The organism is Rubinisphaera margarita, assembly GCF_022267515.1.
GTDB classification, from domain to species: domain Bacteria; phylum Planctomycetota; class Planctomycetia; order Planctomycetales; family Planctomycetaceae; genus Rubinisphaera; species Rubinisphaera margarita.
In genome coordinates this window covers 1-230,686 of the sequence record NZ_JAKFGB010000021.1, presented here as the reverse complement: position 1 = coordinate 230,686, position 230,686 = coordinate 1, and the positions used below count along the sequence as shown (strand labels likewise).

General features: G+C 57.9%; 140 protein-coding genes (1 of these 140 cut by a window edge). 66 read left to right on the top strand and 74 right to left on the bottom strand.

Annotation, left to right across the window (positions count from 1 at the left end):
- From L1A08_RS20685 to L1A08_RS20650, 8 genes are all read right to left on the bottom strand, one after another.
- On the bottom strand, positions 1 to 231 hold the beginning of the coding sequence (locus L1A08_RS20685; protein WP_238758448.1) for a DUF1559 domain-containing protein. It extends 744 nt beyond the left edge of the window; only the first 231 of its 975 coding nucleotides appear in the window; it begins with the start codon at positions 229 to 231; its stop codon lies beyond the left edge, outside the window.
- Between the two features lie 475 nt (positions 232 to 706).
- Positions 707 to 1,105, bottom strand: coding sequence for a hypothetical protein (locus L1A08_RS20680; protein WP_238758447.1), 399 nt, complete (start codon positions 1,103 to 1,105; stop codon positions 707 to 709).
- A 216-nt stretch (positions 1,106 to 1,321) separates the two neighbouring features.
- Complete coding sequence (locus L1A08_RS20675) at positions 1,322 to 2,797, bottom strand: Y4yA family PLP-dependent enzyme (protein ID WP_238758445.1); 1,476 nt, start codon at positions 2,795 to 2,797, stop codon at positions 1,322 to 1,324.
- Complete coding sequence (locus L1A08_RS20670; RefSeq protein ID WP_238758444.1) at positions 2,784 to 4,520, bottom strand: FAD/NAD(P)-binding protein; 1,737 nt, start codon at positions 4,518 to 4,520, stop codon at positions 2,784 to 2,786. The genes L1A08_RS20675 and L1A08_RS20670 overlap by 14 nt, the downstream gene beginning before the upstream one ends.
- On the bottom strand, positions 4,517 to 5,593 hold the full coding sequence (sbnA, locus tag L1A08_RS20665; protein WP_238758443.1) for a 2,3-diaminopropionate biosynthesis protein SbnA: 1,077 nt from the start codon (positions 5,591 to 5,593) through the stop codon (positions 4,517 to 4,519). The genes L1A08_RS20670 and sbnA overlap by 4 nt, the downstream gene beginning before the upstream one ends.
- A gap of 234 nt (positions 5,594 to 5,827) precedes the next feature.
- On the bottom strand, positions 5,828 to 8,704 hold the full coding sequence (locus L1A08_RS20660; RefSeq protein ID WP_238758441.1) for a protein kinase domain-containing protein: 2,877 nt from the start codon (positions 8,702 to 8,704) through the stop codon (positions 5,828 to 5,830).
- Positions 8,705 to 8,783: 79 nt separating this feature from the next.
- Complete coding sequence (locus L1A08_RS20655; protein WP_238758439.1) at positions 8,784 to 9,476, bottom strand: hypothetical protein; 693 nt, start codon at positions 9,474 to 9,476, stop codon at positions 8,784 to 8,786.
- Positions 9,477 to 9,819: 343 nt separating this feature from the next.
- Positions 9,820 to 14,961, bottom strand: coding sequence for a beta strand repeat-containing protein (locus L1A08_RS20650; protein WP_238758438.1), 5,142 nt, complete (start codon positions 14,959 to 14,961; stop codon positions 9,820 to 9,822).
- Positions 14,962 to 16,172: 1,211 nt separating this feature from the next.
- Between L1A08_RS20650 and L1A08_RS20645 the strand changes: the two genes are divergently transcribed.
- On the top strand, positions 16,173 to 17,585 hold the full coding sequence (locus L1A08_RS20645; protein ID WP_238758437.1) for an MFS transporter: 1,413 nt from the start codon (positions 16,173 to 16,175) through the stop codon (positions 17,583 to 17,585).
- Between the two features lie 47 nt (positions 17,586 to 17,632).
- Here L1A08_RS20645 and L1A08_RS20640 read toward each other — a convergent pair whose 3' ends face one another.
- The 4 genes from L1A08_RS20640 to L1A08_RS20625 form a co-directional block, all read right to left on the bottom strand.
- Complete coding sequence (locus L1A08_RS20640) at positions 17,633 to 19,888, bottom strand: alpha/beta fold hydrolase (protein ID WP_238758435.1); 2,256 nt, start codon at positions 19,886 to 19,888, stop codon at positions 17,633 to 17,635.
- Positions 19,889 to 20,077: 189 nt separating this feature from the next.
- Complete coding sequence (locus L1A08_RS20635; protein ID WP_238758434.1) at positions 20,078 to 21,253, bottom strand: hypothetical protein; 1,176 nt, start codon at positions 21,251 to 21,253, stop codon at positions 20,078 to 20,080.
- A 14-nt stretch (positions 21,254 to 21,267) separates the two neighbouring features.
- Complete coding sequence (locus tag L1A08_RS20630; protein ID WP_238758433.1) at positions 21,268 to 22,611, bottom strand: DUF1552 domain-containing protein; 1,344 nt, start codon at positions 22,609 to 22,611, stop codon at positions 21,268 to 21,270.
- Between the two features lie 18 nt (positions 22,612 to 22,629).
- Positions 22,630 to 25,056 carry a DUF1592 domain-containing protein gene (locus tag L1A08_RS20625; RefSeq protein ID WP_238758432.1) on the bottom strand — a complete coding sequence of 809 codons (2,427 nt, stop codon included), beginning with the start codon at positions 25,054 to 25,056 and terminating at the stop codon, positions 22,630 to 22,632.
- Positions 25,057 to 25,657: 601 nt separating this feature from the next.
- On the opposite strand from L1A08_RS20625, the gene L1A08_RS20620 reads away from it, so the two are divergent.
- Both L1A08_RS20620 and L1A08_RS20615 read left to right on the top strand, forming a co-directional pair.
- Positions 25,658 to 29,224 carry a response regulator gene (locus L1A08_RS20620; RefSeq protein ID WP_238758431.1) on the top strand — a complete coding sequence of 1,189 codons (3,567 nt, stop codon included), beginning with the start codon at positions 25,658 to 25,660 and terminating at the stop codon, positions 29,222 to 29,224.
- A 24-nt stretch (positions 29,225 to 29,248) separates the two neighbouring features.
- Positions 29,249 to 30,151 carry a response regulator gene (locus L1A08_RS20615; protein WP_238758430.1) on the top strand — a complete coding sequence of 301 codons (903 nt, stop codon included), beginning with the start codon at positions 29,249 to 29,251 and terminating at the stop codon, positions 30,149 to 30,151.
- A 53-nt stretch (positions 30,152 to 30,204) separates the two neighbouring features.
- Here L1A08_RS20615 and L1A08_RS20610 read toward each other — a convergent pair whose 3' ends face one another.
- Both L1A08_RS20610 and L1A08_RS20605 read right to left on the bottom strand, forming a co-directional pair.
- Positions 30,205 to 31,329, bottom strand: a complete 1,125-nt coding sequence (locus tag L1A08_RS20610) for a quinone-dependent dihydroorotate dehydrogenase (RefSeq protein ID WP_238758429.1) — start codon at positions 31,327 to 31,329, stop codon at positions 30,205 to 30,207.
- Between the two features lie 104 nt (positions 31,330 to 31,433).
- Positions 31,434 to 32,252, bottom strand: coding sequence for a phosphodiester glycosidase family protein (locus tag L1A08_RS20605; protein ID WP_238758428.1), 819 nt, complete (start codon positions 32,250 to 32,252; stop codon positions 31,434 to 31,436).
- A 394-nt stretch (positions 32,253 to 32,646) separates the two neighbouring features.
- On the opposite strand from L1A08_RS20605, the gene L1A08_RS20600 reads away from it, so the two are divergent.
- From L1A08_RS20600 to L1A08_RS20590, 3 genes are read left to right on the top strand one after another with little or no spacing between them, the layout of a single operon-like run.
- On the top strand, positions 32,647 to 33,267 hold the full coding sequence (locus L1A08_RS20600) for a sigma-70 family RNA polymerase sigma factor (RefSeq protein ID WP_238758427.1): 621 nt from the start codon (positions 32,647 to 32,649) through the stop codon (positions 33,265 to 33,267).
- Entirely contained in the window at positions 33,264 to 34,979 is a 1,716-nt protein-coding gene (locus L1A08_RS20595) for a hypothetical protein (protein ID WP_238758426.1), read from the top strand. Before L1A08_RS20600 ends, L1A08_RS20595 begins: the two co-directional genes overlap by 4 nt.
- 55 nt (positions 34,980 to 35,034) lie before the next feature.
- Positions 35,035 to 35,970 carry a phosphodiester glycosidase family protein gene (locus L1A08_RS20590; protein ID WP_238758425.1) on the top strand — a complete coding sequence of 312 codons (936 nt, stop codon included), beginning with the start codon at positions 35,035 to 35,037 and terminating at the stop codon, positions 35,968 to 35,970.
- A 78-nt stretch (positions 35,971 to 36,048) separates the two neighbouring features.
- Here the strand turns inward: L1A08_RS20590 and L1A08_RS20585 are convergent, their stop codons facing one another.
- Positions 36,049 to 43,056 carry an ELWxxDGT repeat protein gene (locus L1A08_RS20585; RefSeq protein ID WP_238758424.1) on the bottom strand — a complete coding sequence of 2,336 codons (7,008 nt, stop codon included), beginning with the start codon at positions 43,054 to 43,056 and terminating at the stop codon, positions 36,049 to 36,051.
- Between the two features lie 878 nt (positions 43,057 to 43,934).
- Between L1A08_RS20585 and L1A08_RS20580 the strand changes: the two genes are divergently transcribed.
- The 12 genes from L1A08_RS20580 (at position 43,935) to L1A08_RS20525 (ending at position 55,429) form a co-directional block, all read left to right on the top strand.
- Positions 43,935 to 44,726 carry a radical SAM protein gene (locus L1A08_RS20580; RefSeq protein WP_238758423.1) on the top strand — a complete coding sequence of 264 codons (792 nt, stop codon included), beginning with the start codon at positions 43,935 to 43,937 and terminating at the stop codon, positions 44,724 to 44,726.
- Between the two features lie 16 nt (positions 44,727 to 44,742).
- Complete coding sequence (locus tag L1A08_RS20575) at positions 44,743 to 44,970, top strand: hypothetical protein (protein ID WP_238758422.1); 228 nt, start codon at positions 44,743 to 44,745, stop codon at positions 44,968 to 44,970.
- The gene (locus L1A08_RS20570; protein ID WP_238758421.1) at positions 44,967 to 46,628 is read left to right on the top strand and encodes an AAA family ATPase; all 1,662 of its coding nucleotides are present in this window, start codon (positions 44,967 to 44,969) and stop codon (positions 46,626 to 46,628) included. Before L1A08_RS20575 ends, L1A08_RS20570 begins: the two co-directional genes overlap by 4 nt.
- Before the next feature lie 35 nt (positions 46,629 to 46,663).
- A complete protein-coding gene (locus L1A08_RS20565) occupies positions 46,664 to 47,128 on the top strand; it encodes a DUF1257 domain-containing protein (RefSeq protein ID WP_238758420.1) in 465 nt (154 codons plus the stop codon).
- A gap of 42 nt (positions 47,129 to 47,170) precedes the next feature.
- Positions 47,171 to 47,380 (top strand): DUF2997 domain-containing protein, encoded by a 210-nt coding sequence (locus tag L1A08_RS20560; protein ID WP_238758419.1) that lies wholly within the window; start codon positions 47,171 to 47,173, stop codon positions 47,378 to 47,380.
- Positions 47,381 to 47,422: 42 nt separating this feature from the next.
- Positions 47,423 to 48,406 carry a S26 family signal peptidase gene (locus L1A08_RS20555; RefSeq protein WP_238758418.1) on the top strand — a complete coding sequence of 328 codons (984 nt, stop codon included), beginning with the start codon at positions 47,423 to 47,425 and terminating at the stop codon, positions 48,404 to 48,406.
- Between the two features lie 14 nt (positions 48,407 to 48,420).
- A complete protein-coding gene (locus tag L1A08_RS20550; RefSeq protein WP_238758417.1) occupies positions 48,421 to 49,182 on the top strand; it encodes a tetratricopeptide repeat protein in 762 nt (253 codons plus the stop codon).
- Positions 49,152 to 50,264 (top strand): type IV pilus twitching motility protein PilT, encoded by a 1,113-nt coding sequence (locus L1A08_RS20545; RefSeq protein ID WP_238758416.1) that lies wholly within the window; start codon positions 49,152 to 49,154, stop codon positions 50,262 to 50,264. The genes L1A08_RS20550 and L1A08_RS20545 overlap by 31 nt, the downstream gene beginning before the upstream one ends.
- A 456-nt stretch (positions 50,265 to 50,720) precedes the next feature.
- Positions 50,721 to 52,061, top strand: coding sequence for an MATE family efflux transporter (locus tag L1A08_RS20540; RefSeq protein ID WP_238758415.1), 1,341 nt, complete (start codon positions 50,721 to 50,723; stop codon positions 52,059 to 52,061).
- Between the two features lie 271 nt (positions 52,062 to 52,332).
- The gene (locus L1A08_RS20535) at positions 52,333 to 53,442 is read left to right on the top strand and encodes a glycosyltransferase family 4 protein (RefSeq protein ID WP_238758414.1); all 1,110 of its coding nucleotides are present in this window, start codon (positions 52,333 to 52,335) and stop codon (positions 53,440 to 53,442) included.
- The gene (locus L1A08_RS20530; protein ID WP_238758413.1) at positions 53,439 to 54,566 is read left to right on the top strand and encodes a glycosyl transferase family 28 protein; all 1,128 of its coding nucleotides are present in this window, start codon (positions 53,439 to 53,441) and stop codon (positions 54,564 to 54,566) included. The genes L1A08_RS20535 and L1A08_RS20530 overlap by 4 nt, the downstream gene beginning before the upstream one ends.
- The gene (locus L1A08_RS20525) at positions 54,563 to 55,429 is read left to right on the top strand and encodes a glycosyltransferase family 2 protein (RefSeq protein ID WP_238758412.1); all 867 of its coding nucleotides are present in this window, start codon (positions 54,563 to 54,565) and stop codon (positions 55,427 to 55,429) included. Before L1A08_RS20530 ends, L1A08_RS20525 begins: the two co-directional genes overlap by 4 nt.
- A gap of 83 nt (positions 55,430 to 55,512) precedes the next feature.
- Here L1A08_RS20525 and L1A08_RS20520 read toward each other — a convergent pair whose 3' ends face one another.
- The 4 genes from L1A08_RS20520 to L1A08_RS20505 all read right to left on the bottom strand — a co-directional run bounded on the left by L1A08_RS20520 (position 55,513) and on the right by L1A08_RS20505 (position 64,568).
- Positions 55,513 to 57,999, bottom strand: coding sequence for a PVC-type heme-binding CxxCH protein (locus tag L1A08_RS20520; protein WP_238758411.1), 2,487 nt, complete (start codon positions 57,997 to 57,999; stop codon positions 55,513 to 55,515).
- 62 nt (positions 58,000 to 58,061) lie between these two features.
- On the bottom strand, positions 58,062 to 59,639 hold the full coding sequence (locus tag L1A08_RS20515; protein WP_238758410.1) for a sulfatase family protein: 1,578 nt from the start codon (positions 59,637 to 59,639) through the stop codon (positions 58,062 to 58,064).
- A gap of 136 nt (positions 59,640 to 59,775) precedes the next feature.
- Positions 59,776 to 61,224, bottom strand: coding sequence for a DUF1501 domain-containing protein (locus tag L1A08_RS20510; protein ID WP_238758409.1), 1,449 nt, complete (start codon positions 61,222 to 61,224; stop codon positions 59,776 to 59,778).
- A gap of 26 nt (positions 61,225 to 61,250) precedes the next feature.
- Complete coding sequence (locus tag L1A08_RS20505; protein ID WP_238758408.1) at positions 61,251 to 64,568, bottom strand: DUF1553 domain-containing protein; 3,318 nt, start codon at positions 64,566 to 64,568, stop codon at positions 61,251 to 61,253.
- Between the two features lie 382 nt (positions 64,569 to 64,950).
- Between L1A08_RS20505 and L1A08_RS20500 the strand changes: the two genes are divergently transcribed.
- The 7 genes from L1A08_RS20500 to L1A08_RS20470 all read left to right on the top strand — a co-directional run bounded on the left by L1A08_RS20500 (position 64,951) and on the right by L1A08_RS20470 (position 80,504).
- Positions 64,951 to 68,445 (top strand): PVC-type heme-binding CxxCH protein, encoded by a 3,495-nt coding sequence (locus L1A08_RS20500; protein ID WP_238758407.1) that lies wholly within the window; start codon positions 64,951 to 64,953, stop codon positions 68,443 to 68,445.
- A gap of 260 nt (positions 68,446 to 68,705) precedes the next feature.
- Entirely contained in the window at positions 68,706 to 69,233 is a 528-nt protein-coding gene (locus L1A08_RS20495; RefSeq protein ID WP_238758406.1) for a methanogen output domain 1-containing protein, read from the top strand.
- Positions 69,234 to 69,238: 5 nt separating this feature from the next.
- Entirely contained in the window at positions 69,239 to 73,315 is a 4,077-nt protein-coding gene (locus L1A08_RS20490; RefSeq protein WP_238758405.1) for a PAS domain S-box protein, read from the top strand.
- A gap of 255 nt (positions 73,316 to 73,570) precedes the next feature.
- Positions 73,571 to 74,893, top strand: coding sequence for a DUF1552 domain-containing protein (locus tag L1A08_RS20485; protein ID WP_238758404.1), 1,323 nt, complete (start codon positions 73,571 to 73,573; stop codon positions 74,891 to 74,893).
- The gene (locus tag L1A08_RS20480; protein WP_238758403.1) at positions 74,890 to 77,466 is read left to right on the top strand and encodes a DUF1588 domain-containing protein; all 2,577 of its coding nucleotides are present in this window, start codon (positions 74,890 to 74,892) and stop codon (positions 77,464 to 77,466) included. The genes L1A08_RS20485 and L1A08_RS20480 overlap by 4 nt, the downstream gene beginning before the upstream one ends.
- 46 nt (positions 77,467 to 77,512) lie before the next feature.
- Positions 77,513 to 78,868 (top strand): sulfatase-like hydrolase/transferase, encoded by a 1,356-nt coding sequence (locus L1A08_RS20475; protein ID WP_238758402.1) that lies wholly within the window; start codon positions 77,513 to 77,515, stop codon positions 78,866 to 78,868.
- A gap of 73 nt (positions 78,869 to 78,941) precedes the next feature.
- Positions 78,942 to 80,504 carry a glycoside hydrolase family 88 protein gene (locus tag L1A08_RS20470; RefSeq protein WP_238758401.1) on the top strand — a complete coding sequence of 521 codons (1,563 nt, stop codon included), beginning with the start codon at positions 78,942 to 78,944 and terminating at the stop codon, positions 80,502 to 80,504.
- Between the two features lie 139 nt (positions 80,505 to 80,643).
- Here the strand turns inward: L1A08_RS20470 and L1A08_RS20465 are convergent, their stop codons facing one another.
- A complete protein-coding gene (locus tag L1A08_RS20465) occupies positions 80,644 to 81,987 on the bottom strand; it encodes an MFS transporter (RefSeq protein WP_238758400.1) in 1,344 nt (447 codons plus the stop codon).
- Positions 81,988 to 82,182: 195 nt separating this feature from the next.
- Complete coding sequence (locus L1A08_RS20460; RefSeq protein ID WP_238758399.1) at positions 82,183 to 82,749, bottom strand: class I SAM-dependent methyltransferase; 567 nt, start codon at positions 82,747 to 82,749, stop codon at positions 82,183 to 82,185.
- Positions 82,750 to 83,139: 390 nt separating this feature from the next.
- Between L1A08_RS20460 and L1A08_RS20455 the strand changes: the two genes are divergently transcribed.
- Genes L1A08_RS20455 through L1A08_RS20440 form a run of 4 tightly spaced genes read left to right on the top strand, consistent with a single transcriptional unit; the run spans position 83,140 to position 86,969 of the window.
- Complete coding sequence (locus L1A08_RS20455) at positions 83,140 to 84,015, top strand: SAM-dependent methyltransferase (protein WP_238758398.1); 876 nt, start codon at positions 83,140 to 83,142, stop codon at positions 84,013 to 84,015.
- Positions 84,012 to 84,722 (top strand): methyltransferase domain-containing protein, encoded by a 711-nt coding sequence (locus tag L1A08_RS20450; protein WP_238758397.1) that lies wholly within the window; start codon positions 84,012 to 84,014, stop codon positions 84,720 to 84,722. The genes L1A08_RS20455 and L1A08_RS20450 overlap by 4 nt, the downstream gene beginning before the upstream one ends.
- The gene (locus tag L1A08_RS20445; protein ID WP_238758396.1) at positions 84,719 to 85,918 is read left to right on the top strand and encodes an NAD(P)/FAD-dependent oxidoreductase; all 1,200 of its coding nucleotides are present in this window, start codon (positions 84,719 to 84,721) and stop codon (positions 85,916 to 85,918) included. Before L1A08_RS20450 ends, L1A08_RS20445 begins: the two co-directional genes overlap by 4 nt.
- The gene (locus L1A08_RS20440) at positions 85,875 to 86,969 is read left to right on the top strand and encodes a type III polyketide synthase (protein WP_238758395.1); all 1,095 of its coding nucleotides are present in this window, start codon (positions 85,875 to 85,877) and stop codon (positions 86,967 to 86,969) included. The genes L1A08_RS20445 and L1A08_RS20440 overlap by 44 nt, the downstream gene beginning before the upstream one ends.
- Before the next feature lie 43 nt (positions 86,970 to 87,012).
- Here the strand turns inward: L1A08_RS20440 and L1A08_RS20435 are convergent, their stop codons facing one another.
- The 9 genes from L1A08_RS20435 to L1A08_RS20395 all read right to left on the bottom strand — a co-directional run bounded on the left by L1A08_RS20435 (position 87,013) and on the right by L1A08_RS20395 (position 101,842).
- Positions 87,013 to 87,462: a hypothetical protein gene (locus L1A08_RS20435; protein ID WP_238758394.1), complete on the bottom strand. Its 450-nt coding sequence runs from the start codon at positions 87,460 to 87,462 to the stop codon at positions 87,013 to 87,015.
- The gene (locus L1A08_RS20430) at positions 87,459 to 88,703 is read right to left on the bottom strand and encodes an NAD(P)/FAD-dependent oxidoreductase (RefSeq protein WP_238758393.1); all 1,245 of its coding nucleotides are present in this window, start codon (positions 88,701 to 88,703) and stop codon (positions 87,459 to 87,461) included. The genes L1A08_RS20435 and L1A08_RS20430 overlap by 4 nt, the downstream gene beginning before the upstream one ends.
- Before the next feature lie 66 nt (positions 88,704 to 88,769).
- Complete coding sequence (locus L1A08_RS20425; RefSeq protein ID WP_238758392.1) at positions 88,770 to 89,561, bottom strand: class I SAM-dependent methyltransferase; 792 nt, start codon at positions 89,559 to 89,561, stop codon at positions 88,770 to 88,772.
- Between the two features lie 140 nt (positions 89,562 to 89,701).
- The gene (locus tag L1A08_RS20420; protein ID WP_238758391.1) at positions 89,702 to 92,377 is read right to left on the bottom strand and encodes a phosphoenolpyruvate carboxylase; all 2,676 of its coding nucleotides are present in this window, start codon (positions 92,375 to 92,377) and stop codon (positions 89,702 to 89,704) included.
- 273 nt (positions 92,378 to 92,650) lie between these two features.
- Entirely contained in the window at positions 92,651 to 95,314 is a 2,664-nt protein-coding gene (locus tag L1A08_RS20415; protein ID WP_238758390.1) for a sulfatase-like hydrolase/transferase, read from the bottom strand.
- Between the two features lie 151 nt (positions 95,315 to 95,465).
- Positions 95,466 to 98,522, bottom strand: coding sequence for an efflux RND transporter permease subunit (locus tag L1A08_RS20410; RefSeq protein ID WP_261363003.1), 3,057 nt, complete (start codon positions 98,520 to 98,522; stop codon positions 95,466 to 95,468).
- A 47-nt stretch (positions 98,523 to 98,569) separates the two neighbouring features.
- Positions 98,570 to 99,769: an efflux RND transporter periplasmic adaptor subunit gene (locus L1A08_RS20405; RefSeq protein ID WP_238758388.1), complete on the bottom strand. Its 1,200-nt coding sequence runs from the start codon at positions 99,767 to 99,769 to the stop codon at positions 98,570 to 98,572.
- A gap of 25 nt (positions 99,770 to 99,794) precedes the next feature.
- Positions 99,795 to 101,168, bottom strand: a complete 1,374-nt coding sequence (locus tag L1A08_RS20400; RefSeq protein WP_238758387.1) for a TolC family protein — start codon at positions 101,166 to 101,168, stop codon at positions 99,795 to 99,797.
- A 416-nt stretch (positions 101,169 to 101,584) separates the two neighbouring features.
- On the bottom strand, positions 101,585 to 101,842 hold the full coding sequence (locus L1A08_RS20395) for a hypothetical protein (RefSeq protein WP_238758386.1): 258 nt from the start codon (positions 101,840 to 101,842) through the stop codon (positions 101,585 to 101,587).
- Between the two features lie 343 nt (positions 101,843 to 102,185).
- Here L1A08_RS20395 and L1A08_RS20390 point away from each other — a divergent pair, with 343 nt between their 5' ends.
- The 5 genes from L1A08_RS20390 (at position 102,186) to L1A08_RS20370 (ending at position 107,859) form a co-directional block, all read left to right on the top strand.
- Positions 102,186 to 103,082, top strand: a complete 897-nt coding sequence (locus L1A08_RS20390) for an acyl-CoA desaturase (protein WP_238758385.1) — start codon at positions 102,186 to 102,188, stop codon at positions 103,080 to 103,082.
- Positions 103,083 to 103,138: 56 nt separating this feature from the next.
- On the top strand, positions 103,139 to 104,479 hold the full coding sequence (locus L1A08_RS20385; protein ID WP_390896933.1) for a putative sensor domain DACNV-containing protein: 1,341 nt from the start codon (positions 103,139 to 103,141) through the stop codon (positions 104,477 to 104,479).
- Positions 104,480 to 105,033: 554 nt separating this feature from the next.
- Complete coding sequence (locus tag L1A08_RS20380) at positions 105,034 to 105,819, top strand: sensor histidine kinase (RefSeq protein ID WP_238758383.1); 786 nt, start codon at positions 105,034 to 105,036, stop codon at positions 105,817 to 105,819.
- Between the two features lie 144 nt (positions 105,820 to 105,963).
- Positions 105,964 to 107,064, top strand: coding sequence for a flotillin-like FloA family protein (locus tag L1A08_RS20375; protein WP_238758382.1), 1,101 nt, complete (start codon positions 105,964 to 105,966; stop codon positions 107,062 to 107,064).
- 3 nt (positions 107,065 to 107,067) lie between these two features.
- Positions 107,068 to 107,859 carry a S1 family peptidase gene (locus L1A08_RS20370; protein ID WP_238758381.1) on the top strand — a complete coding sequence of 264 codons (792 nt, stop codon included), beginning with the start codon at positions 107,068 to 107,070 and terminating at the stop codon, positions 107,857 to 107,859.
- A 57-nt stretch (positions 107,860 to 107,916) separates the two neighbouring features.
- On the opposite strand, the gene L1A08_RS20365 is transcribed toward L1A08_RS20370, so the two are convergent.
- The 9 genes from L1A08_RS20365 to L1A08_RS20325 all read right to left on the bottom strand — a co-directional run bounded on the left by L1A08_RS20365 (position 107,917) and on the right by L1A08_RS20325 (position 122,312).
- A complete protein-coding gene (locus L1A08_RS20365) occupies positions 107,917 to 108,888 on the bottom strand; it encodes a DUF1559 domain-containing protein (RefSeq protein WP_238758380.1) in 972 nt (323 codons plus the stop codon).
- Positions 108,889 to 109,181: 293 nt separating this feature from the next.
- Entirely contained in the window at positions 109,182 to 110,057 is an 876-nt protein-coding gene (locus tag L1A08_RS20360; protein WP_238758379.1) for a PepSY domain-containing protein, read from the bottom strand.
- 464 nt (positions 110,058 to 110,521) lie between these two features.
- A complete protein-coding gene (locus tag L1A08_RS20355) occupies positions 110,522 to 111,607 on the bottom strand; it encodes a hypothetical protein (RefSeq protein ID WP_238758378.1) in 1,086 nt (361 codons plus the stop codon).
- Positions 111,608 to 111,771: 164 nt separating this feature from the next.
- Complete coding sequence (locus L1A08_RS20350) at positions 111,772 to 113,295, bottom strand: sulfatase (RefSeq protein ID WP_238758377.1); 1,524 nt, start codon at positions 113,293 to 113,295, stop codon at positions 111,772 to 111,774.
- 103 nt (positions 113,296 to 113,398) lie between these two features.
- Positions 113,399 to 114,805, bottom strand: a complete 1,407-nt coding sequence (locus L1A08_RS20345; protein WP_238758376.1) for a c-type cytochrome domain-containing protein — start codon at positions 114,803 to 114,805, stop codon at positions 113,399 to 113,401.
- A 64-nt stretch (positions 114,806 to 114,869) separates the two neighbouring features.
- Entirely contained in the window at positions 114,870 to 117,161 is a 2,292-nt protein-coding gene (locus tag L1A08_RS20340; RefSeq protein WP_238758375.1) for a DUF1549 domain-containing protein, read from the bottom strand.
- Positions 117,161 to 119,644, bottom strand: a complete 2,484-nt coding sequence (locus L1A08_RS20335) for a PPC domain-containing protein (protein WP_238758374.1) — start codon at positions 119,642 to 119,644, stop codon at positions 117,161 to 117,163. The genes L1A08_RS20340 and L1A08_RS20335 overlap by 1 nt, the downstream gene beginning before the upstream one ends.
- A gap of 52 nt (positions 119,645 to 119,696) precedes the next feature.
- Positions 119,697 to 121,073 (bottom strand): DUF1501 domain-containing protein, encoded by a 1,377-nt coding sequence (locus L1A08_RS20330; protein ID WP_238758373.1) that lies wholly within the window; start codon positions 121,071 to 121,073, stop codon positions 119,697 to 119,699.
- A gap of 135 nt (positions 121,074 to 121,208) precedes the next feature.
- Positions 121,209 to 122,312 (bottom strand): cis-3-hydroxy-L-proline dehydratase, encoded by a 1,104-nt coding sequence (locus L1A08_RS20325; RefSeq protein ID WP_238758372.1) that lies wholly within the window; start codon positions 122,310 to 122,312, stop codon positions 121,209 to 121,211.
- Between the two features lie 246 nt (positions 122,313 to 122,558).
- Between L1A08_RS20325 and L1A08_RS20320 the strand changes: the two genes are divergently transcribed.
- Genes L1A08_RS20320 through L1A08_RS20310 form a run of 3 tightly spaced genes read left to right on the top strand, consistent with a single transcriptional unit; the run spans position 122,559 to position 124,725 of the window.
- Complete coding sequence (locus L1A08_RS20320) at positions 122,559 to 123,662, top strand: NAD-dependent epimerase/dehydratase family protein (RefSeq protein WP_238758371.1); 1,104 nt, start codon at positions 122,559 to 122,561, stop codon at positions 123,660 to 123,662.
- Positions 123,663 to 123,703: 41 nt separating this feature from the next.
- A complete protein-coding gene (locus L1A08_RS20315) occupies positions 123,704 to 124,354 on the top strand; it encodes a vitamin K epoxide reductase family protein (RefSeq protein WP_238758370.1) in 651 nt (216 codons plus the stop codon).
- Positions 124,354 to 124,725: an SPW repeat domain-containing protein gene (locus tag L1A08_RS20310; protein WP_238758369.1), complete on the top strand. Its 372-nt coding sequence runs from the start codon at positions 124,354 to 124,356 to the stop codon at positions 124,723 to 124,725. The genes L1A08_RS20315 and L1A08_RS20310 overlap by 1 nt, the downstream gene beginning before the upstream one ends.
- Before the next feature lie 50 nt (positions 124,726 to 124,775).
- Here L1A08_RS20310 and L1A08_RS20305 read toward each other — a convergent pair whose 3' ends face one another.
- Positions 124,776 to 128,453 carry a hybrid sensor histidine kinase/response regulator gene (locus L1A08_RS20305; protein WP_238758368.1) on the bottom strand — a complete coding sequence of 1,226 codons (3,678 nt, stop codon included), beginning with the start codon at positions 128,451 to 128,453 and terminating at the stop codon, positions 124,776 to 124,778.
- 458 nt (positions 128,454 to 128,911) lie between these two features.
- On the opposite strand from L1A08_RS20305, the gene L1A08_RS20300 reads away from it, so the two are divergent.
- From L1A08_RS20300 to L1A08_RS20260, 9 genes are all read left to right on the top strand, one after another.
- Positions 128,912 to 130,372, top strand: a complete 1,461-nt coding sequence (locus L1A08_RS20300) for an ATPase domain-containing protein (RefSeq protein WP_238758367.1) — start codon at positions 128,912 to 128,914, stop codon at positions 130,370 to 130,372.
- Between the two features lie 37 nt (positions 130,373 to 130,409).
- On the top strand, positions 130,410 to 131,948 hold the full coding sequence (locus tag L1A08_RS20295) for an ATP-binding response regulator (RefSeq protein ID WP_238758366.1): 1,539 nt from the start codon (positions 130,410 to 130,412) through the stop codon (positions 131,946 to 131,948).
- A 15-nt stretch (positions 131,949 to 131,963) separates the two neighbouring features.
- Positions 131,964 to 132,185 carry a hypothetical protein gene (locus L1A08_RS20290; protein WP_238758365.1) on the top strand — a complete coding sequence of 74 codons (222 nt, stop codon included), beginning with the start codon at positions 131,964 to 131,966 and terminating at the stop codon, positions 132,183 to 132,185.
- Between the two features lie 199 nt (positions 132,186 to 132,384).
- The gene (locus tag L1A08_RS20285; RefSeq protein ID WP_238758364.1) at positions 132,385 to 133,584 is read left to right on the top strand and encodes a hypothetical protein; all 1,200 of its coding nucleotides are present in this window, start codon (positions 132,385 to 132,387) and stop codon (positions 133,582 to 133,584) included.
- A gap of 326 nt (positions 133,585 to 133,910) precedes the next feature.
- Positions 133,911 to 134,324 (top strand): nucleoside diphosphate kinase regulator, encoded by a 414-nt coding sequence (rnk, locus tag L1A08_RS20280; RefSeq protein WP_238758363.1) that lies wholly within the window; start codon positions 133,911 to 133,913, stop codon positions 134,322 to 134,324.
- A 215-nt stretch (positions 134,325 to 134,539) separates the two neighbouring features.
- Positions 134,540 to 134,686, top strand: coding sequence for a hypothetical protein (locus L1A08_RS20275; protein WP_238758362.1), 147 nt, complete (start codon positions 134,540 to 134,542; stop codon positions 134,684 to 134,686).
- Between the two features lie 72 nt (positions 134,687 to 134,758).
- Complete coding sequence (locus L1A08_RS20270) at positions 134,759 to 135,928, top strand: sensor histidine kinase (RefSeq protein ID WP_238758361.1); 1,170 nt, start codon at positions 134,759 to 134,761, stop codon at positions 135,926 to 135,928.
- Positions 135,921 to 137,318 (top strand): sigma-54-dependent transcriptional regulator, encoded by a 1,398-nt coding sequence (locus tag L1A08_RS20265; RefSeq protein WP_238758360.1) that lies wholly within the window; start codon positions 135,921 to 135,923, stop codon positions 137,316 to 137,318. Before L1A08_RS20270 ends, L1A08_RS20265 begins: the two co-directional genes overlap by 8 nt.
- A 226-nt stretch (positions 137,319 to 137,544) precedes the next feature.
- Positions 137,545 to 137,802, top strand: a complete 258-nt coding sequence (locus tag L1A08_RS20260) for a hypothetical protein (protein ID WP_238758359.1) — start codon at positions 137,545 to 137,547, stop codon at positions 137,800 to 137,802.
- Between the two features lie 18 nt (positions 137,803 to 137,820).
- Here L1A08_RS20260 and L1A08_RS20255 read toward each other — a convergent pair whose 3' ends face one another.
- Together L1A08_RS20255 and L1A08_RS20250 are read right to left on the bottom strand one after the other, a co-directional pair.
- Positions 137,821 to 139,266, bottom strand: a complete 1,446-nt coding sequence (locus tag L1A08_RS20255) for a DUF1501 domain-containing protein (protein ID WP_238758358.1) — start codon at positions 139,264 to 139,266, stop codon at positions 137,821 to 137,823.
- A gap of 17 nt (positions 139,267 to 139,283) precedes the next feature.
- The gene (locus L1A08_RS20250) at positions 139,284 to 142,352 is read right to left on the bottom strand and encodes a PSD1 and planctomycete cytochrome C domain-containing protein (protein ID WP_238758357.1); all 3,069 of its coding nucleotides are present in this window, start codon (positions 142,350 to 142,352) and stop codon (positions 139,284 to 139,286) included.
- Positions 142,353 to 142,593: 241 nt separating this feature from the next.
- Between L1A08_RS20250 and L1A08_RS20245 the strand changes: the two genes are divergently transcribed.
- Both L1A08_RS20245 and L1A08_RS20240 read left to right on the top strand, forming a co-directional pair.
- On the top strand, positions 142,594 to 143,700 hold the full coding sequence (locus L1A08_RS20245; protein WP_238758356.1) for a WD40/YVTN/BNR-like repeat-containing protein: 1,107 nt from the start codon (positions 142,594 to 142,596) through the stop codon (positions 143,698 to 143,700).
- A gap of 198 nt (positions 143,701 to 143,898) precedes the next feature.
- A complete protein-coding gene (locus tag L1A08_RS20240; protein ID WP_238758355.1) occupies positions 143,899 to 145,179 on the top strand; it encodes a PQQ-binding-like beta-propeller repeat protein in 1,281 nt (426 codons plus the stop codon).
- Between the two features lie 230 nt (positions 145,180 to 145,409).
- Here L1A08_RS20240 and L1A08_RS20235 read toward each other — a convergent pair whose 3' ends face one another.
- Entirely contained in the window at positions 145,410 to 146,354 is a 945-nt protein-coding gene (locus L1A08_RS20235) for an ADP-ribosylglycohydrolase family protein (protein WP_238758354.1), read from the bottom strand.
- 249 nt (positions 146,355 to 146,603) lie between these two features.
- Entirely contained in the window at positions 146,604 to 146,867 is a 264-nt protein-coding gene (locus L1A08_RS20230) for a hypothetical protein (protein WP_238758353.1), read from the bottom strand.
- Positions 146,868 to 147,102: 235 nt separating this feature from the next.
- Between L1A08_RS20230 and L1A08_RS20225 the strand changes: the two genes are divergently transcribed.
- A complete protein-coding gene (locus L1A08_RS20225) occupies positions 147,103 to 148,296 on the top strand; it encodes a sialidase family protein (protein WP_238758352.1) in 1,194 nt (397 codons plus the stop codon).
- A gap of 146 nt (positions 148,297 to 148,442) precedes the next feature.
- Positions 148,443 to 149,336, top strand: a complete 894-nt coding sequence (locus L1A08_RS20220) for a metallophosphoesterase (RefSeq protein WP_238758351.1) — start codon at positions 148,443 to 148,445, stop codon at positions 149,334 to 149,336.
- A 25-nt stretch (positions 149,337 to 149,361) separates the two neighbouring features.
- On the opposite strand, the gene L1A08_RS20215 is transcribed toward L1A08_RS20220, so the two are convergent.
- From L1A08_RS20215 to L1A08_RS20195, 5 genes are all read right to left on the bottom strand, one after another.
- On the bottom strand, positions 149,362 to 150,816 hold the full coding sequence (locus L1A08_RS20215) for a DUF1501 domain-containing protein (protein ID WP_238758350.1): 1,455 nt from the start codon (positions 150,814 to 150,816) through the stop codon (positions 149,362 to 149,364).
- 16 nt (positions 150,817 to 150,832) lie between these two features.
- A complete protein-coding gene (locus L1A08_RS20210; protein ID WP_238758349.1) occupies positions 150,833 to 153,343 on the bottom strand; it encodes a PSD1 and planctomycete cytochrome C domain-containing protein in 2,511 nt (836 codons plus the stop codon).
- Positions 153,340 to 154,278: a hypothetical protein gene (locus L1A08_RS20205; RefSeq protein WP_238758348.1), complete on the bottom strand. Its 939-nt coding sequence runs from the start codon at positions 154,276 to 154,278 to the stop codon at positions 153,340 to 153,342. Before L1A08_RS20205 ends, L1A08_RS20210 begins: the two co-directional genes overlap by 4 nt.
- Before the next feature lie 4 nt (positions 154,279 to 154,282).
- A complete protein-coding gene (locus L1A08_RS20200; protein WP_238758347.1) occupies positions 154,283 to 154,786 on the bottom strand; it encodes an RNA polymerase sigma factor in 504 nt (167 codons plus the stop codon).
- Between the two features lie 263 nt (positions 154,787 to 155,049).
- Entirely contained in the window at positions 155,050 to 156,516 is a 1,467-nt protein-coding gene (locus L1A08_RS20195) for a serine hydrolase domain-containing protein (RefSeq protein ID WP_238758346.1), read from the bottom strand.
- 280 nt (positions 156,517 to 156,796) lie between these two features.
- On the opposite strand from L1A08_RS20195, the gene L1A08_RS20190 reads away from it, so the two are divergent.
- The gene (locus tag L1A08_RS20190; RefSeq protein WP_238758345.1) at positions 156,797 to 158,545 is read left to right on the top strand and encodes a serine hydrolase; all 1,749 of its coding nucleotides are present in this window, start codon (positions 156,797 to 156,799) and stop codon (positions 158,543 to 158,545) included.
- Positions 158,546 to 158,608: 63 nt separating this feature from the next.
- Here the strand turns inward: L1A08_RS20190 and L1A08_RS20185 are convergent, their stop codons facing one another.
- Complete coding sequence (locus tag L1A08_RS20185) at positions 158,609 to 164,041, bottom strand: neutral/alkaline non-lysosomal ceramidase N-terminal domain-containing protein (RefSeq protein WP_238758344.1); 5,433 nt, start codon at positions 164,039 to 164,041, stop codon at positions 158,609 to 158,611.
- 487 nt (positions 164,042 to 164,528) lie between these two features.
- Here L1A08_RS20185 and L1A08_RS20180 point away from each other — a divergent pair, with 487 nt between their 5' ends.
- From L1A08_RS20180 to L1A08_RS20130, 11 genes are all read left to right on the top strand, one after another.
- Positions 164,529 to 165,560 carry a DUF1559 family PulG-like putative transporter gene (locus L1A08_RS20180; RefSeq protein WP_238758343.1) on the top strand — a complete coding sequence of 344 codons (1,032 nt, stop codon included), beginning with the start codon at positions 164,529 to 164,531 and terminating at the stop codon, positions 165,558 to 165,560.
- Between the two features lie 106 nt (positions 165,561 to 165,666).
- On the top strand, positions 165,667 to 166,179 hold the full coding sequence (locus L1A08_RS20175) for a carboxypeptidase-like regulatory domain-containing protein (RefSeq protein ID WP_238758342.1): 513 nt from the start codon (positions 165,667 to 165,669) through the stop codon (positions 166,177 to 166,179).
- Positions 166,180 to 166,641: 462 nt separating this feature from the next.
- Positions 166,642 to 167,730, top strand: a complete 1,089-nt coding sequence (locus L1A08_RS20170; protein WP_238758341.1) for a dihydrodipicolinate synthase family protein — start codon at positions 166,642 to 166,644, stop codon at positions 167,728 to 167,730.
- A gap of 14 nt (positions 167,731 to 167,744) precedes the next feature.
- Positions 167,745 to 169,100 carry a sulfatase-like hydrolase/transferase gene (locus L1A08_RS20165; protein WP_238758340.1) on the top strand — a complete coding sequence of 452 codons (1,356 nt, stop codon included), beginning with the start codon at positions 167,745 to 167,747 and terminating at the stop codon, positions 169,098 to 169,100.
- Complete coding sequence (locus L1A08_RS20160) at positions 169,097 to 170,482, top strand: arylsulfatase (protein WP_238758339.1); 1,386 nt, start codon at positions 169,097 to 169,099, stop codon at positions 170,480 to 170,482. Before L1A08_RS20165 ends, L1A08_RS20160 begins: the two co-directional genes overlap by 4 nt.
- A gap of 226 nt (positions 170,483 to 170,708) precedes the next feature.
- Positions 170,709 to 171,554, top strand: coding sequence for a phosphate ABC transporter substrate-binding protein (locus L1A08_RS20155; RefSeq protein WP_238758338.1), 846 nt, complete (start codon positions 170,709 to 170,711; stop codon positions 171,552 to 171,554).
- Entirely contained in the window at positions 171,511 to 172,389 is an 879-nt protein-coding gene (gene pstC / locus L1A08_RS20150) for a phosphate ABC transporter permease subunit PstC (RefSeq protein ID WP_238758337.1), read from the top strand. Before L1A08_RS20155 ends, pstC begins: the two co-directional genes overlap by 44 nt.
- Positions 172,379 to 173,275, top strand: a complete 897-nt coding sequence (pstA, locus tag L1A08_RS20145; protein ID WP_238758336.1) for a phosphate ABC transporter permease PstA — start codon at positions 172,379 to 172,381, stop codon at positions 173,273 to 173,275. Before pstC ends, pstA begins: the two co-directional genes overlap by 11 nt.
- Positions 173,272 to 174,030 (top strand): phosphate ABC transporter ATP-binding protein, encoded by a 759-nt coding sequence (locus L1A08_RS20140; protein WP_238758335.1) that lies wholly within the window; start codon positions 173,272 to 173,274, stop codon positions 174,028 to 174,030. Before pstA ends, L1A08_RS20140 begins: the two co-directional genes overlap by 4 nt.
- 346 nt (positions 174,031 to 174,376) lie before the next feature.
- Entirely contained in the window at positions 174,377 to 184,309 is a 9,933-nt protein-coding gene (locus L1A08_RS20135) for a hypothetical protein (RefSeq protein ID WP_238758334.1), read from the top strand.
- A gap of 223 nt (positions 184,310 to 184,532) precedes the next feature.
- Positions 184,533 to 186,116, top strand: coding sequence for a vWA domain-containing protein (locus L1A08_RS20130; protein WP_238758333.1), 1,584 nt, complete (start codon positions 184,533 to 184,535; stop codon positions 186,114 to 186,116).
- Between the two features lie 188 nt (positions 186,117 to 186,304).
- On the opposite strand, the gene L1A08_RS20125 is transcribed toward L1A08_RS20130, so the two are convergent.
- Positions 186,305 to 187,342, bottom strand: a complete 1,038-nt coding sequence (locus L1A08_RS20125) for a BBP7 family outer membrane beta-barrel protein (RefSeq protein ID WP_238758332.1) — start codon at positions 187,340 to 187,342, stop codon at positions 186,305 to 186,307.
- Between the two features lie 343 nt (positions 187,343 to 187,685).
- Positions 187,686 to 189,797, bottom strand: a complete 2,112-nt coding sequence (locus tag L1A08_RS20120; RefSeq protein ID WP_238758331.1) for an FAD-dependent oxidoreductase — start codon at positions 189,795 to 189,797, stop codon at positions 187,686 to 187,688.
- A gap of 486 nt (positions 189,798 to 190,283) precedes the next feature.
- Here L1A08_RS20120 and L1A08_RS20115 point away from each other — a divergent pair, with 486 nt between their 5' ends.
- Positions 190,284 to 191,201, top strand: a complete 918-nt coding sequence (locus L1A08_RS20115) for a PIG-L deacetylase family protein (protein ID WP_238758330.1) — start codon at positions 190,284 to 190,286, stop codon at positions 191,199 to 191,201.
- A 101-nt stretch (positions 191,202 to 191,302) separates the two neighbouring features.
- Here L1A08_RS20115 and L1A08_RS20110 read toward each other — a convergent pair whose 3' ends face one another.
- The 13 genes from L1A08_RS20110 to L1A08_RS20050 form a co-directional block, all read right to left on the bottom strand.
- Positions 191,303 to 192,712 (bottom strand): N,N-dimethylformamidase beta subunit family domain-containing protein, encoded by a 1,410-nt coding sequence (locus tag L1A08_RS20110; protein WP_238758329.1) that lies wholly within the window; start codon positions 192,710 to 192,712, stop codon positions 191,303 to 191,305.
- A 9-nt stretch (positions 192,713 to 192,721) separates the two neighbouring features.
- On the bottom strand, positions 192,722 to 195,613 hold the full coding sequence (locus L1A08_RS20105; RefSeq protein WP_261362992.1) for a PVC-type heme-binding CxxCH protein: 2,892 nt from the start codon (positions 195,611 to 195,613) through the stop codon (positions 192,722 to 192,724).
- A 68-nt stretch (positions 195,614 to 195,681) separates the two neighbouring features.
- Entirely contained in the window at positions 195,682 to 197,511 is a 1,830-nt protein-coding gene (locus L1A08_RS20100; protein WP_238758327.1) for an alpha/beta hydrolase family protein, read from the bottom strand.
- Positions 197,512 to 197,957: 446 nt separating this feature from the next.
- On the bottom strand, positions 197,958 to 198,716 hold the full coding sequence (locus tag L1A08_RS20095) for a M90 family metallopeptidase (protein ID WP_238758326.1): 759 nt from the start codon (positions 198,714 to 198,716) through the stop codon (positions 197,958 to 197,960).
- Positions 198,717 to 199,048: 332 nt separating this feature from the next.
- Positions 199,049 to 199,528, bottom strand: coding sequence for a hypothetical protein (locus tag L1A08_RS20090; protein WP_238758325.1), 480 nt, complete (start codon positions 199,526 to 199,528; stop codon positions 199,049 to 199,051).
- Between the two features lie 55 nt (positions 199,529 to 199,583).
- Positions 199,584 to 202,322 (bottom strand): DUF4838 domain-containing protein, encoded by a 2,739-nt coding sequence (locus L1A08_RS20085; RefSeq protein WP_390896943.1) that lies wholly within the window; start codon positions 202,320 to 202,322, stop codon positions 199,584 to 199,586.
- Positions 202,323 to 202,834: 512 nt separating this feature from the next.
- A complete protein-coding gene (locus tag L1A08_RS20080) occupies positions 202,835 to 204,220 on the bottom strand; it encodes a sulfatase family protein (protein ID WP_238758323.1) in 1,386 nt (461 codons plus the stop codon).
- A gap of 41 nt (positions 204,221 to 204,261) precedes the next feature.
- A complete protein-coding gene (locus L1A08_RS20075) occupies positions 204,262 to 207,570 on the bottom strand; it encodes a sulfatase-like hydrolase/transferase (protein WP_238758322.1) in 3,309 nt (1,102 codons plus the stop codon).
- Between the two features lie 485 nt (positions 207,571 to 208,055).
- Positions 208,056 to 208,391 (bottom strand): cupin domain-containing protein, encoded by a 336-nt coding sequence (locus L1A08_RS20070; protein ID WP_238758321.1) that lies wholly within the window; start codon positions 208,389 to 208,391, stop codon positions 208,056 to 208,058.
- A gap of 117 nt (positions 208,392 to 208,508) precedes the next feature.
- Entirely contained in the window at positions 208,509 to 208,964 is a 456-nt protein-coding gene (locus tag L1A08_RS20065; protein ID WP_238758320.1) for a GyrI-like domain-containing protein, read from the bottom strand.
- Between the two features lie 24 nt (positions 208,965 to 208,988).
- On the bottom strand, positions 208,989 to 210,782 hold the full coding sequence (locus L1A08_RS20060; protein WP_238758319.1) for an NADPH-dependent assimilatory sulfite reductase hemoprotein subunit: 1,794 nt from the start codon (positions 210,780 to 210,782) through the stop codon (positions 208,989 to 208,991).
- A 113-nt stretch (positions 210,783 to 210,895) separates the two neighbouring features.
- Entirely contained in the window at positions 210,896 to 211,222 is a 327-nt protein-coding gene (locus L1A08_RS20055) for a Rieske (2Fe-2S) protein (protein ID WP_238758318.1), read from the bottom strand.
- A gap of 128 nt (positions 211,223 to 211,350) precedes the next feature.
- Positions 211,351 to 211,917, bottom strand: coding sequence for a c-type heme family protein (locus L1A08_RS20050; RefSeq protein ID WP_238758317.1), 567 nt, complete (start codon positions 211,915 to 211,917; stop codon positions 211,351 to 211,353).
- 482 nt (positions 211,918 to 212,399) lie between these two features.
- Here L1A08_RS20050 and L1A08_RS20045 point away from each other — a divergent pair, with 482 nt between their 5' ends.
- Both L1A08_RS20045 and L1A08_RS22885 read left to right on the top strand, forming a co-directional pair.
- Positions 212,400 to 212,816 (top strand): RrF2 family transcriptional regulator, encoded by a 417-nt coding sequence (locus L1A08_RS20045; RefSeq protein ID WP_238758316.1) that lies wholly within the window; start codon positions 212,400 to 212,402, stop codon positions 212,814 to 212,816.
- A gap of 738 nt (positions 212,817 to 213,554) precedes the next feature.
- Positions 213,555 to 214,016 (top strand): transposase, encoded by a 462-nt coding sequence (locus L1A08_RS22885; protein ID WP_238758315.1) that lies wholly within the window; start codon positions 213,555 to 213,557, stop codon positions 214,014 to 214,016.
- A 166-nt stretch (positions 214,017 to 214,182) separates the two neighbouring features.
- Here the strand turns inward: L1A08_RS22885 and L1A08_RS20035 are convergent, their stop codons facing one another.
- The 9 genes from L1A08_RS20035 to L1A08_RS19995 all read right to left on the bottom strand — a co-directional run bounded on the left by L1A08_RS20035 (position 214,183) and on the right by L1A08_RS19995 (position 228,071).
- Complete coding sequence (locus tag L1A08_RS20035) at positions 214,183 to 215,091, bottom strand: hypothetical protein (RefSeq protein WP_238758314.1); 909 nt, start codon at positions 215,089 to 215,091, stop codon at positions 214,183 to 214,185.
- Positions 215,092 to 215,141: 50 nt separating this feature from the next.
- Positions 215,142 to 216,095, bottom strand: coding sequence for a hypothetical protein (locus tag L1A08_RS20030; RefSeq protein WP_238758313.1), 954 nt, complete (start codon positions 216,093 to 216,095; stop codon positions 215,142 to 215,144).
- A 118-nt stretch (positions 216,096 to 216,213) separates the two neighbouring features.
- Positions 216,214 to 216,435 (bottom strand): hypothetical protein, encoded by a 222-nt coding sequence (locus L1A08_RS20025; protein ID WP_238758312.1) that lies wholly within the window; start codon positions 216,433 to 216,435, stop codon positions 216,214 to 216,216.
- Positions 216,436 to 216,444: 9 nt separating this feature from the next.
- Positions 216,445 to 216,843 carry a hypothetical protein gene (locus L1A08_RS20020; RefSeq protein ID WP_238758311.1) on the bottom strand — a complete coding sequence of 133 codons (399 nt, stop codon included), beginning with the start codon at positions 216,841 to 216,843 and terminating at the stop codon, positions 216,445 to 216,447.
- A 106-nt stretch (positions 216,844 to 216,949) separates the two neighbouring features.
- Positions 216,950 to 219,370 (bottom strand): Hint domain-containing protein, encoded by a 2,421-nt coding sequence (locus tag L1A08_RS22880; protein WP_238758310.1) that lies wholly within the window; start codon positions 219,368 to 219,370, stop codon positions 216,950 to 216,952.
- A 730-nt stretch (positions 219,371 to 220,100) separates the two neighbouring features.
- The gene (locus L1A08_RS20010; protein ID WP_238758309.1) at positions 220,101 to 220,412 is read right to left on the bottom strand and encodes a hypothetical protein; all 312 of its coding nucleotides are present in this window, start codon (positions 220,410 to 220,412) and stop codon (positions 220,101 to 220,103) included.
- 21 nt (positions 220,413 to 220,433) lie between these two features.
- The gene (locus L1A08_RS20005; RefSeq protein ID WP_238758308.1) at positions 220,434 to 222,686 is read right to left on the bottom strand and encodes a hypothetical protein; all 2,253 of its coding nucleotides are present in this window, start codon (positions 222,684 to 222,686) and stop codon (positions 220,434 to 220,436) included.
- Between the two features lie 340 nt (positions 222,687 to 223,026).
- Positions 223,027 to 224,286: a DUF1501 domain-containing protein gene (locus L1A08_RS20000; RefSeq protein ID WP_238758307.1), complete on the bottom strand. Its 1,260-nt coding sequence runs from the start codon at positions 224,284 to 224,286 to the stop codon at positions 223,027 to 223,029.
- A gap of 86 nt (positions 224,287 to 224,372) precedes the next feature.
- The gene (locus L1A08_RS19995) at positions 224,373 to 228,071 is read right to left on the bottom strand and encodes a DUF1553 domain-containing protein (RefSeq protein ID WP_238758306.1); all 3,699 of its coding nucleotides are present in this window, start codon (positions 228,069 to 228,071) and stop codon (positions 224,373 to 224,375) included.
- Between the two features lie 331 nt (positions 228,072 to 228,402).
- On the opposite strand from L1A08_RS19995, the gene L1A08_RS19990 reads away from it, so the two are divergent.
- Positions 228,403 to 230,430, top strand: coding sequence for an alpha/beta hydrolase family protein (locus tag L1A08_RS19990; protein ID WP_238758305.1), 2,028 nt, complete (start codon positions 228,403 to 228,405; stop codon positions 230,428 to 230,430).
- The last annotated feature ends 256 nt before the right edge of the window (positions 230,431 to 230,686 follow it).

Below are 230,686 nucleotides of genomic sequence, written 5' to 3'. Positions count from 1 at the left end.
GGCCGAATAGGCGTAGAGTGAACTTCCGGACTGATTCGGCATCGCCGAGTGCGTGTCGTGATAGTTGTGCAAAGCCAGCGCGAGCTGCTTGAGGTTGTTTTTACAGCTGGATCGTCGTGCAGCTTCTCGTGCCTGCTGAACCGCCGGCAGGAGAAGCGCGACTAGTATGGCGATGATCGCGATCACAACCAATAGCTCGATCAGCGTGAAACCATAACGTTTGAAGGGCATTCGTTGGCTCCATGGTTTAAGGAAGGAATCGGTCGATGTGCCGGAGTTCGTGCAAGAAGCCTTCGCCGCGAACGTACCGCCCTCTCGGACTGGTCGGGTTCGATTACGGACCGCACGTCGCGGACGAAGGGACTTCTCACATGAGAACGAGCGCGTCTGACCAGTCAGCATCAAAGGCTGACCGGTTCGCACCAGTCGCAAAGCGTCAGGCGCGGGCGCAAAGCACACGTGGTAGAGCATTTTCATGCTTCGTCTGCAGTCGCATGGGCGGCAATCCCCCGGCCATGCTGAATTTGCTCCTGCAAACACCTGCAGTCGTTTTTGAATTTGCTCTAGAAAACAGAGGTGCTGGATGCCCAGGCGGCGTCGGCGTTTCAGAACCCCATCTGAGATGCGGTCCAGAGACGCTTCGTGAGGAGATTCGTCGCGCAAAACGCTATAAAATCAGCCTCAGACCGGCGTTTGAGCAAACCATTCAGACCGATTCCGGTGGAGCGCGGGGCTGGCAATAGCGAACCAGCTCGCCGGAGAGCAAAGGAACTGCAGGCAACGCGGCCTGAGTGCAAAGCAGTTCCGTCGATTCCAGTTCGACGGTCGAGATCACCGAAGCATGATGCAGCGTGTACCACTGACAAACCGGACAGGAGTCGTGATCATGATCGGGAGCGAGCGGCGTGTCGCTCGATTCCTGAACGGGGGAACCGTGCGAATGATGACAGCACGTCGAATGTGAGCAAGCCGAATCCGCAGCATCGGACCGACCGTGATCGTGCAGGCCGCACGTAATCGCGTGCCACGCATTTCCGCCGGTCCACAAGGAAAGAATCCCCGCGGTCAGCAGCATGATCAGGAATGGTCGGTGAGCGAGGCGCATTGTCTCTCGTTTACTCTAAGCGTCCGACCAGTCGCTTCGCGGATTATGCGAGGCATCGGCCAACTTTACAAGTGAAAAGTTCTTGAATTTCTTTGCGATGAAAGCAGAACGTCTTCACGTTGAGTTACGAGAAAGCGACCGACTCTGTTGAACGAAATGATCCGTTCAACAAAGAATCATTCAGATGGCCATCGCCTGCAAAGCACACGCTTGTTGTTATCGAGCGTCGATGGCATCCAGACAAAAGCGATTACCGGATTCGAGAACGACATTCCTGGCCAGCTCGAACTGGTGTGATCGACTTTCCAAAAAATGCATCAGGTAGCCGGCCGTGTTGGGCAGCACGATCAGATCGCCCCGCCCGATTCCATTCGGGAAACGAAAGCGTCGCATGAGAATCGAATCCGATTCCGTGCAGTAGGCTCCCACGAGATAGCCTTCGCATGGACTCGTGGACTCGGCGTTCGGCTGCCGCAGCAGTATCGGATCGACGAGAAAGTCGTCACTCCCCGTACGACATTGCGTGCGATTCATCGCCAGCCCGATGAGATGTTCCCCGCTGGGATGCCTCTTACAGAACTCAACCCGGGCGACTGTCATGCCACCCCCATCGAGCAGGCTGCGCCCCGGTTCGCATCGCAATTGAAGTTTTCGTTGACGAATCGCGTCCGCAATGGTTACCGATGCCCTCATCTCGCTCGCCAGAATGCCGTCGAGCCATTCTTCGCGGATCAGTTTCTGATAGTACGGATAGAGATTCCACCTCCCCACGATCTTGCCATCGATTGCCTGTAGCCCCAGCCCGTGATTTCGCCACGTGACAGATTCCCGGCGTCCGCGGATTGCCTCTTCGTGAGTTGCCCAGAACGTGTCCCATTCGGCTTCCGAGTCGAGGTAGCGCATCGGAAAGCCTCCGCCGATATCGAGAAATTCGATCGGAGATCCGAGATCACGCAGGCGATCGATCAACGGAAGGCACTGACAGATTGCTGATACTCGCTGCCTCGGACAATATCCGTCGAGATGAAAGTGGACTCCGACCAGTTGCACGTCGGCACTGAGCGTCGCCAGAACGGCGGCGAGATCGTTGATTTCCTCGATATCGAAGCCAAAGCGGGAAAACAGTTTTTCACCTTCATGTTCGAATCCGCTGATTCGTATCGCGATGGGAAAGGTTCGCTGCAGCGCGCTCGCAATTGAACAGGCCAGTTTCAACTCGTCGACGTTATCGACGACAATCGTGACCTGATGTTCGATGCAGAGCTTGATCAATGCCTCGGGCTTGATGGCCGCGGTGCAGACCATATCGCTGCCCAGGCTTCCCCGGCTCAAGGCTTGAGCACATTCGTGCTCACTGGCCACATCGATTCCGGCACCGGCCTGTAATGCGGCATCCACGAACGAGAGACACTTATTCGCCTTCCGAGCGAAGAACACGCGGAAGTCAATCTCGTGTCGTCTGGCGACGCGATCGAGCGATTCGATGTTGCGAACGAATGGCCCGGTCGCCACCACGTTCAAAGGGGAGCCAAACTCCGCGACAGCGTTGCGAATCTGCTCAGGTGCGTCCTCCAGAAGACTGCTCATCCAGCCTTCAAGCCTCGCTGTCAGAGGTGGCGTACCGCGACAATAGCTTCGAAGTTCGGCGGCTTCCTCGGAGTGAGGCTGCGGATCAGATTCAGGGACCGACATCCAACTTCCTTCTTGCGTGCATGCGGGCGACAACTTCCCGAGCCCAGTGCCGGGGATGTTCGTGCAGTTTGCGACTGAGTGTATCATTTCCGAGAATACAGCCTTCGGTCGCCCGACCGAAGATCGCCAGATTTTCCGTCAGTCTCAGTCCATCCCGCATTGGCCGTCCGGCTCGGTCGACATCGATCCCTTCGGCTCCGCTCCGTCGACTGATCATACCAGCGTCAAGCAACTGCCGCATTGGTCCCTGTGGAGAGATCTGTTGAGGGGAAGGAATAACGGCATTCACACACGCATCCAGCATCACTTCACTCTTCGTCGTGGAGAGGAGCAGAGTATCTTTCGATGCGTTCAGCGAAGCCGTCAGGTAATTGAGGTCGACCAAGTCCGCTTCACAGAGCGCCAGAATTCGTCCAAGGTTCTCGGCTGGCGGTCCAAACGCGATCCGCTCCATCTCGCAGGTGATCTCGCGAAAATCGGACCAGGCAGCCGGGTTGAGCCCGCCGTGACTCACGGCTGAGACAATCGCCGGATAGAGATTTCGCCACGCCGCCCCCAGTGCCCAGCTGATCTCCGGAGCGGCCTGCCCTGTTGCGACACAATATGATTTCTGCATCACAGAAAACGCAGCGTCCCCATCTATTTTCGAGCCAACCCATCGGTCGAACCAGTTCCGAACGGATTCCGATCCCGTCGGTGCTCCCGCCGAAAACACGTTCAGCGCCGCCGCCGCTGCTTCGAGAACAGGTTCCCAAAGTTCCTCGGCCGTTCGAATCGATTCACTCGATCGCGAAACCTCGATGATTCGTTGTCGCCCCCCATTCCAGACGTCATTCAACTCCGGTGGTTGGACGAAACGCGATTCATCCGGCTTGGCCACCATCGGGCGGCCAGTTCGTGAGAACGGAATGATTGTCGCCGGTTCTCGCCCTGACGGCTGGTAATGCCAACGGCCGTTATTCTGATGGAAGTGCCCTCCTCGTCCTTCCGTCAACGACAGGGCGGCATCGATCCAGGTCAGACCAAATCCTCGCACTCCGACCACCTGCCCAGACGGGGTTCGGGACATCGCCAGTTGCTGAGTCACGGGAAAGACTCGCACCAGACGATCAATGCACGAGTCGTCTTCAACGGGAGGAGCTCGCCAGCCTTCGTGCCCGACGGTCAGTACGACTTCATCGAACTCATACTCTTCCCCACTGGCGTTGAGTCGCCAGCGAGTCCCGAGGCGATCCATCCCCGTGACCGGACTTTGGACCGTACGGAAGTTGACGCAACACTGCAGTTGCTCCTCAATGTGCCGGTAGCACTCATGGAGATATTCCCCCACGATCGCACGGGGCACATAACTGTGTTCATTAAACCTGCCTGGGGTCCTCTGCTGGAGCCAGTCAACCAGAGTGAGCTTCGAGGAGTTTGCTTTGATGTCTCCCTCGCTTCGAGGCCACGCGTCGATCCGTCCGGCCGAGAAGTTCATCCGGAGATGATGGGGCTGCCCGGGATCATAGATATTCCCCGCTCCTGGAAAAGACGCTGGCTCGAACACGATCACAGAAGAACGGAGCGTGACTGGATCAGCCTCACGGAGTCTCTCGTGAAGCGACTGCAGACAATAAAGCCCCCGCGGCCCGCCCCCAACAATCGCAATTCGGAACTCTTCCGGCTTCTCAGCGAAACGAGTGCATGAATCGCGTTTCTTCTCTGAAAACGTGATCTCGCTCATTCCGTAACCTTGCTGGTCGGAGCAAGTGCGGGTTCATTGATGCGATTCGATACCTCATCGCGCGAAACACCCAGGGCCGCTTCCACCCACTCATCGTTAAAGATCGTATCGAGATATCGGGTTCCCGAGTCGTGAAGAATGGCCACAACGCGCGAACTCCCGACTTCTTCCTGCAACGATCGGACAGCTTCGAGCACGCCACCGGCTGAACCGCCAATCAGCATCGCTTCCCGTCGCGAAGCCCGGCGGCAACCGGTAACGCAATGAAGATCAGAAACCCGCACAATGCGGTCGAAGACCTGACCTTCCGCCAGCTCGGGCAACTGTCCCGCCCCCAATCCCGGAACGAGGCGTTTGCCGGGCGTGCCACCGAACAGAACGCTCCCTTCGGCATCGACGGCTATCACCTTGGTTCGCCGGCCCCGCTTCCTCAGATAATCGCGACACCCCTGAGCTGTCCCGGTACTGCTCGTGGCGACAAAAAGATAATCGAAGTCGCCGCCAGTCGCTTCGTCGATCTCCTGGATGGTAGCCAACTCGTGCGCCATCGGATTGCAACGATTGGCGTACTGATTGGGCCAGAAGCTGTTCGGATTCTCTTCCAGAAGCATCCGCACGCGGGCGATTCGGGCGGTTAGAAAATTATCGTTGATGGGAGTCTCGACGCGAACCACCTCTCCGCCAAGTGCCTGAATGATGGCGATATTCTGGGATTGGGCGTGCGGATCGACGACGCATAGAAACCTCAGTCCATGGTATCGACATGCCTGGGCGAGCCCGATACCCATATTGCCCGATGACGACTCGACAATCGTGGTCCGCTCATCAATGAAGCCTTTCTCAAGAGCGTCCGCCAGCATCAGAGCGGCTGGACGATCTTTCGCACTTCCTCCCGGATTTGCCGACTCCAGCTTCACGAGCAGCTCCGGCGACTCGTAATCCAAATATCTCGAAAGCCGGACGAGCGGAGTCTTGCCGATGCAATCGAGAATCCCTTCGGACCACCTTCCCGCATTGGTCGAATGTGTATCAATGCCGGGAAGACGCCGAGCCCGCTGTCCAAGATCAATCATATCCGCGAAACCTGTGCACCAGACCGTCGATGGCGTGAATTGAATGCCTCCTGCTGTCACGCCTGTCAGCAGACCGGTCAACTAACGCAATCGTTGTGCCAATGCTGTAAGTCGCGTGGAGACATCTGTTTGGAGTGTGAAAGAATGATCGAATCGAACGTTCGCGGTTGACGGTGCACCATTCCGCTCGCGAAACGAGCATGGTACGGCCCTGTCTCCATAGAGTTGTCGGGGCTACTCAGACGTCATCTCGAGAATGACCCGGAACCCGATCGACGGGTCGACAATCTTCGACGGGGCGTAGTGGCGATAGGCTGACCGACTGAAGACGGGACGTCCCTGAGCATCCCCGCCGCGAAGGTTGCGATAGTTGTCGACCGGCGTCACAAAGGGGTCCGTTCGTGTTCTCGTCGAATAGGCTGTGCGACGATAGGAATCTCTACACCATTCCAGTGGAGTGCCATGCATGTTGAGCAGCCCCCATGCATTCGTGCCTCCCTGCAGAAATTGCGAATGCGACGCAATGGCTTCCTCGGGGCTCATGGTGAACAGCGCTTGCCTGTCGGCATCGACCACCGACCAGTCCGTGGTAGTTCCCGCTCGACAGGCATGTTCCCACTGAGCTTCCGTGGGCAATGTCACGAAGTAACCGGATTGCTGCTCGTTCAGCCAGGTACAGAAGAAGGTCGCGTCGTCCCACGAGACCCGCGTTGCTGGTTCCGAGAGTTCCAATTCCTCTTCATCCTCCGAGAGGTTCATCGCCTGGACATAGCTCTTCCATTCCGTCCATTCACGCCCCTCACTCCTAAAAGCAGCCAGGACCTGCTCGTGAGTAACTTTCTCGACGCTCATATAAAAGGGCCGCGTGATTTGCACCTTGTGACGGGGAGACTCTGCGTTCAACCGCTGCCGCTCTCCTTCCGAAAGCATGCCGTCGCCCGCTGCTAAGTACATCGACAACCCGGCGGCATCAGTTCCCATGGCAAACTCGCCGGGCGGAACAAGTCGAACGGAAAGAGGCGACGCTCCTGGAACGGGCATCTCCTGCTCCGCCGGAATCGACAAGGCAGCCGCCCAGTCGGCCTGGACGCGCTGAGCTTCCGCGGTGGTCAGCGCAGCAATCGCAGGTTCTGGGAGATTCTCATTCCACTCAAACTGAGGAAGCGGATTGAGACCGCGAAGGTCCTCATCATCAACCCAGGTCGCACCGATGATGGTGCCGTGCCTGTTGTTGCCGCTCCGATCCAGCACGGTTTGGGAAGAGTCGTTCTGATCATCAATATGATAGAGGACCTCAGTCGCCTCGTCAGATGGCAACTTCAGCTGCGGCGTAAACGGTTCGACGTAACGGACGCCAGACGAAAGGCGAAATTCATGAATCAGACCTCGGAAGCAATCTCGCAGAGTTTCAACATCCCGACCGACCAGCTGGGGATCCGGGTTTGCCCCTAAATGCAGCGGAAGCGGTGAGGCCCGATGACGGTTTCGGAAGGGAACTTTCGTCCCATGAGGACGCCCATTGACGTACAGGGCCAGAGAGATGCCATCATAAACAGCCGCGAGATGAACTCTCTCCCCGAGATGCACCTCTTCCTCAGAAGTCGCTTCGACGTAGGTCCCTCCGTCGTGCAGAAGAAATCGGAGGTAACGATCCTCTTTCAGTGAGATCGAGATCCCGGCAGCCTCGGCATTCGAGATCAACTCTTTTTTGCGTTGGTCCAGCGTTCCAAATGGTGTGAACCACATTTCCATCGTGAAGTGATATTCATCCTTCAGAACGAAAGGTGTGCGGATGCAGTCGTCGATGCCGTCAAGAAAAAGAGCGCGTGCAGGGTTCGCTCGACGATCCCCCTGCAACTCACCTCTGTCGAGCCGGAGCAGTGTCGCCGAGATTGGTTTCGGAGCCGCGGCTTGTTCTGCTCGCTTCCCGGGAGCGACCAATAACAGTGCGGCAGCGATCACACCGATGAGGGCCAGCACCACTCGTCCAGCCTTGCGCGAATCGAGTTTTCGAGGAGCCGCGTCGTCGCGGAAAGCACCCGTCGGGACGTCTCGTGGAACCAGGTCGAGCGTACTGCTCTCTCCATCGACAGGATCTGCTCTCAGCCCGCAGTATTCTGCGAACTTTCCTGCGAGGTCGAGAAGCTCACTCTCCTCTGAGAACTGGGAAAGTCGATCGGCAATCTCCCGTGGGGAACTCCCCCGCTCATTGGCCGACTTACTCAGCAGCTCTTCAACGAGCCGCTCAAGGGACTCGGGAACCCCGGCCACAAGCGTTTCCAACCGGGGCGGCGTCTTGTAAAGATGAGCATGAAGTTTCAGATAGGTCGTGTTCGAATCGCGAAACGGCGACCGTCCACCAATCAGATAGTAAAGAGTACACCCGAGCGAGTAGAGATCGGCTCTGATGTCGACGTCAGCCCCTCGAATCTGTTCGGGAGCTATATAGTCCTCTGTACCGATAATCTGACCATCGCCGGTCAGTGTCTGATCGGCAGCCGTGGGACGAAGCCGGGCCAATCCCAAGTCGAGCACCTTCACCTGACAACTCGCGACCGTCCCGTTTTCGTTCAGTTGAATATCAAGGAAGAGATTGGAAGGCTTAATGTCGCGATGGACGAAACCATGGCTGTCGAGATGGTCGAGAGCCAAAGCCGCCTGCCGGGCGATTTCACAAGCCGCAGCGATCGAGACCGGAGCTCGCCACTTCAACAGTCGGCGCAGATCACCTCCCCGAAGCAGTTCCAGAACAAGGACTGCCTCACCGTCGATGAATCGGGCATCATGAGCACGAACAATATGGGGATCCGCAATCACACCGCTGGCCTGCATTTCCCGGCGAAAGCGCTCCTGCGCTTCCGTGGATTCGGCCAGATGCGAATGCAACCTCTTCAGGGCGACAGATTTCCGAAGCTCAACGTGTTCCGCCTCGTAGACGGCCCCCATGCCTCCCTGGCCGATCTTTCGAATGATCCTGTACTCGGCGAGTCTGCTGCCGAACGGCAAATCCCGGGTGAGCTGGACGAGTTTTCGAGTGTTCGACGAACCGCTCTGAAAAGCCGCACCGAGTTGCCTGCGAAACTGAGACAGGAACTGCTTTCGAGAAGACATAGATGCGTCCGAAGGCGTGCGGCAAAATCAGCTGGCCCGTCTCGCGTGCAGAGAAGACCCTGGATCACCGAGAGATTGATTACCTGGTGGTCAGTTCCAGGTTTCCGACGGAGAGGTGTTCGGCGAGCAGGAGATCGCCAAGCTCACCATATTTACGAAGCACGATGGGGCGGGCCAGCTCCAGCTTTTTTCGCACACGAGAGGCGGCGGCATAGGTTGCCTGTCGCGATGTCTCTTCACGCTCGGCGTTCGAGAAATCAATCGTCGCCAAAAAGGCCTGCCATTCCCGATCCGTCACTCGGGCTATGGACTTGATATCGGACAGCATCAATTCCGTATCTTCAGCCAGCACCTCTCCCATCAGCTTCTCCGCTCGCGCTTCAAGTTGCTGAAGGAAATCTGTCCTGACCTGAGCCCCTTCCCGACGTCGCTCGTGTCGGGCGAAATCTCGAGCCGCGTTGACTGCTGTCACTTTCAAGTACCGACGAAACCGGACACGCCCCTGCTCTCGATCTTCACGGAACTGGCGAATGCGAGCCTGGACATACTCGGTCATCAACCGCTTTGAAAGGGTCAGGAAGAAGTCATGCATCGCGTCTTCCCGCTCATCCGCTCTCAGAAAATGAAACTCTCGATCGAACCATTTCTTCACGCGATCATAACTGCGTGCGGTGAACTCGGTGCACGCATCAAGAAATCGTTCCGGATCGTCGATCGCATGCCTGAGACCGCTGAGGATCTCCGAATCGATATCCAGTGGGTCGGTGTCCATGAAAGGCCCTTAACGATTCAGCGTTGTACCTTTGAGGCGAGAATGCCCCTACCTGGCCGAGTATGAAGCTGCGGTCATGGCAAGTCCACAAACTATCAGATAGTGAACATCAAAAATAGTCAGTGAGATTGCGATCTGTCCGTTCGTCCCACCCCTCCGACGATTCGCTTCTCTGCCGGGAATCCAACCGGCAGACTTCGCAGCGGGTCTCGCCAGAGAACAATCGGCCGCCAAGTACCAGAACCGTCGTTGCACAAAAAAAGCAGCACGTCCCTGGACGTGCTGCTTCGTTTCAGCCGTTCGTCCTGACGAGACATTGTCTCGTCAGAAGATGCTTCAAGCCTTAGTTAACATTGTGCAGCAGATCGAGGACAGACGAGTCTCCGAACGTATCGAAATCGGACGCCAGCTGAGAAGCCGGTGGTGTCGCAGCCGGGGCTGCACCGAAGCTGCCAATCTTGACGTGCTGCCAGTTGGCCGAAGACCCCCACTGCTCGATTTCGCGAGTGACGAAGGTAGAACCGGTCGATTCAGCCGACTGCCACCGGCTCAACGAGTCGCGGAACAGGATATCGGCACGACCATCGCCATTGCTGTCGCCAATACCGATGTCTTCGATTGAACCAGCGTAGCTGGTGGTCCCCCAGGACGACAGAGCGAACTGAGAACTGCCCGGACTGGACAGACCGACGGTCCACTGCTGCTGACCAGTCAACATCGCGAAGTCATCATTGTTGTCGGCGTTGAAGTCCCCAACCACGACAGCATTCAGCGAGCCCGAGAGCGTAGCCTTTCGCCAGACGCGTGAACGGAACCGGTTTCCTTCCGAGACGCCGACCACGAACGATCGATTATTCGGCTGTGACGGGATGTTGAAGACACCAAAGATGTCGTCTTTGTCATCGCCGTTGAAGTTGCCGACCTGAATATCGGTGATCGTCCGCGACGGGTTCCATTTCTCGAATGCGGCTCCGAATCGGAAGTTCGACCCGGCTGCATCCGACTTCGCGACCCACCAGATTCCACTGTCGTTGAAGATGGCAAGGTCGTCACCGTTCACACCGTCGAAGTTACCGACGAGCGTCGTGACGATGTCGGAGTATCCGCCGTAGTTACCGTATTCATCGGGCAGGAACTGGCTTCCGGTCGACTCGTACACCCAGAGACGGGAGCGAGTTCCGTTCTGCAGAACAGCCGAGATGTCCGCCAGGCCGTCCGCATTGAAATCGCCGACCTGCAGTGCCTTGACTCCGGTGGTCCGAATGTCGCCCCAGAGGCTGAAGTTGAACTGACCATCCGGCGTCGAGGTACCGACGTAGACTTCACCGTTGGTGAGATGGAAGGCGATGTCCTCGCGTCCGTCGCCATTGAAGTCTCCCTGCAGCGATTGCAGGATTCGGTCGTCCGGGAACGCGGTGGCGGCGGCCAGATCGGTATCGTAGTTACCGAATTCATCTCGCTGAGCCAGCCAGAGGTTCTCATTGACGAATCCGACGAACGAAGTGGGGAGCTCAGGTAGTTGAGCAGCCGTGGGATCGGTGATGATCATCGAGATATCAATCACCGACTCCGGTCCCGATCCGACGCCCGGGTCATCCAGCACGAGAGAGACATTCAGGATCGGATTGGTCCGCGAGTTCAAGCCCGCGTTGGCCTTCAGGAAAACCTGGTTGCCAATGACTTCGAACAGGCCGGCGTCCGGACCCGACACAGTGACGTTATTCATATGCGGACCGGCGTCCACATCCGTCACAGTGAAGTCTTCCACGAAGAGCCGCGTCGAGTTATTGACATTCTTGGGAATCGTCGAGGTGACATTGGTAACGCTCAGCGAGGCAGCCTCATTCGCATCGCCAATGTTCACGCTCAGAAGCGCCGTGTCGTCGGGTGTCGATCCGACCGAGCTGTCATCGACCTCGACAACCACGTCGAGAACGGGATTCGTCTCGAAATCGAGTGAGGCTCCAGCGATCAGATAAAGCTGATTGCCATCGATCTCGAACAGCGAAGCATCGCTGCCTGAAAGACTCAGATCATTCGTGCCAAGACCATCGTCATTGATGACGATGTCGGCCACGTGCGTGCGAGTCGACGTGTTGGCAGATTCGCTGATCAGCGTGGTGGTGTTGGTCAGCTCGACCTGCGGAGCTTCATTGACATCGTTGAGGGTGATCGTGATCGTCGCCGAATCAGTCTCCATCGCTCCACTGTCGTCGGTCACTTCAACAGTCAGGTTGAAGACCGGGTTGGTTTCGAAATCGACTGCTCCTGGAGTGGCGACCGTGATCTCGCCCGTCATCGCATTGATGGCGAACGCTCCGCCGGTGTTACCACCAGTGATCGCGTAAGTCAGCGAATCGGCGTTATCGTCGTCGGAAGCAACAACGGTTCCGACCGACGTACCGACCATGGCATGCTCGTCGATTCCGAACGACTGATCGTTCACCACCGGAGCGGCATTGCCAACCGTCACGACGACATCATTCCCGTCACCGCCCGTGTAGGAGATGATGTAGGTCTGACCGTCGTGCAGGAAGCTGTCGCCTTCATTGAGACCAGCAAAGGTGCCCGTGACGGCGGCCATTCCCGTGTTGTTGATGATGATGAAGGAGTCGCCGGTCGTGACAGCGGAAATCTCGACGTCGAGATCGAGCGTCGCCCCGCCCAGATCGACTGGACCGGCGATTTCGAGCTGGCTGTGGCCGCCCACCACGCCCGGGCCGGCTGTGCCGTCAATATTGACAAGCAGCGAGGATCCGGCGATCAGATCCAGTCCGTCGGCGTTCATGACACCCGGCTCATCGGTTCCTGGCGAAACAACCGCACCGGCGGCGCTTGTACTCAGGGTCCCGTTGATATCGGGTGTTCCTTCGATGGTGCTGGCATCGGCAATGTCAACGTTGCCCTGGAACTGGGCGGTGCTGCTGAAGACAATCACGTTACTGGTGACCGTCCCCACTTCGTGACCGATGGTTCCATTCGCTCCATCGACGTAAGCCGCCCGGTCGAACGTGTTGCCGCTTTCACGGGCGATCTGATCGAGCGTGTCGTCGTTGTTCTGGACAAAGATATGCCCCGCGAATTCTCCGAGCCCGGTGCTATCGAACGTATTGTTCGTGATCGGTGTCCCGGGACGTCGCACCCGAAGGCTGGTGCCGAAACGAGTCGTCGTACCGGAGAACGTATTGGAATCGATCGTCGAATTCGCCGCGTCGATTGTCACCAGCGTATTTCCCTGCTCGCTGGTGCCGTCGACAGAGCTGATTCCGCCAGCAGTTCCGCTGATCAGGTTATTGGTGAACGTGATGTTGGTGGCACTGGCCGACATGGCGTCGCCACCTCCATTGCCGATCGTCACGAGCTGTCGTGGGACGTTTGGTGTGCTGAACTGTGTCCCGAATCCGATTCCGCCCGGCTGCGCTCCCTCGAACGTTTTGCCGGAGAACTCGTTATTGTCGATGACGAAGTTCGAGATCAGCACCCCGTATTCGGTAAGCAGGCCGGCTTCGCCGTTCGCACGGATCTCATTATCCCGGATTGTGGCTCCGGAATGCGGTCCCTGGAAGTAGACCGCGGCGTTCTCGAGTCCGGGCGTCCCATTGTCGATTCCAATAATCGTGAAGCCCTTGCCGGTATCGCCGATCGTCACTCCGGTCGTATTGTTGGTGATCTGAACCGTTCCCAGACGCCCGACGCCGGGGATGCCTTCGATGGTCGTGCTGGCCCGGCCATTCACGGAGAGCAGCGTAAGGTCCTTGTCGATCAACACGTTTTCGACGTAGGTGCCATCGCCAACATTGATCTGGCCGCCGACGTCAACCAGGTCGACCGCGCCCTGAATGCGGCCGTCACCCACCTGTTCGCCCAGTTTCGTGACGTTGACAACAGAGAAATCTCCCTGGAAGCCGACGGTTCCCGGGTCGGTGTCCGTGCCACTAAGCAGGTAGGTGCTGAAATCAACAATTCCGCGAGTCAGCAGGTTGTTGATCAGTGTGGTGTTTGTGGTTCCCCACCAGTTGCCACGTGCTTCAACTCCTGTCGACGTTCCATTGTCGACACCGACAAAGCTGCCATCGGTCAGCGAGTTGTTCGTAATGACAAGTCCATCGGCTCCGGTGCTGGTCTTCCCAGGCTCCCCAACGCGAATGGCGGTCGTGGCATTCGTAAAGACGTTGCCGGAAACAAGAATGTTGTTCACCGCTCCCGGGTTGGCACTGTATGACGGAGAATCATTCCGAGCTTTAATGGCCAGGGAACTGGACGAATCCAATCCGCCGGCGGACGTAGTGAAGACGCCGCTGTTGTCAAAGGTCGAATCCAGAATCTGAATGTTCTGGTGATTCCCGTACTTCACATTGATGTCGATGCCAGCATTGAACGCATAGCCGGCGTCGGTGCCACTGTTGGTGACCGTCAGCCCGGACAGCACGGCATTGTTGAGCTTCTCGAAGTACAGGCCCTTCTTGAGATTGTCCGAGATCACCGTATCGGTGATCAGGATATCATCGAAGCGATTCTCGTTGTCGGTATAGCTGGACGAAGCGTAGACGTTCGCACCGAACTCATTGTTCGTGATCAAGCTGTTCTGAATGGTCAGCCCCACCACCGCCGATGCCGTCGACACGCGAAGACCGGTGGTGTTGTTCGACAGCGTGACGTTGTCGAGAATCAGATCGGTCGTCGTGCCGCTGCCCTGGAACTCGATCCCTCGCGTTGTTGCGTCGGCCACGACATTCTGAACCGTCGTGAACGAGGTCGTCGTTCCGAAGTGGAGCCCCTGCTGCAGGCTTCCGGTCACCCGGAGATTCTCGACGACCAGGCGATCCATGGCGGAAGCGCCGCCGGCTGTGAGCTCAAGAACGGCCTGATTCCCATTCGCAGCCGTAATCACGGTATCGGAAGCGGTGTCTCCGCTCCCTGCTCCGCTCAGCGTGACCTGCTTGTTGAGGGTCACGTTTTCCACGAAGTTGCCAGCGGCAATATTGACGGCTCCGCCGGCGATGGCCGCTTCGATTCCGTCCTGAATACTGGCGGACGCGTTGACCTGAACAGTGTCTGAGCTTCCGGTCACGGTACCGGTGAGATCGGAATTGAGCGTCAGCGTTTCCGCGGTGAGGTCGGCACCGTTGCCCGGATCACCTGTCACACTGATGGCGTCCGTATCGCCTTCACCGTCAACGTTCAGCGTAAAGTTCGCGACTCCCCCGGTCAGATCGATCGTGAACGAGTCATTTCCGGCGTCACCCGTCATATTCAGGGAAGTGACGGTGGCCAGAGCGACGCGATCGATTTCGACGCTGTTTCGTTCAACGACCAGATCTGATCCGTCGACGAAGACGTTGAAGTTCTCGTTGGTCGCATCGCCAAACACATCGACGGCCGTCAGCAGAGTCCGAGGCTCAAGCGATTCGCTGCGGAGGTGGTTCGCAACATCAAACGCGGCTCCTTTTCGCCGCCGACGGGATCCCTGCAGCATTGCCCGCATAGCAACACCGCGGAATAGAGAATTTGACAGAACTGAGCGCGCAAAGCGATCGAGACGCAACATTGCATCTGGCCCTTTTATTAGAGTCATGAAGACAGTTAGACACTCTCAAACGACGGGGGAGTGGTCCCACTGTCGCCGGTTTTCTTTAGGCATACTGCCCGAACACGCCTCTATGCATATTAAGAACGCGACAGTCTGTAGCAAAATTCGACAAATTCGACATTTCCCCTTCAATCCGGAGATTCTGCGCTGTTTTCACAGCCCTTCGGACAAGAATCGATATCCGTTGTGGAAGGATCGCTACAGGAGGTAAAGGCGGGCAATCAGGGAAGACAGGCTTTGGTGATACCACGGCCATACAGGCCATGCAATCGTTATTTTTCCGAAATTCCGCTCTTTAGCTGCGATTCGGTATTTATACCCACATGGAACCACCTGTGTTCGTCCGTTAACACATCAGGCTAACATATTTGGATTTGTCGTTTTGAGTGTCTGTTAACCTGAGGATTGCCCTGTTTTAACTGGCATTACATAAGGCCTCTCCCGATTTCCTATAGGCGACATTACTCAAAGTCCTATCACAGGAGAGCACGCGGGGGAGTTGGACCAGCTAAGCAGAGCTGGTGTAAAGCAGACGGCCGACAAACAATCGAAGAACGAACGCACCACCTGACTGATGCGTCTCGGCGGAAATCTTCTTTAATCATTCCCAAGTCGGCACCGGGAATGAAAGCCGCAGACTGCCTACCCTACTGGAGTAGACATCATTCTGACCATAGTCCAATGATTTTTCACAGGGCCCCAACGCCGCGTCGCCGGGTCCGTGTGCGCTCCTTTCGCAGGATTGGACTCCGCCTCGTGCTGTCCGTCCCAGAGAGTACTGAACCACTTTGAGCAAGTGTACCCAGGAACACGACCATACTTCAACCGGACTCGGGACAGAAAATCTCGCTTTGTTCACTATTCTGCGATCGCCCAGCTGCAAGCGAACTGCCCCTGGTGTTTGAAATGTCGGTTCAGTCGCTGGCTGCCGGAGAATGCGACAAGCACGTCCAACTTCGGAGGGAAACTTCATCCACACTTTTTCAGGGAGAGTCGTCCGGCTGAGATTCTGATCGAGGCAAGTGGGCGAACGCTTGCCAATTTTCAAGTTGCGGATAATCTGCTGCGAATATTGATGCCTGATCAAAGGGTGCAAAATGCAGCGGATGACGTTGGTGCGCTGGCTCGTCTGTGCGACGGCTGCGGTTGGGTTTGCGTTCGATACATACGAACTTCTGATGCTGCCGCTGGTCCTGAGACCCGCTTTGCAGGAACTGATCGGGGCGTCTCCGGGCAGTCCCGAGTTTCAGATGTGGCTCGGGCGGCTGTTCTTTATCCCGGCCTTTGCCGGCGGGATTTTTGGCCTGCTGGGAGGCTGGCTGACCGATCGCTTCGGGCGACGCCGTGTCCTTGCAGGCAGTATCTTCCTCTACGCTGGAGCCGCGTTCGTCTCTGGGTATTCAACGTCGGTCGAGATGCTGCTCTTCTGCCGCTGCCTCGTATTCATTGGCGTTTGCGTCGAGTTTGTCGCTGCGATCGCCTGGCTGTCCGAGTTGTTTGATGACCCCAAACTGAGAGAAGCGGTCATCGGCTATACACAGGCATTTGCATCGGTCGGTGGCCTTCTGGTCGCCCTGGTCAACAGCTGGCTGGCGTCGATGGCAACAGACGGGCAACTGCCCAGCATGCCCCTTCTGGGGACAATGGCGTCTCTCTTTGGAGAAGTCGGAGATCCGAACGCCGTCTGGCGATATACGTTGATGTCCGGCCTTCTCCCCGCCATTCCGCTGGTCATCGTTCGTCCCTTCCTTCCGGAATCGCCCAAGTGGAAAGAGAGAAAACAGGCCGGCACGCTGGGACGTCCTTCCATCACCGAGCTTTTCACCCCGGCACTTCGACGCACCACCATCGTGACCACGCTGCTCGTTGGCGCCAGTTTCGGGCTTGCCTTCGGGGGTCTGCAGCAGATTCCTCAGATGGTTCCCAATCTCCCGGAAGTCAAAGCGGCCGCCGCGGAACTCCCTCCCGACAAGGCGAGGGCGTATCAGCAGAAGGCAGCAGCCGAATACACGAAGGTTCAGGAAATTGGCGGCTTGACCGGACGCATTGCCCTGGCGACGCTCGCTGTCATGATTATCTCTCGACGGGGACTGCTGGCGTTCTTCGCCATCCCGGCCCTGTTCGTCCTTCCGTATCTGTTCTATCAGATGGCCGGTGGCAATTCGACGTTCTACGGCGAGTTCCTCACGCTGCCCCTGTCCTCGATCAGCTTCTGGGTCTTTCTCGGCGGTTTTTTCGTCGTCGGACAGTTCAGTTTCTGGGGAAACTATTTGCCCCGGGTTTTCCCGCTCCACCTCCGCGGAACCGGCGAAAGCATGGCAGCCAACGTTGGGGGACGCATGCTCGGCACGAGCTTCGCCTGGATCACCACGAATCTGGCCGCGACCAGCCTGATTCCCGGCCAACCCGGGCCCGAGAAGATGGGTTATGCCGCCGCGATCGTGACACTCGCCCTGGCCGTCGTGCTGGTCATCCTGCTCTGGGCACTCAAAGAACCTGGGACCACGGACGAGGGCTAGACGCTGACTATTCCTGAAGTGTGTTCGCGGAACCACGTCAGGAGGATCTATTTCTCGTTCAGATGTTCCTGGAAAAATCTCCCGGCGACATCGAGCATCTCGTCGAACCAGAGTTGCTTCCCGACAAACGCGTGAGGAGCTTTGGGGATCACGGTCAGTCCGTGATCGATATCAAGCTCTTTCATTCGCTCGCGGAACTGCTCGGCGTGGGTACTCGGGTCGTCGGTCTCGCCCGTGATGAACCAGCACGGAGGATCGTTGCGGTCGAGATGTTCGAGCGGGGAGGCGAGGCGATACGATTCAGGATTGTCCGCCTGGGAACCGCTGAGAAACTGGCGCCAGATGGTCCCTCGTTCCTCGACGGCAGAGACGATCCGCGTCCGCTCCGAAAGCAGATCAGACTGAGCCCCCATTGGTACGGCGGCCTGAATCGCACTGCTGTACCCGTCATGACCTCCGTTTCCTTCCAGTTCCTCGATTCCTTCCGAGGTTGCAAGTAACGCGGTCAAATGACCGCCAGCAGAAAGACCGATAGCTCCGATGTGCTCAGGATCGATTCCGTACTTCTTCGCGTGGGCCCGCAGGAAACGAACAGCCGCCTTGCAATCATGAATCGCCGCCGGAAACGGAGTTTCTCCACTAAGTCGATACGAAATGGTCGCGGCGACAAAACCTCGGGCGGCCAGCGCCTGGGCGATCTTTGTATGGCTGGTTCGATCCCCTTTGGCCCAGCCGCCGCCGTGGATACAGACAACGGCGGGCAGCGCGCCCCATGCCTCGCGGGGACGATAGATGTCCATCTCCAGCGTGCGATCACCATAGCGGGCGTACGTGACATCGAGTTCCGCGTTCAGGTTCTCCAGAGTCGCTTGAGGAATTGTCGTACGTCCCTCCGGCCGGGTTTCGACCATTCCCGCCGGACGGGCGTCCAGCCGCATCTCTTCCTGGAACAAGACCGCCATGCCGCGAAGTTTGCGGAGGACCTCCCCGTTGCGGACCGGTGTCGTCTCGCCCGGATCCTTCGACAGGTCGTACAACTCGAGGCTGGGGTTCAGAAACAGCTTCCAGTTCCGCCAGCGGACAGCCGCGAGTGCCCCTTGAGCGCCGTGATAGAAGAAGGCACTGTTGTACTCGTAACGATTGATCAACGGCGCCCATTCCCCGGGAGGATCCCAGCGGCGTCGAAGTGGCACCAGGGCGTTCAGCGATTTCTTCAGACCAGGCGGCGGCACGGTTTTCGTCTCCCCCTTAAGGAGCGGACTCATATCACGGCCGTCAATCACACGCGTTTCAGGAACGCTGATGCCGGCGAGTGTCGCCAGCGTCGGATACCAGTCCATGGCGTGCACCAGTTCCGATGATCGCACGTTTTCCTGCAGCCCGACGCCCGGTCCCCAGGCAATCGCTGGAACACGCATTCCGCCTTCGTAGGTCGAAAGCTTTCGTCCTTGAATCTTTTGCTGCGGCGTCCGTCCGGGGCCACGACCATTGTCCGAAGCGTAGACGACAATGGTGTTCTTCTCGATGCCGTACTCGTTCAGAGAATCGAAAAGGCGACCGACGTTATGATCCAATTCCTGGATCGCATCGCCGTACTCTCCCCAGTTCGAGCTCCCCTTGAACGGTTCACTCACTCCCAAAGGAAGATGCAGCATCGTATGCGGTAGATAGAGGAAGAAGGGATCGGCGTGGTGGACTTCAATAAAGCGGATCGCTTCGTCGGTATAGAGTCTGGTTAATTCCGAGGGATCGGCCGGGCGCGCGACGACGTCTCCGTTGCGGATCAGCGGCACGCCGCCTTCTGCTTCGAAATAGACGACTTCGACCGGGTCCAGATTGTGCAGCAATCCGAAGTAGTGATCGAACCCTTGATTGTACGGCAGGAACGGCTCGCGAAACCCGAGGTGCCACTTGCCGATGCACGCGGTCGCGTAGCCGTTCTGTTGGAACAGCTCCGCGAGCGTAAGTTCGTCGGGATGAATACCCGACGGCGAATCGGCTCGATGGACCCAGATCGCGTTACCGACGCGGCGGGGATAACACCCGGTCAGCAGCCCTGCTCGCGACGGACTGCAAATCGGTGCAGCCGCGTAGTAATCGGTAAACAGCGTCCCCTGTTCGGCCATCGCATCGATACGGGGCGTCTCGACTTCGGTCGCACCGTAGCAACCGAGATCGTAATAGCCCTGGTCATCGACCAGAATGAAAATTACGTTCGGTCGAGATGCGTCGGCGGCATCTACCAGGCCCCAGTGGGACAGCAGAATCAACAGGGCTGAGACGATGGTTGCGAACGCTTTCATAAATCTCATCTCGACAGGAGTGGGGGGAACAGGGACGCAGGGCCTTCTCACTGATTCCCAGCGGCGATTGCTCAGCCGTGACCGGTTGGAATGACAGAGCCTCTCGACCATCGCGAACGATGTCTGGACGACTCTTCGCGACGTTGTGTTCTTCCTTGGGATCTGACCTCGGGTCGAACAACTGTCCGCTTACTTCTGAAACAGATCGGGGCTGGGCCAGCGGTCTTCGAAGCCTCGGACTCGTTCTTCGACGGGCGGCTTGACGTTCGGCCAGTTCTCAGGACGGATGCGGACGATTTGGCCCGGTCGGAAGCCTTCGAGAATGAGTGGCACTTCGAACTTGATTTGTAGTCCACTGCTGCCGAGTGGAGGATCGTTCTCCGCCCGGTCGACAGCGATGATGCGGCCGTCCATTCCGTCGTGATCGGGCCACCAGGTTCGCAGTGTATTCTCGGCGGCAGCCATTTTGCCGCCGATACCAGGTTTGAAGTCGGCATACAGCGTTTCATCCATGCCACCAAACAGAGTGACTGTCACGACGGCGTGTCCGAATTCGCGATGGTCAGCGGAGTCGACCATCGCGGGCATCCAGCGCGTGCGGATATGGCGAATGTGTCGCTGACGTTGACGTTCCGCAGCGACGTTCACTGCTGCTTCATCGAGCCACAGATCGGACACGTGAAACTGCTGATAGAGGTATCTCGGATGCCATCCGAGCGCCAGCTGCACCGCCTGTCCGGCGAACTGCTTCTTTCCATCAGCAGGCCAGTGGCCTTGCGCGACAAGGTCATCCAGGCCGAGCAATTCCTTACCTCTCCAGATTCTGGTCGATGAGTCGATCGTCATGGTGTGCTCGCCGTCTAATCCGATGCCCTCGCTCTTGCGTTCAAGGGTGGCGACGAGATTCCCCTCCCCCTTGTTGAGCTCCACTTCTTTCAACTGCCAGGCTTTGCCTTCGCGCATGCAGAGACTCGAATCATCTTCTAGCAGAATGGCGTGGTTCTCCGGCGGAGCAGTCGGGTCGTCTCGTGTGACATTCGGAACGGCGGAAATCTTCGGCTCCGGCGGAAGATAGAACAGACCATAGAGCACCGTCCCGACTGGGATATCCCGAAGATCGGCGGGCGCTCCCCGATAGCGGATCACCCCGTAGGGAAGCATGGCGAAGTGGTGCAATCGCCCTTCGTGAAAGTGGCCGTCGACGTGCAGACGCAGACTTCCCCGACGATTGACATGGTCGACAAAAACGAGTTCGCCGCGATACGCCTTCGCCTGTTCGATCGGCGGAAACGTACCGGGGGAAGGACGGAACGGCTCGGCTGCCGAAGCGACCGAGGCCCAAAGTCCCAGTATCAATAAAGACAAGCAAGCCCGTCTTCTCATCCGAGGTCCAGTTCACTGTTACTGTCTGCGAAGCGTTCGGTTTCGACGCCCATCTTCTGAGCCATCGTCAGCAGAAGATTGCTCATATGAGCGTTCTCGTTGGCCGGACGACTGCAGAGGCGGTAGTGCTGCCCGGGCTGTTCCAGCTGATAGCCTTCGAAATGCCCCTGGTTCAAATCGATATGACGTCCATGTCGGAAGCCGCACCCTGATCCACCCGCCAGCACAAGCGGCAGGTTCGCGTTTCCATGACTGTGTCCGTAGGCCATTCCGCTGCCAAACAACGACATTGTGGTCTCGAGCATCGGTCGTCCCGTGACGTCCGGCGTCTCGGCCAGTCGTGACAGAAAGTAGCTGAACTGTTCGATGTTGAACGTGTCACTCTGGGTCAGCTTCTCCATGTGTCCTGGGTCGCCGTTATGGTGACTCAGTTCATGCCGGGATTGCGAAATCCCGAGCTCCGGGATTGCCAGTCCCTGCCCTTCCAGTCCGCTGCTGAAGGTGACAACACGAGTCGCGTCAGTTTGAAACGCCAGGACAATCAGGTCGTAAACGGTCCGGAAGTACTCCCCGGCCTGAGTCTGCGGCACGTCGCGATCGCCACGCCGTCGATCGGCTTCCGCAATCTCCGGACGGGGAACGTCGAGCCAGGCATCCGCCCGCCGCGTCCGGACTTCGGTTTCGCGCACCGCAGTCAGATACTGATTCATGCGTCCTTTGTCTTCCGCTCCCATCCGTCTCTCAAGCGATCGAACTTCTTCCAGGTTCGCATCGAGGACGCTCCCCTTACGACGCAGGGCCCGTCGCTGAGCAGCGGTCCCGTCTTTCGGCTCTTCGAACAGGTAGGCGAAAATCTCACTGCAGCGGCTCATACCGGGAAGACGGATCCCATCGGCCGTCCACGCGAGCGACTCTCCTTTGTTTGAGATCTCCAACGAATGGAATCGCGTATGTGGCGAAGTGACTTCGGCCATCCTCTGATCGATCGAGATGCTGTTCCGATCGGTCGGCCCGAGATGACCTCCGGTCAGCCAGATCTTCTGACAATTGTGGTGATGCCCCAGCCCCCCCGGGTGATGCAGGCCGCTGATGGGCGTGATCACACCGCGATGCTTCTCCAGCGGCTTGAGCGAACGGGAGAACTCGTAGTCCTCGCCGGCCGAGAGAATCTGATAGTCGAGCGTGTTGACGCCGTTAGGCAGATAGATGAACGCGCTGCGACGCGGAGCCTCCGTTTCCGCCGCTCCCAGCGGTTGCATACAGTTCAGCAATGGCAGCGCGACAAAACTGCCGAGCCCCCGCAAAACATGACGGCGATCAATCAACCACGAATGTTTCATAGTCTCGTTCTTCAGTTCTCAGCGTTTCTGGAACAGGTCAGAGAGGGCGACGGCACGAACAATCTCCCTCAGCCGATAATCCTTCGCTCTGGCTTCAGCGACAATTGTCTCGATGTCTTTCCGGTCATCGACCGTGAGCACGCGACGTAGTCCGTAGGTACAGAGATGTTCGACAAAGGCACGCAGAAACTGATCGCGGTCTTCGAGCAACAGTTGCTTAAACTCTGTAGCGTCCGCAAACCTGCGTCCATCTGGCAGCATGCCGCTCGGGTCGACCGGAGGATCCGCTCCCTGTCCAGTTTCAACGCGTTCATGCGTTCGCCATTGTCCGATGGCATCGAACTGATCGAACGCCAACCCCAGCGGATCGATGTTGCGATGACAGGCGGCACAATTGGCATCCCGAGCGTGGGCTTCAATCTTCTGTCGAATGGTCGCCTTGGGGCTTTCGGGCGGATTAGGCTCGATCGGATCTACATTGGCCGGCGGAGGCGGCGGCGTCTTTCCGAAAATGGCCTCACTCACCCAGACGCCTCGATGAACCGGCCGATGTCGCGTGCCGTCAGACGTCAGTCCCAGAATCGCGCCGGAAGTGAGCAGTCCACCACGGTGGTCTTCAGGACGCAGAGAGACTCGCTGAAACCCGGAAGTCTGAAGTTCCGACAGACCATAGAATTCGCAGAGCCGCGAATTGGCCATTGTCCAGTCAGAGGCGATCAACTGATCGATCGGCCGATTGTCCGTGAACATCTGACGGAAATACTGGACGACCTCCTCGTGCATGCTGGCTTCCAGCCAGACATCGTAGTCCGGATAAAGCTGACTGTCCGGGGGGAACATGCCGAGCCGATGCAGTTGGAGCCACTGACGCGGAAAGTCTTCGATGAAGCGATCGATCTTGCCGTCGGTCAGCATGCGGTCGACCTGAGCTTCGAGACCACCACCGGTCAAGCTTCCTTCGCGAGCCGCTTCCAACAGCGGATCATCCGGCATCGAGCTCCAGAGAAAATACGAGAGTCGTGAAGCCAGTTCCCAATCGGTGAGCCGTTCACGTGGCTCTGCTTCACCTTCGACAAGATAAGTGAAGTTGCGCGATGTCAACAGTCCCAGGAGGGCGACGCGATATGCCGAAGCGACACTTTCTCCGACCTCGCGTTCTGCTTCATAGGCTGTCAGATACGGCTGAAGTTCTTCATCGGAAACCGCACGTCGCCAGGCCCGCTCGGCAAACCGCCGCAGATGCTGAGCGACGACATCCTTCGGAGCATTCTCGGGAGGCAGGACATTGGTCCTGGTTGCGCGTTCGGCGTCTGTTTCGAGTGGACCTTCCCATTCGATCCAGTCGAGCAGGACGAAGGAAAAGATTGCGTGCCCCTCCTCATCGAAGAGCTTCGGCCCGGTTGGATTCAGCAGTCGAGTTTCGCTGGTATGTGTGAACACATAGGTCTGCCCACCCAGGATGTTCCGGTGATGCCCGCCTTTGGCCCGCGAAATGATATCCGTGGCGATGACGTTGAACTCCAGGCTGGCGGGCATCTCGAGAAACACCTCGAATTCAATCACTTCCGGTTCGTCTTCCGGAGCCAGCACATCAAACTCAACCAGTCCTTCATTCGTTCCTTCGCCAGTCCGTTGTCCAATCCGCAAATGTGCTCTCTGCCCACCTGCAGGACGGATTCCGCTGGCCTGTAATCGAACCCGATAAAGACCACTCTGCTCCGGGCCCGGGCGGCCGAACCAGTGGGGTCGGAGGGCCTGAAGCTCGCGGCCGGGAAAGATGAGCGCTCTTAGCGGCCGTTCGATGCCGAATCGCTGGAGATACTCTTCCTGCTGCTTTCCTCCGTTGTACCGAATCTCAGCCGCAGTCTTGCGAATTGTTCTGCTCTCGATCGGCTGCTCGGGAAAAGCACGATTCAGCACGATGTCGGCGGCCCGGTAGTACCGCTCAACGTGCGAGGGAGACAATGAGAGAACTGATCCGATCCGTTCGAAACCGTGCCAGCGGGGATCCTCGTTCAATTCGCCCGGTTTTGTCGGATCGTAGCGAACGCCCAGAAGATCGTAGACGGTATTCTGATACTCTTTCCGGCTGAGTCGATAATGAGCGACTGGAGGCCGTGCCGCCATTCGAGCAGCCCGCCCTTCACTGATCAGTCCATTGAGTTGACCAATCACCGTGGCGATTTCATTTTCCGAAGGCTGGGGCTCATCTTCCGGCGGCATCTCTCCGGAGTTGATTCGCTCCACCACCTCCGCCCACAGGTGCCCGTCGATGCCCGATTGAAAATCCCGGGAAAGCTGATCGATCCGCAGATCACGTTCGACCTGCTCCGGCCCATGACAGCGAACGCAGTGCTTCTCGAGGAAGATTTCGAACGGTTCCTCAGCGGAGAAAACCGACGTGTTCAACAGACACGCAAGCACGATCAGACAGAATCGCTTCATGAAACAGCCCGCAGCAGAACGATTTTCAGGCTTTCCTCAGCTCTGCTGTGGAGCAGCCGCTATAATATCAGGCACGGTCGATATGTTAGCGGGAACCTTGAGGCAAATGATAGTCTGAAAACGCGTTCGGCTACGGACTCTGCGCGTCTTACAACCTGCTCACTTCTTTTTCGCAGCCTTCCGTTTGAAGTAACGTTCGTAGGCTTCAAAGCGGCCCCTGGCGATCTGAGCTCTGCAATACCCTTTATTCTCCCCGAGCGAATGATACGTGGGAATTGACGGGTACTCTGTGGCACTGTTGAGTTTTCGGAGATCGCAGCTTCGGGTGTCGAGCATTTGTCATTCCTGTTGCTTCGTCTTGATCACGTATCGTCCTCCGTCCGCGAGAACAAGGCTCCGTGGCTAAGGCGCGTCAGGTGCTCTCTGGTTCGCGACGCATTTCCGGTCTCCAGAGAATTCGTCTGACCTCGGCAAACTTCTTCTAATCAATCAATGACATCGGCCAACTTTCCGGTCATACTGAAAGCCGACGATGATCGACTTCTCGACTCATCGAACTGAAGTTCACCTTGTTTTGTTCTGACCAAGGGGATTTCAAGGCATGCGAGTTCAATCGCGGGTTCAGTGGATTGCCTTTGGCGTCACATTGTCGCTGGTATTGCCCCTGTTGGGCAGCCTCGTCTCTTCTGTCTTTCTTCCCGACTCCCGCTTCGCGAACCTTCCGATCCATTCTCTCTTTGAAGCCTGCGGTGGTCTGCTGGCAATTGCTATTGCCGCGATTCTCACCGTCGAACAGTCGGGAAAAGAGGACAATGCTCACTATCCCTGGATGGCCGCGGCACTGGCCGGGATGGGAATCCTGGATCTGTTCCACGCCGCTGTCGACGTCGGCAACACGTTTGTCTGGCTGCACAGCACGGCGACTTTCGTGGGCGGATCGTTGTTCGCCCTGGTCTGGGTCCGTCGGCTGCCTGCGATCAATCCGGGACCGAGAGCGTTTCCGTTCGTCGTCGTAGCCAGCACCACGATTTTCGGTGTCCTCTCATGCGTCTCCCACTCAACCATTCCCGCCATGGTCGTCGATGGAGACTTCACTCTCTTTGCCCGATTACTCAACATCGGTGGGGGCATCGGCTTCCTGATCGCGGGCAGCTTCTTTGCGAAGCGCTTCCTGGCGAGAAACAGTCACGAGGACTGGTTGTTCGCCGTACATACCGTTCTTTTCGGCGCGGCCGGCATCCTCTTCGAGTTCTCCGCTCTTTGGGATGCTGCCTGGTGGTGGTGGCACATCCTGAGAATGGCAGCCTATCTGGCCGCCCTCGCTTTCGCCGTACGAGCTTACCTCCAAGCCGAGAACGAGATCCTCGAGATGAATCATCAGCTGCACGAACTGAACCGCACGCTGGATCAGACGGTGGAAGAACGGACACAAGAACTCAGCCACGAGCGTTTCCTGTTGCAGAAGCTGTTGGAACATCTCCCCGATGCGATTTACTTCAAGGACAGAGAGGCCCGCTTTACACGCGTCAGCTACACCCTCGCCCAGCGACTCGGCTGCTCGCCTGAAGATGTGATTGGACACACGGATGCCGATTTCTTCCCGACCGAATACGCCGCTCAGGCGAAGGCCGACGAAGAGAAGCTGATGCGATCGGAAGAATCGCTCTTCGGAAAAGAAGAACATCCCCACTGGCCGGACGGCACCAGTTCGACAGTGCTCACGACAAAGATTCCCCTGCGAGACAGCGACGGGAATGTGGTGGGATCATTTGGGATCTCGCACGATGTCACCACGATCAAGCGAGCTGAAGAACGCGCCCGAACTGTGGTTAACGCCGCTCCGACTCCGATTCTGCTCGTCGATCGGGATGGGCTTATTCGCGTTGCCAACACGGCTGCGGAGACGACCTTCGGCTATTCCTGCGAGGAAATGATCGGACAACCCGTCGAACTGCTCGTGCCGCAACATCCTCGAACAGAGCATGAACAGAAGCGAGCCGACTACTGGAGCGATTCGTCGATCCAGAAGATGGGCTCCGGACAGGAGCTCATGTGCCGGCGCCGGGATGGCAGCGAGTTTCCCGCTGAACTCGGTCTGAATCCGATCATGCTTGACGACGAACAGGTCGTGCTTGTCACCGTGTTCGAGATAACGCTCCTCAAGCAGGCCGAAGAGACCTTGCGAAGAGCCAAGGAGGCGGCCGAGCAGGCCAATCAGGCGAAGAGCGATTTCCTGGCCAATATGAGTCACGAGATTCGTACTCCGATGAACGCGATCATTGGGATGTCGGAACTCGTGCTCGATACCGATCTGAATGGAACGCAGCGTGACTACATCACAATCGTGCTGGAGTCCGCTGAAACTCTGCTCGCAATCATCAATCAGATTCTCGATTTCTCTAAGATCGAAGCCGGCAAACTGGAATTGGAATCGATTCCTTTTGATCTCTGCGAAGAGGTCGGAGACACGCTGAAATCGTTAGCGCTCCGCGGACATGCGAAAGGATTGGAGATCGCCTGGCGAGTTCAACCGAGCGTACCCAGGTACCTTCGCGGTGATCCGGTACGACTCCGACAGGTCCTCGTCAATCTGATTGGCAACGCGATTAAGTTCACCTCCGAAGGAGAAGTCTTCGTCGATATTGAACTCGAAGAGCCCGTTCACGCCGGTCGGGCTCGCTTGCGCGGCTCGGTTCGCGATACCGGCGTGGGAATCTCTCCGGAAAAACTGGACAGGGTGTTTGCTCCTTTCGAACAGGCCGATACATCAACCACGCGGCAGTACGGGGGCACCGGTTTGGGCCTGGCAATCACGCGGCGTGTCATCGAGGCCTTCCATGGCGAGCTCTGGGCCACAAGCATCCCCGGGCAAGGGAGCACGTTCTCCTTTACGGCTGAGTTTCCCGTGTCCGAACAGCCGGAGGACGCCATTCCCCTGGAGCCGCCCGATCTGAAAGACGTTTATGTCCTCGTCGTCGATGACAACGAACTCAATCGGCGAATCCTGAAGGAGATGCTCGAGAGCTGGGGAATGCCCGTGACCACCGTCGAAAGCGGAAGAAAGGCCATCGAGTTGTTACGCGACCGCGTTCGGAATGACGAACCGATTCCACTGATTCTCAGCGACGTCAACATGCCCGAGATGGATGGATTCGAGCTGGTGCACCATCTTCGCGGGATCGAAGGTCTGGAGGAGACACGGATCATTATGTTGACCTCCGGAGGGCGAGCCGGCGACATCGCCCGCTGTGAGGATCTGGGAATCGACGGACACATGATGAAACCGGTGAAGCAGTCGGAGCTACTCGAATCCATTCTCGAAGCCGTCGGAAGGAACGTTGAGGCCGTTCCGGAATCGGAAACGAAGCCCGATCACGAGCGGATTCCTCCGCTGCAGATTCTTGTCGCCGAGGACGGACTCGCGAACCAGCTTCTCGCGCGCTCCCTGCTCACGAAGTGGGGACATACCGTCACGATCGCCTCGAACGGGAAACTGGCTCTCGAACAGTGGAGGCAGTATCAGTTCGACTTGATTCTCATGGATGTTCAGATGCCGGAAATGGACGGTCTTGAAGCCACGCGAGCCATTCGCGAGGAGGAGCAGAAATCCGGTGAGCACATTCTCATTATCGCGATGACGGCCCGCGCCATGCAGGGCGACCGGGAGAAGTGTCTCGACGCCGGAATGGATGAGTATGTTTCGAAGCCAGTGCGGAAGAACGAACTGCACGCCGTTCTGGTCCCGCTTTTCGGGGACAAGGATCCGTCAACCGATTTGAACAACACAGGCCCGCCCGCAGCGAACAACAATGTCCTCGCGAAGTCAACTGTCGTGAACTGGGACCATGTGCTGAGAGTTGTCGATGGCGACGAAGATCTGCTGCAGGCGTTGATCCTCACTTGCCTCGACGAGCTACCGAAACTCAGCGCGGGCCTGGTGGAATCCATTGAAAGCCACAACGCAACCGAAGCGCGACGGTACGCGCATACCATCAAATCAGCGGGAAGGAATTTCGGGGCCAACCGGTTGCAGGAATCGGCTCAAGCTGTCGAACATGCCGCCGCCGAACAGAACCTGGAAGAAGCTGGACGCCTGCTGGATTCGCTGCAGGCGTCCATACAAGAGATGTCTGAAGCCCTGGGCTCCAGACTCGTTCCACAGAATTGAGAACCACAACATGGAGAGACAGCCGTGAGCAGGGTATTGATTGTCGATGACTCCGCACTGGACCGCCAGATCGCGGGCACGTGGGTGCAGAAAGCGGGATGCATTCCGCTGTATGCTGTGGATGGTCAGGAAGCGCTCGACAAGATTCGCCAGGACCGTCCGGACATCGTGCTGACCGATCTGAATATGCCCAAAATCGACGGGCTGGCGCTGGTCAAGAGCCTCAATGTGTCTCATCCGGCGCTGCCGATCATCCTGATGACCGCGTACGGCAGTGAGCAGATTGCCGTGGAAGCGCTGCAGGCCGGCGCCTCGAGTTACGTTCCCAAGGCAAACTTCCGCGAGAACCTTCAGCAGGCTCTGCAGACCGTGATCTCGGTGATCAGCGCCGAACAGCAGCGGGAGCTCGTTCGTCAATTTCACCAGACAACTGAATGCCGCTTCATTCTCGGTTATGAACCGGGTGGCTCTCAGGCTCTGATCAGCTTTATCGGCGAGAGCATGACGCGACTCGGCTTCTGCGACAACTCGACGCTGCTCCGAATTTCGACCGCTCTGGCGGAAGCTCTCATCAACGCCACCGACCATGGCAACCTCGAACTCGACTCGAAACTGCGGGAAGGTGGGAACAACGATTACCACCAACTCGGTCAGGAACGAATGAGGAAACATCCGTATCGGGACCGGCGGGTCCACGTGACGGTCAACCTGTCTCCCTCCGATGCCCGGTTTGTCATTCGAGACGAAGGCCCCGGATTTGACCCCTCCACGCTCCCGGATCCAACAGACCCCGAGAACCTCCTCCGCCCCAGTGGACGTGGCGTAATGCTGATGAGATCCTTTCTGGATCACGTTTCCTACAGCGCGAGCGGCAATGAGGTCACTCTTGTTAAAAGCCGTCCCGACCTTGCAGGTCATTGCTCGTAGTCATTCTTGTTCAATAGAAATCGCGGCCGCCCGGTCAGCTCGGCGTTCTTCGATCAATCGCGAGCGTGTGCGACGTTTCCGGTGCCAACCGCTTCAGCGACGCTCTCGAAGCCATCGCGTTTCAACAGTCGGACGAGTTCACGGCAGATGGTCTTTGGAACAGACGGGCCTTCATAGATGAGGGCTGTGTAAAGCTGAACCAGCGAGGCTCCCAGACGAAGTTTGAGATAAGCCTCTTCCGCATCGAGAATTCCGCCGGTTCCGATGATTACGTACCGTCCCTGATCCATTTCGCGATAGAGCCGTGCGATACAGCGATTGATCAGTCCTGCGACAGGAGCACCAGCCACCGCTCCCGGACGGTTGGCCAATCTGTCTCTGGCAATCGTCAGAGCGAGTGAATCCGGTTTGCCGGCGGGGAGATTGAAGCAGAATCCTCGAACGAACGGGAATTCCTCACACTCTTCCAGCAGCCGCTGGATTCGGGCGGGACTGTCGTTCGGAGCCACTTTCAGAAAGACCGGACAATTCATCTCCAGCGGAACAAGGCGATCGAGGAGAAGTTTGATCGTACCGGACTGATCGAAGAATTCCCGCCCCCCTTCAGCGTTGGGACAACTCAGGTTGAGCATCAAGTAGCTGGAATGCTGATGCGTCAGCGATGCCGAGTATGCGTAGTCATCCAGAATCTCGTCGGCACTGTCAGCCGATGCCTCGGCTCCGCGATTCGTCCTGACGAGATTCACTCCCAGGGGATGCTTCGGACAATGAGCTTCCAGTCGCTTAGCAATGCACTCTGCACCGTCGTTCGGCAGGCCATAGTTCACGATGATCGCCCGCTCCTCGGGAAGACGGAACAGGCGGGGCCTGGGATTGCCCGTTGAGGGTCGCGCCGAGACCGATCCAATTTCGGCAAATCCGAAGCCCATCGCATCAATGATCCGCAGCGCCCGTCCGCTCTTGTCCCATCCCGCCGCGAGACCGATGGGATTACTGAAACGAAGTCCAGCGACGTCTGTGTGCAGCATCGGTTCGTCAACTTCGAAGCACGCCCGCATGACGCCGACAGTCCCCGGAATCCGTCCTGCGACACGGCACGCTTCCACGGTCAGGTGGTGCGTCCGTTCGGCATCGAGACGAAACAACAGCGGACGAATCATTGCGGAATAGAACGACATCGAACTTCCTCACCCCAGCCGAAGAATGCTCAAAACGGGTGATTATGGAAGATGTCTCAGACCGCGTCTACAGGAAGGCTCCGTGCACCTGCGAGGCCGAAAGACTACAGCCGCTCGCGGCGGCGCACTCCGATCATGGCTGGAATTGGACGATGAACATCACTGGAAGGCCGATTCACCGTGACCGGGACTTCCGATTTCTGCTCGCGATGCAGCATGATCGAGCTGCCGCCGCCGTCCAGATTGATGGCGTGCCGGCAGCCGTGATCCTGCAGCAACCTGGCCAGTTCATGCATCGTCATGCCATCGCTGTAGCCATCCCGGCGTCCATCGACAACAACCAGCAGCAGAAATCGATCCGATTCATCGAAACCCAGAGCCGTCCGCGGATGACGAGGTCCGCCTTCTTCGGGAATCAGCTGCCCGTCCTGAATAAGAACGGCACAGAAATCTCCAACCGCCTGTCGGACGTCGACCGACTCGGCGGGGCGGCTGATCTGCGGCACCCTCAACGCATTGATCCAGAAGGCGACCTGACTGTTGGAATACCGAGGGTTATCGAGAGGGCTGCAGAACTGCCCGTCTGACACCGCCATGCCGATCATGTTGACGTGCATCCCCTCGCTCCACGGCAGAAAACGATCTTCCGGATGAACTTTGCTGAACGCGTTGGCGTTGACCGCAGCCAGAGCGTCCCCTTGATTCATCAGGTCGACCGGCATGGTCAGCGTCGCTTCTGCCGGTCCGTCTCCGTCGGGATCGTCTCCGACCATCACGAACAGGTCGATCAGCGAAGAATGCAGATCGACCCGCATATACGAAGTGGCCAGCGGTCGCGGTTCCTGTCGCTGCTCCGTCCAGATGACGACGGGAGGGAGATCGATTGAGATCTCTTCAAGGGGACTGTCGAGTTGGACGATCAACTCTTCAGGTTCTTCCGCTGCAACTGGTTGTAAGCAAAGCAGGCACCCTGCGAGGATCGAAACTTTAGTGACGGGCAGGATCACCCTTCCGAATCGATATCTATTCCTCCCGCTCATTCTTTCCTCGCTCGCTTCGCTCGTCGACCACAGCTTCGTCGGGACCGAAGCTCTTCAGTTCACGCGTCCGGGAACGCGAACAGACGCCCGGCATTTGTATCCCGGTCCGCACAATCTGTCGCGAACGAGCCGAAATCGTTAGCAGCCCATCAGAACTTAATCCAATCTTCATTTTCATTGCCAGAATACGGGGCCGGGCGAGTTTTTCTGTTAACGATTCTCCTCTTGAAGCGACCATCAGGACGAGCCTTTGCCCTCCAGCCAGCACACGAGAACGATGACGACGACAGTTCTGATCCCCGCGTCTGAGAATGAGAAACGTGGCGAGCATGCCGCTACTGCGATGAGTCGAGACAACGCGTCGACCCTGTCTGATATTACCACAAACCGCAGCTCCCTGAACGAACTCTGGTCTCAGGCGGAGCCGGTCGTGAAAGGCTTCCTGCTGGCGTCCCTGCCTCAGTCCTGCGATGCGGACGACGTGCTTCAGGAAGTCGCTCTGGAGGTTTCCCGGCGATTTGAAGACTACGACCCCAGTCGCCCGTTCGCCCCGTGGGCATTGTGGATCGCGAAGATCAAAACGGCCGACTTTTTTCGTCGCACCTATCGGGATCGCCATCTGCTTGTCGGGGATGCGCTGGAACCGCTCGCGGCAGCGGCCTGTCGAGCGTCACTCAAACTTCAGGAGCAATCCGATGCTCTTGAAGAATGCCTGAAATCGCTGAGCAGCAAGAACCGGAAACTGATCACCCTGCGCTATCGCGAAGGCTTGTCTCCGGCTCGAATCGCCGATGAGCTGGAAACGTCCTCTGGAACTGTTCGAGTGCTGCTCCATCGCATCCGCACGGCGCTGGGAAAGTGCATTGAAAGTCGGTTGCAGCAGGAGGGCCAGAAATGAAAGAGTCGGATGCTCTCCGCGTCATCGATGATCACCTCGACGGACAGGACGAGTTCTCCGCCGAAGTGACCAGCGAACTGACAGAATGGCTGCACGACGATCCCGAGAACGCCGATCGCGCATTCCAGCGTATCATGCTGCACGTTCTTCTCAGCCGCAAACTGTCGGAACAGGACACTCATCGAGTCGCCGGAAACGGCAGCGATATCGTCTTCATTCAAGCACCGGCAGAAAAACAACCCAGTCCGCGCTGGATGGTTCTGCTGGGTATGGTCGTGCTGATCGCCGCAGCTGTTTCCGGAATTACGACTTCGCTCGTCTTACTGCTGCCACAGCACCGAGGCCTCGGTCTGGATGCGGCCAAAGATCTCGAACACCTTTCCCAGCCGCCGCCTGTCCGTCTCGAGCATCGCGTCTCCTCAACTGTCCGTTGGACGTCCGCCGCTCCCGCGTCGCGATTCGCCGACTGGACTCCGGACGAACCATGGACCCTGGCATCGGGTCTCGTCGAGTACCGGTTCGACGGCTCATGCCAGTTCGTTCTCGAGGGACCGGCTCGCTTCGCCCGGCTCGATTCTTCGATTCTCTCCGTAACGGAGGGGGCATGTGCAGTCAACTGGACTCCTGACAAAACTCGTCCGGTCTGGTCGCTGCGAACCGCCAATGCAACTATTTTCATCGAGAAGCGAGCCAGCTTCGTCCTGCGGACATCGCCAGAAACGGGAACCGTGCTCTCCGTCCTCGAGGGCGAAGTTCGGTTTCGGCAACAGTCAGAGCGGGCAACAGAAGATGGTCATTCGCTTCTCGCCGGACAGTCGGTCTGGGTCGAAGGAGGAAAAGTGATTGTGGTCGAGTCGGACTGGGTCGAACACAGAGTAGGCCGCGTGCGGTCCGCCTTGAACGCATCTCCTCCGCGACTGCTTGAGGCACCATTGGTGTACGAAGGCTTCGACTATCCCGAAACGTTGCCGACGTCTGCGGAGTTCACGCATGCGGGGATCAGTCTCGAACATGGTGGCTGGGGTTGGGCCGGATGCTGGCAGGAGAGTGGCAGCCTTGCTTCCAGTATCGATCACGCTCCCCTTCGCTGGAATGTCCCCGGGGATCGCCGAGGCATTGAGAGTTTGAGCTTCCGAGATCAGGCCGGCCGACTGCTTCGCACATCCGGCGGCCAGTTGCGAACCTCTTACGGACAGACGAGTCGCGCCGGGCGAAGCATCGATCCGGACGCCTGGCCTGCCGAGTTTCGCGATTCTCAAGGGGTCGGCGCAGACGGATCCGAAGTCTGGTTAAGCTTTCTGGCTCAATCTTACGACAGTGAAGGCGGGAATCGATACGCGTTCCTTCGCCTCGGAGATGATCAGACCGGGATTCGTCTCGGTCGACTCCCCGGCCCGGAGAAATGTGTCTGGAGTGCGGAGATCGATCGGACGAACGGCGAATACATCGGACCGTATGGAAGTGAGATTCCAGCTGACGAGGCGGTCCTCTATGTTGTCCGAATTCGCTTCCAGCCGAAGGCCGAACAGGTTCGCGTCTGGTTGAACCCTGAACTGTCGACGGTCCCCGAAGAAACGGAAGCCGCGTTGGAGTTCACCGCCCCCAATTTCCGATTGCACGAGATTCTCATCGAAGGACGTTACTCCACCGACTTCGACGAGATTCGCATCGGCCCCACTTTCGCGTCCGTCAGCCCGTATCGTTCTGAATAGCGCAACGACCTTTATGAAACGTCTCACACCGGAATCCCCTGTCTCCGGAATCGCAATGTGTACCGCTCTCGTCGTGTCTCTACGACGTGTCGTCCGACTGCTCTGCGGCTTATTGGCGTTGTTCCCCTTTCGTGGAGCAAACGCTGCCGATCCGCTCCCGCAGCCGACCAGACAAATCGAACTGGCCCGCGGAGTCGACCTGCGGATCTGGAAACTTCAGGATCCGACGCCCCATACGGCCTATGCTGTGACGCTCGATCTGAACGAGTCACACATTCGGCCCGGCTACACGATTGGAGGAGTCGATCCTGATGGGACCGGGGAGTTCCACACGACCAACATGACCGTCCTTGGCGCAGCCGAGCGTCTGCGTTACGACGTCGCTATCAACACGGGCGTCCTTGTCCAGCCCCCGGAAAGCAGTGACGCCGGTGATGGCTGGGGGAAAGCCTACCCCGCCACGATGGTCTCCGGGAAATGGCTCACCGCACCGCCGGACGACAGCAAAGCAACGGTCGTCGTTGTTCATCGAGACGGTCACTTCTCGATCGTTCCTGCCCTCTCGGTTCCCGAAGATGCCTGGCATGTTTTCCCCGCCCATACCGGTCAGCTGGTCGATGATGGGGAGCCCTGCCGCCTTTCCAGCAGGAACACGAGCACGACGATCAGCCGTCATCCCCGTACAGCAATCGGCGTCGATGAAATTGGGATGCAGGTCACGCTGCTCGTGGTGGATGGACGAGACTCGTCGGAAGCTGTCGGCGTTACCACGGACACACTTGAGGACTGGATGGTCGGCCTTCGCATTTATGACGCCGCCAATCTCTGGGGAGGGGGCAACACAACTCTTGTCCTTCGCGAACAGACTCAGGGCCCTTTGCGGGTGTTCAACGAGCCTTCCGATCGGACCGCTCAGGGCTTCATCAAACTCAGAAGCGCTCAGACCACACTCGGCTTCTCGGTCTATGAATCGGGAGCATTCCCGCGCTGATTGAACGCCCTGGCGGACCAGCATTCTGCTCGCAGGAGTCGCCATTCCCCCGAGGCGTCGCCGAGATGCGAACGGACGCTAAAACGCCCCGCCCTGACCGCGATCGTATAACAGATCCAGCATCTCATCGTCTCCAAAGGCTGCGAAGTCGTCTGGCGAACTCCGTGGGGAAACCGAGATATCTGAGATCGGCGGGGACGGCGATTCAGGAGCAGCAGGTCGAGGCGTGGTGAAATTGCCGATCATCACATGCTTCCAGATCGCCGACGCTGACCAGCCAATCACATATCGATCGGCAAAGCTCGAACCGTTCGATTCCGCGGTCCGCCATTTGCCATTTGATGTTCGTCCAAGAATATCGGCGAGGCCATCGCCGTTGATGTCCCCGACCGCGACATCGACAATTCCGCCGGCGACTTCACTCCAGTCGAGCCAGAACCGCATTTCGAATCGACGGCCATCGGAGGCACCATACCAGAGTTTCGTTCCATTCAACAACGCCACCACATTCGAGCGTCCGTCGCCATCGAAATCGCCGACGACAACTGCATCGAGCGACTGGTTGACCGTCCACTCGCTCCACTTACTGCTGTAGAATCCCATCGCCGGACCGATGGACTTGGCAACGAAGACACTCCGGTTGACTCCAGTCCCAAACACCGCCAGGACATCGTCGCGGTGATCTCCATTAAAGTTGCCAACCTGAACGAACTCAAAGCCGTTCGAGAGATTCCAGCGGTGCGAGTTGAGATACTGAAAACGGGTGTTGCTCGTCTTCACCATCCACACCACGCCGGACGTCGCGATCACGGTGAGATCATCGCCCTTCACACCGTCGAAGTTCCCCACGAGCACAGTGTTAATTCCATTGTAGTTTCCGTAGTCACCCCAGTGGCGATTCGCGAATCGACTTCCATCGGACTGAGCGACCCACCAGCGACCGCGATCTCCACTCCGGAACAAACCGATGATGTCATCACGTCCGTCGTCATTGAAGTCGCCAACGTGGACCTCTTTGATGTCTGCATGAGTCCACGACGTCCACGTTGTAAACGTAAACTGCCCCGCTCCATTCGCGAGTCCGACACGCCATTCCCCATTCAGCAACCAGACGGCGACATCCTGCACGCCGTCTCCGTTGAAATCTCCCTGCACAGCTTCCCGAAACAGACTGGCCGGCCCCGATGCGGAGACGGCACTCGTGAAATCGCCGTTAGCGTCCGCACTGGAAAGCCACCAGTTTCCATTCGCAAAGCCCAGGAGGGACGAAACCGGAATCGGAGGCGGGCCTTCCAGTACGTCGTCGACGTTGATCTCCAGCGAAACGTCATCGTCCGGTCCCGTGCCGAGAGTCGCATCATCCACCTGGACGGTGATATTCAGAACCGGGTTGGTTTCGTAATCGAGAACAGCACCAGCTTTGAGATAAAGAGCTGACCCGACAATCTCGAAGAGAGGCTGATCGATGCCGGTCAGCTTCAGTGTGTTCGTCCCCAGAGCGTCGTCGGTGATGACGATGTCGGCCACCTTCACGCGACTTGACGTGCTGGTATCTTCCGGCAAGGTCCGGACCTCGTTCTGAAGGGCCACGCGAGGCGGATCATTCACATTCGCAATCGAGATGGACAGCGACGCCAGATCGCTCGTTCCGTTTCCAACGGTCGAGTCATAGATCTCGACCGAAAGACTCAGTTCGGAATTCGTTTCGTAATCAAGCGTCGTCCCCGCCCGCAGAAAGAGGACGGTGCCGTCGAGTTCGAAGAGTCCCGCATCGTCTCCCTCCAGCCGTAGAATGTTCGTCCCGTAGCCGTCGTCGTCGATTAGGATGTCGGCGATTCTGATCCGGCCCGAGGTGTCGGTGTCTTCGGCCAGAGTGGCCACCGTATTTTGAAGCGAAATCCCGGGTGTCTGGTTGATCTCAATCGACAGATCTACCGTTCCATCCGGGTTTGATCCTACCTCGGCATCATCGACCTGAACGGTCACAGCGAGCTGCGGATTCGTCGCCTTACTCAAACTTGAGCCCGCCCGCAGGTAGAGTTCGCCGCCGTCGATCTCGAACATCGCCGCATCCGCGCCGCTGAGGCTGACGACGTTCAGCCCCTGAGCATCGTCATTGAGGACAATATCGCCGACCTTCAAGCGACTGCTCATGTCGGTCCCCTCTCCGAGGATCGTCACCGTATTCAGCAGCGATACGCTGGGGGCGTCATTGGCGTCAGTCACGCTGATTGTCAGCGTAGCCGTTCCATCCGGATTGCCTCCCACGCCGGGATCGTCGACTTGTACGGTCATCTCGAGCGACGGCTTCGTCTCGTAATCGAGCTTAGCACCGGCAATGAGGTAGAGTTCGGTGCCATCAATTTCGAACATCGTTGCATCAGCGCCGCTCAGGCTCAACACCGGCGAACCGCCATCGTCCGTGACAACGATATCGGCTACCTTCCGACGAGCCGTCGTGTCCGCGTCCTCGGCCAGACTCATCATCTGATTCTGCAGCGCGATCTGCGGCGGAGAATCGGTTCCCGTAATGGTGATGGTCGCCGTCTGATTGACTCGGCTGCCGAATCGGTCCACCACGCGATAGGAATAACTCAGGACTTCAGCAGCCCCGAATGGAAGCGAAGCGTAAGCGGACGGCGTGATCGTCAGGCTATTCGAGCTTACAGTCACGCCCTTCGCGTCTCCGGAAATCAGCTGCAGATTGCTCACGTTGAGAGTCTCGCCGGGATCGACATCCGAAGTTCCGGTGAGCAGGTCGAGGACAAATTCGTTGTCACTGTCAATGGCGTCCGAGGAGACCGGCTCCGTGTTCACCGGAGTATGATTCACATCGGCGATCCAGAGTTCATAACCACTTTCGTCGCTAAAGGCGCGGAAGACCAGCGAACTCTCGAACGGCGTCAGGTACTGCGGATCGACGCCGAATGCTCCTTCGAACAGACCGTCCACCAGTCGCGTGCCCGTCGCCGTACCGTCGGTTACCCACAGCTGAAAGCTGTCTGCTTGAGGGAACTCTCTCTCCTGCTCCAGTACCCGAAAGAAAAGCTGATCTCCAAAAGCGGTGAAGGACATCGGATTGGATGATTCTGCCCCAAGTCGGACATCTTTCAGGAGCCGCGTCCCGCCTGTGGTTCCATCGGTCACCCAGAGCTCGGCCCCTGTTACTCCATCGCTGGCCGAAAAGTAAATCTGATCGCCAATGAGGGTGAGATACTCAGGAGTCGAGGACTCATTGCCGGAGCGAATATCTTTCAGAAGCTGAGTCCCTTCGAGTGTGCCATCACTGACCCACAACTCGGTTCCGTTGACTCCATCGTTCGCCTGGAAATAGACCGAGCCGCCCAGTGCAACAAGGCTCGAGGGGTTCGAAGCATCGGCTCCCGCGTCGATATCCCTGACCAGCAGCGTTCCCTCGGTCGTTCCATCACTCACCCACAGCTCACGACCGTTGGAACCATCATCAGCGGAGAAGAACAGCTGCCCGCCGACCGCCACCAGATCTGCCGGGGACGAAGACGCACTGCCACTGTTGATATCTTTCACCAGGACCGTGCCCGCACTGGTGCCGTCGCTCACCCAGAGTTCGGTGCCGGTTGCCGCATCGCTGGCTTGAGAATAGAGCAGATCCCCGACGACCGTGAAGTTGTTCAAAGTGCCGGTCAGCGCGCTGGCGTTGATGTCTTTCACCAGTGCAGTGCCCGCACTGGTGCCATCGCTCACCCAGAGGGAATAGCCAGCGGTCGAGTCGTAGGCTTCAAAGAACAACAGATCGCCAACGGCCGTCAGATCACGCGGAGTCGAAGACGCGCTGTCCTGCCGGATATCTTTGACCAGCTGAGTCCCGGCGGAGGTCCCGTCACTGACCCACAGCTCCTCTCCGCGCACGCTATCGTTGGCAACGAAGAACAGCTGATCTCCGACCACTTCAAAATTGCCCGGCGTCGAAGAGCCGGTTCCGGGATTGATGTCCTTGAACAGGACCGTACCTGCTTCCGTGCCATCACTGCCCCAGAGCTCGCGGCCGTAAACAGGATCGTACGCGGAGAAGTAGAAGCGGTCGCCAAACGTCACCACGTCGGTTGGATTCGAGGATTCGAGGCGGGTCTGCACGACTTCGATCGTTTCCCCGTCGAGGTAGCGAAGTCGGTCCCCATCTCCATCGTCAGCGGAGAAGTAGATGCGCTCGCCGACCGGGGTGAAGGATGTCGGATCCGAAGATCCATTGCCCGGGTTGAGATCGTTGACCAGGGCGGTCCCGATCTCTGTTCCATCAGTGCTCCAGAGTTCCACGCCCGTGGAGCCGTCATCAGCCTGAAAATAGAGTCGATTGCCGATCACGGTCAGGCGCGCAGGCGTCGCCGAGGCCACTCCCGGGTTGAGATCGGCAAAGAGGGTCGTTCCCGGCTCGGTCCCATCACTCGACCAGATCTCACTGCCGTTGATGCCATCGTTCGTGACGAAGAACAGACGCCCATCGAACGCCGCCAGACTTTCGAACGACGATGAGACACCTCCCGCCATGATGTTCTTAACCAGCCGCGTTCCGACCCCGGTCCCGTCGGTTACCCACAGCTCGACTCCGTTGACTCCATCATCAGCCTGGAAGTAGACCTCATCTCCTACGACCGTAAGCTGGGAGGGTGTGGAACCATCTGGGCCCGGATTGATGTCGCTGAGCAGTGTCGTCCCCTGAGCCGTGCCATCTGACACCCACAGTTCGGCCCCATTCGTCCCGTCGTTCGCCTGGAAATAGACAAGATTGCCGACCGCCGCGAACTCTTGCGGAGAAGACGCTGTTCCTCCCGCGTTGATGTCTTTGACCAGATACGTCCCTGCTGCAGTCCCGTCGCTCGTCCAGAGTTCATCCCCCGTTCCCGTTCCCGCCGCCTGGAAGAAGATTCGGTTCCCAGCGGAGAACAGCTCGCCCGGACCAACGGGTTGCTCGTCGCTCGCGTTGCGGACCAAAGTGGTTCCCGCTTCCGTTCCATCCGATACCCAGAGATTCGAAAGCGAATCGACAAAGAACAACAGTCCGTCCGCGACCGCGCTTTCAACCAGAGTTGTGCTCTGAAGTCCGGGCGTCAGATCGCTAACCAGCACCGTACCTTCACTCGTGCCATCGGTCACCCAGAGCTCTCGGCCATTCTCGGCGTCGATGGCCGTAAAGAAGAGCTGATCCCCGACAACGGTCAGATCCTCTGGAGTGGAGGAGCCCGCACCGATGAGGATGTCTTTGAGAATCGTTGTTCCCGCGATAGTTCCGTCGCTCGTCCAAAGCTCTGTTCCATAGGGAGAAATCGAGGCCGTGAAAAAGAGTTGCCCTCCCATCTCGCGGAGGTTGCTCCCGCCAACGGCTCTCTGATCGGAGATATCCTTGAGCAGCCGAGAGGTGATGAAGACGTCGACATCCTCGACATCGATCGACACGTTCACTGACGCATCCGGAGAGCCCCCGACCGACTGATCATCGAGGTCGATATCCACCGACAACGTCTGCCCTGCGTAATCTCGCAGGTCAACTCCTGCGACCAGGAAGAGAACATTGTCCTCCAGCTCGAAGAGAGCCGCGTGCGCTCCCGACAGCGAGAGCAAATTTGCCCCCAGGGCATCGTCGACGACCATCACATCCGCCACCGCTGTTCGCTGACTCACTCCCTGCTCGTCTTCCAAGGTCACGCCGTAATCGTTCAGCGTGAGGCTCGGCGTTTCATTGACGTCGGTCACGGTCACCGTCAACGCAACTGAGTCATCGGGCGTGTCGCCAACCGCGGTATCATCGACCGTAACGGTAACATCCATTGCTGCCTGTGACTCGTAGTCGAGCGTGGTCCCTGCGGACAGGAACAGCTCGAGCCCATCGATCTCGAACAGTCCCGCATCGGCTCCGGACAGTGCCAGCGTATTCACTCCCGCGTCGTCGTCCGTGACGGCAATATCGGCCACTTTGAGGCGATTGGTCGTATCGGTGTTCTCTGGGAACGACGTCGTGGTGTTCTGCAGCGCCACGGTTGGGGGATCGTTCGGCGCATCGTGCAGCCCGACGGCGTCGACCAGTTGCTGCACGTGATTCCGAGGCGCGTCTTCGTTCTGCCCATCAATTCCCGAGAGCGAGAACTCACGATCAGTAATTCGATCCTGGTTCGGCAGATCGATCGCTCCCGTCCCCATGAGCGGCGAGACTCCCGAAGTCGGCTGCGTCGACCCGGCTTTGTTGATGTGAGACAACGACAGCGTGTGCGCAATCTCATGGGACAGCGTTCCCGTGATCGCGTGCGTCGTGTATTCGAGATTCCCTGATGAAAGTGCGCTGGATGGCGTCAATCCCCCCATGCCCTGGATGACATCGGTGAAGATCGAGGCGACGATCGCTCCATTCTGCAACCCGTAGATGTTCGCCGTTCCGTTCTCGTCACGCACGGCAGAGGCAGCGGCCACACCCAGGATGCCCCCATTCGTATGGTCGCCGGAAATCCCGGTGCCGATCTGCACGTAGTAGTATTCGCTGGCGCCGGCGTAGAGCGTTCCGATATCCCCGACAACGAAGTCGATTGCGAGATCCTGCTGCGACGAATTGGCGACCGTGCCGATCAACTCGTGAAAGAAGTCGTCGTCGACTTCCTCCATGATCGCGTCCACAATCATTCCGAAGTCGCTGGAATTGAAGCCATACGCGGTGACGTCGAACTCACCAACGACGTTGTCGAACAGATCGGTAGACTGCGGATCGTCGGAGTCTTTGAAGTCGAGGACGATCGTAAGCACATCGGGTTCATGTCCGCCGTCGGGCTGAGCCTGAAACTCGCCAGCGGGGGGCATTCCAGGTGGGACGGCGAACTCCGTCGACTCCAACTCCAGAAACTCTTCCCAGGTGTAGTAGCCTTCAAGCACATCGACGCCGGCCGTGTGATGATGCCCGTGATCGTCGTCGCCAGAAAGTAGCACCCGCACTTCGAGAGGCTCAGCGAACTGCAATCGGGCATCGCGTCTTCGTCGTGACGACTGGTGGCCGGCAGATGTTCTCTTATGCGGGAAATGACTCGTCGTTCGCTTCAGAAGAACATTCAACCAGTTATTGACGAGCATGACCGTTCCGTAGATGCAGACGTTCAACGAAATGACGTGGGAGCAATGCAGACCGAGCCATCTTCATTCGGAAGTTCGACCGAGGCTCCAGACCGGGGGCTCTTAGCGGATCTTCGACGCCTTCCGGCATCGGCTTCTCGGGCGTTCTCCCCACTCGCAGGAGGCGCTGGTCATCCTATCCGCAGGTACAGCTGAGTCAATTAGAGAATCGGCACGTCGTCCGTACGGAAACCATCATTAATCATCGAGCTGCATAACCAGTTCGATTCCGCTCACGACGCACTGCCGCAATGCAACGGATCACTCCAATCCCTCCTTTCGTTCGTCGCGTTCGAAACCGCATCCCCGGTCGATCGCGAATTCGTCGCATCCGGCAAGTTCGGCATCATCGAACCTCAATTCGGTTGGCAACACGTGAGCGCCTGCCAGCTCCATTCGCGAACTCGTGATCGACAGCGGTATCGCGATCACACCGCTCTCCGAAAAAAGAGCGGTGTTCGCAAGTCGTAGTGGTCGACCTCATCGCCGGAAGGCCTGTCGTCTGGATTCGCCTTGAAGATGCGGTCGGGCCACATGTTGCATGGCTACCAGCCGTTACCTGAACGTAGATACGCGTAGTCGTCCATCGCCGAAGCGACACTGCTTTGGATCACACTTTCAGGGGCAGGCCGATCCGAATCGCACTCGCGTTGACTCAACCGGCCGGTCAAAGATCAACACGGATATTTAAGCATCAGAAGCAGGCACACTCCGGAATGGGGTCAAACCGCCTGGGAAACCGGAAACGACTCAAATTCTGATATCATTCCCCGGAACAGATCGTTACGCTTGGATGGGTTTCCCTTCTGAAGACATTCGGCCTTCGCCTGTGAACCATCATGTTGGATCTCTACCAATCCTGCGCGCTCTGTGAACATCGCTGTCTGGTCAATCGTCAGGCCGGCGAACGAGGAACGTGCAGAGCGGATGCCAACGTGCGGGTATTTCGGCATCGCATCGAATACGGCGAAGAACCTGAGCTGCTTCCGTGCCACCTCTTCTACACATCAGGGTGCGACCTCCGCTGTGCCTTCTGCATTGCCGAAGAGAACGCCTTCGATCCGTCGCGGGGAACAGTGCTCACTCCCTCATTCTTAAACGAGGCCGTCCAGTGGGGCATCGAACAGGGGGCCAGAACACTGCAATGGGTCGGCGGCGAGCCCACCATTCATGCCCCGGGAATCATCGACTGCATGCAGAACGTCGACCGGTTGCCGCCCGTTGTCTGGAAGTCTGATTTCTACATGACGCCGGAGACGATTACCCTTCTCCGTCCCTGGGTTTCGTGGTTTGTCGCTGACTTCAAGTTCGGCAACAACAGCTGCGCCGAACAGATTGCCTCGGTGCCGAACTACTTCGAGATTGTTACCCGGAATCTGCTGCTCGCTTCGCAGTCGACGGATCTGATTATTCGCCATCTACTGCTCCCGGGGCATTTTGAATGCTGCGTCGAACCGATTACGCGCTGGCTGAGCGAGAACCTTCCGGAAGCCCGCATCAATCTCCTTTCGGGTTATCTCCCGAAGTGGCGTGCTCAACGGGATGCAACGCTCAACCGCCTCGTGACACGTTCGGAGTTCACGCGGGCGAAGAATCACCTTCTCTCCGCCGGTTTAGCTTTGGTACACTGATCAAAGATTGTTTATAATGAAAAAGCATCTCAAGGCTGATGATGAGACGGCGATCTCGGAATTGCACATCACTCCCGATGGTCGAATTCTTGTTTTTGGCACGTCGCGGGAAGTTCTGGAAGTCCTGAAATCTTCAGGGCTCGTTTCTCCCGACGAGCCGCACGATGCCAGCCAGTCGAGTGCCAATCCTCCTCTCTCAACGACCGACTCTTCAGAAGCCGGCGTTCCCGTACGTGAAATATGAGCTCACCGCAAGAAACAGCTGCGACGGAACAACACAACGGTCAGAGACCGGCGAAACCGGCCGCGGTCGAGAGAAAGCGACGGAGTCAACCCGGGCGACTCTCTCCAGCCGAAGAGCTTGAGGTATTGATCCGCGCCCGTTATCCGATCATCTACGTCACGAGCTGGGAGGAAGATCGGGTCCAGAGCGTGCTGGAAGAGATCGCCAACAAACGGAATAAGAAACTCTTCACCTGGACAATCACCGAAGGCATCGTCTCAGCCGAACAGGAGATCCAGCGGTCGAAGCAATCGTCTCGCACCGCCGATCCAGTCGCCGCCCTCGATGCCGTGATCGATCAGATGGATCCTTCCATCTATCTCTTCAAAGACTTCCACCCGTTCACATCGAACGATCGCTGTAACATCTCGATTCATCGCCGGTTGCGCGATGCAGGCAATCGACTCCGCGACACCTACAAGACGATCATCCTGCTCTCGCCAATCCTGCAGATCGCCCCCGGTCTGCAGAAGGAACTGACGGTCGTCAACTTCGATCTGCCAAAGCCGAAGGACTTCGATGCCCTGCTCAATCGCATCATCGACGATGTCCGCGAGACGAGTCAGATTCAGATCGAGATCTCGCAACCGGATCGCGAACGCCTGCTGCATGCGGCCCGGGGCCTGACACTCCGCGAAGCCGAGAATGTCTTCGCCAAGACGATCGTCATGGACGGCAGCCTGACCGCGGATGATATCGATATCGTCTATAGCGAGAAGCAGCAAATCATCCGCAAGAGCGGCTTGCTCGAGTACTACGAAACCGACGAGAAAATGGCCCATGTAGCCGGGCTCGAGAATCTGAAAGACTGGTTCAGGAAGCGGTCGATTGCCTTCACTGAGAAGGCGGCTCGCTTTGGCCTGTCCGCTCCCCGCGGTGTCCTGTTGCTCGGAGTTCAGGGCTGTGGAAAGAGTTTGAGCGCCAAGGCGGTCTCGGCGATGTGGCGGCTGCCTCTGCTCCGCTTCGATCTCGGCCGCATGTTCAGCAGTCTCGTCGGCTCCAGTGAAGAAAACATTCGCCAGGCGATCCAGACCGCCGAAAGTGTGTCTCCAGTCATTCTCTGGGTTGATGAAATCGACAAGGCCCTCTCCAGTGCAGGATCCGGGGGTGCGAGCGATGGGGGCACGTCCTCTCGAGTCTTCGGCACGCTGCTCACCTGGCTTTCCGAGAAGACCTCGCCGGTCTTCGTCATCGCCACGGCCAACGATATCAGCCATCTGCCGCCCGAACTGCTTCGCAAAGGCCGACTCGACGAGATCTTCTTTGTCGATCTTCCCAACCGAGCCGAGCGCGAAGACATCTTCCGGATTCATCTGCTCAAACGCCGACGCGATCCGAAGTCGTTCGATCTGTCGGCGCTCGGCTCAGCGAGTGAAGGATTCAGCGGGGCAGAAATCGAAGAAGCGGTGATCTCGGCGCTGTTTGACGCGTTTAGTGAGAAGAACGAACTCACAACGCAAACTCTGCTCGCGACCATTGAAGGAACCGTGCCCCTTTCGCGGACCATGAAAGAGGATCTGCTGCGACTGAGAAGCTGGGCGAGCGGACGAGCCCGACCGGCCAGTCGACCTGATGCCCAGCAAGCCGCCGAGCCGCGCCGCAAACTCGAGATGGAATAGTCGCTCCGTTACTTCTGCCTGTTAAGGACGTTCCAATGAGCACTGTCATGGTTGTCACGCCAATCATCATCGCCAACTGGCCGGTGATCTCCGCCGCAGTCGCCGGCGCTGTCGGCAGCATGGGATTCACCCTGGCCGAAGCAGCCGCGGGAGTCGACGTGCGTGTCAGTTCAAAGAACGCGACCAGGACTGAGATCGAACTCGACGACAGCGAGATCCTGTCTGCCGGAACCGAACTCGGTGAAGAGATGACCGTGGTTCGAGACGGCGTCACGGCCCGATTCAAGCGGGACGCCCGCGGCTCCCTCACGCTCTGCATGGAAGGGGAAGGCTACACAAAAGCCGAACTTCACCAGATCGGCGAGGAACTGATGGGCCGCGTCACGCAGCAATATGTGTATCACCGTGTGATGACCGAAATGAAGAACAAGAACATGACGATCGTGTCGGAGGAAGTCGATACCGACCAGACCGTGCACATCCGCGTGAAGAACTGGTAACGATCGCGATTCGTCGCATGTCTCGACGGGGAGAACAATAAGGTGGCCAACGAAGAGCTTGAGATCCAGATTTCAAAAGACGGCAAAGTGACGATTCGCACGATCGGCATCAAAGGGGCCCGTTGCCTCGATGCCGCGGAGATGCTCGCCCTGATCGTCGGAAAAGAGGAACAACGGGAGTTGACCAGCGAGTACTACGAACAGGACCAGTCCCAGAGCCAGCATCTGGGGATTCATCAGAAGTATCAATAAGCGGCGTCCGCCATGCAGTGTCCGTCCTGTCAATTTGAGAACATGCCCGGTCAGACGCAATGTGGACGCTGCGGCTCGATGCTGGCCGGCGGACAGGTTGCGATCGATGTGCTCCCCCCGCGCGCTTCAAAGCGACAGAAATGGGCCCGCAGCTTTCTGCCCAACCTTTCAGGAGCCGGCGAAACCTTTCGGCCGATCCGCGACTGGTTCAATGATCGCATCGACGTCGGTTCGCAGGTTCCCATCCATGTGACGGAATTGGGAATCCTGCTCCGAATGCCGATTCCAGGCTGGCCTCATTTGTACTGCGGCTGGACAACGTGGGGGCTGGCTTATCTCTTCAGTTACTTTCTGCTGCTCCTGATCTCATTTCTCACCCTCGGAACTCCGACCACGGGGCTCTTCTTCGGAATGGCGATTGCGGTTCATGCCACTTCCATCGCCAGTCTGTTCCGGAGTCGCGAAGCCGATCCGCGAGAACGGGTCGTCTCGTCGTTGCTCTGTATTTTCCTGATCGGAATTGGCGTCTACCTGCCTCTCACCCACGTCGTTTACTATTGGACCAATCCGATCGTTCTGGCGATGGATATCCCTCCGTTTCGTGAAGGGGAAACATTTCTCACCACAGAAGTGACTGCGGATACTCCACTCAACCGAGGCGATACAGTCGTGTTCATCCCCAATCGGCTGGACATTTCACAACCCGGCCGAATCTACCGAATCGATGGTCCACACGTCGATCGGGTCATCGCCCTGCCGGGCGACAAGGTTAAGGTGGACGCGGGCGAACTTCTGATCAACGGAGAGCCGAGCCGGTATCAGCCTCTCAACAAAGCGTTCCGTCTGCCTGATATGGAAACAACGATCTCGCCCAATCAGGTGCTGGTCTTCCCGAGCTCGGAAACGGTCCTGAACAATCAGGAGCGTTCGGCTGTAGCCGGCATTGCACAAATCCCCCGCTCGAACGTGAATTCCGTGATCCGCTATCGCATCGCTCCGTTCTATCGGATGGGTCGAATTGACTGACTGAAACACAATCTATGTCCCGATTCAAACGACTGGAACTCCCTGACGAAGAGTCCGCACAAAACGAGCTCACACTTCAGGGAAATTTGAAAAGCGACTGGGCCCGCCAGGCCGATGATGCCCGGCGAGCCGGACTGTATGAGTCCGCGCTCAGGCTCTACTCCCGTTGTCTGGAGGCCGACAAATCACTTGTCACCGCCTGGTGCGGGCAGGTGCAGATGCTGATCTTTCTGGAGGAGTATCCGGAAGCCGAACTCTGGAGCAAAAAGGCGATTGAACTCTTCCCGGGAAGCGGGGATCTCGTCGCTTCGCATGCGCACTCGCTGTCGCGTCAGAACAAGAGAGCGGACGCCATGGGCGCGATCGATAAAGCGTTGGCAATGACCGGAGAGTCGGCTTATCGCTGGACCGTGCGGGGAGAGATTCTGACGGCTCGCCGAAGCAATCTGGCCAGCGACTGCTTCGACAAAGCGCGTCTGGCGGATCCCGACTGGCTCACGTCGGCGGAAATCGGGTTGATTCTGCTGCATTACTCGCAGACAAGTCGGGCGCTGATGAGCTTGCGGATTGCCATCGAGAACGGTCCCGATGCGCCTTACGCGTGGTATCTCAAAGGACTGGCCGAACAACGACTGGGGATGACGGGCAAGGCTCGTGAAAGCTTCCAGACGACTCTGGAGTTGAATCCCCAACACAGCGACAGCCTCAGTCGGCTGCGCGAACTTGACCGAGGTGAAGGTAAATTATGGAATCGTCTCCGCCGGCTGTGGAGTTAGCTCCCTCGTCTGAGCAAAGTCGGGCTTACTTCGATCGCATCCTCAAACTTGCACGAAAGCATGGGGCCAGCGACGTTCATCTGATCCGTGGAATCCCGCCGGTTCTGCGAATCAACGGCGATATTACGCCGATTCAGGCTCCGCCCGTCGAACCGCAGCAACTCCACGATCTGCTCGAGACACTGGCCAATCCTCTGCAACGCGAAACCTACACTCGCACCTGGCAGCTCTGCTTCTCGATGTTCTGGCCGAAGATCGGCCGCTTTCGCGCCAGCGTTTATCAGCACAGCGGCGTTCCGGAATTCTCGATCCGCATCTGCGAAGAGACCTTCCGCACCCGCGAACAGCTGGGACTACCGCCGGTCATCGAAGAGTTGACCCGCCGCCCGAACGGACTGATCCTCGTGACCGGGCCGACCGGCGTCGGTAAGACGACCACGCTCAGCTACATGATCAATTCGATTAACCACAATCGTCGCGCAAAGATTGTCACGATCGAAGACCCGGTCGAGTTCGTCCACGAAAACCGATCCAGTATCGTTGTGCAGCAGGAAGTGATGACGGACGTGACTTCCTTTCGCGCGGGCCTCACGCACGTGCTCAGGCAGGACCCGGATGTTATCGTCATCGGTGAGATGCGCGACCTGGAAACGATCGAAACCGCGCTGGTCGCCGCCGAGACCGGGCACCTCGTACTGGCGACGCTGCACACGCCCGATTCCGTCCAGACAATTCAACGCGTCTTCAGCGTTTTCCCGCCGTCCCAACAGAACGCCATCGTCCAGCAGCTCGCCAACAGCCTGCAGGCCATCGTCGCTCAGAAGCTGTTGCCTCGCGCCAATGGCGAGGGGCGAATCCTCGCCTGCGAAGTCTGTGTCGCCACTCCAGCAGTCCGCAACCAGATTCGCGAAATGCACCCGCACCTGCTCTACAGCGAAATGCAGACGGGCCGCAAGCATCACATGCAGACAATGGACCAGTGCCTGCTCGACTACTACCTCACCGGCGAGATCACCTACGACACCGCCATCTCCAACGCTCGCGAACCCAACACGATCAAGCACAAAGCCAAGGAGACGTGATCCGCTCCGGTGTCCCGCAGAAATGGGACCGAGCAGCTCTTACTGTTCAGCGAGGCTTCGATCGACTCAAGCTTTGCGCCGGTCGAGTCGGAAGTGGGTTCACTGGCATGCTGCCGAGATCGCTGACAATCATGTCCATTCCCTGATCGTTGAAGCTCGACCAGGCAGGGAGGTCGCTCGTGAGCGGACGCCGGGCGCGGTTCGCGATGTGTCGCTCCGGGCGAACCAGATCGCTCAAATCGCCGAATAGCGTCCGAAATGTTTTCGATCCCAATTGCATCATTCTGAATCCGTCACACAATCAAAGTTTTGATGGGTCAGCCAGCGTCGTCTGTGCTGCAGATCTGATGCCATTTCCAGGCTCCCTGACGAGCTGGGATGGGAAATCGAAACTCTTTGTGGAAACGGTCATCGTTGGTCCCGAAAGCCTTGCCAGATCAAAGATTAGAACGTTCGGTGGGATCCGGATGGCTCGGCGAGATTCGGCTGATCCTGCGAATCGCGTTGCCGCTGATCGCGTCGCTTGGTTGTTTTGCGCTCACGATGTTCGTCGATCGGACATTTCTGCTCTGGTACGAGCCGATCTCCGCCGGAGCTGCGATTGCTGCCGGGAACGCGTATTGGGCCTTCGCATGTATCCCGGTTTCGACACTCGGCTTCGTGACGCCGTTAATCGCCCAGGCAATCGGGCGAAACGACCGGCATCAGACCAGTAATCTCGTCTGGCAGTCGGTATGGATCACTGTGATCTCACTCCCGTACTTCGGGCTGGTGGCGTACTCCGCCGCATCGATTTTCGGACCAGACCACGATCCGGCCCTGCGAACAATGGAGATTCAGTATTTCCGCTGGCTGCTGACGGTGGCCCCCGGAGCGATGCTGGAAGCGGGGCTTTCGGCCTATTTCGTCGGTCGAGGACTGACCGGACGGGTCCTGGCAATCAATATCGCCAGCGCCATCCTGAACATTCCACTCGACTGGTGGCTCATCTTCGGCGGGCTGGGCGTTTCGGGAGCGGCGATTGCGACCTCCCTGGCGATGTGGTTCAAAGTCGCACTCTATGGATGCCTGCTGAGCCGGGAAGCGCGCAACGGTCGGTTTACCGGCTTTCCGATTCGCTGGCGTTTCGGCACGATGCTGTCGATTGTGGTGCCCGGATCGACGCTGGGGGTGCAACAGGTCATCAAATCGGCTCTCTTCAGCTATACGCTGATTTCGATCGGGCGAATTGGAGCCGTGGAACTGGCGGCGACGTCGGCTGCATTGAGCCTGTATCAGCTCTTCTGCACCCCTGTGATCGGCCTGGCTTCAGCCGTGACCGTTGTGTCCGCGCAACGCTTTGCAGCCGAAGGGCTTCTCCGCTCGGTCCGCTCGACCGCGGTCGGAATGCTGATCGGAACCGCCTATACGCTGACGTACGTGATCCCGTTTCTCGCCACCCCGGAACTGTTCACCGGACTGATGGGATCCGAACTGACCGAAACGGAAAAGCAGACCGTTCTGCCGCTGGCGAGCGACTTACTAAAGCTGACCACCATTTTCGCCCTGTTCGACTTCGTGTCTCAGATCCTCGCTGCCGGACTGAAGGGAATGGGGCGAGCCGTCATTCTGCTCATCGCAGCCGTCATCGCCGTCGCCCTGATCGCGGTTGGGTTTTCGCTCTATTCCCAGTATGAGCAGCCGACGTTGCTCGTCTGGTGGGGTGTTCTGATCTGGTGGCCGACATTGCAGGCGGCCGTCCTTCTCTTCGGCTTTGCGCGATTTCTCAGGCGAGAACGCCGCAGCCTCCAAGCCTGAGTGCTGATCCGACGGCTCGGCCCTCTTGTCGATCGGCATTCGACCGCGCCCATGCACTCGATCCGGTTCTGGCCGTTTCTCTCAGGGAGCGCCTGATTGCCGGGATTTCATCGCATCGGCAACGGAACAGCGTGAGTGCCCCGACCAACACATCGACCTTGATGGATTGGTATAGTCCTTGCTGAATCACTTCAATGTGGTCGCCTCGCGAACCCGCCCTGCGGCTCGTTACCGAGCCTTCCCTGCCTCTTTTGTTTCAGGATGTGACATTGTGAAGATCGGTCTCGTTGCGCACCTCAAGTATCCCATCTCGAAACCGTATGCGGGCGGTCTCGAGAGTTTCACGGCCAAGTTTGTCGAACAGCTGCAGGCACGGGGACATGACGTCACCCTGTTTGCGAGCGGAGACTCCGATCGAGGTCTGAATGTCTCCCCGATTACACCGACGGCGACGAAGCTGCTCCAACGTTCGTCGGACGATGATCGCGATAATCGCGTTGAACACCTAGAAGATCTCGCGTACGATCGGCTCTTCGATCGGCTGCGAAACAGCGATTTCGACCTGGTTCACAACCACTCAATTCATCCAACGCCTCTCAGACGCGCTTCCGAACTCGCCTGCCCGATGGTCACCACGATCCACGTGCCAGTTCTCCCGCGACTGGCGGAACAACTGTTCGACAAACCGGCTCGGGAGTGCGGGAGCTTCGTGAATATCTCAGAAGTCAATCGCAAAGAATGGGAGCCGCTGATTGGGGATCATGCGGTGATTCCGAACGGAGTCGACACATCGTTCTGGAAACAGTGTGCCCGTCCCCGTAACGGACGAGCCGTCTGGTTCGGACGAATTCTGGCCGACAAGGGAACGCACTGGGCCATCGATGCCGCCCATGAAGCCGGCGTTCCAATTGATCTGGCCGGACCGATTGCCGACGACGACTACTTCCGACAAATGGTGCTGCCCCGTCTGCGTTCTGCCGATCGCTATCTGGGTCACGCCAGCCATGAAGAACTCTGTCGCATCATCGGGGCAGCCGAGGTATGTGTTGTCACCCCCTGCTGGGACGAACCATTCGGACTGGTCGTGGCCGAAGCGCTCGCATGCGGAACGCCCGTGGCGGCCTTCGCTCGCGGTGCGATTAGCGAACTGGTCACGTCCGACGTAGGACAACTCGCCAGGCCGAACGACGTTCGCTCTCTCGCCCGGGCGATTCGTCTGTGCCGCCTTATCGACTCGTCGCAATGTCGCCACATTGCTCAGAAGCGATTCTCGCTCACAGCTATGATGGACCGCTACGAAGACTACTACCGACAACTTCTGTCCGGTACCTTTGCCTCTGACAATCGTCTCATTGAGACTTCACTGGAGCTGGCCCGTTGACGTTCCCCCTGATCGGATACTACACCCACTACCACGGCTTCGGACATCAACGCCGAGCGGAAGCAATTCTCGCCCACGTTCGTAATCCCGCCTGGGTCATTTCCAGCCGAATGAACCCGCGGGACTGGTGCGTCCCTCCTGGCACGCAGTTTCTGGATCTCCCCTGCGATGACGAGGATCTCCTCGAAGAAGGGCTGACGCGAAGCGGGGATGTTCCCGGCGTGCACTATGTCCCTCTCTGGGCTCCGAACTGCCGGCAGCGAATCGCCGACTACACCGCATGGATGGCGACGGAACGTCCTTCGCTGGTCGTGGTCGATGTTTCCGTAGAGATCTCTCTTTTGACCCGCATGGCAACGATTCCACAGATCGTGATGCGTCAACACGGCCAGCGCGACGACGACGCTCATGAGAACGCCTATCACGCGGCAGAACGTCTGCTCGCGCCGTTCCCGGAAATGCTGGAAGATGACATCACTCCTGAATGGGTGCGGCAGAAGACGCTTTACCTCGGCGGCTTTGCCCGTTCGGTCGCACCCGTCAGCCGAGTCGAAGCAAGGGATCAACTTCAGCTGTCGAACGAGGAGCGAGTCGTCGTCGTCATGACCGGTCGCGGCGGGCACGCACGAACGCCGTCCCAGATTGTGGAGGCCGCCCGGGCGACCCAGGACTGGCAATGGCACGTGATTGGAGGGATCGAGGAACACGACGCCGATTCGTCCCCCGACAATGTGACCTGGCACGGCTGGGTCAGCAATCCCGAAGTCTACATTAACGCCTGCGATGTTCTGGTGACCGCAGCCGGACACAACAGCGTGATGGAAGCCGGCCGGGACCGCGTGCGGATGATTGCGATTCCGGAAGACCGTCCCTTCCGGGAACAGGAACGGAAAGTGGCCGTTCTCGACCGTGAGCAACTCGCCATCGGCCAAACGCAATGGCCCGAGCCGCAACACTGGCCGGCCCTTCTGGAGCAAGCGATGCAACTTGATCTGAGTCGATGGGACGCGGTTTTCAACGGCAATGGAGCCGAGCAGGCTGCCCGGTTGATCGAAGAGATTGCAGACTGGTCGGCAGACCGCTTTCAACAGATTGATCAACCGGCGTCCGGGGTGATGGCATGATCGACGCAAGCGTGTTGACGATCGTCAAAGGACGGCGTCCACATCTCGAGAATCAACTTCGGGGACTGGAGCAATCGATCGTGTCGCCGAAGGAATGGGTCATCGTCGGAATGGACGAAGATCCTCCCCAGCTTGAGTCCGCTCACTTTCCGATTCGCCTGGGACGGGTGAACTCGAGTGGACAGGGCGAAATCCCACTCGCACAGGCCCGGAACCGAGCCGCTTCACTGGCCTCCAGTCCGCTGCTCGTTTTTCTCGATGTCGACTGCATCCCGTCGCCCGGCCTCATGGAAACGTTCGGCCGCGTGATTGCAGACTCTCCACAACTCTGGATGGGGACGATCGGCTATCTTCCTCCTGACGCCGCTTCCCGGGACTGGACTTTCGACGACCTTGCCGGGAAAGCGATCGAACATCCCCTGCTTCCGAAGCTCGACGGAGCGGACTGTCTGTCCTCGGACCGTTACGAACTCTTCTGGTCCCTGAACTTCGCGATCCCGGCTGAGCTGTTCTCGCGGATCGGTGGTTTCGACGAAAACTACGCCGGCTATGGAGCGGAAGATACCGATTTCGCGTTCATGGCTCGCGAACAGGGCATTCCCTTCGGCTTCGCCGCGGCCCGGGCCTATCACCAGCATCATGCCGTTTGCAAACCGCCCCTGAACCACTTCCGCTCAATCCTGATCAACGCCGAACGCTTCCGACAGAAGTGGGGACTCTGGCCGATGGAAAAATGGCTTCGCCAGTTCGACGAACTCGGCCTGATCGACTTCAATGCCAACTCCAATGAACTGGCGATTCTCAAAGATCCGACCGAGAGTCAGATTCGCGAAGCGACCGTGAATACCCCTGCAGGATTCTGACCCCCAATTGGCATGACGTTCAGAAAGTCTCTGGCAACAGCATCTCGGTGGCCCGTTCAATCTCAACTTGGCCCGAACGGGTTTCAGTTTTCGTCCCCCTCCAGAAGATACGCCAGCAAATCGCGAATCTCCTCCGGACTCAGGCGGTCGAGCAGGCCGTTGGGCATGACTGACGTCGTGAGTTCACGTCGCTCTTCGATGTCGTTCTTGTCGAGCAGGAAGATCTGGCCATCGGGGCCGACATAGGCCTGCTTCTGCCCTTCCCGACCGACAATAAGGCCGATACGGACCTTGCCGTCGACGGTGATGAGTTGTTGCGGCCGATAGTAGGGTGCCATCTCGGCGCTCGGGTTGACGATGTGTTTGAGCAGCCAGTCGGAAGAGACTCCGGTCTGATTCCGGATCGTCGACAGGTCCGGACCGATGTCGTGGCCTCGACCATTCATGGCATGGCAGCTGAAACAGTTTCCGAGTTTGGCATGGAAGAAGAGGCGACGACCGACTTCGGGATTCGGGCTGCCATCCGCTTCCCAAACCAGCTTCTTCCAGGCGGGAAGATCGCTGAGTTCGGGTTTCGGTTCGAGCTTTCGCTGCTGCGACTCAGCCGTGGAGAGGGTCCGGCTCGCTTCGGACGCGATCACTTCACTGGAACTGGCCGCCAGTTCATTGAGGATCGATTGATGCTGCTCGGCGAACGGGGCGAGCCCGGCGATTGCGTCGGCTCTGAGACTGTCATCGAGGGACTCGTCGGCGGCCACTTCCGCGAGCCGCTTCGCCCGGCCCGGATCGGGATGAATCACCAGAAGTCGGATCGCTTCCCGCCGTAGCAGTTCGTCCTGCTCCCGACTCAAGGAGTACAGCGTTCCGACCTGGAGCCGTCCTGAACTCGAATTGACACTTTGCAGCGCCAGGCCCCGCAACCTCGGAGATCGACTCGCGTCGACGGCGATCTCCGCCAGCTGGTCGTCGGGGAAGAACTCTCTCCCCGCTTCTCCCCCGATGCTCGCCAGTGCGGCGATGATCGCCCGCAGGTCGCGACGGGTCAGATCGGACCGATCAAGAAGTTGTTCCAGGGTTGATCGATACTGTTTGAGGTCCGCATCGGCGATCCATTTGATTCCGACGAAACGGACAGCGGAAGCCTCATCGGCCAGCAGGTCGGGAACAACCGCCGCGTTCTGGATGGGATCGATGCGTTTCAACGTCACGGCGGCGTGAGATCGAACTAACGGGCATTCAACGCTCTGCCAGTCGAAACCACTCAAGACGTCCGGATGACGGGTGAGAACATGCATCGCCTGTGTACGAACGTAAGGGTCATCGCTTCCCAACAGCTTGAGTGCCTGCTGTGGAGATGGACGAGCCGGCGTCTCGCGAGGGAATTCTGGATCGAGACGAACCGGCTCTTTGAACTCGATTCGCCAGATGCGGCCATGGCCGTGAACCGGGTACGAGATCTTCACCCAGTCGGTGAAGTAGAGATAGCGACCGTCGTTTGAGTACGAAAAGTGCACCGGCCGAAAATCATCGGGGCCGGTGAGGAACGGTTCGCGTGTTGCTTGAAAAGACGCTCCGTTCGGTTTCAGCGTATGGAGGTCGACACGGTTATCGGTCCACGATGCCGTGAGCAGTTTCTCTGGTCCATGAGCGATCACACCACAGGCGGCTTCGCCGAGAGCCCCGCACATCCCCAGCGTGCCGGGATTCTCACCGAACCAGCAGACGAGCGGATGCTGGCCCGAGCGGCCATAGCGATACTCGTAGCCGAAGTCGGCCCCGGGAATGATGTGCAGCAACCGGTTCGGCGGCGTGGCGTTCGGATCGTTGTCGGTTGAATACAGATTGCCGGCCAGATCATACGCCATTCCGAAGGCGTTCCAGTGGCCGGTGCTCAGTCGCTCCAGTTGAGTGCCATCGGTTCGGCAGCGATACGTCGAGCCCCCTTCTCCGCCACCGGACAGACGCACGCCATCGCTGCCGACAAACGCATAGTCGACCCCCAGGTTCTCTCCGAAACCAAACGCCAGCCAGTCGGGATGAGCGGGATCGATCGCCAGTCCGCCGACGCCGTTGTGGGGATAGTCGCCCTCCGTTTCGCAAACCACGAGCTTCTCCGGCTCGCCGTCCGCCTTCGACTTCGTCGCGGCATCCCGGAACCGCCCGATAAACCAGCGGGTACTCACATAGAGATGCCCATCCGGTCCGAACAGCAGATCGGTGCTGAAGGTGTGCCCTTCGTAGAAGATCGATCTCTTGTCGGCCACGCCGTCCCCGTCGCTATCTTCGAAGACGAGAATGCGATCGGTCTCCGGGCCCTGGTAGTCCGAAGTCCGCTTATGGGTGTGGTTCTCCTGCACGAAGACGCGACCATCCGGAGCGACGGCGATCCCGACCGGCGTGACGATGTCCGGGTTCTCCGCGAACAACGTCACGGTCTTGATGTTGGGATGATGCACGGTCGGAGTGAAGCGAGTCTTCTCCTTCGACGCCCAGGGGCGAGCTTCCTCTGCCAGAGCCAGACCTGCGTGACTGGCCAGCATCAAGAGAACGACCAGCGAGATACGAATCATGGCAGCTTCCCACACAAAGTTCAGTCGAAGTGGAACGTCAACGGCAGTTGAAAGACAGACGGCTAATCGACCAGTTCTTTACGTAAAGGTTCATCGACGATGAAGGCTTCCGGAAAGTCGGCGGACTCCACGCCGTTCCGATCACGCAGACGCTTGTTCCGCTGACGTCCTCGCGGAGGATTGAGTGGGACCTGCATGCCGCCAAGTTCGTCCATCATCTCGTAGAGACGTTTCTGCATCTGGTTCTTGATCTTCTCATAAGACGGCTCGTGGATGAGATTCGTCTGCTCCATGGGATCGGCCTGGATGTCGTAAAGTTCATCGGTATCCCAAAGGCCGTAATAGGTCGTGTACTTGTACTGATCGCCTCGCAGTGAGAAGTGCGTCGGCGTCTGCGGGAAGTTCTGCTCCCAGTAGTAGACGTAGAGAAAATAGTCCCGCCACGGAATCGACTGGCCCTGAGCAAGCGGAAGGAAACTCTGGCCATCCATGTGAGTCGGCTTCTTCAGCCCCATCGCTTCCATTACGGTCGGAGCGATGTCGATATTGGCGACGACTTCATCGACGACCGTGCCGCCCTTGATGAGTGAGGGACACTGCATGAGCATCGGCACTCGACTGGAGGTCTCGTAAGCGACACGCTTATCAATCAGTCCGTACTCACCGAACATGTAGCCGTTGTCGCCCATGTAGATGACGACCGTGTCATCGTAGATGCCCATCTTCTTCAGCTGTTCCATCACCGAGCCGATGCTGTCATCGACGGTACGCAGGGCTTCGCAGTAGCTCTTGTAATAGTCCTCTACCGGAGTGTCGGTGTGGAGAGGGAAGTCCATCCCGTGCCAGCTGTTTCGCTGATCGAGCAGCCAGCGGGGGCGGTTGCGAAGATTGTCGGTGACGGGCTCACTCGACTCCGGCAACTCAAACGGAACATCCTTCAGCGTTCCCTTGTACTTCGGTTCCGGCGTAAACGGTCCGTGCACGGCTTTGTGCGACAGGTACAGAAAGAACGGCTGCTCGGAATCGGACTGCTGCTCCAGAAACTCGACCGCTTTGCGGGTCAGCAGTGTGGTGATGTAGCCGTCCTGGGGGACACGCTTGCCATTATCGTTGAGCGTGTAATTCTCGCTCGGCGGGTAGTAATTCCCCTGCCCTTTGAAGCTGAACCAGTAATCGAAGCCGGGACGAGGCTCGTCGCTGACGTGTCCCATGTGCCATTTGCCAATGAACCCGGTCTTATAGCCGGCGTCCTGCAGATACTGCGGAAAGAACAGCGTTCCTTCGGGAACGGGACGCTGATTGTCGATGACGCGATGCCGGAACGTATACAGCCCGGTCAGAATCGAAGCCCGGCTCGGCGAGCAGAGAGACGTCGTCACGAAGGCGTTCTTCAGGTGAGCGCCGTTCCTGGCCATCGCATCCATGTGCGGCGTCTTCGCCAGCGGATGTCCCATGAAACTCATCGCGTCGTAGCGATGGTCGTCGGAAAGGATGAAGACCACGTTCCGCGGCTTCGCACCTTCGATCTTCTCTGAAGCCACGGTCTCGGGCACGGGGACGACGTCGGCCTGGATCGTTGTTGAGAAGGCCCCGGAACTGCAACAGACGGCACACAACAACAGACTTCGGATCACAGTCATACTCGCTCTCCTCACATCGGCGTTCGTTCAATTGAGACGACTGAACTTTAGAGGATCGCCGCGAGTCTGTCATGCAACCCGAACTGCAGAAGCCGGGATGATCCCGAACATTCTGGCCGCTTCAACGCCGCTGCAATTAGGCAATGATTTCGTCGATCGGATGACCGTGGTCGATCTCGAGTCGTTTCCGTCCGGGGATCTCGAGTTTGCGGGAATCGAGGCCGAGCTGCTTGAGGATTGTCGCGTGGATGTCGGTGACGTAATGCCGATTCTCGATGGCGTGGAAGCCGATCTCATCGGTGGCTCCATGCACGACGCCGCGTTTCAGCCCGCCCCCTGCCATCCAGACGGAGAAGCCGTAGATGTGATGGTCGCGACCGTCGCTTCCCTGCGAGCCGGGTGTCCGCCCGAACTCCGATGCGAAGACCACAAGTGTTTCGTCGAGCATGCCCCGCTGATCGAGATCCTGCAACAACGCCCCGATCGGTTGATCGACGGCGAGCGAGTTCCTCGTGTGGTTGGCTTTCAGCTTTCCGTGAGCATCCCACGCCCCTGCTCCGCCGCCGCCATGCTGGATCTGAATAAAGCGCACGCCCTGCTCAACAAGCCGGCGGGCAGCGAGCAGTTGCATTCCAAAGTCCCGGCAATGCGGCTGGTTCAGTCCGTACCTCTCCTGCGTCGCCGCCGACTCCTGCGAGAAGTCGACGATGTTGGGAATCGATGTCTGCATCCGGAAGGCCAGCTCGTAGGAGGCAATCCGAGCCGCCATCGCCTGATCACGGGGGTACTCGATCTGACGCTGGTTGTTGAGCTGCTGAATGAGATCCTGGCCGATCTCCTGAGCGGACCGCGAGAACTCGACTTCCGGCTTGCTGAAATCGAGGGGGTTCTTCGGATCAACTCGCATCGGCACGGCATCGTGAGCGGGCCCCAGATAGTGCCCGTCCCGCTTGTTCCAGTACTCGCGTTTGCCCATGGAAATGAACTGCGGCAGATTCTCGTTGAGTGCCCCGAGCCCATAGTGCACCCAGGCGCCCAACGTGGGGAACGCACCGTCGTTGAGATGGCGGCCCGAATGAAACTGGGTCTGTGCCCCGTGGTTGCTGTCGGTGGTATACATCGACCGCACAACCGCCAGCTTGTCGGCCTGCTTCGCGATATGCGGAAACCAGTCGCTGATCTCGATCCCGCTTTCGCCGTGTTTCTTGTGACCAATCTGCAGCGGATAAAGCTTGTTTCGCTGGTTGCCGTTCGCATCAGGAGCGGAGACGCGGGCCAGTGCGAGTTTCTCCGGATCCTGTGTATCGGCGAAGGGAGTTTCGGCGATCGTTTTTCCGCCGTACTTCGAGAGCATCGGCTTGGGGTCGAAGCTCTCCATCTGACTGACGCCGCCGTTCATGAAGAGCCAGATAACGCTCTTCGCCTTGGGCTGAAAGTGCGGATCACCCGTGGGCGGGGCCCAGGCGGCTTCGTGAGCGCGCGATTCATTCTGCAGCATCGCGCCGAGAGCGAGGCCGGTGAACCCCATGCCCATGTCGGCCAGAAAGGTTCGTCGCTGGCAATGGTTCAGCTGATAGTCGTTCATGGTCGGTCTCCGTCAGCGAAGTGTCTCTAGCGCAGCGTGACAAAATCGTTGTGATTGATCAGCGTCCAGATCAGATTGGCCCGAGCCGAGTCGTCGGTCGCATCAGGCAACTCTCTCCAGGCAGACATAGCAGACTGACAGGCGGCAATCTCAGTCTCAGTGGCATCGATTGCCAGCACTTGCAGGAATGCCTGTCGGATGAATTCTTCTTCGTCCGCATGCGTTTTCGTCAGGGCAGCGGCGATCACACCGGACGATTCGAGCACCAGTTCGCTGTTCGAAAGTGCCAGTGCCTGCTGTGGCACCACACTCTGTTCGCGGCGATAGCACTCGGTGACCGATGCTTCATCGAAGGTCGTAAGCAACAGGTTTCGATCGTTGTTCGAATGATAGAAGTAAAGGCTGCGTCGTCGCGACTTGTCCTGTTCATTCGGAGCAACGCTCGGCCCGCCCATGGTTTCATCGAGCGTTCCCGCGAGAGCGAGCACGGAATCGCGAACGGCCTGCGATTCGAGGCGAATCGGAACGCGTCTCCACCAGTACTGGTTATCCGGGTCTTTCGCGAGCTTCTGTTCCGCTCCGGTCGTTGTCGACGCCATGCGATACGTGCTCGAAGTCACGATCAGGCGATGGATATGCTTCATGCTCCAGCCATTGTCCATGAGCTCGGAAGCAAGCCAGTCGAGCAATTCGGGATGAGTCGGAGTCGCCCCGTTGCGACCGAAATCAAAGGTCGTCGCCACCAGTGGCTGCCCGAAGTGCCGAGTCCAGAGATGATTCACGGCGACCCGAGCAGTGAGGGGATTGCGACGATCAGTGACCCATTTTGCGAGAGCCGTGCGACGGCCCGTGCTCGTTTCCGGGAAGGCGATTTCAGGATCGTCCTTGCCGGTGTACTGAAACCGGGTCGCTGACCATTTGGCTCCCGGCAATCTTGTGAACGTCGCGTCTTCGGCAACCTCCTGCTCAAGCGTTTTCTGCGCTTTGGCCAGAGCCTCCTCCGCTTTCCTGTGCTTCTCTTCGGCGGCCTTCCGCTTATCTTTGGTGGCTCGCTCCAGTGCAAAGGCGGCGTTGAGGAGTTCGACATTCGCCTTATTGACCGCCATACGCTGTTCGGAGCGAATCGCTTCGATGCGCAGTTGTCGGGCCTGTTCTGAACCGGGTTTCTCCCACGAAGCTCTCATCGCTTCTGCTCGGGCGAGAACGCTGCTCAACTCGGCCTGTGCGACCTCAGTATTGGCGGTCGCCAGTTTCAGGTCGCGTCGTGCTTCGGCCAGTTCATCGGTTGCGCCCGTGGCTGCCGAGCCTGGTGTTCTCAGCGTCACATCGGCCGGCAGGGCCGTGAGATGAAACTCCTGAATCGTCGCCAGGGCATCAAACGTGATGAGCTGCATCGCTCCCGGCGTCCTCGGAACCGGAGACTGCCAGATGACCGTTGGTTCCTCATCAAGGAAGACATTCATCAGCGGACCGCGAACCTGCAGCCGGAGGGTGTATCCCGTATTCAACTCCAGTTCCACCGCCTTCTTCCCGTCGCCCGGGTATCGCCATGTCCCGTTGTCATCGTAGGACGCCTGAACCTTCTGGCCGGGCGCGTGTGCACTGGCGTAGACCAGGAACTTGGGGTCAACGGTTTGGCCATCGGCAGCCGAGGGGCCATCGAAGGCAATCCCAACGCTTCGATATCGGCTGCCTCCCTGAATCGTGAATCGTAAGGTCGCTTCGAAGTCACGCGGGGCGTTCTGCAACAGCTGAAGAATCGACCGTTGTGGACCGTCGAGCGATTGCTGAACCTGTCCGGGACTGTGGCTCCAGTCGCCCGGTCCCAGCTTCCAGCGGGTCTCATCGAGCGTGGCGAAGGTTTCATGAATCGGAGCGAAGGACGGCGTTTCTTCCGGAGTCATCTCGTCGCCGTCAGGAGCGGCTTCGTTCTCGACCTTTTCCAGTCGCGCTTCTGCAGCCTTCTGCTTAGTGAGGGCGGCCGCAACTTTCTGCTCGGCGGCAGCGATATGATTCTCCAGAACCCACGGCTGCCGGGCCGGTTCGGCAGCGACTTCGGGAAGCGCGACCTCTTCGACCTCAAGCGGCGCAAACTCCAACAATGCCGGCACGCCCGGTTTGATCACTTCCGACTCATCCGGTTGAGCCTCATCGCCGCGGATGTGCAAGTACGTCGGCTCTTCCGGCAACCCGTCGAAGACGCGGGGGATGCCGTCGTTCTCGAACTTGGGCTCGCCGGGAACCATGTCCATTCGGACCAGATAGGATTCGAAGAAGGCTCGCATCTTGTAATAGTCAACATGCGTAATCGGATCGAACTTGTGATCGTGACACTTCGCGCAGTTCGTTGTCAGGCCAAGCAGCCCCTTGCCAACATGCTCGACGGTTTCGTCCATCCAGCGGGTGCGGTTGAAGATGTAATAGTTGCGGGCCAGAAAGGCCGTCGCCCGAAGTTTGTCGGGATCGCCGGGAGCGAGTTCATCAGCCGCCAGCATGAGGCGGAGCATCTCGTCGTACGGAGCATCGCGGTTCAATGACTCAACAATCCAGTCCCGCCAGTGCCACATGTGCGGCTGGCTATTCCGAAGCTGATTCCTGAAGCCCCACCAGTCGCTGTACCGCCAGATATCCATCCAGTGCCGAGCCCAGCGTTCACCGTGACGCGGATCGGCCAGTAAACGCTCAACCGCTCTCTCGTACCAGTCCGGCGAGGAATCGTTCAGACATTCGGCAATCTCTTCGGCAGTTGGCGGCAGGCCGGTCAAATCGAACGAGAGTCGTCGCAGCAGTTGAATTCGCGAGGCTTCGCCCTGAGGCTGCAGCCCCTGGCTTTCTTGTCCGGCGGCGATCCAGGCATCGATCGGATTGCGAACCCAGCCCGCGTTCTTCACTTCGGGGACAACAGGGCGTTCAACAGGCTGGAAGGCCCAGTGCTGACTCGGGTCCTGCTCGGGTTCTTCATCCGCGGGAGCGGCGGCTCCGGTGGTGATCCAGTCCTGCAAGATCTCGATCTGCTCGGAAGAGAACGGCTCTCCTTCAAACTCCGGCGGCATCCGCAGAGCCGGGTCTGGCTCGGCCACGCGTTCAATAAGCAGACTCTCCGTGGCCGGTGTGCCGGGAATGATCGCCGGGCCAGAATCACCTCCCTGTTTGATGAACTCGGCGGTATCGAGGCGAAGCCCACCTTCCTGCTTCAGCGCTCCGTGACAGGCGAAACATCGCTCGCGAAGCAACGTCTTGACCTGAGTGAGGTAGTCCACATCTGCGGACTCAGAATAAGCGGTCTGCGGGCAGCACACTCCCAGGAGTGCGAATGTCGTGCAGAGAATGCGGATGAGTCTCATCGGGCAACCTTGTCGGGCTGGAGACTGATTAACGTCGTCGTCGATCGCTCCAAAGAGTCGATCAGCCGCAAGACGTCAACCACGGGGGCATCGTCATGGTGGGGCATTCAGCTTACGGGGATCGCCGACTTTTCACAATCCGATAACCGATTCTGAACAGTTTCTGGCGAGCCGGGTCTCAGGCCCGCGCCTCGAATTCGGCCTCCATTACGCGATGCTCCAGAGGAGTCTCGGGCCCTTGGACTTGATTACAGGGGACCGCCCGGCATAATCTCAACACATTCGGGACCGTTCATGCGTCGCGTCCCTGCTCTCAGCAGAGCCCACCGGCTCTTTCCGCTGTTTGTCTCAACTCTATCCAGCTCAAGGCTCATCCGCGTCCATGACAGCCAGATCAAAATCCGTAATTATCCAATACGTCCAGGGGTTGTTGTTCCTGTTGCCGACATTGCTTGTCGCTCAGACCAGCTATTCCGCCGAACCTTTCAAGTTTCAGAAGAACGATGTCGTTGCTATTTACGGCAACGGTCTCGCCGACCGCATGCAGCACAGTCCGTGGGTCGAGACGGTTCTGCAAAGCAACCTGAAAGACATGAATGTCCGTTTCCGGAACATGAGCTTTTCCGGCGACATGGTCAATCAGCGTCCGCGTAACAAGGGTTTCACAAACGACGAGGAATATCTCCAGCACGTCGCCCCGACCGTTGTCTTCATCATGTACGGCTACAACGAATCGTTTGCCGGAGCCGAGGGAGCGGATGCCTATCAGGCGGAACTGGTCAAACTCGTTGAGAAGTATCGCGCCCTCCGCAAAGACGATGACGTCGATGCCCGCTTCGTCCTGTTTAGTCCCATTGCCTACGAGAACACGGGCAACCCGAATCTGCCCGATGGCGTTCAACTGAATGCAAACCTTGCGGCTTACACCCAGGCGACGCGCCGGGCCGCGGCTGACGCCGACGCCACATTTGTCGACCTGTATTCACCGACGTTTCAGCTGTTCGCCTCCAGCCCGGAACAGTTCACGCTCAACGGGATTCATCTGAACGCCGAGGGTTATCGTGAGCTGGCGGAGATTATCTCCAAAGCCCTGCTGAAGAAACCCGCCGCTCCCGCCGAAAGCCTCACCGAGGTTTACGCCGCTGTGCAGGACAAGAACTGGCACTGGCACAACCGCTACCGGGCCACCGACGGGAACGACGTCTGGGGAAGCCGGTCGACGCTGACCTTCGTCAACAACCAGAGCAACGCCGACGTCCTCAAGCACGAGTTGACCATGCTCGACGTCATGACCGCCAACCGCGATCCCGTGATTTGGGCGGCTACCGAGGGTCGCACTCTCGAAGCCGACGACAGCAACGTTCCGCCTCCCGTAAAGGTTATTTCCAATGTGGGCGGGGGCAGCAAGAGTTCCAGCAAGGATAAGGAAGGCACGACGGAGTATCTGAGTCCTGAAGAAAGTCTCGCTCAGATCACCGTGCCCGAAGGCTTTGAACTCAACGTCTTCGCCTCCGAGCAGATTTTCCCCGAGATGGCCAACCCGGTTCAGATGCAGGTCGACAGCAAGGGGCGCCTCTGGGTGGCCTGCTGGAACACCTATCCCAAATGGGAACCGCTGAAGGAAATGAACGACTCGCTGATGATCCTGGAGGACACCGACAACGACGGCGTCGCCGATAAGAAGACGATCTTCGCTCACGTTCACAACCCGCTCGGATTCGAATTCTGGAACGATGGCGTTGTTGTCACCTCTGGTCCGGATCTCCTGTTCCTGCAGGACACCGATGGCGACGACAAAGCCGATACCCGCTCGATCCTGCTGCAGGGACTCGGAACTTCCGACACCCACCACGCGGCCAACAACCTGATCTATGGACCGGACGGCGGCATCTACTGGCAGAGTGGGATTTTCCTCGTGCATAACCACGAGACCCCCTGGCGGCAGAACCTGAACATCGGCGATTCTGGAATGTATCGCTTTGATCCCCGCACGTTCGTGATCACTCCGCACGCGGGCAACTCTCCCAACCCGCACGGCACCAGTTTCGACTACTGGGGTTACTGCTACGCCAACGACGGGACCGGCGGACGCTCTTATCAGGTCCGGCCGGAAGGCAAGGGATTCAAAATGCACGAGCTGCTGACCAAGGAATTCCGCCCGGTCGCAGCCGATGAAATCCTTTCGTCGAATCACTTCCCCGAAGACATGCAGCAGGACTTCCTGATCTGCAACACGATCGGCTTCCTCGGCGTCAAGCAATACGATCTCGATCGCGATGGCGACGGCAAGGATCGCAAGTTTGGCGAAGTCTGGGGAACGCCCGGAATGGAACTGCTCAACAGCACCGACCGCAACTTCCGCCCGACCGATGCGATCGTTGGTTCCGACGGAGCCCTGTACGTCTCCGACTGGTGCAACGTCATCATCGGGCATATGCAGCACAACATCCGCGACCCTAATCGCGACCATCAGCACGGCCGTATCTTCCGGCTTACTGTCAAGGATCGCCCGCTGCAGAAGCCGGTCGAGATCGAGGGACAGCCGATCGCTGATCTGCTGGATAACCTGAAGCATCCCGTCAACGGTATCCGTCATCGCACGCGTGTCGAGCTGAGCTCGCATGATCCGAAGAAGGTCATCGCCGCCACGAAGAAATGGATGGTCGGGCTCGATCCAAACGATGAAACCGAAGCTCACCATCTGCTCGAAGCACTCTGGGTTCACCAGCAGTTCAACGTCAAGAATGACGAGCTGCTCAAGAAGCTGCTCAACTCGAGTGTGCAGCATGCAGTTGTCGCTGCCAAAACGGTCGAGCACTTCTGGTACAACGTCGACGCCAAGGGAGCCAGTGGCTTCGTGGCTCCGGCGGAAATCGAGTTCGTGAAGTACGATCCTCCCAAGCACCTCAGCCCGGAAGATCAGAAAGTTTACGAACTGGGAGCGGCTGTCTATCAGCGGGAAGCTCACTGTGCGACCTGTCACCTGGCGCATGGCAAGGGGAACGGAATTACCTATCCGTCTCTGGTCAGCAGTGCCTGGGTCAACGGGAGTGAAGAACGGCTGATCAAGATGGCTCTCCACGGGATGTGGGGCAAACTGACCGTGCATGGCAAGACGTATGATCCTGCCCGCGGCGTCCCACCGATGACCGCGTTCAAGAATTTGCTCAACGATGAGGAAATGGCCGCGGTGCTGACGTTCGTCCGGAACACCTGGGGGAACGCGGCTTCCACGATCGCCCCGGAGAAAGTCTCCCGGGTGCGAGCAGAGACCGCCGAGCGTTCCATCTTCTGGAATCCGGATGAACTGCTCGCCGAGCATCCGCTGGAAGCGGAACTCGTTCTGGCAGACATTGGAATTCACGAAGAAGAGCTTTCCAATATCGAACTGGAGAACGAACTCCTCGGCATCGATCCGGCGGAACTGGCCAAGATCGCCATGGAGAGCGGCAACGCGGATCGCGGTAAGACACTCTTCTATAAATCGGCAGCCGCGTGTGCCTCCTGTCACGATCCCGCTCCCGGTGCTCCGCGCATCGGTCCGGAACTGGCAAAACTGACGAGCGTTCTGCAACCCGTTGAAGTGATTGATTCGGTCCTGCGCCCTTCCAAGCGGATCGATAAGGACTTCGCGCAGGTCACCGTTGTCACGATCGACGGGAAAATCGTCACCGGGATTCGTGTTTCCGAGAATGATGACGAACTGGTCATGAGAAACCTGGCCCAGCCATCACCCATCGTCATCAAACAGGATGACATCGAAGACGTCGTCGATTCTCGTACGTCGCTGATGCCCGCGAACCTCACGAGAACTCTCAAGGATCGTGAAGAGTTCAACGACCTGATGAAATACGTGATCGAAGTCCGGAAACGATAATCCGGTCGGTTCGAGTTGTCTCAAGACGGCGCTGTTCAGCAGCGCCGTCTTTTTTTTGCCTGCACGTTGGGTGGCTGCTGCGTCCGTCGCCGCGCCAATGAACAGGGGCACCCCTGTCTCAGTCCGTGTTTTTGGTACGATTCGCCTCAGGTTTTCTTCAAAATGCCCCCGGCGGTCACAAAAGTTATGGTATAACGGGGCTGACTTTGAGAGAAATTGCCTCATCGCCACCCTCCAGCGCTGACCAGGAAAGAACGGGCATGGATGAAACTGCTCCCTCGATGCATGAACTGCCGATCGCTCTTGAGCGGGACAACTTCGTTCGGACTTTGCTCAGGGAGCTTTCCGGTTCCCTGCAGGAGATTGTCGGACTGCAGGAAGCTTCGGGCTTCATCAGCATCGTCGGCCAGCGGATGGGGGAGCAGATTAACGAGCAGTATCTCTCCGGGTTGCAGGTCGATCATCTAACGCGAGAACAGGTCGCTGAAGTCCTCGTCGACCTCAAGCGGCGGATCCAGGGTGACTTTTACATCATCGAACAGACTGACGAGAAGATTGTGCTCGGTAATCGGGCCTGTCCGTTCGGCGAAAAGGTCCTCGACCGCCCTTCCCTGTGCATGATGACCTCGAACGTTTTTGGTGTCATCGCAGCTGAGAACCTGGGATACTCCAAAGTCGTGATCGAAGAAGCGATCGCGAGAGGTGATGCCGGATGCCGGGTGGTTGTGCACCTCAAACCGTCCGAAGCTGCCAAAGCCGCTGAAGGTCGTGAGTATTTCCGAGGCTGATGTTGATGTCTCCTGAACAGTTTCGTACGTGGTCAGCACTGCTTTCTGAAGCGGTCCTCCTGGTGGCTCGTGACGGCCAGATTCTCGCTGTCAACGCCGGAGTCCTCCAGTTGGGGTTCGAACCTCCCCATTTCGAGGGAAGGAGCCTGTTCGATCTGACCTCGACGTCTCCCGATGCCTTGCGCGACTTTCTGCGTCTCTGTTCTCGCAGCCGCCAGCCGGTGTTCAGCTCGCTGAGTCTCCAGGGCTCCGACGGAGAGGTCCACTTCCGCTGCGACGGGATGCTTGCCAATCACGAGTCGGAAGGGGGCGCGACAACACTGCTGCTCAAGCTCACTCCGCGACAGGCTTCGGTCCGCCATTACCGATTGGTTAATGAGAAGATTGCCGAACTGAATGGGGAAATCGAGCGTCGTATTGGCCTGGAAAAGGAACTGCAGGAGCGGAATGAATACCTTCACGTCACTCTGACCAGCATCGGCGATGGCGTGATTGTGACCGACGTGGATGGTCGCGTGACGCTCATGAACAAGGTCGCGGAAGAACTGACCGGCTGGACCACAGAATCGGCCAGCGGCGTCCCACTCGAAACTGTGTTCCACATCATCAATGAATCAACCCGTCAAGAGGTCCCTAATCCCGCCCTCAAATCGCTGAAGGTCGGCACGATCGTCGGCCTCGCGAACCATACCTTGCTGATCGACCGGAACGGCAACGAGCGACCGATCGATGACAGTGCCGCCCCGATTTTCTCTCGGGCCGGCGAGGTCGTTGGGGCAATTCTGGTCTTTCACGATGTCACCGCTCGTAGAGCTTCCGAGCGGAAGCTTGAGCAGAGTGAAGCCCGCCAGCGGGCGATGTTCGAGACGGCTTTGGACGGCATTATTACGTTCGAGGAAGCCGGCCGTATCGTCGAGTTCAATCCGGCTGCGGAGGAATTGCTGGGCTATCGCTGTGCCAACGTGATCGGTCGCGATCTGGCCGACCTGATTCTTCCCAGCCAACATCGTGCAGAACACAGTCAGGAATTGACGAGCTTTCTAAGCACGGACGACGGACTTGCCGCGGGAGCGAGGCTGGACCTGTTCGTCCGCCGATCCGATGGAAGCGAGTTTCCCGCGGAGATCACGCTCACGCACGTTCCCATGGATGGCTCGTCACTTTACACTGCGTATATCCGAGACATCACCGAACGAAAGCGAAATGAGCGGTATCGTAATGCCCGTCACGCGGGGACACAGGTACTCACGAATGCAACATCGGTCCAACAAGGTGTTCAGGGCGTTCTCCAGGCGCTTTGTCGTACGCTGGACTGGCAGATTGGTGTCTTCTGGGCGATAGACGACCGGGGCGAGTCGCTGATTTTCCGGGACTGTTATAACCATACCGGGACCGCATCGACGGCCTTTGAATCGGCAAGTCGGCAACGGAGTTTCCCCTATGGAGAAGGCCTTCCCGGGCGTGTCTGGGCCGAACGCCGTCCGCACTGGATTCTGGATGTGACGCAACATCCCAAGTTTCCCCGGGCCCCCGCCGCGATCTCAGAAGGTCTCCGCAGTGCATTTGCCTGTCCAGTCGGCGTTGGCGACCAGACTCTGGGTGTTATCGAGTTCTTCAATACGGGCATCAAAGAGCCGGACGCCGATCTGCTCGAGATGACCGAGAACGTCGCCAGTCATCTCGGCCAGTTCATCGAACGAAAGGCGGCCGAAGAGCGACTGCGGGACAGTCTGGAAGAACTGACAGATTTCTTTCAGAAGGCCACCGTCGGGCTGCACTGGGTCGCGGGGGATGGCACGATTATCGAAGCCAATCAGGCCGAGTTGGACCTGCTCGGTTACAGCCGGGAAGAATACGTCGGACGGCCCATTAGCGACTTTCACGCGGACGAGGAAGTCATTGCCGACATTCTTGAGCGACTGTCGGCCGGCGAACAACTCCGCGAATACCCGTCGCGGCTCGTCTGCAAAGATGGCTCGTTGAAAGAAGTCCTGATCGACTCCAGCGTGAGATGGAAGGATGGACAGTTCCTTCATACTCGCTGCTTTACCAGAGATGTGACCGATCGAAACCGAGCCGAGGCACGACTGCGGGAGGAGGAACAGAAAACCCGCAATGTGCTGGAGAGCATTTCGGACGCGTTCTTCGCCGTCGACCAGAACTGGCGATTCACCTACGTCAATCCACATGCTGAAAAACTTCTGAAGAACAAGTGCCTGGACTTACTCGGGCACGTGATGTGGGACAAATATCCCGGGCTGGCGGGGAGCGAATTCGAGAAGGTCTATCGAAAGGCCGCCCGAGAGCTGAAAACGCTCTCGGTCACCTCTTATTACCCCGATCACGACCGCTGGTACGAAGTCCACGCCTATCCGGCCGCAGATGGTATCTCCGTTTACTTTCGAGATGTCAGTCAACGAAAGCGGAATGAAGCTGTGCTGGATGCCCAGAAACGGGCTCTGGAACTCCTCGTTCGCGGTGCTCCCCTAACCGATGTCCTCGACGCACTTTGCGAGATCATCGAAAGTCAAAGCGATCAACGGTTCATCGCCACCATTCTTCTGGTCGACGAATCCGGGCAGTGTCTTCGCTCCACGGCTGGACTTCGGGCGCCGGCGGAGTACTCCGCGGCCGTCGATGGTTGCCCCATCCAACATGGGAACGGGTCCTGTGGCACAGCCGCTTTTCTCAAAGAACCCGTGATCGTCTCCGATATTGAAACGGATCCGTTATGGAAGAACTATCGCGATCTGGCCCTTAGCCACAACTTGCGGGCCTGCTGGTCGACTCCGATCTTTTCCTCGACAAACGACGTGCTGGGAACTTTCGCGGTCTATTCGCCTGCTCCTGGGCACCCGACAATGGACCAGCTGAATCTGATGGAGGTGCTGGCCCGCACAGCCGCCATCGCCGTTGAACGAAGACGGGACGAAGAAGCACTCCGAGTCGCCGATCGTCGAAAAGACGAGTTTCTGGCCACACTTGCTCACGAGTTGCGAAATCCCCTCGCCCCTATTCGCACGGGGCTGGAAGTGATGAAACTGTGCCAGGACGATCCCGAGACCCTGGAAGAGATCCGGCAGACCATGGAGCGTCAGACTCAGCAGTTGATCATCCTCGTCGATGATCTGCTCGACGTTTCGCGGATTACGCGCGGGAAACTCGAGCTCAGGAAAAGTCAGGTTTGCCTGGCCGATGTCCTGCAAAGCGCCCGGGAAGCCTCAGAACCGTTTATCGTCGAAGCCGGTCATGAGTTCACGGTGGCGATCCCCGAGGAATCAATTTATTTGCACGCGGACCCGCATCGTCTCGCACAGGTTGTCTCCAACCTGCTCAACAACGCCGCCAAATACACTCCCAACGGCGGAAAGATCTCACTTGAGGTCGTTCCGGTCGATGAACAAGTCTCCATCTCAGTGACCGACAACGGTATCGGAATTCCTGCGGAAATGCAGACGAGCGTCTTCGAAATGTTCACCCAGATCGAACATTGCGCGGAGAAGTCCTATGCCGGACTCGGCATCGGGTTGACGCTCGTGAAATCCCTGGTCGAGATGCACGGCGGTGAGATCACCGTGGAAAGCGACGGCGAGAATCGCGGAAGCACCTTCCGCGTTCAACTCCCCGTGCTCCGGGAACCGGTCCAGATCACACATCAGCCCCCGGCCGTCAGTCAGAATAACGGCAGCTTTCGCGTCCTGATCGTCGACGACAACAAGTCTGCGGCAGATATGCTCGGCCTCATTGTTGAAGCTCTGGGCCATGAGGTCCGCTACGCAGCCGACGGACACGAAGCCGTCGCCACGACAATGGAGTTTCGCCCCGAAGTCGTTCTGATGGATCTCGGGATGCCTCGGATGGACGGTTACGAGGCGGCTCGCCACCTTCGCCAGCAGCCTTGGGGAACGGACCTGACGCTGGTCGCTCTGACCGGCTGGGGCCAGGACGAGGACAAACGACGAACCCGGGAAGCCGGCTTCGATCTCCATCTTGTTAAACCTGCGGAACAATCGGACCTGGAAAAAGTCTTCGGGACCATGAGTGATCGCCGCAGCACCCCGAAGGGGTCATCGACTCACTGAGACGTCCGGCAATTTCGAGAAACAAACTGGCCGATACCATTAACGGACTTTGGGGTTCGAAGAGCTTCCCCGACGCCTGAACGGTCTTGCATCAAGACTTGCAGATGTTAAAATTGATTCTCGGCCCGCTCGTCATGCTCTCCGTACGCCCCACCCGCTTGATGTGTCCACATTCAATTCCTGTTGCGGTCGAAGTGTCCGGGCTGACGCTTCGCTGACAGACCCACCCGCTCTGCCGTAAATGAAAGGCCGAACATGCTGAATCGCAGAAAGATGCTGCAAGGAATGGCGACCGGCGTCGGCGCCGCGTTTGGGGCGTCCCTTCTCCCCGCGCAGCAGCTTTGGGCCTCGCCGGGCCTCACGACCACGCCGAAACGCGTTATTTTCTTCATGCAGAATCAGGGATTCGATCCGCAAACCTGCATTCCGGAAGGCATGAAGCGAAGCGGTTCGCTTGCGAAGGCTAAGCTCCCCGAGCCGATCAGCCCGCTCGAGCCATACAAGGACCGACTGCATATCATCAACGGGCTGCACGGTTTGCATACGAGCCCATCTCACAGTGCCTTCTTTGGTGCCCTGGGTGGTTATCGAGGCAGCGATGGCGTGCCGCCGAGTGCGGCGACCGTCGATTACGAGCTGAGCAAGATCCTGCCCGAGACCATGCTGCCCCATCTGTGTATCGGCATGGACTCCATCGAGAACATGAAGACCAAGCCAACTATCGCGACGCTGTCGGCCAGTGGCGCCGGTCAGCCGATCTTCATGCACTCGAATCCGAATCATCTCTATCAGATGCTCTACGGCGGCATTTCTTCCGGCGACATCCGTCTCCGCCACGAAGCCCGGTCCAACGTCTTCAATCAGATTGAACAACTCGCTGCGGCGGATGGACGGTCACTTCCCGTCTCCGATCAGCAGCGCTACGGCCAGTACGTGCAGGGCTTCAGAGATGTCAACGGCCTCAGAGACCGCCTCGAAACCGTGTCCGATCATTTGCGGAAGTTCGCCCCCGAAGTCGACGGCCGATACACGAATCCGGAATTCGAGACGGACTGGCACGACGTACTGCTCGATCTCGGTATTTCGTCACTAACCTCGGGGATTACCAACACGCTGACCATCGGGTCAGGCCGGGGCGAGATTTTTGGGGCGTGGAAAGGACTCGGCGTCGAACAGCAGGGCCATAATCTCGGCCACATGGATCAGCCGGGCAATCCCATCTGGATCAAGATCCGGCAGTACAACAGCCGCATGCTCGTCCGCATGATCGAAGCACTCGATGCCGTTCCGGAAGGCAGCGGAACGATGATGGATCATACTCTCATCGTCTACACCAGCAACAACGCCGACAAGCAGCACACAAACGGAGCCAACTGGCCGGTCATGCTGCTGGGCAATTTCGATGGTGCGTTCAAAACCGGCTGCTTTACTCAGCTCGACGGCAAACGCCCCATCAACGCCCTTTACGCAACGATCCTTCAGGCTGCGGGGCAAGATTGCGAACGTTTCAACATGAACGAGAAGCTGGCGCAGAAGTTCGATAACAGCGCTGGACCGATCAAGGAACTGCTGGCATGAACCGGGTTGGACTCGCCGCGATCGCAATCTCATGGAGCCTGCTCTCGTCGATCGCGAGTGCGGAATCCTTCACTCCCGGTGAGCCCGTCGAGAAGGACTTCGATGGCTTTGCCCGTCCCTTCCTGAACTCGCACTGCATCGATTGCCACGGCGAGATTGAACCGGAGGGCAACCTCTCGCTGCACGATCTCGGTCCGGTCGATGAAGTCAACGCCGGCATCTGGGAATCGGTCTGGGCACAGGTCACTCTCAAGGAGATGCCGCCGCAAGAGATGGACCAGCCTGAGACCGTGGAACGACTGCAGTTCTCTGCCTGGATCGCCAGCGAGCTCGATCATGAAATGCAGGCCCAGGGCGGTTTCCGTGCGCCCGACGATCCCGACAAGGGGAATTTCGTCGATCACGAACTGCTGTTCGGTTCGCTCCCGGAAGGCATCCGCCTGAAGCCGACTTCGTCCCCTGCCCGGCTCTGGCGAGTCACGCCGCAGGAACACATCACCCGACTGAATGAGTTGATCAATACGGAACCCGAATTCGATCCGGAGAAGCCCGGTCTCCGAACGCATGGTGATGCCGTCCCGACCAACCATGGCGGCGAACTCAAGCTCTACTTTGGAACCGATCGAATCATCTATTGGCAAGGCGGAACGGTTGCCTACGCAACGGCCGTCAAAAGCGTTCCCGCGGTCCTCTCCACCGCTCGCGATCACGGCCTGGAGAACTATCCGACCTTCTATACCGTTAACAGTGCCGAAGCGACGCAGATCATGAGCGTCGCTGAGGACATCATCCGCTACATGGCCGATGGTCCTCTCAGTATCGCGAAGCCGCACCAGATTACCGACGATGTCAACGCCGCCCGTGAATTCATGGAAGGGGACATCCGCGGCCTGCCCACCAGTCTCGTCTACAGCACCAAAACCGTGCGTCCTCTTACGCCGGTTTACGAGCTGTTGAAAGACGACGATATCAGCGAAGCCGAAATGCGGGATGCGGTCAACTTCCTGTTCGAAGCGCTCACATTTCGTCCGCCGAGTGACAGGGAATCGGAGGACTACCTGGCGATCCTGAAGCAGTCGATCAAAACGCTCGGCACCAAAGACGGCGCAGTGCTCGGGCTCACTCCGATCTTCCTGGATCGCGACGCTCTGTTCCGCCCGGAGCTCGTCCAGCAGGGCCCCACCGATGAGCACGGCCGCGTCATGCTGCAGGATTGGGAACTCGGACTCGCAGTCAACCATGCCCTGCGATACATCCAGCCGGATGATTCGCTTCGAAAGGCGATTATCGAAGGCCGCATGCGAACTCGCGAAGACGTCAAACGCGAGGTCGAGCGCATGCTCGCCGATGAAAGCCTCCGCAAGCCACGGATTCTGCAATTCTTCCGGGACTACTTCGATTACGATCGTGGAGGTTACATCTGCAAGGACTCGCGTGCGTTGGCCGACACTGGTGTGAACAACCGTGGCACGGCTCACTATCAGGCCATGTTCGACGCCACGGCGAGCACGGACCGGCTGATCGAGATGATCCTCGCCGACGACGAAGATATGCTCAAGCGTCTGCTGACCACGAAGATGGTTGTGGCGACCAAAGCCGACAATGTTTACTACGGCAAACGGAATTCAGCCGCCGAGATTCAAGCTTCAGTGGCGGCTGAGAAACAGGCTGAAGCCGAAGCCAAAAGGCAGGCGACCGCTGAACTTGAAGCTGCCCGGAAAGCCCTCACCGAGCTGGAAGAGTTCCTCGAAGCCAATCCCGACGAGGCTCGAAACAAGAAGAAAGAGCTGGCCGAGAAGAAGAGAGCGCTGGCCGCCGCTCAGAAAAAGCTTGAAGGCGACAAAGCGAACCGCCGCAACGCCCCCAATCACAAGGTGACCGAGGTCGCGCTGTCCGGTCCCGAGATTTACGCCCGCGTGAGTCGTCGCAGCTTCGGGAACGGATCCATGAAGCCGGAACGAATCCTCGCGACCGTGCCGAAAGATCAGCGTCTCGGCATTCTCACCCAGCCGAGCTGGCTCGTATCTCACTCCGACGCGATGGACAATCACGCCATCCGCCGTGGTCGCTGGGTTCAGGAACGCCTGATCGGCGGAGGCATTCCGGACGTCCCAATTACTGTCGACGCCATGCTGCCGGACGAGCCGCAGAATACGCTCCGCGAGCGGATGAGAGTCACGCGTGAGACCTACTGCTGGACCTGCCACAAGAAAATGGACCCGCTCGGGCTGCCGTTTGAGATGTTCAATCACGCGGGCCTCTACCGGGAGGTCGAACTCGACAAACCGGTCGACACGACGGGCGAGATTATCGACTCCGGCGATCCTGCACTCGATGGCAAAGTCGGGAATGCGATTGAATTGATCCAGAAGCTGGCCGAAAGCGAACGGGCTGAGCAGGTCTTCGTCCGCCACGCATTCCGGTTCTGGATGGGTCGCAACGAAACACTCAACGATGCCCCCGTTCTTCAGGATGCCTATCGTGCCTACAAGGAGAACGGCGGCAGCATGAATGCCCTGCTCGTCTCGCTACTCACGTCCGATGCGTTTCTCTATCGCACCCGGGACGAATAAGCCAACTTTCGTTCTGACTCCGCGTTCAATCTCAGCCAAAGGCTCGATGATGGTTGTAAGACTGATTCTGTCCGTATGCGCTTTGTTCTCGGTACTCTCGACCGCAGCCCCCGCGTGGTCTGCCGACGATCGGCCGAACATCCTGTTCATTCTGGCCGATGACGTCGGTCAGGAAGTTCTCGGCTGCTACGGCGGGCAATCCTACTCCACGCCCCATCTCGATGAACTCGCCCGGACGGGCATGAAGTTCCGCCATGGATTCAGCATGCCGGTCTGTCATCCGACACGGCTGACGCTCATGACCGGCAAGTACCCGTTTCGACACGGACAGGTGACCTGGGGAGATTTCCCGAAAGCCGAAGAGCCATTCACCTGGTCGAACCTGCTGACTGAGAGCGGCTACGCGACGTACATCGCCGGCAAATGGCAGCTCTGTCTATTGCGGGACGATCCGCAGCATCCTCAGCGAATGGGCTTTGAACATTCCGACCTGTTTGGCTGGCACGAAGGTCCCCGCTATTACGAGCCGATGATCTACCGCGATGGAGCCGTCCGCGAGGATACTCTCGGTCACTACGGCCCCGACCTCTATGTGCGTGGACTGATCGAGTTCATGAAATCGAACCGGGACCGTCCCTTTCTCGCTTACTATTCCATGGCCGTCTGCCATGAGGTGACCGACGATCTTGATCCCCCCGTTCCGCACGGGCCTTTCGACCGCTACGACAATTATCCGGAGATGGTCGCCGAAATGGACCGCAACGTCGGTCGGCTCGTGGCGGCTCTCGAAGCACTCGATCTGCGAAAGAACACGCTGATCATCTTCACGGCTGACAACGGAACGCCCCCCGAAATTATCATCCGGGCTGAGGGCAAAGAGCTGATCCGCGAATCGGTTGTCTCCGAGCAGAACGGCCTGCTTGTTCCCGGTGGCAAGAAAAAGCTGACGGACGACGGCACTAACGTGCCGCTGATCGCGAACTGGCCGGGGAAAATCCGGGGCGGACAGGTCGTTGATGATCTCGTGGACATGAGCGATTACCTGCCAACCTTCGCCGAGTTGACCGGTTCCAGGCTGCCTGAAGACCGGAAGATCGACGGCATCAGCTTCGCGCCCCGCCTTCTCGGCACAGGACAATCGTCTCGTGAATGGGCCTACGCCGAGGAAGCTGTTCTGCCCAAGCCGGGCGGCACGGAACCGGACGGCACCAGCAGCGGGCTCCGCTGGGTCCGCACCGGCGACTGGAAACTGTACAACGACGGCCGCCTGTTCCACATGCGGTCTGACCTTCAGGAACAACGCCCGATCAAAAAGAACGACGACACGACAGCTTCTCAAGCGGCGAGGAGGGAACTGAGAGCAGCATTCAAAGAACTGGAACTCGCCAATCGCGACGAGTAGCAGCAGCTCCGCACCTTGTGTTGTCTCATCCTGAGCTCATATTCATCTGGTTACAGTATCGCGAGTTGACTCCATGCACGGAAACCTGAGACTGGGCTTCGCTCTGTTTGCGTTGGCGTTCTTCATCAGTAACAGTGCCGTTCCCCGGACCGTCATCGCTCAGTGGCTAGAGGTTCCTATTGGTCGCGATAACCACGGGCAGCCCCTTAAAGCGACGGTCTCCCCGAACGGAAACGACGCCGCCGTGCGGGTGCTCGTTGTCAACGCGGGTGCCTGGATCAGGACGATATCGGTCGACGATCTCCCGGAAGCACTGGAGCTTTCCGCAATTGACCTGTTACTCACCAAGAGAACGTTTCCTCCGCGAGGAACAGCCTACAACGACGGCGACATCGCCGGCCTCTATTTCTGGCGATGGCTTGGCTCCCAGGGGTTTGATCATGTCCTTATTGTCGGAGACGACGGCCATGATTTGAAGAAGGCGCTCGAAACCAACGCCGTCGCGAAGATGGGTACGATTCCCTCCACTGTTGTCGCCTCTCCAGAGCATCTCGAGGCGCTCCTCCAGTCTGGAAATCTCGCTGCGAGGCATCCTGACAACGCGGCGACTGAACGTCGGAAACGGGCCGATCGCACGCCAATCGAAGTCGCCACCGCGCTGGCGGCTCATTACGGTCGGCGACTGGACAGCATCGCTTACATTCCATCACTCGCCGTCATCGGACGTCAGCGGCTGGGAGAGCTTACAGGGAATCAGAAGTGGAATGCTGAGGCAAATGCGGTCATCACGCCCTGGCTGGAGCAGGACCACACAACGAACTCAGGCAAGGTGCCCGGTGCCTCGACCGTGGCCGGGTACCTCGTCTTCGTCGACGCCTTTGACCGTGACGGCGAAGCTCGTGCCAGGAAGATTGTGCAGAACGTCGCTTCAATTGGAATCGACCGAAAGACGGGTGAGCCGGTCGATGTTGTTCCGAATCACAGTGAGATGAGCGATTCAGTCTTCATGGATCCTCCCCTACTTGCTGCCGCCGGACGCCTGACGGGTGACCCCAACTACTTTCAGGCTTGCCTGAATCATGTTCGCGCAATCCAGAAACTCTGTCTGCGTACAGACGGCATCTATCGCCATTCGCCACTCGATCAAGCGGCCTGGGGCCGAGGCAACGGGTTTCCGGCGTTGGGACTCGCGCTGGTCCTCAGCGAGATGCCTTCCACCTGGCCCGGGCACGCGGAGCTGGTTGACGACTTCCAGCACCACCTGGCGGCTCTACTGCCGTATCAGGATGCGACGGGAATGTGGCATCAGGTGATCGATCATCCTGAGAGCTACCCCGAGTTCAGCTGCACTTGCATGCTCACCTTCGCAATGCTTCGCGGAATGCGACTCGGGATTCTCGACGAAGAGATTTATGGCGAACCAGCGGCACGGGGTTGGGCGGCCATCAAGCGACGCATCGATACGAACGGTCTTGATCTGACTGACGTCTGCACCGGCACCGGTAAACAAAAGGACCTTGAAGCGTACTTTCATCGCACGGCGATCCTCGGCAAAGACGACCGCGGCGGAGCAATGGCTCTGATGCTCGCCACAGAGCAGGGCTTCCGGGACCGCGAGCACCCTGCTCAGGATTAAGCTTGCCACTGCCGAGCAGGCTTTCCATGCGGGACCGGTCGCCTCTCTTTTGAAGAGACAAGCACATACGGATCTGTCGTGGGAGCCATTAGACTAACGGCTGTTGTTCGTCGATCGGACCCGAGAGCTTATGGGCGATTCACGCAGGGGCCGAGGCGATCTGTTCCACGGGACGGCTGCATGTCGACTTTTGGGGTCGGGGTGCCAGTAAACAGAGTACGGCGAGCGGGAGCGGAGCGAGCGTGAAGACGTTCATGGCGACTGAGAATCGTCCGAACATGTCGAACGTGGCTCCAGCGAAGAGCGGGCCCAGGGCCGAAGATCCGACCATCAGCGTCATCAGGAATCCCCGGATTTTCCCCAGATGCGCGCGGCCGTAGTAGCGGGCCCACACCGGTTGAATCGCTCCAAAGAAGGTTCCCTGTCCGCAGCCAAAGATCACACCGGCCAGAATGATCATCCCTCCGGACGAAGCATAAGAGACGAGAGCCAGTCCGCTCGAGAAGAACAGCAGCCCCGCACTCAGTAGAATTCTCGGCGAGAAGTGATCAGCCAGCGCACCGCCGATCAGTTGCATGAAGATAAGCGTGGTCCCGAAAACAGTCGTCAACGTGGCGGCCTCGCCCGCACCAAAGCCGCGTTCACTGAGGATGGGAACCAGGCTGAAAAAGAGCGCCGTCTGGATGAGTGCATACAGCGCCTTGCCGCCTCCGAAGATCCAGAACGCGGGCGTCCGCATTGCCTCAGCGAGCGTAAAGTCGTTCGCGGAGAGCAGGTCTTCAATCTGCCCGTCGGCGGAGGACGTCGGCGGGATGGCTTCGACCCCATCCAGTCCCCTTCCGAACTCCGCCGGGCTGTTGCGGAACAGCAGCCAGAATAACGGCATCAGTCCGAACGCAATGATTGCTCCCAGGCACAGATACGCATTCTGCCAGCCGAACTGATGCAGCAGAAGAAGACCGAACGGCGGAGCGATCATCATCGACAGAGCGGTCCCTGTTGAACGCACGCCGTCGACCGTGCCCAGCTTCCGGTCGAACCAGAAGGAAAGCGTATTGCCGCTGAGAAACGCCAGGGCCCCGGGGCCGAGCATTCTCAGAAACGTGAAGCCGAGGAGCAGCATCAGCCAGTTTCCAACCAGCGACATCAAACCACAGGCGAGACTGAAGAGCCCCACCATGACAAGCATTGTGCGACGGAGACCGAAACGATCCATCGCCGTGCCGAACAATGTGATCGGCAGACAGCCAATGATAGTCCCCAGCGTGTAGGCTAAAGCCAACTGACTGTAAGAAAGCCCGAGGCTGGTGCGAATGTCCTCGTTGAAGATCATCACGCCATAAGTCTGACCGGGGGCGCTAGCTGCCAGAGCAAGCATCGCCAGCGGCAACATGACCCAGCCATAGTAAAACTTCCGCGATTGGGCCGGTAAGGATTCCGTCGGGTTCCTGGCCAGATTGCCGGTCATTGAAGTTGTGGACATAGGGGGGCAGACTTCGTGGGGAAGGAAGGAGGCGGGCGAGCGAGAGATCAAGACATGTGCATGCGTAAGTTCTTTTCTGGAAGCACGTTACGATCGAATGCCTGCCTGCATTTAAGACATCTGCCGCCAAGAGATCAACCTCAAAACATCGATCTGTCGAGAGTTGATCCGCAAAACCACTCGTCGATCGCTGATTCAAGGCTTTCGCAGCAGGGTGACATCGCCTCCGATCAGTTGGAGTTCCGCATTCCACTGGCTCGCCAGAAACTCGAAGGACTCGCTGGCGAAGAAAACCACGTGCGTCGGATCATTCTTGTAGTGCCAGTTGGCGAACTGATCGAGAGGAGGCAGTCGCCGGGTCATGATTCCCATCCACCCGCCCGGCTTAAGCACGCTCCAAAGTCGCTTCAATTCCTCGGCCGGGCGATGCAAATGTTCAAGCACCTCGGTGGTGGTAATGAACTCATATGTCTGATTCCAGACATATGGATTGGGGGCATAGAACGGGTCGTAAACCTCCGTAGGCCGCCCCGACTCGGCGAGCATCACCGAAAGCGTCGGTCCGGGCCCGCTGCCAAAGTCCAGCCCGCAGGCGCCTGGGGGAACCCTTTCGATCAGAGGATCGAAAAGTCGGCTCAGAAAGGCTCGGTAGTTGAGATCGGCCGGATGGTTCTCGTGAAAATCGTACTGCTCCTTCTCGGCATCGGAAGTGAGAAAGAACCGCTCGGGAACGAATACCAGACCACACGACTCACAACGCAAGAACTCCCGTTTCCCATCGCGAAAAAAGGGAACTGAATTCAAATTCCGACAGAGTGGGCAAGGCAGCTGATCGATGTGATTCTCTCCGTTCGTGAGCTCCTTCGAAAGACTGTCGTCCTCCGGAATGGAGGACCGTGCGAAGTCACGGCAGAGGCTCGCATCACAGAATAGCAACAATGCCAGAGCGAACGGACTCAACCGAAGTGCAATGAGAGAAAATTCACTTGCAGCCGATCACTGTGATTCGCTCCATTTCGTCGAACGGGAGGGCACAGGGACTGGTGTTTCATTCGCAGGCCCTAAGATATAATGAAAAAGAAGTAATCAACTTTCTCTCCAGCGCACAACCATTGGTGGTTGTCCCGCCTTCCCTTTACAACAGAGTGGTCAATGATTGTTCCTCACCGAGTAGCGGATGCGGCTGGTGTGGCACGGCATTACGATGAGCTTGATTCGTTCTACCGGGATGTCTGGGGCGAACATCTGCATCACGGATACTGGAAGACACGCCGGGAAAGTCCGGCCGCGGCCGTCGAAGGTCTGACACGGGAACTGGCCAACGAACTGAGCCTGCGGCCCGGCAACACGGTATGTGATGTGGGTTGCGGATACGGCGGAACGTCACGGCTTCTCGCCAGAGAATTTGGCGTGAGGGTAACTGGGGTGACAGTCTCCTCCAGCCAGCATCAGTACGCTGTCCAGGCCTCGCAGGACCTGGATTCGGTCAACTACATGCTCTGCAACTGGCTGGAGAATGATTTCTCGGATGGGTCGTTCGATGCCCTGATCTCGATTGAATGCCTCAGTCACATCGAAGACAAACCACGCTTCTTTCAGGAAGTTGCCCGGGTGCTGAAGCCGGGCGGACGAGCGGCGATGGCTGTCTGGCTGGCGGCTCCCGATGCCGGCCGCTTCTCCACCGAATACCTGCTGCGCCCGATCTGCGAGGAAGGCCGACTTCCCGGCATGGCAACCTCGCCGGAAGTCGCTTCAATGATTTCTGAAGCCGGGCTGCAACTCGATCGGGAGGTTGAGATCGGCCGGAACGTGCGCAAAACCTGGAGAATCTGTGCCCGCCGGCTCGCATGGAAGGTTTGCACGCAGGGCCGGTATCGAGCCGTTTTGCTCGACCGCTCAACGTCGAATCGCATCTTCGCTCTGACGTTATTCCGCATCCTAACGGCGTATCAGACTGGAGCCATGCAATACGGTCTATTCACCATGAGTAAAGCTCTAGCTGCTCCCGACTGCGAGGAGCAGACATGATTGGCCGTGCCCTTCGCCACAGACAGCGGGAACCGGAACTGATGGATCAGCCGGGTCTCGACGCCCGTCTGCACGCCCAGGCCCTGAATGGTCTGGCGCGGGTCAACACAATCAGCCGCACCGCTCCCATGCTCTGGAATCGCATCAGAAAGTTGCCGCGCAAGGCAGCCGAGCCGCTGCGGGTCCTCGATGTCGCCTGCGGTGGTGGGGATACGGCACTCTCGCTGGCCAGACTCGCCAGCCGGTCTGGCGCGAACGTTGAAGTGAGCGGTTGCGATTTCAGTTCGACCGCCATTGCACATGCCAGCCAGGCAGCCGAGTCTGCTGGAGTGCGAGTGCGCTTCTTCGAACAGGACGTCCTCGCGCAGCCTCTGCCCGACGACTACGATGTGATTTACTCCACGCTGTTTCTGCATCATCTCAGTGAAGAAGACGCGGTTCGCCTTCTCACCAATATGCGGCAGGCGGCGAGGCAGATGGTTCTCGTCAGCGATTTAAAGCGAACCTGGCGGAGCTACGCGATGACTTATGTCGGGATCCGTTTGCTGACGCGATCTCGCATCTGCCACGTTGATGGTCCCCTTTCCGTGAGGGCCGCCTTCACGCCGGAAGAGGCGCGGGATCTTGCGCTTCAAGCCGGTTTGAAAGACCACTCCCTCCAACTCTGCTGGCCCGAACGGTTCCTGCTGACCTGGAGGACATCGTGATTGCCGCAACGACCACTGTAAACGTGGCCGCCGAGAAATGCTGGGATGTCATCATCGTCGGGAGCGGTTTGGCGGGCAGCGTCGCGGCGATTGAACTGGCCCGAAAGAAGCTGAGTGTCCTGCTGCTGGATCAGAAATCCTTTCCACGCAGCAAACCCTGCGGCGGTTGCCTGAACGCGGAAGCTCTTCATCACCTGGAATCAGTCGGCGTTATCGACACGATCAACTCGCTCGGCGGCGAGCCGTACTCTCGTTTCGATCTGTGGACCCGAGGCCGAAATCTCTCATTGAACCTGCCGACCGGATTGGGAATCTCACGATATCGCCTGGATGCTGCTCTGATCGAAAGGGCTGTCGAGGCTGGTGCGGCCTTCCTTCCGGCAACATCGGGACAAGTCCAGCCGCGCGATTCTCAGTACGATTCGCGAACAGTGCTGTGTCGAGACGGGAACGTGCCAATCCCCGTTAACGGTCGCGTGATTCTCCTCGCCACGGGACTTTCGGGCAATCCCGTAACGGGACAACCCGGATTCGACTTCAGCACGGCGCCGAATGGCCGAATCGGATTACAGGCCACCGTTCCCATCGAAGCAGACTTCCCGCTGACGTCGGCCATCCATATGGCGGTCGGACGTTCGGGATATGTCGGACTCGCTCGGATCGAATCGTCGATGATCAACCTCGCGGCAGCGATCACCCCCTCTGCCCTGCGGAATCACTCACCAGCCGATGTTTGTGGTCAAATTCTCGCAGAGAGCGGCGTTCCGTTCGCCGTCGATATTCCCGCAGAGAGCTGGCAGGGGACGGTCAAACTCACACGCTCTCGCAAAACTCTCGCCGACGAGCGATTGTTCATCGTGGGGGATGCGGCCGGGTATATCGAGCCCTTTACGGGAGAGGGCATGGCAACTGCGATCCGAGGGGCGCGGGCGGTTGTCGAGTTCGCCGCAGCCGCCGCACAGGACTGGGATCCCCGTTTCGTCCGGCAATGGGATCTCACGATGCGGCGGAAGATTATCCGTCGCTGGCCGTGTAACGTCTTAAGTCAACTTCTGCGAGTTCCGGTCCTGGTCCGGTTGGCCATGGGAATCACGGTCAATCATCCCGTACTCGGTCGCACCATCGTAAAAAGTATAAATCGGAATTTTGTGGATGAAAAATCAATTACTGGGCCTCGGCACAGCCGTGCCGGCTGAGTCCGTCAATCAATCTGACGCCTTGCGAATGACAACGGACCTTGTCTGTCGTGATGACACGCAAAAGCGCTTTCTGCGTGTTCTCTTTTCTCATTCGGGGGTCGAGCGACGGCACACAGTTCTGCCATGGCAGATCGGTTATGAGTGGAAACAGTCTCCTTCGGGCGGCGACGAGCAAAGTGGTCCGAGTACTGGCGAGAGAATGCAGATGTACGAAGCTCATGCGTCCGAGCTGGCCATCGCCGCAGCTCGTGACGCGGTTGCCGAGCAGCAGATCGATCCCCGACTCATCACCCATCTCGTCACCGTCTCGTGCACCGGATTCTCATCTCCCGGAATTCCCGAGTATCTGAGCGATGCGCTCGGCCTGGGATCGACTGTGCAGCGCGTGCAGGTCGGATTCATGGGCTGCCATGGAGCAATAAACGGTCTGCGCGTCGCCCGCGCATTGACCGCGGAAGACCCACGGGCGGTCGTTCTGCTCGTAGCCGTCGAACTCTGCAGCATCCATTACAGAATGCATTGGGATGCAGAAGGAGTTAAGGGCAACGCACTCTTCGCCGATGGAGCAGCCGCTGTTCTCCTCGGAGCGTGTGAGCAACCAGACACCGGAGGCTGGACACTCCAGGGGACCGGGTCCTGTGCCATTCCGAATTCCAGAGACGAGATGTCCTGGATCATCGGAGACCATGGTTTCGAAATGAAACTTACAAGCCGTGTCCCCGTGCTCATCGAGCAGCACCTTCGCGACTGGATGGCCGCCTGGCTGGACCGATTCGGCTACTCGATCAACGACATCGCTGGCTGGGCGATCCATCCCGGAGGGCCTCGAATCCTGGAAGCGGCCGAGAAAGCTCTCGGACTGAGTCGCGAACTCTGTCAGTACTCCCACGACGTCCTGAGAGATTACGGAAACATGTCCTCCCCCACGGTGCTGTTCCTGCTCAACCGAATACGTCAGGACGTTCAGGGCCCTGTCGTCCTGCTTGGATTCGGACCAGGCTTGACTGCGGAAGCCGCATTGTTCGAACACACCGGCGAGTCGAGATAGTCTCTGCCGCGTTTGCATTCACAGGTGCGTCGTGCGTTTCAGTTCACTTTCCCCACGTCCACATCACCCAGAGCACCAGCATTCCGCGCAGGCTCCAGGCGAAAGTCCGAATCCAGTTCGTTGAGATCAATCGACGATGTACTTCGGCATCAAAGCCAGTCGCGAGTCTTTCATGGCAGGGCACCTGAAGGAAGAATGTCGAGAACCAGATGACACCGAGCAGAAAGATTCCGGCCCAGACCAGAGAAAGCGGCATGCCGTTTGGACGGTACCAGAACAACAGAAACGCTGCCGCCAGTTCAAGCAGCATCGGCGGGACGACCACCCAGGTGGTCAATGTCATATGCCGGTGCTCGTAGGTGGAAAACACCGAATTCCCAACGGTTCCCATGAGCGGGTAATGCACGATCTGCACGAACCAGATCAATCCCGTCATGTAGAACGTGGATGCGACATGAACCAGAAAGACTATGCGGACTAGAACTTCGTTCATGAATTCAGATCTTCCAGAACCGCCTCGGCTGACCGGCGTCCTGAGACCATGGCACCTTGAATCGAGGCGTTATCCCGGTGGTCCCCGCAGACGTAGAGATTGGGCTTCCAGCGAACTGGACGCTGAGGTTCTGCCAGAGCCGGCGAGAACTGGCGCGGCAACGCGTAAGGAAGTCGGTAAGTCCTCAGATGACGCCAGTCATTCACGACCTTTCCGAACCATCCGGAAAGGTGTTCCCGCACATCGGCCACAATTTTGTTTTCGTCCCCAGAACCTTCCAATACGGTCGCTGATACGAGGCTTTGTCCCTCAGGACCATAAGAAGGTGCTACGTTGGTCGGAACGCAGAGGTTATTCACCGGACCTGCCCCTTCGCCATTCAAAATCAGAATCGATTTGTCGGTCGGTGGATGCGGTGTGCCAAAATACAGGCAGGTCACGCTTTGGCCTGGACCGGACAGGTCCTCGTTAAGGAGTTGACCAGCCGCTGGCCCATCCGTGGCAACGACAACCGTGCGGCAATCGAGCTCTTCTCCGGAGTCGAGAGTCACCCTTCCCTGCTCGACTTCCGCCACCCGGGCAGATAAACGCACGCACCCTTCCGGCAGGGCCGCAGCGAGTTGCCTGGGAATCGCCTCCATGCCGGCTGCGGGGAGAGTTGCGGCTCCCAGCGAAAACATTCGAAAGATGAAGGAGAACATCCGGCTGGATGTATTGAGAGTAGGATCCAGAAAGATTCCCGCCAGGAATGGACGGAAGAAACGCTCGATCATCTCTTTGGAGAAACCTGCTTCCTTTAGCGATTCGAGCGTCGTGGTCTCAGGATCATGAAAGCGATCCTCAATCGACCCCTGCGTGACTCGGGAACGAACGCTGGCAACTCGCATTTTGTCCGCTAATGATCCGATCGGCGAGAACACTGATCTCAATGCTCCGAGAGGGCGACGCCACGGATCAGTCAATTCGTGGAACTTGCCACCAAAACGAACCGACGCCCCTGGAAGAAAAGGTTTCAGATCTAGAGAGGGGTAGTCAAGGACACGCTGTGCTTCCGGATAACTCGTCAGAAACACCTGAAAGCCACGATCCAGACGAAAGCCATCGACCAGGTCGGTACGTACGCGACCTCCGACGCCGTCAGACGCTTCGACAATCAACACACTGACGCCCTCCTCGTGCAGACGACGCGCACAGCACAGCCCGGCGAGCCCAGCCCCAATAATGACCACATCATGCCCCATTCGCATCTCTCCTGTACTCGAACGATTCCGTCAAAGACGTCTACTCCGAAGAGTTCCGACTGCCGATCATCGATTCTGATCGTGCGGTTTGACACAGCGCGTGGCTATAAACGTGAGCATGAATTGAGACAGCGGATCCCCCTCGGTCTCCGGGTATTTGTCTTCGTAGAACCCGTTCATTACAAATCCCGCCTCGAGCTGTCCGCCAATCTGGTCCTCCAGAGTGTGTCCATGCTCAAGTGGAATTTCAGCGTCAATCAGTCGCTTCAATTCCGATGACGGAAGACTGTGGATATCTGAATAGGGCAGCGAGTAGCGGACCTCGAGATTGCCATTCTCTTTCCGTTCGTCGTCGAAGATATAACGGACCGGATTCGTAAACCCGGCCATTATCACTCCGCCCGCTCTCAGAACCCGAAAGCACTCCCGCCAGACTGGCTTGACGTTCGGAACAAATGCGTTGGCACAGGGATGTACGATCAGCTCGAACGACTCGTCCGCGAAGTTCGACAAGTCCGACATGTCGCCTACGACAAGTTCGAGTCGCAGCCCTTCACGCTCAGCCACATACCGATCCTGCGCCAGCTGACCAGGCGAGTTATCAAGAACAGTAACTGTCGCACCGGCAGCGGCGAGAACAGGGGCCTGTTGTCCGCCAGCCCCAGCGAGACACAGCGTCGGAGTCTCCCTTAGATTGGGGAACCAGTGTTCGGGAACCGGGCGCGTCGGCGTGAGTAGAATCTCAAAGAGACCACGCCGGGCCCGATCGATAATCGCGGCACTGACTGGCTGCGTCCAGCGATTCTTGACCGCAACCAGCCGATTCCACGCATTGCGATTGTGATCGCGAATGTCCATGATGGAACTGCACCTCAGTGTCAGAAAACGTTCAACACATGATCAAGGTCGCTGTACTGTAGACGCCTGACTCGAAGAGACAATCCCGCTTCTGATCGATGGTATCAAGCACACTGCCAACCATCGAACCAGCAGAACGCTTATCCGGTCGTCCTCAATCCTGAAGCAATCCCCTGGATGGAGAGTCGCACCAGTTGAGTCAGTTCGTCGTTCTCGACGTCGTTGGCCCGGATTCGTTCCAGCAAAATAATCTGAGCGATATTCAGCGGATCCACATAGGGGTTTCTGCTGCGTACGGAGGTCTTGAGCCAATCGATATCGGCGAGAAGTTCGGGACTGTCCTTGACCATGAGCACGGCACCTCGACTCAGTTCGAACTCAGCCGAAATCATGTCCCACACCTCTGAACCACTCTCTTTCGGTGCCAGGGAGGCATACTCCCGTGCAATCTCCATATCGGCTTTGGTAAGTGCGAGTTCGGCATTGTCGATGAGCGCACGAAACACGGGCCACTGCACATACATCGCTCGGATGTGCGACCAGGTCGATTCGTCCGCGTCGACAAATTCTCGAATGGCCGTTCCCATCCCGTACCATGCGGGCAGAAGATGCCGCGACTGGGTCCAGGCGAACGTCCACGGAATCGCGCGAAGATCGCTCAGGGCGCGCTGCTGTCCCCGTCTTCGGGAAGGACGCGAACCGATTGGCAGCGTTTCGATCTCGCTGATCGGCGTCGCATGATCGAAGTAGCTCAGAAACCCCGGGTGCTCAATCAACTCCCGATACTTCTTCAACGAAGCGACCGAGAGCCGGTCCATGATCGTCGACCAAATCGGATCCGGCGTTTCTTTCGTCCCCGCGCTGACCATCAGTGTGGCGTTGAGGACCTGCTCGAGATGACGATGGGCGATGACGGGATCATCGTACCGTTCGGAGAGAACCTCTCCCTGGTCGGTAACCCGCAGGCGACCTCCCACGGCGTTCTGAGGGAGCGAGCGAATCGCACGAGCGGCCGGACCGCCGCCACGTCCCAGTGCGCCGCCGCGACCATGGAAGATCGTCAGCTGAATATGATGCTTCTCCGCCGTTTCGGCGAGCTGAGCCTGCCCCTGATGAAGTTCCCAGCACGCGGTCAGATAGCCCCCGTCTTTCGTGCTGTCCGAATAGCCGACCATCACGATCTGCTGCTTCTGCCCCGTCTCCGTCAGATACTGTCGATACTGCTCGTCCGTCATCAGCTCATCGAGAATCGAAGCGGAGTTCCGAAGATCGTCGATCGTCTCAAACAAGGGGATGATCGGAAGTGCCGGAACATCTTTGTCGTCTCCGTGGCACTGTCGCCAGGCGGTTTGCCACAACCAGAGGACGGTCAGCACATCGGCGGCGGAATGCGTCATACTGATGATATAGCCGCCAATCGCCTCGTGACCCCACGAGTCGTACGCTTCGGCAAGCAGCATGAACGTGCGAAAGACTTCTGCGGCTTCTTCCCCCAGCCTGCCTGCATCGATCGTCGCCGGCTGACCCTGCGGTTCGCTGATCCCCTGCAGTGCCAGAACTTCTTCGAGGCAGTTTCGATGCGTGACCGAATTCTGCCGCACATCGAGAGCAGCAAAGTGAAACCCGAATGTCTGAACAAGGTCGATCCACGGCTGCAGATACTGATGGGCGATTCTCTCTCCGCGGTTCTCCGCAATGCTTTCTCGAAGCTGCCGGAGTTCTTCGCGGAACTCATCGACCGATTCATAAGCTCCCGCAGCCAGAGAATCGGATTCAATCGATTCCAGGGTCATCCCAAGCCGATACTGAAGCATCCCGAGATACCGGCGATAAGTTTCCGATTTCGAGATGGCCGCAATCGCGTCCTGTAGCGCCGGCCATTGTTCGCAGCAACTGTCGAGCTTTGCTCGCAACCCGGGAGCGGAGGGAATCAGCTGGTCAGACATCACAATCTGATTCCGTAGATCGCGGCAGACTTCCAGATGACCTTCGAGGGCGGCTCGGCGAAGTCGACCGAAGGTCTGCCGAGTGATGTCCGCGGTCACGAACGGGTGCCCGTCGCGGTCCCCACCGATCCAGCTGCCGAACGACAGAAACCGGGGGATCTCGAAATGATGGTTGGGATAGGAATCGCGAAGAGCACCTCTCAGCTCCTGGTACACTCGAGGGACTACATCCCATAGTGTCGAGGCGAAGTACAAACCCCGGCTCACTTCGCTCATTACCGGAGGCCGCTCCGGACGAATCAGATCGCTCTGCCAGAGCACCGTGAGATCGGCCACGATCTCGGGTTCCACATCGACCGGAGCATCGGCGCCGATCTCCGGCAGGAGCTGACGGATCCGACGCAGGAGCTGGCGCGTGGTCCGCCGTTTCGCCTCAGACGGGTGTGCGGTGAAGACCGGCTCAATCTTCAGGCGGTCAAGCCACCGTTGCATCTCAGAAGCAGACAGCCCCTGTTCGGCAAGCTCCGAAACCGCGGCGGCAATCGACTCTCCGCGAGGCACCCTTTGGCTTCGAGACTGATGGTCCCGTTCGTTGAGGACTTCAATCCGGGTCCGCTCCTCGGCTGCATTCGCGAGATCGAAGAACAGACTCAACCATCGGATCACGGCCCGCAGTTCATCGCTCTCAAGAGTCTTCAAGGTCTCCACCAGCCGCCCTTCGGCATCGGGCAACCCGGCTCGACGCTCGATGGCCAGTCGTCGAATGGTCTGCATGGTATCGGCCAGTGATTCACCGACCTGTTCGCGAACCACCAGATCAAGCAGTTCCACGAGATAATTGAGTGTTTTGTCGCTCCGAAGTGTCGTCATCGATTCATCATCCAATCCGGCCTGACTCGAGCGTCGCGAGTCGGGCAACCGTCCAATATTCCAGTCGAAGTTCTGGCAGTGTAAGTGATGCCACAGGAATCGCCAGTTTCGACTTCGCAACTTCGAGACAATTCAAGCGGGGTTCGTGCCGATACTGAACCTCGATCACGTATCGGCAGCTCCGTCAGCTCCGCATCTCTTCCGAAATTCGCGCAGTCGTCGACTGCTGCGTCGGAGGAGTCGCAGCCACCTGAACATCGATGCGGGCCAGACCTAGGGTTTCCCCGGTTCATCGGCGTGCAACTGCATTCGCCGCTGAACCTCGACGACGTGTTCGTCATGCGACATGAGGTAATCCTGCTGATCCCGCCACGCCGCGGCACGATCGTCGATCGCTTTACGGAACGCAGGATCCTGACTGATCGCTGTCCGCTGCTGCTGCCGAGTGGCATTGATCTCCTCATCGGTCACGAACAACTCCGGGTACGCGTTTTCCAGCTGTTCCTGGGTCAGTCGTTGCTGCTCGACCAGGCCCACATAGCGAGCGTCATTCAAGAAGCGAATGCGTACTCGTTCGAGTTCCCGCTTTCGACGACTGTCCGGAAGCACTGCGATCTGGGGCTCCTGCTCGATCAGGAAGGCCTCTAGCGCTCGTGTGGCAGCATAGGTCGCAAAGAGCAGTTTCTTGTACTGAGGATCCTCTTCAAGCAGCGTTCGCCGTCGGTCGGCGATTTCCTGCCGAATCTCTTTGTGCGACCGAAAGACGGTCGGAAAGGAAACCTTGTTCTGTTCGTCAAGGTCGTGGACTCGTTGAACCAGAATTCGGTATTCGCTGTCGGTCTGATACAGCCGGTCATGAGCGTTCGTCGATGCGATTCGAAGCTGTTCTTCCAAAGATCGCTGCACTGGATGCTGATCGACGAGAGATTCGATCCGCCGCAGGTTGTCGACGAAACGGGGATGCTTTCCGACGGTTAAGAGCTGCACATTGTCAAAGGCCGCCCGAGAGTCGTCGACCTGGAAAGCAAAGTAGTCCCGAGTCTTCTCAATGACGGGATGCCTGGCGTACGCCACGTGAGTAGGATCAACATGAGCGACGATCTGGTCGCCGATGAACTCGATTGTCATCGTGTACCAGCGGTCCGGTGCGAAATCGTACGCACACTCGCCATGCCAGTGCTGGAAGTAGGGGCCGCTCTTGTCCTGTCCGGTTTCGATCCGAAAGTGATCGGGTTGAATGCGAATAATGCTGTTGTACGAACCTTCGCTGCCAGAAATGAATCGGATGTCCTCCGCTTCCTGAAACTGAAAGTCGAAGCGAACCATCCCATCTCCATACTGGAGATTTTTCGCGAAGATGCGAGTCGTCTCCGACCCGGTCGATCCGCGCTGCAAGCGCCCTTCCGTCGCCTCCCAGTCGCCATTGAAGAACCAGTTCGAACGGACCTGTCCCGTCGAGAAGTGGTCGGCGAAAACCAGCTCCTTCGGTTTCACCAGCAGTGGTGGCGAGGGCATCCGAGCGTTAATCGATTCTCGCCACTCCGCCAGACGCGTTTTCAGTTCCGCAGCGATCTCGGGATGCTTTGAAGCGACATCGTTCTGCTCCGACGGATCGGTCGCCAGCGAATACAGTTCGATGATTCCGGAATCGAAAAATTCGATGAGCTTCCAGTCGCCGTGTCGAATCGCCCCTGAAGATCGGCCGCCCAGAAAATGCGGTTCATCGAGCGGGTAGTGCCAGAACAGCGACTCTCGATCTGCACCGACGTCAGGATCTTTCCACGACGCGAGCAGCGATTCTCCGTCCAGAATCTGCGAAGGATCGGCTCCGATATCGATCACTTCCAACAGGGTCGGATAGAAATCCACATTGCTCGTCGGCAGGCTGCACAACGATCCGGCTGGCGTCCCTCCCGGCCAGAAAACAATGAGCGGAACGCGAATCCCTCCTTCGTACAGCTGACTCTTCCCTCCTGAAAGGGGCGCGTTCGACGTGACATTGGTTTCACCACCATTGTCGCTCGTGAAGATCACGATAGTGTTGTCATCGAGCCCCAGCTCGGCAAGTTTGCCTCGAATCTTGCCAATGCCGTCGTCGATGCTTTCCAGCATAGCCGCCAGATGCGGATTGTGGTCCCCGGCCCAATGATTCAACGCATCACCGGACAGTCCCTGATCCCGGCAAAGATAGCATTGCTCTCGTGTACTTTTCCCGGGAGGAGACTTCCGACGGTACTTCTCAACGAGTTCCGGCTTTCCATTGAGAATGGAATGCGTCGCATAGTGGCTGAGATAAAGGAAAAAGGGACGTTGACTGTTCCGCTCAATGAAATCAACGGCTTCGAGATTCATTCGGTCAACAAGGAACTCGTGCTCGCCCAGTCGGTTCTCCGGAAGGTCGAGCCAGCGAAGACTCTGATCACGAAAGACATACGGCCAGAAGTTCGCACCGTTTCCCACGCCCTTCACTTCTCGGGCCATGTCCCAGTCGAACCCATGTGCCCGGGGCTTGACCTCAAACTCGGCCCCGTGATGCTCGTAGCCTGTCAGATGCCATTTTCCGATCATGCCCGTCTGGTAGCCGTGACGCTGCAGCACCTCGGGCAACGTCACATGATCGGTGGACAACGCGTTGGCCGAATTTGGCCGCAGGTAGTCAATGATTCCGAGACGTGCTGGATATTGTCCGGTCAGCAACGCCGCCCGATAGGGTGAGCACACAGGAGCGGACGCATAAGCCTGCGAAAACCGCATCCCGTCGCTCGCCAGCCGGTCCAGATGCGGCGTTTCGTTGAACTCGTTTCCGTAACACCCGAGTTCACTCCAACCAAGGTCGTCGGCCAGAATGAAGATGATGTTCGGTCTGTCAGTCTTCGCAAAGAGATCGGAGCCGACCAGGAACAGAACCGCGGCGACAAAGGCGAGCATTCGAGACATGGCGGATCCAGTTGCGGACAGAGTAACCAGCGGCGTCAGAGACGTCTGATTCTATCCCGCCAGGACTCGAAACGCGACCAGTTCAACTTCCGGAGATCCGTCTCCGGACGGTTACTCACTTCGCCAGACATGTGATCGTCCAGCAAGGTGACTAATTCGCAGAAGAGACGAACAAAGATTCAATGTCTTCGAGGATCAGGTAGAGGCAGGGTACGAGAACCAGAATGATACCCGTGGAGAACAGAATGCCGAAACCGAGCGAGATGGCCATGGGAATGATGTACTGCGCCTGCAGAGATGTCTCGAAAATCAGAGGAACGAGCCCGCCGAAAGTGGTCAGCGTCGTCAGCATGATCGGGCGGAAACGTCGCACCCCGGCTTGAGAGATCGCTTCACGCGCCGAGCATTCTCCCCGGCGGCGGTTGGCGTAATCGATCATGATCAATGAATCGTTGATCACAACCCCGGACAGTGCAATCACTCCCATCAGGCTGACCAGAGACAGGTCGTACCCCAGCAGAATGTGACCGATCACGGCTCCGACGATGCCAAAAGGAATCGCGACCAGCACAACCAGCGGTTGGACATACCGGCGGAACGCGATCGCGAGCAGTGCGTAGATCACGAAGAGTGCCAGCCCGAACGACCCCCAGAGCGATGCGGTTGCTTCACGCATCTCGGCATTGCTGCCTTCGAACGTCCATGTGATGCCGGGATAGTCGTCTCGGAGCTGCGGCAGCACCTCGTTCTGCAGTGCGGTAATCACCTGGGTGACTGCTCGCTTCGGCTCCACGTCCATCGAGACATTGACCACACGCCGTCCGTTACGGCGACCGATACTGGTAAACGCTTCCGTCTTGACGACCTCGGCTACATCGAGCAGCGGGACTTCCTGGCCGCTCGGCGTCTGGATCACGAGGTCTTCCAGATTGTGAACGTCCTCACGCTGCTCTTCTGGAAGTTTGACGCGGACTTCAATTTCGTTGGTGCCGCGAAGCAATCGCAGCGCGAGCGATCCGAAAAAGGCCCCACGCAGCTGTTCGCCCAGATCCTCGTCGGTCAACCCGAGCGCCTTACCTTCCGGTCGCAGTCGATAGTCGTACTGCGATTTGCCTTTGTTGTAATTGTCGCTCACGTCCCGGGTGTTGGAGAACGCTTCCATCCGTTCGGCGAATGCTTGAGACGCTTTGCCAAGAATATCGACATCGCTGTGACTGAGGTCGATGCTGATGTCCTGACGGTAACCGCCTGGCCCGCTCTCGGCTTCGAAGGTGATCTGATCGACCCCGGGCAAATCGCCGATCGAGTCCCGCCAGAGAGCGATCACTTCATTGGCGGTCATGTCCCGTTCATCGGGCGGTCTGAGCACAATTTCAACGTCGATGAAGTTCTGTCCGCGGACATTCGTTTTGATGCCCTCCGCGACTTCATGCAGATTGTGTTCTTCGAACATTCGCAGACTGGCCTGGGTGATCACTTCGGCGATTCTGGCCGACTGATCCCGAGTCGTCCCGACAGGCATGCGGACGCCGGCTTCGATTTCATCAGCCGACACTTCGGGCATGAGAATCATTCCCATGTGAGCACTCGTGGCGTAGCCGCCAATGACCACGAACAGGGCTAGAGCGATTGATGCGGTGATGTAGCGAAAATGCAGGCACGCCGAAAGGACCGGTTGATAGATCAACTCGACCAGCCGACTGAAGCCACGGCTGAACGCCTGCTGGTAACCGTGCAGCCAGGAGCCCACTCCCTTCCGTCGACCGGCATCACGGGCGTGCGCCAGATGGGACGGAAGAATGAACAGCGACTCCACCAGCGAGACTGCCAGGACGACGATCACGACGACAGGGAGCGGGTACCAGAACTTGCCGGTCTCGCCCGGAATGAACAGCAACGGCACGAACGCGACGATATTCGTCAGCACGCTGAATGTTACCGGACCAGCCACGTCACGCGTGCCAGTCACAGCAGCGGCGTTGTGATCCTTCTTTGTCTGCCGTTCTTCGTAGACATTCTCACCGACGACGACGGCGTCATCGACCACGATTCCCAGTACGACAAGAAAGCCGAACAGGGAAATCATGTTGATGGAGATATCGACCAGGGGCAGCAACAGAATCCCGCCGATGAACGAAACGACCATGCCCATCATCACCCAGAACGCGAGTCTGAACTCGAGAAACAGAGCAAGAATCACCAGAACGATGACGACCGCCATGACGCCGTTCTCGATGACGAGATTCAGCCGTCGCCGAAATTCTTCGGCGTTGTTACTGTCGATCCGCCACGTAACGCCGGGCGGCAGCGAGCTCTCGAAATCGGCCATGATCTCTTCGACTGCGGTCGCAATCTCAATAGGCGATTGAGAGCCCACCCGATAAATGTTGAGCTCGACCGAGGGAGTCTTGCTGAACTGGGAATGGAACCCGATCTCTTCGAAACCATCGCGGATCGTGGCGATATCGCCCAGCGTAACGACCTGCCCATCGCGGGCGGTCACGATTTCGATCTCGGCGAATTCCCGTGCCCATTGCTTACGGGCTTTCACCCGCAGCAGAATCTCGCCGGCCGTCGTTTGGACTGAACCGGCTGCGACATCCTGACTATTCGACCGGATAATCGCTGCCACGCGCGGCAAAGTCAGGCCGTATTGTCGGAGTGTCTGCCGCGGGATCTCGATATGGGTGACATACTCTGGGACGCGGCCCAGCTCGACCTGCGTGATCTGCTCGTGAGAAGTCATCTGATCGCGCAACTGCTCGGCCATCTGGCGCAGCGTCCAGACATCGACATCGCCGTACAGCCCGACCTCGATCACTTCCTGTTGCCGGGATTGCAGACTGACCTCGGGTTGTTCGATCTGATCGGGAAACGTACGAATTCGACTGACCGCCTGATCGATATCCTGAAACGCCTTCATACGGTCCTGACCGGCGACCAGTTCGATCAGCACTTCGCCGCGTCCCTCTCGCGCTTCGCTGGTAATTTCACGAATGCCTTCGACGCCACGAACCGCCTCTTCAATGGGGCGGAGAATCCCCTGTTCAACCTCTGAGGGAGCGGCACCGGGATAGCCGACGTTGACTTCCACGACATCCAGCTGGAACTGCGGGAAGACTTCTTTCTGGATGGAATACGCCGACCAGATCCCTCCGCCGAGCAGAATCACCATGAGGAGATTCGCGGCGATCGAGTTTCTCGCCATCCAGGCGATTGGGCCGCGAAGCTCGTGGGCGGCATCTGAATCCGAAGTCACTCGACCGTTTCCTCGCTGGCGGTTTCGGGGGACTCCGGCGGGGCGTCAGGTTTTCGCAGACGAATCCCTTCGGCAACGGTCGCCAGATTGGTCATCACGATTTCTTCTCCGCCATCCAGCCCCGCTGTAATATAGGCGAATAGAGCGTCCCGATAGGCGATCTCGACTTCGCGAATCTCGAGCTGACCCTCCTTCAAAATCCAGACCGTGTCGTTGTCGCGAACATACTCACGTTCGACGCGCACAACATCCTCGAGCGGACGCCCCTGGATCTCGGTTTCCATCAGTGTATCGAGGATGAGCGCGGGCACATCCTCTTCGCGTCCCAGCGGGTCGGGAACCGTAATCAGAACCCGCGCCAGTCGTGTCTGCTCATCGAGCGTGCCAATGAGCCGGGCGACTTCCGCTTTCCGCTCGACCCCCGGGGGCCAGGTATCGGGATTCCGGAGGGTCACTGGAGAGCTTTGACCATCCACGTCGGGAAATTGAATCCAGCGAAGGCTTCGCATCGGGACCGAGGCCATGATCCAGTACTCGTCCACCCCCACGAGTTGAGCCAGTTCGTCGCCGGGGGAAACCTGCGAGCCAACATTCACCGAACGACTTAGAATCTGTGCATCGAACGGGGCTGTAATGTCGGTCCTGTCGAGGTCGATCTGTGCCCGTTCCATCTCCGCTTTGGCTGCGGCGAGCTCGGCACGAATCGAAGCGATCTGGGGCTCACGCAATACGAGCGAGCGATTCAGATCTTTAATCGTGTCCTGGAGCAGTTCCAGTTCCTGCTGGGCAAGAAGCTGACGCCCCTCCTCAATCTGCAGAGAGGCTTCGACCTGATCGAGCTCGCTCTTTCTGATCGAGAGTGCATTGCGGAAGTCGGTCGGATCAATCCGCATCAGAGGATCGCCGACATTCACCATTCCGCCCGGGACGAACTTCGGAGAAAGAGACGTGACCTGTCCGCTGACGCGCGGGCTGAGCACAATCTCCTGGGCCGGCTCCACCGTTCCCAGCACAGAAATCGTGGGAGAATACGTCCCTCGCTCCGCAACGACAGTCTCAACCAGCGCCGCGGATTTCCGCGTCGCCTTTGTCTGCCTGGCCGTCGGCTCGGTGTTGTTGATCACCACGATTGCCCCGGCTGCCGCCCCGAGAATGCAGGCACATGCGAAAACAGAGCCCACAATCCGAAGCCACATTCGTTTGGGTTTCCGGTTGGAAACTTCAGCCATCGGTCGGACTTTCCACAGGACATGCCTCAGGCGGCAGGTAGTTATGAGGATCGATGCGTCCCGCCAGCGCCAAATAGAGTTGGACGCGATTCAGGATCAACGCCAGTCTGGCAGCTAAATTTTCACGCTGCAAGCGTTGTTCTGTCTGAGTGGCACTTAGCAGGTCGAGGTAGTCGACGTCGAAAACCGAGTACTGCTTGCTGAGCTGTTCCGAGGCCAGTCGCGCGTTCTTCAACTGCGATTCGAGCAGTTCGATCCGTTGCAGCAGATATCGCTCTTCAGAGAGTGCATCTTCGACTTCGCGAAACGCATTCACGACCGTCTGCTCGTATTCGTCCAACCGTTGTCGGACCACTGCGTTGTTTCTCTGAACCTCAGCCCGCCGTTCGCCGCCATCGATCAGCGGTCCGATCAGCTGGGCACTCAACGAGACGATCCATTCCTTGAAGAGGAACTCTGCACTCTCAGTCGTCGATACGACCGTTGCCGTCAAATTGAGACGTGGATACTGACGGGTGATTGCCGATGCGAGATCACGATCGGCGGCCTGAACGGCGAAGAAGGCACTGCGAACATCAGGTCGACGTTGCACGAGTTCAGCCGGCAATCCGGTCTTCGGCAACGGAGGGAGCCCCGGTAAGGTCTCTCCGACATCGTAGATCGCTTTCTGTGCAGGCCGCCCCTGCAGAACAGCGAGCCGGTGCTCCAGCACTTTGATGCGGGCCAGCGCCACAACTTCCTGTTCCCGCGTCGAATCGACCAGCTGCCGCTGCCGCAAAACATCGGGACTGCGAATCAGACCGATGCGAAATCGGTATTCCTGATTCGCCAGGGCCAGACTGTTGGCCAGAGTCTGCTGTTGCAGCAATGCATACTCGGCGTGCGATTGAATCAGAGAAAAATAGGTCGCCGCGACTTCCGCCGATAGTGCCAGAGCGATCGCGTCGTAATCTTCCCGAGTCGCATCGGCGCGAAAACGCTGGGCCTCGACGCGGGACTCGATCTCGCCCCACAGGTCGACCTGATAGGCCATATTGGTCCCAAAGATGAATTCGCCTGAGTCCGGGCCATCCGTTTGGATGAGGCCATCGAATCCGGTGAAGTAGTTGACATCCGGAAAGAAATCGGAGGCTTCCCGACGGGCCACGAAGCGGGCCGCCTGAAAGCGGTGCAGTGCCGCATCGAGGGAGTAGTTTCCGCTGAGCGATGCCTCCACCTGATGGTCCAGATTCTCGTCGCCGAATTCCCTCCACCAGCGATCCGAGGGCAGAGCCTCCCCGCTCTCAGAGAAATAATCGGGCGGAGCGTGAAACGCGACAACGACCTCACGCCGCGCGCAACCGCAGATCAACGTCTGCAGTAGCATCAGCAGCGAAATACATCGCTGGATTCGGGTTGAATCTCGGAACGGCATTGGCGGGAAGACTTACTCAGGTGGGGAACGTGGTGCGTTCTCTGAAGCGAGGCCGCTCCAGTGTAATGGAGCGGGCCACTACCACCAAATTCTGTTGTACTTCCGCACAGCGTGCACTTTTTGCAAGCTCGGCACGACAAAGCAGGGAGATCATCCGCAGCGGGTACGACCTCGCGGGTTCTGCTCACGGAGTACGGTACCAGCGGTTCCAGCTGGAAACCTGCCAGATCGGTTCGAAATTCTGGTAGCACTCAAAGCCGGGTGACTGCTACTATCCACGTCGTTCGGTCGGAAGCCGGCCATGTCCCGGATGCCACCGAACGTGGAAAGGTCCCCCCCTGATTACGAAAGCGGGACTCTTCTTTGCGTTACTCGGATGCCAGAACGGCAATGAGAAGCAGGAGTTCGGACTGATTGGTCAATTGGGAGATTGCTCGTCCGTCAAACCAGCAATCCCACGTTTCGCAGCGGGGAGTGTCGACTTTTCGCAGCCGAACGATCACTCCGTGTTCCGCTGAGAGCATTTCGAGCTCCCACCAGCATCCGTCGTTGGGACATCCGTGATTAATGAAGCCGAGACTGCGAAGGAACGTGGGGCTAATCGGAATCTGGACTTCGCTGATCATCAAGGCCCCCAAGTATGTGAACGTTAGAATTGTTCTCAGTGCGAAGTGCACCCGTGAGGGAATTCTGGAGGGGAAGCCGTTAACATCAAGATGTACGGACTAAGGAATCAGAGAATACTGAGGTTGTCCCGAGGGAATGCCCAGTGCGTCTCAACGCGGATCGACTATTATATCGGAAGGCGCGGGCTGTATTACGTCCTCGGCGGACAAGCCGCCCTTCCATTCCGGGCGTGAATACCAGTCACACCATCCACTGCAAACGTGAGGAATTCGATCACTGTCGGTAAATATTAATCATCCTGAAGCGTTGCCTCGCGAATTGTCGTCGGAACCTCGCTCGCTTTTGTCTCGTCTCATTACTCTCACGGCCATTTTAGTCCCCTTCGCGGGCGTCATTCTGGCCGCCACCTCTGCTTGGGGTGCAGGGTTTCAATGGGTCGAGCTGGGGCTGCTGCTGGGAATGTACGTGGTGACCGTACTTGGAATCACCATCGGCTTCCATCGACTCTTCGTTCATCGGTCGTTTGAAACACATCGCTGGATGAAAGTTCTCTGGGTCATTCTTGGCTCGATGGCTGTCCAGGGATCTCTTTTTCACTGGGCCGCCCGGCACCGTCGTCATCACCAACACGCCGATACGCCCGAAGACCCGCATTCCCCCCAATATGGTGGAGACGGCATGGGGGGCTTCTGCAAAGGCTTCTGGCACGCCCACATCGGCTGGCTCTTCGCTCCCAACCCGCCCCGCCTGGAACGGTACATTAAGGATCTCACATCCAGCCGGACCCTGCAGGTGACAAGCAATCTCTTTTTCCTATGGGTCCTCATTGGCCTGTTGATCCCGGCTCTGATCGGTGGTGCATTGAACCAGAGCTGGAGCGGATTCTGGGCAGGCTTCCTCTGGGGCGGACTGGTACGAATCTTTCTTGTTCACCACGTGACCTGGAGCGTGAATTCGGCCTGCCATCTCTGGGGGCGGCAAACCTTCAAGAGTGACGACGAGAGTCGCAACAACTTTCTGTTTGGAATGCTCGCTCTGGGAGAAGGCTGGCACAACACGCACCATGCCTTTCCAACATCGGCCCGACATGGACTCCGGTGGTGGGAATTCGATGCGAGTTACTGCGTCATCCGGACAATGGAACTTGTCGGCTTCGCCTGGAACGTTCAGATCCCCTCCCGCGAGATGCAGATGAAAAAACGCCGGGTTCAAAGGCAATCCGACGAACTGGCGGTGTAAGCGTTCCCAGCCACTCCTCGCAAGGGATCAACGGCGATCATCTTCGCCGGTAATGAATGAACAACCGCCCGAGAGTCGGCGAGTTCTGTTCCCAATCGCGCCGCCACAGTGAGAGAACTCGGGTGGGGCATGTACAGGAAGAGGAACTCCAAGAGGAACGAGTAATGGGCGAGTATGCATTTCCAGCCCAAGTTGCCGAGGAACTCCTTGCCGAATGGAACTCGTCCGCATCTTCTCCTTGCTCCTCGCTGCCAGACAAAGCGACCTTGCTGCAGCTATTAGAAACCTGCTACCACGCTTCGTTGCGAACGACAGAGCTTCGTACCACGCAGTGCGTCCTGGCATACGTCTCCGCAGAGAAGTTTGATTCAATGTCACTGCTACGGTTTGAGCAGCCGGCTTTGCTCACGGCGAGCGAACTGGTGCGACTGGCGCCAGTGACCGAGCTCCACCGAACCCTGATCGGCTGCCATCGGATCTCCGGTCACCTTAAGGTCTGGGGCCTGTGTGCAAGCACATCCGCCGCACAGGAGATCAGGGGAAGAATCTCGTCGACATTCTCGCGACGAGACGAGCTTCCCGCTGATTGCCTGACGATTTCCATCGAGGCTCCAGGCGCGTTAACCGTCGTACGAGGTGGACGAGAGCTTGCCCGACTTCGAGATGGGAAGATTATAGCGGCGAATGAACATCCTTTTCGTAGGGCCGAAGAGCCACTCGGACGATTCTTTCTGAAGATCGTCGATTGCATTCTGGAGGCCACCTCAACTCCTGCTCCGGCGGAGACGCTGAAGCTTGGACCAAACGGGCTGTTGGAGGTCTGCTTTCTGACCATCGCCGGTATTCTCGAGCGAATTCGGGTCGAACGACATGGAGGCAGTATCGTTCTGGCCCTGTCTTCTCTTCAGGGTGAACTCGCCTACCGAACGTACCGGGTCCTCGAACACACCGCTCTCAGCGGACAGATTCTCGCTCATTGTCAATCCTGGGAGAGCTTTCGGACCGTTGCGGATCTCCAGATGACGGACCCGAGTGAGCTCGACAAATTCCGGGCGGAAGCGGAGATCAGACTCACGAGCGAACGCCTGGTTCGCGGCGTGGACCGCTTAAGCCTGCTAGCAGCCATCGACGGCGCTGTCCTTCTCGACGGCAGTCTGCGACTCGAGGCGTTCGGCGTCAGGTTCCCCTTGCTCCTTACTCCGGGAACTTCGATTGTCGATGCGCGCACCGGGCTGTCATATCCGTGTGATGAGTGGGGGCTCCGGCATCAGTCGATTTTCTCAGTTTGCAATCATTCAGACGATTCGATGGGCTTCGTTGTTTCCCAGGATGGAAGCGTGAAAGCCGTGAAATCAGTCGACGGGTGCTTGACGTTCTGGGATGGGATACTGGATTAGATCGGCCTCACACAAGCGGGAAGAAGGTCTGCACTGCGATGTCTGTCATCTGACGACGACGGGTCCCGTGGGCATTTCTTTCGAATTGCCGGCATTGCTCATAGCCATGGCGACTTGCGAGGAGTAACATTGCTATTGGAGCAATGTTAATCGCTCCTCATCGCAAATGCCCTCAGCCGTAGAATCCCGGCAGATCCTGATTTGACGGGCTCCGCTTCTTCAGAAAAGGCCGATGCGATGGAAGCCTTCATTGCTTCCTCAGCATCGGCCTTTTCCTGTGCACACTGCCATGAACGCTCTAAGACGATGGAGAAAGCGAGCTCCATCAGCAACACGATGAAACGGGTCTGCCCCGTCGTTCTTCCGGGAATTCGCCGCGCTCTACTGTCAACTCGACAGTCGGCCATCCTCATCGTCGATGTGGCCAACTCTCCCGCTCGACATCCGGTTTGATGCGAGTCCGTCGCAGCGAAGCGGAGTTCAATGGACGCCAGAGGTATCTCTCTGAATTCGTCCCGCACGTCGTTACAAGGCAAATGAAGGAGTGAGTGACCATGGAAGAGTTCAATCGCACAGACGAGTTTCTGGCCATGCTGGGCCATGAGATGAAAAGTTCATTGTCTGCCCTGACCGGTGCCCTGCGGCTGTGGTCTAAAGACGACGCCGGGGTCATGGATGACCTGCGACACATCATGGAACGTCAGGTCCGTCAACTGACACGACTCAGCGACGATCTTCTGGACACCGCACGAATTGCGCGGGGAGAACTCGATCTGCGCCGCGAGCCGCTTTCGCTTCAGCCAGTCATTCGAGAGGTTTGCAACGAGATTCGGCCTCTCATTGATCAATGCGGACGCACGTTAGCGGTCAACATGCCTGAGACACCAATCGTAATTGAGGGCGATGAAGCCCGTCTGAGGCAGGTGTTCTCAAACTTGCTCCACGATGCGATCTCGTTCACTGAGCAGGACGGCGAGCTTGAGATCTCGCTCGAACCGGAAGCGGACAAGGTCGTTGTGCGAATCCGCGACAACCCTCGCGGGATGAACGAAGAATCGCACAGGACTCTGATTGGAGCAGGTCGTCGAGCGAATTCCTCTACGACATCAGACGGCGACCAGGGGATCGGCATGACACTCGCCAAGGCCATTGTTGAACCCCATGGGGGCTCAGTCAGCGTCCAGAACGCGGGCCCCGGGCATGGTCGTGAGTTTAGCGTGATGTTGCCGCGGACAAATACGCTCCCGATAGAACAGGAGGCGCCTCGCCATCCGGAGACCATTGACATCGTTTCTTCGCAGACTGGAACCGTCCGGAACGGTCACCGGCAGACAACCTGAATCTCAGCCGCACGTCGAAGAGCATAAACACCGGCTCTGGACGGGATCGCTGGCGTAAACAAGAACCTCATCGAGCCAAGAAGCCACGAGGAACCGACTGAGGTTCCTCCCGAGGCGGAGGTTCAAACCGGAAGTGACATCATTATGGAAGTCCCATTGCTACTGCTAATCTCCGCGGCACTCCTTCTTGGAGTGCTGGGACTGCTGAGCAGTTATCTCTCTCTCTGGCTGCAGGCCTACGTCTCGGGCGTATACATTGGTCTGTTTCCCCTGGTTTGGATGTCGCTGAGACACGTGAATCCGAAAACGGTCGTGCGTGTTAAAATCATGGCCGCTCAGGCGGGACTGGCTGATATCCCGCTCGACGAACTCGAAGCTCAATACCTGGCGGGGGGAGATATTCACCGAGTGACACTGGCCCTGATTACCGCCAATCGCGCTCGGATCAGCCTCGACTGGAAGACCGCCGCGGCCATCGATCTTGCTGGTCGCGATATCCTTGAAGCGGTGCAGGTCAGTGTGACTCCGAAACTCATCTACTGCCCCGCTCGCGGCATCGAGGAGCTCAAGACGCTCGACGGAGTGGCCAAAGACGGGATTCAGCTTAAAGTCCAGGCAGTGGTGACGGTGCGAACAAACCTCATCCAGTTGATTGGCGGGGCCACGGAGTCGACCGTGATCGCACGTGTGGGACAGGGAATCGTTTCGGCAATCGGCTCCTGCGACACCTACCGTCAGGCGTTGGCGGACCCGGCGGTCATCACGCGTCAGGTACTGGCGAAAGGACTCGACTCACAGACGTCGTTCGCCATCGTATCAATCGATATTGCCCGGATTGAAGTCGGTGAGAACCTCGGGGCGAAGCTGAGGCTCATTCAAGCGACGACCGACATTCGCATCGCCCAGGCAGTCGCAGAGAAACGCCGAGCCATGGCCATCGCCCGGCAACAGGAAATGGTTACTCTGACGAAAGAGAACGGAGCCAGACTCGTCCTCGCCGAGGCTCAAATCCCTCCTGCAGTCTCCGAAGCATTTCGTGTCGGTCCGTTCCGGCACGCTACCCGACGAACTCGTGCCGAGCACCGTGTCCTCGCAACCAGAGGACTGCGAAAACGCGGATCACTCCGACGTGGTCCTTCCGTCGTGCCGGCTGAGTTGTCCGAGCAGATCGAGCTCTGGGAATCTGAAGGCGGAACGCTCTACGGAAAATCCGTGCGACACATTGCTCCAGCGGACAGGCTATAGCGAATGAGTACGGTCGATCGAATGCTACTCCATGTCGTCAAGATTCAGACACTGGGAGCCGGACAATGTCTGACCACCGCCACCGGCTTCTTCTATCAACAGGATGGCTACCTGTATCTGATCACGGCTCGGCACGTAGTCGATGATCCGGCCCAGGGGCACTGCCCCGATCAATTGGGAGTTTCGCTCCACGTCGATGCCGAAAATCTTTCCCAGACGCAACTGCTGTCGATTCCGCTGTATGTCGCGGGAGTTCGGCAGTGGTATCAGCACCCTTCGAGTGACGCGGACCTCGCTGCCGTCACGATTAATGATCCCCATATTCTCAGCAATTTCGCCGTCTTCCCGTTTCGTCGGGCCGACATTGTCAGTCGAGACACTCAGGTGCCGCTGGGTCAGGACGCACTGATTCTGGGCTTTCCACTCGGCTTTCAGGACACCGTGCACAACCTGCCCATCGTCCGCAGGGCCTTGATCGCCAGTTCATTCTCGCATCCTTTCAAGAACCAGCCGTATTTCCTGACGGACGCCCGCCTCCATCGCGGAATGAGCGGGTCGCCTGTAATCGCCCGGATTGCCGGCGACTCTCGAAGTTCGGAAACGCCCGGTTCCGACTGGCGTCTCCTGGGCGTTCACACATCGGCTCTGGACGTCTCCAACCGGGATCCGGTTCAGGATGATCGACTGGCGTTGAACACATCCTGGTACGCCACGTTGATCTCCGAAATGCTTCCACGCCGATCTCCCGCGAACGTGAGCAAGTCCTCCAGACGTGGCTCAAATCAGAGCCAGTGACTTCTTCCGGACAAGCGGTCGGCATGTAGTGCTCGCAGAGTCGTGATCAAACTCGCATCAAAACTCGCCGAGAACCGCTCCGTCCTGCTTCCGGCAGAGATTGACCAACGTTGTGTAATCAACGTTCTCGGAAAGGCTTCGGGTGGATCCGTCAGCCAGCATGACGTTGATCGTGCCTTGATGAAAGCTGTAGGGCGAGAACATATTGTCAACATTGATGAAGTTCCGGCAGCCATCGCATCCGCGAGAAGTTCCGTCGGCTGACCAGTTGTAGATTCCTACTCCGTTGTTCCCGGCCCAGGGACCGTGCTGATAGAACTGTGCGTTGGTCGGAGTCCCCTGCTTCTTGCCGAGCTTCCAGTGCTCCGGCTTGCCAGCCATCTCGAACAACAGAATCGTATTGCTGGAACCATCGGTGATATCCCGCAGTTTCGATCCGGTTTCATTCATCACGCCGACATCGGACTCCCAGATGTGCAGTCCGGCACCGTCCAGATGATGAACCCCGCGAACCCCGAAGTAGTCAGACGCCGCCCCGGTTTCTGGCGGGAGAAGGGAAACATCCGTCGTCCAGCCGACATTCCAGCCGGAGTAAATCGGAGTGATCCGTTCTCCTGGAGCGGAGGGACAGATGAAGAGGGGCACGACCGTATTCACGGCTTCCTGATTAGCGGGATCATCGAAGCCGTAGGTTTGATCGTAGATATCGCTCAGATTCGAGCCTTCCACGAACGGCAGGACCATTGCGAGGAAGCCGGTGACGACCTTCGTTGCGGATCCCGTCGAGTCGTTCCCGTCGTAAACAACGCGTCCCGGCGGGAACGTGACATAGGTCGAATGATAGTTGTGGCAGGCCAGCCCAACCTGGCGAAGATTGTTCTTGCATTGAGTGCGACGAGCCGCCTCTCGCGCCTGCTGAACGGCGGGGAGAAGCAGGGCCACCAGAATGGCGATGATCGCGATTACAACAAGAAGTTCAATGAGTGTGAACGCAGCGCGGCGGGGAGAATGGATCTGCTTCATAGCCATCGGCTTTCCGTGATTGCTCAGGAGGGACTCGATCAGAGGGGGACGCAAAAGCTGCGTCCTCGCGGAGAGGACCTGCGGGCACAGATCGGCTAGAGGCAAAGCACATGCCGTGGCTGAAAGCACGATATAGAGATTGAGACTCGGTTTCAATAACCAAATCTCGAAAAGCTTAACTTCCTACAGCGACTTCGTTTAGACGACACCAGAATTCAGTAACTTCACTGAGAACAGAACGCATTCTGGCGAAATAATCACCGTGAATATCCGCGTCCGCACGGTCCGGGGGCCTTCAATTACAGCTTCGTGGCCGCATAGAAGTCCATCATCCCAAAGAAGAATGCGGCGGCTGTGCACAGACTGAGCAGGATCACGACTCCGCCGATGACTCGGGTCCGCTTGATTTGCCACCACATCAGCAGCCCCGAGAGGCCCCATATGACCATGGCAATTGCCATCGCATCAATCACGAGCGACCAGAGCCGTCTCGCGTTCCAGTGCGGCGGCTGTCCGTGAGAAGTATGCAGGCGCAGAAAATACTGACGCCAGGAGTAGCCGTCTTCTCCCGTGAACCGGGTGACATCCACATGTCCGTCCTTCAGTACATAGGTGATTCGAGCCGGAACACCGTCTACCGTCGCCAGGAAATTCAGTTTCGTCCAGCCGAGCGGAACCGTGTCCCCGGAACTGCCGTCTGAATAGGGCTCGAGAATCGCGCGGGCTGTTTCCAGTGCCAGATCGTGAGGATCCGACTCGAGTTGAACCTGATTGATCACGTCGAGGACGGGTTCCGGCACCTCCTGCAGTTGTGGATGGACCGCGATCTCTGCGTCACCCGAGATCGGATCGATCTTCACGACCCGCCGTCCTTCCGGATGTTTCGACTCAAACATGAGCGGATTGGTGAACTCGACTCGCGGCTGATCGGCGAGTTCGATTTCAACACTGCCCGCTGAGTTCCGCAGTTCAGCGACGATCTGCTCTGCCAGTTCCACCGGCTTCGGAAAACGCTGCATCGGCTTCAGGGACGCATCTCCCGCCGGCACGGATTCAATCTTCGCTTCGGGCAGAAGATCATAATGATTGAACATCGCCCCCGTAATTCCGTACAGAAACACCCAGGGGAGGAGAAACAGACCGGCGTAGAGATGCGCGCGTCGAACTACCATCATGCAACGACGCCAGATCCGTTTTCCGTTTCCCGCTCGGCCTGGCGAGTTTTCCGAAGTCGCGATGTTGGAATCCGTGGCAGAGGCAGTGGGGGACGTGGACATCGAATCTTTCAACGGAGACACAGAGGCGGCTGGGGCGAGCTGAAAAGGCGCATACGCAGAGACTGGTTAGAGCATTTTCATGCTTCTCGTGCAGTCGAAGTTTGAATTTGCTTTAGACAGTACTGCTGCCAGCAACAAAATCCAAGCGATTCCGCGATCGGCAGAATAGTCCACTCATTCGCCGTCCGGATTGTATCGATCCAGTGCCTGATGTAACCCACTCCCGTCAACAACCTGAGCAGATCATCGCAGAGGCGACGGCGCGAACTTTGTGGAATTCGCCAACCGTCGTCTCCATGTTTGACGGACTGATCGACAACACGGTCGGTCGCTTCCTCGGCGATTAGTCGGGCCAGCCCAACTTACTCCTTGTAAATATCCGCCACGTATATGGCCGTGATGGGATTGCCGGACTCGTCTTTTTCGTGGCTGGAATACCACGAGATCAACCCGTGTTGATCATCGAAAGCGACGAACCCGGGATAGGAATTGTCGCCCCCGCTCGGCAGATCTCCGACGTGCTCCAATTCGTCATCAACGAGCCAGTAGAGGGCGGTCTTTGGCCCTGCGGACGTGTTCTTTCGCCCGGCAACGAGAGTCTGATCACCCCATTCCGCGAGCAACGGCCCACCGATGTAGAGGGGCAACTTGCTGCGTTCCCATGAGAGATACGGGGGCTGGGAACGCGCCAACTGAGCTCTCTCGCCGCGCTCGCGACTCAACGCCAGCATCGTGCCATCCGGCAGAATCTGAAACGCAGTCTCATTGCCCTGCTCCGTTTGAAACAGCGAACGGAACGTCCAGTTCAGCCCGTCCCGACTTTCGAGCAGTGCGCCTTCCAGAATGGAAGCTCCTCCGACTCCCGACTCGGATTCGGTATACCCTCGCTTACGCCGCCCGCACAAGTAGGCCGTGTCGCCGTCACTCACAACTCGCCAGATGTAGGAGCCGTATGTCCCTTCCAGATGGTGAGGTGTGCTCCATGTCTTCCCGTCCTCGGTCCAGACTGCATACCCGAGATGCTTGTTGATGTCATACGCCTCGCGATCCAGCTTCCCTTCCCCGCTGTACCAGGTGCCCGTGTAGACGAACAGCTTGCCGTCGAAGGCGAGGAAATGAGGATCCCGCGTATCACGCAGCGGTACCGAGAACTGATGGACGGTGTCCCACTTCATCGCATCATCACTGTTGAGAACGATGACGGAAGCGGTTGAAGAAACCATATGCCCGTCGGGGCAGGTTCGGAACGCGAGCCAGTACTTATCGTTCCAGTGGATCATGTCGGTGAAGGCGTTGTGCTCCCCGTTGTCGAACACGCGACGAACGTTCTCCACACGAATCTCCGGCAGGCTGTCGCCCGCGAAACAACGTTCAGCAGGCTGTACGAGCGACACCGCGCCAAGGCAGGCCAGAGCAACGAGCATTCGGAAGAGGAACAGACAATTCATCGAGCAGCAACCTCATCGTTAGAAGAACAGAGTCATCAGGGAACGCATCCAGACATCCCCATGGATCGTAACGGACGACTTCGGCGTCCTCAAACGACATCGGTCCACTGAAGAAGAGGCCTGCCGAGTTTCCTCAATCAGACGATCGAGTGGAAACCCGTTACTCAGTTGCGTCCGAGATCGTTCGCGCGGACCGCTTCGAGTTTCGCGGCCATCTTCTGATGAAAGGCTTCCACGACGGGTTGATACTCCGGCTTCCCGGCAAGGTTCGTGTACTGTTGCGGATCCTTCCGCATATCGAACAGTTCCATCCCGTTTTCCGCCTGCTCGCCATACTGAATATAGGCCCAACGGTCTTCCCGCAGCAGGAATCCACGACCGTTCACGCAGAAGGCGGCGTCGCGAATGCTGGCGGTCGGATCCTCGAGCAAACTCCGAATGTTCTGTCCTTGGAGACGCTCGGGAACGTCGAGTCCACACAGACTCGCGACGGTGGGATAGAGGTCGATCAGTTCCACCAGCGACCGGCAGACGGCTGGTTCCTGGCCGGGGACGCGAACGATCAGCGGCACCAGTGCGGACTCTTCGTGCAGGCTGACCTTGGCCCAGAAATCGTGCTCTCCAAGATGATAACCGTGGTCGCTCGTGAAGATGACAATCGTCTCGTCTTCCAAACCTGCCTTTTCCAGAGCATTCAGCACCTTCCCCACCTGCGCGTCCACAAACGCGACCGATGCGTAATAGCCGCCGACGGCTTTCTTCTGCCGCCGCACGTCCATCTTCATATTGGTGCTGGTCTTGTAATTAATCCCCGCTCTGGGAATGTCGTCCCAGTCGCCGGCGATCTTTTCGGGCAGGCTCATGCTGCTATAAGGCAGGAACGGTTCGTAATACGACCGCGGTGCCACGAACGGCACATGGGGGCGAACGAAGCCGACGCCGAGGAAGAACGGTTTCTCGCGATGCTGCTCAATCAGTTCACATGCCTTCGCAGCGGTCTTGCCATCGGAGTGGACCAAATCGTCGCCGTCCGCCTCGACGACCACGAACGTGTTGCCACCCACAACAGGCTTTTTGCCATCGGGATTGCCCTCGAGTGTCTCTCCGTCGCCGGGAGCCTTCCATTCCGGCCCCGGACTGTTGAATCGCTCCGTCCACGAAGCCGGGTCGTCAGATCCGTCTGTTCCGGCTTCGATTCCTCCCGGCACTCCCATGTGAAAGATCTTGCTGACACGCGCGGTGTAGTAGCCATGATTCTTGAAGTGCTGCGGCCAGGTCGACCGGTCGCCGATGGCATCCCGAGGGCTGTTATAGCCGAGAACGCCGGTGGCATGCGGATAATAGCCGGTCAGAAAGGACGCGCGGGACGGACCACAGTACGTCCCCTGACAGTAGGCTCGCGTGAAGCGGGTTCCCTTCGCCGCCAGCCGATCGATGTTTGGCGTCGAACAGACTGTATTCCCATAGCATGAAAGTGCGGTCGAAGTGAGATCATCGGAAATTATGAACAGCACGTTGTACCGGGGTTCCTTCTCCGGAGCGTCAGCCGACGCCGAGGAAAGTTCACAGACGAGGAGCACGCCCACAGAAAAGAGACCGCTCAGGCCACGACTCCAGCCCCATCGCGCCAGTGGGGTTTGACTGTCGGAAGCGTGAGACAAACGAGACGGGGGAAGTTTGTTCGGCATGCGATCCGGCCTTTTCGATAGTATCAACTCAGAGACTTGGTTCAGGACACGAGGGCCTCGAATGATTCAGTGAACACGGCCTCTCCGCTCACGTATGTTCCGGTCAGGGAAGCTTCCAGGCATGCACGTTTCCGGCCGTGTCACCCGCCAGCGCAGTCGAACCGTCGCTGGAGACAGCGACCCGGGTGGGCAGCAACCGGACGCCTTGTGGAAGCGGGTTGTCGCCGGACGCTTGATCATCAATCGAGAGATTCTTCAGCTGCCCGCCATCCGCTGACCAGACCTTCACGCGGCCGTCACGACCGCAGGTCACGAGTTTGCCGTCGGGTCCAAATTCACAGTCGAGTACGCCGCCGGCGTGAGCATTCGATTTGTTCTCCAGCGGCCAGCCGTCCTTCACATCCCACCAGACAACGGTGCCATCTTCGCCACAGGAGGCGACCACTCCCGAATCACTCCGCCACGACAGGGCTCGCACGGAGCTTTTGTGTTCAGAGAGCGGCAGGATCACGCCCCCGGATTTGCCATCCCAGAGATGAATATTGCCGGTTCGGTCTCCCGTCGCCAGATACTTCCCGTCCGGCGAGAAGGCGACGGCCGTCACCCAGTCGGTGTGTTTGTCGATCGTCGCTTTGAGGCTGCCATCTTCCGTGGAATAGAGCTTCACCAGCCTGCTCGTGCAGCCAATGGCGACGAGTGTCTCATCCGGAGAGATATCGGCCGCGATGATCGCATCGGGTTCGTCGCCGACACTTGCCAGCCGCTTGCCGGTCGCCACATCGAAGAGCACGACCGTCCCGTTCTGCACCGGTTTGCCACCCGCAGCCAGGAGGAGTCGTCCCGAGCGGCTGAAGGTGAGCACGAGCGGTTCGCCTTCCGGAAACTCGATCGCGCCATACGGACTTCGGGAATTCGGATCGCTGAGTTTGATTGCGCCGTAATCGCTCACGGCAGCCAATGGCGCCCGCGGGCTCGTCGCCAGTGACAGCACCGGATAGGGCCGGGAAGTTGTCTTTTGATCGAAGTCGGGCAGGTTCGCCGGCAGCGCTGCCGGTCCGTCGTTGCCGGCAGCGTCCACCGGCTTGAAGCCGAGCGTTCGCATGGAGGCGACAGAACTGCCCGAGTTTTCCCGCAGCCCAGTGTCGATCCATTGCTTGATCAGAGCGATCGACTCATCCGACAGACGGTCACCGTCGGGGGGCATCTGTTCTCCCGCATCGGTCGAGGTGATCACTTCCACGAGACGGCTGGCTGAAGACCGCCCGGCCACGACAACCTCACCACCGCCGCCCCCCTTAACGACGTCGGCGTACGAAGCCAAGTTCAGCCCCGCTTCCTGTTTTCCATCGCCATGACAGGTCGCGCACGATTTCTTGAGGATCGCAGCGACATGATCGTCGTAGGTGATCGGCTTGTCGTTGCCGTCTTCGGCAACGGCAGTCACACCACAGGTCAGAAGGACCGCCACCGAGAGAGTCTGCATCCAGTAGTGGCGGGAACGGACATTCATGTCTTACTCCGAACGATGACAGGTAAGGAACGTTGGCGGGCGAGTAGATCGAGGCGAACTGATATCAGTGGTTGAAGAGGAACTCATTCGAGTTGATCAGCCCGGCGAAGATGTCTTCGTAACTGGCTGATGGCTTCTCTGGATCGACCAGCCTGACCAGCGCGTCGACTTCGGCCGGATTCGGACGACGGGAAAGAACGCGAATGAAAACTGCCTCAATGACTTCTTCAGGCTTCGACGCTTCGTCGATGATCTGCTTGAGCACGCCGCGAGCAGCCGCGTTTCGCACCCGTGGACCGGCCGTTTCCCCAACCAGCAGATGCATCACCTGCGAAAGGGAGGGATCCGTACTCGTATCGCACGCACAGACAGACTTCCTCGCCGATTGCCCGAACGTATCGAGCACCCTGTCGCCTGAGGCCGAATAGCCCTGACGCCGGTTGATGAAGCTGATGGCCTTGGTCCCGGTCGGTGAATTCGGGAACGATCGTGGCTCGCCAGTGACCGCGACAATCGCGTCAAGAAACACATCAGCTCGAAGGCGCCGTAGTTGAGCGTGCGAGAACTGTCGCTGGTCATTCTCCCCCGATGGTGTGGGTTCCACCGAAAGCTGATAGACGCGCGAGTTACAGATATCACGGATCAGCGGTCGCAGTTTCCGCCCGTGCTCGGCATAACGATCCGCAAGTGCTTCCAGAAGAGGACCGTTAGCCGGTGGGTTTGTCGCCCGGAAGTCATCGACCGGATCGACAATACCGACTCCAAACAGATGAGCCCACATGCGGTTGGCAATGTTTCGGTTGAACAAATCGTTCTCAGGGTCCTTGATCCATGCCGCGAGCGCCCGTCGCGGATCCCCTTCGCTGCTAACCGGTTTGACAGCACCAAGCAGTTTCGCAGGGACCGGTCGACCATCGAGAGCGTGCCGAGCCGGCGGAGCCGACGCATCGAAGATCACCCGACGGTCACGGCTGTCGCTACCAGGTTTCCGTTCCACACATGTGAAGAAGCTGACGAATCCGTAGTAGTCGTCCATCGTCCAGCGATCGAACGGATGATTGTGGCACTCCGCGCACTGCATCCTCACGCCGAGAAAGAGCTGGGAATAATCCGCCGCAAGAACTTTGGGGTCGAGCCGATAGTTCTTGATGAGCATCGTATAGAGGCCAGTCTCTCCGTTGATATTCGTGCTCCCGACCGCCGTCGTCATCTCGGCCACGACCTCATCAAACGGCCGGTCGGCGTCAATTTGATCTCGAATCCAGCGGTAGAATGCGTTGGCGGGCTTATGCGAGTCTGCCCGCCCGGTGTAGTCCTGACTGTTGATCCGGAACAGTTCGCCCCACAGAGCGGTCATGTAGTCGGTGAAGTCTTCACTCGCCAGCAACTGGTCGATCTTCCGAGCTCGCTTGTCAGCAGACTCGTCTTCCATAAATGCGTGATACTCCTTGACCGTTGGCGGACGTGCTGCCAGGTCCAGTGTCACGCGTCGAAGGAACGTTTCGTCGTCGCAAAGTTCCGAGGGAGCGATTCGCAACTTCTCCAGTCGTTCGAAGACCAGTCGATCGATGAAGTTCGCCTCCGGGGGATCCGGCCAGACAAACCCTTCAGCGGGTGGCAGCCCAATGACCTCGGCTCCGACGGTGAAGCGGCTGAATCGGGCAAACACGGTGGTGTCCCCTGGTCCGGTGGAAGTCACCCGGCCGGCGGAATCGATCTCGGCGACGCTTGAGTTATTCGTACCAAAGAGCGCCAGTGAGGTGACATCGCGAGTCGAACCGTCTGTGTATGTTGCGGTGACTCGCAGGTCGGCTGTCTGCCCTGCCTTCTGGAAAACGAGCGACTGCTCGGAGACTGCAATATCAGCGACGTCGGGAACATCGCCCACGTCATCAGGAGCGCCGGCCTCAATCCAGGCAAGCAGCGTTTTCGCCAGCTCACTGTCGCGTTCGAAACGCTTACCACCCGTATGCGGAACCGCGCCGATCGATTTCAGCAACAACAGGCTTTCTTCGGGGACGGCCACGTTGATACGCCGGCCGGGGATCTCCTCGACGGTGCGACGGTAGTCGCCAGCGGGGTCGTAGCCGAACAGGGAAAGCATGAATCCATCTTTGCCGCGGGCCGAGCCGTGGCAGGTTCCAGCATTGCATCCCGCCCGGAAGAAGACCGGCATGACATCCCGCCGAAAGCTCGGGACGGCCGCGTTCTCCGACGTCGGAGGATCGCTGGCCTGTTCGGCGAAGCAGGCTGCATTCCCGGCCATCGTCAAGGCCGCAAACAGCAGCATCAGAATTGATTTCACGCGCACAACCAAGGTCCCTTGCTCGACTTCGTTGCAGGTTTTCTTATGCATCATTTCTCCAGGCGGGGGTCGATCCGCAACTTACCCGAACCGGTACGCAGATGAATTTCTTCGCCCTCGACCGAGAACTTCACATCGCACTGAAGATCCCCTACCAGGCCGAGCAAAGCTTCGTCACTGGCTTCGAGATCCACAGCCACCTCGGTCGAAGTCCTGTCGATCGTAGGAGCCTCTCCGACGGCTGTCAGGCCGACAGGCAGCCCCAGCATGTGAACGCTGGCCTGGCCTTCAAATGGCCGCAATTGTTTGATGGCCCAGCGATAAGCAATTCTGTTTCCCCGGCGTACACTCTGGGGCTCGCTGGCCAGTGAGACGAAGGGATCGGCGACCTTAATGTCAATCACGGCTGACGAAACCCGTACCCTCTCGGAGCCGAGAATCGAATCGCCTCTCACTCGACTGTTCTCCTTCCCGCCTCGCGCCTGCGTCGTCGTCGCCATGACATAAAGCGGAGAGCTGCCGAGCCTGGCATTCGCCGCTGCGGACAGGGTCAGGTACGCGGTGGTTTCCCCCGCAGGGATAATTTCGGCCGGAGAAACACCAACTCCAGACGGAGCAAACTCGCACTGAATCTCAAGTGGCTCATCGCACCCCGGTTGCCGATCGATCTTCACCGGGATTGTCATCTCGGAGCCTCGCATCAGGGGCTGCTCCGGAGCCTCGAGTTCTAACGCGAAGCCAGCCGGTTCACTCACTCCCATCGCGAACCGATCGACACGGATATTTCGCCACGGGTAGTGCGAATATGACACCCGTTGAAGGTTCTGCTGATTGACGGTGGCGAACGGTTCGCTCCCCTCCGCTGATCGAGCGGTGACGCGAACCAGTGACGCAGTCAGAGGCGCGTCCTGCTCGGCGATGAACGTCATCGGCCAGGCCGACTGAAACGACGGGAGCTGGGGCGAAAGCATCCGCACGCCCGGCGGTAACCCCTGGATATCGAGATCGAGCGGGCCTTCGAACTGGCTTCCCTGACCGGGATACAGCGACAGCCGGACGGTCCAGCGTCCACCCTGGGGAATTGAAAGGGAGGTCTTCCGCGGGCGCTCCGGTTTGTAATCTTCCCAGGACAGGCCGATATGCATCGTGTTCGTGGGGGGGGCAATCTCGATCCGATAGACGTGAGTCGCACCGCCGAAGACGCGGGAATCAGAAAGATCGAGCAGGTACTCGCCGTCCTGCTTCGGCGTCCACACAACCGACGGATCAAACTTGTCGGGAAAGTCACCATGTCCGCCGAAGATATCGCGTTCGTGCAGCGTGGCATCGTCGGCTTCCAGTTCGATCGCTCCCTCTCCCCCCGCTGCATCAACGGGACGCAGTTTGATGACGGGATCAACAGGCGAGCCGAGAGCGCTGGCCCAGACGCGGACCTGAAGCGGTTCCCCCTTCTTCACTTTGATCCGAAACCGATCCGTTTGATCCGGCTCCGACAAGATGCCATTGATGGCGACCGGTAACGCGGTGACCTTCGTCTCGGCTTCGTCCGCCGCTTCCATCGCATTCGGAAACGGACTGGAACGAAGCGAGAGTGGTAATGGGGCGTCGCCGAAGTGCGGATAGGTGCCGGCCGATTGCGGCAGAACAACGGTCTGTTTCACGGAGCCCAGAGAATCGCCCAGCAATTGAACCTGCAGCGGTTCACCCGACGGCCCGCCGAGGGGAAAGGCCACCAGCGGTCGAAAAAACTGACCGATGTGGATCGCGTACTCTCGCGCCTCCGGAATAAACATCGACCGCTGCAGAACGATCGTGTAATCGCCGTCAGCGGGCAGCTTCACCGACAGAAGCGGATCCTGCCGGTTCAATGAAGAATCATCGTTCCGCGCGATTCGCTTCCCGGAGGAATCCAGAACGGTGACAACAGAATCGTAGCCTTCAGGCACGGGGTTCCATCGCAGATCGTCGCCCATCTTGACCATGTCGACTTCAATAGAGAGTCGCTGGCCCGCTTTGCCCGTCACGCGAAAACAGTCGACGTCATCGGCCGCACTATTCGAAAGCGTGCCACGGACAGTGACATTCGGTTCGACCGGCAGCGCCGTTTCCACGGTGTCGTTCGTATTGGCTTTGGCTTCGTCCTCATCGATCACGGGAAAGGGACCGACATGAACCGTGCCCATCGAGGAGAGTCCCACGGCGGTCAGTACGCGGAAAGGATACTCGCCCGGCTGGCAATCGTCGGCAACTTCCAGCCGACAGAGGAGGCGATCCTTCTCCGCGTCAAACTCCGTCCCCACGCAACGAATGCCTTTCGCCGAGTCGTTCCCCTCGGCGGCATCCATCGTCTGCGCTGGATAGAAGATCAACTCCTGCGCCTCATGCCGCCATTTTGAGATCACGATCTCGCTCGTGGTTCCCCGACCAACGAGTCGCGGCTTTACGCTTTCGATCCACGGATCCGCCGATGCAGCCCCACCCGAAATGAGAACAACAAATGCAGATCGGATGATCACCCGGCTAAACGCACGCATGCGAAGTTGGCTCCTGAAGAAGAAAGCTGGCGTCGACTCTTAAGCTTCATGCTCAGCTGATAAGCTGTTTGACGACTTCGGCGTCGCGAATGATTTCAATCGGGCGCGTGCCGAACGCAACCAGTTCCTTGCGGGCATCGATCCCCAGCTGGTGGTAGATCGTGGCGATGAGGTTTTCGAGCGTGACTCCGTCGCGAACGGGTTCGCCCCCTGTGGAGTCGCTGGCGCCGTAAACAAGGCCCCGATTGAAACCGCCGCCGGCGACCATCATCGAGTAGCTGCGTGCCCAGTGGTCGCGGCCGCTCTCCTTGTTGACCTTCGGCGTTCGACCGAACTCCGTTGTCACCCAGACGATCGTCGAATCGAGCAGGCCGCGGCGATCCAGATCTTCCACGAGTCCTGCGATCGCGTAATCGAACGGCCGCATATAATCGAGACAGGTCTTTTCCACTCCGATATGGCAATCCCAGGAACCGTATTCGAGCGTTACGAACCGAACGCCGGATTCGACGAGACGCCGAGCGATAATCAGCCGTTCCGCCAGTCCTTTCGGGTGGAGTCGACCGTCCGGCCCCTTGATATCGCCGGTGACTTCACTGCCGTAGAGCTCGAACGTTTCATCGCTTTCGTCTTCGAACGAAAACGCTTTCTGGGCATCGGCTGAGGTCAGAAGCGAATAGGCGTTTGCATGGAACTCGTCCATCGTGTCGAGGAGCACGGGATTGGCTTCGAGGGAACGAATCCGCTGATCGACCAGTTCGCGAACCGCCCGGCGACGCTGAAGCTGTTCCAGCGAAAGATCGGACGGCAGCGAGAAGTCGCGCACCTGGAAGTTCTTCTTCTCCTTCGCGGGATCGCCGCCGGTCTCAAAGGGACCGTGACTGCTCGGCAGAAACCCTGTGCCTCCTCCCGAGGAATTCTTACCGGGGATCGCGATGTAACACGGAAGCTCGCCGCGAGGGCCGAGTTCGTGGGAAACCACTGAGCCCAGCTGCGGGTAGTCGATGACGGTCGATGGTGTGTAACCCGTGTGCAGGTGATAGGTCGCCTGGCCATGATCAGGGATCTTTCCGACCACCGAACGGACCACGGTCAATTTGTCCGCGATCGAAGCCAGTTGAGGCAGGTTGTCGCTGAAAATGTCGCCAGTTCGCGTCTTCACGACGCCGAACGAACCGCGATACTCGACAGGAGCCTCCGGCTTGGGATCGAACGATTCGTGATGCGGGAAACCGCCGGGGAGATTGATCTGAATCACGCTCTTGGCGCGAGGCTCAATCGTCTGGCCGGCTGTCTCCGCGGCCTGAAGACGAAGCAGGTCGGCCGTCGAAAGCCCGAGTGCACCAAGCACGCCAGCCTGAAGCATCTGTCGGCGGGGCAAGGCTCGGTAACCACGACAGCCTTGTCCATAGTCAGCGGAGGAGTTCATATGCTGGATCCCTGTGAGTTATCTGGGGAGGGATTCCTACGGTAACACCCGCAGGGAAGCCGTTTCAATCCCAAGCCGACGCGCCAGGTCCGTGTTTTGAGAATCGAGCATCAGCCGCTCGCCTGCGAGTTCGGATCAGGAAACGTCCACGACACGTTCACCGAGCACTTCTTCGCGAGGCGAGATCCCCAGTCCGGGAGCCCTCCCGGCCTGCATGAAGCCGTGTTGTCGCTGGGGGGCACCTTTAGCCGTGCTTACGGTGACGTAACTGTTGAAGTCGGTACTGGTGAAGCGGAGTTCCTCGGGCGTGCTGTGGGCCAGATGAGCAATGGCCGCTGTCGTAATATCGCCGCCCCAACTGTCTTCCAACGTCATCGCAATGCCCATCGAGACGCACAGATCGCGAGCCTGTCGAGTTTTCGTTAAGCCGCCGAGCTTGCTGATCTTCAGATTGACCACATCCATCGCGAGATCGGACTTCGCTCGCAGCAGCATCTGGAGGGAATCGATATTCTCGTCGAGGACGAAAGGATGATCGGTCCTCCTACGGATCGCGAGACATTCTTCATACGTCTCGCATGGCTGCTCGATGTAAACGTCGAGATCGCGGACGGCTCTCACGACCCGCATCGCCTCGTGCTGCGTCCAGCCCGTGTTGGCGTCGGCTACAAGTCGTTCATTCGGTGAAAGGATCTCCCGGGTGGCTCGAATCCGTGCGATGTCCTGATCGGGATCGCCTCCGACCTTCAGCTGGAACCGCGTGTATCCCTGCTGACGATACTCGGCGACGTTGCGAGCCATCTCGTCGGGCGGCAACTGCGAAATCGCGCGATACAGCCGAACGCTCTCTCCGAAGCGGCCGCCCATCAACTCGCAGACAGGCAGTCCGGTCACTTTCCCGAGAAGATCCCAGCATGCGATGTCGATCCCGGACTTGACATAAGGATGTCCCTTTAACGCAGCATCCATCCGTCGGTTAAGCACTCCCAGCTCCCGCGGATTACAGCCAAGCACATGAGGGGCCAGTTCCCTCAGCCCGGCTCGCACTCCCTCGGCATAAGCCGGAAGATAAAACGGCCCCAGGGGGCAAACCTCGCCATAGCCTGTCAGGCCGCACGCCGTTTCAACGCCGACGATCGTGCTGTCGAACACGGAGACCGACTTGCCGCCGGACCATTTGTAAGAGCCTTCCACCAGCGGCAGCTCAACTCGATGGGCAAAAATGCGGACAATCTTCATAGCGGACGAACCTCATGCTGGTCATGTCATCGACGGATAGCTTTCCGTATTACATCAGGTTTCGCTTCAGACAGGAATCGATTCCACCACGCGAATGGACACGCACTGAATCTCTCCAGGTGCGAAGCGGCATGATGTTTGCTGAAACTTCTGGCGTCGCAGGGAGACTTTCCATCCGAATCGAACAGGAGAACACGTTCACTCTTCGCTGCTCCTCTGCGTCCTTGAACTGGAAAAGGAAACGCCATGAATCCTGGAAACAATACCTCCGCACCGTCATCAGACTCATCATCCCGCCCCGTGGTTGTAATTACCGGCTCATGCGGATTGATCGGTTTGCGACTGGCGCGGGCATGGAGAGACGACTATCGCCTCGTGGGACTCGATCTCTCGCCACCCGAGGAATCGGGCCTCTTCGACGCGTTCTTCGAGACCGACCTGACCGAAGAGGATTCAATCCGGTCAACCATGGAACAGATCCGCAACGAGTTCGGCGAGCGAATCGCCAGCGTTGTGCATCTGGCCGCCTATCATGATTTCAGCGGCGAGCCGAGCCCCCTTTATGACGAACTGACGGTTCAGGGGACACGTCGACTGCTCGCGGCCTTACAGAACTTCAAAGTCGAACAGTTTCTGTTTTCCAGCAGTCTGCTCGCGATGGAGCCCGATGCCGAAAAGGAACTCGATGAGTCTTCCCCCATGCGGGGTGAGTGGGCTTATCCCGCATCGAAGATTGCCGCCGAGCGGGTCATCCGTGCTCATCATGGTGAAATCCCCTACGTGCTCGCCCGCATCGCCGGGGGGTACGACGAAGCTGGTCATTCGCCCCCCATTACTCAGCAAATGGCCCGTATTTATGAAAAGCAGATGGAGAGTTACGTGTTCCCCGGCAATCCGGAACACGGGAATACCTTCATTCATCTCGACGATCTGACGACTTGCCTCAAACAGATCGTCGACCGGCGACACGACCTGGCGCGAGAAGAGATCTTTCTGATAGCTGAACCCGAAGTCGTCAGCTACGGTGAACTTCAGGACCTGTTCGGCGACGCCTTTCATGGCACCGAATGGCCGACGTTCCGTGTTCCCGCCCCGGTGGCGAAGGCAGGTGCCTGGGTGAAAGGAAAGATCGGTCCCGACGAAGAACAGTTCATCAAGCCATGGATGGTTGACCTGGCGGACCATCACTACGAGGCCGACATCAGTCACGCGCGGGAGTCACTGGACTGGGAACCGAAGCACAGCCTGCGGTCAGAAATTCCGAAAATGGCGGAGCAGCTCAAAGCCGATCCTGAAGGCTGGTATGAGGCGAATGGGATCCCGGCCCCCGATTCGATTTCGAGGTCCTGATTCTGGAGTCCGTTTCACCAGTCCGAGAAGAAAGACAGCAGATGTCACATTCCGCCCGCGAACTCCTGCCTCTCCATGCGCCGGTGATACCGTTCGGCCACAATCCGTCTGCGTGGAGCCAGCGAGTCCCTGTCGCCATTCTGGCCACAATCGGCTTTGCGATCGCCGGTTACATGGCGTTGTACCAATGGGGCCTGATTCCCTGGGTGTGGGATCCTTTCTTCAGTGGCGAGGAAGGAAAGAACGGTTCGGAGTTCGTGCTGACTTCCGAGACGTCCCATTATATGTATCGCTGGTTTCGCGTGCCCGATGCCGCGTTTGGAGCATTGGCCTATCTCGGAGATGCAATCTTCGGCATGGCCGGTTCAACACGCCGCTGGCAGACTCGTCCCTGGATTGTGATCATCTTCGGGTTCGATGTCATTCCGTTGGGCATTGTCAGCATAATTCTCGTCGGCTGTCAGGGACTGGTCGTTGGTTACTGGTGCTTCCTGTGTCTTGTGACCGCTGTTATTTCCCTGATCCTGATCTATCTCGCGTACGATGAAGTCTGGTCGTGCCTTCATTATCTGCGCCGTGTGTGGCGAATCAGCGAGGGAGATTACGGCGTGATGTGGAAAGCCTTCTGGGGATTCCCGACTGACGCCTGCTATCGAGCCGGTGATGAAATGGTTGCAGGGAGTACGAGCTGATGTGGGCTAGGATCATTGAATTCATGCTCGGCTGGTGGATGATCGCGAGCCCTTTCATCTTTCGACATCCGTTCGACCAGAGCGCGTGGTGGTGGAACGATCTGCTCTGCGGGTTAGCGTTGATCGTGATCCCGATGCTGTGCTACTGGCCGCCGCTTCGCCGGGCTCATCTGCTGCTGATCGGGCTTGCGGTCTGGATGATGGGCTTCGGGTATTTCTCGGCCGGGTCAATTGATCCGCCTGAGGTCATCTCGCCACCGGCACTCCAGAACAACCTCATCATCGGCTTTCTGCTCCTGATGTTCGCCGTCATCCCGAGCCAAGCCTCCACGCCGTCGCGGGCCTGGGACGAATCCCGTCTCAAGTTCTGAAGCCGTCCGGCCAACCCGCGAGCCTGATGACAGGCTCTAAATGACAGGCTCTAAGCCATCCTCGGTTGATGATTCGCCAGCAGGAGTTGCACAGCCGCTGGCTCCGCCGGTTTGACCAGATGATGGTCGAAGCCGGCCGCCTGGCTTCGCTCCCGGTCTTCATCCTGTCCCCAACCTGTGAGAGCGACGAGGAGGATGTCTTTTCCCCAGGATTTCTCCCGGATGATTCGAGCGGCTTCGTAGCCGTTCATCCTGGGCATACCAAGATCCATCAGCACGACATCCGGCAGGAACTCCTCGGCGACGTCTACCGCCTGCTGCCCGTCATGAGCCAGGCGGACGTCGTTGCCCAGCATCTTGACGACCATTCTCAACATCGACGCCGCGGCTTTGTTGTCGTCGACGACTAGAATGCGCAATGGATTCGCCCTCGCCGCCGTCTCGGTTTCCGAAGAGTGGCCCCCAAACGCGTCACTCAGAACTGGCAGTCGTACGCTGAACTCGCTCCCGCGCCCGGGTCCATCACTCCGAATCGCAATGCTGCCGTTGTGCATTTCCACCAGTCGTTTGACCAGGGTCAGTCCAATACCGAGTCCCGTGTAGCTTTTCTCCTGAGGCCGATCGATCTGGGTGAACATCTCGAAGATGCGATCCTGCATCTCGGTCGGGATACCCAATCCGTTGTCTTTCACGGTGACGATAACGTCGCTTCCGTCGCCTTCGACGGTGAGCCAGATATGTCCTCCATCAGGCGTGTATTTCGTCGAATTGTTCAGCAGATTGGAAAAGATCTGCGCCAGTCGGTTCGGATCGGCATCGAGGAAGATTGGTGTGGAAGAAAGCGTGACGGTGAGTTCATGCCCGGCTTCGTCGACGAACGGTTTGGTCGCTTCCACGGCACTTCGCACGACATCGTTCAAAGCGACCCGACACTTCCGCAATTCCATCTTATTCTGGGTGATGCGGGAGACATCCAGCAAGTCGTCGATCAGGCGGACCATCTGCTGGACCTGACGCTCCATCGTCGAACGGATCTCCGCCAAAGCGTCCGGGTCATCGTCAAGTAGTTTCATCGCTTCCAGCCCGGTGCGAATCGGTGCCAGCGGATTGCGAAGTTCGTGCCCCAGAGTCGCGAGGAACTCCGTTTTGCGTCGATCCGCGTCAGACAATTCGGCGGCGAATTCCCGCAGATCGTCTTCCATCTGCTTCCGCTCGGTCTGGTCGCGCATCACCTTCATGAAGCCGAGCAGTTTGCCGTTCTCATCGTGCAAGCCGGTGGTGACGCCGGCCGCCCAGAAATGGGTGCCGTCTTTCCGCCTCATCCAGCGATCATCGCTGGCACTCCCCGTCTCCGCGGCTTCTGCCAGTTCGGCCTGGGCCACTCCGTTCTCCACGTCTTCCGGGCGGAAGATCGATGAGACGATATCGACGCCGATGAATTCCTCTTCCGTGAAGCCGAGCACGCGAAGAACGCCTTCGTTCCAGGTCGTCGCCCTCCCTTCGGCATCGGTCACAAAGATGGCGTAATCCTCCACCTGCTCGACCAGCATGCGGAACCTAAGCTCCTGTTCCCGGAGAGCGTCCTGAATCCGTTTCCGTTCCGTGATATCCATGACCGTGCCGTCGAAACTGACAAGGCGGTCTTTTTGCGCCGGATCGAAGTTCCCGCGCCCCCATCCAAACACCCAGCGGATCTGCCCGTCGGGATGAATGACCCGATATTCCTCGGCATACGGGACGGGGTCGTCGGGATTGGTCGCAGCCGCCATAGCATCTCGGATTCTCGGACGGTCGTCGGGATGAAGGCGGGCAAATGCCTCTTCGTACGTGAGCGGGTCGGTGGAACCATGGAACATCATACGAAACCGATCGTCAGAGACGAGTTCGTTTGTCGCCGGATCAATGTTCCATGAACCGAGTTCCGCTGCATCGAGCGCCAGACGTCTTTGTTGTTCACTCGCGCGCAGTTCTGCTTCGGCCTGCTTGCGGCCGGTAATATCGACGACCACCCCTGGCATCCGAACGGCTTGCCCGGACGCATCCCGTTCAACCCGGCCACGGGCAACGACCCAGCGGATGTTCTCGTTGGCCCCCACGATCCTGTACTCGGCTTCGTAGGTGTCTTTTCCCGCCAGAGCTTCCTCGATGGCGGAGGTCACTCGCTCCCGATCTTCGGGATGAATGGCCGCCAGATACAATTCCAGCGACTCAGCGGCCTCGCCTTCATAAGCAACTCCGAACATGTGGGCGAGATTCACATCGGCACGCACAGCGTTGCAGATCGGATCGAATTCCCACGTCCCGATCTCCGCAGCCGCCAGCGTCGACTCCAGCCGCGATCGCGCCTCCTTCAATGCCGTCTCGGCATCTCTGCGTCCGGTCACGTCTCTAACGATCTTCGAGGCGCCGATGACCTGACCGGAATCATCTTTGATGGGGGAAATCGTCAGTGAGACATGGATCCTCTGCCCATCGCTCTTCACACGAACCGTCTCGTAATGTTCGACATGATGTCCAGACCTCAGCTGGTCCATGATCTGCTTCGCTTCGCTGGCCCGTTCTTCCGGAATCAAAATCGAGACAGGACGGCCAATGACCTGTTCGGCGGTATAACCAAAGATTCGTTCGGCAGCCGCATTCCAGGTTTGAATGGTCCCATCCAGCGATTTACTGATGATGGCGTCATCCGAAGATTCGACCAGAGACGCCAGTCGCCGCAGGCTCTCCTGGCCCTGTTGACGCTCGGTAATATCCTCGATTGCAAGCAGTACCAGTTCGGTATGATTGCCGGCCCGGTACAGCTTGCGGGCGTTCAGCAGCATCGTGCGACGCCCGATGTCGGGAAAATCGTGGACGACCTCGTAGTTCTCGACCACGGAATTCTGCGGCAGGATTTCTTCAAGCAGCGACCGCAACTGGGGAATGTTCCATTGCCCGTTGCCCAATTCGTAGAGTCGGCAGCGTTCCGTCTCCTCTGAAGTGACACGGAAGGTCTGATAGAAAGAACGGTTCGCCGTCCACACGCGAAGATCGCCATTGAGAACCACCAGCGGCTCGCGCACGGTATCTACGATACATTCCGCGTAGATGCGGGCATCTTCCATCTGACGTTCGATCCGACGCCGCTCACTGATGTCCCGGAAGATGAGCACGCTGCCGACGATATTCTCATCGGTATCACGAATCGGAGCGGCACTGTCATCGATGAAACGTTCCGTGCCGTCTCTGGCAATGAGAATCGTATGATTCGCCAGCCCGACGACGACACCTTCCTGCAACGCTCTGAGGGCCGGGTTCTTGACCTCGGCACGAGTCGATTCGTTGACAATCTCGAAGACTTGTGTCAGAGGCACGCCCGCCGCGTCCGCTGTCGTCCATCCGGTGAGCGCCGCGGCGACCGGATTCAAGTAGGTCACCTGTCCCTCGGCATCTGTGGTAATGACCGCGTCCCCGATGCTCGTGAGCGTGATTCGCAGCGTCTCTTCCGTCCGGCCGACTCTTCGACCAATGACGAAGATGCCTATGACGGTCAGGAGCCCGACAGCCAGCAGGCCTGCCAGAGCGACCAGTATGGCGCGGGCTGTCCAGAGTACAACGTCCCGATCGGGCCGTGTGGACGTCATCTGATCCTGCAGTGAGCCAAGCCAGAACCAGACGGGGACGATCGTCAGCACCAGGGCGGCAATCAGGATTCCAGCAATCAGCCAGAGTTTGCGCGTGTTTGTCATCAAGAACCTATCATCGGCCTCTTCGAAAGTACTCTGCTGACGGTCCTGGCAGAAAGAGGAGTGACAAACCGCTCAAAGTTCCGTAACCGACAACACTTTACGTCGATTGAGTGGTTATAGCAAACTCGGGATCGAGACGTACGGTGCCCCGGTTAATGATAGGACTCAACACTGGAAAGCGTACCCCGCAGACCGGAGAATTTTGCTGGAACCGCGAGCCGGTTCTCTCTTTCGCCGTCGTTCGCCTGAGATTCTGACCGAGAACAGTATCTGTGATCGAAATCACTCGGACTGGCGGTGCGACGAAAGCTCTTTGCAGACGTAGTTCCTCACTCAACATGAGCTTGACGGCGGTGTGAGTCGTGGCACAATGAGGGACAGAGATCAGACAAAAGATGACGAAGACCTCAATCGGAGATTCCATCCTGTAAATGACGACAGGATGGGAAGGAGAATGCATGGCGGACAAGCCGGACGACGAGAAGCTATCAACTGGGATCGACGGACTGGACGAGGTATTGGAGGGTGGTTTTCTCCCGCAGAGAGCCTATCTCGTTCGCGGAACGGCTGGCACTGGGAAAACGACAATTGGCTATCACTTCCTGACAGCGGGCGTCGCCCGGGGGGAACGATCCTTATTAATCACGCTGGGTGCTCCTGAAAGCCGAATTCGCTCAGATGCCGAGAGTTTTGGGTTCGACCTGAACGACATTCCCGTTATTGACCTGACTCCGGAACCCGATTTCTTCACGAAGTCGCAGACGTACGACATCTTCTCGCCTGCCGACGTCGAACGTGAGCCGATCACTCAGAGAATTACGCAGCAGATCGAATCGCAAAAGCCTGAACGGGTTTTTGTGGACGCGATTTCCCAGTTCCGGTATCTCGCCAGCGATCCTCAGCAGTTTCACAAGCAGACGCTCGCGTTCCTCCACTATCTCACGGAGATGCAGGCGACCGTTCTGTTCACGTCGGAATTCAGTCCTGTGAATCCGGACGACGACCTGCAGTTTCTGTGTGATGGGATTCTCAATCTGGAGAATGCGGAACATGGCCGCACGCTTCGGGTCAGCAAGTTCAGGGGCTCCGGGTTCCAGGAAGGCGCCCACGCGTTGAGAATCACCGGCGAGGGAATGAATGTGTATCCTCGTCTGCTCCCGGAATCGCATCATCAAGCCACGACGTTCGAGCCGCTCTCTTCCGGAGTCGCCGGTCTGGACGAAATGCTGCACGGGGGACTGGAACGAGGTACGGCCACCTTGATCACGGGACCGGCTGGTGTCGGGAAATCAACTCTGGCAATGCACTTCATCCGTGAAGCGGCCCGGCGAGGCGAACATTCCGTCGCCTACCTGCTGGAAGAATCGGTCATGAGCCTTACGCGACGATGTGAAACGATCGGGATCCCTGTTGAAGAAATGACCAAGCAGGGGACGCTGTCACTCAAACAGGTCGAGCCTCACCGGTACATGCCCGAAGAGTTCGCGCGCATTGTTCGTCATGAAGTCGAGTCACAGAAGGCCCGCTTCGTCGTGCTTGACAGCATGACAGGATATCGCGCTTTCCTGCGGGGCGACAATCTGCTGACCGATCTCCATACGCTCTGCCAGTATCTGCAGAACATGGGCGTCACGGTCCTGCTCACCAACGAGGTTCAGGAAGTCGCCGGTGGATTCCACGTGACGGAGCATGGAGTCAGTTACCTCGCCGGCAATGTGATCTACATGCGCTACATGGAACGTCGTCTGGCAACCGGAGCGCTGGAAGTGCGCCGGTGTGTTGGCGTCCTGAAGAAGCGTCTCTCCGACTACGAGAAAAGCGTGAGAGAACTGCAGATTACAACGACAGGGATCAAAGTGGGAGAACCGCTTATGGGCTTGCAAAGCGTTCTCAGCGCCATGCCAGTTGTATCCGAATAATCGTCCTGAGTCAGGGATCGAAGGGCATGGGAGAGGCATGAGTCGCGTCCTGTTATTGATGGACCATAAGGAGAATCGTCGGTTGCTGCATCATTGGCTGGCTTCGCAATACGAAGTTCTAGCCGAAGATAGCGACGAGGCGATCGAGCAGGACTACGATCTCGGACTATTGGACGGGACCGCCCTTAACCGCGTCGCGCCACGTCTTCAGCTCCGCAAAGCGAAGGAAGAACCGATTTTCCTTCCATTCCTTCTGGTCACGCCTCGTCGGGAAATCAGCTTTCTGACCCGGCATCTGTGGAAGAGCATCGACGAGGTCATTTATAGTCCTCTCGACAAGCTGGAATTTCAGGCACGGCTCGAAGTGCTGCTTCGTGTGCGAAGACAGGCTGTGGAACTGCATCGGCGTTCCGAACAGGAACTGCAGAAGAGCAACGAGCAGTTGCGGCGACAGGCGGAGGCCCTGCAGGAAGCGGACCGCCGCAAAGACGAATTTCTCGCGGTCCTGGCGCACGAACTTCGAAATCCACTGGCTCCGATCCGTACCGGTCTGGAGTTGCTGCGGATGGCCGGCGATGACCGAGAGATGGTCGAAGAGGTTCGCACCACGATGGAAGTGCAGACGCAGCAACTGGTCCGCCTGGTGGATGATCTCCTCGACGTCTCCCGCATCACAAGCGGAAAGATCACGCTACGGAAGGAACGGCTGAAACTGGAGACTGCTGTCCAAAGCGCAATCAACGCCACTCGCTCCCTCATCGAGGAACGCGAGCATGAACTCACTGTGACTCTCCCGCCGCAGACCATTTATCTCCAGGCTGATCCCACTCGCCTCGCTCAAATCATCTCCAACCTGCTCAGCAATGCGGCGAGGTACACCTTGAACGGCGGTCATCTTGAGCTGACCGCCCGGCAAGACGATGGCCATGTTCTGGTGACAATTAAAGACAACGGAATCGGCATCCCTCCCGAGATGCTGGACGAAATCTTCGAGATGTTCGCACAGGTCGACAGAACACTGGAGCGATCGCAAAACGGGCTCGGGATTGGACTCTCACTCGTTAAGCGTCTCACAGAAATGCACGGGGGGACTGTCGAAGTCCATAGTGACGGGCCCGGATGCGGCAGTGAGTTTACAGTTCGTCTGCCGATTCTGGTCGAGCAAATGCGCGACGCCCGGGAAGTCGACACCCAAGTCCCGGTCCACTCCAAAGTTCGCCGCGTCCTCATCGTCGACGACAATAAAGCGGCGGCGCAAATGCTCGGCGCCGTCGTGAAATTGATGGGTAACGAGATTCGTACCGCTGATGACGGACTCCAGGCTCTCGAAGTCGCGAGTGAGTTTCTGCCGGACGTGGTCTTGATGGACCTCGGCATGCCGCGGCTAAACGGCTATGAAGCCGCGCGACGAATGCGCGAACAGCCTTGGGGCCAGAATATCGTCCTCATCGCCCTGACAGGGTGGGGCCAGGACGGAGACCGACAACGAACCAGTGAGGCTGGTTACGACTGTCATCTGGTCAAGCCCATCGAACCGGCTGCCCTGCGAAAAGTGCTTGAGGACTACCAGCCATAGGCCGGCCTTGATGATGTGCTTCGCCTCTGGGAGATCGAGACTGGCGACGAACAGGCCCGGCTCCAGCGCCCCGGCAAATCCCTGCAGAACATCACCGTGCTGCCTGCGGGCAATCAGTTCCTGACCGGAGGTGGAGGATTCTGGGACGGAAAGAAAGCTGTTCGCACCGGCGACAACACCCTGCGTCTCTGGCGACTCCCGGCGCGTGCGAGAGCGAATGGCACTGTGATTCTATAACGACACCAGAGTTGGCGGTCGCTTTGAATCGGGGCTTGTTCGTGCTGTGTCGAGGGGAGTCTTCCTTTTTCCCTCAAAGCGTGTCGCTCTTGTTTTCGACACCATTTCCACGATGATCGGGGAACAGGTGCCGGCGGCGACGGTAAAGCGTCCCGCAGAAGCCCATCTGAGCCGATCCTCGAACGTCAAGTGTTATCCGATGACTTCCTCTCTTCGCCATCCTATCGACATCGGTCTCGTCATTGCGGGTCCCGTGGAGCACGTCGACCGCAGGGCCATCGACAATGTTGTCGCCACTTTGCAGCGACATCTCGTAAACTCGCTCCCCAACTTCGATTGGAAAATCGAAATTCTGCATCGCGAGGAATGGCGAGTCAGTCATGTTGCCGAGCCGACCGAGCTTTTACTGATGTCTCAGAGCGAACGCGACGAACGTGGGTGGGACATGGTCCTGGTGGTGACGCTGGCAGAGCTGGAAAGTCACTTCAAGCCGTTCTGCTACGCGGCGATCGCAAACAGTCTGGATGCGGTCGTGTGTTCAACGGCACGCCTCGATCCGCGGGCGAGCGAGCCAACCGCAAATGATGACAGTCGCATTCAGCAACTTGGCTCACGACTCCACATCGTCGTACTGCACGCACTCGGACATTGGTGCAGGCTTGACCATGTCGAAGACCCCGCCAATATCATGTTCGACTTTCAGGCCCTCGCCGATGTCGATCAGGCGACGACGTTCGAACAGAGTCAACTCGATCAGATGACCGATTTCCTGGCCGATATTGCTGACCAGCGTCTGGAAGAACGAGCCGGAGCAACACAGACCTGGACGCCGCTTTTCTATCTGCAGGCGACCTGGGAGAATCGTGGCGAGATCATCGACGCGGTCTGGCGGGCGCGGCCGTGGCAATTTCCTTATCGTCTCAGTCGACTGACGACGGCAGCTGTTTCGACCATGCTCGTCTTGCTGATGACTGCTGAGACATGGGATATGGCGACGAAACAGCCCGCCTCGATTGCCGTGGGTCTGATGGTCTCAACTCTGATTTTGACGACGGGCTACGTGGCCGGACGGCAGCAGTTGTTTCTGCGCCGCGGCAGGCGGCGACTTACCGAGCAAATCGTGACGAGCAATGTCGCGGCAGCGGCCATCGTGGGCGTGGGGATGTCGATCATGTTCTCGCTGCTGTTCATACTGACCCTTCTTGCGTGCTGGATACTCTTTCCCGCCGAAGTCGTTAATGGATGGACAGCCTCCGTCGATTCGCCGCTCCAGATCGGACACTACCTGCGAATGGCGACCATTGTCGGATCACTGGGGATCGTCATCGGAGCCCTGGGTGCCTCTTTTGAAGAGCAGCATCATTTTCGGCATGTGGTCCTTGTGGATGAAGAAGTCTAGAGCCTTTTCATGCGTCTCCTGCAGTCGCATGGCTGCCAATCCCCTGCCATGCTGAGTTTGCTTCCGCGAACGCCTGCATTCGCTTTTTGCATTTGCATTTGCATTAGAGCGGATCGCTCTACCATATGTCCGCAAATGAGCGTTGAATCGCCTGAAACGCTGCATTTTTCGCGGACCGAACGGTTACACCAGAAAGTAAACTGCTCCAGCACGAAACGGGCTCTCTCTCCGGGCTTCCATCGCTACCGACAACTGCTACTCCGCTGGTATGACATTTGCCAGATTTCCAGCCATCACTAATGTCCTCCCTCCCCAAGGAACCTCCCATGCGTCCCAAACGCATCATCGTAACTGCGACTGACCACTTCCGCCTGCGTCAGGTTCTGAACGGCTCGTATGCGCAGGCTGCTGATCCGCAAACCCGGCGCGATCTGGATACGGAATTACAGCGAGCTGAGATCGTCGACTCGCTCAGCGTGCCTCCGGATGTTGTCACAATGAATTCCGTCGTGGAACTGAGAGATCTCGAGGACGACTCTCTGGACGTCTACACGCTGGTGTACCCCAGCCGGGCGGATATCGCTGAGGGCCGCCTCTCAATTCTGTCTCCGATTGGAACTGCCATTCTCGGATACCGCGCCGGAGATGTCATCGAATGGCGGGTGCCCGCCGGTCTGCGTCGGCTCCGCATCGAGACCGTCGAACTGCAACCTGAACGGGAAGGACAGTATCAACTCTAGCGAACGTCCCCAGCGAGGCGTCGGATGATTCATCCCGTGGTTGATCGCTTGAGACGTGTCGCCTTCTGTTGACAGTGTCACTTCCGGACGACGTTTTCCTCTCCCTTTGTTGCCAAAATCGCGATTTTCCTGCCCCGGCACAGCTGTTGCATCTCGTAAAATAAACTACGGCATGGAACTCTCGCCTCAGCCCTTTCTACTGGGAGAAACCCGTCATGTCTCAAGTCGATCCCATCCGCGACGACCTGGATCAGCTGCCGCATCACGATCGCTTTCAGGAACTGCTTCCCTCCGAACAGCTCCTTGGTTTGCTGGTCGTCATCCTCACGCTGTTGTTGGCGATTGTGCTTCGCTCCTACTGATGACAGTAGCATCGTCGACGATAGAATGGAGCCATGGCCGGCCAGCACACACCTCAGAGACGCGATTCCGAGATGAACGATCATTCGGTATTTCGAGCGATTGCGAACTGTACCTACGATTGGGAAAGCTGGCACCAGCCGAATGGCAAGCTGCTCTGGGTGAACGCGGCTGTGGAACGGATCACCGGATATTCGCCGCGTGAATGCCTTGAGATGACGGACTATCCGCTGCCGCTGGTCGGAGGCGAATATCGTTCACGAATCGAACTCATTCTGCAGGACGCGATCGCCGGAGGCAGTGGCAACGACGTTGATTTTCAGGTTGCTCATCGGGACGGCTCCAGCAGATGGGCCGCCGTGTCGTGGCAGCCAATGTCCGACCAGACGGGACGGAATCGCGGGTTTCGGGCCAGTATTCGTGATGTGACGGAACGGCACCAACTCAGAGAAGAGTTGCGGCTTTACAATCAACATCTCGAACAACTCGTGCAGGAGCGGACCGCGAGAATTGCCCAGCTGGAGAAACAACGGCTGCGAATGGAAAAGCTGGCCGCTCTCGGTCAAATGGCAGCCGGTGTCGCTCACGAGGTGAACAATCCTCTGGCCGGAATTCGCAATGCTTTCGCCCTGTTTCGCAGTAATCTCACTCCTGATGATGACAACTATGAACTGCTCGATCTGATCGACGGCGAGATCGAACGTATCAGTTCGATCACTCACCAGATGTATCAGCTCTATCGGCCCAGCCAACAGGCGCCCCGCCAGTTCGATTTGCGGCGAACGATTGCCGACGTCGTTATCCTCGTTCAGCCACTGTCGGAGAAAGCGAACGTCCAGGTCCACTGGGAAGCCCGCGACTGCGTGGCTTCGGAAGATCTGGCGGCAACGGAGGTGGTCCTGCGCGAGGGCGAACTGAAGCAAATTCTGTTGAACGTGCTCCGTAACGCCGTTCAGGCCAGTCCGTCTGGCGGTCATGTTGAAATTGACGTCTCGACTCGGCTCGGCGAAGTCAGAATTCGAGTGACGGATGACGGGCCGGGCGTGCCCGACGAATTTGCGGCCCGCTTATTCGAACCCTTTTTCAGCACGAAGTCTGAGACCCGCGAAGGGATGGGACTCGGCCTGTCGGTCTCCCGCAGCCTTGCGGAAGCCATGGGCGGTTCAATCCGCATCGACAATCGCGAACCTCACGGTGCGTGTGTGACCATTACTCTGCCACGTCTGATCCACAGTGATGAATGACCCGCGACAGAAAAAACGAATTCTGATAGCCGATGACGAGCCGCTGTACCTGCGAACGACCGGTCAGCTCCTGAGACAGGCCGGCTACGAGTGCGTCTGTGTCGCAGACGGCGATGCTGCTCTGGAGAAACTCCGCGACGAACCGTTCGATCTCATTCTGTCGGACCTGAATATGCCGGGGAATCTCAAACTCGAACTGCTACGCCAGGGTCGATCTGAGTGGCCGCATATTCCACTGATCGTGATCACAGGTGTGCCGTCCCTCCCCACAGCCATCGAAAGCGTGCGTTTGGGGATCGCCGACTATCTGCTCAAGCCGGTGAAGTACGAAGACCTGCAGGCCAGTATTGCTCGCGTCCTGGCACATTCGACAGTTCCCGAAGTGGAACCGGCCGACGGGAGGAGCACCGGTACGGAACTTCTCGAAAGATTTCCTGAGATCATCGGCCGCAGTGCCGTTATGCGGGAGGTGCTGGAAATCGTGGAACGGGTCGCTGAGAGCGATGTTAACGTCCTGATTTCCGGAGAAAGCGGAACGGGTAAGGAGGTGATCGCCCACGCGATTCACAACCACAGTCGGCGTCGCGATCACAGTTTTCAGATCATCGACTGCACGGCCATTCCGGAGTCGCTATTCGAATCGGTTGTCTTCGGGCATGCGCGGGGTGCCTTCACCGGCGCCGTGAAAGATCAGGAAGGACTGCTGAGTCAAAGCCATCTCGGCACGGCGTTCTTTGATGAACTCGGAGAGCTCCCGCTCGATTCCCAGGCTAAACTCTTGCGGGCCGTGCAGGAACAGGCTTTCACGCCGGTTGGGAAGAACGAACTTCGTAAGGTCGACACTCGATTCATCTGTGCGACGAACCGCGACCTGCAGGACGAAGTCGACGCCGGGCGCTTTCGGCAGGATCTGTTCTATCGACTCGGAGTAATCAACCTCGAACTCCCCCCCTTGCGTGATCGCGGAGAAGACGTGATGCTCCTGGCCTCTCATTTTCTGAATTATCTGCAGCAGGGCGAACCTCGCATTGTCCGATTCTCGGCGGAAGTCGCGGAGGCGTTTCGCGTCTATCGCTGGCCCGGCAATATTCGCGAATTGCGAAATGTGATCGAACGTGTCGTCGCACTGTCGAGAACAGATACTGTCGAACTCTCGGACCTCCCTCGGCCAATGCTCGAGGACAATGCGACGGCCCTCCCGGCATTCTCCTCTTCAGAAATCTCGCGAGAAGAAGCTCTGGACAACGCGGACCAGGACTACCTCATCGCTCTACTCAAGAAACACCGAGGCAACGTTTCCAAAGCGGCCCAGCAGGCTGGCCTATCCCGGCAGGGAATGCACAAGCTGCTCGGACGCTACGGATTAGATGCCGCTGACTTCCGCACGTGATTTTGGCGTTCGCCGTCGCTGTCAACACGAAGCGTCATCCTGTCATCTGGAGTTGACAGTTCCTGAGATCAAGAGGCGACTCTCGCTCTCCGGAACCCGCCGCCTTGTCGATTATTTCCCAACGGTTCTGCAGAAATCCACAACAGTTCCCGCATTCCGCAGGTTAATCTCCGCAATGGCCCGCCTCTTGCGTTGTAGTTGGACGACTCCAGAAATGAGGCCTGTCATGTCCGCAAATCTCATCGATCGATCCCGATCGCGACCACCCCAGTCGCATAAAAGTTCACCTGCTGCCGAGAGCCGCCGACTTTCCAGCGAACCATCTCTGCTCTCTCCGGTGACAGAGTCGAGCGAAACACGATTCATCGCCGGCTACGTGCTCTGCATGGCGATCGTTTGCGTGAGCATTCTCCTGCTGATATACGCCAGCATTCTCTTCGCTCCGGAGTACGTTCAGATTCCAGCCGATGCGATCGACAGGTAAAGAACGGTCCGAGACGATTCAGGCGATAATCTCCTTCACCACCCGACTCGGCTCCACGCCTGTCAGACGGAAGTCGAGGCCCTGATAGCGATGCGAGAAGCGTTCGTGGTCGATGCCCAGCAGATGCAACGCCGTGGCGTGCAGGTCGCGAACGTGAACCGGGTTCTCGGCGACGTTGTAGCTGAAATCGTCGGTCGCTCCGTAGCTGAAGCCCGACTTGATTCCCGCTCCCGCCATCCAGACCGTGAAGCAGCGAGGGTGATGGTCGCGTCCCGCGTTGGGATCGTTCCATTTGCCCTGCCCCGCGACACCCCGCCCGAATTCGCCTCCCCAGATGACCAGCGTGTCATCCAGCAGTCCACGCTGCTTGAGATCGGTGACAAGTGCCGCACTGGCCTGGTCGGTGTCCTTGCATCGCGAGACGCACCACGAGCTGAGCCGCGAATGGTGGTCCCAGTCGGGATGGAACAACTGAATGAACCGCACATCCCTCTCTGCCAGCCGACGAGCGAGAATGCAGTTGGCGGCATAACTTCCCGGGCGGCGTGAGTCGGGTCCATAGAGCTCGAACGTCGACTCCGGTTCATCACTCAGGTCGGTCAGTTCCGGAATACTAGTCTGCATCCGAAACGCCATCTCGTACTGTTCGATTCGCGTTTCAATCTCGGGATCGAGCGTCTTCTCGAAGTGCTGCTGATTGAGAGCCCCCAGGCCATCCAGCATCTCCCGGCGAAGCTCCGGCGGAAAACCGTCCGGGTCGTTCAGGTAGAGAACTGGATCTTTGGCGCTGCGAAGTTTCACTCCCTGATGTTTCGACGGCAGAAAGCCGCTGCCCCAGTAATGATCGTAAAGCGGCTGATCGCTCGGTCGCTTCATCCGCGAGAGCATGACGACATAATCGGGCAGATTGCGGTTCATGCTCCCCAGTCCGTAACTGGCCCAGCAGCCAAAGCTCGGCCTGCCGGCCAGTTGATGTCCGGTGAGGAATTTCGTCATGGCCGGAGCATGGTTGATCTGATCGGTCACCATCGACTTCACAAAACAGATCTCGTCCGCAATCGATCCGATGTGCGGCAGCCATTCGCCAACCATCGCACCGCATTCGCCATGACGCTGAAACTTCGCCACGGGCGGCAGAATCAACTGCTGTTGATTGGCCGTCATGCCTGTCAGCCGCTGGCCCTGTCGCACACTGTCCGGCAATTCGGTTCCGGCCAGCTTGTGAAGTTCGGGCTTGTAATCGAACAGCTCAATCTGTGACGGTCCCCCCGACTGCGTCAGGAAGATGACCCGCTTCGCTTTCGGCGCAAAGTGCGGCAACTCCGGGAGCGAAGTCGACAAGGCACCGGCTGAGGCGGTCGCAGTCTCTGCGGCCAGCAGCGAGCCGGCGGCGATCGCACTCAGATTCAAACCGCTCTCGGCAAGGAATTGACGTCGGGTATTATTCAGCATCGAAAAACTCATCACGGACTCTTCTGCGGTTACTCGCTGGAAATTGCTTCATCAAGATTGAGCACCAGACTCGCCACGGTCATCCACGCAGCCGTGGTCGGAGACTGTTCCAAGGAGACTTCCGATTGTTGCCCCACCTCTATGAAGGTCGGGGCAGCGTTCGGATCTTGAGAGAAATGTTTATAAGCGCTGTCGTAAACATCGCGGAGTTGAGCACGCTCTTCCGCCGACCATTCACGGCCGAGAACTCGCTCGCCAAGCAGGTTGACTCCCTCTTCGAATCCTTCGCTCGAGGCGGCCAGATCGGCCAGAGCCCGAGACGACTCGAGCATGGTTTCGTCATTCATCAGTGTCAGTGCCTGAAGCGGCGTATTTGTGCGGTTGAGCCGCACTTCACAGACGCGTCGCTGAGCACTGTCGAACAGAAACGTGGGTGCGCTCGACCGCCGCCAGAAGGAGTAGACGGTTCGCCGATACTGGTCCGGTCCCAGGCTCGGCTCGTACTTGAATCGTCCCATCGTGATCTCAGACCAGACTCCGGGCGGCTGGTAAGGGTAGACGGGAGGCCCACCCACGGTCGGATTCAATGTGCCCGACACCTGCAGAGCATTGTCCCGCAACATCCAGGCCGGCAACCGGTATCGCGGGGCTAGGGCCAGAAGCCGGTTGTCAGGATCCCGCTCCCGCAGCTCGGCTGATGCGACGCTGCTTTGCCGAAAGGTTTCACTCGTCGCAATCAGTCGCAGAATATGACGCAGATCCCAGTCGTGCTCGATCAGTTCGACCGCCAGCCAGTCGAGCAGTTCGGGATGCGTGGGAAGTTCCCCCTGCAGACCAAAGTCGTCGGGCGTTCGCACCAGGCCGACGCCGAACATGATCTGCCAGAGATGATTGACCACCACGCGCGATGTGAGCGGGTTGTCCCGATTGACCAGCCAGCGGGCGAAATCGAGACGATTGTTGAGAGCCCCTTCCGGCCATTCGAGCACACTCGGAATCGCGCCCGCCTGAACGACGTCCCCTTTCGCATCCCAGACGCCGCGGACAAGAACATGCGTCTCACGCGGCTGCTCGCGTTCCTTCAGCACCATGACCGCACGCGGTTTCGCCTGTCCTCGCAGCGACTTGAGTTGACGCTGGGCCTGTTCGAGCCGCTGACGAACCTGTTGATACTCCGCATCACCAAGCAGGTACTGGGCTCTCAACCGTTTCAACAGATCCGGAGAGATTTCATCAATACTCGAAACGTCGGCACTACGAAGTTCCTGAATCGGCGAAGCTCCGTCGGCTCGGCGAACGGTCTCGCCCCGTTCACTCGCCAGCGAAATGCGAAACCGTCCGATGTTCGCGTGCCCGAGTGTTGACCGCTGCTGCAGAACGAAAACCAGTCGATCTCCCGGCCGCACTTCGAAAGGACTCTTAAGTTCGTACACCCCGACATGCGGCTCGACCGTTTCCGCTCCTTCAGTCGTCCAGCCGTCGCGGGCGTCATCGTTGAGTGTTTCCTTGATGTGCGAGTAACGCAGATCCCAGTTCGACTCCCGCTTCTTGGAGGCTTCATAGTCCGCCACCGCCCCGGCGATTTCCAGATCTTCTTCGGTGGGACTGCCGGCTCGTTTCGCCAGAACTTTGACACTGGTCAGGATGAAGTCGCCGGTACCGTGCCGCGTGAACATGCCGTTCTGGTGCGATTCGTGAGGAAAGATCTCCACGCTCCAGCCACTCACCTGCGACATGTTCTGCGGCACCGGAATCTCGATGCGGTAATCATCCTGCTTCAGATCCGGCCCGGACGTCTGGATCACGCTGTCCGCCGAGACATCGAACTTTGTCCCCTCCGCACTGACGACACTGGTCGGCCGCGGCGATCGCCACGTCGAGTAGTCGCTGTCGGACTGGCTCAGCTGTTCGCTCAGCCACGCATTGAACCGCTGCTCAGCCGCAGCGATCCCGGTTTTCTCTTCGGCTGCGCACTTCGAGACGAACTTCTCCAACGCCTCGATCTGATTCTCGACATGCGGAGACTGATAGTTCAAATACGGTTTCGCTCCCTTCCCGGCTCGACCATCTTCATCGATGCTGTTGAAGAGTGCGGACAGCGAGTAATAGTCGTGCTGCGTGACGGGATCGAACTTGTGCGAGTGACATTGGCAACAGCCGAGCGTCAGCCCCAGCCAGACCGTTCCCGTGGTATTTACCCGATCGATCACGTAATCGATTCGCGACTCTTCCGGATCGCGTCCCCCTTCTCCGTTCGTCATATGATTGCGGTGGAAGCAGGTCGCCAGGATCTGTTCGTCAGTCGCGTCCGGCAGCAGGTCCCCCGCAAATTGTTCAATCGTGAACTGATCGAACGGCATGTTCTTCTGAAACGCCGTGATCACCCAATCCCGCCACGGCCAGTTCTCGCGGGTGGCGTCCTGTTGGAATCCGTCGGAATCGGAATAGCGAGCCGCATCCAGCCACCACATGGCCATTCGCTCCGCATGATGCGGCGAAGCCAGCATCCTTTCGATCGCAGCCGCCCACGCCTCGTCCGTCGGTTCTTCGACGAACGCACGGGTCTCCTCAACCCGGGGAGACATCCCGGTTAGTGCGAACGAAAGCCGACGCAACTGAGTGTGAGCCGCCGCCCGCGGAGAAAGCGTCAGTCCTTCGGCGGCCAGCTTACGTTGAACCAGAGTATCGATGGGATGGCCGGCACTTTCGGAAAGCTCCGGCCTGACCGGAGGTTCCAACGACCAGTGCTTTCCCCATTTGGCTCCGTCGAGAATCCAGCGACGAATAGCCTCCCGCTCCGCTTCGCTGAGTGGCGTGCGATGCGAGTCGACGGGCGGCATCACGAGATCCGGGTCATCGGTCGCGATCCTCTGCCACAACTCACTCTGTTCAAGCTGTCCCGGCACGACGGCTGCATAGTCGCCCCGATCCTCTTTGGCGGCAGACTCCAGATCGAGACGCAACTCCGCTTCGCGGTGACTCTCATCCGGTCCGTGACAGTGAAAACAGCGGTCGGACAGGACCGGCAACACGTCGTGTGAAAACGAAACCTCATCAGCCGCGAATGCTGTCGCCGCCCCGAAGGAAATCAACAACATCGACAGAAACGTGACCATATGTATCGAAATATCGCGAGCAAATATCATAATGCGTTGATTATAGACGCAGCGGCCCCTTCTGTCTCGGATCGTCCCCCGACTTTTCCCGTGTCCCCCGGCCTCGAGTATTCTGCTCCAGCGCGATCGGTTCCGGGAAACTCGGCAAACGGAGACGGACCGGAGGCGTGTCGGGTACGCTCACGTTAATCAGTCTCGGAATCACGTTCTGTGAGGAGCTTTTATGGACACAATCCGTCGTCAGGGGACCGTGCAGAGTCTGGCGTTCCTCGTCTGCCTCCTGTTCAATTGGACCGTGTCGGCTGAGCCGAAAGCCCCGACAGACGATGCGTCTCCCCCGATCCCGGTTCTTTCTCCGCTCAACCCAGCCCCGCAGGAACCAGTCTTCGCCGTGGTGTCCAAGCAGGGAATGAGAATTCTTCTTTCGCGAGACGACGGACTGACGTGGCGTCAGGTTTATCTCGGCTCCGACGACCTGGAAGACGGCGGCTGGCATGGGCATCACGCTGTTTACGGAATGGCGTATACTGAGGGAGTCATTGCTGCTTTCTCGGGGTGGGGAAAACCGGGTCACTACATCGGCTCGGTCGATGGGAAGAACTGGGGGAGCCTGTGGCCGCCCGAGTCCAGGAAAGACCAGATCTGGGCCTGGAGTGCGGCTGCCGGGAAAGGCGTGATGCTGACTTCCGCTTCCCAGTGGCAACCGATGGCCATTGCTTCCGACTTCACCAACTGGCGGACAGAAAGTGTGAAGCCGCTGCTGGACGGCGGAAAAACGCATCACATGGTCGCCGGCTATGGAGACTACGGCGATGGCACTTTCGTCGTTGTCGGTGACGAGCAGCACGTCTTTTACAGCCGGGATCTCGGAACCTCCTGGCAACACGCCAGAGTTCCCGCCGAGGCGGGAAAAGGACAGGACGCCGTCGCTTACGGCAATGGCGTGTTTCTCTGCAGCTTTCCCGATGTGGTCGCACGCTCGGCCGATGGCGGGGAAACGTGGACGCTGCATCCGCATGGCATCTCCGGCCGGCTTTCGTGGAGGGGGCTCAGCTTTGTTCGGAACGAGTTCTGGCTGACCTCCCGAAACGGAAAGGTCGCCCGCCGGAGTAAAGACGGTATTCACTGGCACGATCTTCCGGCCGGAACTCCGGGAGGAGTTTTCCTCGAGGCGGAAACGGGAACGATCATCAATATCGAGCGAAATCGTTACGACATCCGTCGCAGCACGGACGGGAAGAACTGGACTACGGTTTTCGAAGCTCCGCAGCAGAATGTGACCTGGAGCCTTTCACTTGGCGTGTACGGGCGAATCAAAACGTCCGAGTAACGCATTGGAATACGAACTGGCCGGTCTAAACTCTCCTGTGAAAGCGAGCGCGGCTCCGCTCTTGCGGCATCCACATTAAAGCGGATCGCTCTACCGTATGTCCGCGAATGAGCGTCGAATCGCCTGAAACGCTGCATCTTTCGCGGACCGAACGGTTACACCAAAAAGTAAACTGCTCTAATCAGGGGAAGGTCAACGATGGTTCAAGACTTCTTCCGTGCCTCATTCGCGACTCTGTTCATTCTGCTTTCTCAGTCGATCGCGTTCAGCCAGGATGAACTCCCTGCGTGGAACCAGTGGCGGGGACCGGAACGAACTGGAGTCGTTATCGGACCGGCATGGCCTCGCTCTCTGAATGAAGACTCCCTGGAAAGAAGCTGGCGGGTCGAACTTCCGCCCAGCTATTCCGGCCCCGTCCTGTCCGATCGGGCGGTCTTTGTGACGGGAACAGAGAACAAAGAAACCGAAGTTGTTCTCGCCCTCGATCGAAACACCGGAGCGGAGCTGTGGAGAGCCGAATGGCCTGGCTCGATGTCGGTCCCTTTCTTTGCCGCCTCGAATGGAAGCTGGATTCGCGCCACTCCCGTGTACGATGGTTCGAGCCTGTATGTAGCCGGCATGCGAGACGTTCTCGTCTCACTCGACGCCGAGACCGGCGAAGAACAATGGCGGGTCGACTTCGTGAAAGAACTGGGGACACCGGTCCCGTCATTCGGATTCGCCAGCTCCCCCCTTCTCGATGGCAACTTTCTGTACGTTCAGGCCGGGGCCTCCCTCATCAAACTCGACAAAGAGACCGGTGAGATCGTCTGGCGGGTGCTGAAGGATGACGGAGGCATGATGGGAAGCGCCTTCTCGTCGCCAACAATTGCGACGCTCTCGGGGAAACGCCAGCTCCTTGTCCAGACACGACTAAGACTGGCAGGCGTCGATCCAGACAGCGGAGAAGTTCTCTGGGAACAGGACGTCCCAAACTTCCGGGGGATGAACATCCTCACTCCCATCCCTTTCGAGAATGGAGTCTTCACGAGTTCCTATCGGAACAAAGCCTGGTATTACGAAATCTCCCGGACGGACGAGCGATTCAATGCGACAGAAAAATGGAGTAACAACGCGCAGGCATACATGTCCACGCCCGTTGTCATCGACAACCACGCTTACCTGCACCTGCAGAATCGGCGCTTTACCTGCATTGATCTTCGCACCGGCGAACGGACATGGACCTCCGAACCGTTCGGCAAGTACTGCAGCATGGTTGCCAAGAAGGACCTCATCCTCGCTTTGGACGAGCGGGGAATTCTCCTGCTGATTCGAGCCAGTCGCGAGAAGTTCGAGCTTCTCGATGAGCGAAAAGTGAGCGACGAAGAAACGTGGGCCCACGTCGCAGTAAGTGGTCCAGACGTGATCGTTAGAGAACTGAACGCCGTGAGCGTCTTCCAATGGCGGAAGCCTGCTCCTGAAGATACCGATCGCAATTAGAGTGGATCTCTCTACCATATGTCCGCGAATGAGCGTTGAATCGCCTGAAACGCTGCATCTTTCGCGGACCGAACGGTTACACCAGAGAGTAAACTGCGCTAAGTCTGCCTGGAATTCGGCCTTCGGAAGAACGTGTGCTGAGGGCCGAGATAGAAACTCATCGTCGTAGCGAGCAGCCTGGTCGTCTGCCGCATGCTGGAACAACGGTCGGCAAGCTTAAAACGACTTGTTCACTCAGCATAAAGTGACAGCAACCCGGAGAGGGCCTGTTCGATCATTTCTCGCTTCTTGAGTCCATCGCGCAACTGCAATGCAATGCCGGTCTCCCCCCAGCAGGCTCCGGCGATCTGACCGCAGACAGCTCCTGTTGTGTCAGCATCGTCTCCGAGGTTGACGGCCCTGAGAACTGCTTCCTCAAAGCTGCTCGCATCGTGAAATGCCCAGAGGGCGGCTTCAAGGCTCTTCACGACATAACCGCTTCCCTGAATGGCTGGCGGTCGGAGTCCCCGAAAGCTTCCCGAGGCGACCGCATCAATCTCGGGATGCAGGGGACTCATCACCCGTAAGCGGGCCAACGGCTCCCAGTTCGGTGAAAGGACCTCCTCGCGGTCGAGTCCATGAATCAATCCCGCCAGAATGAGAGCCATGTATCGACATGCGGACTGGCACTGCGGACTCGCGTGGGTGGGTAAGCTGGAATCTGCTGCGAGCCGGATCAACTCTTCGATAGTTGCCGGGAACAGCTCCGCATATCGAATCGGCACAGGTGCGAGTCGCATGATCGAACCGTTGCCACTGGCGCTGCTTGCAGGATCACCGGAAGATCGCCCTGCTCCGTGTCGTTCGAAGCGGGCAAGGGCGGCTCGCGTTGTGATTCCGATGTCGAAGCATTTCCCGTTCACGGAATAGACGCCGTTTCTCCACCAGGAAACGTATCTCCGAGCCTGATCGTCCAAATCCCACCCCGACGCGGTGATACTGTCCGCCAGCGCCAGGGCCATACTCGTATCATCGGTCCATTCCCCCGGATCAAGACCATGCGGACCGCCGGCCCGATACCCCGTCACCGCAGGAAAAGTTCCGGGCGGCTTGAATTCGACGGCAGCTCCCAGCGCATCCCCAACTGCCAGACCGATCAGACAGCCGCGCTGGCGGTCTTTTCTGTTTTCACCCATGTCACAATTCTTCCAACGCGAGCCTGGATACGAAGACGACTGAACGATCACCCCCACGCATTCTGACCGGGCTTGAACCCGGTGGCCATTCTGACAGAATCTAAGAGCAATGATCCTGCTTAGAATACCTGTTCCGATTTTTCAAAGTACGATCTCCAGACAATACCGGGGTGAGCTCAGATCTCCAATGACTGCTTATGCCCGTAAAAGAATCACAACACAGATTGAGTCCGCAGACGCATCGCGGAATCACGAATCCAGAAACAACCCGGGGAGAATGATGATACGAACAATTCGTGATGCCTGTTTCGTGATTGCTCTGATTGCTTGCAGCACATTAATGAGTTCCGGGGCGGATGATTCCGACAGGTCGGCAGCTGGCCACGCCTCTACAACGTCACGAGATAACGCGCATCGAACTGAATCGCCAGGTCCGCCCGGCGAACGATCTCCGATCTGCCTGACGGCCAACGACATGTCGATCGCGACCGGTAAACCGTCGCTGGTGCTCATGTCGAGCGTCTCCACGCACATACCGGTCTGGTCCCTTTCCGGCGGCACTCCCGGGCAGTCTGTGGCTGGTCTCGTAAGTGGTATCCCGAGAGAATGTTCGGCGGTCAAGGTTGAGATTGTCGTAACATCGACGGACGCACAGACGAGTCCCGAATTTACAGATCTCTACAGAGTTCACTTATCGCAGATGGTCGAGGATGCCCCATTTACTGCCCGATATGCGTTGGGAAAGCCGGTGCGAACCGCGCTTCCAGCCGGGCCGCTCCACACACGGACCATCGTTCTGGAGTCCTACTACGAAGTCGTTCCCGATGCCCCTCTGACGGTACGTATTCAGCGAGAGCCAGGTCTCCCTGGCGACACGTTCACACGCCCGACTGGCCTGGCGATGGTGAAGATCACGCCGCTGGATGCTCTGGAAGAGCCGCAGGTTGTACAGGACGTCAGCGGCTACAACTCATGGCCAATGATTCAGGCGATCGGGGAGAAGCTGGTCTGCGTATACAGCCGAGGCACCGCCCACTCGATCACGGAAGATGTCCGTGCCGTGTATGCCCGGACTTCCACCGATGGCGGAAAGACATGGACGGCGGAAACCGTTGTCGCCGACACGCCGGGTTATGGTGAAGTGACTGTCGGCAAAGGGCTCGATTCGACCGGAGCGATGCTTCTCTGGGTCCGCCGAATTGGAACGGACTGGAACCACGACCTTTACCGCACCACCGATGGGGTGACATTCACGCGAGTGGCGACGCCCGAACTTGACGTGCGGCCCATGCAGATTACCGACATCTTCGCAGTCCCGGAAGTTGGCCTCATGGCTCTGTGGTTCGCCGGGAATTACAGTGCAGAGCCCGTTCACTCGTGGGGCCTGATGACCAGCAGCGATGATGGCAAGACATGGACACAAAAGCCGATTGAATCCGGGCTGACCAGAACCGACTGGCCGACCGAACCCTCTGCGGTCTACCTCGGCAATGGCTGGATCCTGGCAGTGGGACGAACTGAAAGCGGCGGAGAATCGCAGTTCCAGATGATCTCAGAAGATTTCGGCGAAAGCTGGACGAGACACCGAACTAATATCGCCGATATCTCCGCCTCCACGCCCAGCTTGATTCTCGATCCCGACACCGGATTGCTGAGTAACTACTACTACGAACGCGGCCGGGGTCTTCTTCGCCGCCGTGTCGTCGATCCCGAAAACATCTTCAACAATCCATTGAGCTGGCCCGACTCCGAAGTGATTGCCACAGCGAGCCCGATCGCGTGGGATTCGGGCAATGCGAACGCCACCGTGATCGACGACACCCACTACGTTAGCTTTTACTCCGGAGAGGCTCCTGACACCTCGGTTATGGTTTCCGCAGTCCCCACCCCTCCGTCCGAGCCTTCATCAACTCGCCCCGTGGAAGATTCAGCAGACAGATAGAGCATTTCACTGGAGCGATGCTTGAAGATGTAACCGCTCCGTTCGCATCCAATCCAGCGTTTCAGCCGAAAAGGCGGACATCCGATAGACCGCTCCACTCGAGAGTACGATTCGCTTTCAAATGGCATACAACAAGGAAACATGAGATGTCAGGATACAAAGTGCCCGCCGACCTCGGACGAAGAGCATTCCTCAGAAATGGTTCGCTGTTGCTGACAGCCGCGACCTTGAAAACGGGAACTCTGTTTGCGGAGAACCAGAGTCCCAGCGTCAGAATCGGACTCGTGACCGACCTGCATTATGCCGACAAGAACCCCGGAGGTTCGCGGCACTACCGCGAGACGCTCGATAAGCTGGAAGATGCCGGCCGGCAGTTTCAACAGGATCAGCCAGCTCACGTCGTCGAGCTGGGCGATTTTATTGACGCGGCCGATTCCGTCGAAGTCGAAAAGAAATACCTCAGACGGATCAACAAAGAGTTCGCCGCGCTGCCCGGTCAGAAACATTACGTCCTCGGCAATCATTGTGTGGACACGCTCACCAAAGACGAGTTCCTCGGAGAGGTCGGTCAAAAGCACTCGTACTATTCGTTCGATGCAGGAGGATTCCATTTTGTCGTGCTCGATGCCTGTTTCCGCAGCGACGGCACCTCTTACGGACGGAAGAACTTCCAGTGGACCGACCCGAATGTTTCGAAGGAACAGCTCGAATGGGTTGCTGCGGATCTGAAAGAGTCCGGTAAAAACACCATTGTGTTCGTCCATCAGCGACTCGACGTGAGCAACAGTTATGGAGTGAAGAACGCCTCAGAAGTGCGGCAGGTCTTCGAAGAGTCCGGGAAGGTCCTGGCTGTCTTCCAGGGACACAGTCATAAGAACGACCTCAAGGATATCAACGGCATCCACTACTGCGTGCATCGTGCGATGGTCGAAGGGTCCGGACCAGAGAACAACGGATACTCCATGCTGGATGTCTTTGCGGACGGCTCGATCCGCGTCACTGGCTTTCGCGAGCAGCAGGATTACCAGTGGGACTCCTGAGACGGTCGTGAACTCCGACGAAGCATTATGCCATGATCTCGTGCACGGGTTTTCCGTAAACGTCCGTCAGACGATAGTCTCGCCCGGCGTAGTTGAATGTCAGACGGGTATGGTCGAATCCGAGCAGATGGAGGATCGTGGCGTGCCAGTCGTGAATGTGAACCGGGTTCTCGACGGCTTCATAGCCGAGTTCGTCGGTCGCTCCGAAGCTCAACCCGCGTTTCACACCGCCGCCTGCCATCCATAGAGTGTAGCCTTTGTTGTTGTGATCCCGGCCGGTTCCGCTTTGAGCGTAAGGAGTGCGACCAAATTCGCCTGCCCAGATCACCAGCGTATCATCGAGCAGGCCGCGAGCTTTCAGATCTTTGAGAAGAGCGGCCGCCGGCTGATCTGTCGCCAGGCAACTCTCCTGCAAAGCCGGCTTGAGCCGGAAGTGATGGTCCCATTTCGCTGGTGCAGTGATCTCCACGAATCGCACTCCCGCCTCGACCATTCTTCGAGCCAGCAGGCACTGACGTCCAAAGGAATCAGTCGGCAATCCCGAACCGATGCCGTACTGCTTCAGCGTCTCTTCGGACTCGGCGGAAAGATCGAGAACCTCCGGAATTTCGCCCTGCATGCGGAAAGCGAGTTCGAAGGACTCAATCGCTCCTTCGATCTCCGGGTTGTACTGATCTCTCGCGAGTTTGTGTTCATTGAGATCCCGGATCAGATCCAACTGCCTCCGCTGTTGCCGTGACGTAAGCTGTTGGTTTCCGATGTTCTTCAGCGGAGGGCCTGGTTCAGAATCGACTCCCAGCAGAGCCGCGTAAAATCCGGGGATCTGATTCGTGCCGATGCGAGTGGCCTGACAAACTGCTGGCAGAAACGCGCTGCCGTAATTCTGCGATCCGCCATTGTCGGACGGAGGATTGAGCGTGACGAAACCGGGCAGATTCTCGTTCTCGGACCCCAATCCGTACAAGGACCAGGCGCCCAATGATGGACGGGTAAACTGAAAGCTGCCGGTATGCATCTGCAAGAATGCCTGGGAATGATTCGGCAGATCGGTCTGCATGCTTTTGATAAAGCACAACTCGTCCGTCATCGTCGCCAGATGCGGCATCAGTTCTGAAACCCACTGGCCGGACTCGCCGTGTTGAGCAAACTGGAATGGCGACTCCATCAGTCCGGCGCTTCCCTTCAACGCGCTCTCGGCCGTCTTCTGCCCGGACATCGATTGCAGCTTCGGTTTATCGTCGAACAAGTCAATGTGAGACGGGCCGCCATTCATGCAGAGAAAGATCACGCGTTTGGCCCGGGCCGGGAAATGAGCTGGCTTCGGAGTAAGTCCATCTGCCGAAGAGGAGGCTACGGCGCGTGCGGCCTGCTGGTGAGCGAGACTGGCAAATGCGAGGTAGCCGAATCCCGAGGCCAGTGATTTTAAGGCCGACCGCCGGGAGCCCCCGGGGCTGTTCATCCTCCAGAATTCATTATTCATGATCTCTCCTCGGTATTCAGTCGATATTGCGAAACTCGGCGGTCGAGAACAGCGCCTGGCAGAACGTTTCCAGAAGCCGATCGTCTTCCGGCCGGAGGCTGCCTTGAGATCGAGGTGATAAATAGACCAGAGCCCGTTCGAGTTCCTCCTGATCCGGTTCCCGGCTGAAGCACAGCAGGAACGCTTGACGGACAATCTCCTTCGGCGAATCCGATTGCTTCGACAACCGAGCGGCAAATGCCCGAGAACGCTCGGTTACAAAATCGCTGTTCATCAAATACAGAGCCTGCAGCGGAACATTGGTCGTCTCCCGTTGCCCGGTCACAAGGCTCGGTTCGGCGAAGTCGAACAGATCAAGCACATCGGGCAGTCGATCCCGGATCACCGGCAAGTAAACCGAGCGATGGACGGAACCATCCAGATCTTTCGGCAGCCGCTTATCCAGACCGATCAGAGAAATGGGCCGATCCAGAATCGTCGTGCCCACGAGCGATCCCTGAGGTCGGCTCGTCTCAAGCTCGCCTGAGGCAACGAGCATGGCATCGCGAATCGCTTCAGCCGGGAGGCGACGTTTGGCAATTCGCCAGAGCCGTCGATTATCGGGATCCTTGAGAAAGTTCGTTTCCCGAAAATGAGACGACTGCCGATAGGTGCGGGTCAGTACGAGCCGACGCACCAGTCGCTTCAACGACCAGCCGTCGTCCATGAAGTCGAGTGCGAGAAGATCGAGCAGTTCGGGATGAGAGGGAGCCTCGCCCGTCGTACCGAAATCGTCGACCGTCCTGACAATCCCAGTCCCGAAAATGTGATGCCAGACCCGGTTTACGAATACACGCGTTGTGAGCGGCTGAGAGGGGTCGGTGAGCCACTTGGCCAGTTGCATCCGACCGCTCGTGTTCTCAGGAATCTCAGGAGAGTTCTCGATCGCAATCACGCGTGGAAACCCCCGAGGCACTGGTTCACCAGGACGATCGATTTCACCACGTGCCAGCAGCGGGGCATCGATAATGATGTCGCGGTCCAGCGCCCCCATGGCAACGGGAATGGCTTGCCCCTGGTCGTCGATCTTTGCGAGCTGACCTTTCACGGCGCCGGTCCGCCAGATGTTTCCGAGCGCCTGTTGAAGCGTGAATGTCTTCTCCGGTTTCCTGCCGGAGAACGCCGCTCGCATGGCGGCATCCATCTCCGCCTTTTCAGCCTGGAGTTCGACCAGCTGCTGCTGGAGTTGCTTCGCTTTCTTCTCCGGCACCGAGGGATGCAGGATGACCTCGTCCTCGACCCGTGGAAGCCGAATCAGGTCGCCTCCCTGCTGACTGGCCGGCGAGACATGCGTGCCGAAGTAAGTCTCCGTACTCGAGAAGATCCCCGCCAGTGCGTAGTAGTCCTTCATGGCGAACGGGTCGAACTTGTGATCATGACATCGGGCACAGGCCACCGAACTGGCCATCACGGCCCGCGTCAGACTGTCAATCTGCTCGTCGACCAGATCCGCCTGGAATTGTTTCTCATTGCGTTCAGAGAGGTTCTTGGTACCCACCGCCAGAAAGCCAGTGGCGACCAGTAGCCGTGCTCGCTCTTTCTCCGTTTCATACGGCAACAGGTCGCCCGCGATTTGTTCGATCAGGAAGCGGTCCACAGGAAGATCATCATTGACACTGTCGATCACGTAGTCGCGGTAGCGCCACGCGAACGGAAATGAGATATTCGCTTCTTTCCCACTCGATTCTCCAAAGCGGGCGACGTCCAGCCAGTGGCGCCCCCAGTGTTCACCAAATCGGGGAGAAGCGAGAAGTCGATCAACCTCACGTTCAATCGCGACATCGGCTCCCCGGGTGTGCCAGTCTTCCTGGAAGCGTTCCAGATCCTCAGGCGACGGAGGCAAACCGATGAGGTCGAACGTCAGTCGACGGAGAAATTGACCGGGCTCGGCATCGGGGGAAGGCGTCAGGTCCTGTTCGAGTTGAGCCCGTCCGATGAAATGATCGATCGGATCCCGCGGCCAGTCGGCATCTTCCACATCGGGAACGTTGGCTCGTATCAGCGGTTGATAAGACCAGTGACGCGCCGCCTTCGACCACACCAGTTCCGCAGGAGGGCTGCTTTCGCTTTCAGGCTCACGCGGGTCGGGAGCCCCCATGGTGATCCATGTTCGAAAGTCATGCAGAACGTCGTCGGAAAGTCGGTCTTCGCGAGGCGGCATCTTCAGATCCGAATCGGCATGCGACATGGCCGTCAGCAGCACGCTGGCATCCGGACGGTTCGGAATCACTGCGGGGCCTCGTCCTCCTCCCGCGCGAATCGCCGCCCGATCGTCGACACGCAGCCCCCCTTCAGCGGTCTCCGTTTCCAGAGAATGGCAGTCGTAGCAATGTTTCACGAGAACGGGGCGAATCCGGGATTCGAAGAACTTGAGTTCTTCAGGGGACGGAGTCTTTGTTCCTTCCGCCACCGCCGGCTCCATTGCATGGCTCAACAGAGCGATCCCCAGCGCGAACAGTTGTGCGATTCCGATTGCGTACCGTTTCATCGATCCGTCCTTCCGGGTTCGAGAGGCGGCTCGAACTGATGAATGCGAACCTCGGCGCCTTCGTCCAGATGCCAGGAAAGGTTGTATTGCTCATCGTCCTGATGGGCAGTCTCCACCAGAGTGAACGTCACCGTGCCTCGCGACTGATCATCATCGACCGTCCACAGGACCAGCCGCACGAGCGTGTTGTTCTCGCCGACCTCCAGCAATGCCGATGAAATCAGCGGGTGCGTATGCCCGGGCTTCAAAGACGCCCAGATCAACGAATTGTCCGAGCCGACCTGAGGCTCGTCGCGCCCCGGAGCCGGGATACGATCCGCTCGCAGCTCAAAATCGGCCAGGACATGCTCGACCAGTGTCGGCATCGACATCGAGTTGATTGCACAGTACATAGCGATGTCTTCGGGCAGCGATTCACTCTGATCAGCCAGATGAATTCCCGTCGTTCTGTCCGGACTCACCCAGAGCTTTCCAGTCTCGTCGCGACCGTAGACGAGCTTGATCTTCCCGAGCGTCGCCTCCGCCCAGAAACGGTCTCCCCGCGTCCAGAGCGTCGTATCTGAAGGCCCTCTGAGAGGATTACGACCGTTCCAGTAGCCGGGACTGGGCGCGAACAGCACGCGATAACATCGGTCGACGGGGCCAGAGTGAGCGGAGTGGACATGACGAAGCACCGAAGCCGCTTCGACCGGCCAGGGTGCGAGAAAACGACCACAGAGGAAAGCAACCAGTAACGCCGCGGCAGACACGCAGGAAGCGAACATCGTTCGGGAACGACGCCGCCTGCTCGTCGCCAGGGCTGACTCAGGACGATTGGGAATCTGAGCTGTCACACGCTGGACCAGCCGCGATGCGTCGACGCGCTGTGTGAGCCCGTCGAGATACTCGCCGACGTGTCCGTCGACCGCTTCAGATTCCGTCGTGTGCCTTTCCATGCCTTCATTCCAGATAATTGCGAAGCTGCTCAGCCAGCTTGCCGCGAGCCCGATGGAGCAGCACGCGAGCGTTCCCCGATGTGATCTCCAACATCTCCGCCACTTCCGCCGCGGAGTACCCCATCACGTGCAGTTCCATCGTGGCACGCTGGTCCACAGGTAACGTTGCCAACGCCTCATCGACGGCCGCCGACAACTCATTGTGAATTGCGAAGTCCACCGGCCCGCGAGACTCCGATTCGGCTGCCCCGATCTCCAGACCGGAGAGTTCCGATTGTCTCGTGGTCCAGTTGATGCAGGCATTGGTAATCGACTTGAACAGCAGCTTCTTTCCGTCTTTGACGAGGTCATACTCATCCGACTTCGAGATCAGCCGCTGATAACAATCCTGGACGAGATCCTCCGCTGTCGTCGCGTCGCGGACGAGCGTTACGGCATACGCCAACGCTCCCGGCGCAGTCTCCTCGACCCACTGGCTCAACTCGTGATTCTGCAGGCGACGCCTCACGGGGATCTCTCTCAACTCGCCAGCTTGCCCCGGATGGGCGTATGCCTCCCGATATCAACACATCCGGGCGAGGAACGTTACAGGCTTTTCCCGGAATTCTGTCGAACTGGCTAAAACAAATTCAAAATCCGACTGCTGGAGTGGCATGACAATGCTCTATCTCTCGCCCGATTTCCAGCAGGAAGGGCGATCAGCGATGAGGCGAGCAAAGAAGCCTGCCGATGAGGTGGCTCCCTCGGAACTCCAGAGGCTGCGGGCGGACGCTACTCTTCCGGCAGAGCTTCGAGAACGCGGCCGATCGTTTCGTTCAGATAGGGATAGACCGAGACATCGCCGGGGCTCGGGCCCATTCGGACGATCACCAGATCTCGAGAGGGAATGACCATTGTCACCTGCCCCATGAAGCCGGCGGACCAGTAGGTGTCTTTGGGGACGCGATCCATACGCGGCGGAAGATTCAGCCAGAACATGCCGCCGTAATTCTTTGAAGCGTCGGCCGGGGCGGGCGTCGCGACGAATTCGGACCATCCTTCCGGCAGAATTCGCTCCCCCTGCCAGACGCCATCGTTGAGATAAAGCAGTCCAAACCGGACCCAGTCGCGAGCGGAAAGGTAGTCGTATCCGGAGAGGATGAAGTTGCCCCAGGCATCGGTTTCCAGGACTGCACTGCGAATGCCAATCCGATCGAACAGCGCACGTTGTGGAAAGGTGAGATAGTCTTCGCCCTCGGCTTCCACGGTATCGTGAACAATTCGTCCCAGGCTGAGCGGATCGCTGTTGAGGTACGAGTTTCGCGTCCCCGGCGGCACCTTGAGTGGCTGGTTGACGACATGATCGAACACATTGATCGAGTCGAAGTAAACCCGCATATGTTCGTTGTCGGCGATGAGGGATTCCGGTCCCCGGAAACCCAGATTCGTGAAGTCGAGCCCACTGCTCATCTGCAACAGGTCCCGGATGCGAATCTCTTTGCGAGGGTCGTCTGCTCCCTGCCACTCGCTGATGGGGGCAGGCTGATCGAGTTCGAGAAGCCCCTGCTGGATCAGGATGGCAATCAACGTGGCGGTGATGCTCTTCCCCTGCGACCAGCTGATCTGGGGCGTGTCCTTCGTCCAGCCCGGTGCGTAGCGTTCGCCGATAATCTTGCCGCGATAAGCGACGACGAATGCCCGGGTATTCTGATCATCCTGTTCCATGGCCCAGTCGAGTGCAGCAACCACGGCTTCCGTATCGACTCCGGGCACCGGATCTGTTGCTCCCTGATCGCCCATTGGCCATGCCGTGCTGGCTGCATCGGGGAGGTTTCGCGGCACGGCAACCGGTTGAAAGAAGACGTCGCTGGCTCCGCGGGGAAGAATCGAACTTCCCTGATCGCCGGTGTAACGGGCGCTTCGCGGGGGAGCCCCGGGAGCCGTTACGGTGACGATGCGGTTCTCTTCATCAACTTCGTATTCGAAATCGTCGGCCCAGCCGAAATACGAGAAGGGAGCGATGTCCTGAGCGAGCACCTCTTCCGGCGTCCGCTGATATTCGCGTCCGACAACCCACAATCCCGAACAGAGATGATGGGCGCAGATCGCCGCACGAAACTCCAGATTCTCCCGACGTGCAGCCTCTTCGGAACTCGCTCCCCCGACCGGTTCCTCCGCGTGGAGGGTCGTCGTTGAAAGCGTGATCAGGAAGAGACAACTCAGCCAGGTGACTGATCGAAGAAGCCTGTTAAATTTCATTGCCCGGTTGCCTTTCTCAAATAGCGAGCGAGCGGCCGTGCGAGCGCCATCCACTTTTGTGGACTCTCGACGTGTTGGTCAAAGCCGCTACCGGGCCAGCATAATCAGGCAAACAGCTCAGCGACAGGCTGACCGCCCTCGGTAATGGGCACCGGGCGAGAACCATCGTGCTGGTCGTCGCCGGTTGACGTGGACGGACTCGATAGCGGATATTTGGTGAAACCCGGCCAATGATCGTCATTGTCGATCCCGTTCCAGTTCGAGAGGACAGCTCATTTCCATGAAACGGCACCTGTGGAGTTTCGTTAAGCGTGCGATGGTCGTTCTCTGGCTGGTGATGAGTTCCGCCTGTCAGGCCGAAGAGCCAATCAGAGCCGCTGTTTTCAAAGGGGACGGGGTTGGCCAGAGCGTCGAGGATCTTCTTCAGGCTCTCGAACAGAATGAAGATCAGATCGTCGTCGGTCGAATCACGGCTGATCAGATCAGAGAGGGTGGCCTTGCCGATTTCGATGTTCTGATCCATCCCGGCGGAAGCGGCAGCCGGCAGGGAAAGGCACTCGGTCAACAGGGGCGAGAAGAGGTCCGCCGTTTCCTCCGCAGCGGCGGAGGCTTTCTCGGCGTGTGTGCAGGCAGCTACCTGGCAACGAACCAGTATTCATGGTCGTTGAACCTGATCGACGCCAAAGTGGTTGATCGCCGTCACTGGGCCCGGGGCAACGGAACCGTTGAGCTTCAGCTTTCTCCCACGGGAGCCTCGTTCTTTGGTCACGTCCCGAAGACTCTGGAGATTCACTACGCACAGGGACCTTTGCTGGCTCGTCGAGAATGGGATGATCCGGCCGTCCCGGACTATCAGAGTCTGGCCTGCTTCAACACAGAAATCGCCAAGAATGGTGCTCCTGAGGGGATCATGGTCGGCACCTCGGCCATCGTTCGAGCCAACTACGGCTCCGGCCGCGTTTTCTGCTTCTCGCCGCATCCCGAGCTGACCGACGGACAGGAGTCGATGATCAACCACGCCGTCCACTGGCTGGTGGGACTGGCCGACGAGCAGGCCGTTGAGTTCGATGGCATCACCCCGATTGTACGACGCCACTTCCCCTCCGCTTCCCCCGGTGGCGTCGCCGTCCTGGTGACCGAACGCGGGAACGTGCTTCATCGGAAAGCTTACGGCTTCGTAAAAGGACGACGATTGACGACTCACACTCCGCTGAGTCTGGCCTCGGTCACCAAGCAATTCGCCGCGATGTGCGCCGCGATGCTTATTGAAGAGAACAGGCTCGACCGCGAGCAGACGGTCTCTCACTATTTGCCGGAACTCGAATTGCCGTCGCAGGGCCGAGCCATTCTCGTGAAAGACCTGCTGTACCACACGAGCGGTCTGCCCAACTTCATTAAAGCGGAAGAAAGAGCGTCGATTGCGGAGTTCAAATGTGAGCACGGGCTCGATTTCCTGACCAACAAAACGCACGCGGAATGGCTGACGACCATGGACCTCCGGCGTCCTCCCGGCCAGGAACATGAATACACCAACTCCGGGTATGTGCTGCTGACGCGAATTATCGAAGAGGTTACCGGCGAGTCCTTCCACGACTTCCAGAAGCGACGCATCTTTGATGTTCTGGGCATGACGGAAACGACCGACAGTACACGATTCAACGGCTCTGGAAACATGCGGACCACTCTCGTGGACTATACGAAATGGGATCGAGCTCTCTGGGAGCAGGATCCTCGAATTCTTTCGCCGGCGGGTTATGAAATGCTCTTTCAGCAAGGACTTCTCGACGATGGCACGCCCGTCGATTACGGATTTGGCTGGAGGCTGAAATACAGAGACGGCGAGCTGTTGATTGCCGAACATGGCGGAGTCGGCAGTGGAACGACAGCGGCTCGAAACCTCATCCGACGTCATTTTGACGAGGGAATCACCATCGCTATTTTCGCTCAGGAGAACCCCGAACTGGGCCGCGCGGACAGGGCCCGGTTCGCCAGCGAACTCTACGAGTGTGTCCTCAAACGACCAGAATGAGCTCAGTCCGCGACTCCCTCGCGAACGAGCCCGGAGGTGGACCGAACCCGTCGACGTCAAACATCACGGAAAGACCGCATTCGCCTGTTCCTGAATCTCAGGATTCTCAGACTCTTTCAACTGCTGTTGAACAGACGGCTCGATCATTTCAGAAGCCAGTGAACCCTTCTTCAAAGCCTGCAGAACGGCAAACGCCCGCTGATCGGTGCGGATCAGTGCTTCGGCGGCGAGCTTTCGATTCCGCGGCGTCAAATCTGGCAGCGCCTCGATCAGAGCCTGAGTCGTCTCAGGCACATCGATATCCCCCAGTCCGCTGACGGCTCCCATCTGCAACTCAGCCTGCTTCGGATCGGTAAGGTAGCGTTTCAACTGCTGTTGACACTTCTCATAATCGAGCATGGCGATCATACGCAGAGCATCGTAGCGGGTTCCCGACTTGATGGTCGGATCATCGGCCATCCTGCTGGCGGCATGCAGAGACTGTCTCCAGCGGACTTCCAGCGGAGGAGAAGACTTCAGGATCTGTTCGATGCGTTCGCGGGGCCATTCGCCGGCGATCGTCAGTCCATTGATGATGCCCCCGCCGAGAACAACCGCCTGCCAGCATTGCAGCGGTTCTCCAAACCCCGGCAGCGACGCGGCCAGCAACCGTTCCAACTCCTCGCCTTGATTCCTCTTCCCGACCGCAAACGCCTGTCGCCAGATCTCCGGGATGTGGCGATATTCATCGGGCGTTCCGACCTCGACATCCGCCACGAGCGACCTGATGGTCGCCACCGGATCGACTTCCGGTTCGGATGGTTTCGTTTCCGCTGAACTGACCGGAACCCCCTCATGCTGATCGCTGGCCACGGTATTCGACAAGGAAATCTCGGAGAGGAACAGCCAGTGTCCGGTACTCTGGAAATCGATCCGCACGAATCGAGCCGTCTGCTCCGGCAGCTTGATCTCAATCACCCGGCGGTCGATCTCGTAAAGCCCCAGGCCATCCGGATGATCATCGAAGTCCGAAAACTGCACCGCATTCCCGAACTCCTGCCCGTTGTTGCTGAAGGAAATCTGGATCGAACGGGGGGCATGAATCGAACCGGGCTCGTGATTGACGCCATACACAATCCGCAGTGATTGCACCGTCGTCTTCTTCCCCAGGTCGAGTTCAATACGCGGCTGAGGTTGTTCCCCGGCAAACCGAAATCCGACCCACTGTCCGTCGTTGAAGCGGTCGGTTCCATTCATGCGGTCGACCAGCTTCAGTTTCGCCGGCTCATCCGGGTAGGTGGCGTCCGGCTTGACGATCCCCGCGTATTTGTAGCTCAGCGGTGCACTGTGCTCCTGCAGATACACCAGCAGATCGGCCATCGCAGCCGGAGGGATGTCCCGTTCGAGCCCTTCGGGCATCAGCGACTTGCCGGTGTTGATCAGCCCGTCGATCTGCGACCGGAGGACTGTCAGCACCTTTCCCTGCTGAGCCTTAAGGGTGATGCTGTTGCTCTGCTCGGAGACGAGAATCCCCGTATTGAGCTTTCCGTCGTCAGTCACTGCAACATAGGACGCGTACCGGCCATCGATGGCTTTGTTTGGATCCAGAATCGCCGTCAACAGAAACGACTTCGACTGATCGGTCAACGCAGCCAGATCCGGGCCGACGGCGTGTCCGTTCCCATCGAGGCGATGGCAGCTGGAACACTGCTTCTCAAAAACCAGCCGTCCTCGCTCCCGGTCCCCCTGCTTCAGATCGATCGACTGATACTGCTTGAGGACCTGCTCCCGGCTGGCACTGCTGGCAGCCGAAAAGAGCTTCTGAGCCCGCTGTTTGATCTCGGTATTCTGATGATCGAGCAGTCGCTGGCGATTGGTCGAATCAATCTGCGGCGGGCGGACCTGTTTCTGTTCGACTCTGACCAGCAACTCCTTCGTCGTCGATTCCCGCAGAAGCAACTGATTCAAGACTTCCTGCTGCAAAGCGGGCGTGAACTGGCTCCAGTTCTCGAAAACCAGCGACAGAGCATCCGGGTTCTGAATCGCGATCAGGTTCGTCACGGCTGCAATCTGCAGCTTCAACGGGCTCTGCGGAGCAAGCAACTCGGAAGCGAACTCGAAGTCGTCTTGAGTCTGCTCAAGACTCAACAGGAACTCCAGCACCGCCACTCGCTGCTCAACAGACTGATCCGCGTCCGAGACCAGTTTCCGGGCACGCTCACTCAGAACTTTCAGTTGTTGCTGAAACGCTTCCGACTGGTCTTCCGCATTGGAACGAGGGGACTGCATCAACTTCGCCAGCTCGGTCCACTCCCAGGTTCGAACGTTCGGGTTGGAGACAGCGTGAGCTGTCAGCTGACCGGCAATCTCATTCAGAACCGCAGGCTGGTTTGCGGCGACAGCCATCCCCGTCAGCGCCTTGAGCACCGGCAACAGCTTTGGATTTTCAGAAACTTGAGGCAACAGATTCGCGATCGCGGAGGGCAGCCGGGCCGGCTCAAAGCTCGTGAGCACGGCTGAGCGAATATAAACGTTGTCGGCGTGCTCTTGCATGAGGTTCAACAGGGCGACAGTCGCCCTCTCCCCATTCAGTTCTCCCAGCGAATAGGCCAGTTGCAGCAGAACCGCAACGTCCTGCTCATTCCCGGTCTGTCCCAGCACCGCATTCGCCAGTTCCGGCGACTCATTCAGGAATGGTTCGGCGAGCCGGATCGCAGTCCGACGCACTGCCGGATCGTGGTCGCTAATCCGAGGCCGTAGCAATTTTGCGTCGAGTGCCTGCAGCGTATTCAGTGTCCACAGTGCCTGGAGCCGGGCGGCGGGGAACTCGGCGTTTGTGGCAATCTGCCTTAATACAGGGGCGGCACTCTGGTCCTTTCGGAAGCACAACTCCTGTTGAACCATGTCCCGCAAGGTTCCGTTTTGACTTTCCATCAGACTCGCCAGTTCCGGTGTATCGAGCTGTTTCAAATTGGGAATCGGCTTGAGTTGCTGCCCTTTTCGTGTGACGCGGTAGATCCGCCCGCGCGTCTCGCCCGCCCGGACATTCAACTCCTGCACCGACTCTGGCGAGAGAAACTTGGGATGTTCGATGAGATAACGGTACATATCGACGATCAGCAGCGAACCATCGGGAGCCGTCCGCATCTGAACGGGACGAAACCAGTTGTCGGTTGAAGACAAAAACTCCCGATCCTGCTCCTCATCCGCTCGATAGCCAGCGAACGTCACACCTTCAGGTTGAAGGATTCTGCGGTGTACCAGTTGATTGACCGGCTCACAGACGAACGCGTTGCCGTAGAAAGCCTGCCCGAGAGCGACGTCGCGGTAGAGCCCCAAACCACAGGCCGAAGTCGGTCGGCCGCGTTGTCCACTCAAGTGGAACTGAACCAGTTCTCCTACCGGATACAGCTGACTGGCATCGGGGCCTCGGGGGACGGCTACTTCCGCCGGCGGAGAGACGACGTACGGATTCTTGCGATAATACGATTCCTCCACCGGGTAGTGCAGACAGAGGCTTCCATTGCGGCAACCGAACCACGCTCCAGAGTCGTCACGGACTCGTCCCTGCTGAGTCCGACCACTGACCGGTTCCAGTTCCCCCGTGTCAGGTCGAAACCGAAAATCGCGATTGGTGACATTCACCGTCTGCCCGTTGAATGACTCAATCACCCCTCCGAACAGTCCGCCCGAAGCGTACACCCAGTCGTCGAGGCCGGGGGCCAGACTGTTGACCCGGGCCTGATAGTTGTGCGTCGCAAAGCCGGTCAGCACCGTCTGCCTGACGTCCGCCTTTCCGTCGCCATCCGTATCTTCCGCGTAGAGGACATCGGGAGCCGTGCAGACGAGGATGCCCTGCTTCCAGACCATCAATCCGGTCGGAAATGCGAGACCCTCCAGGAAAACGGTCGCCTGATCGTAGACTCCATCCTGATCGAGGTCTTCCAGGAATTTGACAACGCCCCCCGGCGCGAGATTCCCATCGATCCCCTCCGGGTAGTCTCGCATTTCGACCACCCAGAGTTTGCCGTCCGGTCCGAACTCAACGGCTACAGGGTCGACGACCAGCGGCTCTGCCGCCACGACTTCGACCTGCAGGTCGTCGGCAACATTCATTCGAGAGATCGATTCTTCCGGACTGAGCGGGCGTTTGCCGCCGGTCTGGCTCACATCGTCAGACGGCTGATAATTGGCGGGAATCTGCGACGCGACCGCCTTCAGGATCTTCTCTTCCAGTCCAGGGGCGAAGGGGCCGGGAAGATCGTACCAGACCATTGCGTTCCGCCCTTCATAGCCCCCTTCTGCCAGTACACGTTCCGAAGGAATGTAACAGGGGACATCATTCGCATACGCCGAAACCCAGAGCTTCTCTCCATACTTTCCCTTGATGGCCAGCGAATAGTCGACGACCACCTCGCCTCCGAGAAACACCATCGCCAGATCGTCGCCGAAGATCCAGGATTGCACGGGATACTCGATCTCGTCCGGCAACGATTCTCCCTGCTCGAGACGTTTCAGATTCTTCCGCGCGTGATACCCGGTGATTCCCGGCTGTTGAGCACGAGCTTTCCATTCGTCCTCGGTGGGCAGAGTTGCCAATGGCAGCGTGATCTCTTCGCCTCGTGTCATCAGGTCGCCAGTGATCGCTGTCAGCCCCGTCTGCAGACGTCGACGGACCGCATCGACAATCCCCCGGCCGTTGACTCGGGCGGCTCCCTGGTCGTCTCCGCGGACTTTCGGATTCTGGTCGGCGCCACAACCGATGGCGACCATGGCCATGCTGGTCGGGAACTCAGCTTCGATCCCTTCAACAGCACACCCGGCCCAGTCCCCAGACATAAATGGGACCGGCGAAAGCGACGTGCAGTGACAGGCATAGTTGACCAGAATCGCCCGAGGCTCGCCCTCCGGACTCCGGATGACCAGGATCGGAACATCGTGATCGACAGGCCCAGCCTCCTGCCTGCGATTCTTTGCGAAGCTTGCGGTGCTGACTCCCCATTCGAGGTACGCCGGCTGTGCATCCGCAATGGCCCGTTCAGCAACCTGTGTCAGGTTCGTCGCAAGGTCCTGCGTGTAGCGGGCGATCACTGCCTGCTCGTCGGACGTCAAATCCTTGGTGAAGAGATTGGGCAATACTCCGGTGAGCATCGGAGCCGAGTGGGTGTGCGTCGAACAGACAACCAGGTCAGCAGCGGTTGTCCCATGTTCTGCGTTCAGTTTCGCGACGACCTGCTTCGTGACAGCAGCCGGAACGCCGCAACTGTCCACGGTGATGAGAACCCGGGGCCGTCCCTGCGGATCGAGCACCGCAATGCCGCGCGCCCAAAGCCGCTGCTCGACCCGATCGAACAGCCTTGACCCCCGAGCCGCATAGCCGCTCAAGGGCACCGGATACTCCGGAGTGATATCAACCCTGGCGATTCCCACCGGAAATGTTCTTGCGTCTTCAGCCTGGCAGAACGCCAGAGGAACACCGCAAACCGCCAGGATCAGAAGCAGCCAAAATACACGCACAGGCTCAGGTCCTATTCGAGAAACAGTCTGAATGGCGAGCGCCGGCCACAGTATGACACGCACAGTCAAAGAGGATCAATCCAGCGAAGCATGCTTCCATTCAACTTTCCCACATCGAAACCACAGCGACACATTTTGCCGCGCCCGACCATCTTCACTTGCTCGTGTGCGAAATAAACTGGCATTCTTCTTCGAGTTTGGGCACTCGCGAGGACAACCTCGGCCGAGACAGCGATTCAAACTTCACGGCTCGCAAAATCATCGCTTTCAGATAGTGCTTGATTGCAGCGTAAAAAGTCGGTTGAGTCCCAGAACTCGGGACGAAAGCCCGTCTGCCTGTCTCCCGCGACACTCTCAGCGGCACGTTCTTTGCAACAGAGCATTTCGACAGAAGAAGCTGTGTTCCCCCCTGTTGACGACTGCCCGACGAGCACTCGCGTTAGAAGTCCTCTCGCCTTACCTTCCACTGGAACAACAGGACGCAATCATGAACTATTCATCCGAAGTCAGCTCTTTTCGTCCCCCTCTCAAACCCAGGATCGCTCCGAGATCGATCCGAGCCTTCACCCTGATTGAACTTCTCGTAGTGATCGCGATCATCGCGATACTTGTCGCTCTGCTACTTCCCGCCGTGCAACAGGCTCGCGAAGCAGCTCGCCGTTCCTCCTGCAAGAACAATATGAAGCAGATTGGCCTGGCGCTGCACAATTACCACGACACGCACTCCAAGTTCCCCTACTCCAGTGCCAACAATGCCATGGTCTGGAAGCAGACCGGAGATCAGATCCTGAATCAATCGGGCTGGACGATGTTGCTGCCGTATCTGGAGCAGTCTGCTCTCTACGATCAGTTCGACTTCACGGCCGCCCAGCGTGACAGTCTTTTCAGCGGATGGTCTTCCACCAGTTCCGGAACCGTGATGGGATCGGTTGCGGCCATCGCCGCCAACGCGGAACTGACCAAGAAAACGATCGATGTCTTCCAGTGCCCAAGTGATGCCAATGCTGAGACCTACAACTCCGCGACGTCCTACTATGGCTGTGGTGTCTCGGGCAGCGCGATGACCAACTACGGGTTCAGTGTCAGCCGTGGCACGGGTCCCTGGGACTTGTGGGGTAACGAATCAACGACCACAAGAGCTCTCTTCGGAGAGAACTCCAATTCCGAGATCTCGATGATCAAAGATGGCACGAGCAACACGGTGATGGTCTGCGAAACGACCCGTCGCGTGCGGGACGGAACGGGGAACTACTGGGGATGTAGCGTTTACGCCGGCAACGGGGTCAACCTGGCTCACAGCCGCGGTATCAACTACTGGCTCTGCTGTTCCTGGTCTCCGCCGATGACGGAGCAGTCCGGCGTTCTCGGATCGTACAGCATGCCCGGAAGTTCTCATCCCGGCGGATGCATGATCCTTCTGGCCGATGGAGCCGTCCGTTTCATCAGCGAGAATATCGACTCCACGACCCGCACCCGACTCTCCCGAATTCAGGACGGACAGCCACTCGGCGAACTCTGAATTGGAGACGCCTTTTTCCGATGTTCCATCGCTCACGGGTGCTGCCATTCGTGAGTGATGGAATCGCTTCTCTCAATCCTGCTTCCTTTGCCCCTGGTGGAACGACATGAGTGCCTGCTCTCGTACGACGTGGACAGTGACGCACACATCTGCGTTGCTCATCTCGGTCACGCTTCTTTCGCTTTCCGGATGCGGAAGCTCGGAGGCTGGTCCCGGCATTGAAATGATTCCGGTCTCGGGAACCGTAATGATGGATGGCAAGCCACTCGTCGGAGCGATGGTTGAGTTTCACCCCACCGGCAACACGGGCGGTAATGGAGGGTTCGGCCTGACCGACGAAGCCGGTCAGTTTACGTTGTCCGACTATCACTCGAATCCCGGTTGCCCACCGGGAGAATACGGTGTCACGTTCTCCAAGATCACCCAGCCGGATGGCTCGCCGATCCCCCCCGATGCCCAGCGAGGTCAGGTCCCGATGGAAGAACAGATTCCACCGGCTTACAACCTGTTCAAGCCTCATTCCATCATCCAGGCAGCCACCGTGCAGGCGCCGGAATCAACCTTCGAATTCGAGCTCGATTCCAACTTCACGCCGCCCCGATCGTTCTTCCGCGAATAGCGTTGAGGCACGTCAGCTTCCTCCCTTGCCAGTGCCAGACGGCCACAGAACCGACCTGCCCGGGACCGCGGAGTTGAAGCGTCGAACACGGCCTTCTTCGGCGAGTTGACTGTCCCCGATCGCATCAGTCACCGACCGGGAATCTCCCAGCTCCAACCGCGTAGCTGCGTCCCGATCGGCAGGCCCGATCACTGGAATGATTCCGCAAGCAATCATTTCCACTGCTGGGCATTCTGCCCCTCTGCTTCTTCTCGTAACATGAGGCTGCTCCCGACTTCCCGCCTGCACTGGACGTTCCGGAAACGGGGTCCTACCTTGATAGGCTGGATGATCTTCAGGAGAAAGAGAGCCCAATCGCGACGTTGAACCGATCGACCGCGATCGTACTCCATCGCTGAACCACAACGAGAAACGGATGAACCGCCAATGAACAACGATGATCGGATAAGCAGACGAAGCCTGTTGAAGAGCGCAGCGATTGGCGTGTCGAGCGTCGCGGCTGGGACGTTTGTTGCCACCGAGAGCCGGGCCAAAACGCCCGACGTTTCCGCCGCTCAGGTTCCGGTCAAGCTCCGCAGTCCCGACTACCCCCGCTTTCGCGGCCCCTTTCCGATTCTCTCGACTCCCTACACCGACTCCGGCGCGGTCGACTTTGAAGTTCTAGCCAGATCGGCACGATTCGTCGACTGGTGCGAGAGTCCCGGAGTGATCTGGCCACAGTCCAATGACAGCATCGACCTGCTGACGCGCGACGAGAAACTGGAAGGAATGGAGACGCTCGCCCGAACGTCTCGGAACATGAAAACGACAGCCTTGTGTCTTGGAGTTCAGGGCAAAGATACCGATGACATGCTCGTTTATGCCCGCCACGCGAAACAACTGTCGTCAACTGCCATTATTTCACGACCTCCCGATACCGGTAAGACACAGGATGACCTCCGACAATACTGGCGAGCTCTGGCTGAAGTCATCACCGATCGCCCCGTGATGATTCAGACGCACGGCCGCCGTGGAGCGGCTACCCCCTCCACAGAGCTGCTGATCGAACTCGGAAAAGAGTTCCCGAACTTCGGTTACGTGAAAGAAGAGTCGAGTCCGGTCATCCCTCGCATTCGCGCTCTCCTGGCTTCCCCTTCCATCCGGAGTGTCTTCAGCGCACGCGGCGCTTATGGCTGGCTGTATGAATCTCGGATTGGAACCGAAGGGCTTGTCACCGAACGCAGCGTGTATGCCGACGTTCTCGCGAAAATCTGGAAACTGATGCAGAGCGGATCCGATCCAGAAGCTCTCAAAGACATGTACGCGAAGCTGACCTTGATGTTCAACCTGCAGCACACGCATCCGGGGAATCTGCGGGGCTACAATCTTCACCTGCTGAAGCTGCGTGGCGTCTTCCGCAATACGGTCTCGCGCGAATACGGACCAGGCAACAGCATCCCCGACAAACCGATCGTTCGCGATTTGAGTCTGTCGCCGGACGAGATTGCCGAGATCGAATGGCGCTGGCAGTCGCTGAAACCGTACCTGAAACCCGGCACGTTTGAAGGGTGATTCCAGTGCGATTGATGATGCCAGCGTTTGCCCTTCTCGTCGTCTTTCTGCTCGTACCGCTTCTCGGGATCGAAGCGGCTGAGACGAAGCCCAACTTTGTGCTCATCGTCGCTGATGATCTCGGCTATGGCGACCTCGGATGTTATGGCGGCGATAGCCCTCAAACGCCCCACATCGACCGACTGGCGCGAGGCGGTTTGCGTTTCACTGATTTCCATTCCGCCGGCGCAATGTGCAGCCCGACGCGTGCCTCACTGATGACCGGCCGGTACCCGCAACGATTCGGCCCGATTTTCGACGCCGCACTTTCCGGAACGACTCAACGCGATCGCGGTCTTCCCCTTGAGGCAACCACAATCGCCGAGTTGCTCCGGGAAGCCGGGTACGTCACCGGTTGTTTCGGCAAATGGCACCTTGGCTACCAGCCGCCGTTGCTGCCGACGAATCAGGGTTTCGACATCTTCCGCGGCCTCGTTTCCGGCGATGGAGACTTCCATACACAGATCGACCGTTCCGGCAACGAGGACTGGTGGCACAACAACCGAGTCGAAATGGATGAGGGCTACACCACCGATCTGCTGACCAAGTACAGCGTCGACTTCATCGCGGCTCATCACGAAGAGCCGTTCTTTCTCTACCTGCCGCATCTTGCAATCCACTTTCCGTGGCAGGGACCGGAGGACCCGCCTCATCGAACGGCTGGCCGAAGCTGGCATCAGGACAAGTGGGGTGTGATTCCCGATCGCGGCAACGTGCGGCCGCATGTCGAGGCCATGATCGAATCGCTTGATGCCAGCGTCGGAGCGATCGTCGAAACACTCAATCAATGGGAACTCACACAAGAGACAGTCGTTATTTTCACATCGGACAACGGCGGTTATCTGACCTACGGCAAAGACTTCAGGAACATCTCCAGCAATGGCGAATGGCGCGGCCAGAAAGCGCAGCTGTACGAAGGCGGCCATCGCGTTCCGATGATCGTTTCCTGGCCGGGCCGGATCGCCCCGGGAGTGACAGACGAACTCGTCCATTCCAACGACCTGCTTCCGACGATGCTCAGCCTGATCGATGAGCCGGCCGTTTCGTCCGATGGAATCGATCTCGCTTCGTTATGGATCGAACGCGAACCACTCCCGAAACGTGATTTATTCTGGCGATCGGGATCACAACTCGCCGTTCGAAGCGGCTCCTGGAAACTCGTCGCATCGCGGAAAGAGGGTGCGAAACCGGAGCTCTACAATCTGGACGACGATCCCGGTGAACAACGAAACGTCGCGACGCAGTATCCGACAATCGTGAAGAAACTCAGCGACGCCTGGTCTCAATGGGACGCCGACGTCGACCTCAGTTCAATGGAGTACAGCCGATGAGAATCGCCCTTGCGATTGCGATGATCTGCCTGTCCTGTTTCTCGACAACGGGCAAAGCCTCTGACGTCAGGACCCCCAACATTGTCTTCATCATGGCGGATGATCTGGGCTATGGCGATCTCGGCTGCTACGGGCAGAAGCTGATCCAGACGCCCCATATCGATCGACTGGCAACGGAGGGAATACGGTTCACCCAGGCCTATGCAGGTGGTCCCGTGTGTGCTGCCTCGCGAGCCGTGCTGATGACCGGACTGCACAATGGCCACGCTCCGGCTCGCGACAATGTCCCACATTACTCGAGCTATCTTCAGGACGAGGACGTCACAATCGCTGAGGTCCTCAAGCAGGCCGGTTATCGCTGTGGCGGCGTCGGCAAGTGGTCACTCGGGGACGCCGGCACCGTGGGACGGGCGACGAATCAGGGCTTTGACACCTGGTTCGGTTACCTCAATCAGGACCACGCTCACTATTACTTCACCGATTACCTCGACGACGATGAAGGACGCCTGGAGCTACCCGACAACCACAAGAGCCGAAGCAGTTACAGCCACGACCTTCTCACGGAGCGGGCGTTAAAGTTCATTCGAGAGGCCAAACAGGACACCCCCTTCTTCCTCTACGCGGCTTACACCCTGCCCCACTTTTCTTCCAAAGACGAGGATGAGCACGGACTCGCGGTCCCGTCGACGGAGCCGTATTCGAATCGTGACTGGGATGAGCGATCGAAGAAGTACGCCGCGATGGTCCATATGCTTGATCGGGACGTGGGTCGAATTGTCGACCTTATCGACAAGCGGGGGCTGCGTGAGAACACGCTGGTGATCGTGACCAGCGATAATGGCGGTCATGCAACGGTCTGGAAGGACTTCAACACCAGTGGGCCCCTCCGAGGTTACAAGCGGGATCTCACCGAAGGTGGCATTCGAGTGCCTTTCATCGCGAGGTGGCCGGAGACGATTCCCGCGAACGAGACAAGCAACGCGGTCATCGCGTTTCAGGATATGCTGCCGACCTTCGCCGAGCTGGCGGGAGTCGAAGCACCAGACGAAATCGACGGCCAGTCGATTGTCGAGGCACTAACAGGCGAGCCGATGCAACGAGCCGGTTATCTCTACTGGGACTACGGCCACTGCCGACCACGCTACGACCAGGCTGTCCGCTGGAAGAACTGGAAGGGGATCCGACTCGGTCGAAGCAGCGACATTCAGCTCTACGACCTGAATGAGGACATCGGCGAAGAGCACGATGTCGCGACCAGTCACCCGGATATCGTCGAAAGAATCTCAGAGATCATGGCGTCCGCTCCGCGCCCCAGTGAGCAATATCCCATCGGAACGATTTACCGCGGCAAGCCGATCTGGAAGGCCGATCACTCGAAGTGAAAGCGGATCGTCTGCACGCCTCCCCTTGCGATAACGGCGGCTCCTCTTCTCCCTCCCACGTCGCAAATGCGATCGTTTCCGACGCAGGTTGTCTGAACTGACTGGCGACCGAAGCCCATGTGGAACGAACAGGAAACGGGTACGCTGTTGGCAACAACAGTCTTACATTGCTAAGATTGTCAGATTGTTGATGTATCCCATTCTCATCACGAATTCGTAGATTTTTGTGAATAAGTTTCGACGACTCGTCTCGCTGATTCTCGCCATGATCATTGGTTGTGGAGATTCCAGTGAACCATCCCCTCCGATTGGAATCGCTGCCCAGCTCTCTGGTCGACTCGAGTTGACTGGCTCAAGTACCATTGCTCCTCTGGTCACCGAGATCGCGAAGCGGTTCGAGTCGATGCACCCGGGCGTGCGAATCGATGTTCAGACGGGCGGAACCGGAAAGGGAATCGCAGATGTTCGCAATGGCACCGCGGACATCGGGATGGCGAGTCGTCCGTTAGCGGATGACGAACAGGACCTGACGATCCATCCGATCGCGGTCGATGGCGTGGGGATTATTGTTCACAAATCCAATCCTCTCCTTGAACTCACAACCGAGCAGATTATCGGGATCTACCAGGACAAAACGAACAACTGGAGTGACGTTGGCGGCCCCGACCTGCAGATCACTGCTGTGCATAAAGCAGAAGGTCGGGCAACGCTGGAAGTCTTTCTGGAGTATTTCGATCTTGAGAACCCGACGATTCGAGCCGATGTCATCGTGGGCGATAACGAACACGGCATCAAGACCGTCGCCGGAACAAGAGGGGCGATCGGGTACGTTTCCATTGGAACCGCTGAAGCGGATATTGAAGCGGGCGTTCCGATTCGGCTCTTCCCCCTGGCCGGTGTCGAGGCGACAACTCAGAATGTTGGCAATGGCTCCTTCCCGATGAGCCGACCTCTCAATCTGGTGACTGCGGATTCTCCGGGCGATCTGGCCAGTCGATTCATCAAGTACTGTCAGTCTGAGGAAGTTCATGACCTGGTGGTCTCGCAATACTTCGTCCCAGTCACGCCGTGATCTCGTTCTCGGGCTGATTTCAAGGACCAGTTCCGTCCTCTCGGCGACGGTTATCCTGCTGATCTTCCTCTTTCTCCTTCACGAAGCCTCCCCTGCTCTGGCGAAAGTCGGCATCAGTCGCTTCTTCACAGACACCGGCTGGCATCCGCTCTCGGCTCAGTTCAACATCGTGCCGATGCTCATGGGGACGATCCTCACCACCCTGGGAGCTGTCGTGATTGCCACACCGTTGGGGCTGGCCGCAGCGATCTACGGCCTGTACTTCGCACCACAAGGCCTTGCGATCTGGTATCGGCGGCTCATCGAACTCATGGCCGGAATTCCTTCAGTCGTGTTCGGGCTTTGGGGGCTGGTGAAACTGGCTCCATGGATCGGACAGTTCGGCGGCAGCGGTCAGAATCTCCTCACGGCCACCATCGTTCTCGCGCTGATGATTCTCCCGACCGTGATGTTGACGGCCTGGTCATCGATGGCGTCCGTTCCCCCGGAGTTACTTCGGGGAGGAGCGGCCCTGGGACTGAGAAACTGGTCCATCGTGAGAACAATCGTTCTCCCGGCGGCATGGGGAGGAATCGGTGTCGGGATTCTGCTGGCCACCGCTCGCGCTCTTGGGGAAACAATGGCCGTGCTGATGGTTGCGGGAAATGTCGTCGAGGTACCGACTTCGCTACTCGATCCCGTGCGAACCCTGACCGCGAATATCGCTTTAGAAATGGGTTATGCCACGAGCGCCCATCGCTCCATTCTGTTTGCCTCCGGTCTCATTCTGATGGGGCTTGTCGCCAGCGTCGCTGTCGTCGCCGAGCTGCGAAAGAGAAGTCCGCATGAACTCTGAGACCAGGAACGATCTCCTCTGGACCTCCCGCTCTCGCCGGTCCGCCCCACACCCGGCTGCCATGGTGACTGGAGTCGCGGCTCTGGTTGTAGCCGGCATGTTCGGATGGATTCTCACGGACATTCTCTACCATGGTCTCACTCAATTATCCTGGGCGTTTCTGACTTCCGAACCTCAAGATGCCGGTCGTCAGGGCGGCATCTCTACGATTCTCCTTTCCACGCTGATGATCCTCGCGATCACACTGGTCATCGTCGTTCCGGTCTCGCTGTCCACCGCGGTTGGGCTGGCGGAACGTCGTAGTCGTTCCGTGCGTTTCGACCGGATCACCAGACGTTCGCTGGATGTCCTTGCCGCCTGCCCTTCCATTGTGTTTGGCCTGTTCGGAAACGCGTTTTTCTGCATTTACCTGGGGATGGGATATTCGATTCTGGCCGGCGGGCTCACTCTGGCCTGCATGGTACTGCCGCTCCTGATTCGCACTTCAGAGCAGGCAATCCGGGCTGTGCCCGATGACTATCGCTACGCGGCGGCCAGTCTCGGAATGAGTCGCTGGACGACGCTGTTTCGCGTCGTGCTTCCAGCCGCTTTGCCGGCGATGGCAGCCGGTCTCGTTCTCAGCATTGGCCGGGCGCTTTCGGAAACCGCGGCTTTAATCTTCACGTCCGGCTATGTAACACGGAGCCCCGAATCTCTGTTCGATTCCGGACGGGCGATGAGCGTGCACATTTACGATCTGGCGATGAATGTTCCGGGGGGAAATCCGCGTGCGTACGCAACGGCCGCGACGCTGCTGATCGTACTCTTCGTGATCAACGGCATTGCAGTGCGGCTAACCTGCTTCGCCGGTGCGATGCAGAATCCGAGCCTGGAGGAGAACCATTGATTCAGGTTGAGTCGTTAAGCGTCTTCTACGGAGATCGCGTCGCAGTTCGAAACGCGACTCTCACCGCTCCGTCGGGCACAATCACGGCCATCGTCGGTCCCTCCGGCTGCGGCAAGAGTAGTTTTCTGTCTGCTCTGAATCGGATGACCGATCTCATTCCCGGTGCCCGCACCGAGGGAACGGTGCGAATTAACGGGGAGGAGACCTACGGCGATCACGTTTCCCCTGCCCGGCTGCGTCGTTCAATCGGCATGATCTTTCAGAAGCCGAATCCGTTTCCGTTGTCGATCCGTCAGAATCTTCAGCTGGCCCTCCGCGAGCATGGGGTTCGGCAACGCACAGAGCTGGAGTCGCGGACGGAAGTGGCGCTGCGGGATGTTGGACTCTGGGATGAGGTGAAGGATCGGCTCGATCATCCGGCGCTCCGTCTTTCCGGCGGCCAGCAACAGCGACTCTGCATCGCCAGGGCGATCATTCTGGAACCTCGGATTCTTCTACTGGACGAGCCGTGCAGCGCCCTTGATCCGATTGCATCCGCTCACGTGGAATCTTTGATTCAGTCGTTCAAAGGACGTTACACCATCCTCATTGTGACACATAACCTTGCCCAGGCCCGCCGACTCGCGGATCATCTCGCCGTTTTCTGGTACGAGCAGGAAGCGGGACAGATCATTGAGCAAGGTCCCGCCACCGATCTTTTCGACAGCCCGCAACACCCGACTGTCGCGGCTTACCTCGCGGGCCAGCGAGGATGAACTCCGGCCGCTCGGACTGCTGACTCGGACGTTCAACGAGAATCCAGACGTCCTCCATTCCTGTCGGATCCGACTCCGTGAATTGCTTCCTCTCCGCCTCTCATTCTTCGTTGCTTCCGGGGCCTGCAGCGCCCCAATCGAGGCGATTTTTTCACCACGCGCCCAACGGCCAGCGAGAACATTTGGGTAAGCTGGGAGCCCTTCGGTGAATTTTCCGGAGGGGGTGCACACGTTCTCTTGGACGTCCTCAGACTGGGGCTCTGCTTGTAGAACGTAAAGGTTTGTCAGTCGATGGAGTAGTAGGACTCCGCCCACCTGTTGCGCCTCTGCGAACTGAATGGAATGTATGGACATCTGGCTTATGATCGACCGCCGACCGACATGGAAACTCTCTCCTCATCTGTTGTCCGCACTGCTTGTCCTCGTGGTCGGCGCCTTGCAGGTCGGGACAGTGGAAGCCCAGGCGAATCGTTATTCCGGCGGTCTGTTCGAACCACTGACCAACACCTACTTTCATCTGCAGTATGAAGGTGGAGACGACTGGGCGCAGGGGACGCAGCAGGCCCAGTTCGGTGCCACCCGCTATGACGAAGCGTTGAACGGCAACGGCTTGTGGCTGAACTACGGCCAGTTCGGGTTCGACCATAACGGACATCACTCCCTCAACGCCGGCGTTGTTCGCCGCTTCTGGGTGGGCGGCGGCATCATCGGCCTGGGGGGACATTACGACCTCACACGTTCCGCTTACGAGAATGATTTCCAGAAAATCGCGGTCACTGGCGAATGGTTCTCAAGCGACAACAACTGGATCGTTCGCAGCGAAGGCAACTTCGCCGTCGGCCCCGATTCCTTCGTGATCCAGGACTTCGGCACCACCACCGGCAACATCTTCTTTGCCGGAAACAGTCTGATGGCGGCTCAGTCAGCCGGTCAGCTGCGGGAAGAAGGAATGTCCGGGCTGGAGTACGAACTCGCGCGGGCGCTGGGCAATTACGCAGCCGAAGGTTATCTCGGCGGCTACCACTACCTGGGACAAGCCGGCGGAGACGCAAACGGCATCAAAGGGGGCGTGCGCGGCTTTATCAGTCAGGGACTGTTCGCGAACCTCGAAGTTCGTGAAGACAACGTGTTCGGCACCAGCCTGTACGGCGGCTTGACCATGTTCCTGGGCGGCCCTTCCCGCTCCCAGACGCACACGCTGGCCGACCAGATGATCATGCCGGTCCAACGCCACGATCAGGCGCTCATCAACACCGTCGATACGCGCGTGGTGCTGCCCGATCTGGCTCTCACGCAGGGCGGAAACACACTCAGCTTCACGCATATCAACAACGTCAACACGGGTGACGGCGGCAATGCCGGTACGTACGAGAACCCGTACACCTCGCTGGCTGCGGCGAATGGCTCATCGGCCGACATTGTTTATGTGCATTCCGGCACGACGTACACAAACGACGGCTACGAAATGTCCGATGGCCAGCGTTTCCTGGGCGAAGGGGGCGGAAACCAGCATCAGTTGATGACCGACCAGTTCGGCCTGATTCTGCTGCCGGAAGCGAATGGGACAGGCGGCGCCCGTCCGATTATTCGGGGCGGAACCACACCGATCTTGGTCGCACGGAACTCGGAGATCTCCAACTTCGATATCGAACAGGCGTCGCGCACGCTGCTGTTCAACAACGTAGCGGGCAATGTCGATGTTAACCGCCTCACCGGAAGCGGCTCGATCCACATCAACGGCGGTTCGGGCGACTATATCTTCAGCGATGTCCACATCGTCAACTCCAGCAATGGCGGACTGTTCATCGATGGCGGCTCGGCCAACGTCACGTTCGACGGCCTCTACGGTGGAAGCTCCCTTTCCGTTCTCGACGGCTACGCTGTGGCGATCCAGGGCAACCATTCTGGCGACATCTTCTTCCCGAACAGCAGTGCGATTACAGCGACAAATGCCCAGGGATTCTCGTTCACGAACGGCCTGTCTGGAACTTACGTCTTCAATGGCGTGAACAACATCCAGAGCTCCAGTGGCAACGCGATCAATCTTGCCAATGCCGGGGGACAATACTACTTCAGCCCTGATACCAGCATTACCAGTAGCGGAGATGCTGCCGCCTCGCTGAATCTGGCGGGCGTCAACGATATCGGCTTCGCCTACGGCGGCACGATCCTGAACAACAACGGTCATGCGATTCAGGTTTCTGGCGGAACCGGAAACAATCTGTGGGTTGCGTTCGGCTCCTCCCAGGAAGATGCGATCCAGGATAACGCAGATGGGATCTCGATTACTGATACCGAAGCCGATGTGGCCATCAATGCCGATACGGAACTGACGGGCAGCAATGGCATCTACATTGGCAACAGTAACGGCACATTTTCCTTTGCCGATACAGATATTGATCTGAGCTCCGGCAACAGCGCGGCGATGCGGATCGATGGCGGATCGAGCACCGTCAACTTCCGCGAGCACAGCTCGATTATAAACGGCCTGGACCGGACGGCGCTTCGCGTGGAGAACGGGCACACCGGAACGTTGAACATGGAAGGAACCGTTGCGTCCGCTGCTGGCAACGGTCTTGAATTCGACAACGCCGACGGCACCTATAACTTCACCGGTACGACCAACCTCAACGGCGTCACCCGCGGGATTGACATCGCCAATGGATCGGCGGGCACGTTCGCCTTCTCCGAAAACAGCGCCATCGCCAACACCGACAACGAAGCCGTTCGCATGAATCTGGCGAATGCAGACAATTTTGACTTCACCTACAGCGGGCGAATCTGGAACTCGACTGGCCGGGCCATTTCTATCAGCGGCGGCCCCGGCACCGGGCAGTCCGTGCTGTTCAACTCCACTGAAGACGACGCCATTCAGGACAGCGGAGAGGGAATCCGAATTGTCGATACCGATGCGGACGTCAACATTCAGGCTGACACCGAGCTGACCGGCTCCAACGGGGTGATGATCAGCAATTCGGATGGAACGTACACCTTCGCCGATACCGACATCAACCTGAGCTCCAGCGCGAATGCGCCGCTGTCGATCAGTGGCGGTTCGAGCACGGTCAACTTCGGTACCGACAGTTCGATCACGAACGATCAGAATCGTACGGTTGTAAGTGTCGGAAATGGCCATTCCGGCACCCTGACGGTGGACGGAAGCATCACGTCCACAGCTGGAAATGGACTCTCCTTCAGCAACGCCGACGGTACCTACAACTTTAATGGCACAACCAGTCTCAATGGCGGCAGCCAGGGAATGCGAATCTCGAATGGCTCTTCCGGAACATTTGCGTTCTCGGAGAATACAAGCATCGTCAACCCGACAGGTCCAGCCGTGGCGATGGATCTGACCGGAGCGGATGGATTCGATTTCACCTACAGCGGCACGATTCAGAACTCCACCGGAATAGCCGTGGACATTACGGGAGGCCCCGGCACCGGGCAGTCTGTCCTGTTCAACTCGACCGCAGCCAATGCCATTCAGGACAGTGGTACGGGGATCTGGATCACGAACACGAATGCCGATGTCAACATCCAGTCCGAGACCGAACTGACCGGCTCCAATGGCATCGTGCTGTCAAACTCGAACGGGACCTACACGTTCGCCGACACCGACATCAACCTGAGTTCAGGTACAGGGGCGCTGCTGGCGATTAATGGCGGATCGAGCACGGTCAACTTTGGAGCGAACAGCTCGATAACGAACGATCAGAACCGAGTCCTGGTGCAGGTCAATGGCGGACACACCGGAACGCTGAACATGGACGGCGTCCTGATGTCGACTGCGGGGAATGGCATGATCTTCTCCGATGCGGACGGCACGTATCACTTCAACGGGATGACCTCACTCGACGGGACCAGCGGAGGGATCGACGTCAGCGGCGGTTCTGCAGGCACGTTCGTCTTCTCTGAAGACACAAGCATCGCCAATACCACTGGCGGTGCAATTGTGCTGGACCTGACCGGAGCCGACGGGTTCGACTTCACCTACAGCGGAACGCTCCAGAACTCAACCGGACGGGCGATCAGCGTCACAGGTACTCCCGGTGCGGGGCAGTCGGTCTTGTTTGATTCCACAGCCTCGAATGCTATTCAGGACAGCGGCGAAGGAATCTTCATCTCTGGCACGAATGCCAATGTCAACATTCAGTCGGAAGCCCAGCTGACAGGCTCCTCCGGGGTTGTCATTAACAACGCCACGGGCGACTACACATTTGCGAACACCGACCTCAACCTGAGCTCCGGAGCCATCGCCCCTCTTGTAATCAATGGCGGTTCGGGCAACGTCCTCTTTGGCACGGACAGTTCGATCACGAACGACCAGGACCGGATTGCTCTCCAGGTACAAGGCGGACACACCGGCAGCCTGACGATGAATGGAACCATCTCGTCGACCGACGGAGCCGGGCTGTCATTCGACAATGCGGACGGGACGTACACCTTCAATGGCATGACGGCCCTTGCTGGCACTGATCGCGGGATTCAGGTCAACAACGGTTCGGCAGGGACGTTCGCATTCTCCCAGAATACGAGCATCTCCGGTACCACCAACGAAGCCATTCAGCTCGATCTGGCGAACGCAGATAATCTCGCCTTCACCTACAGCGGAACAATTCAGAACTCCACCGGCCGGGCCATCGATATCAGCGGGTCCAGCACAGGACAATCGGTGCTGTTCAACTCCACGACAGATGATGCCATCCAGGACAGCGGGGACGGGATCTCAATCGCCAATACCGACACTAACGTCAACATTCAGTCCGATACCGAGCTGACCGGCTCCAGCGGGGTGATGATCACCGATTCGACCGGCACGTACACTTTCGCCGATACCGATATCAATCTGAGCTCCGGCACCGATCCGTCTCTGTCGATCGACGGCGGTTCCAGTAACGTCAACTTCGGTGCCAACAGCTCGATCACGAACGATCAGAACCGGACCGTCGTGAGTGTGGAAAACGGCCACACCGGCACGGTCACGATGGAGGGAACCATTTCCTCAACAGCTGGCGACGGGATCGTCTTCGACAACGCCGACGGAACCTACAACTTTAACGGCACATCGAGCCTGAATGGGACGACCCGCGGCATCGACGTGGCCAATGGATCGGCAGGGACGTTCACGTTCTCGGAAACGACCAGCATCGCCAACACGACCGACGAAGCGATTCGGATGGACCTGGCGAATGCGGATAATCTGGATTTCACCTACAGCGGGACGATTCAGAACTCGATCGGCCGCGCCATCGACATCAGCGGATCCAGCACAGGACAATCGGTGCTGTTCAACTCCACGACAGGGGATGCTATCCAGGACAGCGGGGACGGAATTTCAATCGCCAATACCGGCACCGACGTCACGATTCAGTCTGACACCGAGCTGTTCGGTTCCAGCGGCGTGATGATCACCAATTCGACCGGGACATACACCTTCGCCGATACCGATATCAATCTGAGCTCCGGCACCAGTCCGGCTCTGTCGATCGACGGCGGTTCCAGTAACGTCAACTTCGGTGCCAACAGCTCGATCACAAACGACCAGAACCGGTCCGTCGTGGCGGTGGAGAACGGCCACACCGGCACGCTGACGATGGATGGAACGATCTCCGCGACAGCTGGCGACGGGTTCGTGTTCGACAACGCCGACGGAACGTACAACTTCAACGGCACGACAGATCTCAGCGGAACGACTCGCGGGATCGACGTGGCCAATGGATCGGCTGGTACGTTCGCCTTCTCAGAAACGACCAGCATCGCCAACACGACCGACGAAGCGATTCGGATGGATCTGGCGAATGCGGATAATCTCGACTTCACCTACAGCGGAACGATTCAGAACTCGACCGGACGGGCCATCGATATCAGTGGGTCCAGCACAGGCCAATCGGTGCTGTTCAACTCCACCGCCACCGATGCCATCCAGGACAGCGGGGACGGGATCTCCATTGCCAATACCGGCACGGACGTCACGATTCAGTCCGACACGGAGCTGATCGGCTCCAGCGGGGTGATGATCACCGATTCGACCGGGACGTACACCTTCGCCGATACCGACGTCAACTTGAGCACCGGCTCGAATCCGGCTCTGTCGATCGACGGCGGTTCCAGTAACGTCAACTTCGGTGCCAACAGCTCGATCACGAACGGCCAGAACCGGGCTGTCGTGAGTGTGGAGAACGGCCACACCGGCACGCTGACCATGGATGGAACGATCACGTCGACAGCCGGTGACAATCTGGTCTTCGACAACGCCGACGGAACCTATAACTTCAACGGCACAACGACGGTGAACGGAGCCAATCGTGGAATTCAGATCTCCAATGGCTCCGAGGGAACATTCACCTTCTCGGAAGACACAAGTATCACCAACGTCAACAACATCGCCATCCAAATGGATCTGACCGGCACGAACACCTTCGACTTCACCTACAGCGGGAGGATCGAGAACTCACTCGCCAGGATGATCGATATCAATGGTGGCTCCGCCGGTCAGTCGATCGTGTTTAACTCCGTCGCAGCGGATGCCCTGCAGGACACCGGGGATGGAATCTGGATCACGAACACCGCTGCAGATGTGGAACTTCTGGCCGACACGGAATTGACCGGCAACATCGGTCTGTTCCTGGAGCAGGCCGACGGAACGTATACGTTCGCCGACACCGATATTACGGACCTTAATCCCGGCCCATTCGGGAACAGCGCGCTGTGGATCCGCGGCGGCTCAGCGGATGTTAACTTCGGGACCGACAGCTCGATCACGACCGACGTCGGCGGAAATCTCGTGATGGTCGAGCAGGGACATTCCGGCACCCTGAATATGAACGGAAACCTGGCCTCCACCGTCGGGGGCGGTCTGGTCTTTAACAACGCAGACGGAACCTACAACTTCAACGGCACCACAACTCTCAACGGAACGGACCGGGGCATTCAAGTTGTCAACAGTTCGGAAGGAACCTTTGTCTTCTCGGAAGACACGAGCATTTCCAATACGACCAACGATGCGATCGAGATGACGCTCGTCGGTGTCAACACCTTCGGCTTCACCTACAGCGGAACAATCCAGAACTCCACCGGCCGAGCGATTGATATCATCGGAGGCCCAGCCCCCGGTCAGTCGATTCTGTTCAACTCCACCGCGAACAACGCCATTCAGGACAGCGGCGAAGGGATCTCAATTGCCAATACCTCTGCGAACGTCAACATTCAGGCCGATACGGAGCTGACTGGCTCCAGCGGGGTGACGATCACCGCTTCGGACGGGACGTACACGTTTGCTGACACCGACATCAACCTGAGTTCCGGGACTGATCCTTCGCTCTCGATCAGCGGTGGTTCAAGTGACGTCAACTTCGGTGCGAACAGCTCGATTACGAATGACCAGAATCGAGCCGTCGTGAGTGTGGAAAATGGCCACACTGGTACGCTCACAATGGATGGAACCATCGCGTCGACCGCTGGCGACGGGCTCGACTTCAACAACGCCGAAGGAACCTACAACTTCAATGGCACAACGATGCTGGACGGCACCACCCGCGGCATCCGACTCGACAATGGCTCTGCCGGGACATTCACCTTCTCGGAAACCACCAGCATCGCCAACACCACCAACGATGCGATTGAACTCAACCTGACCGGCGCCGATAACCTGGACTTCACCTACAGCGGGACCATCCAGAACTCGACCGGTCACGCCATCGATATCAGCGGCTCCGGCACAGGACAATCGGTTCTGTTCGACTCTATGGCCACCGATGCCATCCAGGATAGCGGAGCCGGGATCTCCATTGTCGATACCGGCGCAGATGTCAATATCCAGGGCGATACCGAGCTGACCGGCTCCAGCGGAGTGACGATCACCGATTCGACGGGAACGCTTACCTTCGCCGATACCGACGTCAACTTGAGCTCCGGGACGAGTGCCTCTCTGTCGATCTCCGGCGGTTCGAGCGACGTCAACTTTGGCGCCAACAGCTCAATCACAAATGCCCAGAACCGGGCTGTCGTGAGTGTGGAAGACGGCCACACCGGCACGCTGACTATGGATGGAACCATCTCATCGACAGCCGGCGACGGAATCGTGTTCGACAACGCCGACGGAACCTATAACTTCAACGGGACCACCAGCCTGGACGGAACGACTCGCGGGATCGACGTGGCCAATGGATCGGCTGGTACGTTCGCCTTCTCGGAAGATACCAGCATCGCCAACACGACCAACGAAGCGATTCGGATGGACCTGGCGAATGCGGATAATCTCGACTTCACCTACAGCGGCACAATTCAGAACTCCACCGGACGTGTCATCGATATCAGTGGTGGTCCCGGTACGGGGCAGTCAGTCCTGTTCAACTCCACCGCAGCCGATGCCATCCAGGACAGCGGACAAGGGATCTGGATTGCTGATACCGATGCGGACGTCAACATTCAGTCTGATACCGAGCTGACTGGCTCCAGCGGGGTGACGATCACCGATTCGACCGGGACGTACACCTTCGCCGATACCGACATCAATCTGAGCTCTGGCACCGCTCCGCCTCTGTCGATCGACGGCGGTTCGAGCACGGTCAACTTCGGTGCGAACAGTTCGATTACGAACAACCAGAACCGAGCCGTAGTAAGTGTCGAGAACGGACATTCCGGAACATTGAACATGGATGGAACGATCACGTCCACAGCCGGCGATGGCCTGGTGTTCGATAATGCCGACGGAACCTACAACTTCAACGGCACAACGAATCTCAACGGCACCAATCGTGGCATTCAAATCGCGAATGGTTCTTCCGGAACCTTCACGTTCTCTCCCAATACGAGCATCACCGACCCGACCGGGGTGGCCTACTCGGAAACAGACAGCACTGCCAACGTGACCTATAACGGAACCGTTACCCAGAATAATAACGCCACCGCCGTCCATATCACGAATAAGACGGGAGGGGCGACCACCTTCAACGGACTGGTGACCGCGAATACAAGCGCTGCAGATGCCGTGTTCCTGAATGGCAACGCCGGTTCGACAACGAGCTTCAATGGGGGGCTCGATATCGACACCACCACTGGGGACGGCTTGTACGCGAACAATGCGGGAACCGTGAACATCACCGGCAACGGGAACAGCATCGACACCACTGACGGGCGGGGGATTTACCTGGACGACACGACGGCTGGGATGACCTTCAATCAGATTACCGTGCTCGAGAACTCGGCAGGCGGCGACGCAATTACGTTGCGGGAAATGTCGGGCAGTTTCGAAGTCATCGGTACCACCTCGATCGGCAGCGCCGGCACCGTGGGGAACGGGATTTCCATCACCAGTGGCACCACCCAACAGACGGGAACCATCGCATTCGGCGACGTCAACCTGGGAGCAGCTGGTACAGGCGGCTCCGGACGGGCCATTTCAGTCGACGGCAGCAACCAGACAATCAGCTTCAGCAATACGAGCATCTCTGGGAATTGGGGGGCCGGAACAGATGTCCGTTATCGCGGCATCGGCAGCGCCGGCAGCCTCTGGTTCGACGAACTGAATAACACGGGAACGACGACCGGTCGCGGCCTGGCCATTCAGAACTCCGCTGGTAATGTGACCGTGAACAGCGGAACCATCGCGGGGCAGGCCAGTAACGCTCTCGATGTCGAGAACGGTACCGGGGCAGTGACCATCTTCGCCGACGTGATTGATCTGTCCGGCGGCGGAAACGTGGTCAGCATTTCCGGCCGTAGTTTGACCTCGCAGGCAATCAACATCATGGGAGATGTGACTGGCGCCGGAGGTGGGATTCTGGTGGACAACAACACTGGCGGAACCATCAACTTCACCGGCGACATAACGATGAGCGGTGAGAGAGGGCTGTATGTCGACAACAATAGCGGGACGACGGTCAACTTCAGCGGACCGGATTCCGTATTCAACAATCGCCTGGATGCTGTCACCTTCATCAACAACGCTGCCACCACCTCGGTCGGCTTCAACTCAGGGAATCTCAACATCGACAGTAACCTGGGATCGGGAATCAACGCTACAGGAGCCGGTAGCCTTTCGATTCTTGGCAACGGCAATACGATCGACGCGTACAACGACGATGCGATTGTTCTCGACGGCATCGTCTTCAGGCTCAACAATACCTGGGTGGGTAACGGAGGCGCGTTCTACACGATCGACACCGCCAACAGCACGCTCTCCGGTTCCGGCAACATCGCACCGGTCTTCAACTCGAACAATGGGGGTGGCAACGCGGGGGTGATCGAGTTCAACGGCGGACTCGACTTTGCACCGTAGCCTCAACCTGTGTACCAAGAGCGGAACATTTCCTACCCCCAGGAAAGGGTACTGCCATCTGACCTGAAACGTGCTGGGTAAGCTCTCCAGGGAGATTCCTTTCTCCCCGGACTGAAGATTTTAACAAACGTTCTCTCTGTTCAGTACGTACTGGAGGGAAGTACGTCAGCTCAATTCGAGGAGTTGACCCGCATCCCTTCTGCTGCTCACTGAGGAGAGTGTTATGGCCAGGCACGTCTTTCTTTCCGCCACCTCTCTCTGTCTGGCCGCCATGCTGGTTGGCTGTGGTCAGGAGACTCGCGAGGCAGCACGCTACGTCGGAACCGCTCATGAATTCGGCATCGAGCTGAGGCCTTCTGCTGTTTCCGAGCATCCCCTCCCGGAACACAATACCGAAACCTACGACCACATCGTCGAGAATCCGTTTCTCGATACGAAGTCGAATCCGCTCTCCACGTTCTCCATCGATGTCGATACTGCGTCCTACGCCAACACCCGCAGGATGCTCAACGACGGACAACTCCCACTGCCGGGAGCCGTCCGGTTGGAGGAATTCGTCAACTACTTCGATTACAGCGACCCGCAGCCCGAAGGCGACGGTACTCCCTTTTCGGTCAATGTCGAAGTCGCTTCCTGTCCGTGGGCCGAGGGGCATCAGTTGGTCCGCATCGGACTTAAAGGACGTGAATTCGAACAGGACGAGGAACCGCCCTGCAATCTCGTCTTTCTGCTCGATGTTTCAGGATCGATGCAGAACTGGAACAAGCTTCCTCTCGTGAAATCCGCCATGCGCATGCTGGTGGAAGAACTCGATCACAATGACCGCGTTGCCATTGCGGTCTACGCCAGCGCTTCCGGCCTCGTCCTCCCCTCCACGCCTTGCGACCAGAAAGCGGCCATCATGACCGCACTCGACAGTCTCTCGGCGGGCGGTTCAACCAATGGCGGAGAAGGAATCCACCTTGCCTACAACGTCGCTCAGGAACAGTTCCTGCCAGAAGGCGTTAATCGCGTGATTCTCTGCACCGATGGCGATTTCAACGTTGGCACCACCAACCAGAGTGAACTCATTCGCCTGATTGAAAACAAGGCTCGCACGGGGGTCTTTCTGAGCGTGCTCGGCTTCGGGACGGGGAATTACAAAGACTCCACCATGGAAAAACTGGCGGACCGCGGGAATGGAAATTACGGATATATTGATACGATGCGCGAAGCTCGGAAAATGCTGGTCGAACAACTCACCGGGACACTCGTGACCATCGCTAAAGATGTCAAGATTCAGGTCGATTTCAACCCGGCTCACGTCCAGGCATACCGCCTGCTCGGCTACGAAAACCGGATGCTGAGAGCGGAGGATTTTCAGGACGATACGAAGGACGCTGGTGAAATCGGAGCCGGACACACCGTGACTGCACTTTACGAACTCATTCCCACCGGAACGAAATCACCGATGACTTCAGTACAGCCGTCGAAGTATCAGACCGAAAGAGATCTCTCCGAAGCCGCTCATTCCGACGAATTGTTGACAGTCAGGCTTCGCTATAAATTGCCCGACGCCGAGGAAAGCCAGCCGCTCAATGTCGCCGTCGACCAGTCGGACACGCCGTTTGAACAGGCCTCTTGCGACTTCCAGTTCGCCGCCTCAGTCGCCTCGTTCGGCATGCTGCTTCGCGATTCCGAACATAAAGGGACCGCCACCTACGAGGATATCCACAATATCGCGGAGCAGAATCTCGGTCCGGACTCTCATGGCTTTCGCAGCGAATTCCTGAATCTCGTCGCACGAGCCGAACAGCTTGCCAGGTGAAGTTCGCCGGGATTCGAACCTCTTTGCTAGACACTCACCAGTAGCAGGTCGTGGCGAACGTCGCCACTCGAGAGATCCAGCTGCGGAATGACCTGAAGTGCGTTCGGTGTTTACGAAAAAGCGGTCGGAAGCGAATGAACGCTCCCGACCGTCTGCTCTGATTCGGATGTTGCCAACGGGTGTGTGGTCTAGAAAGTCGCTTCCAGACCGAAATTGAACCCGTGGTAGATCACATCGCTGCTGTCGACCGATGTTGGCACGGGTGTGGCCGTTCCGACGGCCAGGTTTCCAGCGCGGTTCCACTGATCGGGAGCCAGCGCCACACCACCCAGGTACTGCAACTGGTAACCAGCGAACAGGGCGAGGGTGTTATTCAGGTCGTATTTTGCTTTCAAAGCGGCTTCGATCGAGAAGGCGACCATGTCGTCAGAGTCGCGTGCAGTTCCGCCGAAGGTCGGAGCGACTGGCGGTTGAGCGGCCCAGACGGTGCTGCGAGCGTGATTCCAGTAAATACCGGCCGCCCCAGCGCCCTCGATGGAGAAGCGACCACGCTCGAACAGAGTGCTCTCGCCCCCTGCCTGCAAGCCGTACAGATAGTTGTCGGTTTCTGAGTTTACCGTGAAGACGGGCGGAGTTGAGAATGCGACGTTTAAGGCTTCGCCCAGTTCCATACCGCGAATACCGAGGTAAACTTCAGTGTCGCAGGAGACAACGCGGCCCAGATTAACTTCCAGGCTGTACAGGTCAGATCCGTAAGTTCCATTCAGGTCCCCTGCACCGAATGGGGTGAGTGGACTGGTCACAATGTTGCCGCCGAACCCGGGAATGACTGCGGACCGATTGGTCGTCAACGAGTCGAGAGCGAAGAACCGGGTCGAGATGAAGTGATCCTCTATCGTCCGTTTGCCGGCCACTTCAAAGCCCATTTCGTAGTCGTAATCGAAATCCGAAGTCGACAGAGCCGGTCCGCCGCCTGCTCCCGTAACCAGAACCTGGTCGCCAATCTGATCCCGGTTGAGATACAGAATCGACGTCGAAAACTCCCATTCGGGGCCGCATTCGCAGCAGCCGTCCACGCACCCAGTGCCGATAAAATCATCGAATCCGGCAGATTGGGTGTAATCAATACAGTCTGTCAACGTGTCACGAAGCAGCCCTGCGTCTGTAACTGTGGCCAGATTCAGGCACACAACCGACGCCAGCGCCAACTTTCTCAGTTTCAACATGGAATTCACTCCTTGGGGTCATGAGCGAGATGCACTCAAGATCAATCATCGGAATGAAAGCGATATAACCGCTAATGCATCAGTTCGGGCCATTACTACCAGAACAACCGGACTGAGATGAATCAGCCGAGATCCCAGTAACTTCCGGCAATTGATCGGAGACGCGTAGGCGGAAGAGCTTCTGACAATAAGGGAACCGGGCAGGCTGGTCTTCACCGGTGAAGGAACGGTTGCGCCATCAACCCAGTTCTTCCTCGCTCTCCCCTGTCCCCCACGCAGGCCGCGTCTTCGTCTCTCACGCGGAAGCCATTTCGCGGCGTTCTGTTTCCTGGAGGCGTCACAATCAGTCGTTCGACTTGTCCATGGGGAGGAATTGAACCGCGTCAGCGATGACGTGGCCATCCGAGTCCGCGTTGCTGATCTCGACGATGGCAACGTTTCCAAAGTCGAACTCGCCCAATTCAGCACGCCCCTTCGTTTGCGGATCGCGTTGGTTGACGCGGAACTCATGAGTTTCCCCGGCGGCATCTGTCACAATCACCCGGGTGTTGCTGGCTCGATTGGAGAACACCGGCCACAGGAGTGCTACTCGATATCGCCCCGGTTGCTTCAACTCCGCCTGATAACGAACCTTGCCGTCTCCTTTCCCGGCGTTGGCGTCGTGAAGGTAATCCAGTCCGACATACTCAGCCGTTGAACTGCTGGTGGCCCAACCGCCCTCGGTTTTTGCCTGGCGATTGTCGACGACAATTCCTGGCAAGGTGGCTGGATCGATGCCGGGTGTCGGTTTGGGGCCAACGTGTTGAAGCACCTGTTGGTCTTTCAACAAACGTTGAGACAGCTTTTCGTAGTCGAGGTCGTGCACGGCGACTTCGTCGTCGATGGCCAGTACCGCGGCCGTGGCGGATGATTGACCCAGCACCATGAAGACGGGCTCCATGCGAATCGAACCGAATGCGATGTGCGACGCGGACAGGCAGACCGGAACGAACAGGTTCGAGACTTCCCGCCGTTGGGGAATGATCGATCGATAGCTAATGCCGTACGGCGGGAAACCACCGACCTGCACATCGCCTTCATTGCGAACGTGACCGTTTTCATCGATGTAGCGTTGCTGGTTGTGAGAGTCCATCGTGTAGGCGGCCAGTCCAACCGGATCCTCCACCGCGACACCCTGGCAGTGCTTCTGGGTCATGACAAAATCGCTGACCATCCGTCGTGCCTCACGGATGTAGAGCTGATTTTGCCACCCGTTTCCGGCCTCAAACTCGTCCTTGCACATGCCCCACCGAGAAACCTGGTCGCGAATCTTCTCGGGCATTCTTGGATGATTGGCCAGCGTCCACATCAACCCCTGTTGATACAGCAGGTGTTTGGCGACGATTGCTTCCCGTTCTTCATAAGACGCTTCGGGGTAGTCATAGTTTTGACCGATGAAATCGGTCGAGAACCCCAGTCGATTGTTCGTGTCGGTCTTTCGATTGGGCATGCTGGAGTTGATCCAGGGGGCACTGTTTTCCCCCGCCTCATAGTTCCGCAGCAGCAGCTCATACCACAGCGGTTCGTAGCCCTCGGGTTTGTGAAATGGAATGCGGTTTTCTGGATGGTCCGTCAAGCACATTCGAAAGCAGTAAGCCTGCACGCGATGATCTGCTCCGCCTTCTTCACCAGGTCCTCTGGGATCGATGTGCGGCAGCAACCCACTGCCTGGATCGCCCGGAACCACATACGGATCGATTCCTTTGCGAAGTTGATGGTGGTGAGCCATCCTTGTCTGCACGCCATTGAGTGTTTCGCCATATTGTTCGTTGGCTTCTCGGCCCACCGTGTAGCTCACACCAGCCGCCGCCATCAAGTCCCCTTCGTATGTCGCATCGATAAACATCTGGGCGCGGTACGTTTCCCCCGATTCCATTCGAATGCTGAGGATCCGCGCCGGACTGCTGCGAGTGGTCATCACGGATGATCGATCGAGTCGTTTTCCGTAGTCGACGCGAATCTGATGGCGGTCGATCCAACTCTGGTAAACCGACAATGCGGCACTCGGCTCGAACGTCCACATGGCCGTTTCGCTTTGCGCCGTGCGCGATTGTCCCCCGCTCTTGTATTGATCGCGTCGTTGCCATTTCCAGGCCGAGTCGTCCTCGTAGTGGGCGGCAATGTCTTCATAGAATTCCCTGGCGATCCCCCCAATGGCGGCCTTATTCCCAATGTCGGTCTGACCGAGCCCGCCGGTGGTCAGTCCTCCCACGCGGTCCGATGGTTCGATGACAATCACCGACTTTCCCATCCGATGGACCTGGACCGCCGCAGCAATTCCCGCCGACGTGCCCCCGTAGATCACAACATCGGCCGATTCGGGCGCGGCCCCAAACGACTCACCTGGCAAAGCGGAGGAATGCAGCAGCAGCAAAACCAACGCGAGAAAAGAGAGACTTGCTGGATTGGATTTCATGGGGTGATCAATTCAAGAGTAAGGGACGGAGCATTGTCAGTCGGTTCCCGGCAGGAAGAACTCAATTGTTCAGTCAGATGATTGGGCCCTGACTGCCGGGGATGATAACTCAGCGGACAGACACCTGCCGGGAAACTTCGACGGTGTCTGCAAGACGGCACTGGCCAGCGGACCTGACGAGTTACTCGCCATTTCAAACGCCATTGACCAGAACCAGAAGGCATCGAGCTGTTACTATCTGATGAACCTCAGAAATTCTGCCTGTTTCTTTGTTTCATGGCAACAAACCCTGCCGAATTCCGAACTTTTCTGAGCGGATTGCGGGGAGGCAGTGGATCATGTAATCATCTTGTAAGGAACAACAGGGATCGTGATGGTGTGCAGGCTGTTCTCCATTCACTATCCCTTCAGAAGACGAACAATTTCACTGACTCATTTTCGGATTGAGATCACGCCTCGCCGTTATCCCCAGAAGGAGCCCCTGCCATGTTGAGAGTTTGCCTTGTTCTGCTGGCTTCTGTGACGATCACCGTTTCATTGGCTCACGCGGAGGATGATGGCAAGTTACGCATTATCTGCTTCGGGGCTCATCCCGATGACGCGGAGTACAAAAGCGGCGGCACCGCGGCGATGTGGGCCAAACAAGGGCATCATGTGAAGCTGGTTTCGGTGACGAATGGGGATATCGGACACTGGGCGATGTCCGGCGGGCAGTTGGCCAAACGAAGAACCGCGGAGTCGGCGGAGGTCGCGAAACGGCTCGGCGTCACGTCGGAAGTGCTTGACATTCACGATGGCGAATTGATGCCGACGCTGGAGAATCGCAGGACGATCACTCGACTGATCCGGGAATGGAAGGCCGATATTGTCATCGCCCACCGCCCCTGGGATTATCACCCTGATCACCGTTATGTCGGAGTGCTGGTACAGGACGCCGCCTTTATGGTCCAAGTCCCGTTCTTCTGTCCGGACACTCCGCCGCTGGAGAGAAACCCGGTTTTCCTGTATTCAAGTGACCGTTTTCAAAAGCCGTATCCCTTTGAAGCCGACATCGCAGTGGCGATCGACGACGTGTTCGATCTGAAGGTTGAAGCGCTGACGGCTCTCGAGTCACAGGTGTTTGAAGGGGGAGCGCTGGCCGGTCCAGAATACCTGACGACAGTACCGCCGGCGTCCAAACCGGACCTTCGCAAAGAATGGCTGAAGGAACGCTGGGACAGACGAGCCGGAGCCGAGGCGAGCAATCACCGTTCGGCCCTCATCAAATGGTACGGCAAAGAGGAAGGTCAGCAGGTGAAATATGCCGAGGCGTTCGAAATCTGCGAATACGGCCGACAGCCATCGCCTGATGAGATTCGCCAGTTATTTCCGTTCTTCCCGGAACCGAATGCGGAATCCAAGTAGCGGCGACTTCACTCTCGCCGTGAAGATTAGAGCATTTTCATGCTTCTCCTGCAGTCGACTTTTGAATTTGTTTTAGAGCCCCGTGCACTGATTCCCATAACTCACTGCCCCAATCGCTCCAGCACGTTTTTCGTAATCTGTTCGACGAGCGGAGTCTGGCCGGTCAGGCCGTGAGCCCAGTCGGTGGAGCCACAGGTGAAGACGGTTCCTCCTCGGCTGTAGACTCCGAGGGTCGCCGCGCCTACTCGATCTTCCGGGAATTCGGCATACCACAGGCTGTCACCGGGATGCCAGCGAGCCGGACACGTGCCGAGAATCGTAAAGGTCTCGGGCGTGCCGTCTCGGTGAGTCGGAAACGGCAATCCGTCCTGCCATTCCATTTCGCAACCATCGCACTCGTACCCCACGATCGTCGCTTCACCGCCGAAACGATCTCCACGTTTCAAGTCGGTGCCCGAAAAGATCCAGTGTTCGGGACGGTGGACCTCGTAGCTGGCCGGACCGTCCATAAACTGTCCGTGGCTGCGATGATAGCCCCCAAACAAGAAGCCGACTCCGGTGAGCTCGTTCTCGGGACGACCAACCAGATGATGTCCCCAAAGCGTGCTCAGCAGTTTGTGGTCGCCTCGGCGATAAATCGGATCGATGTTGTACCACTGCTTGTAACACGTGAGAGCTCGTCCCTCGTCTTCACTGCGAACCTGCCAGCAGCAGGTATTGCCGCTAAAAAACGCGACGTTCCCGCCGTCTTCGATAAACGCTTCAAGATGATCCCGCATTGGCGAAGACCAGTACTCGTCGTGTCCGACGCTCACGACGAGCCGATACGCCTTCAGCAGTTCCGGTCGAAACTCGAGATCCGAATTGACCGCGTATTCCAGTGCAAAGCCATTCTTCTCCGCCCACTGAACGAACGGAAGTTCCCACTTCGCGAACTGAGAAAACTGAGGACGATTGAATGAAACCCGATGCCCCTGCAACCCGTCGCGATCGTGGTAGGAATACAGAGAGTGTCCCCCCCAGTTGGTGTAGGCGTTGTACGTATTCGTTGCGAGTTGCAGGAGAATCTTTGATGTCGAACCAGGCTCGCTCGCACGCACAACAAAGAATACCGAACTGCTCGCCTCGCGATTTCCGTCTTCACGACCCTGGTCGCTCACCCGTAGAGTGGCCTCGTAGTAACCGCTTCTCCAGTCGGCGGGAATCTCAACCTTCAACGACAAGGGCCATTCGCAGCCGTGTGATGAAGCGCGATCCGGAATCGGATGCTGCGCCACTTCGATTCCTTCTTTCTCGAGAACACGCTCCCGCTTTGCTCCGACGCGCTCAATCGTCAGATTGCAGGTTTCAGCCGATGATGAACAATGGAAGGAGACACTCTCTCCAGGCTCGTAGCTAAGCTGGTTCGTATAACCGAGCACAAACACGCCGGGAGGCTGCATCTGTTCGGCACACGCGGGGAGTCCTCCCGTGATCACAATCGCAAGAATCAGTAACGCCAGTCGATTCATTTCGTCGCCCTACTCTGCCTGATTTCTGGAAGTCGTATCAATCAAATAGACGATGAGATCAGCAAGCTGCTCCACAGAGAGCTCCTTCTCGAGACCGACCGGCATCAGGGAATTGTTCGTCCCCTTCAGCAGTTCTATCTCAGCTCGCACGATCGTCTTCGTTTCCCCGTTCGCGAGGCCGAGTGTCACACTCGTCGCAGTTTCCTCCTGCAGAACGCCTGTGAAGATTTGCCCCTCCACGGTCACGACCTGGTACTGCAGGTACTTCGATTCCGCAGCCGCATTCGGGTCGAGAATCGCCGTCAGCAATGCCGCGGGAGATCGGTTCAACAACCGATGCAGGTCAGGCCCGATATTCCTACCCTGTTCCTGAAGGCGATGGCACGATGTGCAATTCTTACGGAAGAGCATCTGCCCCCGCTCCAGAGATCGGCCACCAGCATCGACGAGGGCGAGAGCAGGTTGATAGTTCTTGAGCACGGCTGCCCGATCCGGATCTACTCTTTCCAGAAGCAACGCGGCCTGATGGCTGATCTCACGCCGACGGTGCTGCGTCAACCGCTGCGCCTGATCCAGTGACAGTGCGTTGCGTGGGATCTCATCGCGTTGGATGACGTCGAGCAGATAAGGAATCCACGCTTCTCGCGAAAGAATTCCTTCAACGATGTGCCCTCGAAGAGCGGGAGTCAGGCCGCTCCACGATAAGAGCAGCTGCTTCGGTACGTTCGAGTGAGGAATTCGCAACATGGTCGTCACAGCGGCTTCCTGAAGCTGTGGTGGCGACTGCGGCGTAAGCAATGATGCAAGCAGTTCGACGTCGGAGTCGTAACTGTCCGCCCCATACCCGAGCACTTTCGTAGCCACAGCCCGGTCCGACGGTTGCTGTGAATCGTCTCGAACGAACTCCCGGGCATCCGCGATGAGTCTCTGGAGTTGAGCTGAAGTTTTCTCGGTCAGCAAGTCCTTCAGCCTGCCTCGGGTTGAGCCAAGTTCATCATACCAAAGCCCAAGCGCATCCCATGTTGCTGGCGAGGATGGCACTTCCGAAATCCACGTGGCGACAGGCTTGGACCTCCCCATCTTGAATGCGATCGCTGCGAGATGCGGCACCTCGGCCGCGTCGCGATCTGTTCGTCGTGTTTCCGTAAAGACGTCCTCGATGTTGGACTCGTTCAGACTGCTCATCACCGCGGCGATCTGATACTCGTCTCCCCCGCTCTGCCGCAGAAGCTCAGCCAGCAGTTTTCCGGTCCACACCGAGCGAACCTCACCGAGCGTGTAGGCCAGCTGAAGCCGGACACTCGCCTCATCATCGACGAGCTTTGTGAATGGCCCCCGGAGTTGTGCCGTGTCGAAAGATTGAGAGAGAAAGCCTTCGGTACATCGGACGGCATGACGTCGGACGCCGGAGTGGGAGTCGTTCATCGCGGTCAACACATCGTCCAGCGTTAAGAGATTGAGCCCATCGAGTGTGCACAGAGCATGCAATCGAGCCTGAGGCATAGGGGTATTCCGCAGGAGTTGCTGCAACAGGGTCGCGGCAGCCGAATCATTGCGCCAGATCAACATTCGCTGTACAAGATCTCTTTGCCACCCACTGGGCGATTCGAGGGCGGCGACAAGGTCATGGAGGCTTAACTCGACCAGGGACTGGAAAGGACGAGTTGGTGCCCCAACCGGCGCGATACGATAGATTCGTCCCAACTCCTCGCCGGAACGTACGTCGAGCGTTTTCTCTAACTCGTCTGCGATCCATTCCGGATGCTCGATGACTTCCCGGACCATATCAGCCACGTACAGAGCTCCGTCCGGTCCAATACGCAGTCCCGCTGGTCGAGACCAGGGATCTTTCGAACGGAAAAACTCCACCTCGCCTTCGTGCAGCTTGTGGCTTTCGAATGTCACTCCGTTCGGAACGAGCTTGCGGGCGTGGACGATGTTATAGACAGGCTCGCTCGTGAATGTCACGTTTTCGTACTCCGAACCGAACAGATTGTCCCGATAGGCGATAACGCCGCAAGCCGATGTAAATCTCGGAATCGCTCCGATCGCCCGGAACTTCGGATCGCAATGACTGATGATCGGACCAATCGGATACACTCGCGAATCGCCTGTGCAGATATCCCGGCGGGCGGGCGGTGAAACAAAGTGAGGATTTCTCGCCAGGTACTTCTGATCAAGAACGAAATGAAAGATGGGGTTCGGGTTGTTGCAGCCAAACCAGTTTCCCCAGTCGTCTCGGTTTCGACCGAATTGCGTTCTTCCGGAAACGAATTCCATCTCACCGGAATCGGGACGAATTTTCAGATCGAAGCCGCCGAGTTCCAGAACCTCACCGGTCTGGTGCGAGACGATCTTTCCCCCGCTGTCCCCATTGGCCAGATAAAGCCAGTTGTCGAGGCCCCACCGCAACCCGTTCACGCGGTGCTGTTCGTTCCCTTCGCCGAAACCGGAGAACAGCTTCAGTGTCTCATCGGCCTGGTTGTCCCCGTTGGTATCCTTGAGATACAGCACGTCAGGACAAGCGGTCACAAGAACTCCATCCCGCCAGACGATCAGACCGTTTGGCGTCTGCAGCCCCTCGGCAAACAACGTGGACGTTTCGTAAGTGCCGTCTTGATTCCGATCTTCAAGAACGCGAATCCGCCCACCCCGTGATCCCTGGCCATCCATCCCCATGGGATAATCGGCCATCTCCACCACCCAGAGCTTCCCATCCGGCCCCCAGTCGAGATCAACCGGGTCCATCACAAGCGGCTCGGCTGCAACCAGACTGACTTCAAATCCGGCAGCCACCTCGATCTCTTCAAGTGGCCCTGCAACTGCATCGCCTGGCTGGAGACTGGCAGCTAGGAAAACGGCCAATGCAATTCTACCGACTGAAAAAGGTCTCGCCTTCATCGCTTACTTTCTGCTTTCGAAGGGGCACGCGTGTCGACAGCCCGCTGAGGCTCGAGCAGCATTCTGACCTAATTGACGCGCGCATCATAGTCGTGGGACTGCCACCACAGTTTTTTGAATGCCGGCTGCTTCCCTGCCCAGCTCCTGCTGCCCAGCAGAGTGCCGTCCTTGTCAAAATAGGCACGCAAACTCAGCAGATCGACATTCTGCCACGACGACAACTTCTCGCCCGCTGCCGTGGTGAAATCAGCTGGCGTCAGGGCGATCGTTTCCGGCTCGCCGCCGTTGAGCTTCACGACGGCCGCAAACTCTTTCGATTTGCCTCGATATGACCGGAAGAAGTTCTCCGTCAGCACGATCACCAGTTCATTCTCCCGCTCTGCCTGCACCTCAAGTGTAAGCTTCTGATCGGGCTGCCCCTGCCACCTGGGATCGTTGAGCTTGCGAGTCGAGTATTCCCAGTGATGCGGGTTGTTCGACGAGAGCGTGTACCAGTCCTGCCAGCGATTTGAGAAGTCGTCGATCAAAGTGCTTCTTTTGTCCGTAGCATTCGCTCCTGCCCGGCACAGGTCATCAGGAGTCGCCGTATGCAGCATCGAACTGATCGCGAGCGTATCGGTCGGCTGGGATCGAGGAGCCGCTGCACTCGTGGGAATCGTGTAGTAGACATTGGCAAAGGCGAAGAGTGGCTGCCCGACGTTCAAGATGGGCAGCTTTGCGGTCCACATCTTCCCGTCATTCGTCGCTTCAGCAGTTCGCCAGAACCGGGCCTGCGGGTCGGGATCGACGGAATACAACAGTTGGACTCGCTCGATGGGCAGCGAAGTGTCGGGCGTGCAGTGAAGCACGGGAATGCCATCCTCGGCCGTCAGCACGAGCTTCGACTCCGGTGTTCGGGGAAACGTGAATTCCCCTTTGAGATACTGGTCGATCCAGAGCGGCCTCGCCACAGCGAACTCCGGTGTGAATCGATGATTCATGTGCGGCGTGAATACATAGCGAACATTCTGGTGAGGGATCAGTTCGCCTGTGCGATAGGTGTCGTCCATGATGCCGTGGAAATCGTTCGTCGCCCCCAGCCACAGCAGCGGAGCGTTGATGTGCGGAGCATATGACTCAAAACCAATCGTGGCATCGAACAGTCCCACGTCTCCATTGGGCGTCTGCTTTCGCTGTTCAGGCAGAAGAGGCCAGCGCCGGGTGCGGAAGCCCGAGCCACCAACAGACGGAGCGGCGACTTTCACTCGATCATCAGTCCCAGCGACGTACACGGTGAGATTTCCGCCCATCGAATGGCCGTAGACGCCGAGTCTGTCGGGATCAACTTCGGGCTGCTGCTCTAGGAACGTCAGTCCCCGTCTGGCCGCCAGCGTCAGCAAATACCAGTTGTTGTTTCGAGGCGACTCGACCGGATCAAGGTATTTGTCACCGGGCTTCAGATTGAAGTAGCCGGGCACGTTCTGCTGAGTCGGATCGACGGCTCCCCAGTCGGTGTTCGGGTCGCCTGCATTCGCCCGTTCCATCTCTCGTCCACCCCAGTTGATCGACAGGCACGCGTAGCCGCGCCTGGCGTAGAAGTCGACTTCGTGCAGAAACGCCCGTTGACCACCCCCATGCAGGTGCAACAAACCCGGCAGCTTCACTGCCCCGTTGGGGAAGGCGAAGAACGCCGCCATGCGAGACGGTTTGCCTTTGAACGTGCCGATGTGAAACGTGACATAGCGGTAAACGATGCCGTCCGCCTCCCACTCCCGCACGACCCTGGTGTCGAGTGCATCCTGCCGGGGATCGAAGTCCGACCGAAGTGTCGCGACGGTTTGTGGAATCTCCTCCGCACCGGCAACAGGGCTGATGCAGCAGACGACGAACAACACCAAAAGAAGTTGAGCAACTCGCATAACATCTCCGCAGATTCTCGAAAGAAGGCAGGAGGACGAACATCGCCGTCTTGATCGGAGACAGGTTCAGACCGACAGCGTCGACCGCTTCGAAAACACAAACGACAAGCGATCCACGCACTCGGCGCAGTTGTCGTGTCAACTCGAGTGCAAAGTCTTCGACGGACACAATGTGCTCATGCGAACGGACTCACTGCGTCTGCCTGCCCCAAAAGTATCGGCAGCATAGCATAAGACTGTTCTTGTGCGATGCCGGCAATGACTCGCTCACTGCCGCGCGTGCCTCGGCGGCTTTAACCTGCCATGGACGCGGGATTGCGATCGTCGTCTTCGGAGGACTTGGAGCAGCAGGTGCCCCAGATGGAGCCGCCCCGTCTTTCCGTCCACTGGGCGCAGATCGCGTGTTTACACCGCTTTGGCCTCAGAATGACAACCTATCCGGCCTGCTACGGGTCCTGTCGAAAGAACCGACGGAGTTCGGCATGCAACTCGGGCCAGTCCCGCTTCAGGTCTTCCGGCGTCTCAAAGAACGCTTCCGTCGCGACCGCGAAGAACTCAGCGCGATTCGTGGTGCCGTAGCAGTCGAGAACCGGCCTGCGTCGATGACGGCAATCGTCACAAAGCCGCTCAAACCCCTGTCTCATGACATCCAACCAGCGCTCGGCATCCGTCTCTGATTCGATGGGAGGAACTCCATCAGCATCTCGCCCATTGCGAAAATCCAGCTGGTGTGCGAACTCATGCAGAATGACGTTTCGTTTCGACGGCGATTGTGCGATCTCATCCTGAATGTCAGACCAGGCCAGAATCACCGGTCCGCGGTACCATGCTTCGCCGAGTCTGTCGGACTGACCTTCAATGATGACTCCGCTGCCGATGTGGTCTTTCGTCACGGCTCGATACGTCGTCGGATAGAGTAGTATGCTTTTGACATCGTCGAAGTGATCGTCGTCGAACCCCAGCGTCAGTCTCATTGCATGTCCCGCAATCGTCAGACGATGCTCGTCGGTCACGGACAGTCCATTGCACCCCTCCCAATACTTGTGTTCGACGAACCGCCTGATCCCCGCGTCGAGCCGTTCCCTCATCTCCACGCTCAACGAATTCCGATAGGGAACATTCACTTTCAGGATTTGCTGCCACGTATCGGGCAACGGACTCGATTTATCCTCAGGGCGTACAATCGCCCGCAACAAATTCCACACGGATGTCCCTCCAAGGTGACAATGCGACCATGATGCGGTCATGGTCATACTGAGAGATCTCGCCGGAACCCGATTCCTGGATTCCTGCCAATAGCGTGAATGACCTCCTTCGCGTCGTCGTGATCATATCCGCGCGGGCCGTCGCGAACACCCCGCAACAGCCCGAACCCTGGTCGAGTTCGCGTTCTCTGGAGTCATCCGATGCAGGAGAACCACTTCCTCTGTCTCGCCGAAGCAGGTTCGGCCAACGACAGGGAACAGGACGATGCTTCGGCTCTTTGTTGTCAGACGAAGCAGAACGATCTGCTGACGAGCTCTGTCACCCGACTCAGTTACCGCCTGATTCCGTCGAGATACTGGAGCAGGTCAACTCGGCTGAACTCATCATAGTCGGACTCTCTCCATTCGCCTTCTTCGGAAGACAATGTCTGTAACGGCATTGATTCTGCCGTAAGGAGCGACTTGGCGGGGATACTCGGATTGCCAGCCCAGCGAGTGACGAGCGACGTTGTGTCATCCGTACTTGTGAGAGCTGACGGAGACCGAGGCACGATGCTTTCCGGGGTCGTTGCATTCGCAGGTAGCGGAAGCGTTACTGCAAAACTTCCAATATGCACATAACGCCAATCGAGAGCCGCGTACCATTCGGCCAGTGGGCGGTCCACGAATGAACTTCCTGTCGACTCTGCTGCGTGCCACCAACCGTCGGCGGAGCGAGCAAAGATATCGCTCAGACCATCCCCGTTGCTGTCGCCAACCATGAGTTCGTGAAGCCGGCCCGCTGATTCGCTCCAGTCGAGCCAGTGCTCCATCCACATCCATTTAATGGGAGGATCGATTCTGATCTCAGTTGTAAATGTGCGATGTTCATTTGGCGTCTTCGCGTTTCGCTTCGTTGACCGCTTCAAGTGACTTGCGGATGTTTTCCCGCCACGTGCCTTTCAGCTTGTCAGGCTCGGCCCGGTTCAGAGTGCGAAGGGCTTCGTCATATTGACCGCGCCGGGTCAGTATTCGGGCGATGCCCTGCAACGCACCGTATTCATCCGCGCCGCCAATCCGCTCACGGCCGCCGACGATGGCGCTGAATGATTCTAATGCTCTGTCGTCGTCGCCGAGGTTGTGTTCACGATTCCAGCCGAGCGTGAGTAACAGAGAATTACGCGTCCGAGGGTCGCTGATCCACTGGAGCGCCTCTGTGAGATCGGCTTCGGCTCTGGTACCATCTTTGACGACCGAGTAGGCTCGCCCGCGTAAGTGGTAACCGTCTCCGCGCTTCCAGAAGGGCCAGCGAGTCAAATCTTCCTCGGAAAATTGCGAAATCAGTTCCAACGCCTTGCCGTGCGTGAGAAGACTCTGCATCTGTGCGGTTTTCTTTACGGCTTCGATCGGAATTCGAGGGATGATGGCAGCAGCGCTGGCTTTGTCGAGCAGCGCGGCTTGCTCCAGCGCGGCTGCTTTTTGCAGATCGGTGATGTTCTCCAACTCGGCGAGTGCGAGAAAGTCCGCAGCCTTACGAGCTTTCGCGGCTTTCTGGAAACCAATTACGAAGTCGGTGACGCCCGGATCGGCCTCGAACTGATGCGACCTTCCATCGTAGAAGTGCGCGAACTTCATCGGCTCGTGGAAACCCGGCGTTCCGGTCGGAGAGAGGGCACTCAGCTCCCGGCCGTCCTCGCGGATACGCTGGCGGCAAAGGTTGATATGCCATGGCAGACTTTGCGTAGGATGCCGACCGACCACCTGATTCAGCGGATCGTTTTCGTCCGTCGTGACGGGGAAGCGGATCTCGACCGTCCAGTGATCGTCGGCGATGTGCGTGGCGACTTCGGCCTTCGAGTCCCAGCCGATCCATTGTCCTTTGGCCGCCCCTCGATCGAGATCGACGAGGTGGCCGGCGGGACTGATGGCGATCTGATAATACGAGTGCATTTCGGTGGCCAGCTCGATCTCGATCAGATCGCCGTGCCAGATGGCCTGATCGTCATCTCGAGTCGATGCCGTGACAGGTTTCTCGCCAGGTTGCTCGTTGCAACGAAAGGCGAAGTATAGATTGCTCCCCTGCCAGCCGGCCTTGAACGATGTGCCGAAGATGGGCGTGCGACCGGTTTGCAGCTCGCGAAATGTTCCCGTGGCGGCAACGGGGCATGTCTGCCAGTACTCGTCGTCGAGCTTGCCATCAATGATGATATCGTGCGCATCCCCGACCAGCCGCACCTTGGGCACGGGACCGCGTTTCTGGCCGAGTTGCTCGGTCTTCATGCGCAAACCTTTGAGATAGTCGTCTATCAGGGCAATACGTTGACCATATACGCTGACGGGATCAACTTTCGTCTTTGCATTGGCGAAGAGCGTGAGTGCTTCATCAGCCTTCGCCTTATCCTTATCCATCGCTTGCCAGTTCGCCTCGCAGAAGTTGAAGAATGTGAGCATCTCTTTCTCGGCGGGGCCGTAGAACAGGCGGCAGTATTCGCGCAGCATCGTGTCCACATTCGCATCCGTGCCGCCCCAGTACATCCGGGCGGTGAAGTAGACCAGGAAGTGATTGAAGCCGATGTCTTTCGTGGCGAAATCCTGGGCCACGCTGAGCCAAATGTCCTCGCCCCCCGAGATGCCCTTAGTCGCGCTGACGGTGTCGCCGATCGCATGCGCGGCGAAACTGGGCAGATACCAGCCACGGCCAGTGAAGGGATAGTTCTCGAAGATCAGCAGTGGATTGTCGGTCTTCTTCAGCCATGCGGCACGCAACGCGTCCGGCGCGGATTCACCCTCGCCTTTGACGCCGCGTTTGTTGATCGGACGGCGACCACCGACGATGCACACCTGCACGTTCGGTTCGAGTTTCTCGATCTTCAACGGTGGCAGCGTGTAGACGCCATAGGCACAATTCAGCACCTTGGCGCGCGGATGCGTTATCGCGATCTCCTTCGCCACGCGATTGACGAAGTCCCACACGTGGTCGCTAAGCAGACCGCGCTCGTTGCGATCAGGCGAGTCCTTGCCTTTGCACTTCTCGCATTGGCAGATCGCGGTGTAGCCGTCCGGAGGCATAATGGAGACGGTTTCAAACTCGTAGGTGTCGAGCACCGTTCGCGCCCAGCGTACGGTCTCATCGAAAAGCTCGTCGTTGGAGTAGCAGACCTGGCACTTCGAGTCGCCTGGCTTGAAATCGGTCTTGCCGCCGTAGATCGCGAACCAGTCCGGATGTGCGTCAAAGACAGCCTGATGGTTCGTCATTGTGGAAATGCCGTGAGCGATCTGCAGTTGCTCATCGTTACGCAGACCGAGCCGCATGACCCACATCGAAGTCTCTGGACCTGCGGTGCTGAAGCGGAAATTGAACTGCCGCAATGGAAAGTCTGGTTGCTCGGTTTCATTGATCCGCGGCAGCGGAATCGTACTCATCGACGGCAGCACTTCGCCCAGTTCGCCCGGCAGATACCAGCGTGCGCCGAGCTTGCGAAAGTAACCGCAAACCGCGTTGAAGCTGCCGCGTTCGTCGAGCCCCCAGATTTCAAGCACCTCTTTCGGCTCCGTGATCACGCCGTCGGGCTTCCCTGTCTCGCCGGGCAGTCGAAGGCGATTCTTGTAAAGACCGCGAGCCGGCATTCCGTACGGTGCCCCAACGATCTGCTCCCACTCTGCCTGTGCCCGCGGGATGTCGCCGTTGTTCTTCGCAAATGGCTCCCGGGGCGTGAACTCGCTGTCGTCGCCGACAAGCGCCATCCAGTCCTCTCCCGTTGCGATGCGATACGCGCCGTCCTTCAAACCCTCTGCGTTCACAGGATTCTGCGGGCTTGCGCCGATGAAGATCTTCACGGCTCGCCCGCTCGGTGCGGTGACGATGGGCAGTCTCGCACCGCTGATCTTCTCGATGTTCCTCCGAAATTCATGTGCCGCAACCCGCTGCATGCGTGAGGGGCTGGCAGAAATGACGATCTCCGCCCGTGGTTGACCCTCTTCGACGATGACTGCGTCGGAGGCGCGCGATGCCAAAGGCGGAGCGAGCACGATCGCAGCGATGACGGCGAGTATCTTTTTCATGTTGTACGTTCTCACGTCGAGGGGAAGTTCACGCGCAAGTTTCGTGAAAGGGGGGGGGAAATAACTGCTCGAGAGAGTTATGGATTCACAGCCGGGTCATTAGTCTCGTTAATCCATTTCCGCAACGCGTCCAGTAGCTGTTCCCGTTTGCCTTGATGCTCGGCGACCGCCGCGAAGCTCTGCATTTCGTCCGGGTCAGATGCGAGGTCGTACAGTTCCAGAGTCGGCACAGTCCCGCCGAGGTTCTGCGGGTCCATTTCGGCGAGGATCTGGTACTGCCGTGGGAACGTGTCTTTCAGCCGAATCGTTTCCGCGTACGTGCGATTGCCCCAGACTTTGAACTGGCGACTATCGGCGTTCACGTGCCGCCACGCGGCTTCCACGTTCTCGCGATAAATCAGCTTCCAGCGACCGTCGAAGACGCTGCGTTCCTGCATCCCGTCGTTAGGCAGTGGGCCTCGATTGGAAATCTCCGCAAAAATGTAGTCGTGTCCCTTTGCGTTCGTGGCTCCTGTCAGCAAGCCTTTGATCGAGTGACCGTGAAGCGGATAGTCGAATGTCTGTTGGATGCCGCACAGTTCCAGAATGGTCGGAAGCAAATCGAGTTCACTGACCAGTTCGTCGCAGACGGATCCCTGCCGTATGCCCGACCCGCGAACCATCAGCGGCACCCGCAGGCCAAGGTCGTACAGTGTCATCTTGCCGTGCTGAAATGTCGGCCCGTGATCGCTCATGAAGAAGACGATGGTGTTGTCGTTCTGGCCGGATTGCCTGAGCACCTCCAGAGCCTGACCGGTCAATGCATCCGCCTGTTCGACTGCAGCCAGATACTCGGCCCAGTCCTTGCGAACGGCGGGCGAGTCCGGCAGGAACGCCGGCAACCTGATTTCATCTGGATTGACACGGATCGGAGTCTTGTCGCTGTTCGGGTACGGTCGATGTGAGTTCGGGATATTGACCATCAGAAACCACGGCTGCTTTCGCGAAGCTGCGTTCCTGATGAAACCCGATATCTCCGCCCGCGAGCCGTGTAGAAACTCGTCGTATGGAAACTTCTCGTTGGGTAACACGTGCAGCTTGTGCGTGACTCCCTGGTAATATCCGTTGGCTTTCAGAATCTCGGTCAGGGTCAGGAACTCGCTGCGTACGCGATTGATGCGAGCGAGCTTGAGGTTCCGCTCGGGATCCGTGACCTGAGCAGCCGGCTTATGGAAGTTGTGCGTATTGTTCAGAATGCCATTCGTGTGGCTGTGCAGCCCGGTGAAAAGGGCCGCTTTAGATGCCGAGCAAACGGGGTATGCGACAAAAGCGTTGGTGAAGTACGTTCCGGATGTCGCCAGCGCATCCATATGAGGCGTGTTCAGTCCCGGCGTGCCAAGCAGGCTCAAGTGCGCGCCTTGATCTTCCGTCAGGACAAACAGAATGTTGGGATGCTCGGTCGCATTCGCAGCACTCGCAAGCATGACACACAGGACCGAGCCGATTTGAATTAGTAGACGCCTCACTAATTAGCCTTCCTACTTTTCCTGGCGCCTCGCCGTTGCTGCGGGTTAGCCGCCGGAGTAGGCACATCCCGAATTCCCTCGATGTACCAGTCATAAAATTCTGCGGCATTGCGGCTCATGCCTTCCGACTTCATGGCCCAGATGCCAGGGGGAGACTGCGTGTCCGCCCAAACCTTCAAGTCGGCGTGCAGCGATGCCGCTAACTCCGGCGAACTCTTCAAAAGGTTGTTCGTCTCCTCGAAGTCCGCTTCCAGATCGAAGAGATACTCACGGGTGTCGCTGCGCAGGTATTTCCACTTTCCCTTGCGGATGGCTGACTGACCGAGCCACCGCCAGTAGAGCACTTCGTGCGGAACCTCCTCATTCTGTCCAGTCAGGTAGGGGATCAGGTTGACCCCGTCGAGAGCCGGATCATCGGGCAGGCCGGCAAGTGCGCAGGCTGTCGCGCCGACATCGAGAGCGATAACGGGATGCGAACAGGTTTGACCACCGGGGATCGTTCCCTTCCAGTGAACGACGAAGGGAACACGAATTCCGCCCTCGGTCAGCATCCCTTTTTCACCGTTCATAGGATCGTTGAGCGAACCATCCCAGCCGGGACCGCCGCCGGGAGCATCGATCTTGTGAATCTTAAGCGGTGCTCCGTTGTCGCCAATAACGAAGATGAGCGTATCTTCTTCGAGTTCATGCTTTCGCAGCGTGCTCATAATCTGACCGACACCGTCATCGACGGCGGACAGCATCGCAAGTGCCTGACGACGACGCTCGGGCATCTCGCCGGGAAAGCGGTCGAGGTAACGCTGTGGAGCGTCGAGAGGAACATGCGGTGCGCGGCAGGCGAGATAGAAGAAAAACGGCTTGTCGTGAAAGCGATCGATAAAGGTGCAGGCAAAGTCTGAAATCATATCGAGGTGATAGTCGCCGCCCTTTTGCTCCTGAGCTTCGATGTCTTCGCCGTCGAGGTTCATATTCCAATGGCCCGGCCCGTTGCTGTGCTTGTGAAAGGCCTTGTCAAATCCATGCGCGGCGATCATGTCGGCCCGGTTCGGCCCAAGATGCCATTTGCCGGCCATGCCTGTAACGTAACCCGCCCGCTTCAGTCGTTCGGGGATCGTTTCGAGTGCATCGAAACGCTTCATGACTTCCGCGTCCTGAAACTGCGGATTCGACTCCAGTCCCCACTTCGTCTGGTACTGACCGCTGATCAGTCCCCCCCGCGAAGGAACACACTGCGGCGCCGTGCAGTAGCCGTCCGTCATGCGGACGCCGCCTGCCGCAAGGGCATCCATGTGCGGCGTCTTCACGTCGTCGAAAATGCCCTGACAGCTCAGATCAGCGTAACCATGGTCATCTGTGAAAACCACAATGACGTTGGGCTTTCGCTCGCGATTGATCGATACGGCGGGCGCGGTCGGCAACTTCAGGCTGTAGTGCGTCGCACCGTCCTCGCCGACCAGTCGAATGTCGGAGATTTCGATCGTGCCCTGACCACTTGAGGGATCGATTCGCACAGCGAGCAGCGGACTCCTTGTTGTGAACTTGATGGCGTACTCGTGCGCCGTGCCGTCGTGTTCGACATCGAAGGGATGGCTGCGCTCAGCCGTGAATGGACCGGCTGCCTGTTCCTGCCAGAAGACTTGCCCCCTGCCACTCGCATCCGAGGTCATTGTGATGTGCAAAGTGAACGACGTTTCGTCGATTGGCCTCGGCAGACGATGGCTCAGATAAGGGTCATTGCCCGAACTGTTGACCAGCAGCCCAGTCTTCGATGCTGACAATGTGCAGGTTCCGCCCGGCCGCCATCCCGCGACAGGTTTTGCGGTCGGAGACGCTGCCTTTTTCTTCGGAGGCTTTCCGCTGCCTTTGAGTCCAGCATTCCCTTCCTGCGTGACGTCGTACTTCGACGGATCAAATCTGGGATTCGGCAACGGGCGCACGGCCTGAGTGTCGGCGAGGTGCTGTTCAATCAGTGCGTCGAGTTGCTTCACCAGTTCCGGGAACTCGCCTGCGAGGTTGTGTTGTTCGCCGACGTCGTCCCTGAGATTGAACAACTTGTATCGGTGTTTCCGGTTCTCGCCGCCGTGAAAGATGCGGATCAGTTTCCAGTCGCCTTTGTGAACGCTGACTGAGGGCGGCAGCCAGTCCGGAACGCCCGGGGCATGCGGGAAGTAGGTGAAGATCGCTTCTCGACTGAGCGACCTGCCCTGCAGAGCCGGAACAATGCTGATGCCGTCAAACTCCTGATTCGGTTGAGCGTCGATCGACAGCATTTCGAGCAGCGTTGGATAGAAGTCGCTGCTTTGAATGATCTCGTCACTTCGCGAACCGGTCTCAATCGAACCCGGCTGCACGATAATCGCTGGACCTCGCATACCACCTTCGTACATGGTCGCCTTGCCGCCGCGCAAGGGGGCATTGCTCGTCGCGGTCGTTCCATCGACTTCATTGTACATGTTCCCGCCATTGTCCGAGGCGAAGATGATGATCGTGTTGTCCGCGAGTTTCAGCCTGTCGAGTGTGTCGAGCAGCGTGCCTACCGCATCATCCATGCTCTCAATCATCGCCGCGTAAGTGGGGCTGCGTTGCGGGTCTTTCGGATCGACCTGTTCACGGTATTTGTCAATCAAGGGCTGCTTCGCGTCGAAAGGCGCATGCACGCTGAACATCCAGTAGTTCAGAAAGAACGGCCTGTCTGCATGCTTCTCCATGAAGCTGACAGCTTCCCGGGCCATCCGGTCTTCAATGTGCTCATCCGGAATGTCGGGATCATGATCGAAGTCCTTAAACTTCCACGGAGCGACATAGCTCCCCGCAGGTCCCGGCCCCGGATGGTGCGGCACATCGACATCGAATCCATGTTCCAGCGGCGAGTAGGGCTCATGCCCGAGATGCCATTTGCCAAAGTGCCCGGTCGCGTAGCCGTTGTCCTGGAACATCTCCGCCAGTGTGTAGTAGCTGGTGTCGAGCCGCGACGCCGATTCTGGCAGTGTCGCAAACCTGTTCGGCGGCCCGCTCGTCGCCTGCACCGGCTTCAGGATGACTTTCGGCAAATGGCAAGTCGGAGCAGTGATGCCATGCCGTGCCGGACTGAGTCCCGTGAGCACACTCGCCCGCGTCGGTGAACATAACGGGCTTGAGGAATAAGCCCGGGTGAATGTCATGCCTCGCTGTGCAAGTCGTTCGATATTCGGGGTTTTGTAGAAGTTCGTCGTCCCAAACAGCGTTGTGTCGCTCCAGCCGAGATCATCGGCAAGGATGAAAACCACATTGGGCTTCGACTCCGCTGCGTGTGCACTGATGCTACTCATGGCAACGAGTAGCAGTAGCGGCAAGAGCGTTCGTGGAGACAAACGGGGGATCAGCGGTGAATTCATAAAGTATTCAATCGATTTGCAATGGTTGGCCGACTGCGATTCTTTCAATCGCTCGACGCGAATGTTCCGGCGTCAAATGATCTCCCCAACCCAGCTTCGGCTCCCCCATCCATTCAAGAGGAGGATCGCACCTCGTCACCGCTGACGGTTGGGCACGGGGAGACCGCAGGCGAACTGGAAGCTCCTCACATGATCTTACTCCGTTCGGTACGGAATCACATTCTCCAGACGCACGCACAACCTGCTCATTCTCTGGCTTTCGGCCAGGACGATCAGCCGGCGTAGAAGTCAGTCGCGGCGGCCAGACGAGATGCGCGTTATCGCTGGACCGGTCGCTGGAGAAACGGACATCCCAGACGATCGGCGATGGCCTCGGCATCCTGCCAGCCCCATCAGACGACTGCAGCAGACTCTGCTCTCTACGCGTGCTCTGGAAGAATAATCGTCAGAAGAAGAGATGAATCCTCGACGGCCTTCAGAGCGTGTGGTTCTCCACCGGTCAGATAGAGGAGACTGCCTGCCTGCATTTCATGAGTCTTTCCGTGCACCTCGAAGTTCACTTTGCCTTCGAGACAGTGCACGACGAGCGTCCCGCGGGCGCTATGCGTGGCAATCTCTTTTCCAGCTTTCAAAATGAGCCGAATAAGCTCGAGATCTTCGCTCTTGGCGACCGTATAGGTGCGACCGTTTCCCTGTCGTTCTGACAGCGGCCTGAGCTCGATCAGCTCTCCAGGGTTTGCGTGGTCCAGCGCCATCGGTCATCCTTTGTGATTCATCTTTTACAGGTGAGGTTGCCATAGGCATCAATAGTTCGTTCAGCGGGTCTCCTTACCAACCTCCTCATCACCTCCTCGGTCAAGATTGGTCCCGACTCATCTCAGAATCGCAAACTTGGAATGTATTCCCACGAAGATCTGCACCTGGCCTGGAATCGCGGGATCGTACACCTCGAAATCGAGCGAGAAATTTCGACACAGTTCCAGATCGTTGATCTGAGTCCAGGTGTCCAGCAGGGCCAAAGGCATCTCGCCTCGTGCCTGGAAGACCGCATATTCTCCGGCGGGGATCTCACGCAGGCAGAATCCATCCGCAGCGCAGGGTACGTCGATCACTTCACATCCTAGAAAATGCGAACACGTGCGGAAGTTGTTCTCTTCGTAACTGTGATAGGCGGCAATGAGTCGACCATCCACTCGGGCGGGAATCTGATCCGCGATATTCTCCTCTTCGAAGTGCTTCCAGAGAGAGAAGATTTCATCGCGGCTAAGCACGGAAGCTCGTACTTCGATTCCATAGAGTGGACGAACAGGGAACTGCTGAATCAGCATCTTGCAATCTCCATCTGTCCGGCATTAAGACGCCGATGCACGATCATCGGTCGACAGAGGAAGCGATTCAACACCCCAGCGATGGCAGAAGTCACCCAGAGATTCCCCGGGCTTCCGATTCTCCTGAAAGCAGATCAGCATCGGGCGCAACTCTGAAACGATCTCGCTTCGGAGCACCATGTCCTTATAGACAACGTTCAAACGGGTCCCGATCAGATTCCCGCCGACGAAGATCGTGTATTTGCCTTCTTTGGTCTTACCGTCGACACTCCGGCCGACCAGACCAATGTCAGCGTTGTATGGCCTCGCGCAGCCGTTCGGACACCCGGTCATCCGTATTGTGAACTTCTCTTCAGCGAGCCCCATCTCAGCAAGCTCGGCCTCGAGCTCTGAGAGCACAGACGGCAATGCCCGCTCGCTCTCCGTAACGGCCAGACCGCATGTCGGCAGAGCAGGACAGGCGAATGAAAATCGGCGGACGTTGCTGATCTGTCCAACAGTGTCAACACCATGTTCAGCCAGAATCTGTTCTATAATGGGACGCTGAGTCTCATCGAGATCACAAAGCAGGATGTTCTGCTGAGCTGTTAGTCGAGCAGTCGGGACATGTTCCGAGAACAGCTGCCGCAAAGCGGTCTTCAACCTGAGGTTCCCCTCGTCCTTCACCCGTCCATTCTCGATGGGCAATCCCAGGAACCATTTTCCGTCGGCCTGCTCGTGCCACCCCATGTGGTCGTCATGCCCGGTGACATCAGCCCGATGCGGATCGGCAAGTGGACGAGGAACAGTTCCTTCAGGGACGTTGCAATACGCTTCGCCTTGCGAGAGATATTCCTCGACCTTGGCTTTGAAACGCGGCAGTCCCCAATTGTGAATCAGATACTTCATCCGCGCCTGACTGCGATCCTCCCGGTTTCCGAAATCCCGTTGCACCATGATGATTGCGGCAATCACTGGAAACAGTTCTTCGCGAGTGACGAACGCCATACGATGCGCAAGCGCTGGAAAGCAATTCTTCTTGCTGGGAGTTGTCCCCATCCCTCCACCGACAAGGACGTTGAAACCGAGCAAGCGGTCTCCTTCCGTGACGGCCAGAAGTCCAAGATCCTGATCGTAAACATCAATGCAATTGTCGTCGCACAGCGCGAGCCCAATCTTGAACTTTCTAGGCAGATACAGGTTGCCGTAGAGAGGCTCCGGCTCGCTCTCAGACACCGCGTCGATCTGCTGACTCTCTCCCGTGTCGAGGTCGCGAATCCAGATTTCATGATAGGCACCAGTTCGAGGGCGTACGAACTGTGCGATCTGATCGGAAAGCTCCTGAAGTTCGTCCCGCAAACTGTCCTGACGCAGCGGTGCCGGACAGCAACACACGTTTCGTGTCACGTCTCCGCAAGCGGACTGTGTGGAAAGCCCAATCTCATTGATCCGGTGGATGACGTCCCAGAGATTGCCCTTCACTACTCCGTGCAACTGAATACTCTGCCGAGTCGTGATCCGGATCGTTCCGTTGCCGAGTTCATCGGCGATATCAAGTTCCCCCAGGAACTGGGCAGCCGTCATCTTTCCCCCAGGAATGCGATTCCGCACCATGAAGGAATAGGCCTTGTCCAAACCTTCTTTGCGTCGTGAGAGACGCAGATCACGATCGTCCTGCTGATATGTTCCATGAAATTTGAGCAATTTGGTCGTCGCATCTTCGACACGATCGGTGGCGGAATCTGCCAACTCGGCGGCGATGCTGCCACGCAGCCCCACGCTGGCTTCCTTGATCAGTTCGACCTTAGATAACTTCTCGTCGGATCCTTCGCGCGTCATCACGATTCTTTCTATTCCCGTAGACCTGAGTTGTTCTGTTAAAGAGACTTCATGAGATGTAATGAATCACGCGCTGATGAAGCAATTCCCGCCACGTGGCCGAAGTGGGGCGATTATTCGTCAATCTGTTCCATCCCGATCGAGATATCGCCTTCCTCATCGATGATCACGTCGTAGGCGGTGATGTCTTCACAGGGAACTCCGCCCACGCACTTCCCAGTTGTCAGATCAAACTCCGCACCGTGGAGCGCGCAGGCAACAGTGGTCCCGTTCAGCTCGCCATCGTGCAGGGTATAACCGGCATGAGGACAGTAGTTATCAACTGCGTAAAAGTTCTCGCCGATCGCGAACACCACGACATCTCTGCCTGCAAACTCAACGACCTGTGCAGATGTGGTGGCAAAATCCGCGCGATTCGCGATTCTGACTGCATCCTTCATCACGTTCCCTCAGTTAAGCGATTAGCAACACAACGCTGGCATGCGTTGAAAAGCGACTTCGAGAACGCGAACGCGTCGCGGCTGCAATTGATTAACGATCCAGCGCCACGCGGCGTTCTCACGAAGTCTCAGTCAATCGGCACGGTATAGCTGATCGCACCGATGGGGGCTCCCTTTTTGACACCCTCGTAGTGAGGATGACACATCACGCATTTCTGCATCACAACGGGAACCGGCGTCATCGAACGGAGATAGGACAGACCTTCCTTTTCGACGACCTGCTCGTAGCCGGCGGCCCCTTTCTTGAGCCGCGAAACACCTTCCTTCTCGAACGCATCCTGAGCCACATTCTCGGGATCGTAAGGTTCGCCGGTCACATCGAGCAGCCGGACCTTATTGTCTCCTCCCTCGGAGATCGTTTCGAACAGAAGGACCGCAGCGCTCCCGGCGGCAAAATCTTCTTCGTCGTGGACATACTTGTCCGTAATGAGAACGATCGTCTGCTTGAAGATGTTATCCAGCTCTTTCACAAGCTTTTGGGCTCGCTTCACAGCGGCTGGCTCCGGCTGGGCAGTCGCCTCTTCTGCTGCTCTCTTCGTGGACTTCACGTCTTTCGCGAACACGGCTGCAGTGACCAGGACTCCAAATGCGATTGTTAGGGACAGCATGGCGATTCCGGACGTCACATACTTCATCAGTTCTTCCCCCCGCATACGAAGTTAGATGTGGAAGCATCGGACGCTCCGGCATGTGCTGACGTTCGCCCGATTAAAACACGCATAAACCGTACGTGTTTCGAACTGTAAAGAAGTACGGACAGAAACGTCAATAGATCTGGTTCAATGAATCGATCAAGTCCGCTGCAGTTGTTACTCGCAATCAATCTCGTGGTCACTGCCTGAGAGAGCTACGGAAGTCTCGTCGATAGCCTGCTTCGCTGTGGCAGAAATCCTCTGACCGGACTACAATGGCTCGAACGTCTTCTGAGGCTGAAGCGACTCATGAGAACCTTATGGGTCGACATCTCGCACTGCGATCTACATCCCGGATCCCATCAGTTGTGGTGGCTGAGCCCGTCGCCAGCCCCTCCAACGATCACGCTCATAGCCGGTCTTCCGACCTCAGCATCAGCGAGAAACCAAGCCTGAGATCGACTTGTCCGTGCGAACGAGATTCCATGCAGCTGACCACCCAAACCGATTACTGCCTGCGAACCCTGATGTATCTCGCGACCCGTGAAGAGCGAGCAACCATTCAGGATGTCGCTGCGCTGTTTCAGATCTCGGTGCATCACGTCGCGAAGGTCGTCACACTCCTCAATCGCCTCGGTTACATCCGTAGTATCCGTGGCATAGGTGGTGGGATCGAACTCGCCAGACGGCCGGAAGAGATCCGGGTGGGGGAGGTCATCGCGCGTGTGGAAGGCAACACACACCTGCTGAGTTGTGTCGGTACTGACAGATCTTGCATCATTGACTCCTTCTGCAAGTTGAAGGGGGTTCTGGCAGAGGCCGAACGGATTCAGCAAGAGTACCTCAACAGCGTAACCCTGGCCGATGTCGCCCCCTCACAACGACGACTGAACCGAATTTGAGCAATTGGGCAATCTCTTGATGAGAAAGCGGCTTCTGAGCTTTCCGAGGCGTACTGTCTCCCTCTTTGTTGAACGACATTCTGCCATCAGGAGAGGTGTCACCCGTAGTTGACGCTTCGGATCCGTAGCCGACCTGCGATATTCAGCCGAGCGGTCTTAAAGCTCAACACGCAGTCATTTCACGTCGAACCCAAACTTTTGCAAACCGTTGCAGACCGGAACATTCCGTAGCGGTAATACTGCGTAATTGGCGAGTTTCTCCGTAGATTCCGCACGACCAGGGAGCGGGAGATACTGCTCAAGTATGGCAAGCAAGTCGGTCAGCCAATTCGCGAGTTGATCACGATCGTCTCGCCATCGACGCTCCTGCGGTGGGTGCGGGAAGCGAACGGGAGCAAGCCGAAGCCCGCGAATCCCAAAGGCGGTCAGCGGAAGCCGCGGGAGATCAGGGAACTCGCCATCGAGATCGCCAAGACCACCCTTACACCCGAATTATCGGCTAAATGCGGAAACTCGGCATCAAGAACATCAGCCGGCAGACGGTCAGGAACATCCTCAAAGAACACGGGATCGAGCCAGGGCCAGATCGAACGTCCGACTCGTGGACCGACTTTCTGAACCGAAATGGCGAGACTCTGCGGGGATGCGATTTCTTCTCGGTCAAGTCGATGACCGCACGAGACATGCGCAATCATTACATGCTCGTTTTTCCTCAACATGCAAACGCGGGAAGCGATCGTGACGGAGTCAACGTACCGGCCCGACTCAGCCTGGGTCTGCCGACAGACGAAGTGGTTTGCGGAGCAGACTCAGGAGCGAGATAAGAAGCCAGCGATCGTAGTGCACGACCTGGATGCGAAGTTCACGCGGAAGTTCAGAGAGACCGTGAAGGCTCAGAACATGAAGACCAATCCGCTGCCAAAGGCATCACAGAAATTGAACGGCCGTTGTGAGCGATTCATTGAGACGATCAAGCTGGAGTGTCTCAACAAGTTCATAGTGTTCGGAAGGCGGCACCTCGATTACGTGACGGATTCGTTCGTGAAGTATTACAACCATCACCGGAGCCACATGGAGCGGGATCATCTGCCGCCGATCCGGGAGCTGCTGGACGAGGTAGTGACGATTGCGTTCGACGAGCTTGAGGTGGGGTCGTACGTGGGTGGGCTGGTGAAGTCGTTTGCGAAGAAAGCTGTATAGAAAATCGGCGAGCGCCTCGTCGCGCGTGACGGTGAACTTGCGCCATCAGTTAACATCTCCCCCTGCCCTTCCATTTCACCCAACTCATTCCGCAGCTTCGTCTGCCAGGCTCAACCCATTTCGCGGCAATGATTTGCGCCCAACACATCCCATAAGCAGAAGGACTCTATCTAATCCGCAATGAGCGCACTTTAGTAGCTCCACTACTGGTCGATGTCAATAACCACGCCGCAATATCACCTTCCCCTTTACTCTCGTCCCACAAAACGTTCAAAAATTGCTCTTCCTCGCTTTTCGGTAACGCGACAACGGACATTCTCCTCTCGCTAAGGCTACAGATCCCAATATTTCGATCGTCGAACGTTACGATCATGTTTCCCAACTGCGTGAATCTACCCGGCACGACGCCAACCCACTTCAATCGATCCACTTTGCTGCCCTGACCAATCGCAATCGCTTCTTGTCCAAGAGCAAACACGTCGCCCGTCTCGTGTCGGCCCACAAACTTCGGCCAAAAATCAATTAGAAACGGACCATCAATCAACGACTCCGCCTCTAAGTCGTGCTTAGTCTCTAAGACTCCTTCATGATGAATGACAACTCCGCCATCCCAGTATGACACGTTCTGGCACGGCAAAATATCCGCCTCGCTATTCTCCATCGAAACCGATGTGGAAGCACAACGACCGTCTACAAAAGGGCCATCCACAGACTCATGTACGAATATTATATCCCTTCCAGCAACGTTAGCACTACTCTGAAAAACCCACCCCATCCTACACTCTACAGAAAGAACCACATCCAGTTCATCGGTGAACCACATGATCGTTTCACCCATAGGCGCCATCGAATGCGCCCAAAACCCAGGAACACCACTCGTATTGCCAATCGACACCGGCAACATTTCTTCCCGGTCAATAATAGCCTTTGCGTAGATCTCGCGCCCTTCCATCGACACTACACCCTCGCCATCATATAACACCACATTCCCCCGATCGCTGACACATGAAAGGCGCATGCCTTTGCCAGCACAGCCTACTGTATATTGATCGACAACTTCACACACATAGATCACGCCCCACTCCCATCAACGATATGCATTGATTATTTCCATGCCTTCAGGGATCACAAAAAAGGCATCGAAGAATACTGGATCTCGTTGAATATACCCCTTGTTGAACAAATCTCGGAACACCTCTTCTGGGATCTCGACCTAAGGATCGCTCCATAGTCCGCGGCTCTCTTGGGGCTTACCGTCCCGTAAAACCCTCCGTCATTGAGGCCTTTCGGCTGAATTCCGTTACTACACAAATCGCTGGCACTCGCTGCGTCAGTACCGTGGTAAAAGACGTACGTGCCCTCTGACGTAGGCCCACCGTTCGGAAGACTCTCAGGGTCATCAACTAAAGAGATTCCATTTGGCCTCGGTGGCTCATCTGGTTCTCGCCTGCCCTTATTAATGCTATCATCAAACCCACGTTCCGCACTACCCTCTTTACCTTCGAGGGTATCGCCGCTCTTCCCCTTCGACTGATCTGAAAGGTCGATCTCCGCATCGCCGCCGACCTGCTTGAGCGGCGGTGTTGTCTTAGCCGGGGCCTTGGGGTTAGCCGAATGAGGGAAAGGCGTCTTGGGTTTCGGACCGTGAGGCCGCACTGGTCCCGCTGCTCCAACAATCTCTTGAAATGCAGCGAAGTAGTTCCAAGGATCAGTCCATTTATCATACACATAATCCCCACCCCAATCGGAAATTGGCTCACCCGCGTGGAGCTTTATCTGCCATTCTTCGAGATTTCGATTGAGCCCAAAGGACACCCCAGCAGCGGATTCATACCTATCTACATTCTTGATAAAGCCACCAAGCTCACCTGCCGGTATGATCCAGTCAAATCGCTGTACATCTTCAAACAGACCATTTTCGTTCATCAATCGTACTTCAAGTGAAGCAACGTAGTGGCTTAGAACTTCCCCATTCTCCGTTTGCACATAGTATGGGTATACGGTGTACTCCCCAATAGATCTCGGCTCATTGAACCCAACTCGCACGCTGTCTGGCATTGTACCGAGATAAAATGCCACGTCTGGGAACGTAATCGGCCCACCATAGACGCCACTCGGCTCTTCGGCCTCGCAGGCGCACTCACAATCGTCTCCATCATCGAAAGAATCAGCGTAAACCGCAACTCCACCGCTCGGCTCACTCGGTGGCGACGGCGGGATGGCCCGGAAGTTCACTTCCGGGTGACGAAGTCACAAGCAGCTGATCGTTGACGATCGATCTGGGAGGTCCGGGCGTGGTCGCGATTGAAGTCGCGTCGGAAAGACCCTCGAACGGCCCATGGCCAACCGCTTGTTGCTCCGCAACCGGGAGATAAATCTGCCGGCCATCCCGCCATGTGGTCTGCGGGAATTCAGCCACGCGGAATACTCATTCATTTTCTTCGTGATAAAGTAACACATACTTGCCGTCCGTCACGCAGAACCGCGAGTTGAACATATATTGAAACTGGTCAAATGCAACAAACAAACATTTTACCATTACTGTCAACATAACCACCGATCTACCCACCGCTCGATCCACTAACTCCTTTCTTGGAAATTCGTACGTCACCACATCTCCGTGGCGCACCGACTCTACGTTCCATTCTTCCTCACCTTGAAAACCGATATGGTCCCCTGGTCTGACAATCTCCCACTGAACCCACTCGCCGTCGCAAAAGACTCGCAGCATACAACCCCCATCTAAGTGCAATATAAGAAAATCTGGACCTGCATCAGCGCTCACAACCTTCATTCCTCTGCACAGGTCAGTATCTTGTTCGGACATCTGCGTCCTGTGTTCGTGCCTACTCTTCTCTGCCAACGAGGTCCAGACGACGGCTGGGACTGGCCCCCTGCTCACCACAACTCTCTTTGCAACCATCGCTGTCCAATCAGTAGTTAGGGTTATGCGAAGAAGATTTTGCGGTGGTGAACTTCTGTAAAGTTCTATTGTAGAACGACGTAACCCATCGGCCACTCGGCGTTTGTCCGATCCATTTTTGTTTGAACCCGTTCAAGAACATTTCCTCATCCTTCGTTTCAATCTTAATTACCCCATAAAGTTCATCCACTCCTGCAGCGTCTTCGAAACTGCCGTACAACGCGCCGAATGGCGACTCCCTGACCGAAAAGTCCTCAAGCTCCTCAAGCCGATCCTTCGCCTTTACCGGGTCATCAAATGTACCATCCTTGATTGGATTACCAGTCGATTCGTCGATTATTTGGTAAAGCCTTTCTCCATTTGGGCCATCGATTTCTGTAATCTTGTAGGTGTTATGCACCCATAGCGAGAATCCCCAACCATCGTCACCCACGAAGTACGTATGGTCATCTCGAACCCGAAAATTATAGACGGTTTGGACTTCCCCCGTGGGAAACACCGAAGAAATCGGCGCAATCACGTCGTTGTGGCCCGCAAGAAGGTCATTTTCCTCCAGCTCTCGTGCGGGAACCCAGCCCTTGCCGGCCACGAAGAACGGGTGATCCGGCGTTGTTTCAATTGTGTGACCCTCCACGACAATTGCAATCGTGGGTGCCTCAAGAATGAATGTCTGTTCGATCCGTTGCGGGCGAATGTCTCCGCCTGGATCGTGTTCCGAACGCGCCCAGACGTAGTCACCAGCCTTCAGATTTTCAATCGGAACTGATCCACTAGGCGTCAGAATCGGCGTTCCCGCAACAAAACACGTCGGCAGTTGATTCACAATTGGCAACTGGTTCGCATCGGCGGCTCCCCGCGTCGCCGAGCCATCGAGCGTATCCGCCACGTTCTCCGCCGCTCCGTTCTTGAGCCTGTTTTTGACATTCCGTTCCACGCCATTTTCGAGCGATTCTTTCCCTAATCGCATCGGAATGCCAGCCGCTCCTAAGGTGATCAAGTCGAAAGTATCCGAAAGCTGTAACAGTCGTTGCAGATCATTGTTCATGACCCTACGAGCGGCATCATTGTGAATCTGATCCGCCACGTAACCTGGAGGCGGATTGTGGCTCCACTGCAGCCGGTAATCGACTGCCTCTAGGGTGATTCGATCCCAAAATTGCTCTTCGGTCTCAGAGAAGGGGAGGAAGTAATTCGCCGCCGTCCCTAAAGGATCTTCCGCTCGCGCCCTGATACGCCGCAGATCTTCGACGTCTTCAGGGGAAAGCTCCCACAGTTGCCCGTCGATCGTGTAATAGGCTCCTGTTCCGTGATAGGGAGAGATATTCAGGCCAGGATGACCTTCCGGCACCGGGGCTCTCCATGACCCTGGAGGGAGGGGTCCCTCGAAATCGAAAGGAAATTCGCGGGGTCGCATTGAATGCAACCCATCGACTTCACTCGAAATATTGCCTTTGCCCTCAGATTGTGGCGGCTCGTTCGGTGGTTGAGAGTCGGTAGCTGAATTGTTCTCGCTAAGAGGAACTTCACGTTCAAAGGGATATGGGGGCACCTCGTCGCCGTTCGACAGATAATACGTTGAGTCGATAACCTCGCCGCCAAGCGGATCTGTTGAATAGCTATCGACGCGCCAACCAAGATATTCGTTGCCGGCACCCCATAAATCAACTATTTGTTGTTGTGAACCACCTGATCGCGAAAACGATCCACCTAAAGTAGTCGCGCCACCGCTAGCTTGGGTTCCTGCGCCGGAACTACTTGATACAGGAACAGGGGACCCTTCCGTCATCATCGTCGGGTTTCCACCGCCGTTTGTATTCTGATTCCGGAGGTTGCCGTCCCAAGCGACGTTGACCGGATTGGAATTCGCCTGGTTCTGGCTCCTACCGATCGCCGCGAAGGCGTTCTCCCGCTCGAAGCCCTGACCGCGCATCGTTCCCGGATTGCCCTCCGTCAGCCCGATCTCTTCGATCCCCTCCCCATTGCCGAGCCTTGATCCGAACGCACCGTTCAGGTTGTACTCGGCTGCGAAGGCTGCCTCATCCAGGTTCTCTTCGCCCCAGGTGGGATCTGATGCTCGGTCCGGTGTCAGTTCGGTGGGCGTGCTGACCGTTGATGACTGATATCGCTCCGCCGGATCGCTCGCAAAGACCCAGGAGCCGTCGCCGTTCTCGTCGATCACCCATTCATAACCGGCTTCGCGTTGCTGTTGTGAATAAATCGCCTGATCCGCCTGATCGGAAGCGCGTGTGCTCCGCAGCAGTTCCCGTTCGTCTTCGACGAGGTGCTCGTAGATGCGATTTGCCTCATTCTCATCGATCTGCCGCGTGACCGACTCGGCCTGGTCGACCGTGGCCCAGTCCTCGAAGGCCGCCGCGGTGTCGGCCGCGTGCACGTACTGATACAGCTCACGCGGGATCGCCCGGAAGTTCACTTCCAGATGACGAAGTCACCAGCAGCTGATCGTTGACGATCGATCTGGAAGACCCGAGTGTGGTCGCGATTGAAGTTGCGTCGGAAAGACCCTCGAACCGCCCATGGCCAACCGCTTGTTGCTCCGCAACCGGGAGATAAACCTCCCGGCCATCCCGCCAGACTCCAGATGAGATGTATTTCGGGACAGGAGCAGAAATACGGAAGCAGTTGGAAGAGGCCAGGGTTGCAGCTCGGCAGGCACGGCTCAAAGCGAACCGAGGTTTGAGTTGTGAGGCTTGCGAGAAAAATGTGGCGTAGGAATTGGGGAGCGGAGTCGATCAATTGGGATCAAGCGGGAGTGATTTGAGGATTACAGCGAGTTGGAAATGGTGACTGATTCTGAGAACACTTGAGCTGTAGACAAAGTGACGAGAACTCGCGCGGAAAAGTCCAGAATGTTGTGACAAACAGCAGCGCAATCACGTCAGCCTCTCCCCTGCTCTCACATTCTATCCGACTCAGTCCGCGGCTTAGTCTATCCGGCTCAACGCATTTTGCGGGATTGATTTGCGTCAAACACATCCGTTGAACAGGAGGCCGGGATACTGTTGATGCACTGATGAGTTGATTTTCAGTCTGAGCATCAAATCGCGGTTCGTCTCACGCGCCCGAGAACTCGGGCAAAACACACCGAAATGCTGTGACACACAGCACGTCAAAACGCCAGCGGAAACCAGCGTTTAATCGAATCAATATTCTTCCTGCGGTGGATCGGATTGCCGGTGTTCGTCACCGTCTGAAATCTCGAAATCCTTACCATACTCAGTGAAGGCTCGATAAAACGCGTCTTGGATAGGGATAGAGTCCTCAGCTGCCTTAATGTAACTTGGATGTGATGATACATCCTGTTTAGCTGCCCTTAAGCTAATGTTGTAAACTTCTCGAATTGCCTTTATTGCCTCGATGATCGAGAACCCCTCGTGCGCCATTTCTCTGATGATATTTTCTTTGGAAATCCCGCAGTCTACGAGATAACGAATCTTACGCATTTGATCTTCCATTCTTTCTCCTCCAATTGGCTTTTATTTGTATAAATCGATCGTAATGTCAATACAGTGTCCGGGATTCGCTGACGAGCTTCCCTGGACCCTAGTACCCGTAATCTGAAGCTTTTGAAATCCCATCGCTCTGGCCTCGTCGATAATCTTGCTTCGAGCTGCCAATACGTCGTTGAGCATGCCAGTCAACGGACGTGGACCATAAATTGCAACGTCACGTAATATCAGAGTACCGCCTTGGACTTCAACTTCAGCCAAGAATCCAAGTGTCCCTTCGGAAGTGTTGAATGTACGTTCAAAGAGATCACCAGTTTCGGGCGTTTCAGGAGCTGGGTTCACCCGATAAGTGTTCTTTGCCGCATCAAACCCTCTGCTTGCATCCAGACGATGGTTCTCAAGATTGATTCGATTTTGGCCACGCACAAATCCTTTATGATTCGCCGCGGCCGCCCCAGCCGCGAATCCCCCGACGGACAACAACAACTGATCGGCGGAGCCTCCTGGACCGAAGTGCTCATTGTTCCAGCGTTTCCACGCGGCCTCATTCAGATCTTCCTCCGCAGCCCCTGCGGCCGCCATCAGTTCTTCGGGCGTCATTCCTGAAGTTGGGCTCGGAGCCTCCCATTGTGGGCCTTGTTGTTGATATTTCTCCTTTTGCCATTTCTTGTAAGAATCCTGCCGTTCCACGTCAGCGATGATCCAACTGACGATGTCGTAAGTGCTTGTTCCACCGAACCAATCGTTGACCCATCCTTCGTTGTCATCAACGATGAATGCCGTATACGGATTTCCGTTTTCGTCAACGCGATCCTCCACCACGAAGTTGACCCAATAGAGTCGCCGACGTTCAAGAACAACATTACGATCCCTCAAGAACTCTGCAACATCAGGTTTTACGTTCTCCACATAATCAAGCCATGTGAGCTCCTCGGCTGGTTCGAATACTGGCGTCTCCTCCTCGCAGTCACAGTCGCAACTATCTCCTTCGGAGGTCGTTGAATCCAATGCGATAGCCGTTCCGCTGGGCTCACTCGGTGGTGACGGCACCGAAGGTGTCGGCACCTGTCCCGTGGGCGTTTCCTCGGAATTCTGCCCCCGATATCCGTTGTCCCCCTCCGGCGGTTCCGCTCCCTCTCGCTCCGTCGAAACCGACGAGCCCTCGGTCATCATCGTCGGGTTTCCACCGCCGTTTGTATTCTGATTCCGGAGGTTGCCGCCCCAGGCCACGTTAACCGGATTGGAATTCGCCTGGTTCTGACTCCGGCCGATCACCGCGAAGGCGTTCTCCCGGTCAAAACCCTGACCGCGCATCGTTCCCGGATTGCCCTCCGTCAGCCCGATCTCTTCGATCCCCTCCCCATTGCCGAGCCTTGATCCGAACGCACCGTTCAGGTTGTACTCGGCTGCGAAGGCTGCCTCATCCAGGTTCTCTTCGCCCCAGGTGGGATCTGATGCTCGGTCCGGTGTCAGTTCGGTGGGCGTGCTGACCGTTGATGACTGATATCGCTCCGCCGGATCGCTCGCAAAGACCCAGGAGCCGTCGCCGTTCTCGTCGACCACCCATTCATAGCCGGCTTCGCGTTGCTGTTGTGAATAAATCGCCTGATCCGCCTGATCGGACGCGCGTGTGCTCCGCAGCAGTTTCCGTTCGTCTTCCACGGCATGCTCGTAAATGCGATTCGCCTCATTCTCATCGATCTGTCGCGTGACCGACTCGACCTGGTCGACCGCGGCCCAGTCCTCGAAGGCCGCCGCGGTGTCGGCCGCGTGCACGTGCCACGGCGTCGCGCCGCTGGTTGACCAACTCGAGATCTGATTGGCATAAGTCTCCGCCTGCAGGACCGCGAAGTCGGCCCACAATGCCGCATGAGCGTTATCGCGGGTCTCTTGAGCCGATACGCGCGCCTGCTGATAGGTCTTGCTCTTCAGGGCCCGAGCGTATTCATGCGACTCATGAGCGTCCGCCAGGTCTTCCGCGTAGGCGATCCGATCCTCCGACTCGGCCATATCCCGGCTCAACCAGTTCGCTTTGATCAGCCCGGTATAAAGCTCGGCATTGGACGGCGTGTCGGTCGATTCAAAGACCGCGTTCAAAAGTTCCTGCGCGGTGTACTGATACAACTCACGGCCGGCCTGGTAATACTTCGCCTGCGTTCCCGCCAGCGCGACATCCACGTCCCGAGCCGACTCCGCGTGCCCTTTGGCCAAGCCTTCTTCGGCAAGGGCTTCATCCTCGACATACCGACCGAACTCGGCCTGGGTCTGCCGGCAGACCAAATGGGGCGCGGAGCAGACTCAGAAACGGGAGAAGAAGACGGCGTAGTTCGACGATCACGTCGATGCGTGTGACGGTCCGCTTGCGATATCGCTTCAGACCTCCCTCTGCGCACCCATTTCACCGAACTCAGTCCGCGACTTCGTCTTTCACGCGGACCCCAATTCGCGAGATTGGTTTGCGTCAAACACATCTACTGCATAGGCGATCGCTGTCAGCCGGCCGACAAATTTCATTCTTCGGATGCCTTTCTGCGGTAGAGCCAGAAGCTCCTCTGCGAGAGCCGGTCCACAATTGCGGACGTGCGATAGTGGGCCCCATGCCGCTACCAGAGCAACATAATCAGCCAAACAGCTCGGCGACGGGCTGGCCGCCATCGGTAATGGGGACTGGGCGGGAACCATCGTACAGTTCATGAGTCGGATTGATACCGATCGCCGCGTGGATCGTCGCATGAAAATCGGGAATGGAGACAGGTCGTTCGACAATCGTTTTGCTCAATTCGTCGGTCACTCCGAGAGCTCCGCGATGCTTGAGACCGCCCCCTGCCAGCACCAGGCTGAAACAGGTTCCCTGATGCCCTCTTCCTCCCCGTCCATCGTACGCAGCCGGGCGTCCGAACTCGGTGCCGAGTGCGATCAAAGTCTTATCAAGAATTCCCTGCTGTTCGAGATCTGTCATCAGAGTAGACAGTGCAACGTCAAGTTCCTGGATGAGCAGATGCTGGTTCTGCTGCCCTTCGTTATGGGTATCCCAGCCGGTGCCGTTGATGAAGTTCAGGTTGTGCGAGACTTCGATGAATCGGACTCCGGCCTGCACCAGACGTCGAGCCAGTAGACATCGCTGTCCGAACTCGCCCCCATAGGCGTTGCGTAACTCAGCCGGCTCGTCATTCAACTGGAAGTGACGCATGAACTCGGGACCGGCAAGCCGCATCGCTTCGGCTTGGGCGGCCTGATACTGCTCGATGACCGATCCCTCTGGCACGCTCTCGGTCAACGGCCTCAGCAATTGTCGGCGACGTTCCGCTCGGGCGGCTGTCACATCCCCTGGTCGAGAGAATCCGGCCGGACCGCTTTCGGTGTCAACGAGATAGACGAATCCCCCCTTCGCACCCAGGAAGCCGGGACCGCGGCTGACATTCGGGTAACCGATCAGCATGTAGGCAGGAACATCCGGATTGGCTGCTCCCCGCAGATGTCCGATGATCGAACCGATGGAGGGATAGGTAACGCTGCCGCTGATGAGGCGTCCCGTATGGACGAAGTTGGTGCCAAAGGCGTGCTCATCGATGAGGTGGTGATTGATGGTCCGAATCGCAGTGAGGCGATCGGCCTGCTGTGCGGTGCAAGGAAGATGCTCGCAGAACTGGACGCCGGGCACGATCGTATCGATCATGCCGTACTCCGAACCAGCAACTTTCGGAGAGGCTTTCGAGTTGCCACGGCGCTTCGGATCGAACGTGTCGATCTGAGACATGCCGCCACCTAGCCAGAGAAAGATAACATGCTGGGCCTTCCCCTGCGGCATCTCGACAGCACTTGGCGAGCCCAACGCCGTGCGGCCGGCCATCGTGGCTCCGGCCAGTGCACTCGACTTCATCAGAAAGCTTCTTCGATCCATATCAACTCCAGAGGACTCAACAGCGAACCAGATCCGATTGGTTGAACAACTAAACGGCAACAGTGCTAAGGCGTGTAGATCAACTCCGGGGCATTCAATACCGCCCAGACGAAGTCTTCCATCCGCAGTCTCCAGTCGTCAGTCAACGCGTTCGTAGGCGGATCGCCCTGACGAGCCTCCGCTTCTTTTTCGAGAGCGAGCGCATTGGCGGGGCCATCAACATGGTTCGACCAGCTGACATACTTCGTCCGCTTCCGTTCGACTTTCGGTGGTACAACGCGCTCTGAGACAGGAATGACGCGCGTCTCGTATCCCGTGGAAAGCAGACGAACGTACTGCCCTTTCTCTCCATCGGTCGGCGGTCGAGTCAATAAGCGAAGAAAGACACGGTCGACCAGTTCTTCGACCGATTGGTCTTCCAGAGCAAGTTTCGTCATGCCGTGATGATCGCTCAATCGGGTCAGCCAGGTGCTCACGACACCGTTGGCGAGGATGGCCGGCTGCAACACATTCGGATCTGTTTCACGCACACTTCGGGGATCCTGCCGGGCGCCACGCCAGCCAAATGCTTTCATTACGCTCGCCACAGCCGTAATGCGAGGAAGCGACAGGCTGGGCCGGTCCCGTTCGTTGGACGTTGAGGCCAGCATCCACGCCCGTCGAGGTTTGCCCAGCGTAAGGGCGTTCTGAATCTCCCGAACACTGTCGATGTCGAGACTGACCTCTTCCAGTTCAAATGGAGTGCCAGTTGCATGGAACGCGGAATCGACGATCTGTTCGGCCGACAGGCGTCGCGGTGCGGGCGCAATGTACAACGGACTGGTTTCAGTCAGGGTTGAATCGGCCGCTCGCTGATACGCGTGGGAATTGAGAATGAGTTTGCTGATGGCTTTCACATCGTAGCCCGATTCCACGAACCGATGCCCGAGCCACTTCAACAGTAGCGGGTGAGAGACCTGACCGCGTTCCCAGTCGGAAACGTTTTCCACGAGACCACGGCCCATCAGGCGATGCCAGATCCGATTGACCATGACCTGAGCAAACTGCTCATTCTGCGGCGCTGTAATGAGAGCGGCGAGTCGGTCCCGAGAGTCCTCGGGATGTTCCGCCAGCGAATCGGCCACTGATTCCTCACAGTAACGGGCAAACGGCCAGACAGGGTCAACCACGGCTCCCGGTTGAAGGGTGACTTCGATCAACGCCTTGCGCCCCGTCTGATGCAGACGATCGGCCGGAACGCTGCTTGAAGCGGGAAGCTTCACCGAGCCCTGCTTCAACATGGCAGCCAGTTCCATGAGATCCTGCTGTTTCGACACGTGAGACGGTGCATCGTGACAGCGGGCGCACTTCATCTCGACACCCAGGAACGCGCTGCTGATGATGACTCCCTTCGCAGCCATCGGCAGATCGTTCTGAGCAGCGGTACCGAAACCGGCAGGGCCTCCGAACCGCTCGCTGCCTTCCATGCGGATCAGTTCGGTCACAAACAGATCGAGCGGTTTGTTGTCGAGCAGCGACTCGTAGAGCCACCATCGAAACGGACCGGTATTGTTCAAGGTCGGATTGATAATGTTCGGATTCTCGGCGAGAACATCGAGCCAGTAGCTCATCCAGTGATCGGCCCACCGTCGATCGGCCAGCAGTCGATCGATCACGTTGGTCCGCCGCCTGTCTGGATCGTCGTTCAGAAACTCGTTGATCTCTGCTTCGGTCGGCGTGACGCCCACAGTGTCGAGCGTGACACGACGCAGAAAGCTGAGATCGTCGGTCAACGGAGTTGGCTCGATACTGCTGACGTCGAACTGTGGCCACACCGCTCCGCCGGCGATCCACTGTTTCAATATGGCGATCTCTTCAGCTGACAGCGGGTCCCCCTTGGGAGGCATGATTTCGCTCTCGTCCTCAGCCATGATACGGGCGATGAGAGAACTTTCTTCGACGTGCCCTGGAACGATCGCCGGGCCGTATGAATCTCCTCCCCTCAGCATCGAGGCATGATCGTCGATCTGGAGCCCTCCCTGGGCTTTTCCTCCCTGATGACAGGAGTAGCAGCGAGACTCGAGGAGCGGGCGGATCTGCTCAAAATACTCCACACCGCTCTGCTCACTTTGCAGGGAAACTCTTCTCGCGTCCGCGATCCTTGCTCCGAGAAAATGATCAATGGCATTCAGAGCCGGAAAGCCGTCCGGCAAGGGCGGCACGTTAACACCCTCAATTTGAGACAACCACTCCGCGGCGGCGGTGCGTCGCCGGTTCCAATAGTCGGCATGGGCGACACGACAGTTCTCTCTAGCTTTCGCATTCACTTCGGCCAGCCAGTCCCGACGCTCCTGCTCATAGGCTTTCCAACCGGCATCGGTGTACGGAACAGTCCGCTCACTCGGAGAAAGCAGCGACCAGAATTCCGCTCCTTCCAGTGAAATCGCCGCGACGGTCTCGCCCAGTTCGGGACGCTGCTTGTTTCTGCCTTTTACGTTGCCCAGCATCGTCTCCAGAATGACGAAGTGGTCGCCGCCATCAGTCGTGAACTCTCCCCAGACCTCCTGATTGCCAGGCGGGGCAAAGCGAAAGTCCGGCCCCAGATTGAGATAGTCGTCCTGGGCCGACAAAGGAGTGTGCCCGCTCGATTCCGTTGTTCGCGGTGCGGTTTGAAGCACCTGTTTCCCGTCGATGAATAATCGGGACAGCCCACGTCCCCGGAGCAGAAGCCGATGCGTTCCCTTCGGCAAGGGCACCATTGCGGAGGCTCGCACGTGGGACGGATTCGCGCGATCGCCACGCACTCCGGTAGAGACGTACTTATGAGGCACCTCGAAGAAACCGAACACGTCTTCCTCGTATGTCTCGGTGACTTGCGGTTCCGCTGGCCAGCCAGGGGCTTCCGGGACGTCTTTCTCGCTGATCTGCATCAGGACTTTGCCTGCAGGAATCATCTCGCGAGTGACAGGCGGCGGGGGCGGGCAGTAGACATAGCGTTCCGCCATCTCCTGGCGATCGAATCCGGACCGATAGATCGCGAGATTGTCGATCCAGCCGCGGAACGACGACGATTCGCCACGCGTGTATCCCGTGCCGATTACAAGGTCATCGGCATCCTGAACCGGAGGCAGATCGGTCGGACCATTCTCGCTCCAGCTGCCGGAAACTGACTGGCCGTCGATCCAGGCCTGCAGGCTGTCGCTGTCCCCGAACGTGAACTGCAACGCCACATGATGCCACCCAGAGGTAGGAATCGTCTGGGCACTCCACCAGCGGTGCCACGCCCGCTCATTCGTTTCAGGATGCTCACTTGTGAAAAGCAACCCGAATTGAGCCCCGTTCCCCGTTCCCTGAAACCGAATGGAGTAGTTCTGGTTTTCTTCAGGAAAGTCTTCCCCGTGTTTCGGCGAACGTCCTTTACCCAGAATGTAAGCGATCTGTCCGGAGCCAATCGATTGAAACTTGACCCAGCTTTCAAAGCCAAACGTGTCTCCAATTCCGAAGCGAATGTTGGTGAAGCCGCCCCGTTCGTGATCTTTCAACAGGATCCAGCCTTTATGGCCGGAAATGGCAATTGCCTGATTTCGCTCGTTGAAATCGGGATACCGAGGAGATCGCGGCCCCTCGGCTGGCTTTCCGAAGGTCCCTTCCCAGGCCCCCGGTTGAGCGTGCCCGTCAAAACGCCACTGCAGAATTGGCTCGGCAGCCGACAAACTCACGCCGCAAAACACCATGGCGATCAACACCAGCCACGCCAGACTTTGCTGGAACCTGTTTATGAGCATTCTCAATCGCACGTGGGACCTATTCGGAGAAGGATGCACTAAGAATAAAGATTCGGTGATACGTACACTGTTGCACAACGTACGACTCTCAGCAACCGTGAGCACGTCGCTACGGGACGCGGCTTCATGAATGACTCAGGTGAGGTCGTTGCCGCTTTTCGATTGGGACCAATCGGGCTCCGCATACACGGTGGTTGACACGCTCGAATAACGTTCTCACCACGATGCGTACTTGCTCTTCAAATCCGCCATAAATACAATCCAATCAACGCTGGCTGATTGATGAGTCCCCTCCCCGAGTTTCCCCGATCCTCACGATGAGAGACGCCCCATGACACAATGCCGTTTGATCGTGACTTTCTGCTTGCTGATTTTTCCACTCGCTGCGTCCGCAGCTGAACCACAGCAGCCGGCCGAGATTGCCCCCAGGGAGATCGTACATCACCAACTGCTGACAAAATCGCAGGCACTGCTCGCGAAACGGCGGGAAGCTTACGAAGATCGGACCAATGTCGATGACATCCGCACTCATCAACAGGAGTTGAAGCAATATTTTACGAAGGCGATCGGCGGCTTCCCTGACCGCACTCCGCTCAACCCTCAAGTCACGGGCCGCGCTGAGCGAGCAGGTTTCCGCGTCGAGAAACTTCTGTATGAAAGCCGGCCACAGCATTATGTGACGGGAACACTATTCCTGCCGGACAGCAACGAATTCACCGCACCGTATCCAGCCGTGCTGGTGGTGTGTGGTCACTCCGCAAACGGGAAGGCCTACGAAGGGTACCAGGCGTCGTGTGCCCTGCTGGCACTCAATGGCATCGCTGCGTTCATTATCGATCCCATCTGTCAGGGAGAACGGAAGCAGCTGCTGAAGTCCGATGGAACTCCTGTCATCGCCAGCGCCACCACTGGTCATACTCAAGTGGGCATCGGGGCGATACTCCTCGGCTGGAACACCGCTCAGTATGAGATTTGGGACGGCATGCGCGGCATCGATTATCTGCAGTCGCGATCAGACATCGACGGCAAGAGAATTGGTTGCTTCGGCAACAGCGGCGGCGGGACGCAGACGTCGTACCTGATGGCGCTGGATGACCGCATCGTCGCTGCGGCACCAAGTTGCTACATCACAAGCTTCGAGCAGCTCCTGACGACAATCGGACCTCAGGACGCCGAACAAAACATCTTCGGGCAACTGGCCGCCGGGATGAATCACGCTGACTACGTCATCATGCGAGCGCCGCGTCCGACGTTGATCTGTGCGGCAACGCAGGACTTCTTCGACATCAGCGGCTCGTGGGATGCGTTTCGGGACGCCAAGCGAGTCTACATGCGATTCGGCTACGGCGAGCGAGTTGATCTCGCCGAGAACGACGACACCCATGGCTTCAAGAAACCGTTGCGAGAAGCAGCCGCTCGATGGATGCTTCGCTGGCTGGCAGACCGCGACGTTGCGGTGACCGAACCGGAACTCAACTTGTTCTCCGACGAGGAGATGTGGTCCACGCCGAACGGACAGGTGATGCTGCTCCCGGGTTCGCGTTCAGCGTTCGATCTCAACCTGGAAGAAGCCCAGCGGCTTGCGGACGTCCGAGAAAAGAAGTGGAGCAACGAGACTCCAGCACAATCCCGCGAACGCATTCGCAAGACGCTCGGCCTCTCCCCACTCAATGAGATCGCCGCAGCTCAGCCCGAGGACGTCGCGGAAACGGACTCCGAATCCGGACAGCAAGAACAGGTTCTGTTGACGACAACTTCGGGTGTGCCTCTCGCAGGGACCTGGGTAAAACCGAACGGACCGTCGATGGGCACGACATTGTATCTGCATGCGGACGGGGCCAACAAAGCCGTCGAAAGCGATCCGGACTTGAAAGCACTTGTCGAGGGAGGACAGTCAGTCCTGGCGATCGACATTTCCGGAATCGGCACGACCCAGCCGGAAGGTCAACGCTGGTACAGCGACAGTTTCGGCGTCAACGCCGGCAATGCGGTAATCGCCTACCTCTGCGGGACATCGCTGGTCGCTCAACGAACGGAAGAAATCCTGGCAACCACCAGGTTTCTCAGGGCGGAAGAAGACAATGCGAATGCACCGATCTCACTCGTCGCAACCGACGAACTTTGCGTGCCCGCCCTGCATGCAGCCGTCCTCGCCCCGGAGTTAATCAGCGACGTCAAACTGATCCGCCCACTCACCTCCTGGACCGAAGTCATCCGCGGCAAACTCACTCGCAACCAGGTCGTAAACGCCGTCCACGGCGTCCTCCGAGAATACGACCTGCCGGAACTCGTAACACTCCTGGGCGACACCATAACCATCGTCGCCCCAGTCGACGGCCAGGGCAATCCAATCAATTAAAGCCCCGGAAGAACGGCAGCCGGAACCGGGTTCATACCCCCCCCGGTTCTTTCCGAAGACTAAGAGCCTATCCGAAAACCTCTGCGGAGCATTTGCGGTTGAAGGAAAAGGCGGACCCTCCCATTGTGGTGTTATCAGACATCACACAAAGGAGAATCCGCCATGGAACGGTGCTCGGCCTTTTCCCAGTTTCTGACATCAGAGGAGTTTTGGCAATTGATCCGCCCTCTGCTGCCGAAATATCCGATCTCCCCCA

Coding starts and splice junctions, on each gene's coding strand:
- L1A08_RS20370 (WP_238758381.1), top strand. CDS start 107,068: ATGAGTACGGTCGATCGAATGCTACTCCATGTCGTCAAGATTCAGACA.
- L1A08_RS20470 (WP_238758401.1), top strand. CDS start 78,942: ATGCACGGAAACCTGAGACTGGGCTTCGCTCTGTTTGCGTTGGCGTTC.
- L1A08_RS20070 (WP_238758321.1), bottom strand. CDS start 208,391: ATGGCGCTGGACCACGCAAACCCTGGAGAGCTGATCGAGCTCAGGCCG.
- L1A08_RS20395 (WP_238758386.1), bottom strand. CDS start 101,842: ATGATCAGCGAAGTCCAGATTCCGATTAGCCCCACGTTCCTTCGCAGT.
- L1A08_RS20525 (WP_238758412.1), top strand. CDS start 54,563: ATGATCGACGCAAGCGTGTTGACGATCGTCAAAGGACGGCGTCCACAT.
- L1A08_RS20300 (WP_238758367.1), top strand. CDS start 128,912: ATGGCGGACAAGCCGGACGACGAGAAGCTATCAACTGGGATCGACGGA.
- L1A08_RS20425 (WP_238758392.1), bottom strand. CDS start 89,561: ATGGACATTCGCGATCACAATCGCAATGCGTGGAATCGGCTGGTTGCG.
- L1A08_RS20500 (WP_238758407.1), top strand. CDS start 64,951: ATGACAGCCAGATCAAAATCCGTAATTATCCAATACGTCCAGGGGTTG.
- L1A08_RS20205 (WP_238758348.1), bottom strand. CDS start 154,278: ATGGAAAGGCACACGACGGAATCTGAAGCGGTCGACGGACACGTCGGC.
- L1A08_RS20190 (WP_238758345.1), top strand. CDS start 156,797: ATGAAACGGCACCTGTGGAGTTTCGTTAAGCGTGCGATGGTCGTTCTC.
- L1A08_RS20285 (WP_238758364.1), top strand. CDS start 132,385: ATGACTTCCTCTCTTCGCCATCCTATCGACATCGGTCTCGTCATTGCG.
- L1A08_RS20385 (WP_390896933.1), top strand. CDS start 103,139: ATGAACAACCGCCCGAGAGTCGGCGAGTTCTGTTCCCAATCGCGCCGC.
- rnk (WP_238758363.1), top strand. CDS start 133,911: ATGCGTCCCAAACGCATCATCGTAACTGCGACTGACCACTTCCGCCTG.
- L1A08_RS20350 (WP_238758377.1), bottom strand. CDS start 113,295: ATGCCGAACAAACTTCCCCCGTCTCGTTTGTCTCACGCTTCCGACAGT.
- L1A08_RS20065 (WP_238758320.1), bottom strand. CDS start 208,964: ATGCTGATTCAGCAGTTCCCTGTTCGTCCACTCTATGGAATCGAAGTA.
- L1A08_RS20210 (WP_238758349.1), bottom strand. CDS start 153,343: ATGAAACGGTACGCAATCGGAATCGCACAACTGTTCGCGCTGGGGATC.
- L1A08_RS20220 (WP_238758351.1), top strand. CDS start 148,443: ATGTCAGGATACAAAGTGCCCGCCGACCTCGGACGAAGAGCATTCCTC.
- L1A08_RS20330 (WP_238758373.1), bottom strand. CDS start 121,073: ATGAACTCCTCCGCTGACTATGGACAAGGCTGTCGTGGTTACCGAGCC.
- L1A08_RS20075 (WP_238758322.1), bottom strand. CDS start 207,570: ATGAGTAGCATCAGTGCACACGCAGCGGAGTCGAAGCCCAATGTGGTT.
- L1A08_RS20100 (WP_238758327.1), bottom strand. CDS start 197,511: ATGCGAGTTGCTCAACTTCTTTTGGTGTTGTTCGTCGTCTGCTGCATC.
- L1A08_RS20675 (WP_238758445.1), bottom strand. CDS start 2,797: ATGTCGGTCCCTGAATCTGATCCGCAGCCTCACTCCGAGGAAGCCGCC.
- L1A08_RS20505 (WP_238758408.1), bottom strand. CDS start 64,568: ATGAGACTCATCCGCATTCTCTGCACGACATTCGCACTCCTGGGAGTG.
- L1A08_RS20465 (WP_238758400.1), bottom strand. CDS start 81,987: ATGTCCACAACTTCAATGACCGGCAATCTGGCCAGGAACCCGACGGAA.
- L1A08_RS20670 (WP_238758444.1), bottom strand. CDS start 4,520: ATGAGCGAGATCACGTTTTCAGAGAAGAAACGCGATTCATGCACTCGT.
- L1A08_RS20415 (WP_238758390.1), bottom strand. CDS start 95,314: ATGTCTCGAATGCTCGCCTTTGTCGCCGCGGTTCTGTTCCTGGTCGGC.
- L1A08_RS20440 (WP_238758395.1), top strand. CDS start 85,875: ATGAAAAATCAATTACTGGGCCTCGGCACAGCCGTGCCGGCTGAGTCC.
- L1A08_RS20420 (WP_238758391.1), bottom strand. CDS start 92,377: ATGACGACACTTCGGAGCGACAAAACACTCAATTATCTCGTGGAACTG.
- pstA (WP_238758336.1), top strand. CDS start 172,379: ATGAACTCTGAGACCAGGAACGATCTCCTCTGGACCTCCCGCTCTCGC.
- L1A08_RS20400 (WP_238758387.1), bottom strand. CDS start 101,168: ATGCTACTGCAGACGTTGATCTGCGGTTGCGCGCGGCGTGAGGTCGTT.
- L1A08_RS20360 (WP_238758379.1), bottom strand. CDS start 110,057: ATGATGGTAGTTCGACGCGCGCATCTCTACGCCGGTCTGTTTCTCCTC.
- L1A08_RS20455 (WP_238758398.1), top strand. CDS start 83,140: ATGATTGTTCCTCACCGAGTAGCGGATGCGGCTGGTGTGGCACGGCAT.
- L1A08_RS20110 (WP_238758329.1), bottom strand. CDS start 192,712: ATGAATCGACTGGCGTTACTGATTCTTGCGATTGTGATCACGGGAGGA.
- L1A08_RS20010 (WP_238758309.1), bottom strand. CDS start 220,412: ATGGAAGATCAAATGCGTAAGATTCGTTATCTCGTAGACTGCGGGATT.
- L1A08_RS20045 (WP_238758316.1), top strand. CDS start 212,400: ATGCAGCTGACCACCCAAACCGATTACTGCCTGCGAACCCTGATGTAT.
- L1A08_RS20375 (WP_238758382.1), top strand. CDS start 105,964: ATGGAAGTCCCATTGCTACTGCTAATCTCCGCGGCACTCCTTCTTGGA.
- L1A08_RS20260 (WP_238758359.1), top strand. CDS start 137,545: ATGTCCGCAAATCTCATCGATCGATCCCGATCGCGACCACCCCAGTCG.
- L1A08_RS20345 (WP_238758376.1), bottom strand. CDS start 114,805: ATGAATGTCCGTTCCCGCCACTACTGGATGCAGACTCTCTCGGTGGCG.
- L1A08_RS20550 (WP_238758417.1), top strand. CDS start 48,421: ATGTCCCGATTCAAACGACTGGAACTCCCTGACGAAGAGTCCGCACAA.
- L1A08_RS20485 (WP_238758404.1), top strand. CDS start 73,571: ATGCTGAATCGCAGAAAGATGCTGCAAGGAATGGCGACCGGCGTCGGC.
- L1A08_RS20600 (WP_238758427.1), top strand. CDS start 32,647: ATGACGACGACAGTTCTGATCCCCGCGTCTGAGAATGAGAAACGTGGC.
- L1A08_RS20235 (WP_238758354.1), bottom strand. CDS start 146,354: ATGGGTGAAAACAGAAAAGACCGCCAGCGCGGCTGTCTGATCGGTCTG.
- L1A08_RS20680 (WP_238758447.1), bottom strand. CDS start 1,105: ATGCGCCTCGCTCACCGACCATTCCTGATCATGCTGCTGACCGCGGGG.
- L1A08_RS20365 (WP_238758380.1), bottom strand. CDS start 108,888: ATGGCTATGAAGCAGATCCATTCTCCCCGCCGCGCTGCGTTCACACTC.
- L1A08_RS20060 (WP_238758319.1), bottom strand. CDS start 210,782: ATGACGCGCGAAGGATCCGACGAGAAGTTATCTAAGGTCGAACTGATC.
- L1A08_RS20660 (WP_238758441.1), bottom strand. CDS start 8,704: ATGTCTTCTCGAAAGCAGTTCCTGTCTCAGTTTCGCAGGCAACTCGGT.
- L1A08_RS20575 (WP_238758422.1), top strand. CDS start 44,743: ATGAAAAAGCATCTCAAGGCTGATGATGAGACGGCGATCTCGGAATTG.
- L1A08_RS20305 (WP_238758368.1), bottom strand. CDS start 128,453: ATGACAAACACGCGCAAACTCTGGCTGATTGCTGGAATCCTGATTGCC.
- L1A08_RS20230 (WP_238758353.1), bottom strand. CDS start 146,867: ATGAGCACCAGCGACGGTTTACCGGTCGCGATCGACATGTCGTTGGCC.
- L1A08_RS20275 (WP_238758362.1), top strand. CDS start 134,540: ATGTCTCAAGTCGATCCCATCCGCGACGACCTGGATCAGCTGCCGCAT.
- sbnA (WP_238758443.1), bottom strand. CDS start 5,593: ATGATTGATCTTGGACAGCGGGCTCGGCGTCTTCCCGGCATTGATACA.
- L1A08_RS20050 (WP_238758317.1), bottom strand. CDS start 211,917: ATGAAGTATGTGACGTCCGGAATCGCCATGCTGTCCCTAACAATCGCA.
- L1A08_RS20080 (WP_238758323.1), bottom strand. CDS start 204,220: ATGCTTGCGAGTGCTGCGAATGCGACCGAGCATCCCAACATTCTGTTT.
- L1A08_RS20410 (WP_261363003.1), bottom strand. CDS start 98,522: ATGGCGAGAAACTCGATCGCCGCGAATCTCCTCATGGTGATTCTGCTC.
- pstC (WP_238758337.1), top strand. CDS start 171,511: ATGACCTGGTGGTCTCGCAATACTTCGTCCCAGTCACGCCGTGATCTC.
- L1A08_RS20180 (WP_238758343.1), top strand. CDS start 164,529: ATGAACTATTCATCCGAAGTCAGCTCTTTTCGTCCCCCTCTCAAACCC.
- L1A08_RS20295 (WP_238758366.1), top strand. CDS start 130,410: ATGAGTCGCGTCCTGTTATTGATGGACCATAAGGAGAATCGTCGGTTG.
- L1A08_RS20450 (WP_238758397.1), top strand. CDS start 84,012: ATGATTGGCCGTGCCCTTCGCCACAGACAGCGGGAACCGGAACTGATG.
- L1A08_RS20310 (WP_238758369.1), top strand. CDS start 124,354: ATGTGGGCTAGGATCATTGAATTCATGCTCGGCTGGTGGATGATCGCG.
- L1A08_RS20245 (WP_238758356.1), top strand. CDS start 142,594: ATGGACACAATCCGTCGTCAGGGGACCGTGCAGAGTCTGGCGTTCCTC.
- L1A08_RS20320 (WP_238758371.1), top strand. CDS start 122,559: ATGAATCCTGGAAACAATACCTCCGCACCGTCATCAGACTCATCATCC.
- L1A08_RS20000 (WP_238758307.1), bottom strand. CDS start 224,286: ATGAAGTCGAGTGCACTGGCCGGAGCCACGATGGCCGGCCGCACGGCG.
- L1A08_RS20165 (WP_238758340.1), top strand. CDS start 167,745: ATGATGCCAGCGTTTGCCCTTCTCGTCGTCTTTCTGCTCGTACCGCTT.
- L1A08_RS20545 (WP_238758416.1), top strand. CDS start 49,152: ATGGAATCGTCTCCGCCGGCTGTGGAGTTAGCTCCCTCGTCTGAGCAA.
- L1A08_RS20270 (WP_238758361.1), top strand. CDS start 134,759: ATGAACGATCATTCGGTATTTCGAGCGATTGCGAACTGTACCTACGAT.
- L1A08_RS20055 (WP_238758318.1), bottom strand. CDS start 211,222: ATGAAGGATGCAGTCAGAATCGCGAATCGCGCGGATTTTGCCACCACA.
- L1A08_RS20490 (WP_238758405.1), top strand. CDS start 69,239: ATGTCTCCTGAACAGTTTCGTACGTGGTCAGCACTGCTTTCTGAAGCG.
- L1A08_RS20570 (WP_238758421.1), top strand. CDS start 44,967: ATGAGCTCACCGCAAGAAACAGCTGCGACGGAACAACACAACGGTCAG.
- L1A08_RS20160 (WP_238758339.1), top strand. CDS start 169,097: ATGAGAATCGCCCTTGCGATTGCGATGATCTGCCTGTCCTGTTTCTCG.
- L1A08_RS20335 (WP_238758374.1), bottom strand. CDS start 119,644: ATGCGTGCGTTTAGCCGGGTGATCATCCGATCTGCATTTGTTGTTCTC.
- L1A08_RS20085 (WP_390896943.1), bottom strand. CDS start 202,322: ATGCCGGCTCGCGGTCTTTACAAGAATCGCCTTCGACTGCCCGGCGAG.
- L1A08_RS20580 (WP_238758423.1), top strand. CDS start 43,935: ATGTTGGATCTCTACCAATCCTGCGCGCTCTGTGAACATCGCTGTCTG.
- L1A08_RS20520 (WP_238758411.1), bottom strand. CDS start 57,999: ATGATTCGTATCTCGCTGGTCGTTCTCTTGATGCTGGCCAGTCACGCA.
- L1A08_RS20195 (WP_238758346.1), bottom strand. CDS start 156,516: ATGAAATTTAACAGGCTTCTTCGATCAGTCACCTGGCTGAGTTGTCTC.
- L1A08_RS20130 (WP_238758333.1), top strand. CDS start 184,533: ATGGCCAGGCACGTCTTTCTTTCCGCCACCTCTCTCTGTCTGGCCGCC.
- L1A08_RS20250 (WP_238758357.1), bottom strand. CDS start 142,352: ATGTTGTTGATTTCCTTCGGGGCGGCGACAGCATTCGCGGCTGATGAG.
- L1A08_RS20620 (WP_238758431.1), top strand. CDS start 25,658: ATGCGAGTTCAATCGCGGGTTCAGTGGATTGCCTTTGGCGTCACATTG.
- L1A08_RS20115 (WP_238758330.1), top strand. CDS start 190,284: ATGTTGAGAGTTTGCCTTGTTCTGCTGGCTTCTGTGACGATCACCGTT.
- L1A08_RS20510 (WP_238758409.1), bottom strand. CDS start 61,224: ATGAACGACTATCAGCTGAACCATTGCCAGCGACGAACCTTTCTGGCC.
- L1A08_RS20565 (WP_238758420.1), top strand. CDS start 46,664: ATGAGCACTGTCATGGTTGTCACGCCAATCATCATCGCCAACTGGCCG.
- L1A08_RS20555 (WP_238758418.1), top strand. CDS start 47,423: ATGCCCGGTCAGACGCAATGTGGACGCTGCGGCTCGATGCTGGCCGGC.
- L1A08_RS20480 (WP_238758403.1), top strand. CDS start 74,890: ATGAACCGGGTTGGACTCGCCGCGATCGCAATCTCATGGAGCCTGCTC.
- L1A08_RS20120 (WP_238758331.1), bottom strand. CDS start 189,797: ATGAAATCCAATCCAGCAAGTCTCTCTTTTCTCGCGTTGGTTTTGCTG.
- L1A08_RS20090 (WP_238758325.1), bottom strand. CDS start 199,528: ATGGAGCACTGGCTCGACTGGAGCGAATCAGCGGGCCGGCTTCACGAA.
- L1A08_RS20590 (WP_238758425.1), top strand. CDS start 35,035: ATGTGTACCGCTCTCGTCGTGTCTCTACGACGTGTCGTCCGACTGCTC.
- L1A08_RS20105 (WP_261362992.1), bottom strand. CDS start 195,613: ATGAAGGCGAGACCTTTTTCAGTCGGTAGAATTGCATTGGCCGTTTTC.
- L1A08_RS20020 (WP_238758311.1), bottom strand. CDS start 216,843: ATGTCCGAACAAGATACTGACCTGTGCAGAGGAATGAAGGTTGTGAGC.
- L1A08_RS20655 (WP_238758439.1), bottom strand. CDS start 9,476: ATGGACACCGACCCACTGGATATCGATTCGGAGATCCTCAGCGGTCTC.
- L1A08_RS20240 (WP_238758355.1), top strand. CDS start 143,899: ATGGTTCAAGACTTCTTCCGTGCCTCATTCGCGACTCTGTTCATTCTG.
- L1A08_RS20125 (WP_238758332.1), bottom strand. CDS start 187,342: ATGTTGAAACTGAGAAAGTTGGCGCTGGCGTCGGTTGTGTGCCTGAAT.
- L1A08_RS20650 (WP_238758438.1), bottom strand. CDS start 14,961: ATGCGGGCAATGCTGCAGGGATCCCGTCGGCGGCGAAAAGGAGCCGCG.
- L1A08_RS20475 (WP_238758402.1), top strand. CDS start 77,513: ATGATGGTTGTAAGACTGATTCTGTCCGTATGCGCTTTGTTCTCGGTA.
- L1A08_RS20645 (WP_238758437.1), top strand. CDS start 16,173: ATGACGTTGGTGCGCTGGCTCGTCTGTGCGACGGCTGCGGTTGGGTTT.
- L1A08_RS20325 (WP_238758372.1), bottom strand. CDS start 122,312: ATGAAGATTGTCCGCATTTTTGCCCATCGAGTTGAGCTGCCGCTGGTG.
- L1A08_RS20255 (WP_238758358.1), bottom strand. CDS start 139,266: ATGAGTTTTTCGATGCTGAATAATACCCGACGTCAATTCCTTGCCGAG.
- L1A08_RS20405 (WP_238758388.1), bottom strand. CDS start 99,769: ATGTGGCTTCGGATTGTGGGCTCTGTTTTCGCATGTGCCTGCATTCTC.
- L1A08_RS20585 (WP_238758424.1), bottom strand. CDS start 43,056: ATGCTCGTCAATAACTGGTTGAATGTTCTTCTGAAGCGAACGACGAGT.
- L1A08_RS20515 (WP_238758410.1), bottom strand. CDS start 59,639: ATGACTGTGATCCGAAGTCTGTTGTTGTGTGCCGTCTGTTGCAGTTCC.
- L1A08_RS19995 (WP_238758306.1), bottom strand. CDS start 228,071: ATGCTCATAAACAGGTTCCAGCAAAGTCTGGCGTGGCTGGTGTTGATC.
- L1A08_RS20355 (WP_238758378.1), bottom strand. CDS start 111,607: ATGAATTGTCTGTTCCTCTTCCGAATGCTCGTTGCTCTGGCCTGCCTT.
- L1A08_RS20380 (WP_238758383.1), top strand. CDS start 105,034: ATGGAAGAGTTCAATCGCACAGACGAGTTTCTGGCCATGCTGGGCCAT.
- L1A08_RS20430 (WP_238758393.1), bottom strand. CDS start 88,703: ATGGGGCATGATGTGGTCATTATTGGGGCTGGGCTCGCCGGGCTGTGC.
- L1A08_RS20340 (WP_238758375.1), bottom strand. CDS start 117,161: ATGCATAAGAAAACCTGCAACGAAGTCGAGCAAGGGACCTTGGTTGTG.
- L1A08_RS19990 (WP_238758305.1), top strand. CDS start 228,403: ATGACACAATGCCGTTTGATCGTGACTTTCTGCTTGCTGATTTTTCCA.
- L1A08_RS20215 (WP_238758350.1), bottom strand. CDS start 150,816: ATGAATAATGAATTCTGGAGGATGAACAGCCCCGGGGGCTCCCGGCGG.
- L1A08_RS20265 (WP_238758360.1), top strand. CDS start 135,921: ATGAATGACCCGCGACAGAAAAAACGAATTCTGATAGCCGATGACGAG.
- L1A08_RS20495 (WP_238758406.1), top strand. CDS start 68,706: ATGGATGAAACTGCTCCCTCGATGCATGAACTGCCGATCGCTCTTGAG.
- L1A08_RS20315 (WP_238758370.1), top strand. CDS start 123,704: ATGTCACATTCCGCCCGCGAACTCCTGCCTCTCCATGCGCCGGTGATA.
- L1A08_RS20640 (WP_238758435.1), bottom strand. CDS start 19,888: ATGAAAGCGTTCGCAACCATCGTCTCAGCCCTGTTGATTCTGCTGTCC.
- L1A08_RS20175 (WP_238758342.1), top strand. CDS start 165,667: ATGAGTGCCTGCTCTCGTACGACGTGGACAGTGACGCACACATCTGCG.
- L1A08_RS20610 (WP_238758429.1), bottom strand. CDS start 31,329: ATGTCGTTCTATTCCGCAATGATTCGTCCGCTGTTGTTTCGTCTCGAT.
- L1A08_RS20135 (WP_238758334.1), top strand. CDS start 174,377: ATGGACATCTGGCTTATGATCGACCGCCGACCGACATGGAAACTCTCT.
- L1A08_RS20595 (WP_238758426.1), top strand. CDS start 33,264: ATGAAAGAGTCGGATGCTCTCCGCGTCATCGATGATCACCTCGACGGA.
- L1A08_RS20625 (WP_238758432.1), bottom strand. CDS start 25,056: ATGAAGCGATTCTGTCTGATCGTGCTTGCGTGTCTGTTGAACACGTCG.
- L1A08_RS20630 (WP_238758433.1), bottom strand. CDS start 22,611: ATGAAACATTCGTGGTTGATTGATCGCCGTCATGTTTTGCGGGGGCTC.
- L1A08_RS20435 (WP_238758394.1), bottom strand. CDS start 87,462: ATGAACGAAGTTCTAGTCCGCATAGTCTTTCTGGTTCATGTCGCATCC.